At 63.9% G+C, this 223768-nt stretch carries 217 protein-coding genes, 6 tRNA genes, 6 pseudogenes and 2 other annotated features (2 of these 231 cut by a window edge); of the genes and pseudogenes, 83 read left to right on the top strand and 146 right to left on the bottom strand.

From position 1 onward, the window contains the following. A protein-coding gene (gene murI, locus ACTDI4_RS10740; protein ID WP_442841127.1) for a glutamate racemase crosses the window boundary here: on the bottom strand, window positions 1-759 show its 5' portion. The gene continues 42 nt to the left of window position 1, outside the view; 759 of the gene's 801 nt are visible here — the first part of the coding sequence; its start codon is at window positions 757-759; its stop codon lies beyond the left edge, outside the window. After that, window positions 752-1609 carry an RNA methyltransferase gene (locus ACTDI4_RS10735; protein WP_442841126.1) on the bottom strand — a complete coding sequence of 286 codons (858 nt, stop codon included), beginning with the start codon at window positions 1607-1609 and terminating at the stop codon, window positions 752-754. Before ACTDI4_RS10735 ends, murI begins: the two co-directional genes overlap by 8 nt. A gap of 221 nt (window positions 1610-1830) precedes the next feature. Between ACTDI4_RS10735 and ACTDI4_RS10730 the strand changes: the two genes are divergently transcribed. Beyond that, window positions 1831-3042, top strand: coding sequence for an NADP-dependent isocitrate dehydrogenase (locus ACTDI4_RS10730; RefSeq protein ID WP_442841125.1), 1212 nt, complete (start codon window positions 1831-1833; stop codon window positions 3040-3042). A 106-nt stretch (window positions 3043-3148) separates the two neighbouring features. Here the strand turns inward: ACTDI4_RS10730 and ACTDI4_RS10725 are convergent, their stop codons facing one another. From ACTDI4_RS10725 to rpsL, 39 genes are all read right to left on the bottom strand, one after another. Further along, window positions 3149-3940: an ATP12 family chaperone protein gene (locus ACTDI4_RS10725; RefSeq protein WP_442841124.1), complete on the bottom strand. Its 792-nt coding sequence runs from the start codon at window positions 3938-3940 to the stop codon at window positions 3149-3151. Between the two features lie 8 nt (window positions 3941-3948). Further along, window positions 3949-4866: a DMT family transporter gene (locus ACTDI4_RS10720; RefSeq protein ID WP_442841123.1), complete on the bottom strand. Its 918-nt coding sequence runs from the start codon at window positions 4864-4866 to the stop codon at window positions 3949-3951. Then, window positions 4863-5849, bottom strand: coding sequence for an RluA family pseudouridine synthase (locus tag ACTDI4_RS10715; RefSeq protein WP_442841122.1), 987 nt, complete (start codon window positions 5847-5849; stop codon window positions 4863-4865). Before ACTDI4_RS10715 ends, ACTDI4_RS10720 begins: the two co-directional genes overlap by 4 nt. 36 nt (window positions 5850-5885) lie before the next feature. Then, window positions 5886-6263 (bottom strand): fluoride efflux transporter CrcB, encoded by a 378-nt coding sequence (gene crcB, locus ACTDI4_RS10710; RefSeq protein ID WP_442841121.1) that lies wholly within the window; start codon window positions 6261-6263, stop codon window positions 5886-5888. A 69-nt stretch (window positions 6264-6332) separates the two neighbouring features. After that, window positions 6333-7163, bottom strand: a complete 831-nt coding sequence (locus ACTDI4_RS10705; RefSeq protein ID WP_442841120.1) for an aspartyl/asparaginyl beta-hydroxylase domain-containing protein — start codon at window positions 7161-7163, stop codon at window positions 6333-6335. An 80-nt stretch (window positions 7164-7243) separates the two neighbouring features. Beyond that, the gene (locus ACTDI4_RS10700) at window positions 7244-8557 is read right to left on the bottom strand and encodes a replication-associated recombination protein A (RefSeq protein WP_442841119.1); all 1314 of its coding nucleotides are present in this window, start codon (window positions 8555-8557) and stop codon (window positions 7244-7246) included. Window positions 8558-8620: 63 nt separating this feature from the next. Further along, a complete protein-coding gene (locus tag ACTDI4_RS10695) occupies window positions 8621-10102 on the bottom strand; it encodes a DegQ family serine endoprotease (protein ID WP_442841118.1) in 1482 nt (493 codons plus the stop codon). 167 nt (window positions 10103-10269) lie between these two features. After that, window positions 10270-12270: a PhoX family protein gene (locus ACTDI4_RS10690; RefSeq protein WP_442841117.1), complete on the bottom strand. Its 2001-nt coding sequence runs from the start codon at window positions 12268-12270 to the stop codon at window positions 10270-10272. Window positions 12271-12484: 214 nt separating this feature from the next. After that, complete coding sequence (rplQ, locus tag ACTDI4_RS10685) at window positions 12485-12916, bottom strand: 50S ribosomal protein L17 (RefSeq protein ID WP_442841116.1); 432 nt, start codon at window positions 12914-12916, stop codon at window positions 12485-12487. A 105-nt stretch (window positions 12917-13021) separates the two neighbouring features. Then, window positions 13022-14032: a DNA-directed RNA polymerase subunit alpha gene (locus ACTDI4_RS10680; RefSeq protein ID WP_442841115.1), complete on the bottom strand. Its 1011-nt coding sequence runs from the start codon at window positions 14030-14032 to the stop codon at window positions 13022-13024. Between the two features lie 99 nt (window positions 14033-14131). Beyond that, window positions 14132-14521, bottom strand: coding sequence for a 30S ribosomal protein S11 (rpsK, locus tag ACTDI4_RS10675; RefSeq protein ID WP_442841114.1), 390 nt, complete (start codon window positions 14519-14521; stop codon window positions 14132-14134). A 129-nt stretch (window positions 14522-14650) separates the two neighbouring features. Next, the gene (gene rpsM / locus ACTDI4_RS10670) at window positions 14651-15019 is read right to left on the bottom strand and encodes a 30S ribosomal protein S13 (RefSeq protein ID WP_354195970.1); all 369 of its coding nucleotides are present in this window, start codon (window positions 15017-15019) and stop codon (window positions 14651-14653) included. Between the two features lie 205 nt (window positions 15020-15224). Continuing rightward, window positions 15225-15821 carry an adenylate kinase gene (locus tag ACTDI4_RS10665; RefSeq protein WP_442841113.1) on the bottom strand — a complete coding sequence of 199 codons (597 nt, stop codon included), beginning with the start codon at window positions 15819-15821 and terminating at the stop codon, window positions 15225-15227. Beyond that, window positions 15818-17158, bottom strand: coding sequence for a preprotein translocase subunit SecY (gene secY / locus ACTDI4_RS10660; RefSeq protein ID WP_442841112.1), 1341 nt, complete (start codon window positions 17156-17158; stop codon window positions 15818-15820). The genes ACTDI4_RS10665 and secY overlap by 4 nt, the downstream gene beginning before the upstream one ends. 223 nt (window positions 17159-17381) lie before the next feature. After that, window positions 17382-17855: a 50S ribosomal protein L15 gene (gene rplO / locus ACTDI4_RS10655; RefSeq protein WP_442841111.1), complete on the bottom strand. Its 474-nt coding sequence runs from the start codon at window positions 17853-17855 to the stop codon at window positions 17382-17384. A gap of 22 nt (window positions 17856-17877) precedes the next feature. Next, window positions 17878-18075 (bottom strand): 50S ribosomal protein L30, encoded by a 198-nt coding sequence (rpmD, locus tag ACTDI4_RS10650; RefSeq protein ID WP_442841110.1) that lies wholly within the window; start codon window positions 18073-18075, stop codon window positions 17878-17880. A 25-nt stretch (window positions 18076-18100) separates the two neighbouring features. Then, window positions 18101-18670 (bottom strand): 30S ribosomal protein S5, encoded by a 570-nt coding sequence (gene rpsE / locus ACTDI4_RS10645; RefSeq protein WP_442841109.1) that lies wholly within the window; start codon window positions 18668-18670, stop codon window positions 18101-18103. 117 nt (window positions 18671-18787) lie between these two features. Next, window positions 18788-19147, bottom strand: a complete 360-nt coding sequence (gene rplR, locus ACTDI4_RS10640; RefSeq protein WP_442841108.1) for a 50S ribosomal protein L18 — start codon at window positions 19145-19147, stop codon at window positions 18788-18790. A 189-nt stretch (window positions 19148-19336) separates the two neighbouring features. Beyond that, window positions 19337-19870, bottom strand: a complete 534-nt coding sequence (rplF, locus tag ACTDI4_RS10635) for a 50S ribosomal protein L6 (protein WP_442841107.1) — start codon at window positions 19868-19870, stop codon at window positions 19337-19339. A gap of 107 nt (window positions 19871-19977) precedes the next feature. Further along, window positions 19978-20376: a 30S ribosomal protein S8 gene (gene rpsH, locus ACTDI4_RS10630; protein WP_442841106.1), complete on the bottom strand. Its 399-nt coding sequence runs from the start codon at window positions 20374-20376 to the stop codon at window positions 19978-19980. Between the two features lie 12 nt (window positions 20377-20388). Then, window positions 20389-20694 carry a 30S ribosomal protein S14 gene (rpsN, locus tag ACTDI4_RS10625; RefSeq protein ID WP_442841105.1) on the bottom strand — a complete coding sequence of 102 codons (306 nt, stop codon included), beginning with the start codon at window positions 20692-20694 and terminating at the stop codon, window positions 20389-20391. 27 nt (window positions 20695-20721) lie between these two features. Continuing rightward, window positions 20722-21294, bottom strand: coding sequence for a 50S ribosomal protein L5 (gene rplE, locus ACTDI4_RS10620; RefSeq protein ID WP_442841104.1), 573 nt, complete (start codon window positions 21292-21294; stop codon window positions 20722-20724). Then, window positions 21287-21601, bottom strand: coding sequence for a 50S ribosomal protein L24 (gene rplX, locus ACTDI4_RS10615; protein ID WP_442841103.1), 315 nt, complete (start codon window positions 21599-21601; stop codon window positions 21287-21289). The genes rplE and rplX overlap by 8 nt, the downstream gene beginning before the upstream one ends. A 12-nt stretch (window positions 21602-21613) precedes the next feature. Continuing rightward, window positions 21614-21982, bottom strand: a complete 369-nt coding sequence (gene rplN, locus ACTDI4_RS10610; protein WP_024924768.1) for a 50S ribosomal protein L14 — start codon at window positions 21980-21982, stop codon at window positions 21614-21616. Window positions 21983-22051: 69 nt separating this feature from the next. Continuing rightward, window positions 22052-22291 (bottom strand): 30S ribosomal protein S17, encoded by a 240-nt coding sequence (gene rpsQ, locus ACTDI4_RS10605; RefSeq protein WP_442841102.1) that lies wholly within the window; start codon window positions 22289-22291, stop codon window positions 22052-22054. 5 nt (window positions 22292-22296) lie between these two features. Next, window positions 22297-22497: a 50S ribosomal protein L29 gene (gene rpmC, locus ACTDI4_RS10600; RefSeq protein ID WP_442841101.1), complete on the bottom strand. Its 201-nt coding sequence runs from the start codon at window positions 22495-22497 to the stop codon at window positions 22297-22299. Between the two features lie 11 nt (window positions 22498-22508). After that, window positions 22509-22922, bottom strand: a complete 414-nt coding sequence (rplP, locus tag ACTDI4_RS10595) for a 50S ribosomal protein L16 (RefSeq protein ID WP_442841100.1) — start codon at window positions 22920-22922, stop codon at window positions 22509-22511. A 27-nt stretch (window positions 22923-22949) separates the two neighbouring features. Beyond that, complete coding sequence (rpsC, locus tag ACTDI4_RS10590; protein WP_315919964.1) at window positions 22950-23663, bottom strand: 30S ribosomal protein S3; 714 nt, start codon at window positions 23661-23663, stop codon at window positions 22950-22952. After that, window positions 23663-24052 (bottom strand): 50S ribosomal protein L22, encoded by a 390-nt coding sequence (gene rplV, locus ACTDI4_RS10585; RefSeq protein ID WP_442841099.1) that lies wholly within the window; start codon window positions 24050-24052, stop codon window positions 23663-23665. Before rplV ends, rpsC begins: the two co-directional genes overlap by 1 nt. 2 nt (window positions 24053-24054) lie before the next feature. After that, entirely contained in the window at window positions 24055-24333 is a 279-nt protein-coding gene (gene rpsS / locus ACTDI4_RS10580; protein WP_035032279.1) for a 30S ribosomal protein S19, read from the bottom strand. Window positions 24334-24348: 15 nt separating this feature from the next. After that, window positions 24349-25182 (bottom strand): 50S ribosomal protein L2, encoded by an 834-nt coding sequence (gene rplB / locus ACTDI4_RS10575; protein ID WP_442841098.1) that lies wholly within the window; start codon window positions 25180-25182, stop codon window positions 24349-24351. Between the two features lie 23 nt (window positions 25183-25205). Next, window positions 25206-25499 (bottom strand): 50S ribosomal protein L23, encoded by a 294-nt coding sequence (locus ACTDI4_RS10570; protein WP_442841097.1) that lies wholly within the window; start codon window positions 25497-25499, stop codon window positions 25206-25208. After that, window positions 25496-26116: a 50S ribosomal protein L4 gene (rplD, locus tag ACTDI4_RS10565; RefSeq protein ID WP_442841096.1), complete on the bottom strand. Its 621-nt coding sequence runs from the start codon at window positions 26114-26116 to the stop codon at window positions 25496-25498. The genes ACTDI4_RS10570 and rplD overlap by 4 nt, the downstream gene beginning before the upstream one ends. After that, entirely contained in the window at window positions 26116-26832 is a 717-nt protein-coding gene (gene rplC / locus ACTDI4_RS10560) for a 50S ribosomal protein L3 (protein ID WP_442841095.1), read from the bottom strand. The genes rplD and rplC overlap by 1 nt, the downstream gene beginning before the upstream one ends. A gap of 62 nt (window positions 26833-26894) precedes the next feature. Next, on the bottom strand, window positions 26895-27203 hold the full coding sequence (gene rpsJ, locus ACTDI4_RS10555; RefSeq protein ID WP_006205468.1) for a 30S ribosomal protein S10: 309 nt from the start codon (window positions 27201-27203) through the stop codon (window positions 26895-26897). Window positions 27204-27271: 68 nt separating this feature from the next. Beyond that, on the bottom strand, window positions 27272-28447 hold the full coding sequence (gene tuf, locus ACTDI4_RS10550) for an elongation factor Tu (protein ID WP_442841094.1): 1176 nt from the start codon (window positions 28445-28447) through the stop codon (window positions 27272-27274). 67 nt (window positions 28448-28514) lie between these two features. Continuing rightward, the gene (fusA, locus tag ACTDI4_RS10545) at window positions 28515-30605 is read right to left on the bottom strand and encodes an elongation factor G (RefSeq protein ID WP_442841093.1); all 2091 of its coding nucleotides are present in this window, start codon (window positions 30603-30605) and stop codon (window positions 28515-28517) included. A gap of 30 nt (window positions 30606-30635) precedes the next feature. Then, complete coding sequence (gene rpsG / locus ACTDI4_RS10540; protein ID WP_442841092.1) at window positions 30636-31106, bottom strand: 30S ribosomal protein S7; 471 nt, start codon at window positions 31104-31106, stop codon at window positions 30636-30638. Between the two features lie 62 nt (window positions 31107-31168). After that, window positions 31169-31540, bottom strand: a complete 372-nt coding sequence (gene rpsL / locus ACTDI4_RS10535; protein WP_106775706.1) for a 30S ribosomal protein S12 — start codon at window positions 31538-31540, stop codon at window positions 31169-31171. A 479-nt stretch (window positions 31541-32019) separates the two neighbouring features. Here rpsL and ACTDI4_RS10530 point away from each other — a divergent pair, with 479 nt between their 5' ends. From ACTDI4_RS10530 to ACTDI4_RS10520, 3 genes are read left to right on the top strand one after another with little or no spacing between them, the layout of a single operon-like run. Then, on the top strand, window positions 32020-32304 hold the full coding sequence (locus ACTDI4_RS10530) for a transcriptional regulator (RefSeq protein ID WP_442843329.1): 285 nt from the start codon (window positions 32020-32022) through the stop codon (window positions 32302-32304). Between the two features lie 11 nt (window positions 32305-32315). After that, window positions 32316-33425: a PLP-dependent cysteine synthase family protein gene (locus tag ACTDI4_RS10525; RefSeq protein WP_442841091.1), complete on the top strand. Its 1110-nt coding sequence runs from the start codon at window positions 32316-32318 to the stop codon at window positions 33423-33425. Beyond that, complete coding sequence (locus ACTDI4_RS10520; protein ID WP_442841090.1) at window positions 33422-34354, top strand: Gfo/Idh/MocA family protein; 933 nt, start codon at window positions 33422-33424, stop codon at window positions 34352-34354. Before ACTDI4_RS10525 ends, ACTDI4_RS10520 begins: the two co-directional genes overlap by 4 nt. 21 nt (window positions 34355-34375) lie before the next feature. On the opposite strand, the gene ACTDI4_RS10515 is transcribed toward ACTDI4_RS10520, so the two are convergent. The 13 genes from ACTDI4_RS10515 to ACTDI4_RS10455 form a co-directional block, all read right to left on the bottom strand. Further along, window positions 34376-35041: an O-methyltransferase gene (locus tag ACTDI4_RS10515; protein WP_442841089.1), complete on the bottom strand. Its 666-nt coding sequence runs from the start codon at window positions 35039-35041 to the stop codon at window positions 34376-34378. An 82-nt stretch (window positions 35042-35123) separates the two neighbouring features. Further along, window positions 35124-39320: a DNA-directed RNA polymerase subunit beta' gene (gene rpoC, locus ACTDI4_RS10510; RefSeq protein WP_442841088.1), complete on the bottom strand. Its 4197-nt coding sequence runs from the start codon at window positions 39318-39320 to the stop codon at window positions 35124-35126. A 130-nt stretch (window positions 39321-39450) separates the two neighbouring features. Continuing rightward, complete coding sequence (gene rpoB / locus ACTDI4_RS10505) at window positions 39451-43587, bottom strand: DNA-directed RNA polymerase subunit beta (RefSeq protein WP_442841087.1); 4137 nt, start codon at window positions 43585-43587, stop codon at window positions 39451-39453. A gap of 262 nt (window positions 43588-43849) precedes the next feature. Then, on the bottom strand, window positions 43850-44227 hold the full coding sequence (rplL, locus tag ACTDI4_RS10500) for a 50S ribosomal protein L7/L12 (RefSeq protein ID WP_442841086.1): 378 nt from the start codon (window positions 44225-44227) through the stop codon (window positions 43850-43852). 57 nt (window positions 44228-44284) lie between these two features. Further along, entirely contained in the window at window positions 44285-44803 is a 519-nt protein-coding gene (gene rplJ / locus ACTDI4_RS10495; protein WP_442841085.1) for a 50S ribosomal protein L10, read from the bottom strand. Window positions 44804-45177: 374 nt separating this feature from the next. Continuing rightward, entirely contained in the window at window positions 45178-45876 is a 699-nt protein-coding gene (gene rplA, locus ACTDI4_RS10490; RefSeq protein ID WP_442841084.1) for a 50S ribosomal protein L1, read from the bottom strand. A 4-nt stretch (window positions 45877-45880) separates the two neighbouring features. Then, entirely contained in the window at window positions 45881-46309 is a 429-nt protein-coding gene (rplK, locus tag ACTDI4_RS10485; RefSeq protein ID WP_442841083.1) for a 50S ribosomal protein L11, read from the bottom strand. Window positions 46310-46472: 163 nt separating this feature from the next. Continuing rightward, the gene (nusG, locus tag ACTDI4_RS10480) at window positions 46473-47012 is read right to left on the bottom strand and encodes a transcription termination/antitermination protein NusG (protein ID WP_442841082.1); all 540 of its coding nucleotides are present in this window, start codon (window positions 47010-47012) and stop codon (window positions 46473-46475) included. A 25-nt stretch (window positions 47013-47037) separates the two neighbouring features. Further along, window positions 47038-47241: a preprotein translocase subunit SecE gene (secE, locus tag ACTDI4_RS10475; RefSeq protein WP_442843328.1), complete on the bottom strand. Its 204-nt coding sequence runs from the start codon at window positions 47239-47241 to the stop codon at window positions 47038-47040. A 363-nt stretch (window positions 47242-47604) separates the two neighbouring features. Further along, a tRNA-Trp gene (locus ACTDI4_RS10470) sits at window positions 47605-47680 on the bottom strand. A gap of 321 nt (window positions 47681-48001) precedes the next feature. Next, window positions 48002-49177: an elongation factor Tu gene (gene tuf / locus ACTDI4_RS10465; RefSeq protein ID WP_442841081.1), complete on the bottom strand. Its 1176-nt coding sequence runs from the start codon at window positions 49175-49177 to the stop codon at window positions 48002-48004. Between the two features lie 176 nt (window positions 49178-49353). Beyond that, window positions 49354-49427: transfer RNA gene (locus ACTDI4_RS10460), tRNA-Gly, on the bottom strand. A 61-nt stretch (window positions 49428-49488) separates the two neighbouring features. Further along, a tRNA-Tyr gene (locus ACTDI4_RS10455) sits at window positions 49489-49573 on the bottom strand. 198 nt (window positions 49574-49771) lie between these two features. On the opposite strand from ACTDI4_RS10455, the gene ACTDI4_RS10450 reads away from it, so the two are divergent. After that, window positions 49772-50647 (top strand): TrmH family RNA methyltransferase, encoded by an 876-nt coding sequence (locus tag ACTDI4_RS10450; RefSeq protein ID WP_442841080.1) that lies wholly within the window; start codon window positions 49772-49774, stop codon window positions 50645-50647. A 109-nt stretch (window positions 50648-50756) separates the two neighbouring features. Here the strand turns inward: ACTDI4_RS10450 and ACTDI4_RS10445 are convergent, their stop codons facing one another. The 3 genes from ACTDI4_RS10445 to gcl form a co-directional block, all read right to left on the bottom strand. Then, window positions 50757-51641 carry a 2-hydroxy-3-oxopropionate reductase gene (locus ACTDI4_RS10445; protein WP_442841079.1) on the bottom strand — a complete coding sequence of 295 codons (885 nt, stop codon included), beginning with the start codon at window positions 51639-51641 and terminating at the stop codon, window positions 50757-50759. A gap of 37 nt (window positions 51642-51678) precedes the next feature. Then, on the bottom strand, window positions 51679-52470 hold the full coding sequence (gene hyi, locus ACTDI4_RS10440; protein ID WP_442841078.1) for a hydroxypyruvate isomerase: 792 nt from the start codon (window positions 52468-52470) through the stop codon (window positions 51679-51681). Between the two features lie 180 nt (window positions 52471-52650). Next, the gene (gene gcl / locus ACTDI4_RS10435; RefSeq protein ID WP_442841077.1) at window positions 52651-54432 is read right to left on the bottom strand and encodes a glyoxylate carboligase; all 1782 of its coding nucleotides are present in this window, start codon (window positions 54430-54432) and stop codon (window positions 52651-52653) included. A gap of 219 nt (window positions 54433-54651) precedes the next feature. Here gcl and bhcR point away from each other — a divergent pair, with 219 nt between their 5' ends. Beyond that, on the top strand, window positions 54652-55473 hold the full coding sequence (gene bhcR / locus ACTDI4_RS10430) for an HTH-type transcriptional regulator BhcR (protein WP_442841076.1): 822 nt from the start codon (window positions 54652-54654) through the stop codon (window positions 55471-55473). Window positions 55474-55485: 12 nt separating this feature from the next. On the opposite strand, the gene ACTDI4_RS10425 is transcribed toward bhcR, so the two are convergent. Further along, on the bottom strand, window positions 55486-55653 hold the full coding sequence (locus tag ACTDI4_RS10425) for a hypothetical protein (RefSeq protein WP_442841075.1): 168 nt from the start codon (window positions 55651-55653) through the stop codon (window positions 55486-55488). Window positions 55654-55793: 140 nt separating this feature from the next. Here ACTDI4_RS10425 and ACTDI4_RS10420 point away from each other — a divergent pair. After that, window positions 55794-55869: transfer RNA gene (locus ACTDI4_RS10420), tRNA-Thr, on the top strand. Window positions 55870-55960: 91 nt separating this feature from the next. Then, window positions 55961-56446: a hypothetical protein gene (locus tag ACTDI4_RS10415; protein ID WP_442841074.1), complete on the top strand. Its 486-nt coding sequence runs from the start codon at window positions 55961-55963 to the stop codon at window positions 56444-56446. A gap of 17 nt (window positions 56447-56463) precedes the next feature. On the opposite strand, the gene ACTDI4_RS10410 is transcribed toward ACTDI4_RS10415, so the two are convergent. Further along, the gene (locus ACTDI4_RS10410; protein ID WP_442841073.1) at window positions 56464-56763 is read right to left on the bottom strand and encodes a DUF982 domain-containing protein; all 300 of its coding nucleotides are present in this window, start codon (window positions 56761-56763) and stop codon (window positions 56464-56466) included. Window positions 56764-56991: 228 nt separating this feature from the next. Between ACTDI4_RS10410 and map the strand changes: the two genes are divergently transcribed. From map to ACTDI4_RS10390, 4 genes are all read left to right on the top strand, one after another. Further along, window positions 56992-57822, top strand: a complete 831-nt coding sequence (gene map / locus ACTDI4_RS10405) for a type I methionyl aminopeptidase (RefSeq protein WP_442843327.1) — start codon at window positions 56992-56994, stop codon at window positions 57820-57822. 39 nt (window positions 57823-57861) lie between these two features. Then, window positions 57862-58614 carry a RadC family protein gene (gene radC / locus ACTDI4_RS10400; RefSeq protein ID WP_442841072.1) on the top strand — a complete coding sequence of 251 codons (753 nt, stop codon included), beginning with the start codon at window positions 57862-57864 and terminating at the stop codon, window positions 58612-58614. Window positions 58615-58974: 360 nt separating this feature from the next. Continuing rightward, the gene (locus ACTDI4_RS10395) at window positions 58975-59811 is read left to right on the top strand and encodes an ATP-binding protein (protein WP_442841071.1); all 837 of its coding nucleotides are present in this window, start codon (window positions 58975-58977) and stop codon (window positions 59809-59811) included. A 51-nt stretch (window positions 59812-59862) separates the two neighbouring features. Continuing rightward, window positions 59863-61091, top strand: a protein-coding gene (locus ACTDI4_RS10390; RefSeq protein WP_442843326.1) for an IS3 family transposase whose coding sequence is annotated in 2 segments (ribosomal slippage) — window positions 59863-60151 and window positions 60151-61091 — 1230 coding nt in all. Because the reading frame shifts where the segments join, the coding sequence is not laid out codon by codon here. Then, window positions 60144-60260 (top strand) — a sequence feature (AL1L pseudoknot). (Overlaps the previous gene by 117 nt.) A gap of 241 nt (window positions 61092-61332) precedes the next feature. Here ACTDI4_RS10390 and ACTDI4_RS10385 read toward each other — a convergent pair. The 3 genes from ACTDI4_RS10385 to ACTDI4_RS10375 all read right to left on the bottom strand — a co-directional run bounded on the left by ACTDI4_RS10385 (window position 61333) and on the right by ACTDI4_RS10375 (window position 63488). After that, the gene (locus tag ACTDI4_RS10385) at window positions 61333-62640 is read right to left on the bottom strand and encodes a type II toxin-antitoxin system HipA family toxin (protein ID WP_442841070.1); all 1308 of its coding nucleotides are present in this window, start codon (window positions 62638-62640) and stop codon (window positions 61333-61335) included. Then, window positions 62640-62891: a helix-turn-helix domain-containing protein gene (locus ACTDI4_RS10380; RefSeq protein WP_079445391.1), complete on the bottom strand. Its 252-nt coding sequence runs from the start codon at window positions 62889-62891 to the stop codon at window positions 62640-62642. The genes ACTDI4_RS10385 and ACTDI4_RS10380 overlap by 1 nt, the downstream gene beginning before the upstream one ends. A 249-nt stretch (window positions 62892-63140) precedes the next feature. Further along, window positions 63141-63488 (bottom strand): hypothetical protein, encoded by a 348-nt coding sequence (locus ACTDI4_RS10375; protein ID WP_442841069.1) that lies wholly within the window; start codon window positions 63486-63488, stop codon window positions 63141-63143. 172 nt (window positions 63489-63660) lie between these two features. On the opposite strand from ACTDI4_RS10375, the gene ACTDI4_RS10370 reads away from it, so the two are divergent. Both ACTDI4_RS10370 and istA (ACTDI4_RS10365) read left to right on the top strand, forming a co-directional pair. Further along, window positions 63661-63924, top strand: coding sequence for a helix-turn-helix transcriptional regulator (locus ACTDI4_RS10370; RefSeq protein ID WP_079445389.1), 264 nt, complete (start codon window positions 63661-63663; stop codon window positions 63922-63924). 256 nt (window positions 63925-64180) lie between these two features. Further along, window positions 64181-64942, top strand: a pseudogene (istA, locus tag ACTDI4_RS10365) (IS21 family transposase); the annotation flags it as partial. 99 nt (window positions 64943-65041) lie between these two features. Here istA (ACTDI4_RS10365) and ACTDI4_RS10360 read toward each other — a convergent pair. Beyond that, on the bottom strand, window positions 65042-66271 hold the full coding sequence (locus tag ACTDI4_RS10360; protein ID WP_442841068.1) for an IS110 family transposase: 1230 nt from the start codon (window positions 66269-66271) through the stop codon (window positions 65042-65044). A gap of 211 nt (window positions 66272-66482) precedes the next feature. Here ACTDI4_RS10360 and ACTDI4_RS10355 point away from each other — a divergent pair. The 6 genes and pseudogenes from ACTDI4_RS10355 to ACTDI4_RS10330 form a co-directional block, all read left to right on the top strand. After that, window positions 66483-67307 (top strand): annotated as a pseudogene (locus ACTDI4_RS10355) (Mu transposase domain-containing protein); the annotation flags it as partial. 11 nt (window positions 67308-67318) lie between these two features. After that, the gene (gene istB / locus ACTDI4_RS10350) at window positions 67319-68056 is read left to right on the top strand and encodes an IS21-like element helper ATPase IstB (RefSeq protein WP_442841067.1); all 738 of its coding nucleotides are present in this window, start codon (window positions 67319-67321) and stop codon (window positions 68054-68056) included. A gap of 185 nt (window positions 68057-68241) precedes the next feature. Further along, window positions 68242-69810, top strand: a complete 1569-nt coding sequence (istA, locus tag ACTDI4_RS10345) for an IS21 family transposase (RefSeq protein WP_442839288.1) — start codon at window positions 68242-68244, stop codon at window positions 69808-69810. Next, window positions 69743-70477 carry an IS21-like element helper ATPase IstB gene (gene istB / locus ACTDI4_RS10340; protein ID WP_442839287.1) on the top strand — a complete coding sequence of 245 codons (735 nt, stop codon included), beginning with the start codon at window positions 69743-69745 and terminating at the stop codon, window positions 70475-70477. The genes istA (ACTDI4_RS10345) and istB (ACTDI4_RS10340) overlap by 68 nt, the downstream gene beginning before the upstream one ends. A gap of 348 nt (window positions 70478-70825) precedes the next feature. Further along, window positions 70826-71068: a helix-turn-helix domain-containing protein gene (locus ACTDI4_RS10335; RefSeq protein ID WP_442843325.1), complete on the top strand. Its 243-nt coding sequence runs from the start codon at window positions 70826-70828 to the stop codon at window positions 71066-71068. A 271-nt stretch (window positions 71069-71339) separates the two neighbouring features. Then, window positions 71340-71504: pseudogene (locus tag ACTDI4_RS10330) on the top strand (JAB domain-containing protein); the annotation flags it as partial. An 80-nt stretch (window positions 71505-71584) separates the two neighbouring features. Here ACTDI4_RS10330 and clpA read toward each other — a convergent pair. The 3 genes from clpA to ACTDI4_RS10315 form a co-directional block, all read right to left on the bottom strand. Beyond that, window positions 71585-74044 carry an ATP-dependent Clp protease ATP-binding subunit ClpA gene (clpA, locus tag ACTDI4_RS10325; RefSeq protein ID WP_442841066.1) on the bottom strand — a complete coding sequence of 820 codons (2460 nt, stop codon included), beginning with the start codon at window positions 74042-74044 and terminating at the stop codon, window positions 71585-71587. 6 nt (window positions 74045-74050) lie between these two features. Then, on the bottom strand, window positions 74051-74377 hold the full coding sequence (gene clpS, locus ACTDI4_RS10320) for an ATP-dependent Clp protease adapter ClpS (protein ID WP_442841065.1): 327 nt from the start codon (window positions 74375-74377) through the stop codon (window positions 74051-74053). 268 nt (window positions 74378-74645) lie between these two features. Next, the gene (locus ACTDI4_RS10315; RefSeq protein ID WP_442841064.1) at window positions 74646-74975 is read right to left on the bottom strand and encodes a phasin family protein; all 330 of its coding nucleotides are present in this window, start codon (window positions 74973-74975) and stop codon (window positions 74646-74648) included. A gap of 267 nt (window positions 74976-75242) precedes the next feature. On the opposite strand from ACTDI4_RS10315, the gene ACTDI4_RS10310 reads away from it, so the two are divergent. After that, on the top strand, window positions 75243-76658 hold the full coding sequence (locus ACTDI4_RS10310; protein ID WP_442841063.1) for a D-alanyl-D-alanine carboxypeptidase: 1416 nt from the start codon (window positions 75243-75245) through the stop codon (window positions 76656-76658). Between the two features lie 40 nt (window positions 76659-76698). On the opposite strand, the gene ACTDI4_RS10305 is transcribed toward ACTDI4_RS10310, so the two are convergent. The 3 genes from ACTDI4_RS10305 to ACTDI4_RS10295 all read right to left on the bottom strand — a co-directional run bounded on the left by ACTDI4_RS10305 (window position 76699) and on the right by ACTDI4_RS10295 (window position 79557). Next, a complete protein-coding gene (locus ACTDI4_RS10305; protein ID WP_442841062.1) occupies window positions 76699-77271 on the bottom strand; it encodes a DnaJ domain-containing protein in 573 nt (190 codons plus the stop codon). A 522-nt stretch (window positions 77272-77793) separates the two neighbouring features. After that, entirely contained in the window at window positions 77794-79167 is a 1374-nt protein-coding gene (locus ACTDI4_RS10300) for a PleD family two-component system response regulator (protein WP_442841061.1), read from the bottom strand. 33 nt (window positions 79168-79200) lie between these two features. Then, window positions 79201-79557 carry a response regulator gene (locus ACTDI4_RS10295; protein ID WP_442843324.1) on the bottom strand — a complete coding sequence of 119 codons (357 nt, stop codon included), beginning with the start codon at window positions 79555-79557 and terminating at the stop codon, window positions 79201-79203. Window positions 79558-79811: 254 nt separating this feature from the next. Between ACTDI4_RS10295 and ACTDI4_RS10290 the strand changes: the two genes are divergently transcribed. From ACTDI4_RS10290 to ACTDI4_RS10280, 3 genes are all read left to right on the top strand, one after another. Continuing rightward, the gene (locus ACTDI4_RS10290; RefSeq protein WP_442841060.1) at window positions 79812-80111 is read left to right on the top strand and encodes a DUF3572 domain-containing protein; all 300 of its coding nucleotides are present in this window, start codon (window positions 79812-79814) and stop codon (window positions 80109-80111) included. Further along, window positions 80108-80761: a hypothetical protein gene (locus ACTDI4_RS10285; protein WP_442841059.1), complete on the top strand. Its 654-nt coding sequence runs from the start codon at window positions 80108-80110 to the stop codon at window positions 80759-80761. Before ACTDI4_RS10290 ends, ACTDI4_RS10285 begins: the two co-directional genes overlap by 4 nt. 162 nt (window positions 80762-80923) lie before the next feature. Then, window positions 80924-81000: transfer RNA gene (locus ACTDI4_RS10280), tRNA-Arg, on the top strand. 188 nt (window positions 81001-81188) lie between these two features. Here the strand turns inward: ACTDI4_RS10280 and ACTDI4_RS10275 are convergent. Next, window positions 81189-81929: a FadR/GntR family transcriptional regulator gene (locus ACTDI4_RS10275; protein ID WP_442841058.1), complete on the bottom strand. Its 741-nt coding sequence runs from the start codon at window positions 81927-81929 to the stop codon at window positions 81189-81191. A 133-nt stretch (window positions 81930-82062) separates the two neighbouring features. On the opposite strand from ACTDI4_RS10275, the gene ACTDI4_RS10270 reads away from it, so the two are divergent. Further along, entirely contained in the window at window positions 82063-82827 is a 765-nt protein-coding gene (locus tag ACTDI4_RS10270) for an SDR family NAD(P)-dependent oxidoreductase (protein ID WP_442841057.1), read from the top strand. 35 nt (window positions 82828-82862) lie between these two features. On the opposite strand, the gene ACTDI4_RS10265 is transcribed toward ACTDI4_RS10270, so the two are convergent. The 5 genes from ACTDI4_RS10265 to ACTDI4_RS10245 are packed head-to-tail and all read right to left on the bottom strand — an operon-like array spanning window position 82863 to window position 88292. Next, window positions 82863-84353: a sugar ABC transporter ATP-binding protein gene (locus tag ACTDI4_RS10265; RefSeq protein WP_442843323.1), complete on the bottom strand. Its 1491-nt coding sequence runs from the start codon at window positions 84351-84353 to the stop codon at window positions 82863-82865. 7 nt (window positions 84354-84360) lie between these two features. After that, window positions 84361-85299, bottom strand: a complete 939-nt coding sequence (locus tag ACTDI4_RS10260) for a carbon-nitrogen hydrolase family protein (protein ID WP_442841056.1) — start codon at window positions 85297-85299, stop codon at window positions 84361-84363. A gap of 26 nt (window positions 85300-85325) precedes the next feature. Then, the gene (locus ACTDI4_RS10255) at window positions 85326-86291 is read right to left on the bottom strand and encodes an ABC transporter permease (protein WP_442841055.1); all 966 of its coding nucleotides are present in this window, start codon (window positions 86289-86291) and stop codon (window positions 85326-85328) included. 10 nt (window positions 86292-86301) lie between these two features. Further along, window positions 86302-87315 (bottom strand): ABC transporter permease, encoded by a 1014-nt coding sequence (locus tag ACTDI4_RS10250; protein ID WP_442841054.1) that lies wholly within the window; start codon window positions 87313-87315, stop codon window positions 86302-86304. Between the two features lie 35 nt (window positions 87316-87350). Beyond that, window positions 87351-88292, bottom strand: a complete 942-nt coding sequence (locus ACTDI4_RS10245) for a sugar ABC transporter substrate-binding protein (RefSeq protein WP_442841053.1) — start codon at window positions 88290-88292, stop codon at window positions 87351-87353. Between the two features lie 518 nt (window positions 88293-88810). On the opposite strand from ACTDI4_RS10245, the gene ACTDI4_RS10240 reads away from it, so the two are divergent. Beyond that, complete coding sequence (locus ACTDI4_RS10240) at window positions 88811-89809, top strand: sensor histidine kinase (RefSeq protein ID WP_442841052.1); 999 nt, start codon at window positions 88811-88813, stop codon at window positions 89807-89809. Window positions 89810-89868: 59 nt separating this feature from the next. Here the strand turns inward: ACTDI4_RS10240 and ACTDI4_RS10235 are convergent, their stop codons facing one another. The 5 genes from ACTDI4_RS10235 to ACTDI4_RS10215 all read right to left on the bottom strand — a co-directional run bounded on the left by ACTDI4_RS10235 (window position 89869) and on the right by ACTDI4_RS10215 (window position 95551). Further along, window positions 89869-91008 carry a fumarylacetoacetate hydrolase family protein gene (locus ACTDI4_RS10235; protein WP_442841051.1) on the bottom strand — a complete coding sequence of 380 codons (1140 nt, stop codon included), beginning with the start codon at window positions 91006-91008 and terminating at the stop codon, window positions 89869-89871. A gap of 111 nt (window positions 91009-91119) precedes the next feature. Further along, the gene (locus tag ACTDI4_RS10230) at window positions 91120-92058 is read right to left on the bottom strand and encodes an ABC transporter substrate-binding protein (protein WP_442841050.1); all 939 of its coding nucleotides are present in this window, start codon (window positions 92056-92058) and stop codon (window positions 91120-91122) included. Between the two features lie 79 nt (window positions 92059-92137). Then, the gene (locus ACTDI4_RS10225) at window positions 92138-93172 is read right to left on the bottom strand and encodes an ABC transporter permease subunit (RefSeq protein ID WP_442841049.1); all 1035 of its coding nucleotides are present in this window, start codon (window positions 93170-93172) and stop codon (window positions 92138-92140) included. Further along, on the bottom strand, window positions 93169-94758 hold the full coding sequence (locus ACTDI4_RS10220; protein ID WP_442841048.1) for a sugar ABC transporter ATP-binding protein: 1590 nt from the start codon (window positions 94756-94758) through the stop codon (window positions 93169-93171). The genes ACTDI4_RS10225 and ACTDI4_RS10220 overlap by 4 nt, the downstream gene beginning before the upstream one ends. 10 nt (window positions 94759-94768) lie before the next feature. Next, complete coding sequence (locus ACTDI4_RS10215; RefSeq protein WP_442841047.1) at window positions 94769-95551, bottom strand: SDR family oxidoreductase; 783 nt, start codon at window positions 95549-95551, stop codon at window positions 94769-94771. 173 nt (window positions 95552-95724) lie between these two features. On the opposite strand from ACTDI4_RS10215, the gene ACTDI4_RS10210 reads away from it, so the two are divergent. The 3 genes from ACTDI4_RS10210 to ACTDI4_RS10200 all read left to right on the top strand — a co-directional run bounded on the left by ACTDI4_RS10210 (window position 95725) and on the right by ACTDI4_RS10200 (window position 98871). After that, complete coding sequence (locus ACTDI4_RS10210) at window positions 95725-96387, top strand: helix-turn-helix domain-containing protein (RefSeq protein WP_442841046.1); 663 nt, start codon at window positions 95725-95727, stop codon at window positions 96385-96387. A 109-nt stretch (window positions 96388-96496) separates the two neighbouring features. After that, on the top strand, window positions 96497-97282 hold the full coding sequence (locus tag ACTDI4_RS10205) for a cyclase family protein (RefSeq protein WP_442841045.1): 786 nt from the start codon (window positions 96497-96499) through the stop codon (window positions 97280-97282). A gap of 389 nt (window positions 97283-97671) precedes the next feature. Then, window positions 97672-98871 carry a M14 family metallopeptidase gene (locus ACTDI4_RS10200; RefSeq protein ID WP_442841044.1) on the top strand — a complete coding sequence of 400 codons (1200 nt, stop codon included), beginning with the start codon at window positions 97672-97674 and terminating at the stop codon, window positions 98869-98871. 217 nt (window positions 98872-99088) lie between these two features. Here ACTDI4_RS10200 and ACTDI4_RS10195 read toward each other — a convergent pair whose 3' ends face one another. The 5 genes from ACTDI4_RS10195 to ACTDI4_RS10175 all read right to left on the bottom strand — a co-directional run bounded on the left by ACTDI4_RS10195 (window position 99089) and on the right by ACTDI4_RS10175 (window position 104243). Next, entirely contained in the window at window positions 99089-100138 is a 1050-nt protein-coding gene (locus ACTDI4_RS10195) for a transketolase family protein (protein ID WP_442841043.1), read from the bottom strand. After that, window positions 100135-101016: a transketolase gene (locus ACTDI4_RS10190; protein ID WP_442841042.1), complete on the bottom strand. Its 882-nt coding sequence runs from the start codon at window positions 101014-101016 to the stop codon at window positions 100135-100137. The genes ACTDI4_RS10195 and ACTDI4_RS10190 overlap by 4 nt, the downstream gene beginning before the upstream one ends. A 133-nt stretch (window positions 101017-101149) precedes the next feature. Next, window positions 101150-102376 (bottom strand): aminotransferase class III-fold pyridoxal phosphate-dependent enzyme, encoded by a 1227-nt coding sequence (locus ACTDI4_RS10185; protein ID WP_442841041.1) that lies wholly within the window; start codon window positions 102374-102376, stop codon window positions 101150-101152. Window positions 102377-102597: 221 nt separating this feature from the next. After that, entirely contained in the window at window positions 102598-103305 is a 708-nt protein-coding gene (locus tag ACTDI4_RS10180) for a GntR family transcriptional regulator (protein WP_442841040.1), read from the bottom strand. 143 nt (window positions 103306-103448) lie between these two features. Beyond that, entirely contained in the window at window positions 103449-104243 is a 795-nt protein-coding gene (locus ACTDI4_RS10175) for an IclR family transcriptional regulator (RefSeq protein ID WP_442841039.1), read from the bottom strand. Here ACTDI4_RS10175 and ACTDI4_RS10170 point away from each other — a divergent pair. From ACTDI4_RS10170 to ACTDI4_RS10155, 4 genes are read left to right on the top strand one after another with little or no spacing between them, the layout of a single operon-like run. Next, on the top strand, window positions 104230-105954 hold the full coding sequence (locus ACTDI4_RS10170) for a class I adenylate-forming enzyme family protein (protein WP_442841038.1): 1725 nt from the start codon (window positions 104230-104232) through the stop codon (window positions 105952-105954). The genes ACTDI4_RS10175 and ACTDI4_RS10170 overlap by 14 nt on opposite strands. Before the next feature lie 3 nt (window positions 105955-105957). Further along, window positions 105958-107148 carry an acetyl-CoA C-acyltransferase gene (locus ACTDI4_RS10165; RefSeq protein WP_442841037.1) on the top strand — a complete coding sequence of 397 codons (1191 nt, stop codon included), beginning with the start codon at window positions 105958-105960 and terminating at the stop codon, window positions 107146-107148. Between the two features lie 25 nt (window positions 107149-107173). Further along, the gene (locus tag ACTDI4_RS10160) at window positions 107174-107626 is read left to right on the top strand and encodes a PaaI family thioesterase (RefSeq protein ID WP_442841036.1); all 453 of its coding nucleotides are present in this window, start codon (window positions 107174-107176) and stop codon (window positions 107624-107626) included. Then, window positions 107623-109431, top strand: a complete 1809-nt coding sequence (locus tag ACTDI4_RS10155; RefSeq protein WP_442841035.1) for an enoyl-CoA hydratase family protein — start codon at window positions 107623-107625, stop codon at window positions 109429-109431. The genes ACTDI4_RS10160 and ACTDI4_RS10155 overlap by 4 nt, the downstream gene beginning before the upstream one ends. 603 nt (window positions 109432-110034) lie before the next feature. Here ACTDI4_RS10155 and ACTDI4_RS10150 read toward each other — a convergent pair. Continuing rightward, window positions 110035-111183 (bottom strand): helix-turn-helix transcriptional regulator, encoded by a 1149-nt coding sequence (locus ACTDI4_RS10150; RefSeq protein ID WP_442841034.1) that lies wholly within the window; start codon window positions 111181-111183, stop codon window positions 110035-110037. Window positions 111184-111838: 655 nt separating this feature from the next. After that, a complete protein-coding gene (locus ACTDI4_RS10145; RefSeq protein WP_442841033.1) occupies window positions 111839-114439 on the bottom strand; it encodes a DUF4214 domain-containing protein in 2601 nt (866 codons plus the stop codon). On the opposite strand from ACTDI4_RS10145, the gene ACTDI4_RS10140 reads away from it, so the two are divergent. Continuing rightward, complete coding sequence (locus ACTDI4_RS10140) at window positions 114438-115646, top strand: helix-turn-helix transcriptional regulator (RefSeq protein ID WP_442841032.1); 1209 nt, start codon at window positions 114438-114440, stop codon at window positions 115644-115646. The genes ACTDI4_RS10145 and ACTDI4_RS10140 overlap by 2 nt on opposite strands. Window positions 115647-115894: 248 nt before the next feature. Next, complete coding sequence (locus ACTDI4_RS10135) at window positions 115895-116182, top strand: hypothetical protein (RefSeq protein WP_442841031.1); 288 nt, start codon at window positions 115895-115897, stop codon at window positions 116180-116182. Between the two features lie 100 nt (window positions 116183-116282). Here the strand turns inward: ACTDI4_RS10135 and ACTDI4_RS10130 are convergent, their stop codons facing one another. From ACTDI4_RS10130 to ACTDI4_RS10095, 8 genes are read right to left on the bottom strand one after another with little or no spacing between them, the layout of a single operon-like run. Then, on the bottom strand, window positions 116283-116987 hold the full coding sequence (locus tag ACTDI4_RS10130; RefSeq protein WP_442841030.1) for a class II aldolase/adducin family protein: 705 nt from the start codon (window positions 116985-116987) through the stop codon (window positions 116283-116285). After that, a complete protein-coding gene (gene otnK, locus ACTDI4_RS10125; protein ID WP_442841029.1) occupies window positions 116960-118300 on the bottom strand; it encodes a 3-oxo-tetronate kinase in 1341 nt (446 codons plus the stop codon). The genes ACTDI4_RS10130 and otnK overlap by 28 nt, the downstream gene beginning before the upstream one ends. Continuing rightward, a complete protein-coding gene (locus ACTDI4_RS10120; RefSeq protein ID WP_442841028.1) occupies window positions 118297-118425 on the bottom strand; it encodes a hypothetical protein in 129 nt (42 codons plus the stop codon). The genes otnK and ACTDI4_RS10120 overlap by 4 nt, the downstream gene beginning before the upstream one ends. A gap of 9 nt (window positions 118426-118434) precedes the next feature. Beyond that, window positions 118435-119700 carry a CaiB/BaiF CoA transferase family protein gene (locus ACTDI4_RS10115; RefSeq protein ID WP_442841027.1) on the bottom strand — a complete coding sequence of 422 codons (1266 nt, stop codon included), beginning with the start codon at window positions 119698-119700 and terminating at the stop codon, window positions 118435-118437. A 49-nt stretch (window positions 119701-119749) separates the two neighbouring features. After that, on the bottom strand, window positions 119750-120772 hold the full coding sequence (locus ACTDI4_RS10110; RefSeq protein ID WP_442841026.1) for an ABC transporter ATP-binding protein: 1023 nt from the start codon (window positions 120770-120772) through the stop codon (window positions 119750-119752). After that, the gene (locus ACTDI4_RS10105; RefSeq protein ID WP_442841025.1) at window positions 120765-121817 is read right to left on the bottom strand and encodes an ABC transporter ATP-binding protein; all 1053 of its coding nucleotides are present in this window, start codon (window positions 121815-121817) and stop codon (window positions 120765-120767) included. The genes ACTDI4_RS10110 and ACTDI4_RS10105 overlap by 8 nt, the downstream gene beginning before the upstream one ends. After that, on the bottom strand, window positions 121814-122659 hold the full coding sequence (locus tag ACTDI4_RS10100; protein WP_442841024.1) for an ABC transporter permease: 846 nt from the start codon (window positions 122657-122659) through the stop codon (window positions 121814-121816). Before ACTDI4_RS10100 ends, ACTDI4_RS10105 begins: the two co-directional genes overlap by 4 nt. A gap of 10 nt (window positions 122660-122669) precedes the next feature. After that, window positions 122670-123683, bottom strand: a complete 1014-nt coding sequence (locus ACTDI4_RS10095) for an ABC transporter permease (RefSeq protein ID WP_442841023.1) — start codon at window positions 123681-123683, stop codon at window positions 122670-122672. Window positions 123684-123912: 229 nt separating this feature from the next. Between ACTDI4_RS10095 and ACTDI4_RS10090 the strand changes: the two genes are divergently transcribed. The 6 genes from ACTDI4_RS10090 to ACTDI4_RS10065 all read left to right on the top strand — a co-directional run bounded on the left by ACTDI4_RS10090 (window position 123913) and on the right by ACTDI4_RS10065 (window position 130564). Then, window positions 123913-124779 (top strand): IclR family transcriptional regulator, encoded by an 867-nt coding sequence (locus tag ACTDI4_RS10090; RefSeq protein WP_442841022.1) that lies wholly within the window; start codon window positions 123913-123915, stop codon window positions 124777-124779. 5 nt (window positions 124780-124784) lie between these two features. Beyond that, the gene (locus ACTDI4_RS10085; protein ID WP_442841021.1) at window positions 124785-126089 is read left to right on the top strand and encodes an acetoin dehydrogenase dihydrolipoyllysine-residue acetyltransferase subunit; all 1305 of its coding nucleotides are present in this window, start codon (window positions 124785-124787) and stop codon (window positions 126087-126089) included. Between the two features lie 66 nt (window positions 126090-126155). Further along, window positions 126156-127316, top strand: coding sequence for an acyl-CoA dehydrogenase family protein (locus tag ACTDI4_RS10080; protein WP_442841020.1), 1161 nt, complete (start codon window positions 126156-126158; stop codon window positions 127314-127316). A 100-nt stretch (window positions 127317-127416) separates the two neighbouring features. Continuing rightward, on the top strand, window positions 127417-128106 hold the full coding sequence (locus tag ACTDI4_RS10075; RefSeq protein WP_442841019.1) for a TetR/AcrR family transcriptional regulator: 690 nt from the start codon (window positions 127417-127419) through the stop codon (window positions 128104-128106). Between the two features lie 76 nt (window positions 128107-128182). Then, window positions 128183-129568 carry an aminotransferase gene (locus ACTDI4_RS10070; RefSeq protein WP_442841018.1) on the top strand — a complete coding sequence of 462 codons (1386 nt, stop codon included), beginning with the start codon at window positions 128183-128185 and terminating at the stop codon, window positions 129566-129568. Between the two features lie 6 nt (window positions 129569-129574). Next, complete coding sequence (locus ACTDI4_RS10065) at window positions 129575-130564, top strand: DMT family transporter (RefSeq protein ID WP_442841017.1); 990 nt, start codon at window positions 129575-129577, stop codon at window positions 130562-130564. An 18-nt stretch (window positions 130565-130582) separates the two neighbouring features. Here the strand turns inward: ACTDI4_RS10065 and ACTDI4_RS10060 are convergent, their stop codons facing one another. The 7 genes from ACTDI4_RS10060 to ACTDI4_RS10030 all read right to left on the bottom strand — a co-directional run bounded on the left by ACTDI4_RS10060 (window position 130583) and on the right by ACTDI4_RS10030 (window position 141112). After that, on the bottom strand, window positions 130583-131854 hold the full coding sequence (locus tag ACTDI4_RS10060; RefSeq protein ID WP_442841016.1) for a four-carbon acid sugar kinase family protein: 1272 nt from the start codon (window positions 131852-131854) through the stop codon (window positions 130583-130585). 55 nt (window positions 131855-131909) lie between these two features. Next, window positions 131910-133352 (bottom strand): NAD-dependent succinate-semialdehyde dehydrogenase, encoded by a 1443-nt coding sequence (locus ACTDI4_RS10055; protein WP_442841015.1) that lies wholly within the window; start codon window positions 133350-133352, stop codon window positions 131910-131912. Between the two features lie 354 nt (window positions 133353-133706). Continuing rightward, window positions 133707-134666, bottom strand: a complete 960-nt coding sequence (locus tag ACTDI4_RS10050; RefSeq protein WP_442841014.1) for an aminotransferase class IV — start codon at window positions 134664-134666, stop codon at window positions 133707-133709. A 297-nt stretch (window positions 134667-134963) separates the two neighbouring features. After that, window positions 134964-136571 carry an ABC transporter substrate-binding protein gene (locus tag ACTDI4_RS10045; RefSeq protein ID WP_442841013.1) on the bottom strand — a complete coding sequence of 536 codons (1608 nt, stop codon included), beginning with the start codon at window positions 136569-136571 and terminating at the stop codon, window positions 134964-134966. A gap of 27 nt (window positions 136572-136598) precedes the next feature. Further along, window positions 136599-138776, bottom strand: a complete 2178-nt coding sequence (locus ACTDI4_RS10040) for a dehydrogenase E1 component subunit alpha/beta (RefSeq protein WP_442841012.1) — start codon at window positions 138774-138776, stop codon at window positions 136599-136601. Window positions 138777-138791: 15 nt separating this feature from the next. Continuing rightward, the gene (locus tag ACTDI4_RS10035) at window positions 138792-140324 is read right to left on the bottom strand and encodes a 3-hydroxyacyl-CoA dehydrogenase (protein WP_442841011.1); all 1533 of its coding nucleotides are present in this window, start codon (window positions 140322-140324) and stop codon (window positions 138792-138794) included. Window positions 140325-140329: 5 nt separating this feature from the next. Next, window positions 140330-141112, bottom strand: coding sequence for an enoyl-CoA hydratase-related protein (locus tag ACTDI4_RS10030; protein ID WP_442841010.1), 783 nt, complete (start codon window positions 141110-141112; stop codon window positions 140330-140332). A 417-nt stretch (window positions 141113-141529) separates the two neighbouring features. On the opposite strand from ACTDI4_RS10030, the gene ACTDI4_RS10025 reads away from it, so the two are divergent. The 7 genes from ACTDI4_RS10025 to ACTDI4_RS09995 all read left to right on the top strand — a co-directional run bounded on the left by ACTDI4_RS10025 (window position 141530) and on the right by ACTDI4_RS09995 (window position 146959). Further along, window positions 141530-142758 (top strand): IS3 family transposase gene (locus ACTDI4_RS10025; RefSeq protein WP_442843322.1). Its coding sequence is split into 2 segments (ribosomal slippage): window positions 141530-141818 and window positions 141818-142758, totalling 1230 coding nucleotides; the frame shifts between segments, so codons are not numbered across the junction. After that, window positions 141811-141927: a sequence feature (AL1L pseudoknot), on the top strand. It overlaps the preceding gene by 117 nt. Before the next feature lie 45 nt (window positions 142759-142803). Next, window positions 142804-143118: a universal stress protein gene (locus ACTDI4_RS10020; RefSeq protein WP_442843321.1), complete on the top strand. Its 315-nt coding sequence runs from the start codon at window positions 142804-142806 to the stop codon at window positions 143116-143118. A 313-nt stretch (window positions 143119-143431) separates the two neighbouring features. Further along, complete coding sequence (locus ACTDI4_RS10015; protein WP_442841009.1) at window positions 143432-144148, top strand: thermonuclease family protein; 717 nt, start codon at window positions 143432-143434, stop codon at window positions 144146-144148. A 105-nt stretch (window positions 144149-144253) separates the two neighbouring features. Further along, on the top strand, window positions 144254-144847 hold the full coding sequence (locus ACTDI4_RS10010; RefSeq protein WP_442841008.1) for a DUF4760 domain-containing protein: 594 nt from the start codon (window positions 144254-144256) through the stop codon (window positions 144845-144847). A gap of 653 nt (window positions 144848-145500) precedes the next feature. After that, the gene (locus ACTDI4_RS10005; protein ID WP_442841007.1) at window positions 145501-145866 is read left to right on the top strand and encodes a PRC-barrel domain-containing protein; all 366 of its coding nucleotides are present in this window, start codon (window positions 145501-145503) and stop codon (window positions 145864-145866) included. A 316-nt stretch (window positions 145867-146182) separates the two neighbouring features. Beyond that, complete coding sequence (locus ACTDI4_RS10000) at window positions 146183-146419, top strand: BrnA antitoxin family protein (RefSeq protein ID WP_442841006.1); 237 nt, start codon at window positions 146183-146185, stop codon at window positions 146417-146419. A gap of 132 nt (window positions 146420-146551) precedes the next feature. Further along, complete coding sequence (locus ACTDI4_RS09995) at window positions 146552-146959, top strand: hypothetical protein (RefSeq protein WP_442841005.1); 408 nt, start codon at window positions 146552-146554, stop codon at window positions 146957-146959. Window positions 146960-147072: 113 nt separating this feature from the next. Here the strand turns inward: ACTDI4_RS09995 and ACTDI4_RS09990 are convergent, their stop codons facing one another. Further along, window positions 147073-147639 (bottom strand): EamA family transporter, encoded by a 567-nt coding sequence (locus ACTDI4_RS09990; RefSeq protein ID WP_442841004.1) that lies wholly within the window; start codon window positions 147637-147639, stop codon window positions 147073-147075. Between the two features lie 85 nt (window positions 147640-147724). On the opposite strand from ACTDI4_RS09990, the gene ACTDI4_RS09985 reads away from it, so the two are divergent. After that, complete coding sequence (locus ACTDI4_RS09985) at window positions 147725-147970, top strand: hypothetical protein (RefSeq protein ID WP_442841003.1); 246 nt, start codon at window positions 147725-147727, stop codon at window positions 147968-147970. 207 nt (window positions 147971-148177) lie between these two features. Further along, entirely contained in the window at window positions 148178-148762 is a 585-nt protein-coding gene (locus ACTDI4_RS09980) for an AAA family ATPase (RefSeq protein ID WP_442841002.1), read from the top strand. 18 nt (window positions 148763-148780) lie between these two features. Here the strand turns inward: ACTDI4_RS09980 and ACTDI4_RS09975 are convergent. Then, window positions 148781-149916, bottom strand: a protein-coding gene (locus ACTDI4_RS09975; protein ID WP_442841001.1) for an IS3 family transposase whose coding sequence is annotated in 2 segments (ribosomal slippage) — window positions 148781-149646 and window positions 149646-149916 — 1137 coding nt in all. Because the reading frame shifts where the segments join, the coding sequence is not laid out codon by codon here. On the opposite strand from ACTDI4_RS09975, the pseudogene ACTDI4_RS09970 reads away from it, so the two are divergent. Further along, window positions 149915-150244: pseudogene (locus tag ACTDI4_RS09970) on the top strand (AAA family ATPase); the annotation flags it as partial. The gene ACTDI4_RS09975 and the pseudogene ACTDI4_RS09970 overlap by 2 nt on opposite strands. Before the next feature lie 345 nt (window positions 150245-150589). Here the strand turns inward: ACTDI4_RS09970 and ACTDI4_RS09965 are convergent. Continuing rightward, window positions 150590-150733: a hypothetical protein gene (locus tag ACTDI4_RS09965; protein ID WP_442843442.1), complete on the bottom strand. Its 144-nt coding sequence runs from the start codon at window positions 150731-150733 to the stop codon at window positions 150590-150592. A gap of 328 nt (window positions 150734-151061) precedes the next feature. On the opposite strand from ACTDI4_RS09965, the pseudogene rpsU reads away from it, so the two are divergent. Beyond that, window positions 151062-151319 (top strand): annotated as a pseudogene (gene rpsU / locus ACTDI4_RS09960) (30S ribosomal protein S21). A gap of 79 nt (window positions 151320-151398) precedes the next feature. Here the strand turns inward: rpsU and ACTDI4_RS09955 are convergent. From ACTDI4_RS09955 to ACTDI4_RS09920, 8 genes are all read right to left on the bottom strand, one after another. Further along, a complete protein-coding gene (locus ACTDI4_RS09955; RefSeq protein ID WP_442841000.1) occupies window positions 151399-151719 on the bottom strand; it encodes a c-type cytochrome in 321 nt (106 codons plus the stop codon). Window positions 151720-152276: 557 nt separating this feature from the next. Beyond that, window positions 152277-152981 (bottom strand): hypothetical protein, encoded by a 705-nt coding sequence (locus ACTDI4_RS09950; protein WP_442840999.1) that lies wholly within the window; start codon window positions 152979-152981, stop codon window positions 152277-152279. After that, window positions 152978-153280, bottom strand: coding sequence for a hypothetical protein (locus ACTDI4_RS09945; RefSeq protein ID WP_442840998.1), 303 nt, complete (start codon window positions 153278-153280; stop codon window positions 152978-152980). Before ACTDI4_RS09945 ends, ACTDI4_RS09950 begins: the two co-directional genes overlap by 4 nt. A gap of 17 nt (window positions 153281-153297) precedes the next feature. Then, window positions 153298-154464 carry a S49 family peptidase gene (locus ACTDI4_RS09940; protein ID WP_442840997.1) on the bottom strand — a complete coding sequence of 389 codons (1167 nt, stop codon included), beginning with the start codon at window positions 154462-154464 and terminating at the stop codon, window positions 153298-153300. Beyond that, entirely contained in the window at window positions 154457-154987 is a 531-nt protein-coding gene (locus tag ACTDI4_RS09935) for a hypothetical protein (protein ID WP_442840996.1), read from the bottom strand. Before ACTDI4_RS09935 ends, ACTDI4_RS09940 begins: the two co-directional genes overlap by 8 nt. Then, window positions 154984-155166, bottom strand: a complete 183-nt coding sequence (locus ACTDI4_RS09930) for a hypothetical protein (protein WP_442840995.1) — start codon at window positions 155164-155166, stop codon at window positions 154984-154986. Before ACTDI4_RS09930 ends, ACTDI4_RS09935 begins: the two co-directional genes overlap by 4 nt. Continuing rightward, a complete protein-coding gene (locus ACTDI4_RS09925; protein WP_442840994.1) occupies window positions 155163-157391 on the bottom strand; it encodes a hypothetical protein in 2229 nt (742 codons plus the stop codon). Before ACTDI4_RS09925 ends, ACTDI4_RS09930 begins: the two co-directional genes overlap by 4 nt. Window positions 157392-157683: 292 nt before the next feature. Next, window positions 157684-157773, bottom strand: a tRNA-Ser gene (locus ACTDI4_RS09920). 476 nt (window positions 157774-158249) lie between these two features. Between ACTDI4_RS09920 and rplU the strand changes: the two are divergent. From rplU to ACTDI4_RS09905, 3 genes and pseudogenes are all read left to right on the top strand, one after another. After that, window positions 158250-158696: pseudogene (gene rplU / locus ACTDI4_RS09915) on the top strand (50S ribosomal protein L21); the annotation flags it as partial. A gap of 106 nt (window positions 158697-158802) precedes the next feature. After that, window positions 158803-159072 (top strand): 50S ribosomal protein L27, encoded by a 270-nt coding sequence (rpmA, locus tag ACTDI4_RS09910; protein ID WP_442840993.1) that lies wholly within the window; start codon window positions 158803-158805, stop codon window positions 159070-159072. A 126-nt stretch (window positions 159073-159198) separates the two neighbouring features. Continuing rightward, window positions 159199-159786 (top strand): GNAT family N-acetyltransferase, encoded by a 588-nt coding sequence (locus ACTDI4_RS09905; RefSeq protein ID WP_442840992.1) that lies wholly within the window; start codon window positions 159199-159201, stop codon window positions 159784-159786. 14 nt (window positions 159787-159800) lie between these two features. Here ACTDI4_RS09905 and ACTDI4_RS09900 read toward each other — a convergent pair whose 3' ends face one another. Then, window positions 159801-160664 (bottom strand): endonuclease/exonuclease/phosphatase family protein, encoded by an 864-nt coding sequence (locus tag ACTDI4_RS09900; protein ID WP_442840991.1) that lies wholly within the window; start codon window positions 160662-160664, stop codon window positions 159801-159803. A gap of 114 nt (window positions 160665-160778) precedes the next feature. On the opposite strand from ACTDI4_RS09900, the gene obgE reads away from it, so the two are divergent. The 13 genes from obgE (at window position 160779) to ACTDI4_RS09835 (ending at window position 174508) form a co-directional block, all read left to right on the top strand. Further along, window positions 160779-161816, top strand: coding sequence for a GTPase ObgE (gene obgE, locus ACTDI4_RS09895; RefSeq protein WP_442840990.1), 1038 nt, complete (start codon window positions 160779-160781; stop codon window positions 161814-161816). A gap of 5 nt (window positions 161817-161821) precedes the next feature. Beyond that, window positions 161822-162976 (top strand): glutamate 5-kinase, encoded by a 1155-nt coding sequence (gene proB, locus ACTDI4_RS09890; RefSeq protein ID WP_442843320.1) that lies wholly within the window; start codon window positions 161822-161824, stop codon window positions 162974-162976. Window positions 162977-162979: 3 nt separating this feature from the next. Further along, window positions 162980-164266 carry a glutamate-5-semialdehyde dehydrogenase gene (locus tag ACTDI4_RS09885; protein ID WP_442840989.1) on the top strand — a complete coding sequence of 429 codons (1287 nt, stop codon included), beginning with the start codon at window positions 162980-162982 and terminating at the stop codon, window positions 164264-164266. 45 nt (window positions 164267-164311) lie between these two features. After that, complete coding sequence (locus ACTDI4_RS09880) at window positions 164312-164899, top strand: nicotinate-nucleotide adenylyltransferase (RefSeq protein ID WP_442843319.1); 588 nt, start codon at window positions 164312-164314, stop codon at window positions 164897-164899. Window positions 164900-164999: 100 nt separating this feature from the next. Next, window positions 165000-166289 (top strand): MFS transporter, encoded by a 1290-nt coding sequence (locus ACTDI4_RS09875; protein ID WP_442843318.1) that lies wholly within the window; start codon window positions 165000-165002, stop codon window positions 166287-166289. A gap of 166 nt (window positions 166290-166455) precedes the next feature. Continuing rightward, the gene (gene rsfS / locus ACTDI4_RS09870) at window positions 166456-166833 is read left to right on the top strand and encodes a ribosome silencing factor (RefSeq protein ID WP_442840988.1); all 378 of its coding nucleotides are present in this window, start codon (window positions 166456-166458) and stop codon (window positions 166831-166833) included. 8 nt (window positions 166834-166841) lie between these two features. After that, window positions 166842-167324, top strand: coding sequence for a 23S rRNA (pseudouridine(1915)-N(3))-methyltransferase RlmH (gene rlmH / locus ACTDI4_RS09865; protein ID WP_442840987.1), 483 nt, complete (start codon window positions 166842-166844; stop codon window positions 167322-167324). A gap of 78 nt (window positions 167325-167402) precedes the next feature. Beyond that, a complete protein-coding gene (locus ACTDI4_RS09860) occupies window positions 167403-168704 on the top strand; it encodes a murein hydrolase activator EnvC family protein (protein WP_442840986.1) in 1302 nt (433 codons plus the stop codon). A 1-nt stretch (window position 168705) separates the two neighbouring features. Beyond that, on the top strand, window positions 168706-170040 hold the full coding sequence (locus tag ACTDI4_RS09855; RefSeq protein ID WP_442840985.1) for a S41 family peptidase: 1335 nt from the start codon (window positions 168706-168708) through the stop codon (window positions 170038-170040). Window positions 170041-170169: 129 nt separating this feature from the next. Beyond that, a complete protein-coding gene (locus ACTDI4_RS09850; RefSeq protein ID WP_442840984.1) occupies window positions 170170-171345 on the top strand; it encodes a divergent polysaccharide deacetylase family protein in 1176 nt (391 codons plus the stop codon). A gap of 5 nt (window positions 171346-171350) precedes the next feature. Further along, a complete protein-coding gene (locus tag ACTDI4_RS09845) occupies window positions 171351-171875 on the top strand; it encodes an RNA pyrophosphohydrolase (protein WP_442840983.1) in 525 nt (174 codons plus the stop codon). Between the two features lie 170 nt (window positions 171876-172045). Then, entirely contained in the window at window positions 172046-173176 is a 1131-nt protein-coding gene (gene alr / locus ACTDI4_RS09840; RefSeq protein ID WP_442840982.1) for an alanine racemase, read from the top strand. 75 nt (window positions 173177-173251) lie between these two features. Continuing rightward, a complete protein-coding gene (locus ACTDI4_RS09835; protein WP_442840981.1) occupies window positions 173252-174508 on the top strand; it encodes a D-amino acid dehydrogenase in 1257 nt (418 codons plus the stop codon). 43 nt (window positions 174509-174551) lie between these two features. Here ACTDI4_RS09835 and ACTDI4_RS09830 read toward each other — a convergent pair whose 3' ends face one another. Further along, a complete protein-coding gene (locus ACTDI4_RS09830; RefSeq protein ID WP_442840980.1) occupies window positions 174552-174944 on the bottom strand; it encodes a hypothetical protein in 393 nt (130 codons plus the stop codon). A 185-nt stretch (window positions 174945-175129) separates the two neighbouring features. Between ACTDI4_RS09830 and ACTDI4_RS09825 the strand changes: the two genes are divergently transcribed. Beyond that, entirely contained in the window at window positions 175130-175489 is a 360-nt protein-coding gene (locus tag ACTDI4_RS09825) for a hypothetical protein (RefSeq protein WP_442840979.1), read from the top strand. Here the strand turns inward: ACTDI4_RS09825 and ACTDI4_RS09820 are convergent. Beyond that, window positions 175473-176681 carry a diguanylate cyclase gene (locus tag ACTDI4_RS09820; protein WP_442840978.1) on the bottom strand — a complete coding sequence of 403 codons (1209 nt, stop codon included), beginning with the start codon at window positions 176679-176681 and terminating at the stop codon, window positions 175473-175475. The two genes, ACTDI4_RS09825 and ACTDI4_RS09820, sit on opposite strands and share 17 nt — an antisense overlap. 124 nt (window positions 176682-176805) lie before the next feature. On the opposite strand from ACTDI4_RS09820, the gene ACTDI4_RS09815 reads away from it, so the two are divergent. Both ACTDI4_RS09815 and ACTDI4_RS09810 read left to right on the top strand, forming a co-directional pair. After that, on the top strand, window positions 176806-177117 hold the full coding sequence (locus ACTDI4_RS09815) for a hypothetical protein (RefSeq protein WP_442840977.1): 312 nt from the start codon (window positions 176806-176808) through the stop codon (window positions 177115-177117). A 367-nt stretch (window positions 177118-177484) separates the two neighbouring features. Beyond that, window positions 177485-178411: an IS110 family transposase gene (locus ACTDI4_RS09810; RefSeq protein ID WP_442840151.1), complete on the top strand. Its 927-nt coding sequence runs from the start codon at window positions 177485-177487 to the stop codon at window positions 178409-178411. Window positions 178412-178513: 102 nt separating this feature from the next. On the opposite strand, the gene leuC is transcribed toward ACTDI4_RS09810, so the two are convergent. The 5 genes from leuC to rplS all read right to left on the bottom strand — a co-directional run bounded on the left by leuC (window position 178514) and on the right by rplS (window position 183265). After that, the gene (gene leuC / locus ACTDI4_RS09805) at window positions 178514-179923 is read right to left on the bottom strand and encodes a 3-isopropylmalate dehydratase large subunit (protein WP_442840976.1); all 1410 of its coding nucleotides are present in this window, start codon (window positions 179921-179923) and stop codon (window positions 178514-178516) included. Between the two features lie 247 nt (window positions 179924-180170). Further along, a complete protein-coding gene (locus ACTDI4_RS09800; protein ID WP_442840975.1) occupies window positions 180171-180833 on the bottom strand; it encodes a class I SAM-dependent DNA methyltransferase in 663 nt (220 codons plus the stop codon). 44 nt (window positions 180834-180877) lie between these two features. Then, complete coding sequence (locus ACTDI4_RS09795; protein WP_442840974.1) at window positions 180878-181693, bottom strand: amino acid ABC transporter permease; 816 nt, start codon at window positions 181691-181693, stop codon at window positions 180878-180880. A gap of 94 nt (window positions 181694-181787) precedes the next feature. Next, window positions 181788-182585, bottom strand: coding sequence for a transporter substrate-binding domain-containing protein (locus ACTDI4_RS09790; RefSeq protein WP_442840973.1), 798 nt, complete (start codon window positions 182583-182585; stop codon window positions 181788-181790). Between the two features lie 164 nt (window positions 182586-182749). Continuing rightward, complete coding sequence (rplS, locus tag ACTDI4_RS09785) at window positions 182750-183265, bottom strand: 50S ribosomal protein L19 (RefSeq protein WP_442840972.1); 516 nt, start codon at window positions 183263-183265, stop codon at window positions 182750-182752. Between the two features lie 312 nt (window positions 183266-183577). On the opposite strand from rplS, the gene ACTDI4_RS09780 reads away from it, so the two are divergent. After that, window positions 183578-184330: a sulfite exporter TauE/SafE family protein gene (locus ACTDI4_RS09780; RefSeq protein ID WP_442840971.1), complete on the top strand. Its 753-nt coding sequence runs from the start codon at window positions 183578-183580 to the stop codon at window positions 184328-184330. On the opposite strand, the gene trmD is transcribed toward ACTDI4_RS09780, so the two are convergent. Both trmD and rimM read right to left on the bottom strand, forming a co-directional pair. After that, entirely contained in the window at window positions 184312-185013 is a 702-nt protein-coding gene (gene trmD, locus ACTDI4_RS09775; protein WP_442840970.1) for a tRNA (guanosine(37)-N1)-methyltransferase TrmD, read from the bottom strand. The two genes, ACTDI4_RS09780 and trmD, sit on opposite strands and share 19 nt — an antisense overlap. Further along, entirely contained in the window at window positions 185010-185603 is a 594-nt protein-coding gene (gene rimM, locus ACTDI4_RS09770; RefSeq protein WP_442840969.1) for a ribosome maturation factor RimM, read from the bottom strand. The genes trmD and rimM overlap by 4 nt, the downstream gene beginning before the upstream one ends. A 69-nt stretch (window positions 185604-185672) precedes the next feature. Between rimM and ACTDI4_RS09765 the strand changes: the two genes are divergently transcribed. The 4 genes from ACTDI4_RS09765 (at window position 185673) to ACTDI4_RS09750 (ending at window position 187729) form a co-directional block, all read left to right on the top strand. Further along, entirely contained in the window at window positions 185673-186611 is a 939-nt protein-coding gene (locus ACTDI4_RS09765; RefSeq protein ID WP_442840968.1) for a tyrosine recombinase XerC, read from the top strand. A gap of 74 nt (window positions 186612-186685) precedes the next feature. Beyond that, complete coding sequence (locus tag ACTDI4_RS09760; RefSeq protein WP_442840967.1) at window positions 186686-186892, top strand: hypothetical protein; 207 nt, start codon at window positions 186686-186688, stop codon at window positions 186890-186892. Window positions 186893-186958: 66 nt separating this feature from the next. Continuing rightward, window positions 186959-187180: a hypothetical protein gene (locus tag ACTDI4_RS09755; protein ID WP_442840966.1), complete on the top strand. Its 222-nt coding sequence runs from the start codon at window positions 186959-186961 to the stop codon at window positions 187178-187180. 147 nt (window positions 187181-187327) lie between these two features. Then, window positions 187328-187729: a hypothetical protein gene (locus ACTDI4_RS09750; RefSeq protein ID WP_442840965.1), complete on the top strand. Its 402-nt coding sequence runs from the start codon at window positions 187328-187330 to the stop codon at window positions 187727-187729. A 49-nt stretch (window positions 187730-187778) separates the two neighbouring features. On the opposite strand, the gene lpdA is transcribed toward ACTDI4_RS09750, so the two are convergent. The 16 genes from lpdA to ACTDI4_RS09670 all read right to left on the bottom strand — a co-directional run bounded on the left by lpdA (window position 187779) and on the right by ACTDI4_RS09670 (window position 208776). After that, window positions 187779-189182 (bottom strand): dihydrolipoyl dehydrogenase, encoded by a 1404-nt coding sequence (lpdA, locus tag ACTDI4_RS09745; RefSeq protein WP_442840964.1) that lies wholly within the window; start codon window positions 189180-189182, stop codon window positions 187779-187781. Window positions 189183-189274: 92 nt separating this feature from the next. Next, complete coding sequence (gene odhB / locus ACTDI4_RS09740) at window positions 189275-190549, bottom strand: 2-oxoglutarate dehydrogenase complex dihydrolipoyllysine-residue succinyltransferase (RefSeq protein ID WP_442840963.1); 1275 nt, start codon at window positions 190547-190549, stop codon at window positions 189275-189277. A gap of 23 nt (window positions 190550-190572) precedes the next feature. Beyond that, a complete protein-coding gene (locus tag ACTDI4_RS09735) occupies window positions 190573-193572 on the bottom strand; it encodes a 2-oxoglutarate dehydrogenase E1 component (RefSeq protein WP_442840962.1) in 3000 nt (999 codons plus the stop codon). A 138-nt stretch (window positions 193573-193710) separates the two neighbouring features. Then, the gene (sucD, locus tag ACTDI4_RS09730; RefSeq protein WP_442840961.1) at window positions 193711-194613 is read right to left on the bottom strand and encodes a succinate--CoA ligase subunit alpha; all 903 of its coding nucleotides are present in this window, start codon (window positions 194611-194613) and stop codon (window positions 193711-193713) included. Window positions 194614-194617: 4 nt separating this feature from the next. Next, complete coding sequence (gene sucC, locus ACTDI4_RS09725) at window positions 194618-195814, bottom strand: ADP-forming succinate--CoA ligase subunit beta (RefSeq protein ID WP_442840960.1); 1197 nt, start codon at window positions 195812-195814, stop codon at window positions 194618-194620. Window positions 195815-195830: 16 nt separating this feature from the next. Continuing rightward, a complete protein-coding gene (gene mdh, locus ACTDI4_RS09720; RefSeq protein WP_442840959.1) occupies window positions 195831-196799 on the bottom strand; it encodes a malate dehydrogenase in 969 nt (322 codons plus the stop codon). Between the two features lie 819 nt (window positions 196800-197618). Continuing rightward, window positions 197619-197891: a DNA-binding protein HupB gene (gene hupB, locus ACTDI4_RS09715; RefSeq protein WP_442840958.1), complete on the bottom strand. Its 273-nt coding sequence runs from the start codon at window positions 197889-197891 to the stop codon at window positions 197619-197621. 198 nt (window positions 197892-198089) lie between these two features. After that, window positions 198090-200501, bottom strand: a complete 2412-nt coding sequence (gene lon / locus ACTDI4_RS09710; RefSeq protein WP_442840957.1) for an endopeptidase La — start codon at window positions 200499-200501, stop codon at window positions 198090-198092. Window positions 200502-200740: 239 nt separating this feature from the next. Continuing rightward, window positions 200741-202012, bottom strand: a complete 1272-nt coding sequence (gene clpX / locus ACTDI4_RS09705) for an ATP-dependent Clp protease ATP-binding subunit ClpX (protein ID WP_442840956.1) — start codon at window positions 202010-202012, stop codon at window positions 200741-200743. A 306-nt stretch (window positions 202013-202318) separates the two neighbouring features. After that, complete coding sequence (locus ACTDI4_RS09700) at window positions 202319-202954, bottom strand: ATP-dependent Clp protease proteolytic subunit (protein ID WP_442840955.1); 636 nt, start codon at window positions 202952-202954, stop codon at window positions 202319-202321. A 140-nt stretch (window positions 202955-203094) separates the two neighbouring features. Beyond that, entirely contained in the window at window positions 203095-204198 is a 1104-nt protein-coding gene (locus ACTDI4_RS09695) for an NAD(P)/FAD-dependent oxidoreductase (protein WP_442840954.1), read from the bottom strand. 972 nt (window positions 204199-205170) lie between these two features. Beyond that, a complete protein-coding gene (locus tag ACTDI4_RS09690) occupies window positions 205171-205524 on the bottom strand; it encodes a cupin domain-containing protein (RefSeq protein ID WP_442840953.1) in 354 nt (117 codons plus the stop codon). Window positions 205525-205569: 45 nt separating this feature from the next. After that, window positions 205570-206853, bottom strand: a complete 1284-nt coding sequence (locus ACTDI4_RS09685; RefSeq protein WP_442840952.1) for an O-acetylhomoserine aminocarboxypropyltransferase — start codon at window positions 206851-206853, stop codon at window positions 205570-205572. A 147-nt stretch (window positions 206854-207000) separates the two neighbouring features. Next, window positions 207001-207522, bottom strand: a complete 522-nt coding sequence (locus ACTDI4_RS09680) for a CoA-binding protein (protein WP_442843317.1) — start codon at window positions 207520-207522, stop codon at window positions 207001-207003. Window positions 207523-207530: 8 nt separating this feature from the next. Continuing rightward, on the bottom strand, window positions 207531-207950 hold the full coding sequence (locus ACTDI4_RS09675; protein ID WP_442840951.1) for a VOC family protein: 420 nt from the start codon (window positions 207948-207950) through the stop codon (window positions 207531-207533). A gap of 4 nt (window positions 207951-207954) precedes the next feature. Next, window positions 207955-208776 carry an enoyl-CoA hydratase gene (locus tag ACTDI4_RS09670; RefSeq protein WP_442840950.1) on the bottom strand — a complete coding sequence of 274 codons (822 nt, stop codon included), beginning with the start codon at window positions 208774-208776 and terminating at the stop codon, window positions 207955-207957. 140 nt (window positions 208777-208916) lie between these two features. Between ACTDI4_RS09670 and ACTDI4_RS09665 the strand changes: the two genes are divergently transcribed. The 3 genes from ACTDI4_RS09665 to rpsI all read left to right on the top strand — a co-directional run bounded on the left by ACTDI4_RS09665 (window position 208917) and on the right by rpsI (window position 210547). Continuing rightward, complete coding sequence (locus ACTDI4_RS09665) at window positions 208917-209363, top strand: PaaI family thioesterase (RefSeq protein ID WP_442840949.1); 447 nt, start codon at window positions 208917-208919, stop codon at window positions 209361-209363. A gap of 240 nt (window positions 209364-209603) precedes the next feature. Next, window positions 209604-210068, top strand: coding sequence for a 50S ribosomal protein L13 (gene rplM / locus ACTDI4_RS09660; RefSeq protein WP_442840948.1), 465 nt, complete (start codon window positions 209604-209606; stop codon window positions 210066-210068). Then, window positions 210068-210547, top strand: coding sequence for a 30S ribosomal protein S9 (gene rpsI, locus ACTDI4_RS09655; RefSeq protein WP_442840947.1), 480 nt, complete (start codon window positions 210068-210070; stop codon window positions 210545-210547). The genes rplM and rpsI overlap by 1 nt, the downstream gene beginning before the upstream one ends. A 193-nt stretch (window positions 210548-210740) precedes the next feature. Here rpsI and ACTDI4_RS09650 read toward each other — a convergent pair whose 3' ends face one another. Beyond that, on the bottom strand, window positions 210741-211364 hold the full coding sequence (locus ACTDI4_RS09650) for an invasion associated locus B family protein (protein ID WP_442840946.1): 624 nt from the start codon (window positions 211362-211364) through the stop codon (window positions 210741-210743). A gap of 225 nt (window positions 211365-211589) precedes the next feature. Between ACTDI4_RS09650 and ACTDI4_RS09645 the strand changes: the two genes are divergently transcribed. From ACTDI4_RS09645 to ACTDI4_RS09635, 3 genes are read left to right on the top strand one after another with little or no spacing between them, the layout of a single operon-like run. Then, window positions 211590-213425, top strand: coding sequence for an extracellular solute-binding protein (locus tag ACTDI4_RS09645; protein ID WP_442840945.1), 1836 nt, complete (start codon window positions 211590-211592; stop codon window positions 213423-213425). Between the two features lie 34 nt (window positions 213426-213459). After that, on the top strand, window positions 213460-214140 hold the full coding sequence (locus tag ACTDI4_RS09640) for a DsbA family oxidoreductase (RefSeq protein ID WP_442840944.1): 681 nt from the start codon (window positions 213460-213462) through the stop codon (window positions 214138-214140). 19 nt (window positions 214141-214159) lie between these two features. Continuing rightward, complete coding sequence (locus ACTDI4_RS09635; protein ID WP_442843316.1) at window positions 214160-214531, top strand: endonuclease domain-containing protein; 372 nt, start codon at window positions 214160-214162, stop codon at window positions 214529-214531. A gap of 230 nt (window positions 214532-214761) precedes the next feature. Here the strand turns inward: ACTDI4_RS09635 and mfd are convergent, their stop codons facing one another. Both mfd and ACTDI4_RS09625 read right to left on the bottom strand, forming a co-directional pair. Continuing rightward, on the bottom strand, window positions 214762-218250 hold the full coding sequence (gene mfd, locus ACTDI4_RS09630; protein WP_442840943.1) for a transcription-repair coupling factor: 3489 nt from the start codon (window positions 218248-218250) through the stop codon (window positions 214762-214764). 10 nt (window positions 218251-218260) lie between these two features. Continuing rightward, window positions 218261-218560, bottom strand: coding sequence for an FAD assembly factor SdhE (locus ACTDI4_RS09625; RefSeq protein WP_442840942.1), 300 nt, complete (start codon window positions 218558-218560; stop codon window positions 218261-218263). Window positions 218561-218789: 229 nt separating this feature from the next. On the opposite strand from ACTDI4_RS09625, the gene recG reads away from it, so the two are divergent. After that, window positions 218790-220898, top strand: a complete 2109-nt coding sequence (gene recG / locus ACTDI4_RS09620) for an ATP-dependent DNA helicase RecG (protein WP_442840941.1) — start codon at window positions 218790-218792, stop codon at window positions 220896-220898. Here the strand turns inward: recG and ACTDI4_RS09615 are convergent. The 4 genes from ACTDI4_RS09615 to glmS all read right to left on the bottom strand — a co-directional run. Further along, window positions 220850-221614, bottom strand: a complete 765-nt coding sequence (locus ACTDI4_RS09615; RefSeq protein ID WP_442840940.1) for a DUF502 domain-containing protein — start codon at window positions 221612-221614, stop codon at window positions 220850-220852. The genes recG and ACTDI4_RS09615 overlap by 49 nt on opposite strands. Before the next feature lie 92 nt (window positions 221615-221706). Continuing rightward, a complete protein-coding gene (locus tag ACTDI4_RS09610; RefSeq protein WP_442840939.1) occupies window positions 221707-222003 on the bottom strand; it encodes a HigA family addiction module antitoxin in 297 nt (98 codons plus the stop codon). Between the two features lie 27 nt (window positions 222004-222030). Then, complete coding sequence (locus ACTDI4_RS09605; protein ID WP_442840938.1) at window positions 222031-222312, bottom strand: type II toxin-antitoxin system RelE/ParE family toxin; 282 nt, start codon at window positions 222310-222312, stop codon at window positions 222031-222033. Between the two features lie 75 nt (window positions 222313-222387). Further along, on the bottom strand, window positions 222388-223768 hold the 3' portion of the coding sequence (gene glmS, locus ACTDI4_RS09600) for a glutamine--fructose-6-phosphate transaminase (isomerizing) (RefSeq protein ID WP_442840937.1). Its footprint extends 443 nt past the window's final position; 1381 of the gene's 1824 nt are visible here — the last part of the coding sequence; its start codon lies off the right edge, out of view — the gene reads right to left on this strand; its stop codon occupies window positions 222388-222390.

The raw sequence follows: 223768 nt of genomic DNA, 5'->3' as shown, positions 1-223768 counted from the left end.
GGCGAAATCGCTGCGGCCGGACGTGAAGACGGCGAGGTCGGCGCCGCCGCCCGCGCCAAGGCCGGCGCCGGGCTCCATCTGCTTGAGCAGCGACAATGCGCGCCGCGCGATCGCTTCGGCGGGGTCCAGCCAGTCCACCGGCCAAGGCGCGGTCTTGCGCATGCGGTTCACCAGGAAGGGATAATGCGTGCAGCCGAGAACCACGATGTCGGTACGGGCACCGTCCTTCTCGATGAAGCAGGGGGCGATCTCGGCGCGCACGACCTCCTCGTCGACGAAACCCTCGCGCATATAGGTTTCGGCAAGGCCCGCCAGCCTGTCGGAACCGACCAGGCGCACATGGCACTTCTGCGCCCATTTCTCGATCAGGTCGCGCGTGTATTGCCGCTTCACCGTGCCCGGCGTGGCCAGCACCGAGACGAGGCCGGAGCGGGTACGCTCGGCCGCCGGCTTGATGGCCGGCACCGTGCCGACGAAGGGATGGCCGGGGAACTTCCGGCGCAGGGCATCGATGACCAGCGTCGAGGCCGTATTGCAGGGAATGACCGAGAGTTCCGGCTGGTATTTCGCCAGCAGGGTGCCGAACAGGTCGAGGATGCGGGCGGACAGGGCCGCCTCTTCCCACCCGCCATAGGGAAAGGCGGCGTCGTCGGCCACATAGACGAAACGGCGGTCCGGCATCAGCACCCGCGCCTCGCGCAGCACGGTGAGCCCGCCGATGCCGGAATCGAACATCAGCACCGGCCGCCGTTCAGTCATCCCTGGCTCCCCCCTCCGGCGCTTCGGCTTCGCCATGGGCGTCGCGGTCGGCCTTGGCCTTGCGCTCGGGATAACCGGCGCCGCGCGGCACCTTAGGCGAGAAATAGTCGAGCGAGGCGATCACGCCGCGCAGCACCCTCAGCTCCGGCTCGGCAAAGCCGGCCCGGGTCAGCACGGCGCGCAGATTGTCCACCATTTTCGGCTTCTTCTCCGGCGGGCGGAAATAGCCGCGCGCCTCCAGCGCCGCCTCCAGATGCTCGAACAGCCCGTGCAACTGCTCCTTGCTGGCGGGCGACATGTCGGGGCCGGAAAAATTTGTCGCCGTCTCGTCTTCCAGGCCGGACTTCATCCACTCATAGGACATCAGCAGCACCGCCTGGGCGATGTTGAGCGAGGCGAAGCTAGGATCGACCGGAAAAGTGACGATCTCGTCGGCCAGGCCGACTTCCTCATTGTCGAGGCCGAAGCGCTCGCGTCCGAACAGGATGCCCGTGCGCTGCCCGGCCGCCCCGCGCGCCCTCAGCGCCCTGCCCGCCTCCACCGGCCCGCGCACGGGCTTGAAGCCGTCGCGCTCGCGCGCGGTGGTGGCGAAGACGAAATTGAGATCGGCGATCGCCGACGGCAGATCGGAGAATACCCTGACGGCATCGATGACATGGTCGGCGCGGCTGGCGGCGGCACGCGCCTTCTCGCTCGGCCAACCGTCGCGCGGGTTGACCAGGCGCAGCTCCGTCAGTCCGAAATTGGCCATGGCGCGCGCCACCATGCCGATGTTCTCGCCAAGCTGCGGCTCGACCAGGACGATGGCCGGCCCGGCGGTGGATTTTGCGGTGGTCTTGCTGGAGGACATGCTCTCAATGAATTGCGGTTTGCGGCATTTTTCCGCGTCCCTGACATATTCGGCCGGGAAAATGAAGCTTTTCCAAAGATAGGCCGACTTTATTCCGAAAGGAGGCGCGCTGCGCCGGGACGCCGTTTGCACCCCCTCACCCGCTTTGATATAGGGGCCGCAGCCCGGCCGAGCCCTTCAGGCAAAGCCGTTCCAGATTTCCAGCAACGAGGCGTTTTTCCATGGCGAAGATCAAGGTGGCGAACCCGGTCGTCGAGCTCGACGGCGACGAGATGACCCGCATTATCTGGCAGTTCATCAAGGACAAGCTGATCCACCCCTATCTCGACATCGACCTGGAATATTACGACCTCAGCGTCGAGCATCGCGACGCCACCGACGACCAGGTGACGATCGACGCCGCCAACGCCATCAAGAAGCACGGCGTCGGCGTCAAATGCGCCACCATCACCCCCGACGAGGCGCGCGTGGAGGAATTCAAGCTCAAGAAGATGTGGAAGAGCCCCAACGGCACCATCCGCAACATCCTGGGCGGCACCATCTTCCGCGAGCCGATCATCATGAAGAACGTGCCGCGCCTGGTGCCCGGCTGGACCAAGCCGATCGTCGTCGGCCGTCATGCCTATGGCGACCAGTACCGCGCCACCGACTTCCGCTTCCCGGGCAAGGGCAAGCTGACGATCAAGTTCGTGGGCGAGGACGGCACCACGATCGAGCACGACGTGTTCGACGCTCCCGGCTCGGGCGTCGCCATGGCCATGTACAACCTCGACGAATCGATCCGCGAGTTCGCCCGCGCCTCGCTGAACTACGGGCTGCTGCGCAACTATCCCGTCTACCTGTCGACCAAGAACACCATCCTGAAGGCCTATGACGGCCGCTTCAAGGACCTCTTCCAGGAAGTCTACGAGGCAGAGTTCAAGGAGGAGTTCGAGAAGCGCAAGATCTGGTACGAGCACCGCCTGATCGACGACATGGTGGCCTCCAGCCTCAAGTGGTCGGGCGGCTACGTCTGGGCCTGCAAGAACTATGACGGCGACGTGCAGTCCGACACCGTCGCGCAGGGCTTCGGCTCGCTCGGCCTGATGACCTCGGTGCTGATGACGCCGGACGGCAAGACCGTGGAAGCCGAGGCCGCGCACGGCACGGTGACCCGTCACTATCGCCAGCACCAGAAGGGTCAGGAGACCTCGACCAACTCGATCGCCTCGATCTTCGCCTGGACGCGTGGCCTCGCCCACCGCGCCAAGCTGGACGACAATGCCGAACTGAAGCGCTTTGCCGAGACGCTGGAGAAGGTCTGCATCCAGACCGTCGAGTCCGGCTTCATGACCAAGGACCTGTCGCTGCTGATTGGCCCCGATCAGCCGTGGCTGTCGACGACCGGCTTCCTCGACAAGATCGACGAGAACCTCCAGAAGGCGATGGCGTAAGCGCGGCGCCTGCCGTATCGGCTGAACGAACCGGGGCCTTCCGCGACTTCACTAAAGCCGCAGAAGGCCCCTTTTCATATCCGGATTGCGCAAAGCGCGAGACCTATCACCTGCCGAGCGCTTCCAGCAGCCGCACCGCGGCCATGAAGTCGCGCTTGCGCATCGCGCGACGAGCGATGGCCTCCGAATCCTGGCCCCAATGCTCGATCTGCCAGTCTTCGTCGACATGCGCCGCCTGCCAGGCTTCCTCGGCGTCCAGTTCGCCACGCTCCACGGCAAGCGCCAGCAGCGCCGAACCGGTCAGCGAGGTCATGAGATGGATGGCGGCGAGCCTGAGCGGCTGCGGCCGCTGGGCCAGATGCGCGCCGAGAACGGCGATCGACTCGCGCGGCTGCTCGACATGGATCACCCCCTCGGCAAGGTTGAAGCGGGCGCCGAGCGCCGCACGCACCCAGTCCAGCACCGGGTCCCAGTGCCGGTTCTGGCGGTTGACCAGCCCTTCCGGGCCGTCGGCGCGGTAGCACAGAAGGTCCGTCGCGGAAAACCTCAAAATGTCTTCCAGAACCGCCTGCGGATCGGCGGCAACGCCGTCCAGAGCGGTATTGACCAGCCGCAGCACCGGCATGGTGACAGGGTCGACGACATCTTCCTGCGCGCCGAATTCCTCGGCCACCAGCGCGGCGGCCGCCTCGCTCGGAAGCGCCAGCAGCGCCTTGCCAGGCGTGCGCACCGGCCTGCCGTCGAGATGCACGCCAAAGCCGTCCTCGCCAGGCACGACGGCCGCCTGCTCGTAGAAGCGCTTCGGCAGCGGCGTCTTCATCTGGATCTGCGCCCGGCGTACCGGATCGGGATCGGAAAGCTGCCGGCCGGCTTCCAGATCGCTCAAAATGTCGCGCATGGTATCTCCTATCCGGGCAAGTAACGCCGCCCCGGCCGGCTGACCAGAACCAGCCCGGCGGCGATCAGCGCCAGCGCCACGAAGATGCGCCCGTCCAGTGGTTCGCCCAGGAAAATCGCCCCGCACAACACGCCGAACACCGGCGAGAGAAAGACGAAACTCGTCAGGCTGCTAGCGGGATAGCGACCCAGCATCCAGAACCACAGCACATAGCTGAAGGTAACGATATAGACGCCCTGGAACAGCAGCGCCAGCACTGGCAGGGTCGAGATGGTGCGGATCGGCGTGCCGTCAAGAGGCAGCGCAATCAGGCCGACGGCGATGGCGCCGGCAAGCTGGTAGAGCAGCGTCTTTTCCGCGCCGATGCGGGCGAGGTTCGAGCGCTTGATGACGACATTGCTCAGTGCCCAGAAAAATCCTGCCAGAAGGCTCAGCAAGTCTCCGACCAGTGTGCCGTCCATGCCGCCGTCAAGCTTGTCGAAGAACATCGCCACCAGCCCGGCAAAGGCGAGGGTCAGGCCGAGCAGCTTGCGTTGCGTGATGCGCTCGCCGAGAAGGAAATGCCCCAGCAGAAGCACCCAGAACGGCATGGTGTTCACGAGCAGCGTGTTGTTCGCCACCGTCGTGCGTTCCAGCCCGACATAGAGCAGCAGGAACTCCAGGCCGAACAGCAGGCCGGCAAGAGCGCCGGCCCCCAAGGTGCCGTCGCGCCGGAACAGCGGAACGCCGCGCCACCGGCACCAGGCAAGCACCAGCGCACCGCCGATGACCGATCGGCCTATGGACAGGACCACCGGGCTGAAGCCGGAATAGGAAACCTTCGCCGCGACATAGTTGAACCCCCAGGAAAAGGTCAGGAAGACCATGAGGGCAGCGGCGGTCATGTCGATGGAACTGCGTTGCGCCGGCACGGCACCGCCGCTCATGGGTCCGGTTCCGCCGTGGCGTCTTCGAAACCCAGCAGGTTCCAGCTCTGGCGCATATGCGGCGGCAGCGGCGCGGTGACATCGACCTTGCCGCCGGACGGATGGGGAATGACGATGCGGCGCGCGTGCAGGTGCAGCCGGTTCTGCATGCCACCCGGGAAATCCCAGTTGGTGTCGGCCTCGAAATATTTCGGATCGCCGATGATCGGACAACCGATATGGGCGGCATGGACGCGCAACTGGTGGGTGCGTCCCGTATAGGGCTCCATCTCCAGCCAGGACAGCGCCTGCGCCGCCTGCTCGACCACGCGATAGTAGGACACGGCGTGGTCGGCGCCCTTCTCGCCATGCTTTGCGACGCGCACGCGGTCGCCGTCGGGCGTCTGCTCCTTCACCAGCCAGGTGGAAATCTTGTCCTCGCGCTTGGCCGGCACGCCCTTGACCAGCGCCCAGTAGGTCTTCTTGGTCTCGCGCGCACGGAACGCCTCTGAAAGCTTCATGGCAGCAAGGCGCGTGCGCGCCACCACCAGCACGCCGGACGTGTCGCGGTCGAGCCGGTGGACGAGACGCGGCTTCTCGCCCTTCTTGTTGCGCCAGGCTTCCAGCATGTCGTCGACATTGCGGGTCACGCCGGAGCCGCCCTGCACGGCAAGCCCCGCCGGCTTGTTGAAGACGAAGACCTTGTCGTCTTCATGCAGCAGCATCTTGGCCAGAACGTCGGCGTCGCCCTGATTGCGGATCGAATGGCCGGTGAGTTGGCCCTCGCCCTTCCTGTCCACTTCAAGCGGGGGAATGCGGATCACCTGCCCCGGTTCGACGCGCGTATCGGACTTCGCACGGCCGCCATCGATGCGCACCTGGCCGGAGCGCAGCAGTTTCTGCAAATGGCCGAAGCCCAGCCCGGGATAGTGGGCCTTGAACCAGCGGTCGAGCCGCATGCCCGCCTCGTCGGCCTCAACCGTGATCTGTTCGACGCCTGCCATGTCTCTCTGCCGCCTGCCTTCGACGGCCAGATAGCACTATGAAACGGTTCTGACGAGCCAGAGACCCAGAAACAGGGCAAGAATCGCGCCGACGACGCTGGCCAGCATATAGCCGAGAGCCGGCAGTGCCGAACCACGCTCCCAGAGCGCCGCGAAATCCAGCGAGAAGGAAGAAAACGTCGTGAAGCCGCCGAGCACGCCGGTGGCCACGAACAGGCGCAGCTCGTTCGAGGCGCCGAAGCGGCGCGCCAGAATTTCGATGAACGCGCCCATGGCGAAGGAGCCGGCGATGTTGATGAGCATGGTGCCCCACGGAAAGTGGGGTCCCCACAGGCGCAGCGCCCCCAGGCCGGCGAGATGGCGCGCCGAAGCGCCGAGAGCGCCGCCGATGGCGACGAGCAGGACATGATACATGTGACGCCGCGGCCTCACTCCGGTGCTTCAAGGAAGGACCGCACCGGAACCGGCGCGGCCGCGGCCGCATCAGGCGGCCTCGGTCTTTTTCGGCTTGCTGGATCCGATCATCTTCCAGTTCTTGTAGAAGATGGAATTGATGCGCTCGACGCTCACCGACACCAACGCCAGAAGGGCCGAGATCAGCCCGGGCACCGGCGACGGCCGGACGATATCCATGAAAACGCAATAGCGGCGGCCGTCATATTCGTTGACCGAACGGTGCAGCAGCGTGTCGTCGAAGATGAATAGCGGGTTGTCGTGCCAGTAGTTCTTGACGTTGCCGCATTGCACGAAAATCTCGGCATTCACCGGAATGAGATTGTAGAGCACGCGCAGGCTCAGCCGCAGCGGGCCGAAATGCCATGAAGTCGATTCGCGGCCGGAAAACACGGAGACCGCGATCGTCTTGACGTATTTGAAATCCTTGTTGAATTCAGCCACGTTGTCGATCTTGTGCTTGCCGTACCATTGGTAGACATACATGCCGCGCCGGCCCGAGCCGAAGGCCGCGTCGATGTCGGCGATGATCTCGTTGCGGCGCTCCTTGAAGGTGCCGAGCACCTCCTCCACCTCGGCCCGGCAGTCCGGCGGAAGCTGGTCCAGCTTCCACACGCCGTGATTGCGGTAACTGAGAAGATCGACCAGCAGGTTGAACGGCGAAAGCAGCCAGGTGAACATGCCGTTGCCCATGAAGTAGAGGGTGAACAGCCGCGGGTCCTTCCGGTCGTTGCGCAACACGTCGATCAGCCCGCAGACGAGGAAGACGATCGTGATGATGGGAATGAAGTAGAGCGCGACCACCAGGACGGGGATCGCAATGGCAAGCTTGCGTATCAGTTTGCGCTGGTCTTTCGTCATCCGCTCATGGCTCCGGGACGTTTAAACCTCAGTGGCGATTTCGGCAGACTATTCCTTTTTGCGCCGGGCTCCAAGCGGCCCTACTTGTCGGCGCGTTCCTTGCGCAGCTTCGACCAATAATCCAGCCGCTTCCTGATCTCGCGCTCGAAACCGCGCTCGGGTGGGTCGTAGAAGGTCTGGCGGCCCATCTTCTCGGGAAAATAGTCCTGCCCGGAAAAGGCGTCGGGTTCGTCGTGGTCATAGAGGTAGCCGGCGCCGTAATCCTCTTGCTTCATCAGCTTGGTCGGCGCATTGAGGATGTGCTTGGGCGGCAGCAGCGAACCGTGCTCCTTGGCCGCGCGCGTCGCAGCCTTGAAGGCGGTGTAGACCGCGTTCGACTTCGGCGCCGTCGCCAGATAAACGCAGGCCTGGGCAAACGCCAGTTCGCCTTCCGGCGAGCCGAGATAGTCGTAGGCGTCCTTGGCGGCATTGGCGATCACCAGCGCCTGCGGATCGGCAAGGCCGATATCCTCCACCGCCATGCGCACCAGCCGGCGTCCGAGATAGAGCGGGTCCTCGCCCGCATCGAACATGCGCGCCAGATAATAAAGCGCGGCATCCGGGTCCGAGCCGCGCACGGATTTGTGCAGGGCCGAGATCAGATTGTAATGGCCGTCCTGACCCTTGTCGTAGATCGGCGCGCGGCGCTGGACGATGCGCTGCAGCCCCTGCGGGTCGAAGAGCTCGCCCGGCTTGGCGGCGCGCCACACCTCCTCGGCCAGCGTAAGCGAAGCGCGGCCGTCGCCATCGGCCATGCGCACCAGCATCGCCCTGGCCTCGGCATCGAGCGGCAGAGGGCTTCCCTGCTCCTCCTCGGCGCGGGCAAGCAGCTTGGCGATGCTGTCTTCCCCCAGCGCCTGGAAAACCAGCACGCGCGCGCGAGACAGGAGCGCGGCGTTCAACTCGAAGGACGGGTTTTCCGTGGTGGCGCCAACCAGCACCACCGTGCCGTCTTCCATGACCGGGAGGAAACTGTCCTGCTGGGCACGGTTGAAACGATGGATTTCGTCCACGAACAGCAGCGTCTGCCGGCCGTTGGCGCGGCGCAGGCGCGCGGTCTCGAACACCTTCTTCAGGTCGGCCACGCCGGAAAAGATGGCCGAGATCTGCTCGAAGGCGAGATGGGTCTCGCCCGCCAGAAGACGCGCCACCGTGGTCTTGCCGGTGCCGGGCGGGCCCCAGAAGATCATTGAGCCCAGCGAGCCGGACGCGATCATGCGCGTCAGCACCCCGTCGGACCCGGTCAGATGGTCCTGACCCACGACCTCGGCCAGCGTCTTCGGCCGCAACCGGTCGGCCAGGGGCTGGCCGGGCGGCGCCTTGCGCGGTTCGTCGCGTGCGAAGAGATCAGCCATGGCTATATCGGCGAGCTGTGGTTCGAGCGGAAAAGCTGTTCCGCATTATCTAGGGTCCTGACCCTAGTAACGCAGCACCTGTTGCAAAAGCTGCCCGTCGCGCTCGACGCTGAAACGCCACCAGCGCGTGTTCTGCTGCGAAATCAGGGCAAGTTTCTGAGGGGTGTCGATTGTCTGGCCGTTGACCTCGCGCACGATGTCGCCGGGCTGGAAGCCGAAGCCGGCAGCCGGGGAGTTCGGCGCGATATCCGTTATCACCACCCCCGTGCTGGCACTGCCGACATTGAGCTGTTGCGCAAGCCGCGGCGAGAGTTCGGCCACCTTGGCGCCGGCAAAGGGGCTGCGACCGGGCAGCAGCACCGGCGGCGCGTTTTCGCCGGCCGGCGCGCGCTCCAGTTCGATCTCGACCTTTTCGGTCTTGCCCTTGCTCAGCACCTCCAGTTCGGCCTTCGAGCCGATCGGCGCGGTGGCCAGCCGGTAGCCCAGCGCGTCCACGCCCTCGAGCGGCGCGCCGTTGAAGGCCAGAACCACGTCGCCGGCCTTCAGCCCGGCCTTGGCCGCAGGTGCGTCTTCCTGCACGTTGGACACCAGGGCGCCGCGCGGCGCGTCCATGCCGAGGGATTCCGCGATCTGCGGCGTCACTGGCTCGAAGCCGGCGCCGATATAGGGCCGCTCGAAGAACTCCCGGCCGGCCTTGGCCGCCTCCAGGAAGGCGCGCACCATGTTGGACGGAATGGCAAAGCCGATGCCGATGGAGCCGCCGCCCCGGGAGAAGATGGCGGTGTTGATGCCCACCACCTGCCCTTCCATGTTGATGAGCGCGCCGCCGGAATTGCCGGGATTGATGGCCGCGTCGGTCTGGATGAAGAAGCCGGAATCGGAAATGCCGACAGGCGAGCGCGCCAGGGCGGACACGATGCCGCTGGTGACGGTCTGCCCGACGCCGAAGGGATCGCCGATCGCCAGCACGAGGTCGCCGACCTGGAGCGCATCGGAATCCCCGATCGCGACGACCGGGAAGGGCTTGTCGGACTCGATCTTGAGCACCGCCAGATCGACCGACTGGTCCTTGAGCAGGATCTTGCTGGTGAATTCGCGTCCGTCCGAGGTGGAGACCTTCACCTCGTCGGCGTTCTGGATGACATGGTAGTTGGTGACGATGAGGCCGCTCGGGTCGACCAGCACGCCCGAGCCAAGCGACGCCTGCGCGCGCGGCCGGGAAGGCCCGAAGAACTGTTCGAAGAACGGATCGCCTGCAAAAGGCGAAACCACCTTGGCCGTCTGCGAGGCGTAGACGTTGACCACGGCCGGCGCGGTCTGCTTGACCAGCGGCGCAAAGGAAAGCTGTATCTCCTCGCGGCCGAAGGGCACGCGCCGGTCTGCCCCCGCGTTCTTGTCGGCGCCCTCCACACCGCGCAGCAGGTCGGTCAGCACGTCCGAGAGACCGGGCTGGCTGTCCTGGGCCACGGCCGCCCCTATGCCGAGCGGCGCGGCAACAGCCATGAGGCCACAGACCAGGACGGGAAAGAGCCACTTGGCGCGCATCGCGAATCCTCCGGGACGAAGTCGGCGCCATTGTCGCGACGATTGTGCAAAATGAAAGGCTTATCGCGATTTTTTTACTCGCCCCTAAAGCCGCGCGAAAAGGCCCCGGTCCGCTGGAGCCGGGGCCTTCTCTTCCGGGTGGCTAAGGATGTACGGCCGTAGGCCGTTCAGATGGCGATCTTGCCACCGCCCTGCCTGGTGATGGCGACCACGGCGGGCCGCACAGGCATGTCCGGCTTGAAGTCCGGCCAACGGGTGGACAGGTCTTCGTAATAGGAAGGCCGGCCGAATGCTTCCCAGTCCGGGCCGCCGTCGCCCGGATGCTGGACGGCGACGAAGGCGGTCTCGTCATCCGGCGTGAAAAGCGGGCCGCACATTTCCGCCCCGACCGGCACGCGGAAGAAGAGCTTGGACGTCGCGCGCGCGCCGCCCTCGGTGTCGACCGCCCAAAGGCCGTCCGTGCGGCCGGTTTCCTTGGCATTGTTGCCGTCGGTGGCGACCCAGAGCCGGCCGGCCGAATCGACCGCGCAATTGTCGGGCATGCCGAACCAGCCGCTCGCGGTGGTGTCGGTGGAGAAGGAAGCGCCGACATCGGCCACGGACGGATCACCGCATTTCAGCAGGATCTCCCACTTGCCCCTGGCAGCGGCGAAATCGCCTTCATCCTCGGCGATCTCGATGATGTGGCCGAAGGCGTTCCTGGCACGCGGATTGGCCGCGTCCACCTGATCGTCCTTGCGCTTGGTGTTGTTGGTCAGCATGACATAGACCTTGCCGTTGACGCCGTTCGGCTGGACGTCCTCCGGCCGGTCCATCTTGGTGGCGCCGAGCAGATCTGCCGCGCGGCGGGTCTCGATCAGGACGTCCGCCTGGCTGTCGAAGCCGTTTTCGGCCGTCAGCGGGCCCTGGCCGAATACGACGGGCAGCCATTCCACCGCGCCGTCCTCGGAGAACCTGGCGACATAAAGGGTGCCGTCGTCCAGCAGATCCATGTTGGCGGCGCGATTGTCCGGGTCGAACCTGCCGGCCGTGACGAACTTGTAGACATAGTCGAAGCGCTCGTCGTCACCGAGATAGAAGACCACGCGCCCGTCCCTGGAAACGATGGATTCGGCGCCCTCATGCTTGAAGCGGCCGAGCGCGGTGCGCTTCTTCGGCATCGAGGTCGGGTCGTCGACGTCCACCTCCACGATCCAGCCGAAGCGGTTCGGCTCGTTGGGCTCCTTGGACAGGTCGAAGCGATCGTAGTGCGCGCCCCACTCGTAGGCGCCTTCCGGAACGCCGTAGCGCTTGTAGTTGGCCGCCTCCTTGTGGCCCTCGGGCAGCGAGCCATTGAAATAGCCGTGGAAGTTCTCTTCCGCCATGACATAGGTGCCCCAGGGCGTGACGCCGCCGGCGCAATTGTTGAGCGTGCCGATCACCCTGGTCCCCGAAGCATCGGCGTTGGTCTTGACACGGTCGTGCCCGGCGACCGGCCCCGAAAGCTCCATCTCCGTGTTGGCAGTGATGCGGCGGTTCAGCTTGCCGTCGCGCACCACCTTCCACTTGCCGCCTTCCTTGCGGATCTCGACCACGGTGCCGCCATGCGCGGCCATCTCGACATCGACCTGTTCCTTGCTGAGCGGCGCAAGCTCCAGGTCCTTCTTGCCGTCCTTGTCCACCACCTTCACGATGCCGGGGAACATCAGGTGCGGGTTCGTATACTCGTGATTGACAACGAGGAGGCCGTGCTCTGCCGAACCCTCGATCGGGATATAGCCGACATAGTCGTTGTTGTAGCCGAACTGTTTCGACTGGGCCTCTGCCGCCTGGCTCGCCGGATCGAACTCCGGAGCGTCGGAGAACAGCGGATCGCCCCAGCGCAGCAGCACGTCGGCGTCATAGCCGGCAGCGACGTGATGCTTGTCGTCGATGCCCGCCTCGACCTCGTCGAAGACGAAGGCGGACCCATTGTCGGCGCGTGCTTTCTCGGCCGAGAGCAGCGCAACCGGGCCGACGGTGGCCGCTATCGCCGACACGGCGAGCGAGCCCTGGAGGAAGCCCCGGCGAGAAAAGCGCGCGGCAATGATCTCGCCCATCGTGCGGTTTTCGGTGGCATTGCTGCCCGGGCCGTCGCTTTCTTCGAGCAGGCTGGTGCGGAAATGGGCGTGCTGCATCTCGTCGGACATGGCTGGATCTCCATCTGGCTGGCATTTCGAGCCTGTCCGTAGAGGCCGCCCGTAACAGGTTGATGACGAGGCCGCCGCCTCCCGTGGATGAAGGAGGCGCGCCGCATCGAGCCGCACAACTTGCCTTCCGCCCGAAACGCGTGGCGGCGCGGGAAAGGGCCAAAGAAAAAGGGGCCGCGAGGGCCCCTTCCTGTCGTGGTGCTGAAGATAGCGATTATGCCGCTTCGGCTTCCTCGTTGCCGCCTTCGGCCTCAAGCCGGGCGCGGTCGGCCGCACCCTTTGCCGAGGTGTCGCGGTCGACGAACTCGATCACCGCCAGCGGGGCGTTGTCGCCGTGGCGGAAGCCCGCCTTCATGATGCGCAGGTAGCCGCCGTTGCGGGTGGCGTAGCGCGGCGCGAGCGTGTCGAACAGGCGCTTGACCACCGACTCGTTGCCGATCTGGGCGATGACCTGACGGCGGGCGTGCAGGTCGCCGCGCTTGCCGAGGGTGACGAGCTTCTCGACGATCGGACGCAGGTCCTTCGCCTTCGGCAGGGTGGTGACGATCTGCTCATGCTCGATGAGCGAGACGGCGAGGTTGGCGAACATCGCCTTGCGGTGGCTGGAACTGCGGGAAAACCGGCGGCCTTTGAAACCGTGGCGCATGGCTCTTTTCCTTCTTTAGCTTGTCAAGAGGCCACGGCCTCTGATGGTTTTCCGCATGGCCGTCGGACCGGCGCGCCGGTCCTTGGCACCATGCTCTATTCAGGTTCAGTACTGGTCTTCGTAGCGCTTGGCGAGATCTTCGATGTTCTCCGGCGGCCAATCCGGCACTTCCATGCCGAGGTGCAGGCCCATGGCCGCCAGCACTTCCTTGATCTCGTTCAGCGACTTGCGGCCGAAGTTCGGGGTGCGCAGCATCTCGGCTTCGGTCTTCTGGATCAAGTCGCCGATATAGACGATGTTGTCGTTCTTCAGGCAGTTGGCCGAACGCACCGAAAGCTCCAGCTCGTCCACCTTCTTGAGCAGCGCCGGGTTGAAGGCAAGCTCGGTGACGGCCTCGGCCGCGGCTTCCTTCTGGGGCTCCTCGAAGTTGACGAACAGGCCGAGCTGGTCCTGCAGGATACGGGCGGCAAAAGCCACCGCATCCTCGCCGGAGATCGAACCGTCGGTCTCGATGGCCATGGTCAGCTTGTCATAGTCGAGAACCTGGCCCTCGCGGGTGTTCTCGACCTTGTAGGAGACCTTCTTGACCGGCGAGTAGAGCGAGTCGACCGGGATGAGACCGATCGGCGCGTCCTCGGCACGGTTGCGCTCCGCCGGCACGTAGCCCTTGCCGGTGTCGACCGTGAACTCCATGCGGATCTCGGCGCCCTCGTCCAGGGTGCAGATGACGTGCTCGGGGTTCAGGATCTCGACGTCGCCCACTGTCTGGATGTCGCCCGCGAGAACGGCGCCCGGACCCTGCTTGCGCACGACCATGCGCTTGGGGCCCTCGCCTTCCATCTTGATGGCGATTTCCTTGATGTTGAGAACGATGTCGGTCACGTCCTCGCGAACGCCGGCGATCGACGAGAACTCATGCAGCACGCCGTCGATCTGGACGGCGGTGACTGCGGCGCCGCGCAGCGACGACAAAAGCACGCGGCGCAGCGCGTTGCCCAGAGTGAGACCGAAGCCCCGCTCCAGCGGCTCGGCCATCAGCGTGGTCAGCGTCTTGCTCTTGGACGAGAACTCGATCTTGTTGGGCTTGATCAGTTCCTGCCAGTTTTTCTGGATCATGTTGCCTTCCTTCCGTTAACCCGCCACCATCCAATCGTGACGGGCGACCTGGAAAGCCAGTGGAGCGCCTCGCGGCGCCCCACGGCGGTTCATTGTTTGTCAGACGCGGCGCTTCTTGCGCGGGCGGCAGCCATTGTGCGGGATCGGCGTGACGTCGCGGATCGAAGTGATGGTGAAGCCGGCGGCCTGAAGCGCGCGCAGAGCCGACTCACGACCCGAGCCAGGACCGCAGACCTCGACCTCAAGGGTACGCATGCCATGCTCCTGCGCCTTCTTGGCGGCATCCTCGGCGGCCATCTGGGCCGCGAACGGGGTGGACTTGCGCGAGCCCTTGAAGCCTTGAGCACCCGCCGACGACCAGGCGATCGCATTGCCCTGCGCGTCGGAGATGGTGATCATGGTGTTGTTGAAGGTGGAATTCACGTGGGCGATGCCCGAAGAAATGTTCTTGCGCTCGCGGCGGCGAACGCGGGTGGCTTCCTTGGCCATGATTTTCCTTTCGATTGATCTCTACGCCGCCGTAATTCCAGCGGCTACACCAGACGGTGAATGGTGAATGGGAAAATGGTAAATGGTCAAAACCGCCATTCACCATTCACTATTTCACCATTCGCCAGATTATTTCTTCTTGCCTGCAATCGCCTTGGCCGGACCCTTGCGGGTGCGCGCATTGGTGTGCGTGCGCTGGCCGCGCACCGGCAGCGAGCGGCGGTGACGCAGGCCGCGGTAGCAGCCGAGGTCCATCAGCCGCTTGATGTTCATCGACACTTCGCGGCGCAGGTCGCCCTCGACCTGGTAGTCGCGGTCGATGGCCTCGCGGATCGCAAGCACCTCGGCGTCGGTGAGCTGGTTGACGCGGCGCTCGGCCGGGATACCGACCTTGTCGATGATCTCCTGGGCGAACTTCTTGCCGATGCCGTGAATGTACTGAAGCGCGATGACGACGCGCTTGTTGGTCGGGATGTTGACGCCGGCTATACGAGCCATTTTCTTCTCTTTCTCCATTTGGGCCGGCTGCCCCTAAAGGGCACCATGCCGGCGCTTTGCGTTGACCCGCGTCCGGTGGAGGCCGGCCCTTGCGGGGGTCTTCGGTTCAATATGATCGCCCCGCCCGCTCGGACAGGACAAGCCTATGCTGATAGGAAGACGGGCCGCCATACTCCAGCAGCCCGGCCTCGTCAAGTCCAATCGCTCACGCGCCAGCGGTCGCGGCCGCAACCGCGTTCTCGATCTGCCGGGTGACGTCGTCTATATCGGCCATGCCGTCCACCGTACGGAGTTCGCCGGTGCGGGCATAATAGGCCGACAACGGCGCGGTCTTCTCGCGATATTCGACCAGCCGCTTCTTGAACGATTCGGGGTTGTCGTCGGCCCGCACGGTACCGCCCGCCGCGATCGTCTCGGCGACGCGCTTTTCCATGCGCTTGACCAGCGCCGTCTCGTCCACCTTCAGTTCGATGACGGCATCGAGCCCGCGCCCTTTCTCGGCAAGGATGCGATTCAGTGCCTCGGCCTGCGGAACGGTGCGCGGATAGCCGTCCAGAATAAACCCGTTCTTCGCATCGGCTTCGTCGACGCGCTCGGCGACGATCTGGTTGACGATCTCGTCGGAGACGAGTTGGCCGGCATCCATAACCGCCTTGGCCCGCTTGCCGACGTCCGTTCCGGCCTTGACCGCTGCACGCAGCATGTCGCCGGTGGAAAGCTGCGGGATGCCGTGCCGCTCAACCAGGCGCTGCGCCTGGGTGCCCTTGCCCGCCCCCGGCGGTCCCAGCAATATCAATCTCATCTGCCTCTCTTGCCCCCGCGCAGCTTCGACTTCTTGATCAGACCTTCATACTGGTGTGCGATCAGGTGTCCCTGAATCTGCGCCACGGTATCGAGCGTAACACTGACGACGATCAGAAGCGAAGTGCCACCAAGGTAGAACGGCACGCCAGTGGCGGTGATGAGAAATTCCGGCAACAGACATACGGCGACCAGATAGATGGCGCCGACAACGGTGATGCGGGTCAGCACATAGTCGATATAATCGGCCGTGCGCTCGCCGGGGCGATAGCCGGGAATGAAGCCGGAATGCTTCTTCAACTGGTCTGCCGTGTCCTTCGGATTGAAGACGATGGCCGTGTAGAAGAAGGTGAAGAAGACGATCATCGCCGCGTAGAACACCATGTAGAGCGGCTGGCCGTGGCCGAGCGAGGCCAGAACGGTGTTCATCCAGGCCGGCAGATTGGTGGTGTTGGAGAAACCGGCCACCGTGGCCGGCAGCAGCAGCAGCGACGAAGCGAAGATCGGCGGGATGACGCCCGAGGTGTTCAGCTTCAGCGGCAGGTGCGAGGTATCGCCCTGGAACATGCGGTTGCCGACCTGGCGCTTCGGATACTGGATCAGCAGCCGGCGCTGCGCGCGCTCGAAGAACACGATCAGCGCGATGACCACGATGGCCAGCACGATGATGGCCAGGATCACCCCGGTGGACAGCGCGCCGGTTCGGCCCAGTTCCAGCGTGCCGGAAATGGCGTGCGGCAGGCCGGCGACAATGCCGGCGAAGATGATGAGCGAGATGCCGTTGCCGATGCCGCGCGCGGTGATCTGCTCGCCCAGCCACATCAGGAACATGGTGCCGCCGACCAGCGTGATGACCGTCGAAAGCTGGAAGAACAGCCCGGGATTGGTGACGATGCCGTTGCCGCCTTCAAGCCCGATCGAAATGCCGTAGGCCTGAACCAGCGCCAGGAGCACCGTCCCGTAGCGGGTGTACTGGTTGATGATCTTGCGCCCCTGCTCGCCTTCCTTCTTCAGCGCTTCGAGCGACGGGATGACCGACGTCATGAGCTGCATGATGATGGAGGCGGATATGTAGGGCATGATGCCCAGCGCGAAGATCGCCATGCGCTGAACGGCGCCGCCGGCGAACATGTTGAACATGCCCAGCACGCCCTTGCTCTGCGAGTTGAAGGCCTGGGCGAAGGCATCGGGATTGATGCCGGGAAGCGGAATGTAAGTGCCGAGACGATAGACCAGCAGCGCGCCGATGGTGAACCAGATGCGCTTCTTCAGATCCTCGGCCTTGGCGAAGGCGGCGAAGTTGAGATTGGAAGCAAGTTGTTCTGCAGCCGAAGCCATCAATTAATCTCCGCCGGGGCAGCGACGTCAGCATGAAGGCCGCCCTGCCCTGTCCTTGTTCTAGCGTCGGATGATTCCCGAAGACCGCTTCGCATTCTTCGGGCCGCCGCCGGATAACGCAGGAAGCCCGCTTCGGGCAGCGCCTATCACCGAGACCCGGAAATAGTCCCGGCAAGGCCAAGATGCAAGCGGCCGCGATGACGCGGCCGCTCGCGAAAGGCATTTACTCGGCCGCGGCCTTTTCCGGCAGCTTCACCGAGCCGCCGGCCTTCTCGATCTTCTCGATCGCGGCCTTGGAGGCGCCGGCGACGTCGAAGGCGACCTTGGCCTTCAGTTCGCCGTCGGAAAGGATGCGCACGCCGTCCTTGGCGCGGCGCACCACGCCGGCCTTGACCAGCGCCTCGGCGTTCACCGTCTCGGCGGCGTCCAGCTTCTTGGCGTCGATCGCGGTCTGGATGCGGGCCAGCGACACCGTCACGAACTCCTTCGCGAAGATGTTGTTGAAGCCACGCTTCGGCAGGCGGCGGTAGAGCGGCATCTGGCCGCCCTCGAAACCGTTGATCGCCACGCCCGAGCGGGACTTCTGGCCCTTGACGCCGCGGCCGCCGGTCTTGCCGAGGCCCGAGCCGATACCACGGCCGACACGCTTGCGGGCCTTGGTGGCGCCCTCGTTGTCACGCAGTTCGTTGAGTTTCATCTGAAATCTCCTCAGCCCCTGCTCACTTCTCGTCCACGACGCGGACGAGGTGGGAGACGGCGGCGATCATGCCGCGCACGGAGGGCGTATCCTCCAGGGTGCGCTGCTTGTGCATCTTGTTGAGGCCGAGGCCGACCAGCGTGGCGCGCTGCTCCTTCGGCCGGCGGATCGGGGAGCCGATCTGCTCGACGGTGATGGTCTTGGTTGCTTTCTTGGCCATGGTTCAGATCCCTGGTCCCTACCGACTATTCGTCGGCCGCAACGGCGGTGCCGCGGCGAGCCTGAAGGGTCGAGTACTTGATGCCGCGCGCAGCAGCGACGTCCTTGGGGTGCATCTGGTTCTTGAGCGCGTCGAAGGTGGCGCGAACCATGTTGTAGGGGTTCGACGTGCCCATCGACTTGGCGACCACGTCGTGCATGCCCAGCGTCTCGAAAACGGCGCGCATCGGGCCGCCGGCGATGATGCCGGTACCCGGCTTAGCGGCACGCAGCAGCACCTTGCCCGCACCCCAGCGTCCCTCGACGTCGTGATGCAGCGTGCGGCCCGAACGCAGCGGCACGAAGATCATCTCGCGCTTGGCCGATTCGGTGGCCTTTCGGATCGCCTCAGGCACTTCGCGCGCCTTGCCGTGGCCGAAGCCGACGCGGCCCTTCTGGTCGCCGACGACGACGAGCGCGGCGAAGCCGAAGCGACGGCCACCCTTGACCACCTTGGCGACGCGATTGATGTGAACGAGCTTGTCGACGATGCCGTCGTCGCGCTCCTCGCGGTCACGACCGCGATCGCGGCCGCCGTCCCTACGTTCCTGTGCCATATCCTGTTCCTTGTTCTTTTCCGGAAGCACGGTTTGCTGAAATGCCGGCACCCCTTACGGGATGCCGGCGGTGAAAGTCAAATTCGTTCCGATGCGGCCCGGCCGGCCGGGTAACGATCAGAAGCTCAGGCCGCCCTCGCGCGCGGCTTCGGCCAGCGCCTTGACGCGGCCATGATAGATGTAGGGCCCGCGGTCGAACACCACTTCCTTGACGCCCGCCTTCAGCGCGCGCTCGGCAACCAGCTTGCCGACCGCCGCGGCTGCCGCAGCGTCCGCGCCGGTCTTGAGCGAGCCCTTCAGTTCCTTCTCCAGCGTCGAAGCGGCCGCGAGCGTGCGGCCCTGGGCATCGTCGATCACCTGCACGTAGATGTGCTTGGAGCTGCGATGCACGCTAAGGCGCGGGCGGCCGTTGGCAACCGCCTTGATCTGCCGGCGGACGCGCGCCGAACGGCGCTGGGTGGATTCCTTCGAAGCCATGATGGTTCTTTCCTGCCTTGTAAAACGGGAGCTGCCATGTGCGGTAGAGCGTATCGTCTCCCGCGGCCCCTTCCCGTGGCGTTGCTATCGGTGAATGGTGAATGGAAAAATGGCAAACGGGAAAGGCTGCGATACAGCCCGCACCCTGTCGTCTACCACTTCACCATTCACCATTCACCATTTGCTCGACTACTTCTTCTTGCCTTCCTTGCGGAAGACCTTCTCGCCGAAATAGCGCACGCCCTTGCCCTTATACGGCTCGGGCTGGCGATATTCGCGGATCTCGGCGGCAACCTGGCCGACCTTCTGCTTGTCGATGCCGGTGACGCTGATCTCGGTCGGCTTCGGGCAGGCAAGGGTGACGCCTTCGGGAGCCTCGTAGACCACCTCGTGGCTGAAGCCAAGAGACAGCTGCAGGTTCTTGCCCTGCATGGCGGCACGGTAGCCGACGCCCTGGATCTCGAGCTTGCGCTCGAAGCCGTCCTTCACGCCGACCAGGATGTTCTCGATCTGCGAGCGGGACATGCCCCACTTCGAGCGGGCATCCTTGGACTGGTCGCGCGGCTCGACGCTGATCTCGCCGTTCTCCAGCTTGACCAGCACCTCGTCGTTGACGACGAACTTCAGTTCGCCCTTCGGCCCCTTGGCCGTCACGGTCTGGCCGGTAACGGTCGCGGTCACGCCTTGCGGCACCGAAAGCGGTTTCTTTCCAATACGAGACATTTCTTGTCCCTCTTTCCTTAGCAGCTATGAATGGTGAATGGAAAAATGGTGAATGGCGCAAAGGGCCGCCGCGTCACCATTCACTATTCACCATTGACCATTCACCCTCAGAATATCTGGCAGAGGATTTCGCCGCCGACATTCTGCTCGCGGGCCTCGTGATCGGCCATCACGCCCTTCGGCGTCGAAAGGATGGCGATGCCGAGGCCATTGGCCACCTGCGGGATCGACCTGGCCGAAACATAGACGCGGCGGCCCGGCTTGGAAACGCGGGAGATTTCCCGCACGACCGGCGCACCGTCGAAATATTTCAGCTCGATCTCCAGTTCCGACTTGCCGTTGCCGAAATCGGTCTGGCTGTAGTCGCGGATATAGCCTTCGGCCTTGAGCACGTCGAGGACGCGGGCGCGCAGACGCGAGGCCGGCGTCGACACGGTCGACTTCTTGCGGCCATAGGCGTTGCGGATACGGGTCAGCATATCGCCGAGAGGATCGCTCAGTGACATCTTATGTCCTCCTTACCAGCTCGACTTGACCAGGCCCGGGATCTGGCCGGTATTGCCCAGATCACGCAGCGCGACACGCGAAAGCTGCAGCTTGCGATAGAAAGCCCGCGGACGGCCGGTGACTTCGCAGCGGTTACGGATACGGATCTTGGCCGAGTTGCGCGGCATCGCCGACAGCTTGAGCTGGGCGCGGAAACGCTCTTCCATCGGGATGGACTGGTCCATGACGATGTCCTTCAGCGCCTTGCGCTTGGCGGCGTACTGCTGGACGAGCTTGCGGCGCCGGTTGTTCTTCTCGACGGAGCTGGTCTTTGCCATTTCAGATTCTTCCTTTTCTCGCTGCCGTTACTGGCGGAAGGGGAAGTTGAAGGCCTTGAGCAACGCCCTGGCCTCGTCGTCCGTCTTCGCAGTCGTACAAACGATGATGTCCATGCCCCAGATCTGATCGACCTTGTCGTAGTTGATCTCCGGGAACACGATGTGCTCCTTGATGCCCATGGCGTAGTTGCCACGGCCGTCGAAGCTCTTCGGGTTCAGGCCGCGGAAGTCGCGAACGCGCGGCAGCGCGATGTTGACCAGGCGGTCCAGGAATTCGTACATGCGCTCCTGGCGCAGCGTCACCTTGGCGCCGATCGGCATCTGCTCGCGCACCTTGAAGCCGGCGATCGACTTGCGCGCGCGGGTGACGACGGCCTTCTGGCCGGTGATCAGTGCAAGGTCCTCGGCCGCCACGGACGGCTTCTTGGAATCGCCCGTCGCTTCGCCGACGCCCATGTTCAGCACGATCTTGTCGATGCGCGGAACCTGCATCTCGTTGTCGTACTTGAACTGCTCGCGCAGCGCCTGCTTGATGGTCTGGTTGTAGACCTTCTTCAGGCGCGGCATGTTCTTGGCTTCCGCCTGTGCTGCCTTAGCCATTGATCGTTTCTCCCGAGCGCTTGGCAAAGCGCACCTTCTTGCCGTCCTTCTCGAACTTGAAGCCGACGCGGGTCGGCTTGCCGTCCTTGGGATCGGCAACCGCCAGGTTCGAGAGATGGATCGGCGCTTCCTTCCTGATCAAGCCGCCCTCTTGCGCCTGGGTCTGGCGCTGATGGCGGATGACGATGTTGATGCCGCGCACGATGGCCGTGTCGTCCTTCGGCTGCACGGACAGGACTTCGCCGGAGCGGCCCTTGTCCTTGCCCGAAAGCACGACGACCTTGTCGCCTTTACGGATCTTCTGCATTGTTGCGGCTCCTTACAGCACTTCGGGCGCGAGGGAGATGATCTTCATGTGGTTCTTGGCGCGCAACTCGCGCGGAACCGGTCCGAAGATACGCGTGCCCACCGGCTCTTTCTTGTTGTCGACGAGAACGGCCGCGTTCTTGTCGAACCGGATCACGCTGCCGTCGGGGCGGCGGATGTCCTTGGCCGTGCGCACCACGACCGCCTTCATCACGTCACCCTTCTTCACGCGGCCGCGCGGAATGGCTTCCTTGATCGACACCACGATGATGTCGCCGACGGAGGCGTACTTCCGCTTCGAGCCGCCCAGCACCTTGATGCACATGACACGACGGGCGCCGGAATTATCCGCCACGTCGAGGTTTGTTTGCATCTGAATCATGACTGGCCGCCTTCTTCTTTTCTATCGGGACGGGCGCTGAGCCCCTCCCCGGTCTGTCCAAAATTCGTCTTACGCCTGCTCGGACGTCACCACGACCCAGCGCTTGTCCTTGGAGATCGGCTTCGATTCCTGGATCAGCACGGTGTCGCCGACCTTGTGGGCGTTGTTCTCGTCGTGCGCCTTGTACTTCTTCGACATGCGCACGACCTTCTTCATCATCGGATGCATGAAGCGGCGCTCGACCTTGACGACGACCGTCTTCTCGTTCTTGTCGCTGACGACAGTGCCCTGCAATATGCGCTTCGGCATGGTCCTTAACCCTTCTTGGCCGCCGACTTCTCGGCGGCGATGGTCTTGATGCGGGCGATGTCCTTGCGGACCTGCCTCACGCGGGCGGTCTTCTCGAGCTGGCCCGTCGCCTTCTGGAAGCGCAGGTTGAACTGCTCCTTCTTGAGGGAGGCCAGGTCGTCGGCGAGCTGATCCTGCGTCTTGGCGCGGAGTTCTTCGGCTTTCATCTTGAGCTTCCTTATTCCGCGATGCGCTGCACGAAGCGCGTCCTGACCGAGAGCTTGGCCGCGCCCAGGCGCAGCGCCTCGCGGGCCACCTCTTCCGGCACGCCGTCAATCTCGAACATGATGCGTCCGGGCTTCACACGGCAGGCCCAGTAGTCCACGGCGCCCTTGCCCTTGCCCATGCGGACTTCGGTGGGCTTGCTGGTGACGGGCAGATCCGGGAACACCCGGATCCAGACACGGCCGGCACGCTTCATCTCACGAGTGATCGCGCGGCGAGCCGCCTCGATCTCGCGCGCGGTAACGCGGTTCGGCTCCAGCGCCTTCAGTCCGAAACCGCCGAAGTCCAGGTTGGTACCGCCCTTGGCAGCACCGTGGATACGGCCCTTGAACTGCTTGCGGAACTTTGTGCGCTTTGGCTGCAGCATCTTACTTGCTCCAAATTCTCAAATGCGTCAGGCGTTCTCGCGACGGCGGCCGCCGCTGCGCTCGCCTGCGTGATCGCCTTCGGTGGCGCGGCGCTCCGAAGCCATCGGATCGTGCTCGAGGATCTCGCCCTTGAACACCCACACCTTGACGCCGCAGATGCCATAGGCGGTGTGCGCCTCGGCAGTGCCGTAGTCGACGTCGGCGCGCAGGGTGTGCAGCGGCACGCGGCCCTCGCGATACCACTCCATGCGCGCGATCTCGGCGCCGCCGAGACGGCCGGAGCAGTTGATGCGGATGCCTTCGGCGCCGAGCCGCATGGCCGACTGCACGGCCCGCTTCATCGCCCGGCGAAACGCGATGCGGCGTTCCAACTGCTGGGCGATCGACTGCGCGATCAGCGTGGCGTCGGTCTCGGGCTTGCGCACCTCGACGATGTTGAGGTGCGTCTCCGACTTGGTCATCTCGGTCAGCTTGCGGCGCAGCTTCTCGATGTCGGCGCCCTTCTTGCCGATGATGAGGCCCGGGCGCGCGGCGTGGATGGTCACGCGGCACTTCTTGTGCGGGCGCTCGATGACGACCTTGGAGATCGCGGCCTGCTTCAGTTCCTTCTCAAGATACTCGCGGATCTTGAGATCCTCGTGCAGCAGCTTGCCGTACTCGCCGGTGTTTGCGTACCAGCGCGAATCCCAGGTGCGGTTGATGCCGAGGCGGAGACCGATCGGATTGATTTTCTGGCCCATTATGCGGCCTCCCCTTTCTCTTCCACTTCACGAACGACGATCGTGAGGTGTGAAAACGGCTTCTCGACGCGGCTGGCGCGGCCGCGGCCACGAGCGTGGAAACGCTTCATGACGATCGACTTGCCGACATAGGCCTCAGCGACGACCAGGGCGTCGACGTCGAGGTCGTGATTGTTTTCCGCGTTGGCGATCGCCGATTCCAGCGTCTTCTTCACCGTGCCGGAAATGCGCTTGCGCGAGAATTCCAGGTCGTTCAACGCAGTGGCGACCTTCTTGCCGCGGATGAGCGCAGCAACCAGGTTCAGCTTCTGCGGGCTGACGCGGATCGTGCGCAGAACGGCGCGCGCCTCGTTGTCAGCAAGCCTGCGCGGAGCTTTGGCCTTGCCCATCGTTACTTCCTCTTCGCCTTCTTGTCCGCGCCGTGGCCGTAATAGGTACGGGTGGGCGCAAACTCACCGAACTTGTGGCCGACCATGTCCTCGTTCACGGAAACGGGGACGTGCTTCTGGCCGTTGTAGACACCGAAGGTGAGGCCGACGAACTGCGGCAGGATGGTGGAGCGACGGCTCCACATCTTGATCACCTCATTGCGACCGCCTTCCCGAACCTTGTCTGCCTTCTTCAGAAGGTAGCCGTCGATGAAGGGGCCTTTCCAAACAGAACGAGTCACTGGGGCTACCTCTTCTTAGCTCTTGCGCTGATGACGCGAGCGCACGATGAACTTGTCGGTCGCCTTGTTGGACCGCGTCTTCTTGCCCTTGGTCGGCTTGCCCCAGGGGGTAACCGGGTGACGGCCGCCCGAAGTGCGGCCTTCGCCGCCGCCGTGCGGGTGGTCGACCGGGTTCATGGTCACGCCGCGGTTGTGCGGACGCTTGCCGCGCCAGCGCGTACGGCCGGCCTTGCCGTCGTTGATGTTGCCGTGGTCGGGGTTCGACACGGCGCCGACGGTGGCGAAGCAGGAGCCATGGACGATGCGCTGCTCGCCCGAGTTGAGACGCAGGATCGCCATGCCCTGGTCGCGCCCGACGAGCTGCGCGTAGGCGCCTGCCGAACGGGCCACCTGGCCGCCCTTGCCGGGCTTCAGCTCGATGTTGTGGACGATCGTGCCCACCGGCATGGCCGAAAGCGGCATGGCGTTGCCCGGCTTCACGTTGACGGCCTCGCCGGCCACGACCTTGTCGCCGGCCGCCAGGCGCTGCGGAGCCAGGATGTAGGACAGCTCGCCGTCCTCATACTTGACCAGCGCGATGAACGCGGTGCGGTTCGGGTCGTATTCCAGACGCTCCACCGTGCCCACGACGTCAAGCTTGCGGCGCTTGAAGTCGATGATGCGATAGGTACGCTTGTGGCCGCCACCGATGAAGCGGGCAGTGACGCGGCCGTAGTTGTTGCGGCCGCCCGACTTCGTCAGGCCCTCGGTCAGGCCCTTGACGGGCTTGCCCTTGTAAAGGCCCGAGCGGTTGACGATGACCAGCTGACGCGTGCTCGGCGTGATCGGATTATAGTGTTTCAAAGCCATTTTCTTGTCCTCGCCGCCCTAGCTCAGAGACCGGTCGCGACGTCGATCGACTGGCCGTCGGCCAGCGTCACGACAGCCTTCTTGACGTCGCCCTGACGGCCGATCGTGCCGCGGAAGCGCTTGACCTTGCCCTTGCGGACAAGGGTGTTGACCGCCGTGACCTTGACGCCGAACAGCGCCTCGACGGCTGCCTTGATTTCCGGCTTCGAAGCCTTCTTGGCCACGTTGAAGATGACCTGGTTGTGCTCGGAAGCCATGGTCGACTTTTCGGTGATCGCGGGGCTCACGATCACGTCGTAATGACGAAGGTCGGTCATTTGAAGCGCTCCTCGAGGGCCTCGATCGCCGCCTTGGAAAGGACCAGCGTGCCGCGGCGCAGGATGTCGTAGACGTTGATGCCCTGGATCGGCAGCACGTCGATGTTGGGGATGTTGGCAGCCGCCTTCTTGAACCCCTGGTCGATCTCGGCGCCGCCGATGACGAGCGCGTTGGTCAGGCCGAGCGAGACCAGATTGGCCGCCAGCGCCTTGGTCTTGGCGTCGTCGAGCTTGAGTTCGTCGACGACGATCAGGTTCGACGCCTTGGCCTTGGCCGAAAGCGCATGCTTCAGGCCGAGAGCCCGCACCTTCTTGGGCAGGTCGAACTCATGGCTGCGCGAAACCGGGCCGTGGGCCTTGCCGCCGCCGCGGAACTGCGGTGCACGCGCAGACGAGTGACGGGCGCGGCCCGTGCCCTTCTGCTTGTACATCTTGGCGCCGGTGCGGGCGATGTCGGCCCGGCCCTTGGCCTGATGGGTGCCCTGCTGCTTCTTGGCGAGCTGCCAGCGCACGACGCGCTGGAGGATGTCCTCGCGCGGGTCGAGGCCGAAAATCGCCTCCGGCAGCGTCACCTTGCCGGCGTCCTTGCCGGCGAGCGTGGTGATCTTGAGGTCCATTATTCAGCTCCCTCGTTGGCCGAGGCCTCGTTCTTGGCGGAAGCGGCACGGATCGCGGCCGGCTTCGGCGCGTTGTCCGGCAGCGCCGACTTCACGGCGTCGCGCACCAGTATCCAGGCGCCCTTGGTGCCCGGGACGGCGCCCTTGATCAGGATCAGGCCGCGGTCGGCGTCGGTGGAGACGACTTCCACGTTCTGGGTGGTGACGCGCACGTCGCCCATGTGGCCGGCCATCTTCTTGCCCTTGAACACCTTGCCGGGGTCCTGGCGCTGGCCGGTCGAGCCGTGTACGCGGTGCGACAGCGAGTTGCCGTGGGTGGCGCGGCCGCCGCCGAAATTGTGGCGCTTCATGACGCCCTGGAAGCCCTTGCCGGTCGAAGTGCCGGTCACGTCAACCTTCTGGCCGGGAACGAAGTGTTCGACGGTGATCTCGGCGCCGACGTCCAGCATGTTGTCGGCCGAGACGCGGAACTCGGCCAGCTTGGACTTCGGCTCGACCGAAGCGGTGGCGAAATGGCCACGCATGGCCTTCGACGTGTTCTTGACCTTGGCAAGCCCGACGCCGAGCTGGACGGCGGTATAGCCGTTCTTCTCCTGCGTGCGCTGGGCCACGACCTGGCAGTTCTCCATGCGGAGAACGGTGACGGGAACGTGCTCGCCGGCATCGTTGTAGATGCGGGTCATTCCCACCTTCTGTGCAATTACACCTGAACGCATCGGTTCATTTTCCTTCAGAGGAGCCATTCAGGCTCACGCCCGGCCGGCTCATGTGCCAGCTCTCAGAGCTTGATTTCGACGTCCACGCCTGCGGCCAGATCGAGCTTCATCAGAGCGTCGACCGTCTGCGGGGTCGGGTCCACGATGTCGAGGAGACGCTTGTGCGTGCGCATCTCGAACTGCTCGCGGCTCTTCTTGTCGACATGCGGCGAGCGGTTGACCGTGAACTTCTCGATCCGCGTCGGCAGCGGAATGGGGCCGCGGACATTGGCGCCGGTGCGCTTGGCCGTCGACACGATTTCCCGCGTGGAGGCGTCGAGCACGCGATGGTCGAACGCTTTAAGGCGGATGCGGATATTCTGACCGTTCATCTCGTCATTCCTTGTTCTGGCGCGGCGCGGGCGTTACCCCGCCCGCGACAGATCTGTTGTTCTTCTTATTACTCGATGATGCTGGCCACGATGCCGGCGCCGACGGTGCGGCCGCCTTCGCGGATGGCGAAGCGCAGGCGCTCCTCCATGGCGATCGGCACGATCAGCTCCACGTCAACCGTCACGTTGTCGCCGGGCATCACCATCTCCGTGCCCGCCGGCAGCGTCACGATGCCGGTCACGTCCGTCGTGCGGAAGTAGAACTGCGGACGGTAGTTGGTGAAGAACGGCGTGTGGCGTCCGCCCTCCTCCTTCGTCAGGATGTAGGCCTCGGCCTTGAACTTCTTGTGCGGCTTCACCGTGCCCGGCTTGGCCAGAACCTGACCGCGCTCGACGCCCTCACGGTTGACGCCGCGCAGCAGCGCGCCGATGTTGTCGCCCGCCTGGCCCTGGTCCAGCAGCTTGCGGAACATCTCAACGCCCGTGCACGTCGTCTTCGACGTCGGACGGATGCCCACGATCTCGAGCTCCTCGCCGACCTTGACGATGCCGCGCTCGACGCGACCCGTCACCACCGTGCCGCGGCCCGAGATCGAGAACACGTCCTCGATCGGCATCAGGAACGGCTTGTCGACCGGACGCTCCGGCGTCGGGATGTAGGCGTTGACCTCGGCCATCAGCTTGCGCACCGCATCCTCGCCGAGCTCCTTCGACGAATCCTCCAGCGCCGCCAGCGCCGAGCCCTTGACGATCGGAATGTCGTCGCCCGGGAACTCGTACTTCGACAGAAGCTCGCGAACCTCAAGCTCCACCAGCTCCAGAAGCTCCGGATCGTCGACCTGGTCGCACTTGTTCAAAAACACCACGATCGCCGGAACGCCGACCTGGCGCGCCAGAAGAATGTGCTCGCGCGTCTGCGGCATCGGCCCGTCCGCCGCCGACACGACCAGGATCGCGCCGTCCATCTGCGCAGCACCCGTGATCATGTTCTTCACATAGTCGGCGTGGCCGGGGCAGTCGACATGCGCATAGTGACGGTTCGCCGTCTCATACTCCACATGCGACGTCGAGATCGTGATGCCGCGCGCCTTCTCCTCAGGCGCGTTGTCGATCTGGTCATACGCCCGGAAGTCGCCGAAGAACTTCGTGATCGCTGCCGTCAACGACGTCTTGCCATGGTCAACGTGACCAATCGTGCCAATGTTCACATGAGGCTTCGTGCGCTCGAATTTACCTTTTGCCATGTGAGGTCTCCATTCCTGCTAGCCCGTTCGGGCATTGAACCAAGTTACTGTCGCAACCCTGCGGGATTTAAGCGTATTTCTTCTGAACTTCCTGAGCGACGGCGGTCGGCACCGGCTCATAATGGTCGAACTGCATCGTGTACTGCGCACGGCCCTGGGACATGGAACGCAGGCTGTCGACGTACTTGAACATGTTGGCCAGCGGCACCATGGCGTTGACCACCACGGCGATGCCGCGGCTCTCCTGGCCCTGGATCTGGCCGCGACGCGAATTCAGGTCGCCGATCACGTTGCCGACATAGTCTTCCGGCGTCACCACCTCGACCTTCATGACGGGCTCGAGCAGCTGCACGCCGAGCTTGGGAGCCGCTTCGCGGAAGCAGGCCCGCGCCGCGATTTCGAACGCCAGCACCGAGGAGTTGACGTCGTGGAAGGCACCGTCGATGAGGGTGGCCTTGACGCCGATCATCGGGAAGCCCGCGAACGGACCGGAAGACAGGACGCTCTCGATGCCCTTCTGGACGCCGGGGATGTATTCCTTCGGAACCGCACCGCCGACGATCTTGGACTCGAACACGTACTCCTCGCCCTCGGTGTTCGGCTCGAACACCACCTTGACGCGGGCGAACTGGCCGGTACCGCCGGTCTGCTTCTTGTGCGTGTAATCCTGCTCGTGGGCGCGGGTGATCGTCTCGCGATAGGCCACCTGCGGCGCGCCGACATTGGCCTCGACCTTGAATTCGCGCTTCATGCGGTCGACGATGATGTCGAGATGCAGCTCGCCCATGCCGGCGATGATCGTCTGGCCGCTTTCCTCGTCGGTCTTGACGCGGAAGGACGGATCCTCCGCCGCAAGGCGATGCAGGGCAAGGCCCATCTTTTCCTGGTCGCCCTTGGTCTTGGGCTCGATGGCGATCTGGATGACCGGCTCGGGGAACTCCATGCGCTCCAGGATGACGGGCTTCAGCGGGTCGCACAGCGTGTCGCCGGTGGTCGTCTCCTTGAGGCCGGCCAGCGCCACGATGTCGCCGGCGAAGGCTTCCTCGATGTCGGCGCGGGAATTGGAGTGCATCTGCAGCATGCGGCCGACGCGCTCCTTTTTGCCCTTCACCGTGTTTTCAACCGACATGCCCTTGGTGAGCTTGCCGGAGTAGATGCGGGCAAAGGTGAGCGAGCCGACGAAGGGGTCGTTCATGATCTTGAACGCCAGCAGCGAAAGCGGCTCGTCGTCGCTGGAATGACGGACCAGCTCTTCCTGGGTCTTGGGATCCACACCCTTGATGGCGGGAATCTCGTCCGGCGCCGGCAGGAAGTCGATGACGGCGTCGAGCAGCGGCTGCACGCCCTTGTTCTTGAAGGCGGTGCCGCAGAACACGGGATGGAACTTGACGTCGATGGTGCCCTTGCGGATCAGCGCGCGCAGCTCATCGTTCGAGGGCATGGTGCCTTCGAGATAGGCGTTCATCGCATCGTCGTCCATCTCGACGGCGGTCTCGATCATCTTCTCGCGATATTCCTCGGCCTTGGCCTGCAGGTCGGCGGGAATGTCGATCACGTCCCAGTCGGCGCCGAGATGCTCCTCGTGCCAGACCAGCGCCTTCATCTCGATCAGATCGATGACGCCCTTGAAATCGCTCTCAGCGCCGATCGGCAGCTGCAGGGCGAGCGGCACGGCGCCGAGGCGCGACTTGATCATGTCGAGGCAGCGGTAGAAATCGGCCCCGATCTTGTCCATCTTGTTGCAGAAGATCATGCGCGGAACATGATACTTCTCGGCCTGACGCCACACGGTCTCCGTCTGCGGCTCGACGCCGGCGTTGGAATCCAGCAGCGTGATGGCGCCGTCGAGCACGCGCAGCGAACGCTCCACCTCGATCGTGAAGTTGACGTGGCCGGGGGTGTCGATGATGTTGAAACGGCGGTTCTTGCCGTCGCGACCCTTCCAGGACGTGGTCGTCGCAGCGGACGTGATGGTGATGCCGCGCTCCTGCTCCTGCTCCATCCAGTCCATGGTCGAGGCGCCGTCGTGCGTCTCGCCCATCTTGTGGTTCTTGCCCGTGTAATAAAGGATACGCTCGGTCGTCGTCGTCTTGCCGGCATCGATGTGAGCCATGATGCCGAAGTTACGGTAGTCGTGGAGGGGATATTCACGGGCCATGGGAGGTGCCTCTTCAGTCTTCTTTCGCGCTTACCAGCGGTAGTGCGCAAAGGCGCGGTTGGCTTCCGCCATCTTGTGGGTGTCTTCGCGTTTCTTCACAGCGGTGCCACGGTTGTTGGCCGCGTCCATCAGCTCGCCGGAAAGACGATCGACCATGGTGGTCTCGTTGCGATTGCGGGCAGCCGTGATCAGCCAGCGGATGGCCAGGGCCTGACGGCGCTCCGGACGCACGTCCACCGGAACCTGGTAGGTCGCACCGCCGACGCGGCGCGAACGCACTTCCACATGCGGAGCGACATTGTCGAGCGCCTGATGGAAGACAGCGACCGGCTCCTGCTTGGTCTTGGCCTGCACCTGATCGAGCGCACCGTAGACGATGGTCTCGGCGATCGACTTCTTGCCGTCGTACATGACGGCGTTCATGAACTTGGTGATGACGAGATCGCCGAACTTGGGATCGGGGTTGATCTCGCGCTTGTCTGCACTGTGACGACGGGACATGGCTCTTGTCTCTCTAGTCTCGGCATGGCGCTAAAACAAAAAGCGCCGAAGCCGGAAAATCCTTACTTCGGACGCTTTGCACCGTACTTGGAGCGGCGCTGCTTGCGGTTTTTCACACCCTGGGTGTCGAGCACGCCACGAATGATGTGATAGCGCACGCCAGGAAGGTCCTTGACGCGGCCGCCGCGGATCATGACCACGGAGTGCTCCTGGAGGTTATGCCCCTCGCCCGGGATGTAGCCGATCACCTCGAACCCGTTGGTGAGGCGGATCTTCGCAACCTTGCGCAGCGCGGAGTTCGGCTTCTTCGGCGTCGTGGTGTAGACGCGCGTGCAAACGCCCCGCTTCTGCGGGTTCTGCTGCATGGCCGGGACCTTGTTGCGCGTCGCCGGCGCCTGGCGCGGCTTGCGGATCAGCTGGTTGACGGTAGGCATTAAACCCTCTTGTCTCTCAATTTCGCGTCTCGAGCCCGTTACGGGCAGCCTGCAAGCGGCATTTCCATACGCAAATTCGGGCCCCGAACCGCACACTCGCGGTCTTGCCCGAACAATTGGCAGAGGAAGCGGAAGCCGCTTCATGCAAGCCGGAAATGTCTTTTCGCTCGTAAAACGAACCCTGTTTGAGGCAAACTCCAAAGCGCGTCGCTTCGGAAAAGCCAGCCTCACATCGGCTCAGACGTCGCGGCTTCTACCTGCAACGGCCTAAACCGTCAAGCCCGCGCCCTTAAATATTGCGCTGCGATGCCGGAATGGCAGACATGTATGAAACGCATTGCAATATTGTTTCGCGCTGCAGCACCCGGACGGAACAAACTGTCCCGCTTTCGACTGTCGCGCCGCTTCCGTTCGTGCCAAAAGACGGGTTGGATGAATATGGTCCCCTCGCCCGGAGGAATCAAGCCGTGAACGAAGCTATGAACGACAATGACGGAGTGCGTCCCGTCATCATCATCACCGGCCGGGTCTGGCGGCGCAAGGGCGGAAAAGCCGAGGGCGTGCATGTGATGCTGGTGGCCCCCGACGACGATTCGGCGGTGCGGCGCGCGCTCGAGTCGCTCGCCGCCGAAGGCTACGCCGAAGCCGAGCTCGACCAGATCGGCGAAATGGACGGCGCGCCCGACGAGGAGCCGCATCTGTCGGCCTGGCAGGGAGCGCTGGAGGGCGAGGTGTCGATCGTAACCTTCGATGAGCCTTCCTGAGAGATCGCGTCATGACCCGAACCAAGCCGACGAACGTGCGCGACTGGGTTCACGGTGCGGTGGCCGCGATTGAAGCCGACCAGCACCGGTCCGCCGACACGCATCTGTGGAAGCTCGACGTCCCCGCGCTTTCCGGCATCGATCTCTATCTGAAGGACGAATCCACCCACCCCACCGGCAGCCTCAAGCATCGGCTGGCACGCTCTCTCTTCCTGTATGCGCTGTGCAACGGCCACATCCGCGAGGGCACGGCCGTGGTGGAAGCCTCCTCCGGCTCCACCGCGGTATCGGAAGCCTATTTCGCGCGCATGATCGGCGTGCCCTTCTACGCGGTCATGCCGCGCTCGACCTCGCCCGAGAAGATCGCGGCCATCGAGCATTATGGGGGCCGCTGCCATTTCATCGACGACGGCCGGCGCATCTATTCCGAGTCGGCGGAGCTGGCGGCGCGGCTGGGCGGCCATTTCATGGACCAGTTCACCCATGCCGAGCGCGCCACCGACTGGCGCGGCAACAACAACATCGCCGAATCCATCTTCCAGCAGATGGCCGAGGAACGTCATCCGGTTCCGGCCTGGGTGGTGATGAGCGCCGGCACCGGCGGCACGACGGCGACCATCGGCCGCTATATCCGCTACAAGCGCCATGACTCCCGATTGTGCGTCGCCGACGTCGAGCGCTCGGCCTTCTTCGACGGCTTCGCCACGCGAAACGCAGCCTGCCTGTGCCAGGAACCGTCCCGCATCGAGGGCATCGGCCGGCCACGGGTCGAGCCCTCCTTCGTGCCTGGCGTCATCGACCACATGCTGCGCGTCCCCGACGCCGTCTCGCTGGCCGCCATGCGGGTGCTTTCGCGCCGGCTCGGCCGCCGGGTCGGCGGCTCGACCGGCACCAATTTCGCCGCCATGTGCTTCCATGCCGCGCGCATGGCCGCCGCCGGCGAGGCAGGCTCTCTGGTGACGCTGATCTGCGATTCCGGCGAACGTTACGCCGACACCTATTATTCCGACGACTGGCTGGAGGCGAACGGGCTCGATCCGTCGCCGTTCGAACCGAAGATCGAAGCGTTCCTGCAGGGCGGCGGAAAGTTGGAAATGGACTTCGAGGAGAGCCTGGGATGATCCATGCGAACCCCATCAGGATCGGGATCGTCGGCGTGGGCAAGATCGTGCGCGACCAGCACCTGCCCGCACTTGTCGCAGACCCCGACTACCGGCTGGTCGCTGCGACCAGCCGCCACGGCAAGGTGGACGGCATTTCCAATTTCCCTTCCATCGAAGCAATGCTGGAGGCGGTGCCGGAAATCGAGGCCGTGTCGCTGTGCATGCCGCCGCAATTCCGCTACGAGGCGGCGCATACGGCCCTGGCTGCCGGCAAGCACGTCTTCCTTGAGAAGCCGCCGGGCGCCACCGTCAGCGAGGTGGAACACCTGAAGGCGTCGGCGCGGGACAAAGGCGTCTCGCTGTTCGCGAGCTGGCACTCGCGTTACGCGCCGGCGGTCGAAGCGGCCCGCGATTTCCTGGCCTCCGCCCATGTCAGGGCGGCGGCGATCACCTGGAAAGAGGATGTGCGCCGCTGGCATCCGAACCAGGAATGGATCTGGACGCCGGGCGGCTTCGGCGTCTTCGATCCCGGCATCAACGCCCTTTCGATCGCAACGCATATCCTGCCGGCGATGCACATCGTCTCGGCCGATCTAGACTTCCCCGAAAACCGCGACGCGCCGGTGGCGGCGCATGTCGTCTTCCGTGCGGCGACCGGGCTCCGCGTGGCTATGGAACTGGACTGGCTCCAGACCGGACCGCAGAGCTGGGACATCACCGCCGAAACCGACAAGGGCTCGATGCTGCTTTCCGGCGGCGGCGCCCGTCTCGCGATAGACGGCAAGGTGGTGCAGGAAGGACAGGAGGCCGAATATCCGGCGCTCTACCGGCGTTTTGCCGAACTGGTGCGCTCTGGCCGCTCAGACGTCGACCTGGCGCCGCTGCAACATGTCGCCGACGCGTTCATGCTGGGCAAGCGCAACGTGGTGGCGCCCTTCTTCGACTGACGCCGGACGCCGAGCCGCTCTCTACTTCACGACGGCGATCGCGAAACCGTCATATCCCTTGGCGCCCACCGTCTGGATCGCCGTTCCGTCCAGGCGTTCGTCCTTGCCGATGAAGGAGAATGCCGCCCGCGCGCCCTCGACGTTGGCATCCCTTCCGTCGGTGTCCAGCACGGCGCCGTCGCGGATGACGTTGTCGCAGACGATGACGGTGCCCGGGCGAGAGAGCTTCATCGCCCATTCCAGATAGTTCGGGTTGTTCGGCTTGTCCGCGTCGATGAAGATGAAGTCGAACGGCCCCGCCCCTTCGGCCTGCAGTGCCGAAAGCGACGCGAGCGCCGGCCCGACGCGCAGATCGACGCGCTCGCCGAGCCCTGCCCGCTCGATGTTGGAGCGGGCGACCGCGGCGTGGCGCGGCTCCAGCTCCAGCGTCACCACCTTGCCGCCCGCGGAAACCGCCCGCGCCAGCCAGATGGTCGAATAGCCGCCGAGCGTGCCGATCTCCAGCACCGTCTTCGCGCCGCCGATGCGGGCGAGAAGATGAAGCAGCTTACCCTGCGCCGCCGAAACGTCGATCTCCGGCAGGCCTTCCCTGCGGTTGGCAGCGAGCGCGGCATCCAGCGCGGCGTCAGGCTCGAACAGCGAACCAACGATATAGTCGTCCACGGCACTCCAGCTTTTCCTGCTCATTCCAAGGTCCTCTCGTAAGCTCCGGACAAATAAAAAGGGGCCACGCCGGGCCCCTTTTCAAGTCTTCGGTCCTGCGCCGCCTCTACTGCGCCGCGGTGACCATGTCCGTCAGCATCGGCTCGGCCACTTCCGCGCCCGAGGCCTTGCGGCGCTCGTCGAGGATCAGCTCGTCGCGATGCGTCGCGATGCGGCGGATCTGGCTCATCTGGCCGCCGGTGCCGGCCGGGATCAGGCGGCCGACGATGACGTTTTCCTTCAGGCCCTGCAGCATGTCGGTCTTGCCGGCGACCGCAGCTTCCGTCAGCACGCGGGTCGTCTCCTGGAAGGAGGCGGCCGAGATGAAGGACGGCGTCTGCAGCGAAGCCTTGGTGATGCCGAGCAGCACGGGCTGGCCGGCGGCAGGCTTCTTGCCTTCCTCGATCAGCCGGTCGTTGACCTCGTCCAGTTCGATCACGTCGACATGGTCGCCCGGGATGTAGGTCGAGTCGCCCTGCTCGGTGATCTCCACCTTCTGCAGCATCTGGCGCACGATCACCTCGATGTGCTTGTCGTTGATCGACACGCCCTGCAGCCGGTAGACCTCCTGGATCTCGTTGACGAGATAGGAAGCCAGGGCTTCCACGCCCTTGATCGCCAGGATGTCGTGCGGCGCGGGATTGCCGTCGAGGATGTAGTCGCCCTTCTCGATGACGTCGCCGTCCTGAAGATGGAACGGCTTGCCCTTCGGGATCAGGTACTCCACCGGCTCCAGCGTCGAGTCATGCGGCTCGATGATGATGCGGCGCTTGTTCTTATAGTCGCGTCCGAAGCGCACCGTGCCGTCGATCTCGGCGATGATGGCGTGGTCCTTCGGGCGTCTCGCCTCGAACAGTTCCGCAACACGCGGCAGACCGCCGGTGATGTCCTTGGTCTTGGCGCTTTCCATGGGGATACGCGCCAGCACGTCGCCCGGCTTCACATGGGCGCCCGGCTCGACCGACAGGATGGCCTCGACCGAGAGCAGGAAGCGGGCGTCGCCGCCCTTCGACAGCTTGGCCACCTTGCCCTTGGCGTCCTGCACCACCATGGCCGGCTTGAGGTCCGAGCCACGCGGCGTGGAGCGCCAGTCGATGACCTCGCGCTTGGTGATGCCGGTGGATTCATCGGCCGTCTCCTGCACGGAGATGCCGTCGACAAGGTCCTCGAACTCGACCCGGCCCTCGACTTCGGTGAGGATCGGACGGGTGTAGGGGTCCCACTCGGCGATACGCTGGCCGCGCTTCACCTTGTCGCCCTCGTCCACATAGATGCGGCTGCCGTAGGTGACGCGGTGCGTGGCGCGCTCCTTGCCGGCCTCGTCGAGGATCAGGATCGCCATGTTGCGGCCCATCACCACGAGGTGACCGTCGGAATTGCGAACCACGTTGCGGTTGCGGACCTTGACCGTGCCTTCATACGACGCTTCGAGGAAGGACGAGTCCACCACCTGCGCGGTGCCGCCCATGTGGAAGGTGCGCATGGTGAGCTGGGTGCCCGGCTCGCCGATCGACTGCGCGGCGATGACGCCGACGGCCTCGCCGATGTTGACCGGCGTACCGCGGGCCAGGTCGCGGCCGTAGCAGACGGCGCAGACGCCGGTGCGGACCTCGCAGGTCAGCGCCGAACGGATACGCACGGTCTGGATGCCGGCCTTCTCGATCTGCTCCACGTCGCGTTCGTCCATCAGCTTGCCCGCCTTGACGATCAGGTCACCCGAGACCGGATGATTGATGTCGTCGAGAGCCGTGCGACCGAGGACGCGCTGGCCGAGCGAAGCGACCACCTGGCCGGCATCGACGATCGGCTGCATGGTGAGGCCCTTCTCGGTGCCGCAGTCGATCGTGGTGACGATGCAGTCCTGCGCCACGTCGACCAGGCGGCGGGTCAGGTAACCCGAGTTCGCCGTCTTCAAGGCGGTGTCGGCCAGGCCCTTGCGGGCGCCGTGGGTCGAGTTGAAGTACTCGAGCACGGTGAGGCCTTCCTTGAAGTTGGAGATGATCGGCGTCTCGATGATCTCACCCGACGGCTTGGCCATCAGGCCGCGCATGCCGGCAAGCTGGCGCATCTGCGTCGGCGAGCCGCGCGCTCCGGAGTGCGACATCATATAGATCGAGTTCATCGGCCGCTGGCGGCCGTTGTCGTCGAACTCGACCGCCTTGATGCGGCCCATCATCTCGTCGGCGACCTTCTCCGAGCACTTGGCCCAGGCGTCGACCACCTTGTTATACTTCTCGCCCTGGGTGATCAGGCCGTCATTGTACTGCTGCTCGTATTCCTTGGCGAGCGCCTCGGTCTCGGCAACCAGCTTGGCCTTGGTGTCCGGAATGACCATGTCGTCCTTGCCGAACGAGATGCCGGCACGGCAGGCATGGGCAAAGCCCAGCGCCATGATACGGTCGCAGAAGATGACCGTCTCCTTCTGGCCGCAGTGGCGGTAGACGGTGTCGATCATCTTGGAGATGTTCTTCTTGGTCATCTCCTGGTTGGCGGTGTCGAACGGCACATTGACGTTCTTCGGCAGCAGCTCGCCGATGATCATGCGGCCGGGCGTCGTCTCGTAGATCTTCGAGACCTCGTTGCCTTCGGCATCGACGCCCTTGTAGCGGCCCTTGATCTTGGCGTGCAGGGTGACGGCCTTGGTTTCCAGCGCGTGCTGCAGCTCGCCCATGTCGGCGAAGGCCATGCCCTCGCCCGGCTCGTTCTGGTTGACGATCGACAGGTAGTAGAGGCCCAGAACCATGTCCTGCGACGGCACAATGATCGGCGCGCCGGAAGCCGGGTGCAGGATGTTGTTGGTCGACATCATCAGCACGCGCGCTTCGAGCTGCGCTTCCAGCGACAGCGGCACGTGCACCGCCATCTGGTCGCCGTCGAAGTCGGCGTTGAAGGCCGTGCAGACCAGCGGATGGAGCTGGATGGCCTTGCCTTCGATCAGGGTCGGCTCGAACGCCTGGATGCCGAGGCGGTGCAGCGTCGGCGCGCGGTTGAGCAGCACCGGATGCTCGCGGATCACCTCGTCCAGGATGTCCCAGACCTCAGGGCGCTCCTTCTCGACCAGCTTCTTGGCCTGCTTGACGGTGGACGAATAGCCCTTGGCGTCAAGACGGGCATAGATGAAGGGCTTGAACAGCTCCAGCGCCATCTTCTTCGGCAGGCCGCACTGGTGCAGCTTCAGCTCCGGACCCGTCACGATGACGGAGCGGCCCGAATAGTCCACGCGCTTGCCGAGCAGGTTCTGGCGGAAACGGCCCTGCTTGCCCTTGAGCATGTCGGACAGCGACTTCAGCGGGCGCTTGTTGGCGCCGGTGATGACGCGGCCGCGGCGGCCGTTGTCGAACAGCGCGTCCACCGCTTCCTGCAGCATGCGCTTTTCGTTGCGCACGATGATGCCGGGCGCGCGAAGCTCGATCAGGCGCTTCAGGCGGTTGTTGCGGTTGATGACGCGGCGGTAGAGGTCGTTCAGGTCGGATGTCGCGAAACGGCCGCCGTCCAGCGGCACCAGCGGACGCAGGTCCGGCGGAATGACCGGGACGACCTTCATGATCATCCATTCCGGGCGGTTGCCGGATTCCATGAAGTTCTCGACCACCTTGAGCCGCTTCAGATACTTCTTCTGCTTCAACTCGGAGGTCGTGGAGGCAAGCTCGGTGCGCAGTTCGCCCGCGATCTTCTCAAGGTCCATCGACGCCAGCAGGTCGTGGATGGCCTCGGCGCCGATCATGGCGGTGAACGAATCCTCGCCGTACTCGTCCACGGCCATCATGTACTCTTCCTCGCTCAGGAGCTGATGCTCCTTCAGCGCGGTGAGGCCGGGCTCGGTCACGATGTAGTTTTCGAAATAGAGGACGCGCTCGATGTCCTTCAGCGTCATGTCGAGCAGCGTGCCGATGCGGCTCGGCAGCGACTTCAGGAACCAGATATGGGCGACCGGGGCGGCCAGCTCGATGTGGCCCATGCGCTCGCGGCGCACGCGGCTCAGCGTGACCTCCACGCCGCACTTCTCGCAGATGACGCCCTTGTACTTCATGCGCTTGTACTTGCCGCACAGGCATTCGTAGTCCTTGATCGGACCGAAGATGCGCGCGCAGAACAGGCCGTCACGCTCGGGCTTGAACGTGCGATAGTTGATGGTCTCCGGCTTCTTGATCTCGCCGAACGACCAGGACAGGATCTTTTCCGGGCTGGCGAGCGAGATGCGGATGGAATCGAACACCTGCGCCGGCGCCTGCGGATTGAAGAGATTCATGACCTCTTGGTTCATGCCATTCTCCTTTTCGGGGTCCTCGAAAACCCCTTTGCATTTCTTGTACGGGCCGAAACCCGCGAAACTCGGTCTCTAGCCGAAACGGGCAAGACGGCCGCGGGATATCCGCGGCCGCTTTCTTCCGGTCCTATTCGGCCGCGTCGGGCAGACGCTGCGGAGCCTCGTCGACCCTGGTGTTCTCCAGTTCGACGTTGAGGCCGAGCGAGCGCATCTCCTTGACGAGAACGTTGAAGCTCTCGGGGATGCCAGCCTCGAACGTGTCGTCGCCGCGCACGATCGCCTCGTAGACCTTGGTGCGGCCGGCCACGTCGTCCGACTTCACCGTCAGCATCTCCTGAAGCGTGTAGGCGGCGCCGTAGGCTTCCAGCGCCCAGACCTCCATCTCGCCGAAGCGCTGGCCGCCGAACTGCGCCTTGCCGCCCAGCGGCTGCTGGGTGACGAGCGAGTACGGACCGATCGAACGCGCGTGGATCTTGTCGTCCACCAGGTGATGCAACTTGAGCATGTAGATGTAGCCCATCGTCACCTTGCGGTCGAACGGCTCGCCGGTACGCCCGTCATAGAGCTGCGACTGGCCGGAGGTGTGCAGGCCCGCCTGCTCCAGCATGTCGTTGATGTTGGCCTCGTGCGCGCCATCGAACACCGGGGTGGCGATGGAAACGCCGCGCCGCATCTGCTCACCGAGACGAACGACGGATTCGTCGTCATAGGCGCGCACCGGCTCGTTGCGGTCGTTGTCGGGAATTACCTGCTCGATCGTCTCGCGCAGCGGCTTGATGTCGCCGCCCGCCTTGTACGCATCGACCAGTTCGCCGATCTTCCTGCCCATGCCGGCACAGGCCCAGCCCAGATGCGTCTCCAGGATCTGGCCGACGTTCATGCGGCTGGGCACGCCCAGCGGGTTGAGCACGATGTCCGCATGCGTGCCGTCCTCGAGGAACGGCATATCCTCGACCGGAACGATGCGCGATACCACGCCCTTGTTGCCATGACGGCCGGCCATCTTGTCGCCGGGCTGCATCTTGCGCTTCACGGCCACGAAGACCTTGACCATCTTCATGACGCCGGGAGGCATCTCGTCGCCGCGCTGCACCTTCTCGACCTTGTCCATGAAGCGCTGCTCCAGCGCCTTCTTGGAATCGTCGTACTGGCCGCGCAGCGCTTCCAGCTCGCCCTGGAGCTTCTCGTCCTCCACGGCGAACTGCCACCATTGCGAACGCGGGTAGTCGGTCAGCATCGACCTGCTGAGCGTCGTGCCCTTCTTGAAGCCCTTGGGCCCGGCGATGGCGTCCTTCCCGTCCAGCATGTCGGCCAGGCGGGCATAGACGTTGCGGTCGAGGATGGCCTGCTCGTCGTCGCGGTCCTTGGCCAGACGCTCGATCTCCTCGCGCTCGATCGCCATGGCGCGCTCGTCCTTCTCCACGCCGTGGCGGTTGAAGACGCGCACTTCCACGACCGTGCCGAAGGTTCCGGGCGGCATGCGCATGGAGGTGTCGCGCACGTCGGACGCCTTCTCGCCGAAGATGGCGCGCAGGAGCTTTTCCTCCGGCGTCATCGGGCTCTCGCCCTTCGGCGTGATCTTGCCGACCAGAATGTCGCCCGGCTGCACTTCCGCACCGATATAGACGATGCCGGCCTCGTCGAGGTTCTTCAGCGCCTCTTCCGACACGTTCGGAATGTCGCGCGTGATCTCCTCCGGCCCGAGCTTGGTGTCGCGCGCCATGACCTCGAACTCCTCGATGTGGATCGAGGTGAAGACGTCGTCGGCGACGATGCGCTCGGACAGAAGGATGGAATCCTCGTAGTTGTAGCCGTTCCAGGGCATGAAGGCGACGAGCACGTTGCGGCCCAGCGCCAGATCGCCCAGATCGGTCGACGGGCCGTCCGCGATGATGTCGCCCTTCTCGATCCGGTCACCAACCTTCACCAGCGGACGCTGGTTGATGCAGGTGTTCTGGTTCGAGCGCTGGAACTTCATCAGCCGGTAGATGTCCACGCCGGACTTGCCCGGGTCGAGGTCTTCCGTGGCCCGGATGACGATACGGGTGGCGTCCACCTGGTTGACGATGCCTGCACGGCGCGCGCCGATGGCCGCGCCCGAGTCACGGGCCACGATGGGCTCCATGCCGGTGCCGACGAACGGTGCTTCCGCACGCACCAGCGGCACGGCCTGACGCTGCATGTTGGAGCCCATCAGCGCCCGGTTGGCGTCGTCGTTCTCCAGGAACGGGATGAGCGCCGCGGCGACCGAGACCATCTGCTTCGGCGAGACGTCCATCAGGTTGACGTTCTCGCGCGGCGCCATCATCACCTCGCCGGCATTCCGGCAGATGACGAACTCGTCCACGAAGCCGCCATTGGCGTCGAGTTCGGCGTTGGCCTGGGCCACATAGTGCTTGGCCTCTTCCATGGCGGACAGATAGACGACCTCGTCGGTCAGCCTGCCGTCGACGATCTTGCGGTAAGGGCTTTCGATGAAGCCGTACTTATTGACGCGTGCAAACGTCGCCAGCGAGTTGATCAGGCCGATGTTCGGGCCTTCCGGCGTCTCGATCGGGCAGATGCGGCCGTAATGGGTGGGGTGCACGTCGCGCACCTCGAAGCCGGCGCGCTCGCGGGTCAGACCGCCCGGCCCGAGCGCCGAGAGGCGGCGCTTGTGGGTGATCTCGGACAGCGGGTTGGTCTGGTCCATGAACTGCGAGAGCTGCGAAGAACCGAAGAACTCGCGCACGGCCGCCGCCGCCGGCTTGGCGTTGATCAGGTCCTGCGGCATGACCGTGTCGATCTCGATCGAGGACATGCGTTCCTTGATCGCGCGCTCCATGCGCAGCAGGCCGACGCGGTACTGGTTTTCCATGAGCTCGCCGACCGAACGCACGCGGCGGTTGCCGAGATTGTCGATGTCGTCGATCTCGCCCTTGCCGTCGCGCAGTTCCACCAGCGTCTTGACCACGGCAAGGATGTCCTCCTTGCGCAGCACGCGCACCGTGTCGGGGCAGTCCAGCTCCAGGCGCATGTTCATCTTGACGCGACCAACGGCCGACAGATCGTAGCGCTCGGCGTCGAAGAACAGCGAGTTGAACATGGCCTCGGCCGTCTCCAGCGTCGGCGGCTCGCCCGGGCGCATCACGCGGTAGATGTCGAACAGCGCATCCTGCCGGCTCTCGTTCTTGTCGACGGCCAGGGTGTTGCGGATGTAGGCGCCGACATTGACGTGGTCGATGTCGAGGATCTCGATCTCTTCCTCGCCGGTGCCGAGCAGAACCTTCAGCGTCTTCTCGTCGATCTCGTCGCCGGCCTCGAGGAAGATCTCGCCGGTCGCGTAGTTGACGATGTCCTCGGCCAGATAGTTGCCGAGCAGGTCCTCGTCCGTCGCCTTGATGGCCTTGAGACCCTTTTCCGCAAGCTGGCGGGCCTGGCGGGCGGTGATCTTCTTGCCGGCCTCGACCACGATCTCGCCGGTATCGGCGTCGACCAGGTCGTTGACGGCCTTGAGGCCCTTGAAGCGCTCGACATTGAAGGGGATGCGCCAGTGGTCGCCGGCACGCTTGTAGGTGATCTTGTCGTAGAAGGTCGACAGGATATCCTCGCCGTCCATGCCGAGCGCCATCAGCAGGCTGGTCACCGGAATCTTGCGGCGGCGGTCGATACGGGCGTGCACCACGTCCTTGGAATCGAACTCGATGTCGAGCCACGAACCGCGATAGGGAATGACGCGCGCGGCAAACAGCAGCTTGCCGGACGAATGCGACTTGCCCTTGTCGTGATCGAAGAAGACGCCCGGCGACCGGTGCATCTGCGAGACGATAACGCGCTCGGTGCCGTTGACGATGAAGGTGCCGTTCGACGTCATGAGCGGCATGTCGCCCATGTAGACGTCCTGCTCCTTGATGTCCTTGATGGACTTGGCGCCGGTATCCTCGTCGATATCGAACACGATGAGGCGCAGCGTCACCTTGAGCGGCGCAGCATAGGTCAGGTCGCGCTGGCGGCACTCGTCAACGTCGAACTTGGGCGCCTCGAACTCGTACTTGACGAATTCCAGCATTGACGCGCCGGAAAAATCGGAAATCGGGAAGACCGACTTGAAGACAGCCTGCAGCCCCTCGTCGGGACGGCCACCCTTCGGCTCGTCCACCATAAGGAACTGGTCATAGGATGCCTTCTGCACCTCGATGAGGTTCGGCATCTCCGCAACTTCCGGGATCTTCCCGAAGAATTTGCGTACGCGTCTGCGGCCATTGAAAGTCTGGGTCTGGGCCATCGTCGCTCCTTCTTTGCCCTCTTGGGGCACCTTCTCGGGACGGATCTCGCCGCGATCCGTCCTGCCTTTCCTGGCCGCAAGGCGGCGGCCTTCCTGTCTTTTTCCGCCTCGCGGCGGTTGCCGTCACCGCATGTCGCGGCGGGGCAGAAACGGCTGAAAACCCGTTTCCTGAAAGCCGATTCCGGCCTTCAGGAAAGAGGTTTCCATCAGAACACGCACGATCCGGCGGATGGGCGAACCCATCCGCCGGAAACCGTCGTGCTTACTTCAGCTCGACCTTGGCGCCAGCAGCTTCGAGCTGGGCCTTGATCTTCTCGGCGTCGGCCTTGGCAACAGCCTCCTTGACCGGCTTCGGAGCAGCCTCGACCAGGTCCTTGGCTTCCTTGAGGCCCAGGCCGGTGATGGCGCGCACTTCCTTGATGACCTCGATCTTCTTGGCGCCGGCTTCGGCGAGGATGACGTCGAACTCGGTCTTTTCCTCGACGGGAGCGGCAGCGGCAGCGCCGCCGGCAGCGGCGGCCACGGCCACCGGAGCGGCAGCCGAAACGCCCCACTTCTCTTCCAGCATCTTCGACAGCTCGGCCGCCTCAAGGACGGTGAGCTGGGAAAGGTCTTCAACGATCTTGGCGAGATCAGCCATTTTGATTTTCCTTCAATCGGTTCGAAACGTGTTGTTGATAGTTCCCGAGGAACGGCCTCACGCCGCCTCGTCCTTCCGGGCATAGGCGCCGATGACGCGCGCGACCGAAGCCGCAGGCGCATTGACGACCTGGGCGATCCGGGTTGCCGGCGTGGCGATCATGCCCACCAGCCTTGCGCGCAGCTCGTCGAGCGACGGCAGCGAGGCGAGTGCCTTCACACCGTCGGCATCGAGTGCGGTCGCGCCCATCGCGCCACCGAGAATGACCAGCTTGTCATTGCCCTTGGCGAAATCGGACGCCACCTTCGGCGCCGTGATCGGATCGTCCGAATAGGCCACCAGCGTCTGTCCCTTGAACAGGTCGATGATGGCTTCGGAGTTCGTGCCCTGAAGAGCGATCTTGGCGAGGCGGTTCTTCGCGACCTTGACGGTGCCGCCGGCTGCGCGCATCTTCGACCGAAGATCGGTCATCTGCGCAACCGTGATACCGGCATAGTGGGCCACGACCACCGAACCCGCGTTCGAGAACGCATCGTTCAGGCCCGTGACGAATTCGCGCTTTTCCGCTCTATCCACTGCCTATCTCCAGTTGACTCCCGCCCCGTCAGGAGCAGGCGTCGGTTGCCTTTTGCCGCACGGGCTTCCCTTACGGACCGCCCGAACGACGCTCGAGGATCCTGCCCCCTTTCGCCACATCGACGGGCCGAAGCCCGGGATGCGCAGACAAAAGGCAAACACGGTTCGAACCTTCCATCGGAGACTGGCTCCTTTGTCGGGTCTTCACCCGTCTCATGCAGGCCATGCGATTAAGGACCCGGACGAACCGGAGCCGCCTGCAATCTCGGACAGGATTTGCCGAAAGCCTTGCGGCTTGCAGCATCCGGAGCCCGGCGGACCGGGACCCGGAATTCTTCACACGGCCGCTCTCGCCGGAGCGGCCCGGTGCCGGCTCACTCAGCGGCCAGCGAAGCGATGTCGAGGCGCAGTCCCGGACCCATGGTCGACGACAACGCCACCTTCTTGACGTAGTTGCCCTTGGCACCGGTCGGCTTGGCCTTGGTCACGGCATCGGCGAAGGCGCGGACGTTCTCTTCCAGCGCCTTGACGTCGAAGGAGACCTTGCCGACGCCGGCGTGCACGATGCCCGCCTTCTCGACGCGGAACTCCACCGCACCGCCCTTCGAAGCCTTGACGGCGGCCGCCACGTCGGGGGTCACCGTGCCGACCTTCGGGTTCGGCATCATGCCGCGCGGGCCGAGCACCTTGCCCAGACGGCCGACCAGCGGCATCATGTCCGGCGTGGCGATGCAGCGGTCGAAGTTGATCTCGCCCTTCTGCACGATCTCGACCAGGTCTTCCGCACCCACGATGTCGGCGCCGGCGGCCTTGGCTTCCTCGGCCTTGTCGCCACGGGCGAACACGGCCACGCGCACGGTGCGGCCGGTGCCGTTCGGCAGGTTGACCACGCCGCGGACCATCTGGTCGGCATGGCGCGGATCGACGCCGAGATTCATCGAAATCTCGACGGTCTCGTCAAACTTGACCGAGGAGCGGTCCTTCAGCGCCTGGAGCGCTTCGGCCAGGCCATAGGCCTTGTTGGGATCGAGGCCCTCGCGGGACTTGGCAACACGCTTAGCAATCTTCGCCATTGTCTCAGCCCACCACTTCCAGGCCCATCGAGCGGGCGGAACCCTCGACCATGCGCATGGCCGCCTCGACGTCGTTTGCGTTCAGGTCCTTCATCTTTGCCTCGGCGATCTCGCGCACCTTGTCGCGAGCGATCGAGCCGGCGCTGGACTTGCCCGGCTCCTTCGACCCCGACTTCAGGTTGGCGGCCTTCTTCAGGAAGTAGGCCACCGGCGGCGTCTTCATGACGAAGGTGAACGACTTGTCCTGATAGTAGGTGATGACGACCGGGATCGGGGACCCCTTCTCCATCTCCTGGCTCTGGGCATTGAATGCCTTGCAGAATTCCATGATGTTGATGCCGCGCTGACCAAGCGCAGGGCCGATCGGGGGCGACGGCGTCGCCGAACCCGCGGGGACCTGGAGCTTGAGCTGGCCCGCAACTTTCTTAGCCATCTCTATTCCTGCCTTTTTCTCTTGCCGGCCCCGCTTGGAAGCGCGCCGGCGGTTGCAGTGCGGTGGTGCGGCTTTCGCGGCCGGCTAAGCCCGCGTTCGCCTCCCACCTTGCTCGCAGCACCTGGGTGCCGCCTCCCGCCGCCGCACGGCAGCGGGCATCCGGTCAGCCCTTCTCGACCTGACCGAATTCCAGATCGACAGGCACGGCGCGCCCGAAGATCGAAACCTCCACCTTGAGGCGCGCCCGCTCCTCGTCCACTTCCTGGACGAAGCCGTTGAAGGAGGCGAACGGACCGTCGGAGACACGCACCTGCTCGCCGATCTCGAAGGTGACCGACGGCTTGGGCCGCTCGACACCCTCCTGGACCTGATGCAGGATGCGCTCGGCCTCCTTGTCGGTGATGTGCATCGGCTTGGCGGTCTGCTTGTCCTCTCCGAGGAAGCCGGTCACGCGCGGCGTGTTCTTCACCAGCGAGATGACGGCGTCGTTCAGGCTCGCCTTCATCAGCACGTAGCCGGGGAAGAACTTGCGCTCGGCATCCACCTTCTTGCCGCGGCGCACTTCGACGACCTTCTCGGTCGGCACCACGATCTGCTCGATCCTGTCGGAAAGGCCCTTCTGCTTGGCCTTGTTCTCAATGTCCTCTGCGACCTTCTTCTCGAAGTTCGAATAGGCATGGACGATGTACCAGCGAGCGGTCATTCAAAACGTCTCCGTAGTCGCCGGCTCAATGCCCAAGGCCGAGAATCTTCTCGACCGCGAAACCCATGAGGATGTCGGCACTGAAGAAGAAGAGCATCGCAATCACAGCAAAGGCGATCACCATGACCGTGGAGACCATGGTCTCGCGCCGGGACGGCCACGTGACCTTGGCGGTCTCGGCCCTGACCTGCTGAAGAAAGACGAATGGATTGATTGTCTTCGACGCCATATGCCGCTCTGTGTTCAAGGCCCGTTGAACCGGACCTCCTGGATAATCCCGCCGCGACGACATCGCGGCCGGTGGAACATGCCGGGCATGAAGCGCTCCGGCCGAATCGGCCAAGGCATTCCGCCCATGCAAATCAGACGCGCAAAGCCGGATTCCCAGCTCCACGCGTCGCGTGTCTGTCGTGCCTACATAAAACCGATTCTTGATCCACGCAAGTGGCAAGCGTCCGCTTTATGACCGAACGCCGCATCGGAACCATCCAGTCGTCCCGTCCCGGCTGTCGCACCCTTATGCCTCAACCCAAGTCATATGGCAAGCCGCGCGCCATATTCAAGATCGAGACGGCAATGACATCGAAGGAAATGGCAGGGGCAGCAGGGCTCGAACCCGCGACCTGCGGTTTTGGAGACCGCCGCTCTACCAACTGAGCTATACCCCTAGTCAGGAACCGATCCCCTTGCCTGCCGCCTGCGCGGCCTGCCGGCGAGGATCTTTTCCGATCGCGCCGTTCCTAGTCGGTCGGCGCGAAAGCTTCAAGCGCTTTCTGGCTCATGATCCCGAAAACTACGCCATTGTCGCGCAGGGATCATGGGCAGGCAAGACGCCCGGCGGACAACGCGTCACGGACGCCTCGTCCTGCCCGATTGAAAATGGCGGCCGGTCGGGCCGCCATCTTCTTTCCCTCGGCGAGCCGCGAGGCGCGTTTGCGCCCCGCGCGATCACAAGGCCGCGGCCAGTGCCACGGAGCTTGCCGCGTCGCCTACTCGATGATGCTGGCCACGATGCCGGCGCCGACGGTGCGGCCGCCTTCGCGGATGGCGAAGCGCAGGCGCTCCTCCATGGCGATCGGCACGATCAGCTCCACGTCAACCGTCACGTTGTCGCCGGGCATCACCATCTCCGTGCCCGCCGGCAGCGTCACGATGCCGGTCACGTCCGTCGTGCGGAAGTAGAACTGCGGACGGTAGTTGGTGAAGAACGGCGTGTGGCGTCCGCCCTCCTCCTTCGTCAGGATGTAGGCCTCGGCCTTGAACTTCTTGTGCGGCTTCACCGTGCCCGGCTTGGCCAGAACCTGACCGCGCTCGACGCCCTCACGGTTGACGCCGCGCAGCAGCGCGCCGATGTTGTCGCCCGCCTGGCCCTGGTCCAGCAGCTTGCGGAACATCTCAACGCCCGTGCACGTCGTCTTCGACGTCGGACGGATGCCCACGATCTCGAGCTCCTCGCCGACCTTGACGATGCCGCGCTCGACGCGACCCGTCACCACCGTGCCGCGGCCCGAGATCGAGAACACGTCCTCGATCGGCATCAGGAACGGCTTGTTGACCGGACGCTCCGGCGTCGGGATGTAGGCGTTGACCTCGGCCATCAGCTTGCGCACCGCATCCTCGCCGAGCTCCTTCGACGAATCCTCCAGCGCCGCCAGCGCCGAGCCCTTGACGATCGGAATGTCGTCGCCCGGGAACTCGTACTTCGACAGAAGCTCGCGAACCTCAAGCTCCACCAGCTCCAGAAGCTCCGGATCGTTGACCTGGTCGCACTTGTTCAAAAACACCACGATCGCCGGAACGCCGACCTGGCGCGCCAGAAGAATGTGCTCGCGCGTCTGCGGCATCGGCCCGTCCGCCGCCGACACGACCAGGATCGCGCCGTCCATCTGCGCAGCACCCGTGATCATGTTCTTCACATAGTCGGCGTGGCCGGGGCAGTCGACATGCGCATAGTGACGGTTCGCCGTCTCATACTCCACATGCGACGTCGAGATCGTGATGCCGCGCGCCTTCTCCTCAGGCGCGTTGTCGATCTGGTCATACGCCCGGAAGTCGCCGAAGAACTTCGTGATCGCTGCCGTCAACGACGTCTTGCCATGGTCAACGTGACCAATCGTGCCAATGTTCACATGAGGCTTCGTGCGCTCGAATTTACCTTTTGCCATCGTCTCTTTTCCTTGGGCGCTGGACCTTCGTTCAGTCGGATGCGGGGCGATTAGCGACAAAGGCCAAAAAACACAAGTGCCTTGTGGCCGGGAATGCCGCCCGCCTGCGGGTTCGGTCCGTTCTGGGATGTCGGCCCGATATAGGGATGGGCGGTTGAAATTGGAAGAAGCAGGCTTGGAGCGGGTGAAGGGAATCGAACCCTCGTATTCAGCTTGGAAGGCTGCTGCTCTACCATTGAGCTACACCCGCGCCGTACGATCCGCCAAGGCGCGAAACCTGTTCGGATTGCACGATGGCTCCGGTGCGGCAGTGGTGGAGGAGGTTGGATTTGAACCAACGTAGGCGAAGCCAACGGATTTACAGTCCGTCCCCTTTAACCACTCGGGCACTCCTCCGTACTGCCGCCGGAGCCTTGCAACGAGGCATTCTGCGCAGACCCGGCGAGCGCCCTAGGCACGCCCCGAAATCCGCGAGCGCCTTATGGCGGCAAGCCAATGGAGTGTCAACCGCGCCCCGGGCGTTTTTGCCGACTTATTCGCTTGAGGTCCGCACGCAGCATATCCAAAGCGCGCGGCCGCCGCTATAGAGGCGTCATGAGCGACAGAAAAAAACCCGGCCAGACCGCCGGCACAGGCCCCGGCGGAACGGCGAAGGACGGCCACTATGCGCGCCTGCGGCGCGCCTATCGCGACGAGAAGGCGGGCGGCGCGCCCTCCTTTCGCCAACGGCCGAAGCTGCCGCCGGGAGAACAGGCGCCGGACGGACTGGTGCGGCTTTACGGCCTGCACACGGTGCGCGCGGCGCTCGACAACCCGCGGCGCCGAATCAGGCGGCTGCTCGCCACGCGAAACGCCGCCGAACGGCTCGGCCTGCCCGACCTTTCCACCCTGCCCTTCCCGGCCGAACTGGTGGAGCCGCGCGACATCGACAGGCTGACCGGCTCCGACGCCGTGCATCAGGGCGTGCTGATCGAGACGGAGCCGCTGGCGCCCAAGCGGCTCGACGCGCTGGGCGACGCGCCGCTGGTGCTGGTGCTGGACCAGGTGACCGACCCGCACAATGTCGGCGCCATATTGCGCTCGGCGGTGGCCTTCGGCGCCGGCGCGCTGATCACCACGGCCCGCCACAGCCCGGCCGAATCCGGGGTGCTGGCGAAATCGGCCTCGGGCGCGCTGGAGCATGTCGACCATATAGAGGTGCGGAACCTGGCCGAAGCGCTCGCCACGCTGCATGCGGCCGGCTACCAGAGCATCGGCCTCGATTCCGACGGCCCGGCCGAACTGGAAGCCACCTTTTCGGGCAAAAAAATCGCCCTCGTGCTGGGAGCCGAGGGCAAGGGCCTGAGGCAGAGGACGCGCGAAACGGTGACCGCGCTCGCCCGGCTCGACATGCCGGGCGCGATCCGCTCGCTCAATGTGTCGAATGCGGCTGCGGTGGCGCTCTATGCGGCGCGGAAGTTTTTGGGGTGAATGGTGAATGGTGAATGGTGAATGGTCGGATATAGGGGGCGCTTGAGCCATCAAGCCCACCGCTTATCTCTATTCGCTATTTTACCATTCACCATTCACCATTCACCGGCTACGCCACCTCCTGACCAGCCATGCGCTCCAACGCTCGCACCAGCGCGGAGTGGTCTTCCCGGGCGCCGCCATTGGCCGCGCAGGAATTGAAAAGCTGCTGCGTCATCGAGGTGTTGGGAAGCGCCACGCCGAGCGCGCGCGCGCCTTCCAGGGCAAGATTGAGATCCTTGCTGTGCAGTTCTATGCGGAAGCCCGGGTCGAAGCTGCGCTTTATCATGCGCTCGCCATGCACCTCCAGGATGCGCGAGGCGGCAAGTCCGCCCATCAGTGCCTGGCGCACCTTGGCGGGGTCGGCGCCCGCCCTGGAGGCGAAGACGAGCGCTTCGGCGACCGCCTCGATGGTCAGCGCCACCACGATCTGGTTGGCCACCTTGGTGGTCTGGCCGACGCCGTTCCCGCCCACCAGGGTGATGTTCTTGCCCATCTTCGCGAAGATCGGCCGCGCGCGTTCGAACGCTTTCTCCTCGCCGCCCACCATGATGGTGAGCGAGGCGGCCTTTGCCCCGACCTCCCCGCCGGAAACCGGCGCGTCGAGATAATCGCAGCCGAGTTCGTTGATTTTCCCGGCGAACTCCTTGGTGGCGATCGGGGAGATGGAACTCATGTCGATGACCAGCTTGCCTTTCGCCAGGCCGGCAGCGACGCCGCTATCCGCGAAAAGCACCTCCGCCACCTGCGGCGTGTCCGGCACCATCAGGATGACGATGTCGGCCGCCTTGGCCACCGCGTCATGGCCGGAAACGGTTTTCAGCCCCTTTGCGAGGAGATCGGCCGGCGGCTTCGACCGATGGTCGCTGGCTACGACCGGATAGCCCGCATCCAGCAGATGACCCGCCATCGGCGCACCCATTATGCCCAGCCCGATGAAGCCGATGGTTTCCATTTTTCCGTATCCTTCTTCAGTTGCAAGGCCGGCGCGGCTAAGCCGCGGCCCTGCCCGCGAATTGCCGGAACCAGCCGAGCCCGGCTTCCGTGCCGGCCTTCGGCTTGTATTCGGCGCCGACCCAGCCGGAATAGCCGATGCGGTCGATGAACTCATAAAGGAAGGGATAGTTGATCTCGCCCGTCCCCGGCTCGTGCCGGCCGGGATTGTCCGCAAGCTGGATATGCGCGATGCGGGGCATGTTCGCCTCTATGGTCCGGGCGAGATCCCCCTCCATGACCTGCATGTGATAGATGTCGTACTGGAGATGGAGGTTCTTCGAGCCCACCCGTTCCATGATGGCGAGAGCCTGCCTGGTGCCGCTCAGGAAGAAGCCCGGAATGTCGCGCGTGTTGATCGGCTCAATCAGCAGTTTTATCCCTGCATTTCCCAGCCTTTCGGCCGCGAACTTCAGGTTCCCCACGAAAACGTCCTCCAGCTTCTGCCGATCGGCCCCTTCGGGCGCGATGCCGGCAAGGCAGTTCACCTGGCCACAGCCAAGGGCCTTCGCATAGTCGATCGCCTTGTCCACGCCCGCGCGAAACTCCTCGACGCGGTCGGGCAGGATGGCAAGGCCGCGCTCGCCGCCCGCCCAGTCGCCCGAAGGCAGGTTGAACAGCACCTGAGCGAGGCCGTTCTTCTTCAGGCGTGCGGCCACCGCCTCGGCCGGATGGTCATACGGGCCGAGATATTCGACACCCTTGAAGCCGGCGCGCGCGGCGGCGTCGAAGCGGTCGAGGAAGTCGTGCTCGGCAAAGAGCATGGAAAGATTGGCTGAAAATTTCGGCATTCTTTTTGTCTCCACACAGGTCCGGCAAGGATATCGGCCTCAACGCATGTCATCCCGGCCAAGGGAGCGAAGCGACCGCGAGCCGGGGTCCATTCCGCGACCTGACCGATGTTCCGGACGGACCCCGGATAGCCTTTCCTCGCTACGCTCGGTCCGGCTTCCGGGATGACGGTCCATTTTCTAGTCCAGCATGACGATCGCCGTGGGCGCATCCTCGTTCTTCTCGGCAAGCTCCTCGAATTCGGTGACCTTGTCGATCTCGGTGCCCATGGAGATGTTGGTGACGCGCTCCAGGATGAATTCCAGCACCACCGGAACCTGATGCTCCTTCATCAGCCGCTCGGCCTCCTTGAAGGCGCCGGCGAATTCCTCGGGCTTCGACACGCGGACAGCCTTGCAGCCCATCGCCTCCGCGACCGCGACATGATCGACGCCGTAGCCGGCCTGCGGATCGTCCTCGCGGTTCTGGTTCTCGAAGGCGAGGCTGACCTCGTAGTCCATCGCAAAGCCGCGCTGGGACTGGCGGATGAGCCCGAGATAGGCGTTGTTCACCACCACATGGATGTAGGGCAGCCGGTGCTGTGCGCCGACGGCCAGTTCCTCGATGAGGAACTGGAAGTCGTAGTCGCCCGACAGCGCCACGATATGGGCGTCGGGACGCGCGGCGCGCACGCCGAGGGCGGCCGGCAGCGTCCAGCCGAGCGGCCCGGCCTGGCCGCAATTGATCCAGTTGCGCGGCTTGTAGACATGCAGGAACTGCGCGCCGGCGATCTGCGAAAGGCCGATGGTCGAGACATAGGTGGTGTCGCGCGGAAACGCCCTGTTCATCTCCTCGTAGACGCGCTGCGGCTTCAGCGGCACCTGATCGAAATGCGTCTTGCGCTTCATGGTCTTCTTGCGATCCTGGCACTCCTTCGCCCAGCCCGACCAGTCGCGCAGCTTTCCCCCCGTCTTCCATTCGGTGGCGACGTCGAGCAGCATCTTCAGCGCCGCCGCCGCATCCGAGACGACGCCAAGGTCGGGGGCGAAGACACGGCCGATCTGCGTCGGCTCGATGTCGACATGGATGATTTTCTTGCCCTTTGTGTAGACGTTGACCGAGCCGGTGTGGCGGTTGGCCCAGCGGTTGCCGATGCCGGCCACGAAGTCGGCCGCCAGCATGGTGGCGTTGCCGTAGCGGTGCGAGGTCTGCAGGCCGCACATGCCGGCCATAAGCCGGTGGTCGTCGGGAATCGCGCCCCACCCCATCAGGGTCGGGATGACCGGAACGCCGGTCACTTCCGCAAATTCGATCAGCAGGTCGGAGGCATCGGCGTTGATGATGCCGCCGCCGGCGACGATCAGCGGCTTTTCCGCTTCGTTGAGCATGGCGAGCGCCTTTTCGGCCTGGGCCCGCGTCATGGCCGGCCTGAAGGCCGGCAGCGGCTCATAGGCGTCGATGTCGAACTCGATCTCGGCGAGCTGGACGTCGAGCGGCAGGTCGATCAGCACCGGGCCGGGACGCGACGAACGCATGAGATGAAAAGCCTTCTGCAGCGCCATCGGCACCAGATAGGGCTCCATGACCGTGACCGCCCATTTGGCGACCGGCGCGGCGATCGCGGCGATGTCGACCGCCTGGAAATCCTCCTTGGTGAGCCTGGCGCGCGGCGCCTGGCCGGTGATGCACAGGATCGGGATCGAATCCGCCGATGCCGAATAGAGGCCGGTGATCATGTCCGTTCCGGCCGGGCCCGAGGTGCCGATGCAAAGACCGATATTGCCGGCCGCGGCACGGGTATATCCTTCCGCCATGTGGGAGGCGGCCTCGACATGGCGGGCGAGCACGTGGCGGATCGCCCCCCTCGCCTTCAGTGCCGAATAGAGAGGATTGATGGCCGCGCCCGGCACGCCGAAGGCGGCCGAAATGCCTTCCTTCTCGAGAACGAGAACCGCCGCATCGACCGCGCGCATCCTGGCCATGGCTCAATCCTCCAACCGGCTCCAAGCCGAAAACAATGTCGGGACGAACCTGCCAGCACCCTCGCCATTTTTCAATTTTTTCAAAATATTTTTTCATTTCCATGAAAATCGCTTAGTCAATTGATAAAATTGATGTCTTCATTTTTCAGCCATCGATCCTGGCACCCATCTGAAAAAATATTTTATTGCGTGCACGGCAAAAGCGGCGACAATGCCCGCATGCCAACCATGGAAAAACGCCAGCGCGGCCGGCCGCGCGCCTTCAACGGGCCTCCCGAAGCCGCCTCGGTTCAGTCGCTTGACCGGGCGCTGCGCATCCTGGCCATCGTCGCGGAAGGCAACGGCCTCTCGCTCTCCGAGATCGCCGGCGCCTCCGGCATCTCCGCGCCCACCGCCTACCGCATGCTGACCACGCTCGAGAGCCACGCCATGGTCGAGTTCGACCAGAACGAACAGCTCTGGTCCATCGGCGTCGGCACCTATCGCATGGGAGCCGCCTTCCTGCGCAGCCGCAAGCTGGTGGACCGGGCCCGCACCGTCATGCAGGAACTGATGGAAAAGACGGGTGAAACCGCCAATCTGGGCGTGGCCGAGGAGGATTGCGTCGTCTTCGTCAGCCAGGTCGAGACACATCAGGCAATCCGCGCCTTCTTCCGTCCGGGCACGCGCAGCGCCTTCCACGCCTCCGGCATCGGCAAGGCGGTGCTGGCCCATCTCGACACCGAGCGCATTGCGGCCATCGCCAAGCGCGCCGGCCTGGAAGCCTTCACGGAGCGGACGCTTTCCACTCTGCCGGCCCTTTCCGGCAATCTGGAAGAGATCAGGGCGCGCGGCTGGGCGGTCGACGACGAGGAGCGCTACCCCGGCATGCGCTGCGTGGCCGCCGCCATCTTCAACGAGTTCGGCGAGCCGGTGGGCGGGGTTTCGGTGTCGGGGCCGACGGTGCGCGTCACGCCCGCCCGCGTCGCCGAGATCGGCCCGCTGGTGCGCGATGCCGCAGGCGAGGTGACGCGAATGATCGGCGGGCGTGCGCCGGCCTGAGCGACGGATCGCTCAGCCCATGCCGGTGACACGACGCAGCCAGAAGGCCAGCACGACGAAGCCGATGGCGAACGTCACGCCGGTCCAGTCGATATCCGCCTGGCGAAGCCAGCGCGCGAGCCTGAGCACCAGCGTCCAGATGGCGACGGCCAGCAGGACGATGATGACGATGCGGATCATGCTTCCTCTCCCTGCCGATGACGTTCGACAAAGATATGGGAGACGAATCCGCCGATTTCAGGGGGCAAGCCGCAATGACCCTCAGGGCTGCCCAGACAATTGTCTTTACTGTCGCGGCAGATGTGCTAACGGGCAACCGTGCCCTTGTAGCTCAGCTGGTAGAGCAGCGGTTTTGTAAACCGAAGGTCGCGGGTTCGATCCCTGCCGGGGGCACCAGCTTTCCTGCCGCCGCGCGCCGGGCTTACGCGCCATTTACGATCCGCAGGCTATCAAGCTCCATCCGATTCGCATGGAGCCGGCACGCGCCATGACCAAGGCCCTCACCTCCTTCGCGCTGGTCGCCGTTCTGACGGCGGCGCTCACGGCGCTCAGCCTGGCCGTGGCCAGGCACGGTTACCCGTTCGGCCTGACAGGCGTGGCGCGGCTTGAGGGCATTGCCGATCCCGGCATGTTCCTGCCGCTCGGCGCGGTTTACTTTCTTGCCGCCATGCTGATGATGCTGCTGCCGCTGCGCGCGGCGAGCTTTGTCCTCCTCAACGCCGCCGACACGCTGTTCTGGACGGTCGTTGCCCTGTTCGGCACGATCGTCGGCTGCGTCGCCGCCAGATGGGCCTTCGGCCAGAACGGCGCCCTGTGGACGCTGTGGAACTGGCGGTTCCTGTTCGTGGCGGCGGTCGTCGGCGCCCATCTGGTCATGAACGAATTGCGCCGCAACGTGCTGCTGCGAAGCCTGTTCCTGGTGGTGTTCGCCGCGGCGGCCCTTGCCTGCCTATTCTGGTCTTTCGCAATATAGGCCGGAGCGGGCGCCGTCTATGACGGCCGCGGCCTTGCGGCTTCCATCTCGACCGGGCCGACCGGCGGCATATCCTTGGCCATGATGCCGCTTACCCGGCAGAAGGCGGCGAAGGCGCGGCAGGCCTCCTCCGTGGCCACGACGCCGACGGTGGCGCCGAAGCAGGCATTGAAGGCGGCCTGATAAAGCGGCCCCTGGCGCCCGGCCGGCCAGTCGGCCAGCAGGTCCAGGGCAAGTTCGACGCCGTAGATTTCCTCGATCGGGAGGCCGGCCCCCGGGACGATCCGGACGGGTACTGTAAATTGCAGGCTGTCCATCGGACTTCTCCAGCACCACGGGCAAATCTGCGCGCTCGACATGGTGCTTCGGCAAAGGTTGCGTCACTGCGCCATCGCGCAGGAATGTGTCGGCAATGCGGTTTTCCCGCAAGGCTGCCCGGCCCTGAAAGAGGCATGTCGTGTCGCCAAGGTTGATAGAAGGTTGAAGCTGGGCGCTTTCGGTGTCACATGATAGGGCACGAGAACAACGACAAGAAGCCCCGCCCGATGGTCACCTATCTTCAAGCCGATACCGCCCCGCTGAGGAATACCGGCCAGATCCGCCTCTACAACGAGGAGGGGTTTGCCGGCATGCGCAGGGCGTGCGCGCTTACGGCCCGCTGCCTCGACGAACTTGCCGAGCGCGTGAAGCCCGGCGTCACCACCAATGCCATCGACCGCTTCGTCTTCGAGTTCGGCATGGACCACGGCGCGCTGCCGGCCACGCTGAACTACCGCGGCTACACCAAATCGACCTGCACGTCGATCAACCATGTGGTCTGCCACGGCATTCCCGACGACAAGCCGCTGCGCGAAGGCGACATCGTCAACATCGACGTGACCTACATCCTCGACGGCTGGCACGGCGATTCCAGCCGCATGTATCCGGTCGGCACCATCAAGCGCGCGGCCGAACGGCTGATGGAAGTGACCTACGAGTGCCTGATGCGCGGCATCGCCGCCATCAGGCCCGGCGCCCGCACCGGCGCCATCGGCCAGGCCATCCAGGCCTATGCCGAAAGCGAGCGCTGCTCGGTGGTGCGCGACTTCTGCGGCCACGGCGTGGGCCAACTGTTCCACGACGCCCCCAACATTCTGCATTACGGCAGCGCCAACGAGGGCGTGGAGATGCGGCCCGGCATGATCTTCACCGTCGAGCCGATGATCAATCTCGGCCGGCCGCACGTGAAGGTGCTGTCCGACGGCTGGACGGCGGTGACGCGCGACCGCTCGCTGTCGGCACAATACGAGCATGCCGTCGGCGTGACCGAAACCGGGTGCGAGGTCTTCACCCTCTCGCCCAACGGGCTCGACACGCCCGGCCTTCCGCCCCGGTAGCGCCACGGCGTCCATCGTTGCAGCAGCGCGCGGGGGCGAATGGAAAAGGACGAGACCGACGAGCGCGGCTTCCTGGGCGAACAGCCGCAACCGGCCATGCACAAATCGGCGCCGGACGCCAGGCCGCATTATCTCGGCCATCGCGAGCGCCTGCGTGAACGTTTTGCCACGGCCGGCCATGCCGCCCTGCCCGACTACGAACTGCTCGAACTGCTGCTGTTCCGCCTCATTCCGCGCGCCGACACCAAACCGGTCGCCAAGGCGCTGCTGGCGCGCTTCGGCACGCTGGCGGAGGTGCTGGGGGCCGACGAGGCGCTGCTGCGGGAGGTCAAGGGCATCGGACCGGCCGTGGCGCTCGACCTCAAGGTCATCGCCGCAGCCACCCAGCGCATGCTGCGCTCGGAGCTGACGGCGCGCGAGACGCTGTCCTCCTGGACGCAGGTGCTGGACTATTGCCGCGCGTCCATGGCCTTCGAGGCGCGCGAGCAGTTCCGCATCCTGTTCCTCGACAAGAAGAACGCCCTCATCGCCGACGAGGTCCAACAGACCGGGACGGTGGACCATACGCCGGTCTACCCGCGCGAGGTGGTGAAGCGGGCGCTGGAGCTTTCCGCCACGGCCATCATCCTGGTCCACAATCATCCAAGTGGCGACCCGACGCCGTCCCGCGCCGACATCGAGATGACCAAGGAGATCGTCGAGACCGGCAAGCGGCTGGGCATTGCCGTCCACGACCATCTGATCATCGGCAAGAAGGGCTATGCCAGCATGAAAGGCCTGCTGCTGATCTGACGAGGTCAGAACACGCCACTTGCGGAGTGAAGTAAAGCCGCTTCAGAGCGCGAGAGAGTTCTAGCGTAGAATAGCGTGTACATAGGCGGGACGGCTTTGAGCCTGCGATTTTCGGATTCGCGCCAAGAGCGGAAATCAGTTCTCTGCCAATAGCAAACGTTCTGCTTCGCGCCTTCATTTCCGCCAGTCGTCGACACTCGCGAGCTTCCCAAAACCTGCCGTTAATTCAGCCGCGCTGGCGGATCGCTTCGAGAGCTTAGAGCTTACCGCTACCCGTCCGACCGTTGGACCTAAAAAGGCGTCATCTTCGACTGGACTGACCCGCCCCAAACTCATAATTCTGCTAAACAGGGAGGCAGTATGGCGACGTTCGCGGCCATTTCAGATCATGATGGTGCAGAAACCCTGCGGACCCTAGCCCGGCTCGCTGCGCATAAGATCCTTTCGAAGGACAAGCAGGGGCTCCCGGCTGACCCGCGCGACGCAATCTTTGCAGCCGAATATATTCGCGAGTGCGACCGGCTGCTCGCCAACACGCCGCTCTTGGTCCAGGAAGCTATCGAGAGCGCTGGCCATGCCGCAGAAGGCGCCAATGTCGACCCCTATCAGGGTGTCGTCGAAGTGCTGCAGAATGCGGAAGATCGCCGCGCACGGGAGGTCCGTGTCACGCTGCGCGACGGCCCGACCAGCAAGCAGATGCTGATCACTCATAATGGGCTTCCGGTCGAGTATGAGCATGTGCTCGCGATGATGCTTCCGTTCGTCAGTACGAAACGCGACGACGCGGACTTGCGGGGCAGGTTTGGCATCGGTCTCAAGACGCTCCGCCGAATCTGCACCGATATCCAAGTCCACGGTGCGCCATATCACTTCGGAAGCACCGCTGGCGTCGGAATCAGAGAACGAGAAGCCGAGGAGGCGATTGCGGAGTTCTACGAGCCGGCCACCGACACGCTGCTCGTCCTTGATCTCGAGGGCGATTTCGACACCTCAAGCTTCGAGCAATGGTTTGAGGAATGGACCGACGACGGGCTCATCTTCCTCGATCATGTCCGGCGCTTCGAGCTAAAGCATGAGGACGGCCGGACCTCCGTTCGCGCTACCAAGGCGACCGCTTGGGTCGACCTCCAGATACGCGACGACGAACTTACGCGCTTGCAGCGACGTACGGTGACAGCCGGAGACCGTCACTATTGAACCGCCCCGGGTTTGCCGGAGGCTCCAACTTCCCAATAGGATGGAGCCATGATGAGCAAAACGACGAACAAGTTTTCCCCTGAGGTGCGCGAGCGTGCGGTGCGGTTGGTATTCGATCACGAGGCTGATCATTCTTCGCGCTGGACTGCCTGCCAGTCGATAGCGGCAAAGATCGGCTGCTCGGCGCACACGCTGCTGGATTGGGTGAAGAAGGCCGAGATTAATGCTGGCAAGCGAGCCGGCGTTCCGACAGACATGGCCGAGAAGATGAAGGCTCTTGAGCGGGAGAACCGGGAGCTTCGGCAGGCCAACGAGATACTGCGCAAGGCGAGCGCTTATTTTGCCCAGGCGGAGCTCGACCGCCCATTCAAACGATGATCGCGTTCATCGACGATCACCGCGAGGCGCATGGGGTCGAGCCGATCTGCAGGGTGCTGCCGGTCGCCCCGTCGACCTACCACGATCATGTCGCCAAGCGCGCCGATCCCGAGAAGCTGTCGACGCGGGCGAAGCGGGACCTCGCGCTGAAGCCGGAGATCGAGCGCGTCTTCGCCGAGAACTTCGAGGTCTACGGCGCGAGGAAGGTCTGGCGGCAGATGCTGCGCGAGGGCTTTGATGTCGCGCGCTGCACGGTCGAGCGGTTGATGGCCGACCTCGGCCTTCACGGCGTCATTCGCGGCAAGCCGATCCGCACCACGGTGCAGGACAAGGCCGCGCCGTGCCCGCTTGACCGCGTGAACCGGGTCTTCCACGCGCCGGCCCCGAACATGCTCTGGCTTTCGGATTTCACCTATGTCAGCACCTGGTCGGGCTTCGTTTACGTGGCCTTCGTCATCGACGCCTACGCCCGTCGTATTGTCGGCTGGCGGGTGAGCAGGACCGCCCATGCGAGCTTTGTGCTCGACGCTCTCGAACAGGCCTTGCACGAACGCCGACCCGTTCATCGCGGTGGTCTGGTTCATCATTCGGACCGCGGATCGCAATATGTCAGCATCCGCTACACCGAGCGTCTCGCCGAAGCCGGCATCGAACCGTCTGTGGGCAGTGTCGGCGACAGCTACGACAACGCACTGGCCGAGACGATCAACGGCCTCTACAAGGCCGAGGTCATCCATCGCCGGGGACCATGGCGAAGCTTCGAGGCGGTCGAGTTCGCCACGCTGACCTGGGTCGACTGGTTCAACAATCGCCGGCTGCTGGAACCCATCGGCAACATCCCGCCGGCCGAAGCCGAGGAACGCTACTACGCCATGCTGGAAGAACCGGCCATCGCGGCATAACTTAAACCAGAAGGCCTCCGGCAAACCCGGGGCGGTTCACAGACTGATCGAAAACCGCTCTAATCTGAAGCCGAAAAGGGGCCAGTCTGGTTTCGGCCCCATACTCGCCATACAAACTAGGTGGGCGAATTACCCGAACCTGACATAGCCAGCACTCACCCTGGCCAACACCGGTCCACTATCCGCTGCAACCAAGGAGAGAGAAGACGTTTCGGCTCCAACTATGAGCTAAATCTTGGCCTCAGGCGTCCTCCATCCTGCGCAGACGGGCCTTGACCCCATTGCTGATGCTGTCGGCAACTTCGGCAGGAAATGCTTTCGGAAGCGATGCGGTAACCTGCTCGACCGCTGCTGGCGCCTGTGCGCGCAGTTCATCAAAGATCGCGGTCACAAGGCGCGCACCAATCCCTGCCTTGGCAGCGGTCTGGACAAAATGGCGAGGCATGATGCTGTCGACGATGTAGTGACGGCTGTCACCCACGGCCATAGACAGCTTCATCTTGTTGCGCGTGATTTGGCCCGCGTCGAGGCTGGGCCGCGCCGAGATCACATCGTAGAGCGGCGTCATACGAAAACGGCCACCGGGAGAGAGAAAGACGCTGAAATTCTTGGCGTGCCCATCTGTGGCACCGAGCAGCCAGAAGGCAATAACGGCCTTCAGAAATGTCGCGTGATCCGCCTCCGGCTGGTCGCTCCCTTTCAACAGATTGAGAATAGCCGGAATGCCGGGGCCGCCATCGGATTCGTATTTCAGGGATGGCGGCACCGACAAAGCCTGGCAGCAATCCTCCTGAGGTAAACGCAGGAGACGGTTGTCGCTGGTCCAGCGGCGATCGAACCGCTCGACCACGAGCACGCGGTTACCCTCAAACTCCTGGATAGCGACGGCGGCGCTCGGAAGTCCAAGAGCAGCCGCCAGCTTGAGGCAGAAGAACTCGTTTTCAACGCTGTAGGATAGATCGATGCCATTCGGCAGTCGGCCAATCTGCGGTTTGAGGATGTGCGTCGTGGCCGTAGTCGCCAGCGGCTTGTACCAACGCCCGTTCCAGAACAGCAGTGCGGTCTTTTCCTGGGCGCCGGCGATCGATATCCGAAAGTCCTCATCCTCGCCAAGTCCAAGGGGAGCGGATGCAAGGTCACCGAGAAGCCGGGCGATTCCCTTGTCGTCGATAGGTTTGCCGCCGACAGCGCCGGCGACGCCGGGTTCGATGCCGTCCGGCAGGAATTGCAATGCGCCGACGCAGTCCCGTCCGACAGCAGCGAGTAGGTCGTAAGCGTCTATGCCCTGAGCGTGAACTCGCTCCGCCATGCGGCGGCGGATGGGCATGCTATCCGGCAGGAGATTGTCGAAGACGGCGATGACAGGCGCACCGATATAGCGGTCCTCACGCAGAGGCAGAGATAGCGACACGGGCAGCGCATGCTCCCACGCAAGCCAGGACAGATCGTACTGAAAGTCGATTGCACCGCTGGATTGCCTGTTCAGCCGCCCGACGAGGCGGCCATTCAGGAAGACATTAAGCGGGATGTGCCGACGCGGGCGGGCCATCAGAAGATGTCCTCGATCTCGGCCGGCTTTGCCTTCGTCCTGGGACGGATAACAAACTCGAGGTCAAGCGCCGCGAGAATGTCGCAAAGCGTCCCGAGCTGGGTCCCGAGGGCGCCACTCTCGACGGCTGAGATGGTTGCCTGCCGTAGCTTTGTCTTGTCCCCGACGCCAGTCTGGTTCAGGCCGAGCTTGCGGCGCTGCCGGCGGATGGCATCTCCGATTTGCTTAGGCGTTCGGGCGATCTGGTCCACGGCGCACCTCTCTGAGCACGCTGTATACGCTCTAGAGGATAAATGTCAATATACGCTTCAGAGAATAAATACCTATATACGTCATAACGTATAACGCAGATAAATACCTCTTAGCGTATAATTCCGCACGCTCGCACTGGTCCGCGGGTTCTCAATTGAATATTCAGCGCGGCTTAATCACCTCTACCTGCCCCGGACCGGAGCACGGTATCGCGCGGGAGAATGATTCCTCGCCAGCGAAGAGCGCGATCAGTCGGAAGCGGTCCAACTCCAGCCTTCAACGGCCATTGCTTCACCGATCCATGGCGCCACCACGCCCGGAGGTCCACTGCAATACCACAAGATGTAGTCACCCTCTTCACGTACCCAGGCGACAAGTGTGGCCGCTTCTCGAAAAGAGTAGGAAACAACGGCCCCATTCGATGCATGCCATCGAACGTTGGCCAACGCCGACCAGAGATCGACGCCACATGCACCATCGGCTCTCACCAGCCCTCCAACCGCGCGATCAATGGCGGCTTCAAATTCCTTGATCGGTCGCTTGGAGCGCTGGCTTGGAACGCCTGCAAAATCGCTTTTATCGAAGAACGGGAACATCCGCCTCCATGGTTCTCGTCTCTTTAGCTCCGCTGAAGAGGGGATGAAACAATTAAATTGAAGCGTGAGCAGCTGCACTCGACACTTCGCCAGCGGACAGTTCTTTCCAGTGAAATCGTAAAACCACCTGGTCGCAGGCCGTTCCGGCCCGCGAAACAAAGGAGTTATCGATATGCAGCCACCCGTCATTCCGCCGCGTTATCTTCGTACCCGCGAGGCCGCAATGTTCCTCGGACTGTCGCCGCGAACACTAGAGAAGCATCGGACTTATGGAACAGGCCCGATCTACCGCAAGCTCGGCGGTCGGGTCGTCTATGCGCTCGCCGACCTGCAACAATGGGCGGATTCGGGGACAGTGAGTTCAACGTCCGATCCGAATAGCAAAACGGTCCGACCGGCTGCGCCACAACATCAGGCAGCTCGCCGAAAGGCCTAAGTGTGATTTTTCGTGGAATGAGGACCCTGTTTGAGGGGTAATTTTCGTCCAAACGGGACCCCTTGCAAATTCCGAGGGATGTCGCCCCCCGATCCCGAAATGATGCCGCCCCCTCGTTCCGAGAAATAGTCGCCCCCTGATTCCGAGATGAAGCCGCCCCCTTGGATGCGGCGTTTGGGCCGGGCGCTCTGCTGGTGAAAGTTCCTTCTTTGGCTTGTCCGAGGGAAGGAACGAGATGCCGGCGGAGAGATTGGCGATGCGGCGTGTCCGCGAGATTTTGCGATACCGATTTGAGGAAGGCCTTGGCCACAAGGCGATCTCGTACCGGGTGGGCGCTGCACCTTCGACGGTGCGCGAGACGCTCCGGCGCGCTGCGACTGCCGGATTGACCTGGCCGCTTGGCGAGGAGGTCACGGACACGGTTCTGGAGGCGGCGCTCTATAAGGCATCCGGAAAGAAGACAGGACACCGCCGTAGCGTCGAGCCGGACTGGGCCGAGATCCATCGCGAGCTGAAGCGCAAGCATGTGACGCTGCAGATCCTGTGGGACGAATACATCGCGCTCCATCCCGACGGCTACCGCTATAGCCGTTTTTGTGACCTCTACAGGGGGTGGGCGGCAAACCTGCCGGTAACGATGCGGCAGAACCATGCCGCCGGCGAGAAGCTGTTCGTCGACTATGCCGGCGACACGGTGATGGTGGTCATAGATCGGCTGACGGGCAAAATGCGTGCTGCGCATCTGTTCGTGGCGGTGCTCGGCGCATCGAGCCTGTCCTATGCCGAGGCGCGCTGGAGCGAGACGCTGCCGGACTGGATCGGCTGCCACGTCAATGCGCTGGAGAGCTTCGGCGGCGCGCCGGCTCTGTTCATTCCCGACAATGCCAAGGTGGCGGTGATCAAGGCCTGCCGTTACGATCCGCAGGTCAACCGCACCTATGCCGGGATGGCGGCGCATTACGGCAGTTCGGTGCTGCCGACCCGACCGCGCCGTCCCCGAGACACGGATGAGATCGAATAGCCCTTTTGACGGAATCTGTGATATTTTCTTCAGGCCCACGGGCGACCACGTGGTGAACGGCAGGGCATGAGGTTCAAGCCCTGCGGCGCAGCCTGATCATTGTCGCTCCTCATTTGTGGCGTCCGTGGGTTTTGAGCGGGGCCCTCTTTGTCGCCATCCGGCCGTCATTCGCCGATATGCGCCTTCGGCCTGCTGAGCGCGGTTGCGCTCCTCCCGGCGACGTTGCGTGATGTTGTAGTCGTAGCCGGCGCCTTTCTGGCCGCGTCGCGGCGGATGTCCGGCGCGCAGTTCGAGGTCGCGAAGTTTCTTGGCGTGTAGCGAGGGGCGGACCCAGCTGTAATCTTCACCTCTCGTCAGCAGATGCCAGATGATCACCGCCAGCTTGCGGGCGACCGCAACTGCGGCAATGTGATTGCCGCGTTTGCCCCGCACGCGCTCGTAGAAAGCGTGTAGCGGCCCGGGGCTTCGAACGGTCTGCCAGGCCGCCTCGACCAGTAGATGGCGGGCATTTGCGCGTCCGCGTTTGGTGATCCGACCATAATGGGCCGGTCCCTCACCGGATTGATGGACGCTTGGATTGAGACCTATATAGGCGACCAGCTTGTCGGGGTTGTCAAAACGTTCGATTTTGCCGATCGCCGCCATCAATCCGACAGCAACCACCATGTCGATGCCCGGGATCGTCATCAATCGTGTCACGTTCGGATCGGACAAGGCGGCGCGTGCAATGTCACGCTCCACTCCCTTGAGTGCATCGGACTGGCGGTCGTATTCCTCGACGTGCCGTTCAATGGCCTCCCGCTCGTCGTCCGGTAGATACTGGGCCCGCAGCCAGATCCGCCCCTTGCCGCCGAAGAGATCGGCAAATGGGCAGGGTGGAATCAGGTTCGCGTGCAGGATCGACTGGACGATCGATTTTAGACGGGTCCGTTGCCGGACAAGTTGCGTTCGGCGCGTCACCTGACGTCGGCGAGCCAAGGTTGCGCCATCGGGAATCCAGACCTCGGGCAGGAAACCTGCGGCATAGAGTTGCGCCAGGACGCGCGCGTCGATCGCGTCGGTCTTGATCTTCGCCTTGGCGATCAGATGGACCTGCAACGGATTTGCCACGGCCACCCTTGCCACGCGCGGAGCGAGGATCTCCACAACCGCGGTCGCATTGCCGGTCGCTTCCACCACGACATGATCCGACGGCAGAAGTGTTCTGGCAAAGTCTTCCAGATGCTCCCGCGTCATGCCGATCCGGCCAAGTCGCTTGATTTCTCCATCTTCAAGGGCCACCGCTTCGGCGAAGACGCGGTGGATATCCATGCCGATGATGCGCATATCTACCCCTTTCGCTATGTCATCCCTCTTCTCAGGAGCTGGCGGGCTACACGGCAACTACGGATCCGCGCTCGCAGCGCATTCGGGTAAGCCGCAGGGGCGACCATATAAAGGCTCGGGCTCGCAGCCCATGTCTTTCGCTCGGCCTGCCCGCACTCGCGTGCTCCCGACGCCCCACATCCCGAATGGTCTCACCATAGCGCCTGCCACCGAAGTGCGGCAAAGATATCGAGGCGTCAGCGCGATCATGCCAGATAAGGCAAAGGTCGAGGCGGCGGTGCGCATTGTCGAGCGCTGGCTTCTGGGTCGGCTACGCCATCGCGTCTTTTACAGTCTGGCCGAGGTCAATGCGGCGATCGGCGATCTGCTCGTCGATCTGAATGATCGCCGGGTGCTGCGCCGTGTCGGGCGCACGCGGCGGCAATTGTTCGAGCAGATCGACCGCCCGGCACTCCGGCCGCTGCCGGCGGAACGCTATGTCTTCGCCGAATGGCGGATCCGGCGTGCCGGCCTCGACTACCATGTCGAGATCGATCGGCATTATTACTCCGTTCCCTGGCGCTTCGCGCGCGAGCAGATCGAGGCCCGCATCACGGCGAGCACCGTCGAGCTGTTCCGCAAGGGCGAGCGGATCGCCGCCCATATGCGCTCCAGCGGCAATGGCCGGCATACCACCGTCCCCGAGCATATGCCGTCGTCGCACCGCCGCTTCGCCGACTGGACGATCGAGCGGATCAGCCGCGAGGCCTCGGCGATCGGTTCTGACGCGGCGCTCCTGTGCGAGAAGATACTGGCCGACCGGCCGCATCCCGAGCAGGGCTTCCGCGCCTGTCTGGGCATCATCCGCCTGGCCAGGGGCTTTGGCCGGGAAAGGGTCAACGCCGCCTGCGGCCGCGCGCTTGAGATCGGCGCGCGGACCTACGGCTCGGTCCGCTCCATCCTGGACAACCATCTCGACCGGACGACCGCCCCGCGGACGGCGTCGGCCAAGCCCATCGACCACCCCAATATCCGCGGTTCCCGCTATTACCACTGAAGGAGAAAGGCATGCTTGCACATCCCACCCTCGATCGCCTGAACGCCATGGGCTTCACCGGCATGGCCCGGGCATTCGACGAACTCACCGCCAATGCCGAGGCCGAACAGCTCAGCCATATCGAGTGGCTGGGTCTGCTGCTCGACCGGGAATGGAGCTGGCGCTACGATCGCAAGCTCGCGGGCCGCCTGCGCTTTGCAAAGCTGCGTCACCAGGCCGCCCCCGAGGATGTCGACTATCGCAGTGAGCGCGGTCTTGATCGGGCCCTGTTCCTCAAGCTCATCGCCGGCGACTGGATCGATGCCCACGACAATCTGGCGATCTGCGGCCCGGCGGGCGTCGGCAAGAGTTGGCTCGCCTGCGCGCTTGGCCACAAGGCTTGCCGCGACGACCGCTCCGTTCTCTACCAGCGTGTGCCCAGACTGTTCGCATCCCTGGCGCTGGCGCGCGGTGATGGCCGCTACCCACGCCTGCTGCGCAAGCTCGGCAGCGTACAATTGCTGATCCTCGATGATTGGGGCCTTGAACCCCTCGACGATCAGGCCCGTCACGATCTCCTCGAAATCCTCGAAGATCGCTACGGGCGGCGCTCCACCATCATCACCAGCCAGCTACCCGTGTCGGCATGGCACGACGTAATCGGCAACCCGACCTATGCCGACGCCATTCTCGACCGGCTCGTCCACAATGCCCATCGTATCGATCTGACCGGAGAAAGCCTGCGCCGAGACCAGCAGCGAAAGACTTGACACAAGCGCTCGACGAAATGACAACAATCACTGCCAGCATAGCCCGGTCCCTAGGGGCGAGATCATCTCGGAATCCGGGGGCGAGATCAAATCGGAATGAAGGGGCGGCTTCCTCGGAATCGGCAACCCCTTAACGTGGGGTCATCAAAGTGCCTCCGGTTTGATCGGAGGCATTTGTGTTTTGGATGTTGGTTGTGGAGACGATTGCAAAGATACGCCGGCTGTCGCTGGTGCAGGGGAAGTCGATCAAGGCGATCTGCCGGGAGCTGAAGATCTCGCGGAAAGTGGTCCGCAAGGTGCTGCGCTCGGACGAGACGGAGTTCCGGTACGAGCGCAAGCATCAGTCCTATCCTCGCATGGGGGCCTGGCGCGAGAAGCTGGACGGGCTCCTGTCGGCGAATGCAGCGAAGCCGCAGCGGGAACGGCTGACGCTGATCCGGATCTTCGAGGAGCTTCGCGGCCTCGGCTATGACGGCAGCTACAGCTCAGTGTGGCGGCATGCGCAGGATTGGGAAGAGCAACGCGGCAGCGCCGCGGCCGAGGCCTATATCCCGCTGAGCTTTGCGCCCGGCGAAGCCTATCAGTTCGACTGGAGTCACGAGGTCGTCCTGCTGGACGGCGTGACGGTTACGGTGAAGGTGGCGCACATGCGGCTCTGTCATAGCCGCATGTTCTTTGTTCGGGCGTATCCGCGCGAGACGCAGGAGATGGTGTTCGACGCCCATGATCGGGCCTTCGCCTTCTTCCGCGGAACCTGCACGCGCGGCATCTACGACAACATGAAGACGGCGGTGGACGCGATCTTCATCGGCAAGGATCGCCGCTACAACCGCCGCTTCGCGCAGATGTGCGGACATTACCTTGTCGAACCGGAAGCTTGCACGCCGGCGTCGGGTTGGGAGAAGGGCCAGGTCGAGAACCAGGTCGGGCTGGTGCGCGAGCGCTTCTTCACGCCGCGGCTGCGCTTCAAGACGCTGGAGGACCTGAACGGCTGGCTGGCCGACAAATGCGTCTCCTACGCCAAGGCGCACCGGCACCCCGAACAGGACGGCCGCACGATCTGGGAGGTGTTCGAGGAGGAGCGCGGCAGCTTCATCCCCTATGCCGGGCGCTTCGACGGCTTCCACTGCATTCCCGCCTCGGTGTCGAAGACCTGCACGGTGCGCTTCGACAACAACAAATACTCGGTGCTGTCGAGCGCCGTCGGCCGGCCGGTCGAGATCCATGCCTATGCCGATCGGATCGTCATCCGCCAGGACGGCGTGGTCGTGGGCGAACATGCCCGCTGCTTCGGCCGCAACGAGGTGATCTACGACCCTTGGCATTACGTCCCGGTGCTGGCCCGCAAGCCCGGTGGACTGCGCAACGGCGCACCGTTCAAGAATTGGGTTCTGCCGTCGGCCATGGAGAAGGTGCGCCGCAAGCTCAAGGCCGCCGATGACGGCGACCGGCAGATGGTGTCGATCCTCACCTGTGTGCTGAGCGACGGATTGAACGCGGTCGAGGCGGCCTGTCAGGAGGCGCTCGATCACGGCGTCTCGTCGGCGGCGGTGATCCTCAACATCCTGGCCCGCCGCCGCGACCCGGCGCCGGGCACGATCCTTTCCATTCCCCAGGCGCTGAAGCTGGCTCACGAGCCGATCGCCGACTGCGCCCGCTATGACCGTCTAAGGAGAGCAGATAATCATGGAACGCACCGAGGTTCTGGAACTGATGGGCACGCTGAAGCTCTACGGGATGCGATCAGCCTATGACGAGATCATGGGCGTCGCCATCAAGCGGCAGCACGAACCTCCGAAGATCGTCGGCGATCTGCTGCAGGCCGAGATATCGGAGAAGCAGGCCCGCTCCATCAAATACCAGCTCACCGTCGCCAAGCTGCCATTGGCCAAGGACGTCGATGACTTCGACTTCACCGGCACGCCCGTCAACGAGAGCCTGATCCGCGATCTTGCCGGCGGAGCCTTTGTCGCCGATCAGCGTAACGTCGTCCTGGTCGGCGGCACCGGCACGGGCAAATCCCATCTAGCCATCGCCATTGCCCGGGCGCTTATCCGCAACGGCGCGCGCGGCCGCTTCTTCAATGTCGTCGACCTGGTCAACAGGCTGGAGACCGAGACCCGTGCCGGCCGCCAGGGGCGCATTGCCGATCACCTGACCCGGCTCGACTTCGTCGTGCTCGATGAACTGGGCTATCTGCCCTTCGCCCAGGCCGGCGGGCAGTTGCTCTTCCATCTCGTCTCGAAACTCTACGAGCGCACCAGCGTCATCATCACCACCAATCTGGCGTTCGGCGAATGGCCCACCGTCTTCGGCGACGCCAAGATGACCACTGCGCTGCTCGATCGCCTGACGCATCACTGCGAGATCGTCGAGACCGGAAACGAATCCTGGCGCTTCAAGAGCCGCTCTCAAAGCTAAAGCCAAAAACCAACGAACCGCACCCGATCAGGCTGTGCAACCCCGACCAGCTTCGCCTGATCGGGCGCTAACCGCCGTGCCCTTCATCAACCCCAAAACCGGGGTCCCTTTTGCACGAAAATACAGGGTCCCGATTCCACGGTCATTGACAGCCTAAGCTCCGATCGGGCTCGCGGTCACTCCGTCGAGAAGCAGCCGCGAGCCTCGAGTCCGATGTCGGACTCCCCGATAACCAGCGTGATCACGGAATTGTCCAGCGTCAAGCGCAGCGAGGTCAATCCTGCTCATCCGCCTCATACACATTTGTGCAGCAGGCCGTTGCACAATTACTGGAGCTATGGAGAAATTGTGTCTGTTCCTGCCTATTTGACCCTAGAAGAGGTCGTCGAGCGTTATCGCAACCAGGTTAGCGAGGGTACGCTACGCAACTGGCGATCGAAGAGAATTGGTCCGTCATTCGTCAAAATCGGTAAAGCGATCCTATACCCGATCGAGGAGTTGGAGCGATGGGATCGTTCAAACCTAGTTTCCTGTAAGCGCATATCAACTGCATCCTTCGGCGCCAACGACACCGAGGGAGAAGTGGACTGAATGAACAGGGCTGGCCTTCGATTGACGATGGATGCGGTTTGCACATTGTCGATCAGGGTCAGCTCCTGTTCTGATCGGTGCTCGCTTAAAATGGGATAGATTGATGTGGAGTTCGTGCAGCAGCATGCGAATGCGGGCACTTGAGGGGTTGTCCGGGTTACACCGGGATTGTCCCGAGTTGGCGCGAGTTACAGACACCAGATACCGGCACCACCTCATTTGCGCCGTTATATATCATATTGAAATATAACAATTTTCTTAATTTCACAGGTTGGTGCACAACCACCCGTCCGGCGATCCCACGCCGTCGCGCGCCGACATCGAGATGACGAAGGAGATCATCGAGGCGGGCAAGCGGCTCGGAATAACCGTCCACGACCACATCATCATCGGCAAGAAGGGCCACGCCTCGATGAAGGGGCTTGCCCTGATCTGATTGCCACCCCGGCGGCGGGGCGCCGCCCAAAGAAAAAGCCCCGCTTCCGGGGCTTTTTCGATCGGTTTCGGCAGGCGGCGTCAGCTCTTGCGCGGCAGTTGCGGCACCAGGCTGCGCTTGGCTCCATCCTTGCCCTTCGGCTCCTGCCTTTGCACTGCGGCCTTCTTCACCGCAGGCTTCCGGGCCGTCGCCTTGCGGATCCGGGGCCGTTCCTCCGGCTCCTTCTTCGGCTTCACCGGCGCCTCGTCGGCCAGCGATTCGAGCTTCAGGCCCGGCTCGCCGGTTTCCTTCTTCTCGACGGTGACGCGCACCGTGCCGCCCTTCTTCAGCTTGCCGAACAAGACCTCGTCGGCCAGCGGCTTCTTGATGTGCTCCTGGATGACGCGGCCCAGCGGACGCGCGCCCATGCGCTCGTCGTAGCCCTTCTCCGCCAGCCAGGCCACGGCCTCCGGAGACAGCTCGAAGGTGACCCCGCGGTCGGCGAGCTGGGCCTCGAGCTGCATGACGAACTTCTGCACCACCTGATGCACCACCGGAACCGGCAGCGAGCCGAACGGGATGATGGCGTCCAGCCGGTTGCGGAACTCGGGCGTGAACAGGCGGTTGATCGCCTCCACGTCGTCGCCCTCGCGCTTGGTGGAGCCGAAGCCGATCGCCGCGCGCTGCATGTCGGAGGCGCCCGCATTGGTGGTCATGATCAGGATGACGTTGCGGAAGTCGATGGACTTGCCGTTGTGGTCGGTCAGCTTGCCATGGTCCATCACCTGCAACAGGATGTTGAACAGGTCGGGATGCGCCTTTTCCACCTCGTCGAGCAGGAGCACGCAATGCGGATGCTGGTCGACGCCGTCGGTCAGCAGGCCGCCCTGGTCGAATCCGACATAGCCGGGAGGCGCGCCGATCAGCCGCGAGACGGTGTGACGCTCCATATATTCGGACATGTCGAAGCGCAGCAGCTCGACACCCAGCGAGGCGGCAAGCTGCTTGGCGACCTCGGTTTTGCCGACGCCGGTGGGGCCGGAGAACAGATAGCAGCCGATCGGCTTCTCCGGCTCGCGCAGGCCGGCGCGCGCCAGCTTGATCGCCGAGGTGAGCGCGGTGATCGCAGTGTCCTGACCGTAGACGACGCGCTTCAGCTCCACGTCGAGGCCGGCCAGCACCTTCTCGTCGTCGGCCGAGACGGTCTTGGGCGGAATGCGCGCCATCGTGGCTATGGTGGCCTCGATCTCCTTGATGCCGATCGTCTTCTTGCGCTTGCTCTCGGGCAGCAGCATCTGCGAGGCGCCGGTCTCGTCGATCACGTCGATGGCCTTGTCCGGCAGCTTGCGGTCGCTGATGTAGCGGGCCGAGAGCTCCACCGAGGCCTTGATGGCGTCGGCCGTGTACTTGACCTTGTGGAAGTCCTCGAAATAGGGCTTCAGCCCCTTCATGATCTCGATGGCGTCCTCGACGGTCGGCTCGTTGACATCGATCTTCTGGAAGCGCCGCACTAGCGCGCGGTCCTTCTCGAAGAACTGCCGGAACTCCTTGTAGGTGGTTGAACCGATGCAGCGAATCGCGCCGGAGGAAAGCGCCGGCTTCAGCAGGTTGGAGGCATCCATGGCGCCACCGGAGGTGGCCCCGGCCCCGATCACCGTATGGATCTCGTCGATGAACAGGACGGCGCCGGGATAATCCTCCAGTTCCTTGACGACCTGCTTCAGGCGCTCCTCGAAATCGCCGCGGTAGCGCGTGCCGGCCAGCAGCGTGCCCATGTCGAGCGCGAAGATGGTGGCATCGGCCAGCACGTCCGGCACATCGCCTTCCACGATGCGCTTGGCCAGCCCCTCGGCGATCGCCGTCTTGCCCACGCCGGGATCGCCGACATAGAGCGGGTTGTTCTTGGAGCGGCGGCACAGCACCTGGATGGTGCGGTTGATCTCCGGCTCGCGGCCGATCAGGGGGTCGATCTTGCCGGCCCTGGCCTTGACGTTGAGGTTCACGCAGTAGGCCGTCAGGGCGTCCTGCTGCTTCTTCTTGCCCGAATCCTCCTGCTGGTCGCCAGCGGGGCCGCCCTGCTCATCCTCGGCGCCGCGCGGGGTGCGGTTCTCGGACGCGCCGGGCCGCTTGGCAATGCCGTGGCTGATGTAGTTGACCGCGTCGTAGCGGGTCATCTGCTGTTCCTGCAGGAAATAGGCGGCATGGCTCTCGCGCTCGGCAAAGATGGCCACGAGCACGTTGGCGCCGGAGACTTCCTCCCGGCCGGAGGACTGGACGTGGATCACGGCGCGCTGGATGACGCGCTGGAAGCCGGCTGTCGGCTTGGAATCCTCGTCGTAGCCGGTGACGAGGTTGTCCAGCTCGGTGTCGATGTAGTTGAGGACAGTCTGGCGCAACTCGTCGAGATCGACGTTGCAGGCGCGCATCACGGCGGCCGCCTCGTTGTCGTCGATCAGCGCGAGCAGGAGGTGCTCCAGCGTCGCGTATTCGTGATGACGTTCATTGGCGAGCGTCAGTGCCTGGTGCAGCGCCTTTTCGAGGCCTTGGGAGAAAGCCGGCATCTTACCTCACTTCTTCTCCATCACGCATTGCAGCGGATGCTGGTTCTGTCTGGCGAAATCCATGACCTGGGACACTTTGGTCTCGGCCACTTCGTAGGTGTAAATTCCACACTCGCCCACGCCGTGGTTATGGACATGAAGCATGATGCGCGTCGCAGCCTCGCGATCCTTCTGGAAAAAGCGCTCCAGCACGTGGACCACGAATTCCATCGGAGTGTAGTCGTCGTTGAGGATAAGCACCCGGTACAGGCTGGGTTTCTTCGTCTTGGTCTTGGCGCGCGTGATGACGGCTGTGCCGCGCCCGGTATTGTTGCCGTCGTTGCCGTTCTGCATGCGTGCCACCTGAGTTGTGGCAGATTGGGCGGTCGTCACGTAGTCCTGCCTTTGGGTCGAATCCCCTGCGAACCGACATGTAGGTTTTCGCTCGGAGATTTTAAGCCCTTCTATCTGGCTTACAATATGGTCGCCTGGACAATGTCGGCGGTTTTTTTGCCGGATCGGCGCCGGCCAGGCGGCGCCGCAGGCCCGGGCACGAAAAAACCCGGCCGCGATGCGACCGGGTCTGTCCGATTGGCCTTGAGCGATCCGGACGTCCGAAAGCTTACTGCGCCTTGGCGACGATCGTCTCGAAAGGCTTGTAGGCATCCTTGGCCAACTCGGCGTAGAGGTCGCCTATCCTCGTCGCCTGGGCAACGAAAGCCTCGTAGGACTGCTTGACATAATCCGACTGGATCTCGACGGCGCTGTCGAACGATTTGGCCGAAAGAAGCTTCTCCATGAAGAGGCTGCCGTTCTCGAAGCTCTTCTTGGTGTAGTCGGCGGCTTCGACCGCGATCGCCTGGGTGCCCTTGGAGAGCGATGCGAAGCTCTTCAGGCCGCTGTCGGCGAATTCCTTGCCGTACTTGGTGAAATCCTCGTAGGTCTGTGTCATTTGCGCGTCCTTTCGGCGATGGCGCTGCATGCGCCTCTTGTGCAATGCCGCAAAATATATGTTGCGCTGCACAACAAGTCAATCGCAACCTCGGGGCACTGCAAGGCGGATGCGTTCGTGGAAAGTTTGCATCAATTCCACGGAAAATGGTGAACGCTGCGGTTACCATAAACGGATTGGTAACGCTGCCCCCGTTAGCTTGCCCGACAGCAGGGTCGGACCTTTGCCACCCTCTCAGGTGCAACGAAAATCCCAAAGGAAAAAACAGTGCGTCAGGCGTCGTCGGGCATCGCGTTCAAATCCGGCTATTTTCTAAAAGCGGCAATGATCGTCTGTCTGGCCCTGGGCTTTGCGGCGGCGGATGTGACGGCCTCGCTTGCCGGCCAATATGCCGCGATCGTCATGGACGCCAAAACCGGCAAGACGCTCTATTCCCAGGATGCCAACGGACGCCGCTATCCCGCGTCGCTGACCAAAATGATGACGCTGTACCTGACCTTCGAGGCGCTGGCCAAGGGCAGGATCAGCAAGACCACGCCGGTGGTCTTCTCCGCCAATGCCTCGGCCGAGCCCCCGACCAAGCTCGGCGTGCGCGCAGGCGCCTCGGTATCGGTGGAGACCGCCATCCTGTCGATGGTGACCAAGTCGGCCAACGATTCCTCGACCGCCCTCGCGGAATTGCTCGGCGGCTCGGAAGAGCAGTTCGCCAGGATGATGACCGCCAGGGCCCGCAGCCTCGGCATGTCCGGCACCGTCTTCCGCAACGCCAACGGCCTGCCCAATCCGGGCCAGTTCACGACCGCCCGCGACATGGCCACCCTCGGCATCGCGCTTCGCGAGCATTTCCCGCAATATTACGGCTACTTCTCCACCCGCTCCTTCATGTTCGGCCGCACGCGCATCAACGGCCACAACCGGCTGCTCGGCCGGGTCAAGGGCGTGGACGGCATCAAGACCGGCTTCACCCGGGCCTCCGGCTTCAACCTCGTCACCTCCGTCGTCGACGGCAACCGCAGCCTCGTGGCGGTGGTCATGGGCGGGACCTCCGGCGCGAGCCGCGACCAGCAGATGTCAAAGCTCATCGCCACCTACCTGCCGCAAGCCTCCTCGCGTGGCGGCAGCGCCCCGCTGGTGGGGCGTGCCGCCAACGGCGATGCCGCCGTCGCCCTTTCCAAGGTGGTTCTGCCCAAGCATGACGCCCCCACGCCCGACAGCCGGCCGGCCGGGGAGCAGGAAGTGGCCTCGGCCGACGATTCCGAACCGGTCGTGCCGGCGGCAACGCTCGCAGCCCAGCTTCCGGCATCGCATCCGCTGCCCGCGCCCTCGCCCGCACCTGCCGCAGCACCGGCCGCAGAAGCCGAGGAGCCGGCGCCCATCGTCACCGCCTATGCCGAGCAGCCGGCCGTCGATCCCGTGGCCACCTCTTCGGTGACGCAGAGCGGCTGGGTCGTGCAGGTCGCCTCCGCACCCAGCAAGGAGGGCGCCCAGGCCATTCTCGACAAGGTCGCGGAGCAGGCCCGCGCCGCCCTTACCGACGCGTCGGGCTTCACCGCGTCCTTCCAGAAGAGCGGCGTTACCTACTATCGCGCCCGCTTCGGCAGCTTCGATACCAAGGCGGCGGCGTGGAAGGCGTGCGACGCTTTGAAGAAGAAGAAGATCCAGTGCTACGCCGTTCAGCAGTGAGCGGCGCTCAGGCTCCCGGAAAGTACAGCGTCGAAGGAGATCAGTCGTGAGTGGAGAGCAGAACGTCCTTGGCTTCGTCGATTCTCGCCGCCAGGAAAGACGCATGGCCGACATCGGGGCCCAGGCGCTGCATCAGGCGGCGATGCGCCTTGCGGATATCCGCCGCGGCAGCGCCCGCTTCAAGACCAAGGATCTTGTAGGCCTCCTCCTTAGTCATGGCGCCCGCACGTGGCGCAACGCGCAGCCCCTCGCCGTCATCCGGCTCAGCGTCACGGCGCCAGGCGGGAAAACGGCCGTCAAGATACGCCTCCAGTAGCTGGCGCGCCTCGGGATCGCCGCGCAGCTCCGCGTAAAGCTGCCTCAGCTCCGCCAGTTTCATGGAGCCGAGCCTCCTGCCCTCGCGGCGACCGGCCAGAACCAGTCCTTCCAGCGCGCCGGTATCGTGGTCGAGTTCCATTTCGAGGGCTGCCGTGCGCACCACGGATCGCCGGCGCGGACGCGGCGCCCCGGAACGCCGCAGCAGCGCCGCCAGCCTGCCGGGATCGGCGCGCAGAAAGGCGAACGCCGCGCCCAGCACAAGCAGCAAAACGACGATCGCGATCGGTATTGCCATTGATGATTGCGCCCTGACGCCATTACCGGCGCATAGACTATACCCGCAATAATGGCCCCGGAAGGGCAGCGCGCAGGCACCTTCCGCGACAGCGTTCGAACGGTTGCGAAGACCGCGGAAAAGGGGGCCGGTCGGCATTCTGGCAGCGGTACGAGGAGGCCACTATGTGCCAGTGCCGGCCGGCCGACCCCACGGACCCAGGAGATGCGGCGGACCTGAGCATCATGGGGTATCTGCAGCGGCGCGCTCCGACAGGATCGCGGCGCGGCCTTGTTTCTTTCTTCGGGCACCGTCCCGATCCGAAACATGCGCGGACATCGAGGCGGGATACCCGATACGGGATGCCGGCGCGCTCCTCCTTGCCGGTCCCGTCCATCGTCGGTGCCCGCACATTTGCGCAAGCGCTTATGGAAATCAACCGTTTCTTAACCAACCCCGCCGAATCGCTCGGGTTAAGGTAAACCGCTAACCCTGACGGCACGGATCGGACCGTCACCCGCGAGGGCGATCGGCCGCACGCCATCAGGCGGCGTTGGCCACCACGCGGTTGCGGCCGCCCGTCTTGGCCTCGTAGAGAGCCACGTCGGCCCGCTTCATCAGCGCCGCGACGCTGTCGGGTCCCTTGAGCAGGGAAGAAACCCCCACCGAGACCGTCACCTGGACGGTTCGGCCTTCGCGCCCCACGACGAAGGGCGTGTCGGCGATCTGGGCGCGGATGCGCTCGGCCACCTTGTGCGCCACGTCGCCGCCCGTGTCCGGCATCACCACCACGAACTCCTCGCCGCCATAGCGGCAGGCCAGGTCGATGCCGCGGACATTCTGGCGCAGGCGCCTGGCGAACTCGCGCAGCACGTCGTCGCCGCCGTCGTGACCGAAGGTGTCGTTGATCGCCTTGAAGCGATCGAGATCGGTTATCATCACCGACAGCGGCCGCCGCCGCGTCATCGCACGATCGAAAAGCGTCTGCAGATGGCTGTCCAGGTAGCGGCGGTTGTGCAGGCCGGTCAGCCCGTCCGTCACCGCCATCTCGATCGTCTGGGTGACGCTGGCGCGAAGCTGGTCGTTATAGTGCTTGCGGCGCACCTGCGTGCGCAGCCGCGCGGTCAGTTCATGCTGGTCGACCGGACGGATCAGGTAGTCGTTGATGCCGAGTTCGAGCCCGCGGATGACCCGCTCGTCCTCGCCCTGCTCCGCCAGCAGGATGATCGGCACGAAGCGGGTACGGTCCAGCGAGCGAAGCTGCGAGCACAGGCGCAACGGATCGAAGTCCGAAAAGCCGGTGGACACCAGAACGCATTCGTAAGCGTTCTCGGCGGCCTGGAAAAAGCCGGCATGCGGGTCGTCGGCCACGTCGACCTGCGCCGCCTGCCGCAGCATCTTCCGGATCTTCTCGCTGGACGGCTCGCGTTCGTCGATCAGCAGCACCTTCGGCAGCGCGTCCCCGCCGGAAAAACTGCGGCTCAGAAGCTCCTCGATGCCGATGTCGCGCGTGGTCGCGGCGCGCAGGCGCAACTCGTCGGTCAGCATCTTCAGCCGCACCAGGCTCTTCACCCGCGTCATGAGTTGCAGGTCGTTGACCGGCTTGGTGAGGAAGTCGTCGGCGCCAGCCTCCAGCCCGCGGACGCGATCGGACACCTGGTCGAGCGCGGTGACCATCACCACCGGAATATGCGCGGTGGCGGGATCGCGCTTGAGGCGGCGGCACACCTCGAACCCGTCCATGTCGGGCATCATCACGTCGAGCAGCACCACGTCCACCTTGCCGTTTTCGCAGGCCTCGATGGCGTCGGGGCCGTTGGTGGCGGTCAGCACCTCGAAATATTCGGCCAGCAGCCTGACCTCGAGCAGCTTCACATTGGCCGGGATGTCGTCGACGACCAGGATTCGGGCTGTCATGTGCGGCTCCGGCTCGTCAGGACGACGCCCATGTCAGGCATCGCCCAGATAGGACTTGATCGTCTCGATGAAGCGCGGCACCGAGATCGGCTTGGAGATATAGGCTTCGCAGCCGCCCTGGCGGATGCGTTCCTCGTCCCCCTTCATGGCGAAGGCGGTGACGGCGATGACGGGGATGACATGCAGCTCGTCGTCTTCCTTCAGCCATTTCGTCACTTCCAGCCCCGAGACTTCCGGCAACTGGATGTCCATGAGGATGAGATCGGGGCGGTGCATGCGGGCCAGCTCCAGCGCCTCCAGCCCGTTGCGGGTACGAACGGTTTCGTAGCCGCTGGCCTCGATGAGATCGCGAAAGAGCTTCATGTTCAGCTCGTTGTCTTCGACGATCATGACCTTCTTCGGCATAGAATTCCCGTCCCGGCGGCGTATCGGCAAGGAGCGGCCGCCTCGCGTCCGCTCGTGGAACGCACCAAACCCGGCCCTACCTTACGTCAAGATCATTGACGAAATGGAAACCGGCGGTTCGAAAAGCCCGTATGGCGCCCCAGGCGATGCCCGACTTGCCCCAGGCGGCGCATGCGGCTACTTCGGAGCACGATTCGAAGGCCGTTCCACGATCGGCAAGGTAGACTAGGAAGGTAGCGATGACAAAGGCAGCGGCCACGCGGGAGGATGCCGAAGGCGTTGCGGTCGCGGCGCTCGGCTTCGTCGCGTCCGATCCGGAACTGCTCTCCCGCTTCCTGGCGATCACCGGCATCGAGGCGGCGGCGATCCGCCGGGCCGCGGCTGAACCCGGCTTCCTGGCCGGCGTGCTGCAATTCATCCTGGCGCATGAGCCGACCCTGATGCGCTTCGCGCAGGAAACCGCCACGCCGCCCGAAGCGGTCGGCAGGGCGCTCGGCGCCCTGCCGCTGGGCAACGACAGACACGAGCGTTCCATATGAGCAACGATCCCGAAACCGCACGCCAGATCGAGGAATTGTCGCTGGACGACCGGCCGCTGCTGGTGCTGGACGTCGACGACGTTCTTTTGGAATTCATGCGCCCCTTCCCCCGCTTCCTGGACGAGCGCGGCTTTAATCTCACCATGGCCTCCTTCCGGCTGACCGGCAACGTGGCCGAGCGCGACACCGGCAGGCTGGCCGACCAGGCGCAGGTGTGGGCGCTGCTTGACGAGTTCTTTCACCTGCAGGCCCAGTGGCAGGAAGTCACCGCCGGCGCGGCGGACGCGCTGGACCGGCTCGGCCGCAGCGCCGAGATCGTCATGCTGACCGCCATGCCCCACAGGCACCGCGCCACCCGCCGCGCCCATCTGGACGCGCTCGGCCTGCATTTTCCCCTGCTCACCACCGAGATGGCGAAGGGGCCGGCCGTGGCCAAGCTGCGCGGACAGGGCAATCGCCCCGTGGCCTTCGTGGACGATCAGCCGCCGAACCACGTCTCGGTGCGCGAGTCGGTCGCCGACGCCCACCTGTTCCACCTGATGGCGGACAATTCGCTGCGCGCCTTCCTGCCGCCGCTGCCGAGCGACATCCATGTGGTGCACGACTGGAATGAGGCCACCCCGCGCATCGTCCAGGCTCTAGGGCTCTAAGCACCGAAACGACCCGCCTGCCCTGCCGCAGCGGCTCCGCCGGCGACGCTGCCAACCGCGGAAGCACGGAACTGGGCGGCCGCTCACCGGAAACTTTCGGTTCGCCGTCGCTGGAAGCCGTTGACCTGCATATGCCGGTTAGGATAGGCAGGTGACCGCGACGCACCCGTAGCTCAGCTGGATAGAGTGCTGCCCTCCGAAGGCAGAGGTCACAGGTTCGAATCCTGTCGGGTGCGCCATTTCAGAACAGAACTATGAACGCCGAACGCCGCCGTTTCTACGCTTGAAGCGGCGAATGGTCCGGCGATGGTGGGCGGTCGTTGATCCTGTTTCCGCCATAGCCTTCCCTCCGCAATATCGCCAGGGCAAGCACCGGGGGCATCGCTGCCCAGATCGCGAAATGGGGGAACGCGCCCTGCCCGGGCAATCAGTTTTTGCCGTTCCGCTCGCCTGACTGGATCAGAACAATATCGGCGGCAGCGTTTTCGACCATCTTCAGCGACAAGGCGCGCGCGACCTCCGACCGGCCATCGATGATCGCCTGCATGAGCGCCCGATGTTCTTCCACCGCGCGGGCGCGGTGGGAGCCGCGCGCTGCGATGGTGAACATTTCCTTGAGCGCCAGATTGAACAGTTTGCCGATCGGCCAGAAGAACTGGTTGTGAGTGGCCAAATAAATGGCCTTGTGGAACTTGAGGTCAGCTTCCACCCACAAGGCATTGTCGGCGCCGGCGGCAACCATGTCATCGAAGGCCTGCGAAATGCAGGCATGGTCGGCCGGCGTACCGGATTGCGCAGCGATCGCGCTTGCGGCCGGTTCCGTGGCAAGACGCAGTTCGAACATCTTGCGCAGATACTCTTCCGTGTCGGTGACCTCGAGCTGCCAGCGCAGCACATCGGCATCCAGATGGTTCCAATTTTCGGCCGGCAGCACGCGCGTGCCGATCTTGGAGCGGGATTCGACCAGCGATTTCGCCGCCAGTCCGCGGATAGCCTCGCGCATGGCGGTGCGGCTGACGCCCATCATCTCGCACAACTTCGCTTCGGAAGGCAGCAGCGCCCCGGCCGGGAAATCGCCCCGAACGATGGCCAGACCAAGCTGGTCCCCCAACCTGAGATGCACTTTCCGAATGATCGGCCCAAGGCCCGGAATTTCGCTCTTCAGCATGGTGATCCCTGTTCGAGTGGCAAACGCCGGACTGCCTGGTTCCTCATTGCAAATCTATACGATTCCAGCCGCATGGTTGCAAAGACCGTCTACGGTATGTATCATACAATAATACAAAAGAGGATGGCTGACCATGTACGGAAACGATATCGGCGGGAAACTGGCTCTCGTCACGGGAGCAAGCACCGGTATCGGAGCAGCCGTTGCCAAGGGCCTTGCAGGCAGAGGTGCGGCCGTTGCCGTACACTACAACGCCAGTGCCGACGCCGCCGCCAGCGTCCAAGAAGAGATCTCCGCAGCAGGCGGCAAGGCCATACTGGTCCAGGGCGACCTGACCCAGCCGGGCGTTCCCGCCCGCGTCGTTGCAGAGGCGGCCGAACGGCTCGGCGGCCTCGACATTCTCATCAACAATGCCGGCTCGCTGGTGCGACGGGTGCCCTTTTCGGAGGTGGACCGCACGCTGATCGACCAGGTGTTCGACCTCAATGTCGTCTCGGCGATTGCCGCGTGCCAGGCTGCAATCCCTTTCCTTGAAAAACGCAATGGCGGTGCCATCGTCAATGTGGGTTCGATCGCCGGCATGGACGGCGGCGGCGCCGGCTCCATGATGTATGCGTCGGCAAAGGCTTTCATCCATAATCTGACCCGCCATCTCGCGCGCGACCTGGCGCCCAGGAACATCCGCGTCAACACCGTCAGCCCCGGCGTGATCCGCACCCCGTTCCACGACGCCACCCCGCCCGAACGGATGGAGGCCATGCGCAAGGCGGTGCATCTTGGGCGCATCGGCGAGCCGGAGGATTGCGTCGGCACCTTTCTCTATCTCGTCTCGCCCAGCATGAGCGGCTACATCACTGGACAGAACATCCATATCAATGGCGGTCAGTTCATGCCCTGAACGCCCGCGCGGAACCTCGCCAGGGCGGCTGCCTATCAGGCCACGCCCATGGCATGGCCCATCACCTGTTCCTGCGTGACCGCGTCCCCGGACAGTTCGCCCGAAATCCGTCCATTGTTCATCACCAGGATGCGGTCGCTCACGGCGAGAACCTCGGGCAGGTCCGAGGAAATCATCAAGATGGCCATGCCCTCGCTCGCCAGCGATCGCAAAAGGGCATGGATCTCGGACTTCGCGCCCACGTCGACGCCGCGCGTCGGCTCATCGACGATCAGCACTTTCGGGCGGGTTGCCAGCCATTTGGCGATCACCACACGCTGCTGGTTGCCGCCACTGAGGAACATCGCCTTCTGGCCGACGGTAGGCGTGCGGATGGCGAGGCGCTTGACGTAATCTTCAGCCAGCCTTCGCTCGCGCCGCCGACTCAGCACGCCGAAGCGGCCGAGAACGCCGAGCGAAGGCATGCCGACATTGGCCATCACGGAAAGATCGACGACCAGCCCCTGGTCCTTGCGGTCTTCGGGAACCAGGCCGATGCCGGCGGCGATGGCAGCGCGCGGGCCACCGCGCGCAACGGGTGTCCCGTCGACGAGGATTTCACCGCTATCGGGGGTGATGTCCCCGAAAATCGTGCGGGCAAGCTCGGTTCGGCCAGAGCCGACCAATCCGGAGAGTCCGACGATCTCGCCGCTGCGCAGGCTGAAGCTAATGTCGTGCAGCAGGCCCTTCTTGCTCAGGCCACAGACGTCGAGCAAGGTCTTTCCGGGAATGGCTGTCGCTTTCATCGGCAATGCGACGATGTCGCGGCCGACGATCGCCCGGATCAGTTGATCGAGTGATGTTTCGGCAACGCGGCCGGTCGACACATAGCGCCCGTCGCGGAACACGGTCACCCGGTCGCACAGGTCGAATATCTCTTCCATGCGATGGGAGACATAGACGATGCCAATGCCCTGGCCGCGCAGCCGCCGGATGAGCGAAAGAAGCAGTTCGGTCTCACGGCGGGTGAGCGATGACGTCGGTTCGTCGAAGATCATGATGCGCGCACGCGTCGACACTGCCCGCGCGATCGCCACCACCTGCCGCTCGGCGATCGACAGCCGCCCGACCTCCGCCGTGGCGTCCAGACCAACGCCAAGCTCGTCCAGAATGCCGCGGGCGGCAGCGACCATTCCCTTCCAGTCTATGGTGCCGAAGCGCGTGCGTGGCTGGCAGCCGAGGAATATGTTCTCGGCAACGCTAAGATAGGGTTCGAGATGCAGTTCCTGATGCACCGGCGCGATGCCGAGTGCGCGCGCCTCCACCGGGCTGCCGACGGTGACCGGTTTTCCGTCGATCAGAATTTGCCCTGAATCCGGCGGCTGCACCCCGCACAGGATTTTTATCAGGGTGGATTTTCCGGCTCCGTTCTCGCCCATCAGGGCGTGCACTTCTCCCGCCGCCAGGCTGAAGGAAACATCGCTCAGCGCCTGGACACCGGGGAACCCCTTGGAGATTCCCGTGAGGGAAAGCAGTTGCTCGCCCATGCCTGCCTCAACTGCTTTCGCGAACACGTCGCTGCGCGCGCGTACAGCGGTCGAGATAGTCGTCGAGTTGAACCAGGCCCAGTTCCGCCACCACAGAATCGAGCGACAATCCCGGGTCGCGGCGCGCCACGGAAAACAGATGCTCCTCGCCACGCGTTTCCACCCGCACGCGCTCCCCATAGCGTTGCTGCACGGCAACGATCTTCTCGGCCTGTCCGTCGGTATGGAACCATCGCTGGTCGAGATCGATATCCCAACTCGTCAGCCGCCCCCAGCGGCTGGTCGTGGTCAGGACAGTGCCCGTGCGGTCGATGATCTTGCCGCAATAGGATTGCACGGACGAAACGACGACGAAATCATGCATCCAGGCATAGGCCTGCAACGGAAAGCCGCCCTCGTATGCGGAGATCCAACACACCAGTTGGGCGCCTTGCGCCTTCATTTCCGTCCACAACTCACGCCAGTTGAGGTCGAAGCAGATGGCGAGGCCGACACGCCCGATGTCGGTCTCGAAAACGCCGGCTGATGCACCGGGAACGACACCACCCTCGATCTCCCCTTCGGTGGGATGGCGCTTGGAATAGGTGCCGATCCGCTCCCCATCGCGACCGAACAGAACGGCGACGTTAGAGGTTCGGCCGTTTTCTCGCTGCAATGCGCCGGCGACCACATTGATGCGATTGGCCCGCGCACGTTCGGCCAGTGCCGCAAAAGAAGGGCCGTCCGCCGCCTCTGCGAACTCCGCACTCCGCTGGCTGGTCAGACCGGCCGTGGCGAAGGTCTCGGGCAGGCAAACCAGGTCCGCCTTCTGCGCGCCCGCCGCATCGATCAACGCGAGACCGCGAGCCAGGGTCGCGGCCGGATCCGGCTCAGACAGATTGTAGGGCGGCGAGATAGCTTCGAGCGTCGCCATCGAAGTCGTCGCGATACGTACCGGTTTGCTCATCTGTCCCACTCCACCAGCGTGCCTTTTCATTGGGTGATGCGGCCCTGCGCCAGGTCTCGACGGCGCAGGGCCGTGCCGAGAGCGTCGATGGCGACGATGGCGATAAGGATCATCGCGCGAATGGCGATCTGGCTGTACGTCGGCACGCCAAGCAGATTCATGCCGTTGTTCAGGATCCCCAGCGCCAGGACGCCGAAGAAGGCGCCGATGATACCGCCCTTGCCGCCGAGCAGGCTGGCCCCACCTATCAGTGCGGCCGAGATGGACATCAGCGGAGCATCCGCTCCCAGTTGCACCGAAGCGGAATTGAGGCGGGACGCGACCAGCACGCCCGAAACCGCGGCGAGCGCGCCACTGATCGAAAACGCGACCATCAATCCGCGATCCACGGACACCCCGCCGAGGAATGCCGCATCCTTGCTGCCGCCGATGGCATAGAGCGCCCTGCCCTCGCGGGTATGGCCAAGGAACACCCACAGGACTCCGAGCAGCGCAAGCACCACCAGCAGCGAGACCGGCACGGGTCCGATCTGTCCCCCGCCCCACCAGGCGAAGGCCGGGTCCTGCCCCGACAGCGATCTCTGCCCGGTGTAGGTCAGCAGCAAACCTCGCACCACGCTCATCGTGCCGAGAGTGGCCACGAACGCCACGATGCGGCCCCGGGTCACCAGCAATCCGTTCACGACGCCGACCGCGAGGCCGAACAGAAGCGCGGCGGCCACCGCCGTGAGCGTGCCATAGGGCTGCAGGCCAATGGCGAGAGCAGCCGCCATCGCCATGGTGGAACCGACGGAAATGTCGATGCCGCCGGCGATCAGGACCACGGCCTGCCCGAACACCATGGGCGCGTCGAGGGAAATCTGGCGGGCGATGTTTTCGATGTTGGAGCCGGTGGCGAACGTCCCCGTGCTCGTCGAGCCGAAAGCTACGACAAGACCGAATACGATGAGCGCGGCGCTGTGCTTCTCGAAGATACCGATGAAACGCCTCATCTGTGCCCCATCAGTTCCGGCGCAACATGCTGTCGGCCCACACCACCAACAGGAAGACGCTGCCCTTTGCGATCTGCTGCGCTTCCGTGGGTACGTTGAGCAACACAAGAAGATTGTTCATCACCCCGAGCACCACCACGCCGACGATGGTACGCAGGGCACCGCCCCGGCCGCCGAACAGGCTGGTGCCGCCGAGCACGGCGGCGATGATGGAATCGAACTCCATGCCGAAGCCGGCATTGGCAACGGTCGAATTCGTGCGCGAGGTCATGATGATGCCGGCCAGCGCCGCAAGCGAGCTGCACATCACGAATGTCGCCAGCTTCGTGGCGCCGATCCGCAAGCCGGAAAACCTGCCGGCAACCTCGTTGAAGCCGATGACGAAGACGGTGCGCCCGAAGATGGTGCGGCGCAGCAGGAATTCCAGCACAAGCGCAAGCAGGAAAAAGGCCACAACAGAAACGTGCAGGAAGCCGAACAACTGGCCCCGGCCGAGCACGTTGAAAGCCGGTATCGTCGCATAAAGCGTCTTCGACTGCGTCAACGATAGAGACAGCGAATAGACGAGGAGGTTGGTGCCGAGCGTGACGAGAAACGGATTCGCACCGGTGAGAAGCACCAGCAGGCCATTGAGCAGGCCGATGCCGGCGCCGGCGAGCAGACCGACCGCGATGGAGGAATAGAGGCCGAAGCCGTTGATCTGGGCGAGGACCGTGACGATGCCGGCAAAGCCTACGACCGCAGCCACGGACATGTCGAAGCGGCAGGTCAGCAGCAGGACCGTCTGTCCCAGCGCGACGATGCCGAGGATCGAGATGGCCCACAGAATGTTGAGCAGGTTGCGCGGCGTCAGGAAAACATCGGAAGTGAGGCTGCCGGCAATCAGCAACACCACCAGCAATATCAAGGCGGTGTGATTGCGCAACGGCTCGTACCACCGCGTGCGCACGCTCCCGGAAGAATTGCCGGGAGCGCGTTGCAAGGTGGATTGGGCCAGACCGGCTTCGGACACTGTGTCGACCATCCCGACGCCCCTCGCTCAGCCAGGCTCGAAAGCCGCTACCAGCACTGCGCCATCCAGTTGTCGACGGTATCGGGCGTCACCGCCGCGGTCGGCGCAAGAATGGTGCGGGGGATGAGCCGACCGTTGGTTACGTCATAGGCCGCGCGCACGGTGTAGACACCCACCAGATAGCTCATCTGCAGAGCGGTTCCGTACATCTCCCCATTCTTGATGGCCGCGCAGGCTTCCTTGTTGCCGTTGACGCCGAAAACCTTGATCTCGCCTTGGCGGCCCTGCGCCTTGATCGCCTCCAAAGCACCGAGCGCCATCGGATCGTCATGGCCGAACACGGCATCGATCTCGGGGAAGCGGGTGAGCAGATCCTGCATGACGGTCAGCGCGCGGTCCTTGCTCCAGTCGGCAGGCTGCACGGCGATGACTTCGATCCCGGATGAGGCATCCTTGAACGCGGCTTCCATTCCTGCGGTGCGGTTGACGGAGTCGGTCTGTCCAACCTTGCCCGTGATGACGGCCACCTTGCCCTTGCCGCCCAACGCCGTATTGATCATCTCGCCCACGGCATAGCCCTGGTCGAAGGACTGGCTGCCCACGAACGCCTTGGTATAGGCGCGTCCGTCGGCATTGGTATCGGCGTTCTGGGTCAGCACCGGAATGCCGGCTTCGCTCGCCTTGGCGATGGCCGGGACGACGGCAGCGGGATCGACAGTGTTCACGACGATGACGTCGGGCTTGCGCGAAGTGCAGTCCTCGATCATCGACACCTGCTTGACCGGGTCGAGAGCGGGATCGAAATAGGTCACCGTTGCCCCGAAGATCTTGGCCTCGTCATCCATGCCGGCCACCAGCGCGGTGATCGAGGGATGGTCTGCGCCATTGTGCACCACGCAGATATTCGGTGCCGCGGCAAAGGCCATCGAACCAGCGAACAGAGTGCCCGCCAACGCCGACCCGGCGAGTATTCTTCCCAGATACCTCATTGCTCCTCCTCCCTTGGGCGCGCACCCATCTTCGCTTCCATCGAGCAGGAAAACCCTTTTTCGACCCGCGGAAGCCAGATGAAGGCCGTCATTTCCGTCACCAGCAGGCGACATTCTTGTAATACTATATGTTCAACACATTGATTGAAGACTGTCAATCGAGATCGCTGCCACGGTCGTTCGGACCGGCGCCCCGAGACGGAACGACATCTGCACAAGGTGGCTCTCGTCAGACAGGCAAATGACCAAGGCGCTGCCCTGTGTCGGCGGGTGTCGGGACGACAGAAACTGCCCCTCGATTTGGTTGCGGCGACAGAACGCGTGGCGAGCGAGCGTCGCATCCGCCGAAAATCCGGCACATGACCGTTGCATCCCCGATCTCTTGCTGCAAGAGCCCGGCGTACGGTCTATAGCTGTATCGGAGGTCAGCCCCTGTCGGGTTGTGCGGCCTGTCGCTGGAAATGATCCGGTTGCCGGCTGCCGCTTGCGATCTCCTTGCGCGGCGGGTGGTGGAGACGATGTCAAGAGCCGACGATTTCGACATATTGAAAGAGAGGTTCGACAAGATTGCCGACGACGTCCCGCTCATCCTCTGGAGCGTCGACGCCGATGGACGACACGACTACATCAATCGTCAGTTGAGGGAATTCGTCGGCGAACGGATAAATTCGGTCGATGCCGAGACCTGGACGTCGCTGGTGCATCCCGACGACAGGGAGCGCGTCGAGCAGCAGCGAAGACAGCTTCTCGTTTCCTGCGAGCCTTACGAGATCGAATATCGCCTGCTGCATCACAGCGGCGAATATCGCTGGCTGCGCCTCAAGGCGTCACCGAAACTGGACGAGAACGGGCGCGTCGTGCGCTGGTATGGAACCTCCACCGACATACATCTCGAAAAGACCGTAAGCCTGGAACGCGAACTCGTCGCGCACGAGCTCGACCATCGCATCAAGAACCTTTTTGCGCTCGTCAACGGGCTGGTCAGTCTTTCCGCGCGGGAATCGCCCGAGCTTTCGCCTCTGCTGCACATATTGAGGAAGCGGCTGGAAGCCCTGCACAACGCGCATCAATATCTGCGCATAAGCGGCACACAGCCGGGCTCGGTGGTGAAAGGCGGATTGAAGGGCCTGATCGAGGCAGTCCTTAGTCCCTACAGCGCCAACAACGGCACGCTAGCCGCAAGGCTCGATGGCGACGACATAGCGATCGACACCGGGGAAATCACGTCCTTCGCGCTGCTTTTCCACGAACTGGCGACCAATTCCCTGAAATACGGCGCCCTGGCCGCAAACGACGGCCGATTGTCGATCCGCATTTTCAGCGGGGCGCAGATCTTGCGCCTGCTCTGGGCGGAATCCGCAGCTTCCATTCCGGCCCGCCGCCCCTCGCACAGCGGCTATGGGTCGACGCTTCTGAAGCTGACCGTGGAAAAGCAGTTGTCCGGTCGGATCACGCGGCGGCAGGGCCAGGGATATCTCTGTTACGTCCTGACGATCCCCAGGCGTCGCGGCTCATAGCAGCGGCGTGCGGTGGCGGCCCAGGGTTGCGCCAGGCGCCCCGCGCTTTTCCACTGACCTCAAAGCAGATCGGCGCGCGCCAGATCGCGCATCAGATGGCTGGTGCCGTAGGTCCATGGCGGGCATTCGGTCGAGAGGCGGACACGGTTGCGCAGCGTGCCGAGCAGCGGCGTGGAAATCTCCACGATATCGTTGAGCTTGTGCGTGAAGCCCTTGCCGGGCCCGTCGCGGTCCATCGTCGGGGCAAACATCGTCCCGAGCATCAGCACCAGGCCATCGGGATACTGATGGTGATCGCCGATGGTGGCCGATACCAGCGCCTCCGGCGAGCGGGAAATCCGGGCCATGTTGGAGGTACCTTCCAGCACAAAGCCGTCCTCGCCCTCGATGCGCAGCGACAGCTCAGCCCTCTTGACGTCCTTAAGGGTGAAAGAGGCATCGAACAGGCGCACGAACGGCCCGATCGCCGCCGAGGCGTTGTTGTCCTTCGCCTTGCCAAGCAGCAGTGCCGAACGCCCTTCGACGTCGCGAAGATTGACGTCGTTGGCCATCGTTGCGCCTGCGATCCGTCCCTTGCTGGTGACGAGAAGCGCGATTTCCGGCTCGGGGTTATTCCACTGGGAGATCGGATGCAGCCCGACATCGGCACCGTGGCCGACGCTCGACATGGGCTGGGCCTTGGTAAATATCTCCGCGTCCGGCCCGATCCCGACTTCGAGATACTGGCTCCAGATTCCCCGGCCGATCAGGACCTGCTTCAGCGCCATCGCCTGGTCCGACCCCGGCACGATCTTGCTGAGGTCGGTGCCGATCAACTCCGTCACCTCGTTGCGAAGCGCGTCGGCGCGGGTCTTGTCGCCGAGCGCCTGTTCTTCGATCACCCGCTCCAGCAGCGAGGCCACGAATGTGACGCCCGAGGCTTTCACCGCCTGCAGGTCGATGGGGGAAAGCAGTCCGACCTGCTTCGACCCGGGTTCGGCCGCATGTGCCAGCACGGCGTCGGCCTCGCCGACCAGATTGCCGCGCGCATTCTGTACATGACCGGCCGGATCCTCGCTTTCGGCAATGTCGCGCACGGTCGCCATCGACTTTTCCGTGATGTCGTACAGCCCCCCGTCCCTGACCGTGACGATGCGGGGGTATGAATAACCCGGTATCTGGGCGCGGCCGACGAAAATGCCATGGTGCGGAACGATCATGTCTTGGACTGCCTGCAATTAAAGGTGTGTGGCGGCGGCGACGCGTATCTCGCCCACGCAACGTGTCTGGCGGCCGGCCCCGACCGATAGACGGGGCCGGCCGGTCCGAGATCAATCGCGCTGTGCTTCCCAGCCCTTGTACTCGCCGACATTGTCGCGGGTCACGAGGTGCGAATCCAGCAGCACGACCGGTTGCTCCGGCTTCTCGCCATTCAGGGCCTTGAAGCCGAGGGCGACCGCGGTGCGGGCCATCATGTAGGGGTCCTGGCTGGCGGTTGCGTGGATCGACGGATTGCCGGGGTTCTTCAGCTCGGCCTCGAGATCGGGAGCGCCGTCGACAGACGTGATGATGATGCCGTCGCGGCCGAGCTGCTTCATGGCCAGGCTGCTGCCGATCGCCTGCGGGTCGGCAACCGCGAAAACGGCGTCGATCTTGGGAAAGCGCGTAAGCTGAGCCTGCATCACCGAAAGGCCGCCGTCGCGAGAGCTCTTCCCGTCCTGGTCGTCGGAAAGGACCTTGATGCCCGGCGCCTTTTCGAACACCGACTTGCAGCCGTTCACGCGATCGATGATGGCGGAATTCTGGGGCCCGTTCTGGATGATCACGTCGCCCTTGCCGTCGAGCTTGTCGACGATGTACTGGCAGGCCACTTCGCCCGCCTGCACGTTGTTGGTGGTGACGGTAAGATCGGCGCCCTTGGCGGCAGTATCCACCGAAACGACGACGATGCCGGCGGCCTTGGCCTTCCCGATGGCCGGGGCCAGAGCGTTCGGATCGCCCGGATTGAGCAGGATCATGTCGACACCGGCCGCAATGAAGCTGTCGATCTGATCGACCTGCTTGTTGAGGTCCTGCTCGAACCCGACGGTCGTGACCTTGACATCGGGATTGATCTTCTTCGCCTCGCTTTCCGCACCCGACGCGAGGGCCACGAAAAACGGATTGCCGAGCGAAGCCAGCGAGATGCCGATGGACTTTAGCTCGCCGGCCGTGGCCGCCGAAACGCCGAGCGACAGGATCGCCGTGGCGGTCATTAACATGCGCTTCATTGTATGTTCCCTATGCTGATGTCGGCATTACGGACATGTCCTGAACGGCAGCCGACTTGCCGCTCCGGCCATTGCCTCCCTAGGTCCGAGCCGACCCTTTCAGGCGATACCGGTCGAGCGTCACCGCGCCCACGATGACGAGCCCCTTGATGATGAATTGCCAGACGTCGGAGACGCCGGTGAGGATCAGCCCGTTCGAAAGAACGGCGATGATGAGCGCACCGATCAGCGTGCCCCATATGGTGCCCACGCCGCCCACGAAGCTGGTACCGCCAAGGATCACCGCCGCGATCGCGTCGAGTTCGTAGGCCTGGCCGAGCTGGAGGCCGTTGGCCGCGAGAAGGCGGGTGGACGACATGACCCCGCCCAGTCCCGCAAGGAACCCGGAAGCGGTGTAGACGAAAAGGAGCACCAGCCAGACCTTGATGCCCGACAGGCGCGCAGCGACTTCATTGCCGCCGACCGCATAGATGCGCACGCCGAGCGCCGTGAAGCGCAGGATGAACCACGAGACGAGGATGACGGCGAAGGCGATGACGGTAAGCCAGGAGATGCCGAAAAATGCGTTGCCGTTGAGGAAGGCAAAGGGCAGTTCGGGATTGAAGACCGTCTTGTCTTCGCCCAGCAGGCGAGCCAGTCCGCGAACCGCCGTCAGGGTGCCGAGCGTGACGATGAAGGGCGGCAACCTGCCGAAGGCCACCAGGGAGCCGTTGCAGAAGCCCAGGAGCATGCCGAGGCCTATGCCGGCGGGAATGCCGAGATAGCCATAGGCGCCCGGCAGCAGCGAGGCGATGACCGCCACCATCGCCGAGGCGGCCAGCACCGAACCCACCGAGAGGTCGATGCCTCCGGTGAGGATGACGAATGTCATCCCCGCCGCCAGCACGGTGTTGATGGAGGCCTGCTGCGCGACGATGGACAGGTTCTGCGTCGCCATGAAGCGGCCTTCGGACCAGGCTTGCGACAGGCTGCCCGTCTCCACATAGCCGCTCAGGAACTGGAACATGAGGCCGATCAGGATCAGGATCGGCAGCATGCCAAGGGCATGGAACGATATCTTGAGACCACGCTTGCGCCGTGCGCCGGGTTCCATGGGTGTGTCGGTCGCCGTCATGGAGCTACCTTCCTGTCTTCGTGGATTTCCTGATCGCCACTGGCGCCGGACGAGCCGGTCGCGATGGCGATGATCGTTTCCGAATCGATCGCCATGCCGGTGTCGCCGCCCACCTCGCCGGCAATCACGCCTTCCCGCATGACCACGACGCGATCGCAAATGCCGACCAGTTCGGGCAGGTCACTCGAAATGACGAGGATGGCCGTGCCTTTTTCGGCGAGTTTTTCGATGATGCGGTAGATTTCCGATTTCGCACCGATATCGACGCCTCGCGTAGGCTCGTCGAGCATGAGCACCTTGGGATCGGTCTGGAGAAGGCGTGCCAGCAGCACCTTCTGCTGGTTGCCGCCGGACAGCGAACCGACATTCACCTGCGGCCCCGAAACGGCGATCTTCATGTCGTCGATCGCCGCGCGGGTCCGCCGCCCGGCCGCGGAGAAATCGAGGAGCCCGAAGCCGCGGCTGTCGCCGCCCATCGCGGCGATGTTCACGTTCTGGGAAACGCTCATGTCGAGGAACAGGCCCTCGTGCTTGCGATCCTCGGTGAGATAGACGATTCCGGCTTCGATCGCGTCGAGCGGGTTTTTCAGATCCTGTTCGCGACCGTTCAGCGTCACCGTCCCCGTGGTCTTCTGATCGGCGGCGTAGACCAACCGGGCCAGTTCGGTGCGGCCGGCGCCGACGATGCCGGCAAGGCCGAGAATTTCTCCGGCATGCAGGTCGAGCGACACGCCGCGAACCTTGCGTCCATCCGCCATGTTGCGCACAGACAGCACGACGGGTCCCGCCTTGTAGCCGGCGCTCCTGTCCTTCTGGTAGAAGCTGGAGAGGTCGCGCCCGACCATCATCTGCACCAGCCTGTCTTCGGACAGTTCGGCGCGCTCGATGCAGCCGACATAGCGGCCGTCGCGCAGAACGGTGACGCGGTCGCTGAGATCGTAGATCTCGCTCATGCGGTGGCTGATGTAGATGATGGCCAGGCCCTGACCGCGCAGCCTGCGGATGAGCGCGAACAGGCGCTCGCATTCCGTGGACGACAGCGAGGTCGTCGGCTCGTCCATGACCAGGATGCGGCAATCCGACAGCAGCGCGCGGGCGATCTCCACCTGCTGCCTCTGCGCCAGCGAAAGCCCCCCGACCTTGTCGGCGGCGCCGAAGTCGACCCCGAGCTGCTCCAGCACGCCGGCGCAGGCGCGATGCATCGCCGCGCGGTCCAGAACGCCCATGCGGGACTTTTCGTGGCCCAGCAGCATGTTCTCGGCCACGGTCAGGTTCGGCGCCAGCGCCAGCTCCTGATAGATGATGGAGATACCCAGTTGCTTGGCATGCGCCGGCCCGCTTATGGCCACCGGACGCCCGTCCACCTCGATCACGCCCGACGTGGCTTTGTGGGCGCCCGACAAGACCTTCATCAAGGTCGACTTGCCGGCACCGTTTTCTCCCATCAGGGCATGGATCTCTCCCGCATAGACATCGAGATTCACGCCATTCAGTGCCTTGACCGGACCGAAATGCTTGGCGATCTCCCGCATCTGCAGGATGGGAATCCGGTTCGGCTGCCGGCGGTCGGGGCGCGGATCGGACATGACCTCTTCCTCAGGAAGCGCGTGCTTCGGCCACCAGCCCGGACTGCTCCTGCGACAGGAACATGCGGTTCCAGGTGGGGCTGATGACCAACTCGTTCAGGCAAACCCGGCTCGGAAGACGGCAGATCATGAGGATCATGTCGGCCAGGTCCTGCGGTTGCAGCATGCGGTCGCGCTCTTCCTGCGGCACGGGCACAGGCCGGTTCTCGAGAACGGGCGTGGCGACTTCGCCCGGGCAGAGCGCGCAGGAACGGATGTTGTTGTCGAACTCTTCCATGTTGATGGCATGGCTCATCGCCACCACCGCATGCTTGGCGGCGCTGTAACCCGCGCCGGCCAGCTTGTGGCTATGGCGCCCGAGCCACGAGGCGGTATGGATCATCAGGCCGCCGCCCTGCCCGCGGAAGATCGGCAGAACGCTCGTCACGCAATAGAAGGCAGCGGCCAGATTCGTGGAAAGCAACGTGTCGACGCCCTCTGGCTTGAGCGACGCAGTTGCCCGATCGCGAATATTGACGCCCGCATTGTTGACCAGGACGTCAAGCCGGCCGAAGCGGCTGAGGATGCCCCGGGCGATCTCCTCGACCCTGGCCGCATCCGTGAGGTCGCCCGGCTCCACCGCCGCCTTCCCGCCAGCCGCCACGATGCCGGCCGCCACCGCTTCGAGCGGCTCGCGCCTGCGGCCCGTGAGAACGACGGTCGCCCCGGCCGCTGCCAAAGTGGCGGCGGCGGCTTCGCCGATGCCGCTGCCCGCACCGGTGACCCAGACAACCTGTTTGGCCAAATCTGCCATGAGCATGAACTTCCATTTCTTGAATTTCCGCGCTTAGGTTTCATATAAGAAACTTTGTGTCAACACAGAAACAAGCTGAAATTTCCTTTGCCCCCAACACAGGTCGGCGCTACCATTGCGGGTGAAAGCCCGATCTGCATCAACTCGGTAACCTGATCCCGGATAGGAAAATAATGCTGCCTGCAAATACCGCTCGGTCGATAGGCGAAGCCCTGCGCGAAAGGCGCGGCTATCACGGCTGGACACTGGCGGACGTTGCCGCGAAAACCGGAATTTCCAAGTCGACCCTTTCGAAGATCGAAAACGACCTGATTTCCCCGTCCTATCAGTCGATTCTGCAGCTTTGTGCCGGCCTGGGCATCGAGATCAGCGATCTCGTCTCCAACTCCACGGAAAAGGGCGACGACATGCGCCGGCTGACCGGCCGCCGCAGCATTTCCTACGGCGCCTCCGGCCTCACCATGAGCGACGACAATTTCACCTATACGTATCTGTGCACCGATATCGCGCACAAACGGATCATTCCGATGATGATCGAGGTTCGCGCGAACTCGCTCAGCCAAATCGGCGGCCTGTGGAACCATGTCGGCGAGGAATATCTCCATGTCCTTGAGGGAAGCATCGAGCTGAGGACGGAATTCTACGAGCCCACGCTCCTGAAAGCGGGAGATTCCGCCTATTTCGACAGCACCATGGGCCACGCCTACCTCGCGGTCGGCGACAAGCCGGCCAAGCTTCTCGTCATGTGCTCCAGCGCGACGCCCAACCTTGCCCAGACGCTGCGCGAGGTGCTTTCCGAGCGCCTGGGCAAGCGGACCCAGAAGAAAAACCCGTGATTGCCATCCCGTTACCGATCTGAAACAAAATTTTCTTTTTGGAAACTATTGACAACTCGGGGCGACCTCTGCCCTATCCCGGCAGGTTCAACTTTCTATCGGTGTCGCCGTGTCCAACGCAGATATGCTTCTTTCTCTCATCAAGGGGGCGAAACTCGTCGATTTGTCCGTGCTGACGGGCGAAAACCAGCCCTCGTCGCCGCCGGAAGGCCAGCGGTTCGGCCAGTACATGATGAACCACTACACCTGGCCGCGTGGCCAGTTCCTCGAATATGTCCAGGTCCATGACGACCATACCGGCACGCATTGCGATGCGCCGTGCCACATGATTCCCACGCTGGAAAGCGGCCTGCCTCACGCCAACGAATACGGCTCGGTCACCATCGATCAGCTCGACCTCAACGACATGATCGGCCCGGCCGTGGTGGTCGATGTCCGTCCCCTCATCGAGGCCGCTCCGAAAGGCGAGAAGACCAACCTTGCCCAAAGCCCGGTCATCGACAGGGCCTATCTGGAGGCGTGGGAGAAGGAGAACGGCCCCTTTGCCGCCGGCGATATCGTGCTGTTCCGCACCGACTGGTCGGACACCTATTTCCGGCCGTATCCCGAGGGCTTCAAATACGACCGCTCTCATCCCGCCCCCGGCGCGGATGCGATCGAGTTGCTGCACGAGCGCGGCGTGAAGCATATCGGCATCGACGCCCGCGGCATCGGCCTGATGCAGGACGACTACACGCCGCATTGGGCAGCGCTGGGTTACGGCATGATCGCCACGGAAAACCTCACCAACCTCGGAAAGCTGCCGACGCGCGGCGCGATCTTCATCTTCCTGCCGCACAAGTTCGAAGGTGCGACGGGCGGCATGGGCCGGGCGATCGGCCTGATCAGCCAATAGCACGACGGCACGGCCGCGCCATCGCTGGACGCGGCCTTGCCCATCAACGGCTGGAATTGCCGCCGAATAGTCATTTCCAGCCACGCCGCCTCTTCGGTTCCACCCGGTGGCGCGGGGGGCCGCCCGCCAAACATGATGAAGCCTTCCTGCTCCGGATCGCGACCGATGGTCAGGGGAAGATGATGAAGAGACCGACCAACGCCGTGGTCGGCAATGTCGACCGGGAAAATGCATGCGGATGGTGCAAAGGTCGATGAAGTATACTCGAAAGTGGCAGTCGCCCGCAAATAGGTAGGCTTGCTCGAAATGCAGGCATGGTATTTTGTGACCGACGTGCATGCCGTGCCGTCGTACGAACGCCGCGTTCCACAATCACAAAGGACGTTGTCATGCCCGGCAGATCTGGAAAAGGCATCGACCGCCGCGAATTGCTAATGTCGTCCATTGCCACGGTCGGCGCGGCCGCCGCCGTCGCCGTTACTGCTGGCGCCGCAAGTGCGGAGGACACCGCGGCGTCCTCGGCCAACCCGGGATCGGGGACCGTCTATACCGGCGACATGATCCAGGGCAAAAAGGTCGTCAGCGCGCTGGACGTCGACGATCTGGAGCCTGGCCGGAAGCACCTTTTGTATTTCCAGGGAGTGGAGACTCCCACCGGGCACCATTGGTATGTGTCCGTGACGGTCGCCAGGGGAGCAAAGCCGGGCAAACGCGTCGTTCTGACGAGCGGCGTGCATGGCGACGAGATGAGTTCGATACATACGGTCCAGACCGTGATGAACAAGCTCGATCCGGCGCTGATGTCGGGCACGGTGATGGCGGTCACCGACGTGTCGCGCCCGGCCCTGGAGAGCATGCAGCGCCGGTGGCCGAACCAGGGCAGAGGCGTCGATCTGATCGACATGAACCGGGAATGGCCCGGCAACGAGAACGGCCTGACCGCGCCGAGCCGCCATGCCGGGCTGCTGTTCAACCGGCTGCTGCGGCCGAACGCCGACGCCGCGATCGATTTCCATACCGGCACGACCGGATTCGAGGTCACCGCATTCAATATCGGCGAGACGGAAAGACCCGAGGTCAAGGCGATGCTGGATCTCTATCCCGTCGGCCAGATCCTGAACATGCCGAAGGCTGCCTATCCCACTGTGCTGCACAACGCGTTCATAGACGTGGGAATCCCGGCCTTTGCGCCGGAAATCGGCGCCGCGCGCATCCTGAACCCCAGGATGATCGAGTTGTTCGTGGAAGGCACGATGAACGTTCTCAAGCACCACGGCATCATCGGCGGGCCGATGGGCCGCACCGGCAAGGACGTGGATGTCTTTGTCGGCGACAGCGCGTTTCCGATCCTGGCCACTGCGGGCGGGATCGTCGAGCATCTGGTCAAGCTCGACGACAAGGTCGAACCGGGGCAGAAGGTGGCCATCCAGCGCAACAGCTTCGGCGAGGTGGTTGCGGAATATACAAGCGCGGTAGCCGGGGAGATAACGGGCCAGCGCAGCGATGCAATGTCCGAGCCCGGCAACCCCTTGGTATTCATCCTTTTCAACAAGCCGGGGCCGGAGGAAGCTCCGGTCTACCCCGAATAGCTGCCGCGGAGTAGCGGTTCCTGCGCCGCGAAGGGCTTCGGTTCAAAAAATGTATGGCCCACCCGTCGGCAAGAGGTTTATTTCCGATGGCCACTATTGGCCTGCATCAACGTATACGACGTATCGGCGGCCGGAGCGGCCCCGGCAACACCGAAATTTCCTTTTCAAGTGCAAGGCACGGTCCCGGCCTGAAGAACGGCCGGCCGGGACCGCAGCGTCATTTGCCGGCGCTGGCCAGGAACTCGCGCGCCACCTGCGTCACGCCGTCGGCGTCGAGCCTGTAGTGGGCATAGAGCGCAGCCGGCGGACCGATCAGCGAGAACTCGTCCTGGATGCCATGGCGCAGGAAAGGGACCGCCGCGCCGCCGGCAAGGACTTCGGCGACCGCACTGCCCAGACCGCCGATGACATTGTGCTCTTCGACGGTCATGATAGCGCCCGTATCGGCCGCCGCCGCCTTCACCGCCTCGACGTCCAGCGGCTTGATCGTGTGCATGTCGACAACCCGTACGCTGCGGCCTTCGGCCTCCAACCGCTCGGCCGCTGCCAGGCTGGCATGAACCTGCGAACCGGTGGCGATGATGGTCAGGTCGCGGCCCTCGCGCAACTTTGCCGCCTTGCCGATCCGGAAATCGGCCGGCACCTCACTATAGACTTCCGCATCGCGTCCGCGTCCGAGACGGATGTACATCGCACCCGGATGTTCGAGCGAGGCGCGCAGAACGGCGCGCAATTGGTTGGCGTCCGCAGCGCAGACCACCGTCAGGTCGGCGATCGTGCGCATCATGCCGATATCTTCCAGCGCATGATGGCTTGTGCCGTAGAAGCCCATCGAAATGCCGGAATGGTGGGCAATGATACGTACCTTCATGCGCGGATAGGCACAGTCCGTGCGGATGACTTCGGCGCCCAGCAGGCCACAGAATGCGGCAAAAGTGGCGACGTAAGGGACCATGCCGCACGATGCCATGCCGGCGGCCGCCGTGATCATGTTGCGCTCGGCAATACCGAAATCGATGAAGCGATCGGGATGGCGGTTGGCGAAATCGCGCGAACGGCTGGAATTGGCGAGATCGGCCGTCGCCACAACGATACGCGGATCATTGTCGGCAAGATCGGCCAACTCCTCACCCAGAATGAACGCCGGCATCGACTTGGCCGGAGTGCCGCGCACCGACTTGGCGTCTTTGAGCGTGATTTCCTTGTCGTCGCCGCGAAACAGCGCGCTCTGGTCCTGACCGGAATTGTCCACTTGCGCGACCATCATGCATTCTCCTTCACAAAGGGCTTGAGGCCCTGCGAAATTTCCTCGAAGGCCTCCTCGTAATCGGCGCCGACGAGATTGCCGACGTGCCAGTCGAGCGACAGTTCCATGTGCTTTACGCCCCGCCCCTTGATCGTGTCGGCGATAATCATTTGCGGCTTGCCCTCGCCGACCGGCGCCAGGCCGTCCAGCGTCTCCAGGATCACCTTCAGATCATGGCCGTCGATGCGCTTGACGTCCCAGCCGAATGAAGCGAAGCGGTCGGCCAGCGGTTCCACCGACATCACCTTTTCGGTCGGCCCATCGATACTGAGTTGATTGCGGTCGACAATGCCGACCAGGCCGCGCAGCTTGAAATGTCCGGCGGCCATGGCCGCTTCCCAGATCTGCCCTTCGTTGAGTTCGCCGTCACCCATCATACAATAGGTGCGATAGCTGCGGCCCTGCATGCGGCCGGCAAGCGCGATGCCCAGCGCAACCGACAGGCCGTGGCCGAGCGAGCCGGACGAGAAATCGATGCCCGGGATCTTCTTCATGTCCGGATGATCGCCAAAGGAACTGCCGAGCCGCGTGAAATCGTCGAGCTTGGACGCCTCATAGAAGCCAAGATCGGCCAGAACCGGATAGAGGCCGATCGCCGCGTGCCCCTTGCTGAGGATGAAGCGGTCGCGATCCGGCCATTTCGGATTGCTCGGATCGAAGCGCAGATGCGCGTAGTAGAGTGCCGAAAACAGCTCCGCCGCAGAAAAGGTGCTGGAATAATGACCGGCGCCGGCAATGCGTGTCAGGCGTAACGTCTCGAGCCTGATAAATTTCGCGCGATCTGCCAGATAGTCTTCCGACACATTGCGGCCATGGCCTCGGTGGTTGTCCGTTGTCACCGTCGTCGCCTCCTTGTCCAATTTCTAAACTTGTGACGAATGCAATCGACCCATGCCGGCTCCGAGTTGGAGCAGGCAAAGCTTGATCATCTTTCGTCGATGGAATGTTAGATGCGCTGCAACCCGCGAAACACTACAGCTTGGCGACGATTTCCATCGCTTCGTTCGTTGCGGCAAGCGCCTCGTCGATATCGGCGGCCGTATGCGCGGTCGACAAGAACATGGTGTGCGTCGGATGCAGATAGACGCCGCGCGCCAGTGCCTCGAGGCAGAAACGGTTGCCGATGCGCCGGTCGGCGTCGTCTGCGAACAGGAACACCGGCATCTGTGTCGGCCCGCTCTGCTGCAGGCGCATGCCGTACCGCTGGGCCTGTGCGGCCAGCCCGTCGCGCAGACGCTGGCCCATTCCGCGCATATGCTCGACGCCATCGGTGTCGCGCAGTTTGGTGATGGTGGCGATCGCCGCCGCATGTGGCACCGCGGCCGTCCAGAAGGAACCGGTCGTGAAAATCTTGGTGGCGCCTTCGCGGAAGCGGTCATTGCCGGTCACCGCAGCCAGCGCACGGCCATTGGCGATCGCCTTGCTCCAGGCGGCAAGGTCCGGGCGGACACCCACCAGTTCCCACGTGCCGCCGCTATGCAAACGGAAGCCCGCGCGCACCTCGTCGACGATCAACGCCGCGTCCGCAGCCGTGGCAAGTTCGCGCGCTCGGCGGGCGAATGCCTGCGTCGGCATGACATGCTCCTTGCCCAGATCATGCTTGAACGCCGAAACCAAGATGGCTGCCAGATCCTTGCCGGCCTGTTCGACCGCAGCTTCCAGGCTCGCAACATCGTTGTAGTCATAGTGGATGAGATGGGCGCGGTCTTCCTCGGTCACGCCGGCAACCGAGGGCGTGCACCACGGAATGGCGCCGTGATAGGCGCCGCGCGCAACCAGGACCTTGCGGCGGCCGGTGCCGGCGCGCGCTATGGTCACACAAGCGGTGGTGGCGTCGGTGCCGTTCTTGGAGAACATCGCCCAATCGGCATGCGGAACCGTCTCGACAATGAGCTCGGCCAGTTCAACCTGACGGGCACTCGGTCCGTTGAAGCCATCGCCAAATTCGCGTTGGCGCACCGCGGCGGCCTCGACATCCGGATCATTGTAACCGAGCAGCATCGGTCCCCAAGCGCACATGAAGTCGATATAGCCGCGCCCGTCCACATCCCAGGTCCGGCAGCCCTCGGCGCGCGCGAAATATTGCGGATAGCCCTCAGGCAAACGGGCGACATTCTGATGTCCCCACATCGCGCCGGGGATCACCTTGGCAGCTCGAGCACGCAGTGCCATGTCGGTATGGAGATTAAGCCTTTCCATTGACGATCCTCGCATCTTCAATCATGCGCGCCTCCGGAGCGCGATGCGGATTTTGATATATCATATATCCGTACGACGCAAGCTGGCCACCGCATCACCGGTGCCTTGCCGCACAACATATTCCGAATTTGGCGCGACGGGCGCGGAATGGCTCTGGCGAACCTCCAGAATGATTGTCTGGCGGCGTTGCGCCCGCAATTATGGCTCAGCGTAACTCAGGATCAGAGATCAGCCGGGTCGTGAACGCCCGATTTTTCCACCTCTTCCAGATAGCGCAAAAAGTTGCGCCCACCCTCCACCAGATCGGCTTCATAGGCCGCCAACACCGCATCGGGATCGCGCGCCCGCAGCGCGGCCAGCATATGCAGATGCTGGTGGTCGCCCTCATAGGTCGGGTGACCAAAGGGGTAAAGAAAGGTCATCGTCGAGCCGATCTGGACCCAAAGCCGCTCCAGAATCTCGATCAGATGCGGCATGTTGGAGCGACGATAGACCATGAAGTGGAAATCGTAGTTGGCCTGCAGGGCCGTCGGATAGTCTTTCTTGCTCTCGGCCTGAACGAGGACCGCGTGCAACTTCTCCAGTTCGTCGATGACGGCATCATCTATATACGGCATCGCCTGCAAGGCGGCGTAAGGCTCCAGCAGGAGCCTAACCTTGCGGATTTCCAGATATTCCTGAAGATTGACCCGCCGCACACGGATGTAGTAGCCGGGCTTCATTTCCAGAGCGCCGTCCTTGACCAATTGCAGCAAAGCCTCGCGCACCGGCGTCTCGCTTGTACCCATGCTCCGGGCGAGGTCGCGTATCTTCAGCCTGTCGCCCGGGCGATAGCGCGCCGACATCAATTGCTGGCGCAAATGCAGGTAGACTTGCGACGACAGGCTCTTGCTTTGTATACCCCCGACTGGCTGCATGGACACGATCACCGCTTTCGCCTGCTGCTGGACAGGGTTTCCCCTTCCGCGGTGATACTATTAGCCGTGCCGGACAGTCCATAGCCTGCAAGCAATGTGCCGCCTGCATTATTCCGTTGCCGTCGCAACCTCCGAACGCTTGCACCGGAGCGATTTCAATGACCGCCAAGCCTATCCACCGCGGCCACCAAGCGCGGCCCATAGTCCTCGTGCAGCGCCTCCGCGCTTACTAGGAAGGATGGCCCGCCAACATTGAGACCATAGACCGAAGTGCCGTCAAGCGAGCGCAGGGGCGCGGCAATGGCGTTGATCTCCGGCTTCCAGACACCGAAATTGGTGCAGTAGCCGTACCTCTCGTAGTCGATCAAAGCATCGTCGAGGCCCCTTTTCATGCGCTCGCGCTGTTCTGGGAATTCCTGCACCGCAGCGCGAAGCACCTCTTCGCGCTCGCCTTCGGCCATGCCGACCAAAATGGCGCGGCCCATCGCCGAGTAGAACAAAGGCAGACGCGCTCCAACGTCGATTGACAGCGAAACCGCCTGTTGGCGCCTGCGTACGGCCAGATAGACGGCGCGAGTGCCGCTTCGCTCCGCCAGCGCCACGCTAACATAGGGATTGGCTCCTTCCCGCAGCGCATCCATCTCGCTTGCGCAGCGCTCGGCGACGTCCATCGCCCCAAGCACACTGAAGCCGAGCCGCAACACCTGCGCCGCCAGCCGATAGGCGCCACTCGCCTCGTCGCGCAGCAGATGCCCGGTTTTCGTGAGCGTATAGGTCAGCCGGGAAACCGTCGGCCTTGCAAGTCCGGTGCGCCGCGAAATCTCGTGGTTGGACAAAAACCGGTCCTGCGGGCGGAAACAGCTCAATATGTCGAGCCCTCGAGCCAGCGCCGTCACAAACTGACGATCACCGCCATCGGTCTCATCGGCGGTCATGGTGTCTTGGGTCATCGGCGCTCCCGTCAAAGAAGGAAATACTCACAAGCAGCGCGGCAGGCTGCCGCTTGACAGGCATTTCTTTCCATATAATACCGTTCGCTGTGCAAACTGCAATTTCGCATTTTTCGATTTATTTGCGAATTTCCGGCAACGCGACGAAAAGAGTTCGGTATTGATCGTGTCCCTCAACCCCGCACCGAGCCACCCCGGCATAGGAGCGGCCGGGACCAGGGCATTTCAGCGCATTCACGATCTGCTGACACACGGAACTCCTGCATCGATAGCCCTGATCGACCACGACCGGGCCGCCTACACCTATGCCGAACTGACGATCCTGGTCGATAAAATGGCCGATCTGCTGCGCAGCTACGGTGTCCGTCCCGGCGACCGTGTGCTGGTTCTGGGCGAGAATTGCGCAACCTTTCTGGCCGGCGTGCTGGCACTCAGCCGGCTCGACGCCTGGGCAGCGCTTGCGAATGCGCGCCTGACTCCATCGGAGGTCGACCGGTTGATGGAAAGGGCGGAAGCGCGCACAGCTCTGTTTACGCCCGAAGCCTCGCCTTCCGCGCAGGTACACGCCGCGCGCATGGGAGCAACCTCGATCGGCAAACTGCGCTGCGGCGAGGTCGTCGTCTCCCCTTTGCGCAATGCCACCCCGGAACCGGTCGACGACGGTCCGCAACAGACCGCCGTGCTGATCTATACCAGCGGCACGGTCGGCGAGCCCAAGGGCGTCATGCTAAGTCATGGCAATCTGCTGTTCGTTGCCCAGACAGGCGCCCGCATGCGCCATATCGGGCCTCACGATACCTTGCTCGCCGTGCTGCCCGGCACACATATTTTCGGCCTGTCTTCCGTCTTTCTGGCCGCCCTCTCAGGTGGCGCCCGCCTGATCTGCGTGCCCCGTTTCAATGCCCGCGCGGTGCTGCGTCAGATCGAGACCGAAGGGACGGTGCTTACGGCCGTGCCGCAGATGTTCGCCAACATGCTGAAAGTGCTGAAGGAAGAGCGTATCGACAGGCCGCGTCATCGGCTCCGCTATCTTTATGCCGGCGGCTCGCCACTCGATCTTGCACTGAAGTTGGAAGTGGAGCGGACCTTCGGCTCGACGCTGCACAATGGCTATGGCCAGACCGAAGCCTCGCCCTCCATCGCCGCAACTCGCATCGAGGACCCACGCACGGATACTGCCGTCGGACACCCCCTCGCCGGGGTCGAGATCGCCATCGACCGCCCGGATGAACAGGGCGTCGGCGAGATCTGGGTACGTGGCCCTAATGTCATGAAGGGCTATTTCCGCAATCCCGAGGCCACTCTGGCAACGCTCACCGACGATGGTTTTCTCAAGACCGGGGACCTGGGCAAGCAAGACAGTGGCGGCGCCATTCACATTGTCGGGCGCAAGAAGGAACTGATCATCCATTCCGGCTTCAACGTCTACCCGCCGGAGGTCGAAGCCATACTGAGCGCCCACGCGGCGGTGACGCTTTGCGCTGTGGTCGGCCGTGCCCGAAACGGCAATGAGGAGGTTCTGGCCTTCGTCACGGCGCACGCGCCGGTGAGCGAAGACGACTTGCGCCTATGGGCCCGCGAGCGGCTCGCTCCCTACAAGGTGCCGGCCAGGGTGATCGTGGCCGAGGCATTGCCGCAGGCCGCAACCGGCAAAATCTTGAAGAACAGCTTGCTCGACCGCTTCCGGGCACAATTGGACGAGAGGGACTAATCCATGCTCCAGGGATATATCTATGACGGTTTGCGCAGCCCCTTCGGCCGCCATGCCGGTGCGCTTTCCACGATCCGACCCGATGATCTGGCCGCCAAGGTCATCCGCGCGCTGGTCGATCGTTCCGATCTGCCAGTCGACAGGATAGAGGATGTCGTGCTCGGCAATGTCTGCCAGTCGGGCGAGGACAGCCGCAATATCGGTCGCTTTGCCGGCCTGCTGGCGGGCGTGCGCGAAGCGGCCGGCGGCTTGACCGTCAACCGCCTGTGCGGCTCGGGCATGGCAGCGGTTCTGGATGTGGCGCGCTCGGTCACGGTTGGTGAAGCCGATCTTTATGTTGCCGGCGGCGTGGAGAGCATGACGCGCGCGCCTTTCGTCATGGCCAAGTCGCCCGCGGCCTGGAACCGCCAGCCGGAAATCTACGATTCCACCATCGGCACACGCTTTCCCAACAAGGCTTTTGCCAAGACCTTCGGCGACTACGCCATGCCGCAGACGGCCGACAATCTGGCACGCGACTACGAAATCGGCCGCGAAGAATCGGATGTCTTTGCCCATGCCAGCCAGCAGAAATATGAGGCCGCGCGCGCCGAAGGCTTCTTTCGCGACGAAATCCTGCCCATCGAGATAGCTGCCGGCAAAGGCAACGTGGTGAAAGTCGAAACGGACGAGCATCCCAGGCCCGACACCAGCCTGGAAAAAATGGCGACGCTGAAGCCGCTCTATGAAGGCGGCGTGGTGACTGCGGCCAATGCATCCGGCGTCAATGACGGCGCCGGCGCACTTCTGATCGGCTCGCGCGATCTTGGGCCGAAGCCGCGTGCGCGCGTGGTTTCCGGCGCCGTCGCCGGCGTACCGCCGCGCATCATGGGCATTGGACCGGGCTTTGCCGTGCCGAAGGCACTGGAACGCGCCGGGCTGACCATGGCGGACATGGACCTGATCGAGATCAACGAAGCGTTTGCCGTCCAGGTCCTGGCCTGCTGCAGGCAACTCGGCCTCGACCCCAGGGACAGCCGCATCAACCCGAATGGCGGCGCCATCGCCGTCGGCCATCCGTTGGGGGCTTCGGGCGCGCGCATCGTGCTGACGGCCATGCGCCAGCTTGAGCGCAGCGGAGGCCGTTACGCCTGCCTGTCCATGTGCATCGGTGTCGGGCAAGGCATAGCCATGGTTATCGAGCGCGTTGCCTGACGGCGGAGCCGGGTGCCTGGCCGCATTGGAGATTGCCGTGGCGGATCAACATAGGGATACCGGCGAGGGTGACATCCTGCCCGTCAACCTGTCGGGCGCGCGCGCCCTCCTCGGCTATCGCTCGTTCTTGCCCGACGATACGTCGCAAGGCGTTTGTTCACTCGACATCGGCCCCCAGCATCTCAACCGGCTCGGCCTGCTGCATGGCGGCTTCGTTTCCATGCTGCTCGACAATGGCTGCGGCATCGCCGTGCGTCATTCGCTCGGCGATATCGACGCCACTGTCGTGACCGTCACACTGACCGTCAACTTCGTCTCGGCCGCGCGCTCCGGCCGCGTCATTGCGACCGGCCGCGTGACCGGCGGCGGACGCAGCCTGAAATTTGCCGAAGCGGAATTGCGTCATCAAAGCGGTCGGCTGCTCGCCACCGCGACCGCCACCTTCAAGGTTGCGGCCAGCAACGAAAGACAGGCATGACTACCCTCACCTACGACCCGGTCCTGAGCGAGCGACGAGACGCGACCCTCATTCTGACGCTCAACACGCCCGGCAAGCGCAATGTGCTTGGGCCGGCCATGTACCGTCAGCTGCTTGCCCTGCTCGACGCCGCGCAAGCCGATGTCGGCATTGCCAATGTGGTGCTGCAGGGTGCCGACGGTTTTTTTTGCGCCGGCGGCGATCTGCGTTCTCTGGCCGAACGCGCTGCCCTGTCCATTGCGCAGAACGAAGAGCGCATCGAAGAACTGCATAGGGTGACGCAACGGCTGTACGCCTTCCCGAAGCCGGTCATCGCCGCGATCGAGGGGGGCGCCGCCGGCGCCGGCGCATCGATTGCCCTGGCCTGCGATCTGATCGTCGCCGCCGAGGGCAGCTATATCGCCTTGTCCTATGTCAAGGCAGGCCTCGTGCCTGACGGCGGCGCCACCGCCTATCTTGCCCGTGCGCTGCCGCCGCAACTCGTGGCCGAGATGGCGCTTCTCGGACCTCAGGTGCCGGCCAACCGACTTTCAGCACTCGGTCTGGTCAATCGCGTTGCCGCCCCCGGAAAAGCCCTCGACGTCGCGCTCGATCTCGCAGCCACGCTGGCACGCGGCGCACGCGCGGCCCAGACGTCTATCCTCGCTCTGCTCGACGGACAGGGCAAAACGAGCATCGCAGCGCAGCTCGACCGTGAGCGCGCCGCCATGGCGCGTGCCATCGTCGCCCCGGAAGCCGCCGAGGGCATCGCCGCCTTCCGCGAGAAACGCCCGGCCGCCTTCCCCGCGCCTTCGCCTGAGCCGGCCGCCGCCAAGCGGCCCGGTATCGGCACCGCTGTCACCGAACTCTTCGGAATCCGCCTCCCGGTCGTTGCCGGCGGGCTTATGTGGCTGGCCAACGCCGACTATGTAGCTGCCGCCGCCAAGGCCGGCGTCATCGGCTTCATCACCGCCGCCAGCTTTCCCGACGGCCAGACGTTGCGCACCGAGATCCGACGCTGCCGCGACATGGTCGGCGACCTGCCCTTCGGCGTGAACATTTCCATGCTGCCCAAGCTGGTGGAAGGCGAACGCACGCGTGAAACCTTCGAACTGGTCGCTGAGGAAGGCGTGCGCTTTATCGAAACGTCAGGTCGCAGCCCGGAGCCGTTTCTGCCGATCATCCGAGGCACGGGCATCAAGGTGCTGCACAAAGTGTCCAGTCTCAAACATGCGCAGAAGGCGGAAACGATCGGAGTCGACGCCGTCTCAATCGTCGGAGCCGAATGCGGCGGCCATCCCGGTCTCGACATGATCGGCTCCATGGTCAATGCTGGTCTTGCGGGTGCGCGGCTCACCATTCCATGGCTGATCGGTGGCGGCATCGGAAACGGCGCGCAGATCGCCGCGGTGCTCGCAATGGGCGGCGCCGGCGTCGTCATCGGCACCCGCTTCCTGGTCGCCGACGAAGTCTGGGCTCATCCCGGCTACAAGCAGGCCCTTATCGAGGCGTCGGAAAACGACACCGCGCTCGGCATGCATACGGTGCGGAACACCGTGCGCGCCTTTGCCAACGACACCATGCGAGAGTTGCGACGCATCGAGGCGGAACGGCCCGACGTCACTATTCAGGACCTGTTGCCCCTCGTCAGCGGCAAGATCGGCCGGCGCGCCTACGAGACCGGCGACGTTACGCGCGGCGTATTGTCGGCCGGGCAAAGCCTGGGCGCGATCACGCGGGCAGCACCCATGGCGGCCATAGTCGAGGAACTGGAACAAGATATGATGGCGGCCCTGAGGCGCGCCGGCAATCTCGCATCACGATAGGCGCCGCAGACCCTGATCCTCAACGATGTGTTTGAGGAGGTCGTGTGCACGCGAGGTGACCGCATGCCGATCTGTTCAATGGCCGTGGTCGAGGGTGGCTGGCACGCCAGCCACTGCCGGATGATGAACAAGCCGCGATTGAGCGGCATATGCGCTGACTTGACAGGCTTTCATGGAGCAGACCAGCCTGCAATCGGAGCTGCGACACGACCCAGCGGTTTTTCCTCTGTTTGGAGGAAGTATCCTCCGGGCCAGTATGACACCTTTCTACCCCTGCGTTGGTCCGCAACTGGGGGTGGTTCTCATCTGAAACAAGCACCGGCGCTATCGCCGCGCTAGGGGTCGGCTCGGCGTGCGCATCGGCATGACGGAGGTTTTGAGCGCGGCCTAGGGAGCCGGCGCGCGCTCCCTTCGAGCAAAGATGGCGGAGGGCGCCGCTTGCCCCGGCGCTCTCCGCCGCGCCGCCACCTTCGCGGGCAGCGACTCCTCCCGCGAAGGTGGCGGACATGTTTGGAAATATCGCCACCGGCGACGGCATCGGCGAACACATCTCCTATCCGATGGCAGGCGGTCGGGATTGCAGGCAGGGACGGCCGATACCGGTCAATTCGGGAGAGCGGCGGGCGGCAGCGCCTGCATGGCCAGCCGCATCAAATCGGCCTGGCGGGAAACGCCGGTCTTCGAGAAGATGTTTTCGAGATGCGTCTTGGCGGTTGTCGGTGCGACGCCGAGTATCCCGGCGGCCTCCGCCAACGTCTTTCCCGCCAGCAGGCGTGCAAGAAGGCGTCGTTCCGCCCTGGTCAGATGGAAGGCCGCGGCCATCGCCGTGGCGACAATCCGCTCGTCGGGCTGGGCGCTGATGAAGACGGCAGCGCTGGCTTCCGTTTGCATCCCATCGCGGCGCTGGCCACCCGCCAACGGCAGCACATGAGCGAACAGCGGCTTCGTGCCCGACGGGTCGAGGCGCACGGCAAGCCCGGCCGTTCCCAGGGCGCTCTCATCCTGCGCAGCGAGCCGGATCGCGGCCCGCAACTCCCGCGAAGCAGCCGGGTTGCAAGCCCGTAGATATCCGCCGGCATCCTGTAGCGCGTTGCCCCTATCCAGCACCGCCTCGGCGGCGCGGTTGGGGTGCAGGATCGCGCCATCCCGGTCGGTGAGCACGACGCCACATTGCAAGGCATCGAGCGCCCCCGCCATCTGCTGCCGGCCAATCTCGCGTGCTTCCAGCACGCGACTGATTGTGACGGCGCGCCTGAGATGCGGCAACAGCAAAGCGACCACCTCGGTTTCCCTTTCGGTGACGACGCCGTATCGCTGGTGGTGCATGCTTACAAGCTCGGAGACGTGCGCGGGTGTCCGCACCAGGAAGAGATGCATCACATCAACGATGCCGAGCGGCTCCAGCACCTCCTTTATGTAGGCGGAACTGGCGGCGTAGTCCTCCGGCAGATGGCGTGATGCGATGAACGGCGCATCAAGGCAAGGCGCCTCTGCCAGCCACTCTGAAATGCGTGCATGGATTTCCGCCAGATGACCATTCCGGCGGCGGCGCCATTCCTCAGGCCAGCCGACGCTCTTGTCGATCAGAAGCGTGCCGGAGCGCAGGTCATTCAAGGAAAGGATAATGGAATCGCAACGAAGTGCGTCCCTGATGCCATCAATGGCATCATCCCACCGCGACGGGTCGAGCGTGCAATCATAGATCAGCCCGATCAATGCGGAGAGTTGCCGCGGGCAGAAGAGGCCGGTCATGTTTCCCCCTTTGCGGCCTCGCGAGTCCTTTGCGTGCGGGTCTTCGCCAGCAGCAGGGTCGGATGCTCCGCGTCGCGTGCTGGCAGGGCACCCCGGTTGAGCATAGCCACTACTGTGATGGCTTCGACCTCCGTCGATGGCATCGGCAGCCTGCCGTCGACCACAGCCGGCAGGTCGAGCATGCAGTCCCAGATCGTGTACACATTCGAGGGATCGACAAGATATGCATACCGTATCGCCTTGCTTCCTTTTCGGATGGCCCGCAGGCTTTCCTCCCAGTCCTTTCGGCTCCTTCGCCGGAGACGATGTTGGGATTGCCGGCGTTCAAGGCTTGAAGGGCTTCTTGCTGTCCCCCAGCAAATCGCTGCGAATCGGAACACGCCGGCGTGAGGTCCACTGATCGGACATTTCCATATCGGCGCTCCGCCGCGCTTCCTCCAAATGGAGGAAGAAGGGACGACATCACGCACAGCGAAACCGGCGGCGCCAATGCAAGGCGGGCAGCCGGAACCCTACGATGTGAACTCTTCCTCCCGAAGACCGCGTCGGGCGCGCCAGCCTGGCGATGCCTGACGGCAAAACAAAACCCGCCGTCGGAGGACGGCGGATTCCCATGACTACTCTTAAACATGACTACTCTTAAAAGTGAGGCTGATCACGCACCGAAGTTCGCCTGGCTCAGGTCCGCAACGCTGACACCGACCAGAAGGACGACGGCGTCGGTGAGGGTTATAAAGGCATCAGGTGCAAAGACGTGCAGCGCGTAGGTCTGCCCTTCGAATTCGAACGCGGTCCAATGCGAAACCGCCTGGCCGGTCGCCGCCAGACGGGCCGCCGCGGTCAGCGTAACAGCGTTGTCGATTTCGTCCTGCGTCGCCGCGGCAATCGCCGCATAGACGTTGTCACCGAGATCGGTCCAGTTGAGGCGATCGCCACCATCGCCGGTAGCGAAGTTGTGGATGGCATCGATGCTGTCGGCGTCGATTTCACCGCCGGAGACGTGTCCCGATTTCCCGCCCGCGACGTTGACGGTGTCCACGCCCGATCCCAGCTTGATGATGTCGGCTTGGCCCGCGTTTGCGCCCGACCCGGCAACCACCAGATCGCCGGTGAAGGCCGAAGCATCGATCGTGGCATAGGCGAACAGCCCTGAAATCGTCAGGGCGGCCTCGCCGGTGATGTTGACGGTCGCGCCATTGGCGTTGAAGATATTTTGGGAGATCGTGTTGGCGCCGGAAGCAAAATCGCCATCCGACGACAGGTTGATCGTCTGTGCCTGCCCGAAGATGCTGTTGACGCTTACCGGCTCATCCCCGCCGGTTACGCCGAGGTGCAGGTTCAGCTCAACGTTGCCAGCCGCCATGTCGAACGTAACGGTTTTCTCGGAGCCCCCAAAACCGTAGTCGATGCTCGACAGGGCATGGTCGACCGTCACATCACCATCGGCGCTGGTGAAACGAATGGTTTCCAAGTCGGCATTGGTTAGGGTGTCGTGGTCGATAAGGACGTCGTCAGGGCCGCTGAACCAGATCTGCTGGATCGAGGTTGTGGCATTGAGTGACTTGACTACCGGGTTCGCGGCGGCTCGGTAATCGCCACCACTCAGTGCGAGGGTGTTGAAGCCGGCGCCGCCGTCGACGTGATCGTCAGGGGTAATATCCCGATAATAAAGGAAGAAATCATCGCCCGAGCCACCGCGGAGGGCAAGCGGGCCGTTGGCATTGTCCACGTACACAGCAATGTTTCCTATCGAAGCCGCGGCATCGAGGGTGTGGAAGGCGGGCCCGGAAACAAAAATCACCAGCGGTGCCGCGCCGGTGACGTTGACCGTCTTCACGGAATCGCCCTTGAAGTAAAGCGAGTTCTGCTCCAGCCATGAGGCTGTCTTTGAATCGACGTTCACAAACTCGACGTTGTCGATTTCAAGAGGATCACCGGGGACATTAAAGTAATTGCTGAGCACGATGTTCTGGACATCATTCGTCCCCGACACGGCTTCCGACTGATAATATACCCTGCCAGACCCAGCGAAGTCGGTCAGTGCAAGGTCGAAGATCGATTTCACACCGCTGATCTCGACTTTCTTGCCATATAAGCCGGTGAGTTCGACCCGCTGCACGCCGGTGCTGTTTATGAGCGAGAGGTCGAAATCGGCCAGGGCCTGGATCTCGATGTTCTGGATGTTGGTCAAGGTGGGAATGACAGGCGGCCCCGATGCGGTCACCAGGACGGAAAGCGTGTTGTAGCCGCCCTTGCCGCCGATCGTATCGCCAGAACTGAAGGTGGTGCCATCAACAATCGGGCTTCCGCCGCTGTAGACGCCCTTGAACAGGTCGTTTCCCGCCGTGCCGGTCAGATTATCGACGGCGGTCGTCAGCATGACCGTTTTGCCAGCCCCACCGTCGCCCGGCGATCCGCCCCCGCCGCCGGGTATGCCCCCACCGCCCGGAACGGGTTCGTTCGGCTCGGCTGGCGAGGCCCCTGCGAAGAATGCGGCGGTCGCAGCCTTGGCCGCGGCCACCGATTGAGGCGTGTCGTCGACGTCGGCGATGGCGTCGTGCGCCGCGCGGCCGCTAGCGCCGGCGCGGTCGTAGCGGAAGCCTTCCACCCCGGCCGCTGCCAACGCCCAGTCGAGCCCGACCTCGACCTTGTTGTGCAGGTAGATCTGGTCGGAGCTGCCATCGTTGGTGGCGGCATTGCCGAGGATCTCAACAATGATCGCGCCCACCGGCGTGGCGCCGGAAGCCAGCTTGCCGCTGTAATAGGTGAGGCCGTCGGCGTCGATGTCGCGGCCGAACAGGTTGTGGTAGATTCGGCCGAGGAACTGCCGGGAATTGACCAGGTTGGGGAAGGCGAAGAAGGGATAGTTGGCGATCGCCTCGGGCGACGCTGCGAAGGAATCGGCAATGTCGGCCAGGGGCACGCCCGCGGCCATGCGGCCCAACCAGTAGTCCAGCCCCTGCGGGTCGGGCGCGCGGTTGAAATAACCAATGTAGAGTTGCGCGATCAGTTCCTCATTGTTCGGCATTGCGAGCCCCCCATCACGATCAAGTCGCGGAAAGCCGATCACATGCGATCGATCAGCGCCGGCTGCGTCGGGCTTCCGTGGCAGGAAGCTTTCCACATCGCGGCGCGGCAGACTTCCTCCAGATGGAGGAACACCGTCCGTTGCCCAGGATGACCGGCGCGGCCCATTTGCCGAATTGCGCCTGATGGGGTAGATTTTATCGTTCATGTGCGCGGGGGATGCGGCCATGGCCAACTTTCCGTCGCAGGAAGCCTTATCCGAGACAATCGGCTCCATATACGAATGCGCCCTCGATCCCGCTCTGTGGGAAGAAACGCTCGACCGCATCCGATCCCTGATGAAAAGCTGCAATGCCCAACTCGGCCTGTTCGACCTGGTGAACAAGCGGGCGCTGCTGGAAAAAAGCGTGGGGATCGATCCGTACTGGCTGGAGCGGCAGACGGACCACCAGGCCGAATTCGCGACCTGGGAGCGGCTGCCTCAGGCTATTCCTCTCTCTCCGGATGAGCCTCAGGTCCGCTCGCGCGATCTGCCGCCGGAGATCGCCAAGACGTCACGCTACGTAGCCGAATGGGGCAACCCGCAGGGTATCGTCGACTCTTTGGGCATGGTGCTGCTCCATACCCCTACCCGGCATGCCCAGGTCGGCGTGGGACGGCATCGCTCGGTCGGGTTGATCACCGAGCGCGAGATCAGGCTCGGTCGATTGCTGGCGCCTCATTTGCGGCGTGCCGTCACCATCAGCAATATTTTGGAAGTGAAATCGCTGGAGGCCGATACCGCGCAACAGGCGTTCGATGCCCTCGAAGCGGGTGTGGTGTTGACCGACGGCCGAGCCCGGATAGTGCACGCCAACGTCGCCGCCGAGGCGATGCTGCGGGCCGGCGCGCCGATCCGGCGGGCGGCGGGCACGCTGCACGCCAGCGCGGCCGCGGCGACGATGGAATTGCACGCCGCGATCGGACTTGCCACGGGCAACGGATCTGCGATGGGCGGCGTCGGCTTGGCGGTGCGCCTGACCGAGACAGGCCATCCTCCAGCCCTCGCCAGCGTCCTGCCGCTCCATGGCGGCACGATGCGCGGGCACCTGGAACCGCGGGCACGGGCGATAATCTTCGTCAGTGCCGTCGATGCAGGCGCCGGCGACGCGGAAGTGCTGGGGATCGCCTTCGGCCTCACGCGCGCCGAGATCCAGGTGCTCGGCATGCTGCTCGCCGGCCATACGCTGGCGGAAAGCGCGGCCATCCTCGGCACGGCACGAACCACGGCCAAGACCCATCTCGGCAACATCTTCGCCAAGACCGGCGTGTCGCGACAGTCCGATCTGGTGGGACTGGCCTCGCGTTTGAGCGCGCAGATGGGGCGATTGCGCGCGCAGGAGACCACCTCCATGAAAGCGCGAGCATGTTCACCAGGAGAGAGCGGCCCGGCATAGGCGAGTTCAATTCGCTGGCCGGTCGGGCTCTCGCCAAGCGGATACAACGAGACCGTTGCCAGCCTGATTGCGGCCGTCCTTGCGGAGACGTCGCCATGAAGCCATTGCGTCGTCCGATGCCGCAAACTCAAAACCGCGCGGGACGCCGCAAATAGCGAGGTGCTCACCCTCTTTTGAAGGGACGCCCGGTCGAGGTCCCCTATTTCCTCACATAAGGCACCAGTGCCCGTGATTGTCGGAGAACTCCAATGTTCAAGACAGTGTTGATGGCCTCTCTCATCGCCCTCGATCTTTCGGGCGCGGCAATGGCTCGCGGCCATGGAACCCGGCATGACAGCGCCGAAAGCGAACTGCCCGGAACCGACTACGGTTTCGACCAGACCGTCACCGGGAGCATATACAGTCCCTATGCCACAAAGGGCGTTCCCTCGGCCGGCCCGACCGACCCCTTCGACATGGGTCCCTGCGCCTCGAACATACCTGGCCCGGACGGCAACGCCGTTCCTTACGTGAACGACCATTATTGCGGCAAGTAGCCACTCCTCGGCAGCATGGGCACACAATCAACGTGACGGCGCCGTTTGGCGGGTGAATGCTTTCGCTCTATTCGTTCGTTTTTACAGAATTTATACGAAGTCAAATATGTTCGCTTGGCTGCAAAATGCTCTCTAATTCCGGGCTCTGCTGACCATAGGTCTTGTAGCGGCTTTTGACCACGGCGAGTTCGGCATCCGTCAGCATGACAGGCCGGCCGATCGTCCTGGCCAGCATGTATTGCCTGGCCAGCATCTCCAGCTTTTCCGTCCGCATCACCGCGGCCGCCAGGTCCGGTCCAAAGGCGATCATGCCATGATTGGCCAGAAGACAGGTGTTGCGGCCGGCAAGCGCCCGCACCGCCGCCTGCGCCAGTTTCGCCGTGCCGAATGGCTCGTAGTCGGAACAGGGCACATCGTCGCCACCGAAGGACGCAATCATGTAGTGGAAGGGCGGCAGCGCTTCGCGCAGGCACGACAGCGCAACGCAATGATCGGGATGCGCATGCACGATTGCGTTTGCCTGCGGGAAGACCTGATAGATGGCCGCGTGCATATTCCATTCGCTGGAGGGCCGCGAAGTCCCTGCCCGGTCGCCACTGAGCGTCATGTCGACAATCGAGGCCGGATCGAGCTTTTCCGGCGCAATGCCGGTCGGCGTGATCAGCATCCCGGTTGCGACGCGCACGCTGATGTTGCCCGAAGTACCGCTGTTGAGCCCCTTGGCACCGATATAGCGCGAGGCGTCCACGATCGAGCGCCGGATCGAATCGTGATCAGTCATAGGGTCCTCGGCTGCGGCGGCCATTGATCGAGGCAGGGTTGCGCCTGGAAAGGCTGCTGCATGTCCTCAAGCACGGCGGAAAACACATCGAGCCCGCCCAGCTTGCCGGATTTCAGCATCAGGGCTACCGGGAATGGCATTTCCGCCACCAGGCGTCCGGTGCCGAGCCCTTGATAGGGGCCGACGATGAAGCGGTCGATGGGCAGGCCGGGCACGATGGCGCCGGCCGTTTCGCCTCCGGCGACGATCAGGCGCCGCACACCGTGCTCGAAGATCAGGCTGTTCGCAAGATCGGACAGGAAGACCTCGGCGCGATGCGCCACCGCGTCGCGGCCGAAGGCGTTTTGCAGACGCTCGACCTCGCTTTGCGGCGCCGTGGTTGCAATCGCGATGGTGCGCTGGTCCGCAATCGACCTGGCGGCGGCGGCCAGGCATTCGGCCCGCATATCATCGCCTGCAAATACGCGCGACAGATCGACGTACAGCACTTCGTTGGCGCGGCCGAAATGCTCCAGTTGCTCGGCCGTACGCGCCGCAACGCTGCCGGCCAGAATGGCAGCGGGCCCGGCCACGGCTGGCAGATACGAGGCCTGCGCCACCTTGAGACGGCCGGCGCGCCGCCACGCGCTGGGCAAATGCGCCGCGATCGACGCGTTGCCGGTCATGAGCGGCATGTCGGCGGCCGCTTCCGCGATCGCTGCAAGATCGCGCTCATAAATCGTGTCGGTGATCGCCAGCCTCACGCCTTCAGCGGCCAGCTTGCCGCAATGGGCGCGGATTGCATCCGCACCTTGATCCACCACTGGATGGGCGACCAGTCCGACGGCGCCTTTGCTCTGCGCCGCCAGCACGCGTACCAAATTGGAGTCCGTCATTGGCGTCAACGGATCGAACCGCTTCGGCGATTCGGCCAGAATCTGGGCGCCGCCAAACATATGGCCCTGAAAGACAGTCCGCTGGGTTTCGCATAGGGCAGGAGTGAACAGTACCAGTTTCGCGCCGACAAGGTCGGCCAACGCTTCCGCGCACGGACCGATATTGCCGGCCGGCGTCGAATCGAACGTGGCGCAATATTTGAAGAAAATATGCTCGCAACCGGCCGCCAGCAGCTTTCGCGCCGCTTCCACAACCAGCGCCACCGCCTCCTGCGCCGGCGCTACGCGCGTCTTGAGAGCAATGATATGCGCCAGCGAACTCGGATCGATCTCCGCCTCGACCGAGGTCGCCAGGCTGGTCGGCATGCCACGCGCCACCATCATGGCCGCCAATTCCGAACCGCCGGTCAAATCGTCGGCGATCGCGCCGAACAGCAATGGATGGTCCCGCCCGGTCGTCATCTCCTGACCTCCGCCGCTGCACGCATATGCGCCGTGATGAACTCAGTGCCGATCACATGAGCGATCGGATCCGCCATCAGCAACATGAGCTTGGTTTGCCCGGTGATGCGGCGTGCGTCCATCATTGGTCCTGCTCACGTCGCTCGCGGCGCCTGGATGAACTGGCGCACGACGCCTGATCGAGTAAGCGCTTCGATCTCGGTCGGGTCATAACCCAGGGTGCCGGACAGAATGGCAGCAGTATCTTCGCCCAGCATCGGCGGCGCCTTGTAGCTGGCCGTCCGCTGCGCAGTGAGGCCTTGCGCCGGCCGCACCAGGGAAACCGGCCCAAGATGATCGCTGTTGAGCGTCTGAACCACCTGCCGCGCCTTGACGGTCGGGCTTTCGAATGCCTCGGGAACCGATTTGACGTCGCCTGCCGGAACACCGTGGCGCAGGCAGGCTTCCATCCAATGTCGGCGCGTGTTCTTACGGAATGCCGCTCCAAGGACGGCAAGCAGGCTGTCGCGATTGAGCGCGCGCGCAGCCGCCGTGGCATAGAGCGGGTCCCTGGCGAGCGCCGGAAGGCCGACGACCTTCTCGCACAGCGCCACGAACTGCTTGTCATTGCCGACCGCCAGCGCAAAGCTGCCATCCGAGCACGCACAGATCTGATAGGGAACGACCGTCGGATGCGCATTGCCATAACGGTGCGGCACGACGCCGGCATTGAGATAGCCGCTGCCGACATTGATCAGCGTATTGAGCGCGCATTCCAGCAGCGAAACGTCGATATACTGGCCGAGACCCGTCTGCAGGCGCTGGTAAAGCGCGGCAAGCACCGACTGCACCGAAACCATGCCGGCGATGATGTCGGTCATGGCGACGCCGATGCGTTGCGGCTCCCCATCGGCCGCGCCGGTGATCGACATGAGACCACTCTCGGCCTGCATCACGAAATCATAGCCGGGACGATCCCATTCCGGACCGGTCTGTCCATAGCCGGAGATCGAGCAATAGATCAGGGCCGGATTGATTGCCCTGAGGCTTTCGTAGTCGATCTTCAGCCGCTGTACGGTTCCGGGGCGGAAGTTCTCGATCACCACATCGGCCTGCGCGGCGAGCCGATGAACGATCTCAAGCCCTTTGGGATGCTTGAGATCGATCGCGATGCTGGACTTGCCGCGATTGGCGCAAAGATAATAGGTGCTGACGCCGTTATAGTTCGGCACCGACCAGGCGCGCGTATCGTCGCCGCCCTCGATGTTCTCGATCTTCCACACCTCGGCGCCGAGATCAGCCAGGCTCATCGTCGCCCAGGGGCCGGCCAGCACCCGCGACAGGTCGAGCACCTTGATGCCGGCCAGCGGCAGCGCGGTATTCGCCTGCCCTGTCTGCTCACCTTCAACGATTTGCGACATACGCCCTCGCATTGTATCGATTCATATTGTGGACGGCGCGAGCGGCCGTTCAGACCGCCGAAGGTCCTGGAAAATGGCAGGCCGCATAATGTCCGGGTTCCATCTCCGCCAGTTGCGGCACGACCTCGGCGCATTTGTCCTGCGCTTTGAAGCAGCGGGTGCGAAACGGACAACCTGACGGCGGATTGATCGGGCTCGGCACGTCGCCCTTGAGCAGTATCTGCTTGCGGTTGCGCTCGATATCGGGATCGGCAACCGGAACGGCAGACATCAGCGCCTGCGAATAGGGATGCAGCGGCCGGTCGTAAAGGTCGCGCGAGAGTGCCACTTCGACAAAGCGCCCAAGATACATGACCGCGACCTTATGCGAGATATGGCGCACGACCGACAAATCGTGAGCCACGAACACATAGGCCGTTCCCATCCTGTCCTGGATCTCCTGCAGAAGATTGAGCACGCCCGCCTGCACCGACACGTCGAGCGCCGAGACCGGCTCGTCAAGCACCAGAACTTCCGGCTTCAGCGCCAGCGCCCGAGCGATCACCACGCGTTGGCGTTGGCCGCCGGAAAGCTGGTGCGGATAGCGCTTGCCATGCGCTTCGCTGAGGCTGACGAGATCCAGCATCTCTAGCACGCGCTCACGTCGCTGGGCGCCTGTCATGTCGGTGATGCGCAGGGGCTCGGCTATGCTGTCCTCGATACGCATGCGCGGATGGAGAGAGCCGTAGGGATCCTGGAACACCAATTGCAGATGCCGGCGCATCTTGCGCATTTCAGCTTCGTTGAGCGCGATGACATCGACGCCGTTGACTTGCACACTACCCGAAGTCGGTTCGATCAGGCGCAACAGGCAACGCCCGAGCGTGGACTTGCCGCAACCGGATTCACCAACCAGCCCCAGCGTCTCGCCGCGCTTTAAATCGAACGAAACATCATCGACCGCCTTCAGTTGCGCTACCTCACGCCGGATTATGGCCCCGCCCATCACGGGAAAAGACTTGCGCAGATTGCGCACCGACAGCGCGATGTCATCTACCGACTGGCCCTGTTCCTTCACGGCTGCCTCACCCATGGGCGGCTCCTTTCGCCACGGCTGCGGTTTCGTTCCATGACGGCAGGCTCTCTGCGAAATGACAGGCCGCGCGGTGCCGGCCGAACTCCAATGTCGGCGGCGCGCTCTTGCGGCAGATATCCTGCGCAAAGCTGCAGCGCGGATGAAACGCGCACCCCTCCGGCATCGCGCCGAGCATGGGCGGTGCGCCGGGGATCGAATAGAGCTTGTCCTCCGACGAACTCAATTTCGGGATGGAGGCGATGAGGCCGCGCGTATAGGGATGACGGGGATTGGCAAAGAGCTCGCGCACCTCCGCCTCCTCCACGATCAGCCCCGCATAGATCACCGCCACCCGGTCGGCGTGGCCGGCAACGACCCCGAGATCATGCGTGATCAGGACCAGGGCCAAACCGAGCTTTTCCTTGAGCTCGCGCAACATCAGCATGATCTGCGCCTGCACCGTCACGTCGAGCGCCGTTGTCGGCTCGTCCGCGACCAGCAACGCCGGGTTGTTGGCAATCGCCATGGCGATCATGACGCGCTGGCGCATACCGCCGGAAAATTCGTGCGGATATTGCTTGATGCGCCTGTCGGGCTGCGGGATGGCGACAAGGCGCAGCAGTTCCAGCACCCACTCGGTGGCCTGCACCTTGCTCATGCCCTTGTTGTGCAGGAAAAGCACTTCGCGGATCTGGTCGCCGACGGTCATCACCGGGTTGAGCGACGACAGCGGATCCTGGAAGATCATGCCGATCTTGGAGCCGCGCAACGCACGCATCTCGGAACGCGGCTTGCCCACAAGCTCTTGCCCGTCGAACACGACCGAGCCGCTCACTTCGGCGTTGCGCGCCTGCAGGCCGATCGAAGACAGCATGCCCAGCGACTTGCCGGAACCGGATTCGCCGACAATGCCAAGCACCTCGCCTTTCGACAGTTCGATATTCAGGCCGCGCACGGCAAGGAGCATTCCGTTACGGCCGCTGAAGCCGACCTTGAGGTCGCGAATGCGCAATAGAGGTGCGGCGGCGCCTACGGATTTCTCGTACTCCATATTCGCCTTCATTTCGCCGACCTCGGATCGAAGTAGTCACGCAGGCCGTCACCGATGAAGTTGAAGCCGAGAACAGCTGTCAGAATGGCCATGCCGGGACCGAAGGCGATCCACCAATTGTAGAAGTTGCGAGCGCCGTCGGAGATCATCGCACCCCATTCCGGCGTCGGCGGCGTGGCGCCGAGACCGATGAAGGAGAGCGAGGCGGCCAGAAGAATGACCTGCCCCAGATCCATCGACGCGCTGATCAGGATCGGCGTCCAGCACAGCGGCAGAATGTGCTTGGTCAGGATGCGGAAATTGCCGGCTCCGGCGGCCACCGCCGCCTCGACATGCTCGCGTTCGCGAACCTCCAGAACCTGGGCGCGCATCAGGCGCGCATAGACCGGCCACCACACCACGACCATGGCGATGGCCGCGCTGAACAAGCCCGGCCCGAGCGAAGCCGCCACTGCCATGGCCAGCAAGATCGGCGGGAAGGACAGGGTGATGTCGACCAGGCGCATGATGACGTTGCCGACGAAGCCGCCGCGATAGCCGGCGATGGCGCCGGCGGCCGAACCGATAACGACAGCGCTGGCGACCACGAGCAGCGCGATCGGCAGCGAATATCGCGCCCCGTGTACGGTCCGCGAAAAGACGTCACGCCCCAGGGCATCGGTACCCATCAGAAAGGAGGAACTTGGCGCCTGCAGCCGGCGCCCCACCATGTCGAAGGGATCATGCGGCGCAATCCAGTAGGGAAACAGCGTGGCAATCAGCCAGAACAGCACGACAACGCCACCGACGATCAGGGCCGGAGAGACCCAGACCGGAAGCCTGAACCGGGCGGAACCGGTTTGAACCATGGCCATGGCCGTCCCCTCAGTTCAGGCGCACGCGCGGATTTGCCAGCACATAGGCGATATCCGTGAGCAAGTTGGTGATGAGGAACATGACGCCGCCTACGATCGTCACGCCGATGATGGCGGGGAAGTCGAGCGAGCGTGCGGCCGTCACCGCATAGCTGCCCATTCCCGGCCAGGCGAAGACGGTCTCGGTCAGCACCGCGCCGGTGATCAGATAGGCGAAGGAGTAGCTGATGACGGTCAGCACCGGAACGAGGATGTTGCGGAACGCATGGCGCAGAACCACGCGCATCTCGCCGGCACCCTTGGCGCGGGCCGTGAGGATGAACTCGCGCTCCATCACTTCGAGCATGTTGGCGCGCACCAAGCGCGAGATCGTTCCGGCAACCGTCCAGCCAAGAACGACCGACGGCAGCACCAGATGCACCAGCGCGTCCTTGAAGGCGGTCCAGTTGCCGGCCAAAAGCGTGTCGATGGTCATGAACCCGGTGACAACGGGGGGAGCGGCCATGCGCGGATCGAGGCGACCCGGCCCGGGCAGTATCTGGAATTTGACCGAAAAGAGGAACAGCGCCGCCAAGCCCAGCCAGAAAATCGGAACCGACGAGCCGAACAGCGAGAAGATCCGCGCGCCCTGGTCGATTGCCGTATCACGATAATAGGCCGCCAACAGACCAAAAAGGATGCCTACGGCGCTGCCGATGATCATGGCCGCGATCACCAGTTCGAACGTCGCCGGCAGACGCATCATCAAATCCCGGGCGACCGGCTGGCGCGTGACGAAGGATGTGCCCATATCGCCCTTCAGCAGATTGCCGACATAGATCAGGTAACGCGCCGGCAACGGCTTATCGAGACCCCAGCGCTGCTTGGCCGCAGCAACGATTTCGGGATTGCCCATCTGCTGCTCGCTGACCACCGCCGTGAGCGGGTCACCCTTGGTGATCGCCGTCAGCATGAAAGCCATGGTGACGATGCCCAACAGAATGAAAGGCATCGCGATGCTGCGCCGTAGGATATAATTCAGCATCGTGTTCCCATTAGATGGTTGTCTGCGCCTGCCCCGGAAGCGATGGCCCCGTCACAATATTGACAAGGCGGCCGACTGCCGTCAATAGAAATGAAATTATGTTCCAAATTTATCCCGCCCTCCTGGCGCTCGTCACGCGAGGCTGCCGGGCCCGAGAATTGGGAGCATGCACGGATGCCCTGTACAAGGCACAGAAGACCAAAGCGCAATCGCCAGCGGGAGGAGCAGGATGAGAAAACGCTTCAAGCCGATCACGGCCCCCACTGAAAAGGATGTGGGCCAGCATGCCTCCGCCCTGGTGCGCGGCCTGCAGATTCTGCGCGCCTTCACGCCGGCGGATGCCTCGTTGGGCAACCAGGAACTCATCGACCGAACCGGCCTGCCCAAGGCGACCGTCTCGCGGCTGACCTACACGCTGGTCAGCCTCGAGTACCTCATCTACGACCCTGCGCTCGGCCGCTACAGCATCGGTCCCGCAACGATTTCGCTGGGTTATTCAGGCCTCAGCACCAGCGCTGTCATCTACATGGCCAAGCCATTGATGCAGGCCCTGGCCTTCGAGACAGGCGTGGCCGTCGCCATGGGAACGCGCGACGGCCTGGAAATGGTCTATATCGCCAATTGCCGCCCGGAAACGCCGGTGACGCTACGCCTCAATGTCGGCTCGCGCCTACCCATCTGGAAGACATCCATGGGCCTGGCCTACATCGCCGCCATGGAGGAGCCCATCCGCGAAGCGGTCATACAACGGCTTCTCACCACCTATCCCGATATCCGTGACGAGATCCGATGCGCTATCGACCACGGTCTGGAAAGTTATGCGCGCGATGGGTTCGTCACCTCCTTCGGCGACTGGTACAGCTACATCAATGCCGTAGGCATGCCCTTCAGACCGACGGATGGCTCGCAGCTTGTCGCCATCACCTGCGGCGGCATCAAGGACCTGGCACCGGTCGAGGAATGTCTTTCTAACTTCGTCCCCAAGCTCAGGAAGCTGCTCGAAGAGTTGCAGGACGGGTTGACGGGCGCCAGACCCCCCAACCTGCAACATCAGATAGCAGCCACGCCCCAGAGCGCCCGCGTCGAGTTAGGATAGCCCCGATGGCCACTGCAATCGTCTTCCCCAAGGTGAGCCTGGAAACGGATAGCGGCACCATTTCGCGATGGCTCAAGGAGGACGGCGACGAGGTCAGGCAGGGCGACGTCCTGTTCGAAATCGACAACGACAAAGCAGCCGTCGAGGTCGAAGCGCCCGCCTCCGGCATTCTCGGTCACGCGCGCAAGGCCGGCGACGAGGTTCAGGTCGGCGAAGCGGTCGGCCATATCCTTGCCCCCGGCGAACAGCCGGCCGGCTTGCCATCGCTGAAGGCTGGCGGCCAAGCCAGGCGCGCTTCCGCCGGGGTAGCAGCGACGCCAACGGCTTCAGCGCCCCCGATCCAGACAAAGGTCTCGGCTTCGCGCATCGTCGCAACGCCGCTGGCCCGGCGGATCGCCGAGCAACGCCGTATCGACCTGACCTGTATCCAGGGCAGCGGCCCGCGCGGCCGCATCCAGAAACGCGACCTGCTTGAGGCGGCCGCCGCTCCCACACCGGCCCAGCCGAATGCGGCGACGGCCCAAGCGTCGCCGCATTCGGCGTCGCTCCATTCGGTCTGGCTGCAAAAGGAAGGCGATGGCACGGTGGTCGCCCTGCACGGCTTCGCCTCCGATCACAACGCCTGGCGCGCCCTCTTGGGCGCAGGACGTCCGAAAGCCCGCATCCTGGCCATTGACCTGCCCGGCCATGGCCGTTCGCCGCGCGTCGTGCCCCACGATCTCGACGCCATCTGCGAGATGGTGGAGGCCCGGTTGACGGCCGAAGGCGTGGAAGCGGCGACATTGATGGGACATTCCTTTGGCGCGGCCGTCGCGGCGCGCCTTGCCAGCCGTGGCTATGTCTCGGCCCGCTCGCTGCTTTTGATGTCGCCCGGTGGTCTCGGGCCGGAAATCCGCGCTGCCTTTGTCGAAGGCTTCGTCCTCGCCCGACAGGCGTCCAGCCTCTTACCCTGGCTGCATGAACTCGTCTTCGATGCATCCGGAATTTCACCGGCATTTTTGCGTGTCGTCGAGGAACAGCGCCGCGATGAGGGGCTGACCCGTTCGCTTCACGAATTCGCGCTGCGCTATTTCGCAGACGGAACGCAGACCTTCTCCATCCGCCAGGACCTGGAGCGGCTGCGCATGCCGATGCGCGTCATTTTCGGCGTGCAGGACCGCATCATCCCGTTTGCCCATAGCAACCTGCTGCCGGCGCGCATCGGCCTGCATGCATTCCGGCAATGCGGCCACCTCCCCTACATGGAACAGGCCGAACTCTCGCTGGCCATCCTCAACGAGATGGTGGCGCTCGGACAATCCGACCGGTGAGACGACGTAATCGGTTGCACATGCCAATTGCCGCCTCGATGGCTGCCAATCATGACTAGGTGAACCATGGCCCTTGAGCCCGACGTTTTCGAGCAACTCCTACACACCGTTCGCCGCTTCGTCCACGAGCGCCTCATGCCGGCCGAAGCCGATACCGCGCGCCAGGACCGCGTCGCCGACGACATCAAGCAGGAAATGCGGGAACTTGGTTTGTTCGGCCTTTCGATCCCGGAGGAATTTGGCGGCCTTGGCCTGAGCATGGAGGAGGAAGCGCGACTTGCCTTCGAACTCGGCCGGACCTCGCCCGCTTTCCGGTCGGTGCTGGGCACCAACAACGGCATCGGTTCGCAAGGACTGGTCATGGACGGCACGGCCCAGCAGAAGGCGAACTATCTGCCCCGATTGGCCACCGGCGAAATCATCGCGTCTTTCGCCCTGACCGAACCGGAAGCCGGCTCCGATGCCGGCTCGATCCGCACCAGCGCCCGCCGCGACGGCGATGGCTACATCCTCAACGGCACCAAGCGCTTCATCACCAACGCGCCCTATGCCGGGCTGTTCACGGTTTTTGCCCGTACGGAATCGGCCGACAAGCCCGGCGGCGCGATCACCGCCTTCCTCGTCGAAGCGGACACACCCGGCCTGTCGCTCGGCAAGGTCGACAAGAAGATGGGGCAATCCGGTTCCCACACATGCGACGTCATCTTCGAGGACTGCCGCGTGCCGGCCTCGGCCGTGCTGGGCAGTAAGGAAGGCCAGGGCTTCAAGACGGCCATGAAGGTGCTGGACCGGGGCCGCCTGCACATTTCCGCCGTCTGTGTCGGTGTCGCCGACCGCCTGATCGCCGACAGTCTCGCCTATGCCATGCAGCGCAGGCAGTTCAGGCAGCCGATCGCCGAGTTCCAACTCATCCAGGCCATGCTCGCCGATAGCCGCGCCGAGGCTTATGCCGCCAAGTGCATGGTGCTGGAGACCTCACGCGCCAAGGATCGCAGCGAGAACGTCGCCACCGACGCCGCCTGCTGCAAGATGTTCGCCAGCGAAATGGTCGGCCGCGTCGCCGACCGCGCCGTGCAGATCCATGGCGGCGCCGGCTATATGGAGGAATACGGCATCGAACGCTTCTATCGTGACGTTCGGCTGTTCCGCATCTATGAGGGCACGACCCAAATCCAGCAGATCCTGATTGCCCGCAACATGATCAAGGACGCCGCGGCCGCCGTGTAGGCGCATCGAACTGGATCCGAGGGGGTCCCCGACATCGTCGAAAGAAATTCGAATAAGTTATCATAATCGCATTGTCGCAAGGACCTGCTATAGAGGGTGGATGAAACCACGCGTGAAGCAGGGCGAGCGGCCGATGCGCAGCCGGGGATTGAAGCGCGTCCAGGACATCCTGGACGCGACGGAAATCCTGCTGGCCGAGAAAAGCAACGAGGATGTCAGCCTCGCCCAGATCGCCGAACAGGCGGAGATCCCGCTGGCGTCCCTCTATCACTTCTTCCCCAACCGCAACGCCGCCTTTGTCGCCCTGGCCAAGCGCTTCAATGAACAGCTGTATCGCCTGGCGATCGAGCCGATGGACCCTCGCCCCACATCCTGGCAGCAGGTGGTGTCGTTCCGGCAAGCCAGAAGCGCCGCCTTTCTAAACGCCAGGCCTGCCGCGCTCCGGCTGTTCCTGGGGGCAGGCGTCAGCGTCGACGTTCGCGCCGCGGACTGGGCGGGCAACGAAGCCGTGGCGCGATCGCGCGTCAAGCTTCTGGAGGCCTATTTCCACCTGCCCTACATCAAGGACCTGCAGACCAAGATCGCGGTCGCGATCGCTCTCCAGGACGGCATCTGGGCCTTGTCCTATGGCCGGCTCGGCTTCATCGCGCCCGAATTCGTGGACGCCTCGACCGAAGCCGCCATATCCTATCTGCGAAACTATCTGCCGCAACATTTCGAACCGCGCATGCCCGATCCGGAAGCGCTCGCAGCCATCGACGTCCTGGCCCAGCCGGCTCCTGCCACGTGACAACACTTAGCCGTTGATAATCGAATTTTTTATCAATATCCTTTTGTCACATCATTCCATCAGCGAGCCAGCACCCATGCTTTCGAACGGCCAGTCCGAGACCAACGCGACCGATCTCGCCTATCACCTCCACTCTCAGACCAACCCGCAAGCCTTGTCGCGCGACGGCGCCTGCGTGATCGTCAAGGGTGACGGCCCGCACGTGATCGACGAGAACGGCAAACGCTATATCGACGCCATGGCCGGCCTCTGGTGCGCCGCGCTTGGCTTCAACAACCAGCGCCTCGGAAAGGCCGCCGCCGCGCAATATCAGGATCTCGGCTTCTACCATTCCTTCTACGGTCGGACGAACCCGAAGGCCGCTTCGCTGAGCAGGAAGCTAGTCGAACTGACCGGCATGAAGGATGGCAGGACCTTTTTCGTGACCTCCGGCTCGGAAGCCAACGAGACCATGGTCAAGCTTGCCTGGCTCTACCACGCCTCGCGCGGCAAGCCGACGAAGCGCAAGGTCATTGCGCGCGACCGCGCCTTCCACGGCTCCACCATCGTTGCCAGTTCCATGTGCGGTCTGGAGATGATGCACCGGGAGTTCGGGCTGCCCCTGTCCGGGTTCATCCACACGCTGTGCCCCAACAACTACCGGGTCAGGCTCCCTGGCGAAAGCGAAGCGGAATTCGTCGCCCGTCTCGCTGCCGAGCTCGAGCGCCTCATCCTGAGCGAAGGGCCGGATTCGATCGCCGCCTTCATCGCCGAGCCGGTGATCGCCGGCGGCGGCATTCTTCCGCCGCCGCAAGGCTATTTCGAAGCCGTCCAGAAGGTGCTTGCGAAATACGATATCCTGTGCCTCGACGACGAGGTCGTTTGCGGTTTCGGCCGTACTGGCAACTGGTTCGGCCGCGATACCGTCGGCATGGTCCCGGACATGATGTCGCTCGCCAAGGGCATCACCTCCTCCTACTTCCCGGTCGCCGCCGTCGTGGTATCGCCGAAGATCGTTGCGGCGGTCGAAAGCTACAATGCCGGCGGCACTGCCTTCGGTCACGGCTTCACCAACGCCGCGCACCCGGTCGGCGCGGCGGTCGCCTCTGAAACCATCGCCATCTACGAAGAGCTCGATATCGTCGCCAATGCTCGCAAGATGGGCCCGATCCTGCGCGAGAAGCTGGAGGTCGCCACCAAGGACTCGCCGATCGTCGGCGACGTGCGCGGCGTCGGCTTGATGTACGGCGTCGAACTGGTCGAGGACCGGGCCACCGGCCTGGCCTTCTCCCCGTCGCGCACGATTGGCGCCCGCCTTGCCGACAAGGCCTATGAGAATGGCCTCGTGGTACGCGCCATGCGCGACACGATCGGTTTCTGCCCACCCTTGATCATCGATGAAAGCCACGTCGACGAAATCGTCGGCAAGCTGTCGATCGCGCTTGCCGAGACCGAGAAGGCGATCAAGGCGAAGTCCATCTGACACAGCATGAACGGCGACCGCACCGAGATCGCGCAAGATCCCCGGCGCGGCCGTCGCAAATTGCCGGCCACTCCGACGGAAGATGAAGCATCAATGCAGCGCCGGGGTGCTCTTTTCACCAGTGTCTATCTCTGTGCCTTCACAGCCTATGCCTGCTTCTCCATTTCGGACGCTTTCACCAAGGCCCTGCACGGGCCGCTGAGCGTCTTCGAAATCGGTTTCTTCGAAAATCTTTTCGCGGTGCTGGTCCTGCTGAACACGCGGCATGGCGATGAACGCTGGCGCGACTTCTGGAAAATGAGCCGACCGTGGCCGGTGCATCTGCGAGCCATTTGCGGCGTTTGTTCGAGCCTGTGCGCAATCTATGCCTTCACCACCGTGCCGCTGGTCGACGCCTATTCGCTGATCTTCCTGGCCCCCTTCTTCGTTACCATCATGTCCGTCCTCGTCTTGAAGGAATATGTCGGGCCTTGGCGCTGGTTTGCGGTCGCACTTGGCTTTGTCGGCGTCCTGTTGGCGGTCAAACCGGGGTTCCAGACACTCGAGCTCGGCCATCTAAGCGCAGCCATCGCGGGGCTTTCGAGCGGAACCTCGATAATCATCGTGCGCAGCCTCGGCTCCGGCGCCAAGAAAACCAGCGTCCTGGGAATGCTGTTTGCCTATCTCGTCGCCTTCAACACCGTCGCCATGCTGATCAAGGGCTTTGTCGTGCCCTCGGCGCACGATTTTCTTTGCCTCGTCCTGTCGGGTCTTGCGGTGGGCTTCGGGCAATTGGCGTTCGTGACCGCAGCGCGCAATGGCAGCGCCAATCAGATCGCTCCGGTCGCCTATTCGCAACTCGGCTGGGCCATGCTGTTCGGCATCATCGTCTTTGCGGAATTTCCCGATGCCCTGGCGATCCTGGGCGTGGGGGTCATCGCCTTTGCCGGTCTGCTCACCGCGCTGCGCGAACGCTTACGCCGTATCAGAGCGGCGACCCCGCCCGGCATACGCTAGAACCGGGACAGCCGTCACTCACGATGTCCGCATCTTGGCCAGGGCGGCCGAAAAGACATCGTCTGCGCCGGTCTTTCCGGGCTTGAGGAGCAGAGAGATCTTGCGACTGTCGAGCGAAATGCAGGAGCCGGCACCCAACTCATCGAATGGAAGCACCCGCATGCTGCTGATGCCGAGCGCTTCGACGACAGCGCCGGACGTTTCGCCCCCGGAAACCACGAATTTGCGCACCCCCTTGTTGCCGAGCCCTCTGGCGATCAGCGCCAGCACCGTCTCAGCCTTACGCGCAGCGCCCATTACGCCATAAATCGCCTGCGTGGCGGCGACGAAATCCGGATCGCCGGCAACCGAAAAGCCCAACGGTTTTCCGGCCGACAGATGGGCATCGGCCCAGGCCAACGCCCTTGCGACCAGCGTTTGCTCGTCGCCATCGCGAATGTCGATGCTGTGAAGCGGATTGGAACCTGCGAAATGATCGCGCTGCCTCAGCGTGATCTCGCTGCAACTGCCCACCAGAACGGCCTCGGCACCCACGCCGCGATCGGGTGGCGACGCATCGCGCTCAACGAACGCACCCTCGGCCTGTCGCCACTGCTGCGCCAGTTCGATAGCAAGGGCATCCGCGCCCGTGGTGACACGGTCCCGGCGACAGATGCTCGCGCCGCAGGCAATATCGTCATTGTCGACGCAATCCATCACCACATAGCGCACGCCGCTTTGCTGCAAGCACTGCACGTGGTCGCGTGCCGCTTCGACGCCGCCATGCAACACGCGATGCGGCAACAGGCCCACTCTTTCGGTGGTTTGGCGTTGCAGCACCCGCACCATGTCAGGGTCGTTCATCGGCGTGATGGGATCGAAACGTTTGATAGATTCCGAGATCAACCGATCCTTGTAGAAGAGATAGCCTTCATGAACATAGGTTCGGAAATCAGGGTAGCCGGGGCTGAAGATCAAGCGCTCCAGCCCATATTTTCGCGTCAGCAGATCGGCACATGGCCCGATGTTGCCAGCGTCGGTGGAATCGAACGTCGAACAATACTTGTAATAGAGAAAGCGCGTGCCGATGGCGTCAAGCGCGCTGGTCAACGCGTCGAGCCTGGCAATCGCTTCCTTCGCGGGCAGGAAGCGCAAGCGCGTTGCCAGCACCAGCACTTCCTGATCACCGACAGTGGGCAGGACGGCCGGATCGCTGACATAGACAACCGGAATGCCCCGGCGTTCCAGATTGCTGGCGACGAACAGGCCGCCGGTGAAATCGTCGGCGATGACCGCAAACCTGATGCTCATTGTCCCCCCGAACGCAAAGAAGCCCGGCCATTTCAGCCGAGCTTCTTTGATTGGCTTACTCAGCCTGCAGATGCGTCACGAACTTGGTGTTGAGATAAGGCTCGAGGGCATCCGCCCCGCCTTCCGTGCCATAGCCGGAATCGTTGATGCCGCCGAACGGCACCTCCGGCAGCGCCAGACCGAGATGATTGATCGACACCATGCCCGAGCGGAGGCCGTTGGAGATCCGGGCGGCACTGTCGGCCGATCGGGTGAACGCATAGGCGGCGAGACCATAGTTGAGTCGGTTGGCCTCCCCGAGGGCCTCGTCCAGGCTGGAAACGGGCACCATCAGCGCGACCGGGCCGAACGGCTCCTCATTCATGATGCGCGCGGTTTTCGGAACGCGGGACAGAACCGTCGGCTCGAAGAAATAGCCCGAATTGCCGATACGCTTGCCGCCCGTCTTAAGTTCGGCGCCGGACTGAACCGCGTCCTGCACCAGGGCGCTCACCGCTTCGATGCGGCGTTCACTGATCAACGGCCCCATCGTCGTGCCTTCGGTGAGACCGTCGCCGACCTTGACGGCCCTGGCAGCCGTGGCGAAGGTTTCGACGAATTCGTCGTAAACCCCCTGGTCGACAAGGAAGCGGGTCGGCGACACGCAGACCTGCCCGGCATTGCGGAACTTGGAAGCGGCCATGAGCTTTGCCGTGCGCTGGACATCGGCGTCCGGCATGACGATGACCGGCGAATGGCCGCCGAGCTCCATCGTGGCGCGCTTCATATGCTGTCCGGCAACGGCGGCGAGTTGCTTGCCCACGGCGGTCGAGCCGGTAAACGAGATTTTCTTGATGGTCGGATGCGGGATCAGATAGGAGGAAATTTCCGCCGGCACGCCATAGACGAGATTAACGACGCCGGCCGGCACCCCGGCATCGACGAAAGCGCGCACGAGCTCGGCCGGGGAAGCCGGTGTTTCCTCAGGGCCCTTGATGATGATGGAGCAGCCGGTGGCCAGCGCCGCCGACAGTTTGCGCACCACCTGGTTGAGCGGAAAATTCCACGGCGTAAAGGCGGCGACAGGACCGACAGGTTCCTTGACCGCGATCTGCGCCACGCCGGCAAACCGGGCGGGAATGACGCGCCCATAGGAGCGCCGCCCCTCTTCGGCAAACCAATCGATCAGATCCGCGGCCGAAAGGGTTTCCATCTTGGCTTCGGCCAGCGGCTTGCCCTGCTCGGACGTCATCAGGCCGGCGATCTTGTCGGCGCGCCCGCGCAGCAGTTCCGCGGCCTTGCGCATCAGCTTGTAGCGCTCGAATACGGGCGTCCTGCTCCAGATCGCAAAGCCCGCCTCGGCGGCGGCAAGCGCCTCGTCGAGATCGGCAATGCCGGCATGGGCGAGTTGGCCCAGCACCGTCTCGCTGGCGGGATTGAGCACCGGCAGCGTCTTGCCGGATGCGGCCGGCTTCCACCGTCCATTGATGTGCAGAAGTACCGTTTCAGGATAAGACATGCCAAGCTCCTTCGTGCATGCCGCAATCGGCGCGCCTGCGCGACACGCAAGACCGGCCACAGCCTATTGCGGGAGTTTTGCCTACCCGTCTGCCAGCAGCCCCGTGCTGCCGACGATCGGAAGTGTCGACGCGATGAAATATGATATCCGGACCGTTCGCCATGCGTCTTTACGTACCGGTCCTTCTTTTTCTCTCCATAGGCCTGATCCATCCGGATCGACAGCCTCCGATGCGATCCCGCAACAGAAGATCGGCAATCAGGAAAGTCCCGGTTCGACGCTTGTCCGCGCGAAGCCGGACAACCGATGCTCGAACACGATGCGGCTGTCTCTTATGAAACGATCCGGCGCTGGTCAGTAATTGATGGCGAAGGAAAGCATCGGGTCGTAATGGGCCTCCCAATATGCCTTCCAAATCGTCTTGCTGACAGGACCGACCGCGCCATTGCCGATGGGTGCGCCATCGAGCCTTGTGATCGGCATGACACCGCCAGCGGTCGTGACGAACAGCATTTCTTCGCAATCATAGGCCATGCTGACCGGCACATCTTCAAGGCGGCATTCTATGCCGTTGGTCTTGGCCACTTCCATCACGGTCTTACGTGTCACTCCTTCGAGGACGCCGCGGCGCGGCGTGAACAGGACGCCGTTCTTGATGACGCAGACATTGAAGCCGGAACCCTCGGTCAGATTGCCGTCCCCATCGGTCAGGATCGGATAGTCGGCGCCACGGTCGCGCGCCTCGAACATGCCGCGCACGAAATCACCCCACTGCAGGTTCTTCACCGTCGGGTCGATGGCGCCTGGCGGCACGCGGCGCACGTCGCGGGCAATGATGGCTGAACCGCCGGTCTTCTGCACCTCTTCGCCCATCACCCAGACAAAGGGCTGCACGATCAGATAAAGATTGTTCTCGATCTCTTCGGGCGCGTATTGACGGATGAATTTGAGGCCGCGCGTAACGATCATGCACACATAAGCATCGCGTATGCCGCTTCTGGCAGCCATTTCGACCAGCTTCTGGCGGATGGCGTGACGATCGAGCGGGCTGCGGAGACGAAGCCGATTCAGGCTGCGCTCAAATCGATCGAGGTGATCGTCGAGGCGGAAGAAGCGGCCGTCCCAGATTGCCGGCACATCGTAAGTCAGGTCGGAATGAAGGAAGCCCTGGTCGAGAATAGGGATCCTGGCCTCATGGAGAGGATAAAGCTCGCCTTCGATATAGGCGACCCCTTGGGCGAACGGGTTGGAACTGGCTTGCAGGTCGGCAAGGCGCTGGCGATAGCCGGTGAAAATGAAGTCGGTGTAGGACATCCTTGCCTCCGCAAGATCGGTCTGTGAATTGCAGTACCGGGTTGGTTCGGGCGTCCGGCAACGCGGCGCAACCGGACGGTCAAATGAGACCCGATGGGTCAATCAGGCATTTGTAGCCCACGTCGAGCGGCCCCTCTCCCGGTCTGCGCTTCGCACCGCTGGTCTCTCCCCAAGGGGAAAGGCGCTTGCAATGCTGGCTCTCCCCTTCCCCCGCCGGGGGAAGGGGTTGCGAAGCGACAGGATGAAAGGACTCTCAAAAGCGATTGCCCTTTGTCAGAGCCTCGCCATGCCTGGCACTCAATCGTCGAGCGAGATTTCGTACAGAGGTACGTTGGAACTCGGCGAATTGCGCAGTCCGTGCACCTTGGCGCTGTAGGCCAAGATGGTGTTCGGGCTCATCATCGGGATGATGACGTTCTTCGCCTTTATCTTCTCGCCAATGTCGAAATAGATCTTCTCCGCCTCCTCGGGCGGCGACTTCAGCGCGTCGGCCAGCATGGTCTGGCTCTCCGGCAGCAGGAAGGACGGGTCGCGTTCCGCCCCACCGCGCTTGGCCCAGGGCGTGTCCGGCCCGAGACCGAAATAATTCACGTATTGCGAGGTGCCGTAGAAGTCGGGCGCGAAGAACACGAAGGAGATCGGGATGTGATCCTTCATGGCCATTTCACGCCAGTTCGGGAATTCGACCGGCTTCAGGTCGAGCTTGACGTTCACCTTGGCCAGATCCTGCTGGATCTTCTGCATGGCCAAGGTGAAATCGACGCCGTAGACATTGAGCTTCGGATAGGTGGCGTTCAGCGTGAAGCCGTCGGCATGTCCCGCCTTCTGCAGAATCTCCTTGGCCTTCTCCGGATTGTATTCGGGGATCGGATGATTGGCGCCGCCCGGGAAGTCGAGCGGGAAAGGCACCGAGATCAGCCGCGCATTGCCTTCGCCGACAGTGAAGTCGATCAGCGAGTTGCGGTCGACGGCGATCGAGATCGCCTCGCGGATTTCCGGCGTCATCTCGACCGGGTTGGCGACGGCGCCCGGGCTTATGGTCAGATAGACGAAGTTGTTCGACGGCGCCGACTCGACCTTCACGTCGGGTCCCGTCAGCGTCTTGGCGGTTTCAGGGTCGATGTTCATGGCGATGTCGGCCTGGCCGCTCTGCAGCAGTTGCGCCTGGGCCACGGCGTCGCCGACCTGACGGATGACGACTTCGTCGACCTTGGCCGGTTCGCGCCAGTAGTTTTCATTGCGCTTCAGGCGCAGTTCGGCGCCAGGCTGATAGGATTCGAGTACGAAGGGGCCGCTGCCGGCCGAGTGCGACAGGAACCAGGCCTCGGCCTGATCGCTCTGCGCGGCATCCTCCGCGGCCGTGGCCTTGCCCTCGGATTGCGCGACCTTGCTGTTGACGACCGCAAGGTAGGACGCAGCCAAAACGTTGGGCAGTTCCGAATTGGGGCCGGTCGTCTTGACGATCACCGTTTCAGCATCGGGCGTCTCGACCGAGGCAATCGTTTCGACCAGGCTGGAAGCGCTGCCTTTGATGTTCTTCAGGCGCTCGATCGACCATTTGACATCCTCGGCTTCCACCTTCGAACCGTCGGCGAAGACGGCCTTGGGATTAAGCTTGAAGGTGAAGGCGGTCTGGTCCGCATTGGCCGACCAGCTTTCGGCGATCGACGGCACCGGCTTGTTGTCGGCGTCCAGCGCCAGCAGGCTCTCATAGACGGCTGCGTTATAGATCATGCAGGTATCGCACCAGGCCCGCGGAATATCGAGCGAATTGATGTCCATGTCGCGCGCGATGACCAGTGTCTTGGCGCTGGCCGGCATCGTCGCGGCGGTGATGCCGATGAGCATCGTCGCCGCGGCCAGACTCTTCCAACGCGCCTTTGTCAGTTGACTAGATTTCCCCATTTTGTGCTCCTTCCACACTTTTTGGTTTCACGCACTTTGCGTAATGAACTCCAACGCCTCCCGCAGCTTTTCGGCGGACCCCAGCGCGGCCTTGTTCAAAACGGCCGACACGACGGGTGCCGACAGGCTGCCGGAGACGTGGAGAATTTCATGGTCGAGATCGTCGAAGGCGCGGGCCTGGATCTCGGCGATCCAGTGACGGCCGAGAGAAAAGCCGCTTGCCATTTGCTCGGCGATGACGACCCGGTTGGTCTTGGCGACGGAGGCCAGCACAAGCGGCCAGTTGACCGAAAGCTGACCGATCGAACGCATGTCGATGACTTCGGCGTCGATGCCGGTTTCTTCCGCCGCTTTCAGCGCCATCGGCACCATGACCGAGGTTGCAAGCACTGTGCAGGCCGACCCTTGGCGCACGACCTTGGCCTTGCCGAAGGGGATGCAATAGTCGCGCTCGTCGCGCGGCACCAGGGTCTCGCGCTGATAGAACTCGACATGCTCGATGATTGCCACCGGATCGTTGGATTTGAGCGCCGTGTTCAGCAAGCCGACATAGTCGAAGGCGTTGGTCGGCGAGACGACATGCCAGCCGGGAAACAGGCGAAACAGCGCCGACGGGTCACCCGAATGCTGCGAGCCGTAACCCGTATGCGGCGACACGCGCACGCGCATGATGACAGGCACCGGGAATCCGTCGCCGAACATGTGGCGGGCCTTGGCGATGCCGTTGCCGATCTGGTCGGCCGCGACCAGGCAAAAATCGCCGAACATGATTTCCACGACCGGGCGCAAGCCGCGCAACGCCGCGCCCAGCGCGACGCCGGTGAAGCCGTTTTCGGCAATTGGCATGGCGAGCACGCGCCCGGGATACTGTTCGAGAGCGGAACGGGTGAAACCGCTGACGCCGCCACGCAGACGATGGACATCTTCACCCAGGACGATGATCGAAGGATCGGCGGCCATGGCCGCGCCCAACGCTTCGCCGGCCGCGGTGACGAACCGCGCCTTGACTAGCTGGTCGGGCGCATAGTCCTCGATCTCGCGATATTTGAGACCGGCCGTTTCGGCTGAATCGGCCAGGATGCCGTTATCGACGCTCTGCGCCAACGGCCAAAGCCGGTCGGGAATGCGTAGTTGGTTGGAACCGGGCGCTGTTTCAGTCAGGCGGTCGGCCGCCTGTTGCACGACGGCGGTGATGCGCTCGTCAATGGTCAGAAAGCCCTCGTCGTCCAGGACACCGAGCGCGGCAAGCCGGCTTTCCGCCAGGCGCAGCGGATCGCGTTTTTGCCATTCCTGCTCTTCCTCCCGGCTGCGGTAGCCGAAATCGCTGCCGCTTTTGGAGCCGCTCTGGTGGAAATAGCGATAGCACATCGCTTCGATCACAACTGGACCGCGACCTTGGCGGATGATGTCGATGGCCTCGCTCATGGCGCGATGCACGGCCACGACATCCATGCCGTCGCATTCGATACCGGTGAAGCCGAGCATCGGCCCGCGCGAGGATATGCGGGTCTCTGCGGTCACATCATCGATGCGGGTGGATACGGCATAGAGGTTATTTTCTACGAAGAAGATCACCGGCAGCTTGTAGGCGGCGGCGATGTTCATGGATTCATAGGTAGCGCCTTGCAGCGATGCGCCATCGCCAAAGAAGGCGACCGAAATGCCGTCGCGATGCAGAACATGATCGGCCAACGCATAGCCGACGGCGTGCGGGATGTTGCCGCCGACGATGGCACTCGTTCCGGCGACCCCGGAGGCGGCGTCACGCATGTGCATCGATCCGCCGCGGCCTTCGCAATAGCCGGGGGCCAGGCCCATGATCTCGGCCATGAAGCGGTAGACGGCGTCGCTCATGGCAGGCGTGAAGTCCTGCGTGAGCAGATCGAAGTCCGTGCTGGTCTGCGCGTTGACCAGTTTGGTCAGCACCTGATGGTGGGCGCGATGGGTACCGTTGATCTGATCCTCCGGACGCAACCAGTTGACGGCGCCTGCAGCAGCCGCTTCCTGGCCGATGCTGGCATGGGCAGGTCCATGCACAAGGCCGGCCTTCTCCAGATCGAGGATCTTTTCCTCGAACCGACGGATGAGCTTCATCTGGCTGTAGAGGCGGATCAACAGGTCAGCCGGAACGGCGGCCCAGTCCGACTGGTCGACCTCGATCCGGTACCAGGGCGCCGAAGGTTTCAACTCACTCTTGGAGACCAATTTGCGCCCTCTGTTCTACAATTCCGCACCAAGCGGCAACCCCAGCTCGGCCCGCCGCCGCAACCAAAGGCTCGCCCTGTATCGGGGATCGCGCGTGCGATCGTGGATGATATCCAGCATCTTGAGGACGCGGCCGGCGCCAAGCTTGTTGCCCCATTCCAACGGCCCGTGCGGATAACCCAGGCCGAGCCGGACGGCGGCGTCGACATCGGCTGGCGTGGCGATGGCCTGCTCGACGATCTCGCAGCCAATGTTGACGATCATGGCAACGACGCGCTGGCAAACGGCTCCGCAACTGTCCTCGATCATGGTTGCCTTACGCCCGGCGCCGGCAACCACAAACAGTGCAGCCGCCTTGGCATTGTCCGAGGTGGCCGGGCAAGAAACCAAAGTGAGGTGATTGTCGAGGCCGAAGATGGCATCGAACCCCACGCAGGCGGCGGCCGGCAATTTTAGCCGCGCGATCGCGCCGGTCAGGTCCTCGCCCACCAGCCCGACCAGCACCAGAGCCTGGTCCGTATTCGCGTCTGCGGGATCGGTCGAAACCCGGTGACCGGCGGCCTCCAGCAAAAGGCGCATCTCATCGGCGGCTGCGTCGGCCAAGACAATGATGGCCGCAGGTGCGGCCTTGGCGTGCTCCGGCGCGGGCTTTTCCTCCTGCGCGATCTGCCGGTTGCCGTCATAGGTGTAGAAGCCCTTGCCGGTCTTGCGGCCCAGAAGGCCCGCCGCCATGCGCTGGGCGGCGGCGACGGAAGGCCGATAGCGCGGGTCCTGATAATATTGGTTGTAGATGCTTTCCATAACCGGATGCGAAACGTCGAGGCCGGTGAGATCCATCAGCTCGAAGGGGCCCATGCGGAAGCCGGCAGCATCTCGCAGGATGGCATCGATCTGAGGGATGGAGGCGACGCCCTCGCGCAGCATGCCGAGCGCCTCGGTGCCGAAGGCGCGCCCGGCATGATTGACGATAAAGCCGGGCGTATCGCTGGCCAGAACAGCGCGATGGCCGAAACGACTCGTCAACTCGACCAGCGCAGCCTCGACCTTGGGTTCGGTGTGGGCGCCGCGAATGACTTCGACCAACTTCATGGCCGGCACGGGATTGAAGAAATGATAGCCGGCAACACGTTCCGGATTTCGGGCGGCCGCCGCTATGGCCGTTACCGAAAGGGACGAGGTGTTGGTGGCGATGACGGCCTGCGGCCTTACGATTGCTTCGAGCGCGCGCACCAGGTCGCGCTTGACCTCAATGCGTTCAACGACCGCTTCGACCACGAGGTCGGCATCGGCCAGATCATCAAGCTTGTCGATCGGCCGGATGCGCGCAAGGAGACGCTCTACCGCTTCCGGGTCCGCCTTGCCGGCGGCCGCCCGCGCGCGCTGGCGCGTTGTGATCTGGTCCAGTGCGGACTGCGCCTTGCCCGGCTGCGCATCCATGAGCAGAACCGCCAGGCCGCCGGCGGCGAAGACCTCCGCAATGCCTGCGCCCATGACGCCGGCGCCAACAATACCAGCCTTTTCGATTGCAACTTCCCCCACTGCAGTCATTTCCGTCACTCGCCGCTGAAGCTGGGCTTGCGCTTTTCGAGAAAGGCCGAGACACCCTCGCGCTTGTCGGCCGTGTCGAACAAAAGCTGGAAGGCCTTACGTTCCAGACGCAGCGCCGTCTCAAGCGGCGCATCCTCGCCATTGATGACGGCTTCCTTGATCTGCTCGACGGCAATGGGCGGCAGTCTGGCGATCTTGCCGGCAATCTTGAGGCTTGCCTGCAGCGCCTCGCCCTCCGGTGTCAGAACGCTGACCAACCCCGCGCGCTCGGCCTCTTCGGCCGGAAACAGGTCGCCGGTGAGGACCAGCATCAGCGTCTTGTATTTGCCGATGGCGCGCAGCAGGCGCTGGGTGCCGCCCGCACCCGGCATGATGCCGAGCTTGACTTCCGGCTGGCCGAAGGTCGCAGTCCGCGCCGCCACGATGATGTCGGCGTGCATGGCAAGCTCGCAGCCGCCACCCAACGCGTAGCCCTCAACGGCAGCGATAATCGGCTTGGGGCAGCGGGCGACCAGTTCCCAATAGCGATGCGAGCGTTGCAGCAGCATGTCGGCCGCCCCCATCGCCTCGAAGGCCTTGATGTCGGCCCCGGCGGCGAAATGGCCGCCACGTCCGGTGATCACGATGCATCGGATTTCGGGATCAGCCGCGAACGCCTCGACGGCCCTGGCCAGGCTCTCGCGTACATCGAGATTGAGCGCGTTGCGCGCTTCCGGACGGTTGATCTCAACCAGTCCTACGCCTGCCTCAGGCCGACTTTCGATAACGACCGGGGTGTCAACGACCATGCTGCCTCAATCGTGCTTGGAATTAAATTTCATATATGGCAACGGACTATAATGGCAGGACCCAGGGGCATCAAGAAAAATAGTTGTCCGGCTGCCGCGCACTCCGGGCGCGCCGGTGGCGAGGCTTCGGATCTGTCGCCCAATGGCGACACCTGCCTGATGACCACGGCAAGAGGACCAGCGTCTTGCGGCGCTATCGGCGTTGGGTCGAAACCGGCGCGTTCGAAGCGATGCCCGAAACGCTGGCAGAGATGGTCGGGCGGGATCGAAACACCGACATGACCGGCAGCGCCATTGTGCGGTCGGCTGAAAAAGGGGGACCCAAGAGACCGGGGCGCTTGGTCGATGGCGCGGCAGCTTCACTGAACCGCCCCGGGTTTGCCGGAGGCTCCAACTTCCCAATAGGATGGAGCCATGATGAGCAAAACGACGAACAAGTTTTCCCCTGAGGTGCGCGAGCGTGCGGTGCGGTTGGTATTCGATCACGAGGCTGATCATTCTTCGCGCTGGACTGCCTGCCAGTCGATAGCGGCAAAGATCGGCTGCTCGGCGCACACGCTGCTGGATTGGGTGAAGAAGGCCGAGATTAATGCTGGCAAGCGAGCCGGCGTTCCGACAGACATGGCCGAGAAGATGAAGGCTCTTGAGCGGGAGAACCGGGAGCTTCGGCAGGCCAACGAGATACTGCGCAAGGCGAGCGCTTATTTTGCCCAGGCGGAGCTCGACCGCCCATTCAAACGATGATCGCGTTCATCGACGATCACCGCGAGGCGCATGGGGTCGAGCCGATCTGCAGGGTGCTGCCGGTCGCCCCGTCGACCTACCACGATCATGTCGCCAAGCGCGCCGATCCCGAGAAGCTGTCGACGCGGGCGAAGCGGGACCTCGCGCTGAAGCCGGAGATCGAGCGCGTCTTCGCCGAGAACTTCGAGGTCTACGGCACGAGGAAGGTCTGGCGGCAGATGCTGCGCGAGGGCTTTGATGTCGCGCGCTGCACGGTCGAGCGGTTGATGGCCGACCTCGGCCTTCACGGCGTCATTCGCGGCAAGCCGATCCGCACCACGGTGCAGGACAAGGCCGCGCCGTGCCCGCTTGACCGCGTGAACCGGGTCTTCCACGCGCCGGCCCCGAACATGCTCTGGCTTTCGGATTTCACCTATGTCAGCACCTGGTCGGGCTTCGTTTACGTGGCCTTCGTCATCGACGCCTACGCCCGTCGTATTGTCGGCTGGCGGGTGAGCAGGACCGCCCATGCGAGCTTTGTGCTCGACGCTCTCGAACAGGCCTTGCACGAACGCCGACCCGTTCATCGCGGTGGTCTGGTTCATCATTCGGACCGCGGATCGCAATATGTCAGCATCCGCTACACCGAGCGTCTCGCCGAAGCCGGCATCGAACCGTCTGTGGGCAGTGTCGGCGACAGCTACGACAACGCACTGGCCGAGACGATCAACGGCCTCTACAAGGCCGAGGTCATCCATCGCCGGGGACCATGGCGAAGCTTCGAGGCGGTCGAGTTCGCCACGCTGACCTGGGTCGACTGGTTCAACAATCGCCGGCTGCTGGAACCCATCGGCAACATCCCGCCGGCCGAAGCCGAGGAACGCTACTACGCCATGCTGGAAGAACCGGCCATCGCGGCATAACTTAAACCAGAAGGCCTCCGGCAAACCCGGGGCGGTTCATACCCAATACCGACCGGAACGGCAGCCTGGGTCGTCACTCCAGCTCAAATCGCTGGCTACGCGGCGGGCCGCAAGCAGGAAGCCGAAGGGCTGCTTGCTTCGGTAAAAGCGACAGCACAAGATATGGGCATCGAGGCTCGCACGGTCCATGTACCTGACGCCAGAGCCGCTGCGGCCATTCTGGAAACAGCGCAGCAGGCCGGGTGCAATCTGATCGTGATGGCATCCCATGGCCGACGCGGCGTCAAACGGCTGCTGCTCGGGAGCCAGACGGCGGAAGTCCTGGCGAACAGCCAAATACCTGTGCTTGTGGTGCGCTGACTAGCCGCCGGCTATGTGCGTGCGAGCCTTGAGAAGTTAACGAACCCTTGTGCCGTCGCCATTCCACCAGCTTGGCACTGGCATCGTCCGCCTGTCAGCCTTGCTTCCCCTCGCCCCCTCTGGTTTCATACCGTCAGGGTTTGGGAGGAGACAATGAGGCTCATCATCACCGTTTTGGCACTATTCGCGTTCTCTGGCGCCGCTCTGGCTCACGGGGGCGGATGCCGCAAGAATTCGCCGCCCGGCCAATGCTGCCACATGGATAAAAAGGCCGGCGAGGTACATTGCCACTGACGTGGAACTACTCGTCCTCATGATCGTGCTGCACTGGCGCAAGATATTGCTCTTGCTGGCGGTCGTCGTGATCGCCAGTTGGGTCAGAGACGCCTTTGCAGAGCCGCTTGTCGGCCGAGCCTCGGTCATCGACGGCGATACGCTTGAAATTCACGGCCAGCGCATTCGGCTCAACGGGATCGACGCGCCCGAAAGTGCGCAGCTCTGCCAAGATGCGAAAGGGCACGATTACCGCTGCGGCCAGGTTGCAGCCAAGGCGCTGGATAAGTTCCTTTCCCAGTCTCGCCCGACACGATGTGACTTCGTCGAGCGCGATCGCTACGGCCGCTTTGTCGGTGACTGTTACCGCGCTGATGGCCAGTCGGTTGCCAAGTGGCTCATCCGCAACGGCCACGCGATGGACTGGCCGCGCTATTCGAATGGTGCTTATGCCGATGACCAAGCCACCGCGAAGTCAGCACGGCTGGGCATATGGGCCGGAACGTTTCAGGCTCCGTGGGACTGGCGCGCCGCACAGAGCGCGGCGGCGGCGGCAACAATCGTCCCGCTCGTCAGCTCACCACAAACTGGTGGCTGCAATATCAAGGGCAACATCTCCAAGAAGGGCGAGCGCATCTACCATGTGCCCGGGCAAAAACACTACGAGAAGACCGTTATTTCAGAACGTGACGGCGAGCGCCGGTTCTGCTCCGAAGACGAGGCTCGCAAGGCGGGCTGGAGGAAGTCGAAGATCTGACCGCCTCCTGCCTCTTGCCGGCATAGAGAGCAGCACGACGCACATCCTTGTCGGTCAGCGCCATGTGTGGTCACATTCGGGCGGGTTTGGGAGCGACGGGCGAAATTGGTCACAGAAACCGTAACGGCAATATCAGATATCCTACGTACCCTGTTCACGATGCTCGCCTTTTCTGGCGTCGTCGTCGCGCTTCTTGCCTGGCGCAGCAAACAGAGTATGGACCAACGCAAGGACGCGATCGGCTACTCGCTGACGAAAAACCCAGACTATTTCAAAGCCCGCAGTGCGATCGAAAGCAAATTCACTGCCTACTTTGACAGCAAGACGCGCGCCCCGGTTGCGGATGTCGAAAACGACCCCGAAACCCTTCGTCAAACCAAGGTCGTTCTGGCACATTGGGAGACTATGGCCATTTCGATTTTCGACGGAATACTGGACGAAAAAACGTGCTTCGAAATGGTTGCGACCACTCTTGTCAATACGGTCGAGGTGCTCCGGGATTTTATCGATGAGCGCCGCCGGCACCCCCTAAATGTCAGGCGGTACGATTACCTCTTAATATTGACGGATGTCTGGAAAACCAGACTGGACGAAAAGGCCAAGACCGGAACGATAAGCCGCTACGAAGAATACGTTACCAAGGGGCGAAACATCAGCGCGTTCAAACGAAGCCTCGCGATGGACAAGCAGGACTGGTGACCGCGCGGCATGGCCGGCCTCAAGGTTGCTGCCAGCCTCGCGTAGAGGCCGGCACGCTCAGTAGCATCGGGTCGGCCTACCAACGCACGACCGGGCAATTCCGGGCCTTGGAGAACGTGACGTTCGTGTGGTGACCGTGACGAATCCCCGAAACTCGGATGGTATGGCGGCCAACACTGCGAACCCGAGCGTGGCGCACACCCATGCGACGGGCCTTCGACACTGCTTTGGTGGGCGTGCAGGCGTGGCGTTCCCAACCACCGTAACCGACTGTGACGCCATGCGAGGACATCCCGATGTGGAGGCTATCAGCCTGAGCCACTGCAGGAAGCGTTGCCAACGATCCAAGACCGATGAAGGCGGAAAGGGCGGCGATCTTTATGGACTTAAGCATGTCTCTCTCCCGTTTTGAGCGCTGTGCGCAGTTCATTCAACGTTGAGAGAATTGCATCTCGAAACTGAAACGAGACAGAACGCGGTGTTCATGTGCCGTTAACGTGAAAACCCGAATCGCTGAATGCAAAATCCGCCTGGTGTGGCGCGGCTAGGATTCGCAGCGCTCAACCGACTCGCATTAGCGATCAGTTCATTGGCGAGGAACATTCCGCTCATAGGCTCGTTGATCTCCTTCTAAAAAAAAAGGAGATATGACCATGGCGAGCGAAACCAGAGAGACAAATGGACTGATCGGCAGCGATAAAGTGGAAGGCACTGCCGTCTACGGGACCGACAACGACAAGATTGGCTCGATCGAGAGGATCATGATCGGCAAGCGAGACGGGCGGGTCAGCTATGCCGTCCTGAGTTTTGGCGGTTTCCTTGGCATCGGTGACGAACACTATCCGTTGCCATGGGACCAGCTTACTTACGACACGGATCTGGGCGGCTATCGCGTCAATCTCACGAAGGAGAGACTCGAAGGCGCACCCAGATATTCCGGCAGCGATTGGGACTGGGAAGATCGAAACCGCGCCCGCGAAGTCAATGCCTATTACGGCTCATCCTGGATTGGCTACTAATTTCTCCGCGGCTCGTGAGCGCGCGTACAGCGCTTCTAGCAATGGGGGTCGGTAGTTTCGGCCCCCTTTCTGTTGTTGGCGTGGACGGTGAATTTGAATGGGCGTTCCGGGTCACTGTTCCACAAACTGGCGCCGGTTCGACCGCTAGCAGGCCGTGCCCAACTCTTTCCGCTCTCGCGGGATTGTGCCCGCATTCTGTCGCCAAGCCGCGGGCGGTCCCGCTTAGCCCACCATGGCCTCTATCCCGGCCCTCAATTTCGTATGCATGAAATCCACGCATATGGTATTTTGTGCTTACGATATTCAGGAGGCCCCCATGGCGATCAAGATAAAGCCAGACGACAATCCGAAACCAAAAATGACTGTGGCGGAATTCATGGACGAACTCTCCACGCGTAAGTCAAAAAACGCCCCGAAAAAGCCCGGCCGCCCTCCATCCGGGAAGGTCCGCGTCACCATGCTCTTGAAGCCCGGGACCATCGCCAAGTTCAAGGCCACCGGCAAGGGCTGGCAGTCCCGGATGTCCGATATTCTGGACAAGGCCGAAGTATAGGCTGCGAGGTGGCCACTCACGCGCCCGCCGCCTCGCATATGTGACATCCATAGAAAGCAGTTCGGCGCACGTCCTTGTCGGACTTCGCGAGGTGTGATTTCCTTCCATTGCTTTCAAAATCGGGAGGAAACCATGAAAGCTTCGTCGATTTGCTTTCCAGTAGCCGTACTGCTGGTTCTCATTGGCATGCTATGGGGAATCCAGATGGCAATATCCCAGGACCATTCGGCAATGCCAGCGCACGCGCACCTGAATCTGCTCGGCTGGGTGTCGCTTTTCCTGTTCGGAATTTATTACCATCCGCATCCGACGATTGACCGGAGCGGCCTCGCCCGAACGCAGGTCTCTGTGTGGGTTCTTGGAACGTTGACCCTGACGGTCGGGGTCGGCCTCGCCCATACGGATCACCCGATCGGCGATCCGATCGCCGCCGTCGGCTCGCTGATCGTTCTCCTCGGCATGCTGTTGTTCGGCTGGGTCGTGCTGAAAGGCCGGGGCGATGAACAAACGGCTGCTAGGCGCTTGACGCCCGCCGAATAGCTGCGACGTTCATCTGAGGCCGATCTTTATTGGCGGGCTCCATCTGTATCCGCTGGAGTCCGCCCTTGGGTATTTGAGTTCTACGCCGGCCGGTAGCGTTTTTGGTGGAACCGTCATCCATCGTGGCTGAGTGCAGACATACGTCTGCGCCGCCGGTCAGCTGCCAGGAGCGCCAAGCAAACGCCGCCGACGATACCGGTCATGGCAATCAATAGTCTGCCGCTCAAAGTTTCGCCTATAATGACTACCCCGCCGGCTGCCGCAATGGCAGGGACGGTCAATTGCACAACCGCTGCCGTAGATCGGATCAAGTGAGGCAGCACACCATACCAGATGACATAGCCCAAGCCGGAGGCCACTGCGCCGGAGATAATCGCGTAGGCAAGCCCGTAAGCATTCGGTCGCAAGTATACCAACCCCACCAAGATCAAAATGACGCCGATGGGCGTGCACCGAATGAAGTTTCCAGCCGTATCTGCCAAGGGTGCGAGTGAGCCCCTCCCAATAAGCGAGTAGGTAGCCCAGGACAGGCCGGCAACAACCATCAACAACGCGCCTGCTAGTGGCGGTGCCGTCAAGCCGGGTGAGACGAGGAAAAAGTGACGGGCGTCTGGTCCGTCCGAGGCCGCCTGAAACGCAAAAAGAAACCCGCCCCGGCGAGCGGGAGCGGGCGATGTCACCGGGTCTGCGCACCGAACGACAACCCCTCTTGCAGCTTTGCGCCTAGCGCGCGATGTTGTTCAGGCTTCTGGGGAGGGGCTGGGGATGGCAGAGCGAGGCCCGCGCATCGACGCCATAGCCGCCAGCGACCTTTCGTCAGCGGCGATCCTCGCTGCCCTCATCGGGACGCTGGGCGTGAAGGGGGTGTTGTCCGACGGTGAGGTGCGCGAGGTGTACGAGCAAGCGCTCTATCTCCTCGAATCGCACCAAGGCGACGAATCAGAGGTCAAACCGATCTACGAGGCAGCGCGGGAGATCATCGAGGCGCAGCTGCGGCCTGATGAGGGCTGACGGAAGCGGGGCGAGCGGGGCGCCTAAAATGATACCGGCGCGCGCGGGGCGCAAACAATAGGGGTGATGTGCAGAATGAACTGAGGGAAGACGGCTCTTATCAGCAGCAAGAGCCGGGGATACCTCGCTCGCACGCGCCGTGAGAGCGAGGTAATGGGCGCTGGCACGGCGCAATTTGACGACTTTCGACGTGATGGGAGGGGATTTATGGCCGTTGGCAATGAGATCAGACTGCTGGAAAACAAGTGGATCGCGGGGAATAGTTGGCCGAAATTTCTCGAATGGATAGAGATTCGAGGCATTCGCGGATGGAGTGGTCAGAGGGTTTCGCTGAATTTTCCGATTGTAGCGATAGTAGGCGAAAACGGCTCAGGTAAAAGCACGATCATTCAGTCAGCAGCATGCGCATATCAGAACGACGGACGGGTGTGGTTCCCTTCTGAATTCTTCCCAGAAACAGCGTGGGACCAATTGCGCGATGTGAGATTTGACTTTGGCTATAAGCAGGGGCAGACGCGGACCAACGGATCGTTCAGAAAGCCAACGTCGCGCTGGCTTGGCGGACCAGATCGTCCAAAACGGCCCGTCACTTACATTGACCTCAGCCGGCTGCAACCAGTTGGGACGCGTGTTGGATATGCGCGGATAGCCAAGAATAAGCACTCTGAGGCTTCCTCCAAATCGTTCGATAGCGCTCAGCTTGCGCGCTTGTCCCAAATTATGGGCAAGGCCTATGAGAACGCCAGAATTGAGGTGGACCCGCCTGGTGAGACAGTTTGGCGGCTTGGCTAAGGTGGATTGGGTTGGTTTTTACGCCGCCAATTGCTCCTTCATTTGTGCCATAGCATAGACCTCGTCTGGTGTCCTGCCGCCGAAGGTCGAGTGTGGGCGTCGCCGGTTATAGTAGTCGATCCAGGAGCCGATGCCGCTGCGAGCTTCGCTTCCGGTCTCGAAGGCGCTGAGGAAGACGCACTCGTATTTGAGGCTGCGCCACAGCCGCTCGATGAAGACGTTGTCCATCCAGCGGCCTCGCCCGTCCATGGAGATGCGGATGCCGGCATCCTTCAACGTCGTGGTGAAGGCGAAGCTGGTGAACTGCGATCCCTGGTCGGTATTGAAGATGTCGGGCCTGCCGTGGCGGGCGATCGCCTCTTCCAGAGCAGCGACGCAGAAGTCGGCTTCCATCGTGTTCGACAGCCGCCAGGCCAGCACCTTGCGGCTGAACCAGTCCATGATGGCGACAAGGTAGAGGAAGCCGCGCCGCATCGGAATGTAAGTCACATCCGCACACCAGACGTGATTGGGCCGCTCGATCGCCAGATGCCGCAGCAGGTAGGGATAGATGCGGTGCTGGGGATGCGGCTCGCTGGTCTTCGGAGCCTGGTAGATCGGCGACAGCCCGATCTTGCGCATCAGCCGTCGAACCCGCTTGCGGCCGACACACCAGCCTTGACGCCGCAGATGCCGCGCCATCTGCCTGGAGCCATACCAGGGCATTTCCATGAAGGCCTCGTCGATGATGCGCATCAGTTCCAGGTTCTCGAGCGTCTCGCCGGCAGGCTGTCGATAGAACGACGCCCGCGAGATCGAGACCAGTTCGCACTGGCGGCGGATCGAGAGCCGGTTGTGATCGGGATCAATCATCATTCTCCTCCGATCCAGGCTCAGCGATCGAAGGCCTTGGCCAAAAAATCCCGCTCCACGACGAGCTGGCCGATCTTGGCGTGCAGCTTCGTCACCTCGGCTTCCCGGCCGACCTGCGCATCCGAAGCCCTGTCGTCGAACGCCTTGGCCAGGTTCTCAATGGCCTGCCGTTTCCACTGGGTGATCTGGTTGGGATGAAGCTGGTGCTTCGTCGCCAGCTCCGAAATCGTCCGCTCGCCGCGGATCGCCTCAAGCGCGACCTTGGCCTTGAACTCGGCCGTAAACCGTCTGCGTGTCTTCATGCTGGATCGTCCTTCTCATCGGAAGATCCACCTTAGGCCCCTGTCTCGGAAACCGGCACCACCTCAAATGGCTATATCGAGCATCGATGCCGCGCGCGAAATCCCAGTCCTTACACGAAATGGGAAGCCTTATTCTGGCTTTCACCAAGGCTCTGGGGAAACGACTACCGCAGAGCTACTCCGCGCCGAACTCCCCAAATACGGCTTGGTTTTAATTGATGAGATCGAATCCTCGCTTCACCCGCGTGCGCAACGTCGCCTTGTACGTGACCTTGCTGAGGTGGCGCGCATCCAAGAATGTCAGATTATCCTGACTACACACTCACCATATGTCCTTGAAGAACTCCCGATGCAAGCTCGCGCTCATATCCTGGAAACTGGGGGTGCCAAACAAGTTGTCACTGGGGTTAGTCCACACTTCGCCATGACGAAAATGGACGATGAACGACACCCAGACTGTGAAGTCTATGTTGAAGACGACAGAGCGCAAGTATGGGTATCTGAAATCCTAAGCCGTGACGCCCCAGATGCCTTTGTCCGGTGCGCAATTACGCCATATGGGGCAGCCAACATCGGTGCCGCATTAGGCCAGATGGTTAAAAATAAGCGATTTCCCCGACCTACCGTAGTGTTCCTTGACGGAGATCAAGAGGAGAAGGAGGCGACACATCTGCTACCAGGAGGCGACGCCCCGGAGCGTGTAGTCTTTGCCGGCTTGCGAAACGCCAACTGGGGCGACCTTCCGATACGCATTGGCCGCGACTTCTCCGCCGTCGTAGACGCGTGCGAAAGAGCGATGGTGCAGCAGGATCATCATGGCTGGCTCCGGAGCATGGCCAATGAACTCCGTTGCGGATCGAACGCTTTGTGGACCGCCATGTGCGCCGAATGGGTGCAGCGCACAAACCCTCAGGACCGCAGGGGCGTATTAGACGCCATCGAGTATGCGCTTAGCCAGCCTTAGTCAATAATATCGACGCCCACCTTAGCCCCGGCTCCGGCCGGGGTTTTCGTTTCAGGGGCTCACCGCAGTTTTTTTGATTCACAACGCGTTCTTTGCCGTCAGAAGCCTATATGGTGCATGGCTTGGTCTTCCGCTCCGGTCGACCGCAAACGCTGCCCCTCGGGGCCTGTCAGGAGACACATTGCAAGTTTTGGTCAGAGACAACAACATCGATCAAGCCCTACGGGTGCTGAAAAAGAAAATTTAGCGAGAAGGGGTCTTTCGCGAAATGAAAGAGCGAAGGGCTTACGAGAAGCCTTCGGAACGCCGCACCCGAGAAAAGGCCGACGCGATCAGAAGGGCAAGGAAGTTGGCGAGAAAACAGGCCCAGCGCGAAGGCCTTCTGCCGGCACCAAAGAAGAAGCCGATTGCTCCCCGAACATCGGCACGATCGGCATAGTTCATTCAAAATCGCACCAATGGCGCCACTTCGGCGGGGTTTTCGTTTCAGGCGCTACTGAAGTCACACATTGCGCCTTCTATTCCATGACCGTGGCGATGTAGTCGATGATAGCGTCGATCTGATCTTGTGTCGCCTTGAACACCGGCATCCCTGGGTGCCCCGTATCGATCGATCCGATGAACGTTTCCTCAAGTGCATCGATTGGGAAACGTTCTGATAGCTTCCGAAATGGTGGAGCAATTGGATTCGGGCTCTCGCCTTTTGGTCCGACTGCATGGCAACCAGAACAATATTGCGTCACCAACGCTTTCCCTCGCTCCACACTATCCTGGGCGCGAACATCGGGCACGGTAAAGACGCCAAGCAGGACACCCAACATCAAACAGAAACGGCGCATGTCCTAATCCTTTCGACGAGTCAGATGCCTGCCGATATTGTGTCAATCTACCCGGCCTCCGTCTGCGCTTCCTTTGCGCTACGTCAAAGCCAATTCAGTCTGGCGATGTGGGTAGTTTTGGAAGTCGACTGGATCGACGAAGAGAGACCGCCTGGCCGGCCTCGGTTCGCTGCAGCCGGGGTGTTCCCTTGCCTCTTTGGCCCATCTGCGCCCATTGCACGGAACGCAACGTCGCATAATGTGCCATGCAGCGCCGTCAGCCCGTCCTCAACCCCTGAGGGTGCGACGCCTCAATTGCCGCCTTCGGGCGTTTTTTTTTGTGCGGTGACGCGGTTTCGTTCTGGTCCAGACTGTCGTTACCGCCAGCTTCGCGCATCCCGGCCGCGCTGCGCCAGTCGGGACAGGCGAGAGCCGCCCCCGGCAATAACGCCAGGGGCGGCCACTTGCGTTACGTGCCGGCGGCTACGCAACGCCTTCAGCCGAGCCGTTACCCGCGCCCCGGACCAGAGCCCGGCTCGGCTTATCGACGGCGGCTGGAGGGGCCGCCGCAGATTGGATTAGTGGCGGCCTGCGCTGTCCGCCTGGCGCCAGGTGAACACTGCATTGGCGATCGCCGGGGGCAGTTCGATGTTGTCGGGGCCGCGGTGGATTTCGCCAGTGCCGGCAACGAGACTGTGGTGTCGGATATCCGCGTCGATCCACTGCGATTGCCAGGTCGTCAGCGCCTTCGCCATATGCAGTGCTTCGCCGATCAGATTGACGCCTTCCGCGAGCTGCCGGTCGGCTGCGGCGTAGGCGGCGTCCACCCAGGCGTCGACGATCGCCCAGAGTTCATGCTGTGCAGCTGAAAGGCTTTTGCGACGAGCTTCCACGACACCGCTGTAGGCTGCCTTGCGTGTGTCGACGCTGTCGCGAGCGGTCTTGGCGCGCGAGAAGGCGGTCTCGAGCGCCTCGATCTCCGCATCCGACGGCCCATCACCACCGATGCGGTCGGCAACCTCGCGCTTGACGGTAGCGTCGCTCAAGGAAAACTCGGCACGCATTACGGCCTGCTCCAGTTCTGCCTTTGCTTCTGCCGAACCAATTTCGGCGAAAGCGGAGCGCGCGACGTCGAACGCCTCGATTGCCGCCTTTACCTTGGCCACCGCTTGGTCGATGCCGCCGGGCAATGGCTCTGAGAGTGCGGATTGAACGCGAGTCATGTCGCCCTTTTTGTGACGAGACCCGTTGCGGCTAGGGAGAAGATTTTCCGCCAGGCTCATTGCATGAACCTCCCGTTGCCAACAGCGTTGTCGATTTCGGCGTTGGGTTCATCCCCCAATGTCGCCAGGCCGAGAGCTCCGTCTGCCGTCTTGCGACCGACGAAGTCCTGCGTACCACTGCGCGCACGCTGGTTGTCGTAGTCCACCTTCCAGGCTTTCATTGCGCCGAGGGCGGCGTCAGCATCCATGTCGGATTCGTAGGCGAGATGATCCGCCAACCGGGGGCACAGCTTCGCTTCTGGCGCGGTCAGAATTGCTGCCGCACGCTTGCGAAATTGCTCTTTGAAGTCGTTTTCCATTGGTCCGTTTCCTTCGTTTAGAGGTTGCCAAAGCGCTTGTTCGCTTCGGCTGCTGCCTTCTGCCACCCGGTGGGGGGCTTCGCAGGTTCTGCGCCTGCCTTTGCTTCGCCGGCATCGTCTACCGGAAAATCGAAAATGCCATTCGCGTTTGCCGCCGCCCGCCGCCAGGACGCGGCGATTTCCTCTTCTCGCCGCTTACTCGCGAGGCCCGCGGCTCGCTGCTGCTCCTGGGTGGAAGGCACCGGCACGGCAACGTCGCTCGACCCAGATAGGGCGGCTCCTGCAGTCGCGGCGGGAGGTGTTTGGGGAAACGAAGCATTGGTTTTCGATGCTGGCTTGGCCCGTGCCTGCATGCGTGCCAGCGTTGCCTCGAACTGGCCGACTTCATCGGCCATGCCGGCCTTAACGGCGTTGGCACCAATCTCGACGCCGCCGGCGCCGAATTTCGAAATGACGGTTTGAGCCGTTACGCCCCGGTGCTTGCTCACCGCCTTCACAAAGACGTGGGCCAGATCATCGACCATCTTCTGGACGCGGGCCAAGCCCTCATCCGTGTTGATGTCCGGTCGCTTCCCCGGCGACATGGAAGACACGAATTCCTCCACGCCTTCACGGCGGCGGTTCGACACTTCGACAACAACGCCGATGGAGCCGAGTACCGCCAGGTCGCTGACGACGATGCGATCAGCAGCAGAAGCGATCCAGTACGCGGCACTGCACGCCATACCGCTCACGAATGCGGTGATCGGCTTCTTGCCGCGGGCGTCGTAGATCGCCGCCGCAAGTTCGTCGCAGCCGTTCGCTTCGCCGCCGGGCGAGTCCACATGGAGAATCAGCGATTTAAGACGGGGCTCATCAAGCATTACCTGGAAATCGCGCCGAAGCGTTTCGTAAGTGGTGAGGCCCAGTAAGCCGCTGATCCAGGATTCCCGCTTTAACAAGGGACCTCTGACATAGAGAACGCCAACGTCGCCACGTACGCCCAAGCGCTGGCCTTGCTCGGCCTTTGCCGTACGATAAGCCTCGAGCGCGTTTGGGCTGTCATCGGTGGCTTCCGCGAAGACGCGGTCGAAAATTCGCTGGCCCCTCGCAATAAGCGAGGTGGTGTCGGCCGAGCCCATTGCCCATGGGCCGTGCCCGGCGGCGAGGTGATGAATGGCGCTCGGCATGGGATGGTTAGTCATCTGGAAGCACTCCGAATTCTTGGACGTTCTTGACGCCGGGCATGCCCTCGGCCCGCCTTGCCAGGTCGACCAACATGTCACCGACGACGCGCATCATCGTGCGCTCGTCATGCTCGGTGAGATGAGGAATTGCGGCCCGTGCTTCACGGGGGACCGACAAGATTGCGTTGTTCAAGTCGGCGCTGAACTGCGCCCAAGCATTGTCAAGCTCATCGAGTGTAAGAATCCCGCTCTCGAGCTTCGCCAACTGGATGAGCTTGATTTGGCGGACGATGCGAGCATTTTTGGCCTTTTCTTCGGCCAAGACCCGACTGGCGGAGGTCGACGCTTCGTCGACGTCCTTCTGAAGGACGGCCACGTAATTTCGGATCGATTCAAGCGTCCGATATCGGCCGGGTTTTTCGCCGCGAACTATCACACCGCGGCTGGCCCACTCGCGAACGCTACGCGCCGAGAAGCCCAGCAGTTCCGCAAGTTGATCCGTGGACACTTCATCCGGGAGGATGGACTTGCGACGGGTCACGGCGCCAACCCCGCATAATCCGCCCAGAGCCGAATGAGCAGCCATGCGAGGCTTCCGGCGGAAAGGCCGTTGACCAGCGCGCCCATGCCGCCCCGTTCCCATAGCGGTGAAGATGGAGCCAGAATGCCCTTGAGCATCAACACGGCTGCGAAGGTCGCGATCGTATCGAGGATAATCACGGGGCTACTCCATAGTCGGCCATGCTGCGGCGCAACTCGGCAGCCGAATTGCCGGTGCGGTCTGCAGTCAGGCCGCCAAGGCGTTCGAGTTCGGAAACCGCAGCCTTCACCTTGGCCAGGAAAGCGTCGAGGGAGGAACTGTCTACGGTCGGCGTGACAGTGACGTTCAAGGAATCCTTGACATCCTGACCAGTTCGCGCCGCGTCGTTGCGGAGTTGGTCGAATGTGCCAGAAGGGCCGTCAAGGTAGGCGTCCAGCGACCGTTCACGATCTGCCTCACCGGTGTCTTGTTCGCCGGGCCGTGCTTCGCTTCGGGAGCGCTGCGAAGCGGCTTCCTCTTCCTTTTGACGGAAATGCTCAGCAATGCGGGTTTTGACGTCGTCCCACCTTGCTTTTTCCTCGTCCGTTTTCACAAGGTCGGATTGGCCGAGGTTGGTGCTCCCGGCGATGATGGCTGCCAAAGTCCCCGGCGCGGCAGCCACAAGTCCGGCCATCCAGCCCCAGAGCCCACCTCCGCCGCCGGGTTTGTTACCGGGCTTGCCATCCGGCAAAATGCCGCCGTCGAGTGCGCTTTGACCGCCCAACGCCGCAGCGGCGCGGGTCAGCGCGGCCGCAGAACCGTCGAGTGCGATGGCCGACGACTTGAGCCCGAAGCCGCCGGAAAGGAGGTCATAAATGCCTTTGCCGCCTTTAAACGCGCCGACGCCGGCGGCGCCCATGCCCAGGGCAGTAAGCGCCGGGTTCTCCCGAGCCGCGGCGGTTAGCGTGTTGATGCCGTCGGCCAATGTGTTCAGAGCCGTGCTGACGTGGCCCATCGGCAGGACCGCCGCAGACAGATTTTCCAGACTATCTTTGAAACCCGCCCAGGCTGCAAAAGGATTGTCGGTTTGAATGCTGTCCGCGGCGTCGAGGCCAGCGGCGTTGGGCAGCCGCTCTTCGACCAGCCGACGATATTGCTGCATTGACAGGATTGCCCGCAAGATCAGGTCGGATGATAGTCGATTGTTCGTAAGCTGGCCGACAATGCGCGCCAGTTCCGTGGTGTCATCGAGGTCGACGCCCTTCTCGCGCAGCTTGGGAAGCAGCGTATCCCACATCCACGTCAGCGGGTTGTCGGTGAATTTCTGCTGGTTGAGCAGCCGGCCCTTGTCGACAATCTTGCCATTCTTGTTGCGCACCACTCCTTCGCGGATGCCGTACTCATCCTGTGCCGCGATGGCCTCCTTGGAAGCTCGGCCAACGATGAACTGATCGAAGGCGGCGCGAAGCTGGGTGCCACTGTCACTGCCGCCACTCTCAGCAATCAGCATCGGCAACCACTGAAACAGAAACTCGTCGCCGAACACCTTGCCGCCGGCGCGCGCGAATTTGATCGCCTCGGCGAAGGCGGCGGGATCGATGTCGCGCCCGATCACCTGCTGCGCTTTCATGTAATTTTCGAGCCCGTACCGATATTCCTCCGGAGTGACCCTTTCGATGTTGTCCAGCGCCTTGTTGAATTGCCGGAGGCCAGCCAGGGCGCCCTCCGGTCCCATCATGTTCGACAGCACCAGATAGGCCCGCGCCATCTCGTCGGAAACGGCGATTGCCGCGTCGGTGGAGGGCATCGACAGCGATGCCTCCTTCATCACGTCATATATTTGCGACTTTGCGAGGCGGTAGTGTGCGGCAAGCTCGTCGGCGCGCGTGTCGATCTTGCCGCGCTCGTCGAGGCTGAGGCCGGCATATTTCGCCTCCGCCTGTACCCGCCGCTCATTTGAGGCGGCTATTAGGGCCTCGCGGCCCATTATGCCGCCCATGTACCCCATAGTGTAACCGCCCCCCATCACCATAAGAGGCTTGACCCCGAAGCCGAGCGCGCGATTCATGGCTATGGCGCGCCGCTCGGTCGCTTCCGCTGCCGCCCGAACTGCCGCCAGATGGGAGATTGTGGAGGTCTTCCAGTGCGAAATCTCAGCGGACTTCAGAGCCTTGGCAAGGTTCCGGATCTTCATGCTTTCGTGCAGGGTTCCCCACGACCGCTGCACGGCGTCGATATCGTTCCGCGCAAGCTTCAATCCGTCGAGCTGCTTTTGAAATCCGACGCCCCACGAGCCGACGCCGGTGCGCCCTATGTTGCGGGCCGCGTTTTCGATGTCCTTCATCGTCGTGACGACGTTTTTGGCCTCACCCAAACCTTCGGCCCTAAGCCGAAGGATGAGTTGGCCGATTAGTGTCCGGGCCATTGGTGTCCTCAAAATTTGGACGAGCCAAAACCGCCAAGCGGAATGCCGCTCGGCCTGAGACCGTCCATGAATGTGAAGTTGCGGGTCGGCTAAGGAGCCGGGAAAGCGAGCCGGCAATGCGGCCGCACGTCGCCTATGCTAGCGAGAATAGGGCCGTTTTTACGCTAACATAGCTCACTCGTCGCCTACGTAAAAAGTCGACGTTTTGAAAGCTATATCCTTTAGAGAGTTATGATTCATGTTATGATTTGACGACAAAATCATCAAAAAATACACTGATTTCAATAAGGTGTGGCGGAGAAGGAGGGATTCGAACCCCCGATACCCTTGCGAGTATGCCGCATTTCGAGTGCGGTGCATTCAACCACTCTGCCACTTCTCCGCATGTGGTCGGCCATGCCGGCGGCGCACTAGATAACGGCTCGGCGGCCACCCTGCAAGGCCCAATCCGTCCCGGATCGCTTTTCCCCAAACACGGCCGGCAACAGGCCGCAGCGTCGCTTTCGCCGCGGCCGGCGTCCGGCCGGCCCGCATCGGCGAGAGACACGTCGATGCAGGCCGGCAAGATCATGGAGGGAAGCCGGCGCAGACCATGGCCATATGGTCTGCAACCTGTCCGCCCTTTGCGTAGAAGGCTCGCCGGCGGTTTCTTTCGGCAGCTCTTCCTCCGCAAAACCTTGACTCTGGCGCAACCTTCGGTTAGGCACGCCACGCAATCGGCGTGGGGCAGGTCTCCGCGCTGTTTGTTTTTTGAACCCGCAGACTGACAAAAAGACGGCCGGACCGTCCGTTTCCCGGGTATGCTCCAGGAAAGGCGCGGCGGACCACAAAGGCCGACCGAACAGCGAAAGGCTAAAAATGTTCGCAGTCATCAAAACGGGCGGCAAGCAGTATCGCGTGGCCGCCAACGATCTCCTCAAGATCGAGAAGGTTTCCGGCGAAGTCGGCGAGATCGTCGAGATCGGCCAGGTCCTGGCGCATGGCGAGGGCGACGATGTCGTCATCGGCGCACCCTTCGTGGAAGGTGCGACGGTCACCGCCGAAGTGGTCGCGCAGGGCAAGGCCAAGACCGTCATCGCCTTCAAGAAGCGCCGCCGGCAGAATTCGCGCCGCAAGATCGGCCACCGGCAGTTGCTGACCACCGTGCGCATCTCCGAAATCCTCACCGGCGGCGCCAAGCCTTCCAAGAAGGCGGCGGCCAAGGCCGAGGTGAAGGCGGAAGCCGCAGGCGAGGCCAAGGCCGAGGACGCGCCGAAGAAGGAAAAGGCGGCGCCGAAGAAGGCCAAGGCCGACGACGCGGCGGAATAAGACCGCCGCAGGGCGACTTTCTTCGCCCCGGCAGGCTTGAAACGGAACGCGAACGCGTTCATAGAGATTGCAGGCGCCCGAAGCGGCGCAAAGGAGCAGTATCATGGCACACAAGAAAGCTGGCGGTTCGTCGCGCAACGGTCGCGATTCGGAATCCAAGCGCCTTGGCGTGAAGAAGTTCGGCGGCGAGGCAGTGCTGGCCGGCAACATCATCGTGCGTCAGCGCGGCACCAAGTGGCATCCCGGCACCAATGTCGGCATGGGCAAGGACCATACCCTCTTCGCCCTCGAGCAAGGCGCCGTGTCGTTTGCCAGGAAAGCCAACGGCCGAACCTACGTGTCGGTAAACCCGATGCCGAAAGCCGCGGAGTAGCCGGTTCCGCACCAAGAACACCGGCGCCCCATCTCGGGAACCGGTGTCTGGCCAGGCCAGAAAAGGATCAGGGGAGATGGGTCGCCATCTCCCCTTTCTTTTTCACCACGCCTGGAGGACATCGTCATGGTTGCAGAAGCGGAAGACACCGAGGACGAAAGTTACACGCTGGATCGGCCCGAGATCGCCACCGAGCGGCTCACATTGCGCGCGCCGTGCGAAAGCGACATCGCCGAACTGGTCGAGCTTGCCGACAACCACCATGTGGCGCAGATGCTGGCGCGCATGCCGCACCCCTATGGCGAGGCCGAGGCCCGCGCCTTCCTGGCCATGGCGCGGCTGCAGCGTTCCGGCGCCGTCTATGCGCTGACCGTGTCCGCAACGGGCGCGTTCGTCGGCTGCGCCGGGCTCAACGCCACCGAGCGCGGGCTGGAACTCGGCTACTGGATCGGCGAGCCGCACTGGAAGAAGGGCTATGCCACGGAAGCCGCGCACGCGCTGGTGGACCTCGCCTTCTCGGCGACCAACATCCAGGTGCTGCACGCCTCCTGCCGGGTCATCAACCCCGCTTCGCGCCGGGTCATCCACAAATGCGGCTTCCAGTATGCCGGCCAGGGCATGCTGAATTCCATGGTCGCCGGCCAGGTGCCGGTCGAGCGCTACAGGCTCGACCGCAGGACCTGGAACAGCATCAGGAGCTGGGCGAGGCTGTGAACCGGCGCCGAAGCCTATTCCAGCACCGTCCACACCGGCTGGTGGTCGGAGCCGTCGGCGTCGGCGTCGATCCAGGTGTCGCTGACGCGGGCGGCGAGGCCTGCCGAGACGAAGCAGTAGTCGAGGCGCGCATGCTGGCCGGCGCCGGAAAGGTCCACCCAGCTCACGCTGCCTTCCGGCGCAGGGCCGGCCAGGCGCGAGGCGTCGACCGGGTGGTGCGCGACGATGCGGCGGCCGAACAGGGTGTCCGGCGCACCCGTCATCTCGTCATATTCGGCCTCGCCGGGACGCATGTTGAAGTCGCCCATCAGCACGAAATCCTCGGGGCAAGGCGGCTCGGGAAAACCGTATTCGCCCGCGCCCGTCACCGCGCCGCCTTCCCGCGGATAAGCCAGCACGCGCTCCTTCAGGTGCCTTATCTGCATGATGCGCTCGTCGCGGTTCACATGGTCCAGGTGGACGCTGTAGAAGCGCAGCGGCCCCAGCGGCGTGACGATCAGCCCTTCCAGCGCCGCGCGTTGCAGGTTGGCGCGGTCGTAGGTGCGGCTACGCGGCAGGAGAAGGTTGCGGCACGAGGCGATCGGCCAGCGCGACAAGAGCATGTTGCCGAACTGGAAGCGCAGTTCGGCACTGCCTGCCTCAGGGGCGAGCGCGCCGAAGTCGATGTCCATGGCCGCGCCGTAGACATGGCGGTGGTGCGGCAGCAAGGCGCAAAGCCCGGCGACCATGTCCACGCCGCCATTGGTTGGATAGTTGCGGGTCACTTCCTGCAGGGCGATGATATCGGCGTCCGCAACGGAGGCGGCGATGCGCTCCAGACCGAGTTTTCCGTCGCGGCCAATGCCGTATTGAACATTGTAGGTGACCAGCTTCACCACGATACCCCCTGCCCTGCGGCCGAATCGGCCGCATCCGCTCTCGCACTCGGCCGCACCTTAGGCTAGGGAAGACGCGTCCGTGAAACCCAATAGCAGCCGGAACGGCACAGTCAGATGAAATTCCTCGATCAGGCCAAAGTTTATATCCGCTCCGGCGACGGAGGCGCCGGCGCGGTGTCGTTCCGCCGCGAAAAATTCATCGAGTTCGGCGGGCCGGACGGCGGCGACGGCGGGCGCGGCGGCGATGTATGGGTGGAGGCCGTGGACGGCCTCAACACGCTGATAGACTATCGCTACCAGCAGCATTTCAAGGCCAAGACCGGTGTGCACGGCATGGGCCGCAACCGCACCGGCGCCAAGGGCGCGGACGTCGTGCTGAAGGTGCCGGCGGGCACGCAGGTCTATGCGGAGGACAACGAGACGCTGATCTGCGACCTCACCGAAGTGGGCCAGCGCTTCCTGCTGGCCAAGGGCGGCAATGGCGGCTTCGGCAACCAGCACTTCAAGACCGCCACCAACCAGGCGCCGCGCCGGGCCAATCCCGGCCTGCCGGGCCAGGAACTCAACATCTGGCTGCGGCTGAAGCTGATCGCCGATGCCGGGCTGGTCGGCCTGCCCAATGCGGGAAAATCCACCTTCCTGGCTGCGGTGACGGCGGCCAAGCCGAAGATCGCGGACTATCCCTTCACCACGCTCTATCCGGGCCTGGGCGTCGCCCGCATCGACGCGCGCGAATTCGTCATCGCCGACATTCCCGGCCTCATCGAAGGCGCGCATGAGGGCGTCGGCATCGGCGACCGCTTCCTCGGCCATGTCGAACGCACGCGGGTGCTGCTGCATCTGGTTTCGGCGCAGGAAGAAGACCCGGCCAAGGCCTATGCGACCGTGCGTTCCGAATTGCAGGCCTATGGCCAGGGATTGGCGGAAAAGCCGGAGATCGTGGCCCTGAGCCAAGTCGACACGCTGGACGAAGAGGCCCGCAGGGAGAAGGCAGCGGCCTTGAAGAAGGCCTGCGGCCGCGCGCCCTTGCTGCTTTCGGCAGTCTCCGGGGAAGGCGTCGAGACGGCTTTGCGCGCGCTGATTTCCGTGGTGCAGGAGGCGCGGGAGCAGGCCGCTGAAGCCGACGTGACGGATGAGCGGTGGAAAGCATGACCATCATGGCGGTCCACGGCGTTGCCCCCCTCCCCCTCAAAAGCTACCGCCGCATCGCAGTGAAGATCGGCTCGGCGCTGCTGGTCGACCGCGCCAGTGGCCTGAAGCGCGAATGGCTGCAATCGCTGGCCGACGACATCGGCGCGCTGGCGGCGGACGGAACCGAGATCCTCGTCGTGTCGTCGGGGGCGATCGCGCTCGGCCGCACCATCCTCGGCCTCGGCAGGAAGGCGCTGAAGCTGGAGGAGAGCCAGGCGGCGGCGGCGGTCGGCCAGATCGCGCTGGCCGGCGCATGGGCCGAGGCGCTGGGCCGGCACAGGCTGAAATCCGGGCAGATCCTGCTCACCCTGGGCGACACCGAGGAACGGCGCCGCTATCTCAACGCCCGCGCCACTATTTCCACCCTGCTCAAGATGCAGGCGGTGCCGGTCATCAACGAGAACGACACGGTCGCCACCTCCGAAATCCGCTATGGCGACAACGACCGGCTGGCGGCCCGCGTCGCCACCATGATGGGCGCGGACCTTCTGGTGCTCTTGTCGGACATCGACGGGCTCTACACCGCCCCGCCGGCGCGCGACCCCAACGCCGCCTTCATCCCCCAGGTCGAGCGCATCACGCCCGACATCGAGGCCATGGCCGGTGCCGCGGCTTCGGAATTGTCGCGCGGCGGCATGCGCACCAAGCTCGACGCCGGCAAGATCGCCACCGGGGCGGGCACGGCCATGATCATCACCGCCGGCACGCGGCTGTCGCCGCTCAGGGCTGTCGAGCGCGGCGAGCGCTTCACCCTGTTCAAGCCGAGCGCGCATCCGGTCAAGGGCTACAAGACCTGGATCGCCGGCCAGTTGGAGCCGGCGGGCCGGCTCACCGTCGATGCCGGCGCGGTCGGTGCGCTGATGTCCGGCAAGTCGCTGCTGCCGGCCGGCGTGAAGCAGGTGGCGGGGAATTTCGCGCGCGGCGACACGGTGGCGATTCTGTCGCCCGAGGGGCGCGAGATCGCGCGCGGGCTGGTTGCCTACGATGCGGCCGATGCCGTAAGGATCGCGGGGCTGAAGACCGCCGAGATCGAGGCGGTGCTGGGCTACGAAGCGCGCTCGGCCATGATCCACCGCGACGACCTCGTGGTGAGCCATGCCGACGTGCAAGGCGGAGGTTGAGCCATGCTGAAGCTGCACGACGAGGCAGGGGACGACACGGCGACCCTGATGGCCGGGATCGGCCGCCGGGCGCGGGCGGCGGCCAGGCCGCTTGCGATCGCCTCGACCGAGGCCAAGAACGCCACGCTGAACGCCATGGCCGACGCCATCCTGGCCAACGAGAAGAACATCCTGGACGCCAACGCCATCGACCTTGCCAACGGCCGGGAGGCCGGCCTTTCGGCCGCCATGATGGACCGGCTTGCCCTCGATGCCGGCCGCATCCGCGCCATCGCCGAGGGTGTCCGTGCCGTCGCCGCCCTGCCCGATCCCGTGGGCACGACAATCGCCGAATGGGACAGGCCGAACGGCCTGCATATCGAGCGCGTGCGCACGCCGCTGGGCGTCGTGGGCGTCATCTACGAAAGCCGGCCCAACGTCACCGCCGATGCCGGCGCGCTGTGCCTGAAGGCCGGCAATGCGGTAATCCTGCGCGGCGGCTCGGATTCCATCAACTCGTCGGCGGCGATCCACGCCTGCCTGGCGGAAGGGCTGAAGACGGCGGGGCTGCCCGAGGCCGCCATCCAGCTCGTGCCGACCACCGACCGTGCCGCGGTCGGCGAGATGCTGAAGGGCCTTTCCGGCAATCTCGACGTCATCGTGCCGCGCGGCGGGCGAAGCCTGGTGGAGCGCGTGCAAACGGAAGCACGGGTGCCGGTGTTCGCCCATCTCGAAGGCATCTGCCACCTCTACATCGACAAGTCGGCCGATCTCGCCATGGCGGTGAAGATCGCCGTAAACGCCAAGATGCGCCGCACCGGCATCTGCGGCGCGGCAGAGACGCTGCTGGTCGACCGCGCGGCGGCCGCCACCCATCTGGTGCCGGTGCTGGAGGCGCTGCGCGACGCCGGCTGCGAAATCCGCGCCGACGTCGAGGTGCGGAAGCTTTTCCCGGATGCCGGAGCGGCCACCGACACCGACTGGTCGACGGAATATCTCGACGCCATCATCTCCGTGCGGCTGGTCGACGGCGTGGCCGGGGCCATCGAGCACATCGAGTCCTTCTCGTCCCATCACACCGAGGCGATCGTGGCCGAGGACGCGGCGGCGGCGGAAAAATTCTTCAACGAGATCGATTCGGCCATACTGCTGCACAACGCCTCCACCCAGTTCGCCGATGGCGGCGAGTTCGGCATGGGCGCCGAGATCGGCATCGCCACGGGCAAGATGCATGCGCGCGGGCCTGTCGGCGTGGAGCAGCTCACCTCCTTCAAATACCGCGTGCGCGGCTCAGGGCAGGTGCGGCCTTGAGCCCGGCCGGTCAATTCTAGGGTGCTGCCCCGCCGCTACCTGCGCATGCCGCATGTCGAGAAGGGCATGCAGGTGGGCCTGTTCGGCGGGTCCTTCAACCCGCCGCATGCCGGCCACGCGCTGGTGGCCGAGATCGCCCTGCGCCGGCTGGCGCTCGACCAGCTCTGGTGGATGGTTACGCCGGGCAACCCGCTCAAGAACGCGCGGGAACTGGCGCCCCTGGAAGAGCGCATCCGGCTTTCGGAGGCCGTGGCCGCCAACCCCAGGATCAAGGTCACCGCCTTCGAGGCCGCGCATCACGTGCGCTACACGGCCGATACGCTGGCGCTGGTGCGGGCAAGGAATCCGGGTGTCGATTTCGTCTGGATCATGGGCGCCGATTCGCTGCGGGACTTCCATCGCTGGCAGCGCTGGCGCGAAATCATGCTGACCTTTCCCGTCGCGGTGATCGACCGCCCCGGCTCGACGCTGTCCTTCCTGTCGTCCGTCGCGGCCAAGACATTCGACTACGCACGCGTCGACGAGCGGGATGCCCGGCGCCTCGCCCGCATGAGGGCGCCCGCCTGGACCTTCATCCACGGCCGGCGCTCGTCCCTCTCCTCCACCGCGCTGAGGCGGCCGGCCACAGGCTGAACGGCTGCCCCGCCTGCGGCGAAGCAGCATGCCGCCGTCTGCGGATGTCGCTTTTGCGGCGGCTTCCGGGCGGCGGACGAGGCAATCTCGCGCCATGAGCATGGTGCTGGACAAGGATCGGGCGGAGACGGATGCGGCGCGCGGCGGTCCGCCGGCACCGCTGATCGCGATCGCCAGCGTCATCCTGTCCATGGCGCTGATTGCGGTCGGCAATGGGCTGATGTTCGCCTATATCCCGGTGCGGCTGGGAGCGGAGGGCGTCGATCCCGTCTGGGCCGGGCTCATCATCACCGGCCTTTCGGCTGGCGGCGTGGCCGGCTGCCTGCTCATCGGCGCGCTGGTGCGCCGCGTCGGTCATGCACGGGCCTTCATGGTGCTCTCGGCGCTGATCGCGCTGTCCAACGTCGCCATCGGCGCCGGTCCGCATCCCGTCCTGTGGGTTGCGGCGCGCGCGCTCTACGGCTTTGCCATATGCGGCCTGTTCGTGGTGACACAGAGCTGGCTGAACGACGTGGTCGACAATGCCATCCGCGGCCGCGTCATGGCGTTGTCGTCCGTGGCCTACATCGCCGGCCTCGGCGTCGGCTACTATGCGCTGGCGCTGGTGGACATCAGCACCAACTCGGCACCGATGATCGGCATCGCCTTCACGGCGCTGTCCATTCTGCCGGTCGGCCTGACGCGGCTGGCCCAGCCGGCGCCGCCGGCCTCCGCCTCCGTGGCGCTGGCCAAGGCCTGGCGCATCTCGCCCGTCGGGGTGGCGGGCATGCTGGCCGTGGGCGGCCTTTCCATGACCATTTCCGGCTTCGCCCCGATCCACGCCACGGCCAAGGGCTACAGCCAGAACGATGTGGCGCTGCTGCTGGCCGCCATGCCGGTGGGCACGCTGATCCTGCAGATGCCGCTCGGCTGGATGTCGGACCGAACCGATCGCCGCTACGTGCTGATCTTCGCCGCGCTGCTGGCCGTGGCGGCCGGCATACTGGCCTTCGGTTTCGATGGCGGCGCACTTGCGGCGCTGATCGTCATCTACGTCGTCTGGGACGGGGCGGCCGAATCCGTCTATTCGCTCGCCACAGCCCATGCCAGCGACCGCGCCACACGCGACGACCTGGTGGCCTTGTCGTCCTCGCTGCTGTTTGCCTGGTCGGTGGCGGGCTTCGTGGTACCGGGCATCGTCACCGGCCTGTCGGCGCTCTACGGCACGCAGGTCTTCATACATGTGGCGGTGGCGATCGCGCTGGTCTATGCGCTGTTCGTGGCCTGGCGCGTCGCAAGCGCCGAAGCCCCGCTGGCCACTGCAAGCTTCGCGCCGATGACGGCGCAGGCGCCGCCGCCGGTAGACCTTGCCTTCGCGCCCGACGACGCGCCTGAGCGGGGGGAACCGTAGCGCATTGCGCGACGTTTTCGTCCAGGACGGCATTTGCAAGCCGTCTTGAAACTGAAACGGAACTCTGCCTATTTAAGTGACATCACCTGATTTGCAGGGTGATTTGGTTGTTCTTGCTGCGAAAGGAAAGACACTGAGAACAGCACTTCGGAAGAAGGCCGACCTTGTGCCTTCGCCGGCCGGGATCAGCGTCAGCGACGCATCCTCCCGTGCCCTCGAGAAAGTCCTTGCCAGTCTGGAAGACTCCAAGGCCGAAAACATCGTCTCCATCGACATCCAGGGAAAATCGACGCTCGGCGACTACATGGTGGTCGCGTCGGGCCGCTCGCACCGCCACGTCTCGGCGGTGGCCGATCATCTCCTCAAGGCGCTCAAGGACGCCGGCTTCGGCAATGCGCGCGTCGAGGGGCTGGCCAGCGCCGACTGGGTGCTGATCGATTCGGGCGACGTCATCGTCCATGTTTTCCGACCCGAGGTCCGCGAATTCTACAATCTTGAAAAGATGTGGCAGGCGCCGGACCTGGAGGAAGAAACCCTCCACTAGGGTCAAGGATGAAAGTTTCCGTGCATGCCGTGGGCCGGATGAAAGCCGGCCCCGAAAGAGAATTGGCCGAACGCTACTTCCAGCGCTTCGCCAAGAGCGGGCCGGCGATCGGGCTCGAATTCGCCGGTATCGTCGAAGTGCCGGAAAGCCGTGCGCAGACCGCAACCGAGCGGCGGCGCGAGGAGGGACGCGCCCTGCAGGCGCAGCTCCAGCCAGGCATGGTGCTGGCCCTGCTCGACGAACGCGGCCGCAGCTTCACCTCCGAGGACTTCGCCGGGCGCGTCGGCCTGCTGCGCGACGAGGGCCGCAAAGGCCTGCTGGTGGCCATAGGAGGTGCCGGCGGACACGACCAGTCGCTGCGCGACCAGGCCGACCTCGTGGTTTCGCTCGGCGCCATGACATGGCCGCATCAACTCGTCAGGATCATGCTGGCAGAGCAACTCTACCGCGCGGCGACCATACTTGCCGGGCACCCCTATCACCGTTCGTGAGCAGCCATCCGCAACCAGGCGGTGCTTCCAACATGGTTGATGTTCCGTTAACGAAGCCCGGTCTAGGATCGAGGTCGCATGGGTGAAGGACGGCGAACCAGAGCAAGCGTGCCCGGCGGCCTCGCGGCCGTGATGGCGGTGCTTGCCCTTTCGCTCGCCGGCGCCCGCGCGCAGGAGGCGGACGCCGCGGATCAGGATCGCGACCGCGCGGAATACGAGCAGCTTTCCAGGCAGATCACGCTTTCGGCGGAGCGGCTGGCCAAGCTTGCCGCGGACGTCGCCACGGTGAAGAAGGACCATGCCTCGATCACCGCAGCGCTGATCCAGTCGGCCAAGACCGAACAGAAGCTCGGCGAGGACATCGAGGACATCGGTGTGCGTCTGGAGGGGTTGAAGCAGCAGGAGGACGAGATCCGCGTCTCGCTGGCGCGCCGCAGCGGCGTGCTGGCCGAGGTGCTGGGCGCGCTGGAACGCATGGGACTCAACCCGCCGCCCGCCCTGCTGGTCAAGCCGGAAGACGCGCTTTCCTCGGTGCGCAGCGCCATCCTGCTCGGCGCAGTGGTGCCGGAAATGCGCCACGAGACCGAGAAGCTGATGGCCGACCTGAAGGAGCAGTCACGGGTGACGGCCTCCATCGAAGCCGAGCGAGCCCGACTGACGGCGGCCATGGGCGAGCAGGCGGCGGAGAAGCAGCGGCTCACCCTGCTTCTGGAGGCCAAGCGCAAGCTCCAGGCCGAAACCGAGAGCGCCCTTGCCGATGAGCGGCAGAAGGCACGCGACCTTGCCGCCCGCGCCGCCAGCCTCAAGGACCTCATCGCCTCGCTGGACGCGGAGGCCGAGAAGAAGCGCAAGCAGGCGGAGAAGGCCGCGGCAGACGCGGCCGCCCAGGCCGACCTGGCCATGCTGCCGGTGCCGGACGCCAACCGGCTGGTCGATTCGCCGCCCTTTTCGGCCCTGCAGGGCCAGATCGCGCTGCCCGCCACGGGCAGGATCAAACGCCGGTTCGGCGCCGACGACGGTAACGGCGGCGTGATGCAGGGCGACATGGTTGCGACACAATCGGGCGCAATCGTTACCGCGCCGGCGGATGGGACCATTCTGTATGCGGGGCCGTTTCGTTCCTACGGACAACTCTTGATCCTGAATGCCGGCGACGGCTATCATGTCGTGCTGGCGGGAATGAGCAGATTGAGCGTCGCGTCCGGCCAATCTGTGCTCGCGGGAGAGCCGATTGGCGCGATGGGCGAGGCCCGGGTGGCAAGCACCGCGCCTGCGCCGAGCGGAATGACCCAGCCGGAGCTCTATGTCGAGTTCCGCAAGGATGGAAAACCCGTCGATCCGACCCCGTGGTGGGCGGACCGCTTTTCTGGAAGGACGTGAAATGATGCGGAAATTGTCGCTCTTGCTTGCCGGCGCGCTCATGGGCGCCTCGGCCATGAGCCTCGTCTACGGCGCGCCCGGCTCCACCGCCAACGCCGCAGGTTCCGACACCTACAAGCAACTGGCGATCTTCGGCGACATCTTCGAGCGCGTGCGCGCGCAATATGTCACGCCGCCTGACGACAAGGCGCTGGTGGAGAACGCCATCAACGGCATGCTGTCCTCGCTCGATCCGCATTCATCCTACATGAATGCCGAGGAAGCGCAGGACATGCGCGTGCAGACCAAGGGCGAGTTCGGCGGCCTCGGCATCGAAGTGACGATGGAAAACGACCTCGTCAAGGTCATCACGCCGATCGACGACACGCCGGCGGCCAAGGCGGGCGTGCTGGCGGGCGACTACATCAGCAAGATCGACGGCACGGAAGTGCGCGGCATGACGCTCAACGACGCGGTCGACAAGATGCGCGGTCCGGTCAATACGCCGATCACCTTGACCGTGCTGCGCCAGGGCGCCGACAAGCCCCTCGAAATCAAGGTCGTGCGCGACATCATCAAGGTCAAGGCGGTCAAGTTCCGTGTCGAGAACGACGTCGGCTACATGAAGATCACCTCGTTCACCGAGAAGACCTATGACGACCTGCAGAACGCCATACAGCAGATCAAGAAGCAGGTTCCGAAGGACAAGCTGAAAGGCTACGTGCTCGACCTGCGGCTTAATCCGGGCGGCCTGCTCGACCAGGCGGTCAGCGTGTCCGACACCTTCCTGAACCGCGGCGAGATCGTCTCCACCCGTGGCCGCGACCCCAAGGACGTGACCCGCTTCGACGCCAAGCCGAAGGCGACCGACGACATCGAAGGCAAGCCGCTGGTGGTGCTCATCAACGGCGGTTCGGCCAGCGCCTCGGAGATCGTGGCGGGCGCCCTGCAGGACATGAAGCGCGCCACGGTGGTGGGCACGCAGTCCTTCGGCAAGGGCTCGGTGCAGACCATCATCCCGCTGGGCGAGAACGGCGCGCTCAGGCTGACGACGGCGCTCTATTACACGCCGTCGGGCAAGTCGATCCAGGGTACGGGCATCACGCCCGACATCAAGGTCGACCAGCCGCTGCCGCCGGAACTGCAGGGGCGCGACGTCACCCGCGGCGAGTCCGACCTGAAGGGCCATATCAAGGGCGCCGAAGAAAGCGACAAGGGCTCCGGCTCCGCCGCCTATGTGCCGCCGGACCCGAAGGATGACCTCCAGCTCATCTATGCCGAGGAATTGCTGCGCGGCCAGAAGACCGACCCGTCCTTCCCGCCCAATCCCGACAAGGCGGTGATGAACAACCAGTAGGTTCGCGCGGGACCTGCGCCAGGCCGCGAGATCGCGATAATTCTGGCCGGGCGCTGCCAGCAATGCGATGCTGCCGGGACCGTCAAGGTTCCGGCAGTTTGATTCGGGGCGCCTTCCAGGGGATGCGGCTTGACTGAGGGCACCAGAGAGATCGACCGTCCGCTCGGGCAGTCCGCGAGGAAAAGGCAGGGTCCGGCGCGACGGCGCATCAGCGGAGGCGCGCTGGCAGCGGGCCTCGCCGTCGCTGCCCTGGTCGTCGTGTCGGGCGCCATCGCGCTGCGCGAAAAACCCTTCCGCAGGATCGAACCCGTGGCGGTGGCAACGCCGGGGCCGACCACGCAGATGCCGGCGCCGGCATCCGCCACGCCTCCCCCACCCGCCGCTGCGCCGCCTGCGGCCGGCAGGCCCGATGGACCGCAAATCATCCATGTGCAACCGGTGGAGACCGGCGGACAGGCCGGCATCGTGGTGCGGGACCCCTCGGCGATCGGCCAGGACCTGTCCGTTGCACACCTTCCCGACAAGGCGCTGATCGAGGACAGCGAGACAGGGCCGCTGCCGATCCGCGCAGCCGACGGCCGGCGTCCGTTCGACGTCTATGCCAGGCCGTGGTCGGGCGCGCGCGGCGCACGCGTGGCCATCGTCATCGGCGGGCTCGGCGTCTCGCAGACCGGCACGCAGGAAGCCATCGCCAAGCTGCCCGCGGAGGTGACGCTTGCCTTCGCCTCGCAGGGCAACTCGATCGGCCGCTGGATGCAGGAAGGGCGGCGGCGCGGCCACGAGATCGTCATGCAACTGCCGCTGGAGCCGTTCGACTATCCGAACGTCAATCCCGGCCGCGACACGCTGACGGTGGCGGCGACGCCGCAGGAAAACCTGAAGAACCTGCGCCGGGTGCTGTCGCGCACCACCAACTACACCATGGTGATGAACTATATGGGCGCGCGCTTCTCGGCCGATCCGACCGCCTTCGCACCGCTCATGGCCGAGCTTGCCGAGCGCGGGCTTGGCTATCTGGACGATGGTTCTTCCGCACGCTCCGTCGCGCCGGATCTGGCGCAGAAGGACGGCGTGCCGCTGGCGGTCGCCGATACAGCCATCGACGTCGTCCAGGAGCGCGGCGCCATTCTGAAGAAGCTGGACGAACTGGAGGCCACCGCCCGCGCCAAGGGCTTTGCACTGGGCACAGGCTCGGCCTTCGGCGTGACGGTAGACGCGGTGGCGGCCTGGATCGTCGAGGCCAGCAAGCGCGGCATCGAGATCGTGCCGGTCTCGGCGGTTGCGAACGATCCCGAAAGGCGATGAACAAGATGCCCAGGACAAAAAAGCCGGTCGATCCCGAAAGCCTGCCCTATCGGCCCTGCGTCGGCACGATGGTGCTCGACACCCGCGGGCTGGTGTGGGTCGGGCACCGCATCCCCGAGCCGGACAGCGAGTTTTCCGGCACCGCGCAACTGTGGCAGATGCCGCAGGGCGGCATCGACAAGGGCGAGGAGCCGCTGGCCGCCGCCCGCCGCGAACTTTACGAAGAGACCGGCATGGAAAGCCTGGACCTCGTCGGCGAGGCGCCGGGCTGGATCAATTACGACCTGCCGCCACATCTCGTCGGCATCGCGTTCCGCGGAAAATATCGCGGCCAGACGCAGAAATGGTTCGCTTTCCGCTTCCATGGCGATGTGAGCGAAATCCGCATCAACCCTCCGCCGGGCGGCCATACGGCCGAGTTCGACCGCTGGGACTGGCGGCCGATGCGGGACCTGTCCAGCCTGATCGTGCCCTTCAAGCGCAAGGTCTATGACGAGGTGATCGCGGCCTTCAGGCACCTCGCCGGCTGAAGCGGCGCCCCGCGACGCTTCCGTGCGAATCTCGCCTCAGGCGAAACGCAAAACGGCACGATCCTCGAGTACCGCCTTATATTTCGGCGGGATCGTGCACAAAATAAATGCTACAAGCACGGCTGCACCGTTTCTACGGGAATATTCGAAAGGATTCGAGGGCAGCCGCCATGAACCAGATCATGCTGGAGCGGACCGTGGCGCCACAGCCAGGCCTTGCGGCGACAGGTGCCGTTCTCACCATCGATCTCGGCGCCCTGCGCGAGAACTATCGCAGGCTCCAGTCGCGACTCAGTCCGGCGCGCGCCGCCGGCGTGATCAAGGCCGACGGCTACGGGCTGGGTGCGGCACGGATCGCACGGGCGCTCATGGCGGAAGGCTGCGACACCTTCTTCGTCGCCCACGTCAGCGAAGGCATAGAGTTGCGCCCGGCGCTTGGCACGGGCCCTGCCATCCATATCCTCAACGGCATTCCTCCCGGGGCCGAGCCGGACGCGGCCGCAGCCGGCCTGACGCCAGTGCTCAACAGCAGCGGCCAACTTGCCGCGTGGCGCGACATGGCCCGGCGCCTGGCACGGAAACTGCCCGCGACCTTGCAGGTGGACAGCGGCATGTCGCGGCTCGGCATGACGCCCGGGGAAGTCGATGCGGTGGCAGCCGACCCACGGGCCTTCGACGGGCTCGACCTGAAGCTGGTGATGAGCCACCTCGCCTGCGCCGACGAGCCCGAGCATCCGGCCAATGAGGCGCAGCGGCTGGCCTTCGAGGAGTTGCGCGCGAAGCTGCCGCCCGCGCCGGCCGCGCTTGCCAACTCCTCCGGCATCTTCCTGGGCAAGCCTTACCATTACGACCTCGCCCGACCGGGCGCCGCTCTCTACGGCATCAATCCCACGCCGGGCCGCGACAACCCCATGCTGCCGGTCGTGCGGCTGGAGGCCAAGATCATCCAGACCCGCCTGCTCGACGAGGGCGCGGGCGTGGGCTACGGCCACACCTACAGCGTATCGGGCAAGCTGCGCGCCGCCACCCTGTCGCTGGGCTATGCCGACGGCTGGCACCGGCGCGGCGCGGCTGCGGCCTTCGTCGGCGGCGTGCGCCTGCCCTTCATCGGTCGCGTGTCGATGGACTCCATCATCGTCGACATCTCGGCCGTTCCCGAAGGGCGGCTGAAGGAGGGCGACCTGGTCGAACTGATCGGGCCGTCGCAGAGCGTGGACGACGTGGCGGAACTGACGGGCACCATCGGCTACGAAGTGCTGACCAGCCTCGGCCACCGCTTCCACCGCCGCTACCTCGGGTAACGGCGCGGATTTCCATGAATTTCGTGCGGACGGATATCGGGTAAGGCGTCGAAGAGCGCCGAGGGGGAGTTTACGATGAAGGTTCTCATTCTGGGCAGCGGCGTGATCGGCGTCACCAGCGCGTGGTTCCTGGCCGAGGCCGGCCACGAGGTGACGGTGCTCGACCGCCAGCCGGGACCGGCGCTGGAAACCAGCTTCGGCAATGCCGGAGAGGTCTCGCCCGGCTATTCCTCGCCCTGGGCCGGGCCGGGTGTGCCCGTCAAGGCGATCAAATGGCTCCTCATGAGGCACGGGCCGCTGAAGATCCGGCCGGCGCTCGATCCGCATATGTGGAGCTGGATGTTCAAGATGCTGGCCAACTGCACCTCGGCCCGCTACGCGGTCAACAAGGCGCGCATGGTGCCGATCGCCGAATACAGCCGCGACGTGCTGAAGGCGCTGCGCGCGTCCACAGGCATCGCCTATGACGACCGCGCGCAGGGCACTCTCCAGCTTTTCCGCACGCAGAAGCAACTCGACGGCATCGGCGGCGACGTCGAGGTGCTGAAGCAGTACGGCGTGCCCTACGAGGTGCTCGATCCTGCCGGCTGCGTGGCGGCCGAGCCAGGGCTTGCCGGCGTGCGCGGAAAATTCGTCGGCGGCCTGCGCCTGCCGGGCGACGAGACCGGCGACTGCAAGATTTTCACCGAGCGGCTGGCCGAGATGTGCGCGGCGCGCGGCGTGAAGTTCGAATACGGCACCACGCTGAAGGCGATCCGCGTCGAAGGCGGCCGCATCGCCGGCTGCGAGACCAGCGCCGGCAGCCGAACGGCGGACGCCTATGTCATGGCCATGGGCAGCTATTCGCCGATCTGGATGCGCAGGATCGGACAACCTATCCCGCTCTATCCGGTGAAGGGCTATTCGATCACCGTGCCGATCACCGACGCGGACAAGGCACCCGTCTCCACGGTGATGGACGAGACCTACAAGGTAGCGATCACCCGGCTGGGCGACCGCATCCGCGTGGGCGGCACGGCGGAGATCGCCGGCTACGATCTCACTTTGCGGGCATCGCGCCGCGAGACGCTGGAACATTCGGTGGGCGATCTGTTTCCCGGCGCGGGTGACATCGGCGCGGCCAGCTTCTGGTGCGGCCTGCGGCCGATGATGCCCGACGGCCCGCCGCTGGTGGGCAATTCGAAATTCGCCAACCTCTACTTCAACACCGGCCATGGCACGCTGGGCTGGACCATGGCATGCGGCTCGGCACGCGTGCTGGCCGACATAGTCTCGGGCCGCAAGCCGGAGGTCGACCCGCGCGACCTCAGCCCGGAACGCTACCGCAAATAGGCAGGGTCTCCCCTGCCCGCCCCCCTGCCCGCCGGAGACGTGCTCAGCGCGTGCAGGCGATTGGGGTTGCCCCACCCTTCATGACCAGCGCGTCGCGCCCGTCGATGACGATCGCGTCGTGGTGGGCGCCGAAACGGCTGTTCTGCCCGGCCGGCGAAGCCGGGAGTTCCTCGTCGACGCCGTCAGGGCCGAGAACCCTGACCGCCGAGCCGATATTCTCGATGGTCATCATGCCGCCGTCGGCGCAGCTATAGGTCGCGCGCCGGGGCTGGGGCCTGTCCTCGTCCGTCTGCAGTACGGGCGCTCCCGAAGTCAGCGCCGCGGCATGAGCCGGCCTGCCGTTCAGTGCCGGCGGACCGGGGTCCGACACGCAGGCGGCGGCAATGGTGAGCGGCAGAAGGGCGAGCGTCACCCTGACCATCCGGCCTAGGGCCATTGGAAGAACCTCCGATGCTGCAAGCCTAGATGCGCCTTCCCCTCGGGATCAAGGGGCCATCGCGACTTGTTAACCATATTGCACGAACGCAAGCGCATGCCCTGCCAAATCCCTTAACAATGGTTAAGAAATGGTTAACGTCTCGAATCGAGGAGGTGCCACCCTCATCGAAGGAGGAGACATCCATGCACCGCATTGCCCGGAAACGGATTCTTTTGGCGGCCCTTGCCGGCGCCGCGCTCGCCGCGGCCCATATCGCGCCGGCCCTTGCAGGGTCGCGCCATCACGACCGCGTCTATGCCGATTCCTTCGGCAACCTGGTCATCGACAGCGCCGCCGGATACAAGCGCATCATCGTGGGTGAAGGCGCGCGGGCCAAGCAACTGGCGAACTACACCGGGGGGCCCAAGGTCGAATATCTCGACGACATGGGCGGTCCTTTCGCGGAGGGCGGCTGCTACCGGCCGCCGGTCTTCGTCAAGGGCCGGAGCTACATGTACGGACTGTCGGACGGCGAAATGCCCGATCTCAACCCCTGCCGCTAGCGATCGCCCAGTTGGAAGGCCTGACTTCGAAACAGGGGGCCGAGGTGCGCACCTGGTCGCGGCCGCCCTTCTTGGCATTGTAAAGCGCGGCATCCGCACGCTGCATCAGATCGCCGAGCCCCTCCTGCGCCTGCAGTTCGGCGACGCCGAAGCTTGCCGTGCATCGGTGGAGCGCGGGCAATCCCTCGATGGGCAGGGAACTGAAGGCGCTGCGCGCACCTTCCGCGAACAGCCGCGCCGCCGCCAGGTTGGTGCCGGGCAGCAGGATGGCGAATTCCTCGCCTCCCATCCTCCCGGCGACATGGCTGGGGGCTGCGGCATCCCTGAGGAAACCGGCGAAGGTCTCGATGACATGGTCGCCGGCGGCATGGCCGAAACTGTCGTTGACCGCCTTGAAATGATCGAGGTCGGCGATAACCAGCGAGACCGGCACGCCATGGCGCGCGGCATCGCGCAGGGCCAGTTCGGCATGGCGCTGGAAACCGCCGCGATTGAGGAGGCCCGACAGGGCATCGCTTTCGGATCTGGCGGTGGCGTCCCGCATGACGTCGCGCACCAGCACGACCAGGGTGAGCACGGCCACCGCCATGGCAAAAACCGTTCCCAGCGACTGCGAGGCCATGGCATACGACGTTTGCAGATATTGCTGCGGCGCCGGCCCCCAGCCGCCCAACGCATGGGCCATGAAGGGCTTGGCCGCGAACTGCGCCCCGCTGCCCACCAGCGTGGCCATAAGCATGCGGTCGAGGAGTTCCGGCCTTTGCCGGGACGACCAGACGATCCCCGCGCCTGCCAATTGCATGATGGCATATGGAAGCTGGTAGGCCATCATGCGGGCAAGGGAGTGGCGCGGCAGATCCTGCGCGAAATAGACTACCACGCTGGCCGCGAAGAAGAACACCACCAGCGGCGCCCAGCGCAGCGCCACTTCGTATTTGCGTGCCAGGCCGACATTGTAGGCGATGGTCGAGGCGAGGAACAGGGCGAACGCCGCGACCACCGGCGGTCGGGCGTCGGCGAAGGCCGGGATGCTGAACTCGACGATCAGATAGGCCATGCAAAGGAGGTTGGTGAAGACCAGCCAGCGAGCCGAGACACGGCGCACATCGTAGACGGCAATCATCATGAACGCCCCGGCGAGCAGACCGGAGAGAAACAGATTGATAGCCAAGATGAAACTTGCGCCGCTCATATAGCTCCGCCCTTGTGGATGAATAACCCAGCCACGCCAAAGAACAGGTTAACGGCTGCATCGATGGCGGCGGAACCGGAGGCAAGGACCGGCGTTTCGGAACAAAAGCGCGAAGGAGGCGAACATGGCCGAAACGGTGATGCTGACGGATCATCAGGCGATCCGCGACTGGGTGGCCGCACGCGCAGGCTCTCCGGCGGTGGTGGATATTTCGCCCGAAGCCGGCACGCAGCCGATGCTGCGCATCGTGTTCGGGCAGCAGGCCTATGAGGATGTCGACCGCCCCGAGCGGCCCGCCAATTCGGGCGGCTTCGATCTGGTCGAATGGGACGAATGGTTCAAGCTGTTCGACAAGGCCCGGCTCGCCATGGTCGTGGCCAGGGACGTTCCGGGGCAGCGCGAGGAGTTCCACGAGTTCGTGCGGCGTCCCGGATAAGCCCAGAGCCTTTCATAGCTACACGGAACCATTCTGCCGGAGCAGGTTTGGGCCAAGGTCGAGGGGTTCGGCGAGGTCGATGTGGTGCATCGGCCGAGGCCGAAGCCCGACGGATTTGGCCCGAAGCGGCCCGGCAGAATGGTCCCGTGTAGCTATGAAAGGCTTGTCTTATGACTTTTGCTGCCGAACGGGCGAAGAAGGGACCGCCGGGAGGGGTAGCAGCCCCTCGTCGGCGGCGAGGGTCGGATCGTTGAAATGCTGACCGTTGACGGGTCGAGCTAGAGTGTGATCGCCCTCGTCTTTCTCTTGAGGCCTGAACGGATACCCGCAGTTCGGCTGCGGACGACAAGCACAGGACAAGCGAAAGATGATGAACGATACCATCGGCGTCGACATCTCGAAAGACCATCTCGACGCCCACCGCATGAGCGATGGCAAAAGCCGCCGCTTTGGCAACGACAAGGCCGGCCATAGAGCATTCCTGGCGTGGCTGGCACAGCCTGACACCCGCATCGTCTACGAACCGACCGGTCCTTATCACCGAGCCTTCGAGCGGAGGCTGGCGGATGGCGGCTTCGCCCTTGTCAAGGTCAATCCGCGTCAGGCAAGGCGCTTCGCCGAGGCCACCGGCCGGCTTGCCAAGACCGACCGGCTCGACGCCGCCATGCTGGCGCGCATGGGGATGTTGCTCGACCTCGAGGCCCGACCGACGCGCGGCCCGCTCCTTAATGATCTCAAGGATCTCTCCATGGCCCGCGAGGCGCTGGTGAAAAACCGCACGGCGGCGAAGAACAGAGCAAAGAACCTGACCTTACCCATCCTCAAGCGTCACAATGGCGAGCAACTCAGGCAGATCGAGCGCCAGCTCGCCGCGATCGAAGTCGAGATCATGAAGCTCATCAAGGCCGATCCTGACCTAGCCAACCGCTTCGACATCCTTGTATCGATCCCCGGCGTCTCGGCCATCACCGCCTTCGCGCTGATCATCGACATGCCCGAACTCGGCACCCTCGAAAACACCCAGGCTGCATCGCTCGCTGGCCTCGCCCCGGTCGCACGCCAGTCTGGAAAATGGACAGGCCGCGCCTTCATCAGAGGCGGTCGGGCCAACGTTCGCCAGGCCCTCTACATGCCGGCCCTCGTCGCCACGCGCTTCAATCCAGACCTCAAGGCAAACTACGATGGGCTCAAGGCCGCCGGCAAAGCCTCCAAGGTCGCCATCACCGCCATCATGCGAAAGCTGATCGTCCTCGCAAACGCACTGCTCAGGGACCACCGCAAATGGGCCCCATAACTTCCTTGACCAAAACGGATACTCTAGGACAAGAAAAAGGCCCCGGCCGGCTTGCGGCTCGGAGCATTTCCGAAAAGGCCAGGCAGCCCGCGGAAGCCTTGCCTATTTCCAGTCGCGGATGTCGACGAAATGTCCCGCGATCGCGGCGGCCGCCGCCATGGCCGGCGAGACCAGATGGGTGCGGCCCTTGAAGCCCTGGCGGCCCTCGAAGTTGCGGTTCGAGGTCGAGGCGCAGCGTTCATGAGGCTTGAGCCGGTCGTCATTCATGGCCAGGCACATGGAGCATCCCGGCTCGCGCCAATCGAAGCCGGCCTCGATGAAGATCTTGTCCAGCCCTTCCGCCTCGGCCTGCGCCTTCACAAGGCCCGAGCCGGGAACGATCATGGCGTTGACGCGCGGATTGACTTGTCTGCCCTTGGCGACGGCCGCCACGGCGCGCAGATCTTCGATGCGCCCGTTGGTGCAGGAGCCGATGAAGACGCGGTCGAGCTCTATGTCCGTGATCTTGGTGCCGGCGGCCAGCCCCATATATTCGAGCGCGCGCTTCTTGGAATTGCGCTTGTTCTCGTCCTCGATCAGGTCCGGGTCCGGCACCTCGCCGGTGACGGCCACCACGTCCTCGGGCGAAGAGCCCCAGGTGACGATGGGCGGCAGCTTGGCGGCATCCAGCACGACCACCTTGTCGAAATGCGCGCCTTCGTCGGACTTCAGCGACTTCCAGTATTCAAGCGCCATGTCCCAGGCCGCGCCCTTCGGCGCGCGGGGCTTGTCCTTCACATAGGCGAAGGTGGTCTCGTCCGGCGCGATCAGGCCGGCACGGGCGCCGCCTTCGATCGACATGTTGCAGACGGTCATGCGGCCTTCCATCGACAGCGAACGGATCGCCTCGCCGGCATATTCGATGACGTAGCCGGTGCCGCCGGCGGTGCCGATCTCGCCGATGATGGCAAGGATGATATCCTTGGCGGTCACGCCCTCGGGCAACTGCCCGTCGACGCGCACCAGCATGTTCTTGGCCTTCTTCTGGATCAGGGTCTGGGTGGCCAGCACGTGCTCCACCTCGGACGTGCCGATGCCGTGCGCCAGGGCGCCGAAGGCGCCGTGGGTGGAGGTGTGGCTGTCGCCGCACACGATGGTCATGCCCGGCAGGGTGAAGCCCTGCTCAGGGCCGATGATGTGGACGATGCCCTGGCGGCGGTCCTTCTCGGAATAGTATTCGACGCCGAAATCGGCGGCGTTCCTGGCCAGCGCCTCGACCTGGATACGGCTTTCCTCGTTCTTGATGCCGTTGACGCGGTCAGGCGAGGTCGGCACGTTGTGGTCGACCACGGCGAGCGTGCGCTCGGGGTGGCGAACCTTGCGGCCGGACATGCGCAGCCCCTCGAAGGCCTGCGGGCTGGTGACCTCGTGCACGAGGTGACGGTCGATATAGAGCAGGCAGGTGCCGTCGGCCTGGCGGTCGACAACGTGGTCGTCAAAGATCTTGTCGTAGAGGGTGCGCGGTGCGCTCATGTGCGTAAATCCGTCGATTCAAAAAATGGAAAGAAGGTGGCCATACCGGAATTCCTGCCGGCCGAAGCGGGACAGGCGAAGGCGGCTAGATAAGTCGGCAGATGGCCGAGCCGGAAACCCACGCGAAGAATCGTGCCGGCAGGCGCTTCTTGTCCTGCAGCACGAAGCCCTTGTAGGACGGGTTTCCGAACAGTTCTTCCATGGCCCGCTCCATAGCAATCTTTTGCCGGATCGGCAATTGCGACCACTATAGCACCTGGAAGACAAAGGTCTTCACCAGCGCCTCGGGATCGGCGACGGCATAGCAGCGGAACCACGGGCTTTCCTCCGCCAGGCGCCATTTTTGTCCTTGCTCCAGCTCGTCGAAGAGCGGCTGGAAACCGCCGCTTTCGAATACCTGGTCGCGAACCGTGAAGATGGCGTGGCCTCCCCTGCGCGTGATGCGGACCAGTTCGCGCAGGCCCGATGCCGGCGCGTGGCCCATGGTGAACACGCCGGTGGAGAAGAAGGCGCGGAAATGACCGTCCGGCCAGGGCAGCGGCCCGCCGAGCACGGCCTGCTTCAACTCGCCATAGGCGTTGCGCGTGGCGGCGACGGCCAGCATCTCCTGCGACAGGTCCAGTCCGGAAATGTCGGCATAGCCCAGCGCCTTGAGCTGCGGTCCGGTGAGGCCGGTGCCGCAGCCCGCATCCAGCAGCGGCCCCTCGTCAGCCGGCACATGCCGAGCCACCCAGGCCGCGATCAGGAAGGGCAGCAGGTAGCCGAGCGCGGCGGTCTCGCTGTCATAGCTCGCCGCCCAGGCAGCGTAGGCGGCCGAAAGCCCCTCGGACGTCGTCGCCGAGTAGACGGAATCCAGTGCCGCGTTCGCCTTGTCCAGCACGACGCCGGCATTGCTTCTCTCCGGTTCCATCGGCTCCTCCCTGCCGGCAAGGGTGAGGCCGGCGCCGCCTTGCGTCAAGACCGCGCGTGCTGCCGCCTGAGGCGCCTTTCCAGCGCCCTGAGCGCCAGCGACAAGCCGACGGTGAGGATCAGGTAGATATAGGCGACGATGGAATAGGTCTCGAAGAAACGGAACGAGCCGGAGGCGTAGATCTTGCCCATCTGGGTGATGTCGGCGACGCCGAGCACCGAGACCAGCGACGAGTCCTTGACCATGGCGACGAAATCATTGCCGAGCGGCGGCAGGATGGTGCGGATCGCCTGCGGGAACACGATCAGCCGGAAGCGCTGCAGGCGCGAGAGCCCGAGCGCCTTCGCAGCCTCGATCTGGCCGATCTCGACCGACTGGATGCCGGCGCGGAACACTTCCGCGATGAAGGCCGAATAGCCGATGGTGAGCGCCATGATCGCGCGCCACAGCAACGATATGTCGCGCACGATGAGCGCGTCCATCCAGCCGGCCTGCTGCAAGGGCGCGGTGACGAAATTCCACCCGGCGACAAAGGCCGGCGCACCGGCAAAGGCGATCCAGAACAGCAGCACCAGGATCGGCACGCCCCGGATGATCTCGACATAGAAGCGGGCGATCTGGCGCAGCCAGGCCGAGCCCGACAGCGCCATCAGCGCCACGCCAAGGCCGAGGGCCGCGGCCAGCGCAAAACCGACCACAGTGACGAAGACGGTGATGCCGATACCCTTGGCGACAGTGGCAAAGACCTGGCGATAGAGGTCGCTTCCCGCAATACCCACGGCCGCGACAACCGCGATGGCCACGGCCACGGCCAGCCACCAGGGGAATTCGGGCTTTTGAGCGCGCGCCGGCGGCTGCATGCCGAAGCCTCAGCCGCCGAAAGGCTGGAAGGTGCGAGGAAATGGACGCAACGCGCGCTTTCGCTTCACATCGGGTGCGCGAGGCATCCGCGTCTCACTCGCCCATCTTGTAGTCGAGGAACCACTTCCTGTTCAGCGCCTCGATGGCGCCATCCACCTTCATGGCGGCAATGGCGGCATTGACAGGGGCGACGAGGTCGGAGCCCTTGGGGAAGATGAAGCCGAAGTCCTCGGTGCCGAGCGGGCCGCCGATCAGCTTGAGCTTGCCGTCTGAAGCATCGACATAGCCCTTGCCGGCGGTCGAATCGGTCAGCACCACATCGACGTCCCCCACCTTCAGCGCCTGCACGCTGGCGCCGAAGGTCTCGAACAGCTTTATCCTGGGGTTCTGCTCGTTGCCGTCGAGCACGCTGTAGACGGCGGTGTAGAAGGGCGAGGTGCCTGCCTGCGCGCCGACCAGCCCGTCCTTGAAGGCGGCGAAGCTCTTGGCGTCGGTGAAGCGGTTTTCGTCGCCGCGCACCAGCATGAACTGCTCGTTGCGCATATAGGGCTCGGAGAAATCCACCTTGGCCTTGCGTTCGTCGTTGATGGTGATTCCGGTCATGCCGATGTCGTACTGATGGTCGGACACCGCCTGGATCATCGCGTCCCACGAGGTGTTCTGGTACTCTGCCTGGAAGTTGAGCCGCCTGGCGATCTCGTCCATCGCGTCATATTCCCAGCCGATCTGCTTGCCGGTCTTGGGATCGACGAATTGCAGCGGCGGATAGGCGTTTTCCGTGACGACGACGACCTTCCGGCCGGCCAGGTCGGGAAGGTCCTGCGCAAAGGCGGCAAGCGGCGCAAACAACAGCGCGGCGAGGGCCGCAAGCAGCAGTTTCGTTCTGGTCATGGCAATTCCCCCGAAAATGGCGCCAGCCTTTCCGGCGGCGACGGCTGCTTCGACTTTAGCCGCCCGCCGGCACCTTTCAAGACGGCCCGATGCGCCGCCGGTGCGCTATGCGCATGAAAAAAGGCGGCCGAAGCCGCCTTTTCGAGATGGTTTTTGCGCAGGGCTTATTCGGCGGCCTTCTCGGCAGCCGCCTTCTCGGCGGCGTCCTGTGCGGCCTTCTCGGCGGCCAGAGCCTCGGCAGCGGCCACCTTCTCGGCCTCGATCCGTGCCCTTTCGGCGTTCAGCGCGTCGCGCTCGGCCTCGTTCAGGCGGCGCGCACGCGCGCCCGTGTTCTCCGAGATGCGGGCCGACTTGCCGCGACGGTCGCGCAGGTAGTAGAGCTTGGCGCGGCGCACCTTGCCGCGGCGCACGATCTCGACGCCCTCGACCATCGGCGAATAGACCGGGAACACACGCTCCACGCCCTCGCCGTAGGAAATCTTGCGGACGGTGAAATTCTCCTGGAAGCCGGAGCCGGAACGGGCGATCACGACGCCCTCATAGGCCTGCACGCGGGTGCGGGTGCCTTCCGTGACGCGCACGTTGACGCGGACGGTGTCGCCGGGCTGGAATTCGGGAAGCTTGCGCTTGGCTTCGATCTTGGCGGCCTGCTCGGCCTCGATCTGACGGAGGATATCCATCTCAAAATCCACTTCTTGTTCTTCCGACAGCCAGAGCGCCCGACGCTCGCCTCGCAGTCTCGCGGGACAAAATCCCGAGGACCGCTTGGTTATGCCTTTTGCCGGCTGGCATCAGGCAGGGGCGGCTACACCGTCACTGTTGACGGGCCCCGCAGGATTCTTCCCGCAGGTTCAGCGGCCACATAGCGCCATTTGCGCCATTTGTCACGCCTCGCCGCAGCTTTATTTGCGGCCGCGCGCTTTCGCTTTGGCCTTGCGCGAAAGATGTAGGCTTTCTAGACCTTTCAGGGGAACTTTTCCACGGGCAACACCATGCTTCTTCTCGACGCGATCACGCTGTTTCTCGCGGGCGTGCTTTCCGGCGCGGTCAACGCGGTCGCGGGCGGCGGCACCTTCCTGGCTTTCGGCGCGCTGACGCTGGTGGGCGTCGCCCCGATCACGGCCAACGCCACCTCCTCCGTCGCCCAGCTTCCCGGCTACGTCACCTCCACCCTCGCCTACTGGAGCGACATCACCCGCATGTGGCGCGGCGCGCTTCTGCTCTGCCTTGCTTCGGCGGCAGGCGCGCTGGCCGGCGCGCTGATCCTGCTTTCGCTCGACAACCCGTCATTCCGGGCAATGGTGCCGTGGCTGCTGATCGCCGCCACCGTCCTGTTCGCGGCCGGGCCGCGCCTGAAGCCGAAGCCCCGGCCGGATGCCGGCGCGCACGCCGGCTCGCGCATCGGCGCCCTCATCCAGTTCACGGCGTCCATCTATGGCGGCTTCTTCGGCGCGGGCATGGGCGTGATGATGCTGGCCACGCTCGGTCTGACCGAGAACGGCGACTACCACAAGCTCAACGCGCTGAAGAACATGCTGTCCATCGTCATCGCGGCGGTGGCGATTATCGTCTTCGTCTCGGGCGGGGTGGTGGCATGGCCGCAGGCGGCGGCCATGGTGCCGGGCGTGGCGCTCGGCGGCTATGGCGGCGTGTGGCTGGCCCGGCGCGTGCCGCAGCCCATCCTGCGCGGCTTCGTGATCGCCGTGGGCCTGCTGCTGGCGTTCTATTATTTCGTGCGGGGCTGATCCGGCGAAAAAAGGTCCGGCCGCCGCTCCGCCGTCAGCCGCTCCGCCTGCTCGCGCCGCCAGGCGGCGATCCTGGCGTGGTTGCCGGAAACCAGCACTTCCGGGATCGTGCGGCCCTCGAATTCCTGTGGGCGCGTGTAGTGCGGATGCTCCAGCAGGCCGTTCTCGAAGCTCTCCTCCTCGCCGGAGCGCTCGTTGCCCATAACGCCCGGCAGCAGCCGCACCACGGCATCGAGCAGCACCAGCGCCGCCGGCTCGCCGCCCGACAAGATGAAATCGCCGATCGAGACCTCCTCCAGGCCGCGCGCCTCGATGAGGCGCTGGTCGACGCCCTCGAAACGCCCGCACAGGATGACGGCGCCTGGGCCGGCGGCCAGTTCTCGCACCCTGGCCTGCGTCAACGGCCTGCCGCGCGGGCTCATCAGCAGGCGCGGGCGGGGATCTCCGGGCGGCGAGGCATGGTCGACGGCACGCGCCAGAACGTCGGCGCGCATGACCATGCCGGCGCCGCCGCCGGCCGGCGTGTCGTCCACCGTCCGGTGGCGGTCGGTGGCGAAATCGCGGATCTGGACCGTCTCCAGCGACCACGTTCCCGCCTCCAGCGCCTTGCCGGCCAGCGACAGGCCGAGCGCGCCGGGAAACATTTCCGGATAGAGCGTCAGCACCGAGGCCCGGAACATCACCGGTTGCCTCCGGCATCCTTGGGCCCGCGCGGGCGGCTTTTGCGCATGTCGAAGCCTTCGGGACCGGGTTCTTCGTCATCCTCGACCAGGCCCGCCGCGTGCCTGTCGATGCGGACATATCCCCCGGCGACCGAGACTTCCGGCACGGCCGCCTTGGAAAACGGGATCAGCACGCCTTTGCGGCCGTCCAGCGTCAGGTCGAGTATGTCGCCGCCGCCGAAATTCTGCACGGCCGCGACCTTGCCGACCGCCGCGCCATCCTCGTCCTTCACCGCAAGCCCGACCAGATCGGCGTGATAGAACTCGTCCTCCTCCTCGTCGGGCAGGGCCGAACGGTCGACGAACAGTTCCGTGCCGGTCAATGCCTCGGCCGCGCTGCGGTCGTCCACGCCCTTGAAGCGCACGACCACCACCGTACCGGCCGGCCGGATGTCGACGATCTCGAAGGCGCGGCCGTCCTTATCATGGAGCGGCCCGTAGTCGCCCAGCGCCAACGGGTCCCCGGTGAATGTCTTGACGCGCAACTCGCCCCGGATGCCGTGGGCCGCGCCGATCACGGCCATCTGGATGGAATTTTCAGGTTTTGGCATCGCCTCGCTTCACCGCCTGCTAACCGGGTAAGTCGATACTGACTTAGTTTAATCGGGTCCCGACTGCCAATGCAGGAATTCCTCATCTGCGCCAAGCCCGACTTGCAAGCCGCGCGCGAAAGCTGGCTGAAGGCGCTGGCGGGCGAGCGCCGGCTCTCGGCGCTGACGGTGGAAGCCTATGAGCGCGACACGCGACAGTTCCTGCAATTCCTGACCGGCCATTGCGGCGGCTCGCCCGGCATCGCCGACATTGCCGACCTCAGGCCGGCCGACCTGCGCGCCTTCCTCGCCTCGCGCCGGCAAAGGGGGGCCGGCCCTCGCACGCTGGGGCGCGGACTTGCCGGCGTTCGCTCTTTCCTGCGCTTTCTCGAGCGACGCGGCCTCGTCAATGCGGCGGGTGCGACGGCGCTGCGCGCGCCGAAGCAACCCAAATCTCTGCCCAAGCCGTTGACTGCACCGGATGCCAGGCGTGTCGTCTCTGCCGATGGGCAACTGGCCGAGGAGCCCTGGATCGCGGCGCGCAACGCGGCGGTGCTGACCCTGCTCTATGGCGGCGGACTGCGCATCTCGGAAGCGCTCGGCCTCGACGGTGCCGATCTTGCTTCGGCCGACGAGACGGTGCTGCGAATCACCGGCAAGGGCGGCAAGACGCGGCTGGTGCCGGTGCTGCCGGTCGCTTTCAGGGCTGTCGCAGAATATCGCAGGCTCTGCCCCTATCATCTCGGCGCGGGCGAGCCGCTGTTTCGCGGCGCGCGCGGCGGCGCGCTCAACCCAGCCATCGTGCAACGGGAGATGGCGAAACTGCGCTCGGCGCTGAACCTGCCCGAAACGGCGACGCCGCATGCGCTGCGGCATTCCTTCGCCACGCATCTGCTGGGGCGCGGCGGCGACCTGCGCACCATCCAGGAACTGCTCGGCCACGCCAGCCTGTCGACCACGCAAATCTATACCGGCGTCGATACCGCGCGGCTCCTGGAGATTTACGAATCCGCCCACCCGCGCGCCTGAGTTCCCCTCGGCATCAGGGCAATTTGACGTTGCCTGTTAACCGTTCGGCCGTCTTTTGCAGCTAGAAGACAGGCATGAGACGCATCATGGCCATGGCAGATCGCGCGGCGCTCCTGTCGTTCAGGGGGCTGGTTGCGCTCAACCTTCTGTTTTTCTTCTGCTTCCTGCTGGTGGCCCTGATCGCCGCCCGCACGGTCGACGCCGCCCCGCAGGTCGTGCAGGCCGCCGACCATGTGTTGTCGCCTGTCGCGACACAGGGCGACCCCACCCGCAAAGAGTGATTTTCCCTCCGCGTCCGCCTTTGCTATCCTTTCACCCCATCTGACCGTGGCGAGAAGGAGAAAAGCATGACGAAAGCACTGATCGTGGCCGCGTCGCTCGGCCTCTCCATATCGGCCGTCCATGCCTGCGACTTCATGCGGACCGCGCAGGATGCCAAGACCGACCGTACCGTCGTCGCCAGCGTGAACGTGGACAAGGCCGCTCCGATGTCCGTACCGGACGCCAAAATCGTGTTGCCGCACAAGGCCGCATCCGCGCAGCAACCGGACGGGAAAATCGCCGACTGACGCTTTTTCTCTGCTTCGGGCGGCGCCCCTCCGGGAACGAAGCATGTCCCCGGAGGGCGTTGCCGTCCGCCTTCGGCCCGCAAATTGAAACCCGATCCTCCATCAGGCGTTGATGGCGATTGACGCCGTCACTCGATGGAGGACTTCATGGCCACGAACCCCAACCGCCCGGACCCCAACGATCCGCGCCTGACGGACCCGCTCAATCCGATCCCGGGCCCTTCCACCAATGATCCGCGCCTCGACGACCCCGTTCCAGCGCAGGCGCGCGGAAGCGGCAGCATATGGATGATGGCTCTGGCGGTGATCGTGCTGGCGATCATTGCCTATTATGTCTTCTGGCGCAGCGCGCCTTATGAAAACCCGCCCGCCGAACAGCCGGCAGCCGGCCAGTCCGCCCCGGCTCCTTCGCCACCGGCCCAGCCGGCCGCGCCCGCGGCTCCGGCACAACCTGCTCCGACGCAGGCGCCCACCATGCAGCCGGCAAAGCCCGCCGAGCCCGCAGCCCCGGCACAACCGGCGCCGGCACCTGCACAGCCGGCCCAATAGGCGCCAAATGGAATAAGGCCCGCCATATCGGCGAGCCTTATTCCTGCAGTCAGATGTGGATCGGCTTGAAGAAGGCGGCCAACGCGGCCTCCTTCACCGCCTCCGACATGGTCGGGTGTGCGTGGCAGGTGCGGGCGAGATCCTCGGCCGAGCCGCCGAACTCCATCAGAACCGCCGCCTCGTGGATCATCTCGCCGGCGCCGAAGCCGACGATGTGGACACCGAGCACCCGGTCGCTCTTCTTGTCGGCCAGGATCTTCACGAAGCCGTCCGTGTGCAGCATGGCGCGCGCCCGGCCATTGGCGGTGAAGGGGAACTTGCCGACCTTGTAGTCGATGCCTGCCTTCTTCAGCTCTTCCTCGGTCTTGCCGACGGAGGCCACTTCGGGGCTCGTATAGACGACGCTCGGAATGACGTCGTAGTTCACATGACCGGCCTGGCCCGCGATGCGCTCGGCCACGGCCACGCCCTCGTCCTCGGCCTTGTGGGCCAGCATCGGCCCGGCCACCACGTCGCCGATGGCCCAGATGCCGGGCACATTGGTGGCGAGATGCGCGTCGGTCTTGACGCGGCCGCGCTCGTCCGTCGCCACGCCGGCCTCCTTCAGGCCCAGTTCGTCGGCATAGGCCCGGCGTCCGGTGGCGACCAGAACCACATCGGCTTCGATGTTTTCGGCGTTCCCGCCCTTCACCGGCTCGAAGGTGACGGTCGCCCCCTTCTTCTCCTTCTTCACGCCGGTCACCTTGGCGCCGAGCTTGAAGACAAAGCCCTGCTTGCCGAGCATGCGCTGGAACTGTTTTGCGACCTCGCCGTCCATGCCGCCGAGGATGGTGTCGAGGAACTCCACCACGGTGACCTTGGCGCCCAGGCGCGCCCAGACAGACCCCAGCTCCAGCCCGATGACGCCGCCGCCGACCACAACCATGGTTTCCGGCACCTTGGGCAGCTCCAGCGCGCCGGTGGAGGAGACGATCGTCTTTTCGTCGAAGTCGACCTTGACGCCCGGAATGCCGGCAACCTCAGACCCGGTGGCGATGACGATGTTCTTCGCCTCGATCTCCTCGGCCTTGCCGTCCGTGCCGGTGACGGAAACCTTGCCCGCCGAAACCACCTTGCCGGTGCCGCGGAAGGTGTCGATCTTGTTCTTCTTGAACAGGAAGGCGACGCCGGCCACGTTGGCCGCCACCGTGGTGTCCTTGTGCGCCAGCATCTTCGCGAGATTGAGCTTCGGCTGCACCTCGACGCCCAGCGTGTCGAAGGAATGACCGGCCTCGGCAAACATCTCCGAGGCATGCAGCAGCGCCTTCGAGGGGATGCAGCCAATATTCAGGCAGGTGCCGCCGAAGGTCTCGCGCTTCTCCACCACGGCCACCTTGAGACCGAGCTGGGCAGCCTTGATGGCGCACACATAGCCGCCCGGTCCCGAGCCGATCACCACCACGTCATAAGCCATATTCTTGTCCCTCTTTACGGCGAAGACCGGCTGCGGCGCGCCAGGCCGGTCTTCATCGGTTCAGCATTCAAAAGGCTGGTGCAAAGCGCCCGTCAAAGATCCAGGACCAGACGCTCCGGATCCTCCAGGCTTTCCTTGACGCGCACCAGGAAGGTGACGGCTTCCTTGCCGTCGACGATGCGGTGATCGTAGGAAAGCGCCAGGTACATCATCGGGCGGATGACGATCTGGCCGCCGATGACCACCGGGCGCTCCTGGATCTTGTGCATGCCGAGGATACCCGACTGGGGGGCATTGAGGATCGGCGTGGACATCAGCGAGCCGTAGACGCCGCCGTTGGAGATGGTGAAGGTGCCGCCCTGCATGTCGGCGACCGAGAGCTTGCCGTCGCGCGCGGCTATGCCGAGGCGGCCGATTTCCTTCTCGATCCCGGCGATCGACATGGCGTCGGCGTCACGCACCACCGGCACGACAAGGCCCTTGTCGGTGCCGACGGCCACGCCAATATGAGCGTAGTTCTTGTAGATGATGTCGGTGCCGTCGATCTCGGCGTTGACCGCCGGAATCTCCTTCAGCGCATGGGTCACGGCCTTGGTGAAGAAGCCCATGAAGCCGAGCTTCACGCCGTGCTTCTTCTCGAACACGTCCTTGTACTTGGCGCGCAGGTCCATCACCGCCTTCATGTCCACCTCGTTGAAGGTGGTGAGCATGGCAGCAGTGCTTTGGGCGTCCTTCAGTCGGCGCGCAATGGTCTGGCGCAGCTTGGTCATGCGCACGCGCTCCTCGCGCGGCGCATCCTCGGCCGACGAAGGCGCGCGTGCCACGGCCGGCACGGCCCTGGGCGTCTCGGCCGGCTGCGAGGGCGCGCCTTGAGCGAGCGCGTCCAGCACGTCGCCCTTCAGCACCTGGCCGCGCTTGCCTGAGCCGGAGACCTGGTCCACCGAAATATTCGCCTCGGCGAGCAGCTTGGCGGCGGAAGGTGCCGGCGGCATCGTGCGCGCCTCGATGGCCCCTTCCCCTGCGACCTTGGCCGACTGGGCGGCGGCTTCCTTGGTGGTGGAGGCCGCGGTCGGCGCCGATGCCTGCGCCACGGCCGTGTCCTGCCTGGGCTGCGGCGCGGCCTTGGCGCCGCCTTCGACGATGGTGCCGAGGATGGCGCCGACGCCGACGGTCTCGCCCTCCTTGACGGTAATTTCGCCCAGCGCGCCGGCGGCCGCGGCGGGCACCTCGATCGTCACCTTGTCGGTTTCAAGCTCGACCAGCGGCTCGTCGGCGGCGATCGCCTCGCCCACCTTCTTGAACCATTTGCCGACAGTCGCCTCGGTAACGGATTCGCCGAGAGTGGGAACCTTGATTTCGGTGGCCATGTGTAGCTTCCGTTCCTTTATGTCTATTCGCCGAGTGCGTCTTCGAGCAGCGCAGCAAGTTGTGCCAGATGCTTCGACATCAGGCCAGTCGCCGGCGAAGCGGCGGCGGGGCGGCCAGTGTAGCGCACGCGCTGGTGCTTGGCGTCGATATGGGCGAGAACCCATTCCAGATAGGGGTCGATGAACGACCAGGCGCCCATGTTCTTGGGCTCTTCCTGGCACCACACCATCTCCGCGTTGCGGAAGCGCGACAGCTCGGTGATCAGCGCCTTGGCCGGGAACGGATAGAGCTGCTCGACGCGCAGCAGATAGATGTCGTCGATGCCGCGCTTCTCCCGCTCCTCGTAAAGGTCGTAGTAGACCTTGCCCGAGCACAGCACGACACGGCGGATCTTGGAATCCTTGACCAGCTTGATCGGCTCGTTGCCCAGATATTGCGCGTCGTCCCACAGCAGCCGGTGGAAAGAGCTTTCGCCCGACAGTTCGGCGATGGTCGAAACGGCGCGCTTGTGGCGCAGCAGCGACTTCGGCGTCATCAGGATCAGCGGCTTGCGGAAATCGCGCTTCAACTGCCGGCGCAGGATGTGGAAATAATTCGCCGGCGTCGTGCAGTAGGCGACCTGCATGTTGTCTTCCGCACACAATTGCAGGAAGCGCTCCAGGCGTGCCGAGGAGTGCTCCGGCCCCTGGCCCTCATAGCCGTGCGGCAGCAGGCAGACGAGGCCCGACATGCGCAGCCATTTGCGCTCGCCGGACGAGATGAACTGGTCGAACACCACCTGCGCGCCGTTGGCGAAGTCGCCGAACTGGGCTTCCCACATGGTGAGAGCCTTGGGCGCGGACAGGCTGTAGCCGTATTCGAAGCCGAGCACGGCCTCTTCGGACAGCATGGAGTTGATGACCTCGTAGCCGGCCTGGGCCGGCGACAGATTGTTCAAGGGTATGTAACGGGTCTCGTCGCGCTGGTCGTAGAGCACCGAATGGCGCTGCGAGAAGGTGCCACGCTCGGAATCCTGGCCAGACAGGCGCACCGGATTGCCGTCGAGCAGGATGGCGCCGAAAGCCAGCGCCTCGGCCGTCGACCAGTCGATGCCTTCGCCGGTCTCGATCGCATTGCGGCGGTTGTCGAGGAAACGCTGGATGGTGCGGTGCACCTCGAAATCCTTCGGCACCTCGGTCAGCTTCCTGCCGATCTCCTTCAGGGCCTTGACCGGCACGGCGGTCTTGCCCCGGCGCAGCTCGTCCTGATGGTCGGCAACGCGCAGGCCCGACCAGACGCCGTCGAGCCAATCGGCCTTGTTGGGCTTGTAGGACTGCCCGGCCTCCCATTCCGCTTCCAGATGGGCGCGCCAATCGGCCTTCATGCGGTCGATGTCTTCCTGGGTCAGGAGACCCTCGGAAATCAGCCTGGCGCTATAGAGCTGAAGCGCGGTCTGGTGGGCGCGGATGGCACGATACATGATCGGCTGGGTGAAGGCCGGCTCGTCGCCCTCGTTGTGGCCGAAGCGGCGATAGCAGAACATGTCCACCACCACCGGCTTGTGGAACTTCATGCGGAATTCGGTGGCCACCTTGGCGGCGAAGACCACGGCCTCCGGGTCGTCGCCATTGACGTGGAAGATCGGCGCCTCGATCATCTTGGCCACGTCGGACGGATAGGGCGACGAGCGCGAATAGCGCGGATTGGTGGTGAAACCGATCTGGTTGTTGATGATGAAATGGACCGTACCGGCGACGCGATGTCCCCTCAGGCCGGAAAGTCCGAGGATTTCCGCCACCACGCCCTGCCCGGCGAACGCGGCGTCGCCGTGGATGAGCAGCGGCATCACCTTGGCCCGTTCCTCCAGCGGCACGATTTCTTCGCGCGAGCGGCCGTAGATCTGGTCCTGCTTGGCGCGGGCCTTGCCCATCACCACGGGATCGACGATCTCCAGATGAGAAGGATTGGCGGTCAGCGACAGGTGCACCTTGTTGCCGTCGAACTCGCGGTCCGACGAGGCGCCGAGGTGGTATTTGACGTCGCCGGAGCCCTCCACTTCGTCGGGCGCGTAGGAGCCGCCCTTGAATTCGTGGAAGATGGCGCGATGGGGCTTGGCCATCACCTGGGAGAGCACGTTGAGGCGGCCGCGATGGGCCATGCCCAGCACGATCTCCTCCATGCCGAGCTGGCCGCCGCGCTTGACGATCTGCTCCAGCGCGGGGATCAGGGATTCGCCGCCATCCAGGCCGAAGCGCTTGGTGCCCTTGTATTTGATGTCGATGAACTGCTCGAAGCCTTCCGCCTCGATCAGCTTGTGCAGGATCGCCTTCTTGCCCTCGGCGGTAAAGGAGATTTCCTTGTCGGCGCCTTCGATGCGCTCCTGGATCCAGGCTTTCTCCTCAGGGTCGGAGATGTGCATGAACTCCACGCCCAGCGTCGAGCAATAGGTGCGGGTCAAGATATCCAGCATCTGCCGGACGGTGCCGAATTCCAGCCCCAGCACGTTGTCGAGGAAGATGGGCCGGTCATAGTCGGCTTCGGTGAAGCCGTAATTCTGCGGCGACAGCTCGTTATAGTCCTCGAGCTGGCTGGCGATGCCCAGCGGATCGAGATTGGCGTGCAGGTGGCCGCGCATGCGGAAGGCGCGGATCATCATGATGGCATGCACGGAATCGCGCGCGGCCTGATGAACTTCCGCCTCGGACAGCATGGCTCCGGCAGCCTGCGCCTTTTCCGCGAGCTTGCCCTTGACCTTCTTTTCGATGGCCTTCTCGACCAGCCCCCAATTGCCGTCGAACGCCGAAACCAGTTCGCCATTGGCCGTGAGCGGCCAGCCGGGCTTCTTCCACGAAGCGCCCCGGGCGTTGTTCCTGACGTCGGCGGCGTCGTCCTTCAGCGATGCGAAGAAGTCCTGCCATTCCGGATCGACGGATGCGGGGTCGTCCTCATAAGCGGCATAAAGCGCCTCGATATAGTCGGCGTTGCCGCCGTAGAGGAACGAGGTGAGTGCGAATTGATCGTTGGCGTGGTCTTGTCTCGACATATCGCTTTTGAAGCCCCTGCTTCAACTCCTGAACCGTGAACGGCTATGCTGCCGATGAGGCCGGCCCTATCGGCCGCCCTGCGAAATCTGCCCCTCCTTGTCATTCGCGCCGGGCAGGAGGACCGCCCGGCGCGTCAATCAGCCCTTGATGGCTTCGACCAGGGTCGTCCCCAATCGCGCCGGCGATGGCGACACCTTGATGCCGGCCGCCTCCATCGCCGCGATCTTGTCTTCCGCACCGCCCTTGCCGCCGGAAATCACCGCGCCGGCGTGACCCATGGTGCGGCCGGGAGGAGCGGTGCGACCGGCGATGAAGCCTGCCATCGGCTTCCTGCGGCCGCGCTTGGCCTCGTCGCGCAGGAACTGCGCGGCATCTTCCTCGGCGGAACCGCCGATCTCGCCGATCATGATGATCGACTTGGTCTCCTCGTCGGCAAGGAACATTTCCAGCACGTCGATGAACTCCGTACCCTTCACCGGATCGCCGCCGATACCGACGGCCGTGGTCTGGCCGAGGCCGACATTGGTGGTCTGGAAGACCGCCTCATAGGTAAGTGTTCCCGAGCGCGAAACAACGCCGACGGAGCCCTTCCTGAAGATGTTGCCGGGCATGATGCCGATCTTGCATTCGTCCGGCGTCAGAATGCCCGGGCAATTGGGCCCGAGCAGGCGCGACTTGGACCTGTCGAGCCTGGCCTTGACACGCACCATGTCCATGACCGGGATGCCCTCGGTGATGCAGACGATGAAGGGGATTTCTGCCTCGATGGCCTCGATGATGGCATCGGCGGCGCCTGCCGGCGGCACATAGACGACCGAGGCGGTGGCGCCGGTCTTTTCCTTGCCTTCGGCGACGCTGGCGAAGATCGGCAGGGCCTCGCCCTTCGAGCCGTGCCAGGTTTCGCCACCCTTCTTCGGATGAATGCCGCCCACCATCTTGGTGCCGTGATAGGCAAGCGCCTGCTCGGTGTGGAAGGTGCCGGTCTTGCCGGTCAGGCCCTGAACGAGAACCTTGGTGTTCTTGTCGATGAGAATGGACATCAGCTCAGTTTCCCTTCACCGCCGCCACGATCTTCTTGGCTGCGTCGTCCAGATCGTCCGCCGAGATGACGTTTAGGCCGCTCTCGTCGATGATCTTCTTGCCCAGTTCGACATTGGTGCCTTCCAGCCGCACCACCAGCGGCACCTTCAGGCCGACTTCCCTGACCGCGGCCACCACGCCCTCGGCGATGACGTCGCACTTCATGATGCCGCCGAAAATGTTGACGAGGATGCCTTTGACGGCCGGATCGGCAGTGATGATCTTGAAGGCGGCCGTCACCTTCTCCTTGCTCGCGCCGCCGCCGACGTCGAGGAAGTTCGCCGGCTCGGCGCCATAGAGCTTGATGATGTCCATGGTCGCCATGGCGAGGCCTGCGCCGTTGACCATGCAGCCGATGTCGCCCTCCAGCGCCACATAGGCGAGGTCGTATTTCGACGCCTCGATCTCCTTCTCGTCCTCCTCCGTGGTGTCGCGAAGCTCAACCACGTCGGGATGACGGAAAAGCGCATTGTTGTCGAACGACACCTTGGCGTCGAGAACGCGCAGGTGACCGTTCGTCATGACGATCAGCGGGTTGACCTCGAGCAGGCTCATGTCCTTTTCGACGAAGGCCTTGTAGAGCGCCGGGAACAGTTTCTCGCCGTCGGCCGCCGCGGCGCCCGAAAGCTTCAGCGCCGTATTCAGCTTGCCGGCATCGCCGACGGTGACGCCCTTTTCCGGATCGATGGCGACGGTGATGATCTTTTCCGGCGTGTCGTGTGCCACCGTCTCGATATCCATGCCGCCCTCGGTGGAAACCACGAAGGCGACGCGGCCGACCGTGCGATCCACCAGGATCGAGAGATACAGTTCGCGGTCGATGTCGGCGCCATCCTCTATGTAGAGGCGGTTGACCTGCTTGCCGGCCGGCCCGGTCTGCTTGGTGACGAGGGTGTGGCCCAGCATCTCGCCGACATTGGCCACGACCTCCTCGACCGACTTCGCCAGCCGCACGCCGCCCTTGGCGTCGGGGGAAAGCTCCTTGAACTTGCCCTTGCCGCGCCCGCCGGCATGGATCTGGCTCTTCACCACGTAGAGCGGCCCCGGCAGCTTCCTGGCGGCGGCTTCAGCCTCGCCGGCCTTGAAGACCGGAACACCTTCCGCGACTGGCGCGCCGAACCCCTTGAGAAGCTGCTTGGCCTGATACTCGTGAATGTTCATGGCAACTTCTCCAGCGTTACTTGTTGGCCAGTTGCGGAGCGATGCCGACGCAGGCCTCGGTGAGCCCCTGGACGGCGGCCACCGACTTGTCGAACATCTTCTGCTCGGCCTTGTTGAAGTCGAGCTCGATGACGCGCTCGACGCCGTTGGCGCCGATCACCACCGGCACGCCGACATACATGTCCTTGAGGCCATACTGGCCGTTGAGGTGGGCCGCGCAGGGCAGCACACGCTTCTTGTCCTTGAGGTAGCTCTCGGCCATGGCGATGGCCGAGGCGGCCGGCGCGTAATAGGCCGAGCCGGTCTTGAGCAGGCCGACGATCTCGCCACCGCCCTTGCGGGTGCGCTCCACGATGGCGTCGAGCTTCTCCTGGCTGGTCCAGCCCATCTTGACGAGGTCGGGCAGCGGGATGCCGGCGACGGTGGAGTAGCGCACCATCGGCACCATGTCGTCGCCATGGCCGCCGAGCGTCATGGCCGAAACGTCCTCGACAGACACCTTGAATTCATCGGCCAGGAAATAGCGGAAGCGGGCGGAATCGAGCACGCCGGCCATGCCGACCACATGGCTCCTGGGCAGGCCGGAGAACTTCTGCAGCGCCCAGACCATGGCATCGAGCGGGTTGGTGATGCAGATGACGAAGGCGTTGGGCGCGTATTTCTTGATGCCGGCGCCGACCTGCTCCATGACCTTCAGGTTGATGCCAAGCAGGTCGTCGCGGCTCATGCCGGGCTTGCGCGGCACGCCGGCGGTGACGATGCACACGTCCGCGCCCTCGATGCCGGCGTAGTCGTTGACGCCGGTGAGCCGCGAGTCGAAGCCGTCCACCGGCGAGGACTGGGCGATGTCGAGCCCCTTGCCCTGCGGGATGCCTTCGGCAATGTCGAACAGAACCACGTCGCCGAGGTCTTTCAGGCCGATCATATGGGCGAGCGTGCCGCCGATCATGCCCGAGCCGATGAGCGCTATCTTGTTGCGTGCCATGTCAGGATCATTCCCTTTGCTGAGGCGACGCCGGGGCGGCGTCGAAGGAGAAGCCGATGCGGCGCGGGCTCCCGCGCAAATTCGCCGCACCCCATAGCCCTCGTTCCAAAATTTTTCAAACGGTTATTTCGATCCCAGTATTTTCAATCGGTTATAAAGATCGGGATTTACGTAAACGTAAAATATCCAGGCCGCATCGCAGGCGGCAGGCTTTGCAGCCTATTGCACGGGCGCGCCGAATGCAAAGCACTCCCGCCCAACGATGACACGCTTGTGATTATCCGGTCGAAATTGCCGGCGACATGCCGCCGTGCGGCCTCCCCCGAAAGACCGGGCCGGTCGCGGCGAAGGGATCCGAGTGCCGGCAGCGCGACGAAGTCCCGGCCATATCAGACGCCCGCAGATCGGCCGCCTGCGAGCAAGCCAGCCTGCCGGGAGCAAACCGCCGCATGCAGGTTTCCATCTTCGTCGCGCAAATCGCCTCGGAGCAGGCGCGCCGCAATGGAACGAATCTGGTGGAACGAACCGCCGCACGGCAAGAACCTGGGCGAAGACCGCCATGCACCCGTCGCATGGCGTTTTACCGTCCGGAGACGGAAGCAATACCCCCCGATCGGCATGGGCCGTATCGAGGGGATGCCGATCGACAGCCGAGCAACCCGCTTCGCCGCCCCGGATAACGTGGCGGCCGGCGATCTCGGCACCTTTGCGGACTGGCGGCGCCAACAGGCCACCAGCCCCGGGATCGTCATGCGATCCGGCCGGCTTCGCACCGGCCTTACCGCGCGCGAAGCGTCCCGGTTCGCGGATGCGCAGAGATTAGTTGACGGCGTCCTTCAGGCCCTTGCCGGCCGAGAATTTCGGCACGTTGCGCGCCGGGATCTGGACTTCGGCGCCGGTCTGCGGATTGCGTCCGGTCGAGGCTTCGCGCTTCGAGACGGAGAAATTGCCGAACCCGACCAGGCGGACATCGCCGCCATTCTTCAGTTCGCCGGTGATGACGGCAAACACCGCATCAACCGCCGACTGGGCCTTCCCCTTCTCGAGACCGGCCTGCTCGGCCACGGCGGACACCAGTTCGTTCTTGTTCATAAAAAATTCCTTCCATGAGAAAGTCCGGACCTCTCGACTCGTCCGGCAGGGAACGGACTTTAGAAAGAAGCATCGCCACAACCAAGCGGCAAGGCCACAAGAAATGCGAAAAAAGCCCGGAATACCGGGCTTTTTCCAAAGGAAAAGCCGGGCTCGCGCCCGGCTTTTGGATTGTGCACCGCAACCTTGGCTGGAAGCTCAGTGCGCGATCGCCTTGGCGTCCTCGCTCGCGTCTTCCGCCGCGGGCGCCGTCACCGCCGGTTCGGCCCATTCGATCGGCTCCGGCATCCTGACCAGCGCGTGCCTGAGCACCTCGCCGATGCGCGAAACCGGAACGATCTCCATGTTGTTCTTCACGTTGTCGGGGATCTCGGCCAGGTCCTTGGCGTTGTCCTCGGGGATCAGCACCTTCTTGATGCCGCCGCGCAACGCCGCCAGCAGCTTCTCCTTCAGGCCGCCGATGGGCAGCACCCTGCCCCTCAACGTGATCTCGCCGGTCATGGCAACGTCGGCCTTCACCGGAATGCCGGTCAGCACCGAAACGATCGCGGTCGCCATGGCCACGCCAGCCGACGGGCCGTCCTTCGGCGTGGCACCCTCGGGCACATGCACGTGGATGTCGCGCTTGTCGAACAGCGGCGGCTCGATGCCGAAATCGATGGCCCGCGAGCGCACGTAGGACGCCGCCGCCGAGATCGATTCCTTCATCACGTCGCGAAGGTTGCCGGTAACGGTCATGCGGCCCTTGCCGGGCATCATGACGCCCTCGATCGTCAGCAACTCGCCGCCGACCTCGGTCCAGGCCAATCCTGTGACGACGCCGACCTGGTCGTCGGTCTCGGCCATGCCGAAGCGGAAGCGCGGCACGCCCAGATAGTCGTCGAGATTGTCCTTGGTGATCTTCACCGACTTCTTCTTCGTCTTCAGGATCTCCGTCACCGCCTTGCGGCCGAGCTTCATCAGCTCCCGCTCCAGGCTGCGCACGCCGGCTTCCCGGGTGTAGGTCTGGATGATGGCGCGGATGGCATCATCGGAAACCGAGAACTCCTTCGGCTGAAGGGCATGGTCGCGCACCACCTTCGGCATAAGGTGCTTCTTGGCGATCTCGACCTTCTCGTCTTCGGTGTAGCCGGCGATGCGGATGATCTCCATGCGGTCCATCAGCGGCGCAGGGATGTTCAGCGTGTTCGCCGTCGTCACGAACATGACGCTCGACAGGTCGTACTCGACCTCGAGGTAGTGGTCCATGAAGGTGGCGTTCTGCTCCGGATCAAGCACCTCCAGCAGCGCCGAGGACGGATCGCCGCGGAAGTCCTGGCCCATCTTGTCGATCTCGTCGAGCAGGAAGAGCGGATTGGACTTCTTGGCCTTCTTCATCGACTGGATGACCTTGCCGGGCATCGAGCCGATATAGGTGCGCCGGTGGCCGCGGATCTCGGCTTCGTCGCGCACGCCGCCCAAGGCCATGCGCACGAACTCGCGGCCCGTCGCCTTGGCAATCGACTTGCCGAGCGAGGTCTTGCCCACGCCGGGAGGGCCGACGAGGCACAGGATCGGCCCCTTCAGCTTCTTCTGACGGCTCTGCACAGCCAGATATTCGACGATGCGCTCCTTGACCTTCTCAAGGCCGTAATGGTCGGCGTCCAGCACCTCCTGGGCGAAGTTCAGATCCTGCTTGACCTTGGAGTTGCGGCCCCACGGGATCGACAGCAGCCAGTCGAGATAGTTGCGCACCACCGTGGCCTCGGCCGACATCGGCGACATCGAGCGCAGCTTCTTCAGCTCGGCCTCCGCCTTCTCGCGGGCCTCCTTGGAAAGCTTCGTCTTCTTGATGCGCGCCTCGATCTCGGCAGCCTCGTCGCGGCCGTCCTCGCCTTCGCCCAGTTCCTTCTGGATCGCCTTCATCTGCTCGTTGAGGTAGTATTCGCGCTGGGTCTTCTCCATCTGGCGCTTGACGCGCGAGCGGATGCGCTTTTCCACCTGCAGCACGGAGATTTCGGCTTCCATGAAGCCCATGGCCTTCTCAAGCCGCTCCTTGACGGAAAGCGTGCCGAGCATCTCCTGCTTCTCGGGAATCTTGATGGCCAGATGCGAGGCGACCGTGTCGGCGAGCTTGGAATAGTCGTCGATCTGGCTGGCCGCACCCACCACCTCAGGCGAGATCTTCTTGTTCAGCTTGACGTAGTTCTCGAAGTCGGAGACCACCGAACGCGCCAGCGCCTCGATCTCGACCTCTTCCTCCTCCGGCTCGGCCAGAACCGTGGCGCGGGCTTCGTGGAAGTCGATGCGGTCGGTGAAGGAAGCGATCTTGGCGCGCGCGGCACCCTCGACCAACACCTTGACGGTGCCGTCGGGCAGCTTCAGGAGCTGCAGCACGTTGGCGAGCGTGCCGACGTCATAGATGGCGCCGGGTTCGGGATCATCGTCAGCGGCATTCATCTGGGTGGCGAGCAGGATCTGCTTTTCCTGGCCCATCACCTCTTCCAGCGCCTTGATGGATTTTTCCCGTCCGACGAAGAGCGGCACGATCATGTGCGGGAACACGACGATGTCGCGCAAGGGCAAGACGGCAAAGACGCCGTCGCCGGCCGACCTGGTTATTTTGGCCATTGTCCAACCTTTCATGTCGCGGCCGCCTTCGGCCAACCGCGATTCTCATATTAACGACCGGGAGTCGTTCCGCCTACCATCCTTTGTGAGGGGGTGTTCTCAGCACGGAATTCAGCCACTGGCCTCGCACGATAGGTGGAGGCCGGCAAGGCAAAGATCAAGTGGCATTGTTCGCACAGACGACCGAGAGGTGTCACCGCCCGGCGCAGCAAGATCGCGGGCCGCCGCCAGCGCTTTCCTCAAGCGCTGACGTTGCCCTTCTTTTCCTTGCTGTCGGAGTAGATGTAGAGCGGCCGGGCATTGCCAGACACGACCTCTTCCGAGATCACCACCTCGCGCACGCCTTCAAGCGCCGGCAGTTCGAACATGGTGTCGAGCAGGATCGCTTCCATGATGGAACGCAGGCCGCGTGCGCCGGTCTTGCGCTCGATGGCGCGGCGGGCGATCGCCGCCAGCGCGTTCTCGTGGAAGGTGAGATCGACGCTCTCCATCTCGAACAGCCGCTGATACTGCTTGACCAGCGCGTTCTTCGGCTCGGTCAGGATCTGGATCAGCGCGGGCTCGTCCAGATCCTCCAGCGTCGCCAGCACCGGCAGGCGGCCGACGAATTCGGGGATGAGGCCGAACTTCAGGAGGTCCTCCGGCTCCACCTGGCGGAACAACTCGCCCGTGCGGCGGTCCTCCGGAGAGGCGACCGTGGCGCCGAAGCCGATCGAGGTCTTCCTGCCGCGATCCGAGATGATCTTGTCCAGCCCGGCGAAGGCGCCGCCGCAGATGAACAGGATGTTGGCCGTGTCGACCTGCAGGAACTCCTGCTGCGGGTGCTTCCTGCCGCCCTGCGGCGGCACGGAGGCGACCGTGCCTTCCATGATCTTCAGAAGCGCCTGCTGCACGCCCTCGCCCGAGACATCGCGGGTGATCGAGGGATTGTCCGACTTGCGGCTGATCTTGTCGATCTCGTCGATGTAGACGATGCCCCGCTGGGCGCGCTCGACATTGTAGTCGGCAGCCTGGAGCAGCTTGAGGATGATGTTTTCCACATCCTCGCCGACATAGCCCGCCTCGGTCAGCGTGGTGGCGTCGGCCATGGTGAAGGGCACGTCGATGATGCGCGCCAGCGTCTGGGCCAGCAGCGTCTTGCCGCACCCCGTGGGGCCGATCAGCAGGATGTTCGACTTGGCCAGTTCGACGTCGTTGCTCTTGCCGGCATGGGCAAGCCGCTTGTAGTGGTTGTGGACAGCCACCGACAGCACGCGCTTGGCGTAGGGCTGGCCGATCACGTAATCGTCCAGGACCTTGAGGATCTCCTGCGGGGTCGGCACGCCCTCGCGCGACTTCACCATCGAGGTCTTGTTCTCCTCGCGGATGATGTCCATGCACAGTTCGACGCACTCGTCGCAGATGAACACCGTAGGGCCGGCGATCAGCTTGCGCACCTCATGCTGGCTCTTGCCGCAGAATGAGCAATAGAGCGTGTTCTTGGAATCGCCGCCGTTGCTGACCTTGCTCATCGTCCAGTCCTTTCATGGCGCCCGCCGCGAAACGGCAGGACGTCTACGCAGTCAATCGCGGCAACCGCCGCCGCCAGCACACACTGGCACCCACAACGCATTCCGTACGCAACACAATTCTGAAACGCGGCAGCGATTCGCAACGAACCCAGCATGACGCTAAGCCGTCGAAGCTCAACATAGCCTTAACGTAGGCAATCGCGCCCGTCGAGGAAACAGTCAATTGTGGCGGAAATGCCGCAAACCTTCTCAAAAGTTCCAAGCGCGCGGCTGCCTCCCGCCGCGATGCCGCTCCGGCGGCACCAATCAGGCGGTCACGGTCGCGTTCTCGATTTCTTCGCGCGAGGTGAGCACCTTGTCGATCAGGCCGAGATCCATCGCCTGCTCGGTGGTCAGGAAGTTGTCGCGTTCCATCGCATTATGGATCGTCTCGTAATCCTGGCCGGTGTGCTTGACGTAGATCTCGTTCAAGCGGCGCTTCAGACGCTCGGTGAACTGAGCGTGGATCATGATGTCGGTAGCTTGCCCCTGATAGCCGCCCGAGGGCTGGTGCACCATGATCTGCGAGTTCGGCGTTGCGAAGCGCATGCCTTTGGCACCCGCCGTCAGCAGAAGCGAGCCAGCCGACATCGCCTGACCGACGCAGAGCGTCGACACGGGCGGCTTGATGAACTGCATGGTGTCGTACATGGCAAGGCCGCTGGTCACGACGCCGCCGGGCGAATTGATGTAGAGGTTGATTTCCTTCTTCGGGTTCTCGGCTTCGAGGAACAGAAGCTGGGCGCAAACCAGCGACGCCATGCCGTCCTCGATCGGCCCGGTGATGAAGATGATGCGTTCTTTCAGCAGGCGCGAGAAGATGTCGTAGGCGCGCTCGCCGCGGTTGGTCTGCTCGACCACCATCGGAACGAGGTTCATGTAGGTTTCGACGGGGTCTTTCATAGGATATCCCTTGACTGGCGGAATCGCCCTGGATCGCTGTTTTTGTAAATAGGATGCCGGCTCGCCCTTGTGCAAGGGTGGCCGCGCCGATCAACTGCCACGCCGGAATAAAGGTTACCGCTTAAGGACCGCTGCCCGGCCTACACCGCCTCCGCCCGCAGCCAGCGCTTCAAGTTGCCGATGTCGCCGTCGCCGACCGCGGCCGCTACGCGCCGTCCGACGGCAGCGCCGAACTTGTAGCCATGGCCGGAACAGGCCGAAACGACCAGGCACCGGCCCTTCTCATGGGCGAGGAACTTCTCGTCCTCGGTGAAGGTGTAGGCGCAGGTGACCACCTCGGTCACGCGATACTCCCCGATGCGGGCGATGGGCGGCGAGAACAGGTTGCGCACCACCTCGCCCTCGCCTTCCACCGGATCGCGGTTCCAGTCGGCGTCGCTGGTGGGAACCTTGTGCAGGCCGGAGCCGAACTTCATGCCCGTGCCACGGGTCGGCGGGATCATGTAGCCGTCCGTCTTGCCGCCGACATCGAGGATAACCGGCGCCTTTTTCCATGCCGCCTTGAGGTCTGCGGGCGGCTCGACATAGGCAAGCGCCGTGCGATAGGTCCTCAATTCGCCGCCCAGCTCGGGAAACAGCTTGAGCACCCAGGCGCCGGCCGTGACCACGACGCGGTCGGCCTGAAGGGTCTGGCCGTCCGCCAGCGTCACGCGTCCGGCATCGGCATCGACCGCCGTCGCCCTGCTGTTCTCGTAGACATTGGCGCCGCCGGCGCGCAGCCAGTTCGCCAGGCCGGCAGCGATCTTCCGGCAATGCAGCGCGCCGCCTTCCGGCGAGAAGAAGGCGTAGCGGAAGGTTCCGGCCTCCAGAAACGGCCAGCGCGCCACCGCTGCCGCCGGTTCCAGCAATTCGAACGGATAGCCGCCCTTTTCCAGCCCCGTGCGATATTGCTCGGCCTCGTCGCCCTCTTCGCGCGAGACGCACATGAAGCCGCGCGGGTCGAGATGGTTTTCCCCCAGGTCGCTCCAGAGTTCGTCCCACGCTTCGTAGGCTTCGGTGATGAGACGGCCGTAGCCCGCGGCAGCGCCATAGGCGCGGCGGATGATGCGGTGATGGTCGCCGGAGGCCGCCAGCGGGTTGGGAATCGGCCCCTGCTCAAGGATCGTGACGTTATGGCCGGCCTTGACCAGCGACCAGGCCGTCGAAAGGCCGGCAATGCCGGCTCCCACAACAATCACATTCATGCCGATCTCCGCGCGCTTGTCCGGTCTGACCCCGACAAGATACGGGCTGGAGCGGTCCCGGCAAGGCGCGATGCTGATCCAGTGTGGCTGAAAGCATGCTTCCACTGCCTGTCCGGCCCTCGCCACGCGCTGCGGGCCTTGCGGCCAACCGCCTTCCGAGCACGGTCGGTTCAGGTTCTTCGGAGAAACAGCAGGTAAAAGGCCGCGAACACAAAAACGATGCCAATGTTCGCGGCCAGCCGTTCCCAGAATCGGCCCCGGAGGAACAGGAAATCCACCCCGACTATGACCGCCACCATCGCCGCCACATAGAGCCGGCAGCCACGTGTCTGCTCATCACCGCAGCTTTCATCTTCCCGGACGGGCCAGCGATTCAGGGCAGCACGTCCGGGTGGATACCATCTCGGCCTTGGTACGCGACGGCTGGCCAGCCACCGCCCTGAATGCCCGGCCCCGCCGGGCTGTCAGGGCGGTATTTCCGCTGCCGGCATTATACCCAGACGCGCTCGCGCCAGCAGCGCCTGCGCCATCGACCGCCGCTCCGGAACCGGCGGCAAACCGTCCGCCACACGGGACGCCTCCGCGGCCGCCGGTCACGTCCGCGACGGTCGCGCCGGTCGCGATCGCGCCCACGATATTGCACTTCCTCCACTTCGGGGACGCCACCTACAGCGAGATCGGGAAGCGACGCATCAAGCTCGCCGAGGATGCCGCCCCCAGTGGCGGGAACACCGGCAATCGCCTTGCCGGACCCTACAAGGCTTGCGACCAGCGTTGCCCCCGTCAGGCCGAGCATGCCGCTGAGAAAGACCCGTCTGTCCATCGTTTCCTCCGATTGCGTAACCCTTCCGTGGCACACAATCTGTCAGCCGCCGAATGGTTCCAATCCGGCATCCAAAACCCTGGCCGGGCCGGAGCCGACGGCCTCCTGCACGATGAGGAGCAATGGCGAGATCGAAGCTTCGCAGCCGGTCAAGCTGCGAGAATCACATACTGTTTGCGAGTCGTCTCAAGCACTTCCCAGCTTCCCTTGAAGCCGGGCCTCAGCACGAAGCTGTCGCCCGCACGAACGGTGCGCGTCACACCGCCGTCCTCGGCGATTACCGAGACGCCGGAGAGGATGTGGCAGAATTCCCATTCGTCGTAGCGGATATTCCACTTGCCGGGCGTCGATTCCCAGATGCCGGCATAGAGGCCGCCCTCCCGCTCCTCGACGTTCCAGGTACGGAATTGCGGGGCGCCGGAAATCAGCCGATCCGGCGCCGGCGCGCCTTCTTCCGGCTCGATGCCGGCAATGTCGAGGGATACAAATGTCGGTTCGGTCATGATGCGGAAGGCTCCGGTTTGTCCGGAGCCTCCGTGCCATGCCGGTCAGACTTTCGCCAGTGCCTGGTCGAGATCGGCGACGATGTCGTTCACGTCCTCGATGCCGATGGACAGGCGCACCACGTCGGAGCCCGCGCCGGCCGCCGTGCGTTGCTCGTCGGTAAGTTGGCGGTGCGTGGTCGAGGCCGGGTGGATGACCAGCGACTTGGTGTCGCCCATATTCGCCAAATGCGAAAACAGTTCGAGCGAAGCGACAAGCTTGACGCCGGCGTCGTATCCCCCCTTCAGACCGAAGGTGAACACCGCGCCCGCGCCGAGCGGCGAATATTTCTTCTGGAGCGCATGGTTCTTGTCATTGGCCAGACCCGGATAGGAAACCCACGATACTTTCGGGTGGTTGGACAACCAGGCTGCCACGGCGGCGGCATTGTCGCAATGGCGCTGCATTCGCAGCGGCAGCGTCTCAAGGCCGGTGAGGATCAGGAAGGCATTGAAAGGCGAAATGGCTGGGCCGAAGTCGCGCAGGCCAAGAACGCGCGCGGCGATGGCGAAAGCGAAATTGCCAAAGGTCTCGTGCAGGACGATACCGCCATATTCAGGACGCGGCTCCGACAGCATCGGATATTTGCCCGATTTCGACCAGTCGAACGTGCCGCCGTCGACGATGATGCCGCCGATCGAATTGCCGTGACCGCCGATGAACTTCGTCAGCGAATGGACGACAATGTCGGCGCCGTGCTCGATCGGCCGCAGCAGGTATGGCGTGGCCAGCGTATTGTCGACCACAAGCGGCAGACCGTGCTTGCGGGCCACTTCCGCGATGGCCGCGATGTCCACGAACTCGCCGTTCGGGTTGGCGAGGCTTTCCACGAAGATGAACTTGGTCTTGTCGTCGATGGCCGCGGCGAAGGTGGAAACATCGTTGGTGTCGGCCCAACGCACCTCCCAGCCGAAATTCTGGAAAGCGTGGCCGAACTGGTTGATGGAGCCGCCATAAAGGCGCTTGGCCGCTACGAAATTCTCGCCCGAGCGCAGCAGCGTGTGCGCCACCAGAAGCTGCGCGGCATGGCCGGAAGAAGTGGCCAGCGCCGCCGTGCCGCCCTCGAGGGCCGCCACACGTTCCTCCAAGACCGCCTGGGTGGGGTTCATGATGCGGGTGTAGATGTTGCCGAACGCCTTCAGACCGAACAGCGAGGCGGCATGGTCGGCATCCTCGAAGACATAAGAGGTGGTCTGATAGATGGGCGTGGCGCGCGCGCCAGTGGCCGGGTCGGGCTTTGCGCCGGCGTGGACGGCAAGCGTGTTGAAGCCGGGTGTACGTTGTGACATTGGGAACTCCCTACCGAAACCGAACGTGAAATCGCCCGCATCTTTGGCTGAGCACGACCTCGATTGCAAAGGGGAAAATGCCCGTCGCCTCCGCACTCTAGAACGAAAGTCCCTCCCGCGGCGGCTTTCGGAGAAAATTATTTCCCACTAATTCCGGCGCACGCCGAAGCTCTGGAAACCTGGGCGCAAGAGCGGCTTCCTGGACGAAACCACGCCGGAATTGACGCCGTTCCAGCCGATTTCGCCGGACAGCCGCGCATATTCGATTTTCGGGCAGCGGTTCATCACCACCTTGATGCCGGCGGCCTCCGCTCTCGCGGCGGCTTCGTCGTGACGCACCGTAAGCTGCATCCACACCACCTTGGGCAAGGGCCGCAGGGCCAGAACCTCGTCGATGATGGCCGGGACCGCTTCCGATGCACGGAAGATGTCGACCATGTCGACAGGTTCGGGGATGTCGGCCAGCCTGGCATAAACGGTCTGGCCGAGGATTTTTCCACCCGCTTGGCCGGGATTGACCGGGATGACGGAAAAACCCTTGCCCAGCAGATATTTCATGACGAAGAAGCTCGGCCGCACCTCGTTAGCCGAGGCGCCGACGACGGCGATGGACCGCACCGAATTGAGGATGCCGGTAATATAAGAATTGTCGTAGGCGTCGTGGTTCATGTCGTGCTTCATTCCGGCAAGCTGATCCGCCCTTCCGCGTCGATCGGGAAATCCAGATTGTGGGCGACCTCCCAGAGATTGCCCTCCGTATCGGCAAAATAGCCGTACCAGCCGCCCCAGAAGGCGCGCCCGGCCGGTTTGACGATACGGCCGCCCGCATGTTCCGCCGCGGCCAGCACCGCATCAACTTCGTCGTCGGATCGCGTGTTGTAGGCGAGATAGACGCGGGAAGGCGCTTCCCCGAAGCGGATGCCGGAATCGGCCTCGGCGCTCTCGCGCGGAAACAGCGACAGGATGGCGCCCCCCATCTGGAAGAACGCCACACCGTCCTTGATGCGATGGCGGGTCAGGCCCATGGCCTCGTAGAAGGCGGCGGCGCGGTCGAGATCGTCGACGGCAATCGTGACGATGGAGATGCGGGGGTCCAAGCGGCTATTCTCCCTTCCATTCGGGCTTGCGCTTGCCGATGAAGGCGCCGATGCCCTCTTCCGCATCGCGTGCCAGCATGTTCTCCGTCATCACGCGGGCGGTGTGGTCATAGGCTTCGGCAAGCCCCATCTCGGCTTGCGCGTAGAACGCCTCCTTGCCGATCTTCAGCGTCAAAGGCGATTTGGAAGCAATGGTTTGGGCGTATTTGGTCACGACCTGATTCAAATATTCGCGTGGCACGACGCGATTGACCAGGCCGAATTCCTTCGCCGTGGCCGCATCGATGGTCTCGCCGGTGAGGAGCATCTCCATGGCCTGCTTGCGCGACACGTTTCGCGACAACGCCACCATGGGCGTCGAACAGAACAGGCCGATATTGACGCCCGGCGTGCAGAACGCAGCCTCCTGCGAGGCGATCGCCAGGTCGCAGCTTGCCACAAGCTGGAGGCCGGCGGCCGTGGCCAGTCCGTCCACTGCGGCGATCACCGGCTTCGGACTGTTGACGATGGCCTGCATCAGCGCCGAGCATTCGGCGAAGGTACGCTCGAAAAAGGCCCGGCCCCGATCGGGGTCGGCACGGCTGGCGGTCAATTCCTTGAGGTCGTGGCCGGCGCAGAACACCTTTCCGGAGGCCGCCAGCACCACCACCCGCACGGAGGCGTCGTCGCGGGCGCGATCAAGTTGAGCCTTCAGCGCCGCCATGACGGCCAGCGACAGCGCGTTGGCAGGCGGGTTGGCCAGGGTCAGCCGCAGGATACCCTCGGACTGCTCGGCCAGAACCGGCCCTTCCTGTTCCAGACGCTTCATGGCGACGATCTCGGCCATTTCCTTCTCCCTGCATCGTCCGATAGGTAATACGCCATATGGCCGCAGCCAACACCCTTCATCGCGTTCCGGTGGGATCCGGGTGTTGCAAGGCCGGCCGCGGCGCGGGCATAGAAGCGGCGGAAACGAGGAACGCCAGCATGCCCGCCCAAGCCGATCTGAAGCCCGTCCTGACCGCCGCCGAAGTCAACGCGCTGATGCGTTCCGCCTTCCCCCAGCTCAACGGCGGCGGCAATTCCTACGAAACGCTCGAAGTCTTCCCCGGCGGATGCACCGTGCGGCTGAACGCGGACGAAACGCATCTCAGGCCCGGCGGCACGGTGTCCGGCCCCTCGCTGTTCACCCTGGCCGACATCGGCGGCTATGCCTGCGTGCTTTCGCATGCCGGGCCGGATGCGCTTTCGGTGACCACCAGCCTCACCATCAATTTCATGCGCAAGGCCGAGGCCGGGCCGATCGACGGCCATTGCCGCATCCTGAAGCTGGGCAGGAGCCTGATGGTGTTCGACATCGACATCGTCGCCGGACCGGACCGCCACACCGTGGCCCACGCCACCGGGACCTATTCGATCCCGCCGAAGCGATAATCGTGGCGGTAAAATAATACCTCATTTCTAACCATATGTTTTTCAAATGTTTTCATGATCCGGGGCAGATTTCCACTGCTTGACGCCACCCATACCCTCCCCTATAAGCGGCACCGGAACGGCGGCCCGCAAAGGCCGCAGTTTTATTATTGGCGGCGGGTTTTTGTCCCCGGTCAATGCAAGCAACAAGAAACGCCCTTTGTCCGGCAGGGCAAAGGTCCTGAACGAAAGCAAGAATCCATGGCAACCTTTTCGCAGAAGCCTGCGGATGTGGTGAAGAAGTGGGTGCTGATCGACGCCGAGGGTCTCGTCGTCGGCCGGCTCGCCACTATCGTCGCCAACCGTCTGCGCGGCAAGCACAAGCCCACCTTCACCCCCCATGTCGACGATGGCGACAACGTCATCATCATCAACGCCGACAAGGTGGTGTTCACCGGCAAGAAGTACACCGACAAGGTCTACTACTGGCACACCGGCCACCCCGGCGGCATCAAGGAGCGCACCGCGCGCCAGCTTCTGGAGGGCCGCTTTCCGGAGCGCGTCGTCGAGAAGGCCGTCGAGCGCATGATTCCGCGCGGCCCGCTCGGCCGTCGCCAGATGAAGAACCTGCGCGTCTATGCAGGCGCCGAACATCCGCATGTCGCCCAGCAGCCCGAGACGCTCGACGTCGGCGCGCTGAACGCCAAGAACAAGAGGGCCTCGTAATGGCTGAGCAGCTTTCCTCGCTCGCAGAACTCGGCACGGTGGCGCAGGCTTCGCAGCCGGCTGCCCCCGTCCATGTCCAGAAGCTCGACAAGTCGGGCCGCGCCTATGCCACCGGCAAGCGCAAGGACGCCATCGCCCGCGTCTGGGTCAAGCCCGGCTCCGGCAAGATCATCGTCAACGACAAGGAATTCGCGGCCTATTTCGCGCGTCCCGTCCTGCAGATGATTCTCCAGCAGCCGCTCGTTGCCGCCAACCGTAACGGCCAGTACGACATCGTCGCCACCGTGGTCGGCGGCGGCCTGTCCGGTCAGGCGGGCGCCGTGCGCCACGGCATCTCCAAGGCGCTGACCTATTACGAGCCGGCGTTGCGCGCCGTACTCAAGAAGGGCGGCTTCCTGACCCGCGACAGCCGCACGGTGGAACGCAAGAAGTACGGCCGGGCCAAGGCTCGCCGCTCCTTCCAGTTCTCGAAGCGCTAAGCGCGGTATTCCAGGCTTTCCACTGGAAGCCCTGCAGTTCAAAAGGTCGCGTCGGCAACGACGCGGCCTTTTTTCATGTCCGGCCTCTACCCGACCCGAGAGAACAGCCCAAAGCAAAACGGCCCCCGCAAGGGGGCCGTTCGCAGATGCATGGATCGTTTGAAGCTTTCCGCGAGAAAACCCGCGCGCCGGATCAGTTGCCTGTCTTGGCCTTGTCCTGCTCTTCCTTGAGCTTCTTGGCGAAGTCCTCGTTGTTCTTGTTCACGAACTCCTGGAGCTTCTTCTGCCGGTCCTCGAGATCGGACTGCTGCATGGCCGGGCCGTCGAAGGCGCCCGAGAAGCCCTGCAGGGATATCTTGATCGGGTTGGGCTGGTTCTGGAAGTTGACGGAGGTAAGCGTCAGCTCCGAGCCCTTCTTGAAGGAGGCGACGAGCTGGTCGGTCATCGGAACCTCGGCCACGCAGCGGTCGGGGAAGCAGATGACGTAGTCGAGCTTCTGGGCCTTGCCGCCGTCGATCTGCAGCGCGATGCCGGGCGGCACCATGCGGCCGCTGGGAACGGTGACCTGGAACACCTTGCGGTTCACCTTGCCGCGCAGGTCGATCAGGCTGATGCCGGTGATGAGCTGGCCGGTGCTGGCGGTGGTGATGTTCTGCACGTTGCAGATGTCCACGTCTTCCTGCTTGGTGCAGGCCTTGAACCAGCCCTGCGGAATTTGCTGCTGCGCGCTCGCCGCGGCGATGCCGACGCCCAAGAAGCCGATCACGCCAGCGGCCATGACCGAGAGGCGGAATGCGTTGGTGTTCAGGCTCGTCATATGGTCCAGTTCCTCTGAAAGGTTCCCGCGGCCGGCTTCTTCCCGCCTTGCGACGTGCTACCTCTTGCCGAAATGAGGCAACAGAATGACTTCGTCGGGCGTGTTACACTGCCGGCCGCGCCGAATCCAGTCCGTTACCGGCATTTCTCGACTGTGGCCACAGTATCGCCATCGCACATGCTAGGTTGCGCCGAGAATCATCACGCCGCTCCAGGAAAACGGGTCATGGGCCGCATCCTCCGTCGGTTCGCCGCCGCATCTTCACTTGCCCTTTCCTGCGCCCTTCCGGCGCAGGCCGAGCCAAAGCACGCCATCGCCATGCAGGGCGAGCCGGCGCTGCCGGCGGATTTCAGCCATTTCGACTACGTGAACCCGCAAGCACCGAAAGGCGGCGAGATCACCTATTGCGTGGTCGGCACCTTCGACAACCTCAACCCCTTCATCCTGAAAAGCCTGCGCACCACCGCGCGCGGCATGATGGACACGATCCTCGGCAATCTCGTGTTCGAGCCGCTGATGATGCGCAACGCCGACGAGGCTTTCGGCCTCTACGGGCTGCTGGCCGACACCGCCGACCTGAGCGATGACCGCAGGACGATCGAGTTCCACCTCGACCCGAAGGCGAAATGGTCGGACGGCCAGCCGGTGACGCCGGAAGACGTTCTTTTCACCTACGAGGTCTTCACCGAAAAGGGCCGCCCGCCCTATTCCGACCGCATGAAGAAGATCGCCAGGCTGGAGAAGACCGGCGAGCACAGCGTGCGCTTCACCTTCAACGACCTGGCCGACCGCGAATTCCCTCTCATCGTGGCGATGACGCCGATCGTGCCCAAGCATGCGTTCGACAAGGAAACATTCGACCGCACCACGCTGAAACCGCTGGTCGGCAGCGGCCCCTACACCGTGGCCGACGTGCAGGCGGGCGACCGCATCGTCTTCAAGCGCAATCCCGGCTACTGGGGCAGCGACGTCCCGTCCAAACGCGGCTTCGACAACTACGACAAGATCACCGTCCAGTATTTCCTCAACGCCAATTCCCAGTTCGAGGCGTTCAAGAAGGGCCTCTGCTCCGCCTATGCCGGCTCGTCCTATACCGGCATGGGGCCGTTGCAGGCTGAGCGCGATTTCGATTTTCCCGCCGCCAGGGACGGCAGGGTCGTCGTCGAGCAATTCCCGCTCGGCATCCCTCCGGTGGTGACGGGCTTCCTGTTCAACACCCGGCTGCAGAAATTCTCCGACCCCGCGGTGCGCCGCGCGCTCGGCATGCTCTACGACTTCGAATGGGCCAACCGGAACCTGTTCGGCGGCAAGTTTACGCGCACGATGAGCTACTGGCAGGGCTCCGAGCTTTCGGCACTGGGCCACCCCGCCAGCGAGAAAGAGAAAGCACTGCTTGCCCCCTTCCCCGGCCGCGTGCCGCCGGACGTCATGGACGGGAGCTGGCGGCCGCCCCTCACCGACGGCTCCGGCCAGGACCGCAAGGTGCTGCGCGCCGCGCTGGACCTGCTCCAGAGCGCCGGCTACCGCATCGAGGGCGGCGCCCTGCTGGACCCGCAGGGCAAACCCTTCGGTTTCGAGATTCTCACCTCGGGCCAGGAAGAGGAGCGGCTGGCCGCCCTTTACCAGCGCACGCTGGGCAAGCTCGGCATTGCCGTGACCATCCGGGCGCTGGACGGCGACCAGATCCAGGCACGCAAGCAGCGCTTCGACTTCGAGGTTCTGGTGGGCGCCGGCGGCTTCAACAACTCGCTGTCGCCGGGGTTCGAGCAGCTTGGCCGCTGGGGCTCGGAATCAGCCGATGTCGAAGGTTCCTTCAACCTGGCCGGCGTCGCCGATCCGGCGGTCGATGCGGCCATCGAGGCGATGCTGAACGCGCGCGCCAAGGACGACTACGTGGCTGCGGTGCGCGTGCTCGACCGGCTCCTGATCTCCGGCGCCTACATGGTGCCCATGCAGCACAATGCCGGGCGGTGGATCGCGTACTGGAACTATCTGGATCATCCGCAAAAGACGCCCATATTCGGTTATCAGCTTCCGACATGGTGGCGGAAGGCGAACTGATTTTCACAGCCGAACGGACGCGGAAGGACGAATCATGAGCGAGCCCGTTTCCCTGAGCGTGGACGTCGTGTCGGACGTGGTCTGCCCGTGGTGCTTCATCGGCCAGAAGCGCCTGGACAAGGCGGTGGCTGCCGTCGACGGCGTCGACGTCCATATCAACTGGCGGCCGTTCCAGCTCGACCCGAGCGTGCCGCGCGGCGGCAAGGACCGGCGGCAATACATGCTGGACAAGTTCGGCAGCGAGCAGCGCATCCGCGACATCCACGCCCGCATCGAGCCGCTGGGAGCGGCGGAAGGCATTGCATTCGATTTCGACGCCATCAGGATAGCGCCCAATACGCTGGACGCCCACCGCGCCATCCGCTGGGCGGGCGCGGCCGGGGAAACGGTCCAGAACCGGCTCGTGCGCCGGCTGTTCCGGCTTTATTTCGAGGAAGGCGCGGATGTGGGCGACCACGCCGTCTTGATCGCGGCGGCGCGCGAGGCCGGCATGGACGCAGCCGTGGTCGAGACGCTCCTGCCCACCGACGCCGACGTGGCGGCCGTTCAGACGGAGATGGCGACCGCCTCGCGCATGGGCATCACCGGCGTGCCCTGCTTCCTCATCGAAGGCAAATATGCGGTCATGGGCGCGCAGGAGACGGACGTGCTCGCCGATGCGCTGCGCCAGATCGCGGCAGCGAAGGCGGGCGGGGAGTTGCAACGAGTGGATTGACGAAAGCGGGCTTGCGCGCGTGCCACATCAACCCGTGTCCTCCAGGAATCGACACTTCGCACGAACCATGCGGAAAGAGGCCACGGAGGCCGAAGACAAGCTCTGGCAGGAACTGCGCGGAAGGCGACTCGATCGGATAAAATTTCGCCGGCAAGCGCCGATCGGAAACTATATCGCCGACTTCGTCTGCCTCGAAGCGAGGCTGATCGTTGAGATCGATGGCAGCCAGCACGCAGGTTCGGACTATGATCGCCGACGCGACATGGCGCTGAATGAATGCGGCTTTCGGGTTCTGCGCTTCTGGAACGATGACGTGCTGCGCGACCTAGATTCCGTCTGCGACACCATCATAGCCTATGCACGCGATCCGTCACTGAAGCCTTGGCGGTAACGTTTCGTCCCAGCCAACACCCCTCATCCGACCTCGCTGCGCTCGGCCACCTTCTCCCACAAGGGGAGAAGGAAAGAACCTCGGGCAGCAAACACCAACGGCGAAGATTGGCACAAATGCCGCTGACGCGCTCCCTTCTCCCCTTGTGGGAGAAGGTGGCCGAGCGCAGCGAGGTCGGATGAGGGGTGCTGGGCGAAGTGCCGGCAGAGACCCCCTATCTCGGCAACAGGCTACCCCGCCAGCTTCGCCAGTTGCGTCATCACCACCGCCGAGCCCGACAGGCGCTTTTCGGCATTCGGCCAGTCGCGGATGAAGACGATGCTGTGATCGGGCCGGATCTTGGCCAGCGAGCCCTGCTCGCCGATGAACTTGACCAGTCCGGCGGGATTGGAAAATTCCTTGTTGCGGAACTGGATGACGACGCCCTTCGGCCCGGCGTCCAGTTTCTCGACATTGGCCTTGCGGCACAGCGCCTTGATGAAGACGATCTTCAACAGGTGCTTGACCTCTTCCGGCAGCGGGCCGAAGCGGTCGATCAGTTCGGCGCCGAACCCGTCGATCTCCTCCGGCGTCTCCAGATCGCCGACGCGCCGGTAGAGCGCCAGCCGCAATTGCAGGTCCGGCACGTAGCTTTCCGGGATCATCACCGCCGTGCCGATGGCGATCTGCGGCGACCAGCCGGTATCGGCCACCTCGCCGGTGTCCTTCACCTCGGCCACTGCCTCCTCCAGCATCTGCTGGTACAGTTCGAAGCCGACTTCCTTGATGTGGCCGGACTGCTCCTCGCCCAAAAGATTGCCGGCGCCGCGGATGTCGAGGTCGTGGGAGGCCAACTGGAAGCCGGCGCCCAGCGTATCCAGCGATTGCAGCACCTTCAGCCGCCGGTCGGCGGTGTCGGTGAGCTTGCGGTTGGCCGGAAGCGTGAACAGCGCATAGGCGCGCAGCTTGGAACGGCCGACGCGGCCGCGCAACTGGTAGAGCTGCGCCAGGCCGAACATATCGGCGCGGTGCACGATCATGGTGTTTGCGGTCGGGATATCGAGGCCGGATTCCACGATGGTGGTGGAAAGCAGGACGTCGTACTGCCCGTCGTAGAAGGCGTTCATGATGTCGTCCAGTTCACCGGGCGGCATTTGGCCATGGGCAACAGCCACTTTAAGTTCCGGCACGGATTCCTTCAGGAAATCATTGATTTCCGAAAGATCGCTGATGCGCGGCACGACATAGAACGAATGGCCGCCGCGATAGCGCTCGCGCAGCAGCGTCTCGCGGATGACGAGCGGATCGAAGGGCGAGATGAAGGTGCGCACCGCCATGCGGTCCACCGGCGGCGTGGCGATCAGCGACAGCTCGCGCACCCCCGTCAGCGCCAGTTGCAGCGTGCGCGGGATCGGCGTGGCCGACAGCGTCAGCACATGCACGTCGCTCTTCAGCTCCTTCAGCCGCTCCTTGTGCTTGACGCCGAAATGCTGCTCCTCGTCGACGATCAGCAGGCCGAGATTCTTGAATGTTATCGAGGAGCCGAGCAGCGCGTGCGTGCCGACCACGATGTCGACCGTGCCTTCGGCCAACCCCTTCTTGGTCTCGGCCAGTTCCTTTGCCCCGACGAGACGGGACGCCTGCCGCACCTTGACCGGCAGGCCGGCGAAGCGCTGCGAGAAGGTCTTGAAATGCTGGCGCGACAGGAGCGTGGTGGGCACCACCACGGCAACCTGGAACCCTTCCATCGCGGCGATGAAGGCCGCGCGCAGCGCCACCTCGGTCTTGCCGAAGCCGACGTCGCCGCAGATCAGCCGATCCATCGGCCGCCCGTCGGACAGGTCCTCCACGACCGAGTCGATCGCGTTCTGCTGATCTTCCGTCTCCTCGTAGGGGAAGCGTGCGGAAAACTCGCCGTAAAGCCCTTCGGCCGGGATCATGGCGGGCGCAGTGCGCATCTGGCGCTCGGCGGCGATGCGGATCAGTTGCCCCGCCATATCGAGCAGCCGCTTCTTCAGCCGCGCCTTGCGCGATTGCCAGGCACCGCCACCCAGCTTGTCGAGGGTGGCCTCGGCCGAATCCGAGCCGTAGCGCGACAGAAGCTCGATGTTCTCTACCGGCAGAAACAGCCGGTCGTCGCCGGCATAGCGGATTTCCAGACAGTCGTGCGGCGCGCCGGCCGCCTCGATGGTCTTCAGGCCGACGAAGCGACCGATGCCGTGGTCGGCATGGACGACGATGTCGCCGGACGACAGCGAAGCAGCCTCGGCGATGAAGTCGGCAGCGCGGCGCTTCTTGCGCGAGCGGCGCACCAGGCGGTCGCCGAGTATGTCCTGCTCGGCCACGACGACCATGGCGTCGGTCTCGAAGCCGGTTTCGAGCTGCAGCACGGCAAGGCCGGCCTGGCCGGCGCCGAGCTTCTCCACCTCGGCAAGCGTGGCCACGCGCTTGAGATTGCCGAGATTGTGCTCGGCCAATATCTGCGCCAGGCGATCGAGCGAGCCTTCCGTCCAGCCGGCGACGACGACCCGGCGCTTTGCCGCGCGCTCGTCGGCGATGTGGTTCACCACCTCGGCGAAGACGTTGATCTTGGGATCAGCGCGCTCCTCGGCAAAGCTCCTGCCGGCGCGGGAGCCGGCATGGAAGACTTTCCTGTCGCCCGCATCGGGCGCCGCGAAAGGCGTCAGTTCGATGGCCTCGCGATCCGCGGTCGCCGCATTCACCTCCTCGGGCGAGAGATACATGAGCTGTGGCGGAACCGGCTTGTAGGGCACCGCCTCCTTCAGCGCGCCGCCAGCTTGCCCCTTACGCGCCTCGTAGTGGTCGAGGATCAGCGCATGGCGCTCGGCCAGCGCCTCATGCGCCAGATGGTCGAACACCACCGGCATGTCGGGCAGATAGTCGAATACCGTTTCCAGCCGCTCGTAGAAGAAGGGCAGCCAGTGCTCCATGCCGGCAAAGCGCCGGCCTTCGCTGACGGCGGCATAGAGCGCGTCGTCGCGCGAGGGCGCGCCGAACGCCTCGATATAGGCGCGACGGAAGCGGCTGATGGTTTCCGGCGTGAGCGCCACCTCGCTCATGGGCTGCAGGGTCAGCGCATTGCGCTGGCCGGTGGTGCGCTGGCTGGCCACGTCGAAAGCGCGGATGGATTCCAGCGTGTCGCCGAAGAAATCGAGGCGCAGGGCCTCTTCCGCGCCCGGCGCATAGAGGTCGAGGATGCCGCCGCGCACGGCGAATTCGCCCACCTCGCGCACCGTCGGCACCCGCTCGAAGCCGGAATTCTCCAGCCGCGCAATCAGCCTGTCCATGTCGACCTGATTGCCCGGACGGGCGCGGAAGGCCTGGGACTCGACCAGTCCGGCGGGCGGCACGCGCTGGAGCAGCGCGTTGGCCGTGGTCAGCACCACCGCCCGGTGCGGCTTTGCGGCCAGCGCCGCCATGCCGGCCAAAGCGTCGAGGCGCCGCGCGGCGGCATCCGAGCCGGGCGAGACGCGATCGTAGGGCAGGCAGTCCCATGCCGGCAGATCCAAGACCGGCAGGCCGGGATCGGCAAACGCCAGCGCCTCGACGATGGCCGGCAGGCGCTGGCCGTCGCGCGCCACGAACAGCATCGGCCGGTCGGGCGCGATCTCGCGCGCGATCTCGACCAGCGCGAAGGCTTCGTAGCCGTCGGCGACACCGTCGAGGATGAAGGAACCGATGCGGCCCTGCGGCAGGCCGATGGTGGGAATGAGGTTCATGCGATCACGTTCAGGCTTCGAATGTCCGGCCGAATACCAGTATCCTTTGCAGGAGCGGACAATCCAGATGCGGCGGCACGGGCCTTTCGCCGGTAATCAGCAGGAAGAATTGGTCGTCGGGAAATTCGAGGAGCCTTTCATATTGGTCGATCTCCTCGCCGGTCAAGGCGCCGATCTCGGCATCGGCGAAGCGGCCGAGGATCAGGTCCATCTCGCGCATGCCGCGATGCCAGGAACGGAACAGCAGCTTCTTGCGGCGGGGGTCGAGGTCGCTGGCGCGTCCGGTGGCTGATGTGTTCGTTGCGGTCATGATGGCGCGTCCTTTCCCGACGCGGCGCATATAGCGTGGATAGAGGGTGGTGTCAGCCTTGCAAGGCGACGGATAGTTTCTAATCTCGGCCAATGTTTTCCATGGCAGATCATTCAGCACCCCCACCCCTTGCCCCTCCCCGCAAGGGGGAGGGGAATTCCGAGGCGCTGGCGATCCCCTTGCGGGGAGGGGCAAGGGGTGGGGGTAACCGGCGGGCGGAAGGCTGAGCATGCGCCCTTCCCTGCTCGATCCCCTGTTCGCCCCCATCACCTCGCTGGCCGGCGTCGGGCCCAAGGTGGCCGCGCTGATCGAGCGCGTGCTGCCGGTGGACCTGGGCGAGCGCGCCGCGCGCGCCGCCGACCTCGTCTTCGTGCTGCCCAATTCGGTGATCGACCGCCGCAACCGGCCCGGCATCGCCAACGCAGTCGAAGGTGCCATCGTCACGCTCGACCTTACCGTCGACCGCCACCAGCCGCCGCCGCGCGGCAGCCGCTCGGTACCCTACCGGGTCTATGCGCATGACGACACCGACGACATCGTGCTGACCTTCTTCCACGGCCATGCCGCCTATCTCGAAAAGCAATTGCCGGAGGGCGGGCAGGTCGTGGTTTCGGGCCGCATGGAATGGTTCAACGGCCGTCCGACCATGGTGCATCCCGACCACATCGCGCCGGCGGAGGAAGCGGGAAGCCTGCCGCTGGTCGAGCCGGTCTATCCGCTGACGGCAGGCCTTTCGCCGAAGGTGCTGCGCCGCGCCATCGGGCAGGCGCTGGAGCGCGTGCCGGATCTGCCGGAATGGGACGATGCCGCCTTCATGCGCCGCCACACGTTTCCGGCCTTCGGCGCCGCGCTCGCCCGCATCCACAACCCGGAAAGCCCGCTCGACGCCGCGCCCGAAAGCGCCGCCTGGCGCCGGCTCGCCTATGACGAGTTCCTGGCCGGGCAGGTTTCGCTGGCGCTGGTGCGCGCCAGGGTGCGGCGGCTTTCCGGCCGGCCCCTGGTGGGTGACGGGCGCATCGTGGAAAGGCTGCGCGCCGCCCTGCCCTATTCCCTGACCGGTTCGCAGGAAGCCGCACTTGACGAAATCCTGTCCGACCTTGCCGATCCGGAGCGCATGCTGCGGCTGCTGCAAGGCGATGTCGGCTCGGGCAAGACGGTGGTGGCGCTGCTGGCCATGGCGCGCGCGGTGGAGGCCGGCGGCCAGGCGGCGCTGATGGCGCCGACGGAAATCCTCGCCCGCCAGCATTTTTCCACCATCGCGCCGCTGGCCGAACAGGCCGGCCTGCGCACCGCCGTGCTGACCGGGCGCGAAAAGGGCCGCGAGCGCAGCGAAGTGCTGGCCGGCCTGGCCGATGGTTCGATCGACGTCGTGGTCGGCACCCATGCGCTGTTCCAGGAAAGCGTGGCGTTCAAAAGCCTCGTTCTGGCGGTGGTGGACGAGCAGCATCGCTTCGGCGTGCACCAGCGGCTGGCCATCACCGCCAAGGGCGACGCCCCCGACATGCTGGTGATGACGGCAACCCCCATCCCTCGCACGCTGGTGCTGACCGCTTTCGGCGACATGGATGTGTCGAAGCTCACCGAAAAGCCGGCGGGCCGGCAGCCGATCCGCACCGTCACGCTGCCCATGGAACGGTTGGACGAACTGGTCGGCCGCATCCGCGATGCCGTCGCCGAAGGACAAAAGATCTACTGGATCTGCCCGCTGGTGGAGGAATCCGAGGAGGTCAAGCTGATGTCGGCGGAGGATCGCTTCGCCTCGCTGAAGCCCGTGTTCGGCGACCGGATCGGCCTCGTCCACGGTCGCATGAAGGGCGCGGAGAAGGACGAGGCGATGCGCGCCTTCAAGGATGGCGCAACGCGCGTGCTGGTGGCGACAACGGTGATCGAGGTGGGCGTCGACGTACCCGACGCCACGATCATGGTGATCGAGCATGCCGAGCGTTTCGGCCTGGCCCAGCTCCACCAGTTGCGCGGGCGCGTGGGGCGCGGCACGAAACCTTCTTCCTGCGTGCTGCTCTACAAGGACCCGCTCGGCGAGACGGCGAAGCGCCGGCTTTCGGTGATGCGCGAGACGGAGGACGGTTTCGTCATCGCCGAGGAAGACCTGAAGCTGCGCGGCGAAGGCGAGTTGCTAGGCACGCGCCAATCCGGCGCGCCGGGCTTCCAGGTGGCGGGCATCGAGGCCCATGCCGACCTTCTGGAAGCCGCGCGCGACGACGCACGGCTCATCCTTTCGCGCGATCCCGATCTTCGCAGCGAGCGCGGCGAGGCACTGCGCCTGCTGCTCTATTTGTTCGGCAGGGACGAGGCGGTACGGCTGCTGCGCGCCGGTTGAAGCGGCGCGCCGGCGGGCGGGTTGCCGATCTTCACCGGCTTGCCGTTGGCACCGATTTTCCTGTCCGGGGGCTTCCTGTCAAGCGGCGGCGGCACCAGCCCGGCCGAGACGATGAGGCGGGCGCCCTCCTCGATGGTCATGTCGAGCATGACCACCTCGGACTTGCGCACATACATCAAAAAGCCGGTGGTCGGGTTCGGCGTGCAGGGCATGAAAACCGCCACCAGCGGGTCGCCTTCCTTGTCCAGCTTGCGGTTGATCTCGGTTTCCTTCTCGCCGGCCACGAAGACAAGCGACCACACGTCCTTGCGCGGATATTCGACCAGCCCGACCTGGCTGAACATGTCGCCCTTGTTGGACAGCACCGTCTCGAAAATCTGCTTGAGCGAACGGTAGATGCCGCGCACCAGCGGCATGCGCCCGAGCAGCCGCTCGCCGAAATTGACGATGGCGCGGCCGACGATGTTTGCGGCCAGGAAGCCGATGAGCGTGATCAGCACCAGCGCGACGATCAGCCCGAAGCCGGGCACCGGGAACGGCAGGTAGGTATCGGGGCTGTAGCGGGCGGGGATATAGGGCTTCACCCACGAATCCACCCAGCCGATGAACGACCAGGCGATGTAGACGGTAATCGCCAGCGGCGCGCAGACGATGAAGCCGGTCAGGAAATAGTTCCTGAGCCGGGTCATGCCGGAAACCTTCGTGCCATCGGACATGATGCCGCCACCGCCGCCTCGTTGCGCTGCAACATTACGCGAGGGACCGGCGCTTTGGAACCCGGGAAGTTTTTGGCCAGACGGCAGCCGGCCTATGCAGCGACCAGCGGCTCGATCTTGTCGAGTTCGGAGGCGAGTCTCCGCGCTTCGGTTTCCAGTTCATATGCCTGCTGGAAATTCATCCAGAATTCCGGCGTGGTGTCGAAGAAGCGCGCCAGCCGCAGCGCGGTGTCGGGCGTCATGCCGACCTCTTCCTTCACGATTCTCTCAATACGCGTGCGCGGCAGATTGAGCTTCCGGGCCAAGGCACCGGCACTCATGTCCAAGGGAACGAGGTACTCCTCGCGCAGGAACTCGCCGGGGTGAATAGGTCGCGCGAATTTCAGCATGTTGCACCTTTTCCGGGCGGGACTCGTTCAGTGGTAGTCCACGATCTCGACATCTTCCGCACCTGCTTCGGTCCATCGGAAGCAGATGCGCCACTGATCGTTGATACGGATCGAATGCTGCCCGGCGCGATCTCCCTTCAGCGCTTCAAGGCGGTTTCCGGGCGGCGACCGCAGGTCTTTCAGGTCGACCGCGTTGGCCACGGCGCGAAGCCTCCGCTCGGCACGGGCGACCAGATCGGACGGGAAGCCCTTCGGCGCCTCGCCCGCGGCAATCGCCTCCACGGCCTTGTCCTTGAAAGAAACGATCACCGGGTCTCTCTCCTTTCTGTATCATGGCATGATACAGAAAGGAGTCAAGGAGCACGTATCAGCAAGTGATACAAACTACTCCACCGTCACCGATTTCGCCAGGTTGCGGGGCTGGTCGACGTCGGTGCCCATGAATACGGCGGTGAAATAGGCCAGCATCTGGATCGGCAGCGCGTAGACGATCGGCGAGATGATGTCGGGCATATCCGGCAGGACGATGGTTTCCATCGTCTCGACGGTTGCATGGGCCGCGCCCTTGGCATCGGTGATCAGGATGATCTTGCCGCCGCGGGCCGCCACTTCCTGCATGTTGGAGACGGTCTTCTCGAAGATGCGGTCATGCGGGGCGATGACGATGACCGGCATGTTCTCGTCGATCAGCGCGATGGGCCCATGCTTCAATTCGCCCGCCGCATAGCCCTCGGCATGGATGTAGGAGATTTCCTTGAGCTTCAGCGCGCCTTCCATGGCGAGCGGGAAGTTGGTGTCGCGGCCGAGATAGAGCACGTGCCGGTAGTGCGACAGTTCCCGCGCGACCTTCTCGATCTGGCCGGCCAGCTTGAGCACCTGGCTGGCGTAGCGCGGCGCCTCGGCGAGCTGCCGCACCAGCAACCTCTCCTCGTCGGCCGAAATCGTGCCGCGCGCCGCCGCCGCCCGCACCGCGAGCGCGGCCAGCACCGAAAGCTGGCAGGTGAATGCCTTGGTCGAAGCGACACCGATCTCCGGGCCGGCCAGCGTCGGCAGGGTCACGTCTGATTCGCGCGCGATGGTGGAGCCGCGCACGTTGACGACGGCGCCGATGGGCAGTCCTTCCCTGCGGCAATAGCGCAGCGAGGCCAGCGTGTCGGCCGTCTCGCCCGACTGGGAGATGAAGAAGGCGGCCGAGTTCTTCGGCAGCGGCATCTCGCGGTAGCGGAACTCCGAGGCGACGTCGATATCGACCGGCAGCCGGGCCAGGCGCTCGAACCAGTATTTGCCGATCAGGCCGGCCAGATAGGCCGTGCCGCAGGCCGACACGGCCACCCGGTCGATCGTAGCGAAATCGAAGGGCAGGTCGAGCGGCTTGGAAACCCCGTTGGCGAAGTCGAGATAGTGCGCCAGCGTGTGCGAAATCACTTCCGGCTGCTCGTAGATCTCCTTTTCCATGAAATGGCGATGGTTGCCCTTGTCGACCAGGAAGGAAGTGCCCACGGACTGCTGACGCTGGCGCTCGACCTTGTTGCCGTCGATGTCGAAGATGGAGAACTCGTTGCGGCGCACCACGGCCCAGTCGCCGTCCTCCAGATAGGTGATGGAATTGGTGAACGGCGCCAGCGCGATGGCGTCGGACCCCAGGAACATCTCGCCCTCGCCATGGCCCACTGCCAGCGGCGGCCCGTTGCGGGCGCCCACGATCAGGTCTTCGTCGCCCTTGAACATGATGGCCAGCGCAAAGGCGCCCTGCAGCCGCTTCAGC

Source organism: Mesorhizobium sp. PUT5 (assembly GCF_052216645.1).
In the GTDB taxonomy this organism is placed as follows: Bacteria; Pseudomonadota; Alphaproteobacteria; order Rhizobiales; family Rhizobiaceae; genus Mesorhizobium.
The sequence above is the reverse complement of the archived record's forward strand: the minus strand, read 5'-3'. Positions and strand labels throughout refer to the sequence as shown.

Excerpts from the sequence above, each read along its gene's own strand:
- ACTDI4_RS10735 (WP_442841126.1), bottom strand. The coding sequence starts at position 1,609 with ATGTCCTCCAGCAAGACCACCGCAAAATCCACCGCCGGGCCGGCCATC.
- ACTDI4_RS10730 (WP_442841125.1), top strand. The coding sequence starts at position 1,831 with ATGGCGAAGATCAAGGTGGCGAACCCGGTCGTCGAGCTCGACGGCGAC.
- ACTDI4_RS10725 (WP_442841124.1), bottom strand. The coding sequence starts at position 3,940 with ATGCGCGACATTTTGAGCGATCTGGAAGCCGGCCGGCAGCTTTCCGAT.
- ACTDI4_RS10720 (WP_442841123.1), bottom strand. The coding sequence starts at position 4,866 with ATGAGCGGCGGTGCCGTGCCGGCGCAACGCAGTTCCATCGACATGACC.
- ACTDI4_RS10715 (WP_442841122.1), bottom strand. The coding sequence starts at position 5,849 with ATGGCAGGCGTCGAACAGATCACGGTTGAGGCCGACGAGGCGGGCATG.
- crcB (WP_442841121.1), bottom strand. The coding sequence starts at position 6,263 with ATGTATCATGTCCTGCTCGTCGCCATCGGCGGCGCTCTCGGCGCTTCG.
- ACTDI4_RS10705 (WP_442841120.1), bottom strand. The coding sequence starts at position 7,163 with ATGACGAAAGACCAGCGCAAACTGATACGCAAGCTTGCCATTGCGATC.
- ACTDI4_RS10700 (WP_442841119.1), bottom strand. The coding sequence starts at position 8,557 with ATGGCTGATCTCTTCGCACGCGACGAACCGCGCAAGGCGCCGCCCGGC.
- ACTDI4_RS10695 (WP_442841118.1), bottom strand. The coding sequence starts at position 10,102 with ATGCGCGCCAAGTGGCTCTTTCCCGTCCTGGTCTGTGGCCTCATGGCT.
- ACTDI4_RS10690 (WP_442841117.1), bottom strand. The coding sequence starts at position 12,270 with ATGTCCGACGAGATGCAGCACGCCCATTTCCGCACCAGCCTGCTCGAA.
- rplQ (WP_442841116.1), bottom strand. The coding sequence starts at position 12,916 with ATGCGCCACGGTTTCAAAGGCCGCCGGTTTTCCCGCAGTTCCAGCCAC.
- ACTDI4_RS10680 (WP_442841115.1), bottom strand. The coding sequence starts at position 14,032 with ATGATCCAGAAAAACTGGCAGGAACTGATCAAGCCCAACAAGATCGAG.
- rpsK (WP_442841114.1), bottom strand. The coding sequence starts at position 14,521 with ATGGCCAAGGAAGCCACCCGCGTTCGCCGCCGCGAGCGCAAGAACATT.
- rpsM (WP_354195970.1), bottom strand. The coding sequence starts at position 15,019 with ATGGCTCGTATAGCCGGCGTCAACATCCCGACCAACAAGCGCGTCGTC.
- ACTDI4_RS10665 (WP_442841113.1), bottom strand. The coding sequence starts at position 15,821 with ATGAGATTGATATTGCTGGGACCGCCGGGGGCGGGCAAGGGCACCCAG.
- secY (WP_442841112.1), bottom strand. The coding sequence starts at position 17,158 with ATGGCTTCGGCTGCAGAACAACTTGCTTCCAATCTCAACTTCGCCGCC.
- rplO (WP_442841111.1), bottom strand. The coding sequence starts at position 17,855 with ATGAAACTCAACGAACTGCGTGACAACGAGGGCGCCACCAAGGCCCGC.
- rpmD (WP_442841110.1), bottom strand. The coding sequence starts at position 18,075 with ATGGCCAAGAAAGCAACCAAGACCATCACCGTCGAGCAGATCGGCTCC.
- rpsE (WP_442841109.1), bottom strand. The coding sequence starts at position 18,670 with ATGGCACAGGAACGTAGGGACGGCGGCCGCGATCGCGGTCGTGACCGC.
- rplR (WP_442841108.1), bottom strand. The coding sequence starts at position 19,147 with ATGGCTTCGAAGGAATCCACCCAGCGCCGTTCGGCGCGCGTCCGCCGG.
- rplF (WP_442841107.1), bottom strand. The coding sequence starts at position 19,870 with ATGTCTCGTATTGGAAAGAAACCGCTTTCGGTGCCGCAAGGCGTGACC.
- rpsH (WP_442841106.1), bottom strand. The coding sequence starts at position 20,376 with ATGTCACTGAGCGATCCTCTCGGCGATATGCTGACCCGTATCCGCAAC.
- rpsN (WP_442841105.1), bottom strand. The coding sequence starts at position 20,694 with ATGGCAAAGACCAGCTCCGTCGAGAAGAACAACCGGCGCCGCAAGCTC.
- rplE (WP_442841104.1), bottom strand. The coding sequence starts at position 21,294 with ATGGCTAAGGCAGCACAGGCGGAAGCCAAGAACATGCCGCGCCTGAAG.
- rplX (WP_442841103.1), bottom strand. The coding sequence starts at position 21,601 with ATGCAGAAGATCCGTAAAGGCGACAAGGTCGTCGTGCTTTCGGGCAAG.
- rplN (WP_024924768.1), bottom strand. The coding sequence starts at position 21,982 with ATGATTCAGATGCAAACAAACCTCGACGTGGCGGATAATTCCGGCGCC.
- rpsQ (WP_442841102.1), bottom strand. The coding sequence starts at position 22,291 with ATGCCGAAGCGCATATTGCAGGGCACTGTCGTCAGCGACAAGAACGAG.
- rpmC (WP_442841101.1), bottom strand. The coding sequence starts at position 22,497 with ATGAAAGCCGAAGAACTCCGCGCCAAGACGCAGGATCAGCTCGCCGAC.
- rplP (WP_442841100.1), bottom strand. The coding sequence starts at position 22,922 with ATGCTGCAGCCAAAGCGCACAAAGTTCCGCAAGCAGTTCAAGGGCCGT.
- rpsC (WP_315919964.1), bottom strand. The coding sequence starts at position 23,663 with ATGGGCCAGAAAATCAATCCGATCGGTCTCCGCCTCGGCATCAACCGC.
- rplV (WP_442841099.1), bottom strand. The coding sequence starts at position 24,052 with ATGGGCAAGGCCAAAGCTCCGCGCAGGCTTGCTGACAACGAGGCGCGC.
- rplB (WP_442841098.1), bottom strand. The coding sequence starts at position 25,182 with ATGGCTTTGAAACACTATAATCCGATCACGCCGAGCACGCGTCAGCTG.
- ACTDI4_RS10570 (WP_442841097.1), bottom strand. The coding sequence starts at position 25,499 with ATGACCGACCTTCGTCATTACGACGTGATCGTGAGCCCCGCGATCACC.
- rplD (WP_442841096.1), bottom strand. The coding sequence starts at position 26,116 with ATGGACCTCAAGATCACCACGCTCGCCGGCAAGGACGCCGGCAAGGTG.
- rplC (WP_442841095.1), bottom strand. The coding sequence starts at position 26,832 with ATGCGTTCAGGTGTAATTGCACAGAAGGTGGGAATGACCCGCATCTAC.
- rpsJ (WP_006205468.1), bottom strand. The coding sequence starts at position 27,203 with ATGAACGGTCAGAATATCCGCATCCGCCTTAAAGCGTTCGACCATCGC.
- tuf (WP_442841094.1), bottom strand. The coding sequence starts at position 28,447 with ATGGCAAAAGGTAAATTCGAGCGCACGAAGCCTCATGTGAACATTGGC.
- fusA (WP_442841093.1), bottom strand. The coding sequence starts at position 30,605 with ATGGCCCGTGAATATCCCCTCCACGACTACCGTAACTTCGGCATCATG.
- rpsG (WP_442841092.1), bottom strand. The coding sequence starts at position 31,106 with ATGTCCCGTCGTCACAGTGCAGACAAGCGCGAGATCAACCCCGATCCC.
- rpsL (WP_106775706.1), bottom strand. The coding sequence starts at position 31,540 with ATGCCTACCGTCAACCAGCTGATCCGCAAGCCGCGCCAGGCGCCGGCG.
- ACTDI4_RS10530 (WP_442843329.1), top strand. The coding sequence starts at position 32,020 with ATGAACGACAATGACGGAGTGCGTCCCGTCATCATCATCACCGGCCGG.
- ACTDI4_RS10525 (WP_442841091.1), top strand. The coding sequence starts at position 32,316 with ATGACCCGAACCAAGCCGACGAACGTGCGCGACTGGGTTCACGGTGCG.
- ACTDI4_RS10520 (WP_442841090.1), top strand. The coding sequence starts at position 33,422 with ATGATCCATGCGAACCCCATCAGGATCGGGATCGTCGGCGTGGGCAAG.
- ACTDI4_RS10515 (WP_442841089.1), bottom strand. The coding sequence starts at position 35,041 with ATGAGCAGGAAAAGCTGGAGTGCCGTGGACGACTATATCGTTGGTTCG.
- rpoC (WP_442841088.1), bottom strand. The coding sequence starts at position 39,320 with ATGAACCAAGAGGTCATGAATCTCTTCAATCCGCAGGCGCCGGCGCAG.
- rpoB (WP_442841087.1), bottom strand. The coding sequence starts at position 43,587 with ATGGCCCAGACCCAGACTTTCAATGGCCGCAGACGCGTACGCAAATTC.
- rplL (WP_442841086.1), bottom strand. The coding sequence starts at position 44,227 with ATGGCTGATCTCGCCAAGATCGTTGAAGACCTTTCCCAGCTCACCGTC.
- rplA (WP_442841084.1), bottom strand. The coding sequence starts at position 45,876 with ATGGCGAAGATTGCTAAGCGTGTTGCCAAGTCCCGCGAGGGCCTCGAT.
- rplK (WP_442841083.1), bottom strand. The coding sequence starts at position 46,309 with ATGGCTAAGAAAGTTGCGGGCCAGCTCAAGCTCCAGGTCCCCGCGGGT.
- nusG (WP_442841082.1), bottom strand. The coding sequence starts at position 47,012 with ATGACCGCTCGCTGGTACATCGTCCATGCCTATTCGAACTTCGAGAAG.
- secE (WP_442843328.1), bottom strand. The coding sequence starts at position 47,241 with ATGGCGTCGAAGACAATCAATCCATTCGTCTTTCTTCAGCAGGTCAGG.
- tuf (WP_442841081.1), bottom strand. The coding sequence starts at position 49,177 with ATGGCAAAAGGTAAATTCGAGCGCACGAAGCCTCATGTGAACATTGGC.
- ACTDI4_RS10450 (WP_442841080.1), top strand. The coding sequence starts at position 49,772 with ATGAGCGACAGAAAAAAACCCGGCCAGACCGCCGGCACAGGCCCCGGC.
- ACTDI4_RS10445 (WP_442841079.1), bottom strand. The coding sequence starts at position 51,641 with ATGGAAACCATCGGCTTCATCGGGCTGGGCATAATGGGTGCGCCGATG.
- hyi (WP_442841078.1), bottom strand. The coding sequence starts at position 52,470 with ATGCCGAAATTTTCAGCCAATCTTTCCATGCTCTTTGCCGAGCACGAC.
- gcl (WP_442841077.1), bottom strand. The coding sequence starts at position 54,432 with ATGGCCAGGATGCGCGCGGTCGATGCGGCGGTTCTCGTTCTCGAGAAG.
- bhcR (WP_442841076.1), top strand. The coding sequence starts at position 54,652 with ATGCCAACCATGGAAAAACGCCAGCGCGGCCGGCCGCGCGCCTTCAAC.
- ACTDI4_RS10425 (WP_442841075.1), bottom strand. The coding sequence starts at position 55,653 with ATGATCCGCATCGTCATCATCGTCCTGCTGGCCGTCGCCATCTGGACG.
- ACTDI4_RS10415 (WP_442841074.1), top strand. The coding sequence starts at position 55,961 with ATGACCAAGGCCCTCACCTCCTTCGCGCTGGTCGCCGTTCTGACGGCG.
- ACTDI4_RS10410 (WP_442841073.1), bottom strand. The coding sequence starts at position 56,763 with ATGGACAGCCTGCAATTTACAGTACCCGTCCGGATCGTCCCGGGGGCC.
- map (WP_442843327.1), top strand. The coding sequence starts at position 56,992 with ATGGTCACCTATCTTCAAGCCGATACCGCCCCGCTGAGGAATACCGGC.
- radC (WP_442841072.1), top strand. The coding sequence starts at position 57,862 with ATGGAAAAGGACGAGACCGACGAGCGCGGCTTCCTGGGCGAACAGCCG.
- ACTDI4_RS10395 (WP_442841071.1), top strand. The coding sequence starts at position 58,975 with ATGGCGACGTTCGCGGCCATTTCAGATCATGATGGTGCAGAAACCCTG.
- ACTDI4_RS10385 (WP_442841070.1), bottom strand. The coding sequence starts at position 62,640 with ATGGCCCGCCCGCGTCGGCACATCCCGCTTAATGTCTTCCTGAATGGC.
- ACTDI4_RS10375 (WP_442841069.1), bottom strand. The coding sequence starts at position 63,488 with ATGTTCCCGTTCTTCGATAAAAGCGATTTTGCAGGCGTTCCAAGCCAG.
- ACTDI4_RS10370 (WP_079445389.1), top strand. The coding sequence starts at position 63,661 with ATGCAGCCACCCGTCATTCCGCCGCGTTATCTTCGTACCCGCGAGGCC.
- ACTDI4_RS10360 (WP_442841068.1), bottom strand. The coding sequence starts at position 66,271 with ATGCGCATCATCGGCATGGATATCCACCGCGTCTTCGCCGAAGCGGTG.
- istB (WP_442841067.1), top strand. The coding sequence starts at position 67,319 with ATGCTTGCACATCCCACCCTCGATCGCCTGAACGCCATGGGCTTCACC.
- istA (WP_442839288.1), top strand. The coding sequence starts at position 68,242 with ATGTTGGTTGTGGAGACGATTGCAAAGATACGCCGGCTGTCGCTGGTG.
- istB (WP_442839287.1), top strand. The coding sequence starts at position 69,743 with ATGGAACGCACCGAGGTTCTGGAACTGATGGGCACGCTGAAGCTCTAC.
- clpA (WP_442841066.1), bottom strand. The coding sequence starts at position 74,044 with ATGCCGGCTTTCTCCCAAGGCCTCGAAAAGGCGCTGCACCAGGCACTG.
- clpS (WP_442841065.1), bottom strand. The coding sequence starts at position 74,377 with ATGCAGAACGGCAACGACGGCAACAATACCGGGCGCGGCACAGCCGTC.
- ACTDI4_RS10315 (WP_442841064.1), bottom strand. The coding sequence starts at position 74,975 with ATGACACAGACCTACGAGGATTTCACCAAGTACGGCAAGGAATTCGCC.
- ACTDI4_RS10305 (WP_442841062.1), bottom strand. The coding sequence starts at position 77,271 with ATGGCAATACCGATCGCGATCGTCGTTTTGCTGCTTGTGCTGGGCGCG.
- ACTDI4_RS10300 (WP_442841061.1), bottom strand. The coding sequence starts at position 79,167 with ATGACAGCCCGAATCCTGGTCGTCGACGACATCCCGGCCAATGTGAAG.
- ACTDI4_RS10295 (WP_442843324.1), bottom strand. The coding sequence starts at position 79,557 with ATGATCGTCGAAGACAACGAGCTGAACATGAAGCTCTTTCGCGATCTC.
- ACTDI4_RS10290 (WP_442841060.1), top strand. The coding sequence starts at position 79,812 with ATGACAAAGGCAGCGGCCACGCGGGAGGATGCCGAAGGCGTTGCGGTC.
- ACTDI4_RS10285 (WP_442841059.1), top strand. The coding sequence starts at position 80,108 with ATGAGCAACGATCCCGAAACCGCACGCCAGATCGAGGAATTGTCGCTG.
- ACTDI4_RS10275 (WP_442841058.1), bottom strand. The coding sequence starts at position 81,929 with ATGCTGAAGAGCGAAATTCCGGGCCTTGGGCCGATCATTCGGAAAGTG.
- ACTDI4_RS10270 (WP_442841057.1), top strand. The coding sequence starts at position 82,063 with ATGTACGGAAACGATATCGGCGGGAAACTGGCTCTCGTCACGGGAGCA.
- ACTDI4_RS10265 (WP_442843323.1), bottom strand. The coding sequence starts at position 84,353 with ATGGGCGAGCAACTGCTTTCCCTCACGGGAATCTCCAAGGGGTTCCCC.
- ACTDI4_RS10260 (WP_442841056.1), bottom strand. The coding sequence starts at position 85,299 with ATGAGCAAACCGGTACGTATCGCGACGACTTCGATGGCGACGCTCGAA.
- ACTDI4_RS10255 (WP_442841055.1), bottom strand. The coding sequence starts at position 86,291 with ATGAGGCGTTTCATCGGTATCTTCGAGAAGCACAGCGCCGCGCTCATC.
- ACTDI4_RS10250 (WP_442841054.1), bottom strand. The coding sequence starts at position 87,315 with ATGGTCGACACAGTGTCCGAAGCCGGTCTGGCCCAATCCACCTTGCAA.
- ACTDI4_RS10245 (WP_442841053.1), bottom strand. The coding sequence starts at position 88,292 with ATGAGGTATCTGGGAAGAATACTCGCCGGGTCGGCGTTGGCGGGCACT.
- ACTDI4_RS10240 (WP_442841052.1), top strand. The coding sequence starts at position 88,811 with ATGTCAAGAGCCGACGATTTCGACATATTGAAAGAGAGGTTCGACAAG.
- ACTDI4_RS10235 (WP_442841051.1), bottom strand. The coding sequence starts at position 91,008 with ATGATCGTTCCGCACCATGGCATTTTCGTCGGCCGCGCCCAGATACCG.
- ACTDI4_RS10230 (WP_442841050.1), bottom strand. The coding sequence starts at position 92,058 with ATGAAGCGCATGTTAATGACCGCCACGGCGATCCTGTCGCTCGGCGTT.
- ACTDI4_RS10225 (WP_442841049.1), bottom strand. The coding sequence starts at position 93,172 with ATGACGGCGACCGACACACCCATGGAACCCGGCGCACGGCGCAAGCGT.
- ACTDI4_RS10220 (WP_442841048.1), bottom strand. The coding sequence starts at position 94,758 with ATGTCCGATCCGCGCCCCGACCGCCGGCAGCCGAACCGGATTCCCATC.
- ACTDI4_RS10215 (WP_442841047.1), bottom strand. The coding sequence starts at position 95,551 with ATGGCAGATTTGGCCAAACAGGTTGTCTGGGTCACCGGTGCGGGCAGC.
- ACTDI4_RS10210 (WP_442841046.1), top strand. The coding sequence starts at position 95,725 with ATGCTGCCTGCAAATACCGCTCGGTCGATAGGCGAAGCCCTGCGCGAA.
- ACTDI4_RS10200 (WP_442841044.1), top strand. The coding sequence starts at position 97,672 with ATGCCCGGCAGATCTGGAAAAGGCATCGACCGCCGCGAATTGCTAATG.
- ACTDI4_RS10195 (WP_442841043.1), bottom strand. The coding sequence starts at position 100,138 with ATGATGGTCGCGCAAGTGGACAATTCCGGTCAGGACCAGAGCGCGCTG.
- ACTDI4_RS10185 (WP_442841041.1), bottom strand. The coding sequence starts at position 102,376 with ATGGAAAGGCTTAATCTCCATACCGACATGGCACTGCGTGCTCGAGCT.
- ACTDI4_RS10175 (WP_442841039.1), bottom strand. The coding sequence starts at position 104,243 with ATGACCCAAGACACCATGACCGCCGATGAGACCGATGGCGGTGATCGT.
- ACTDI4_RS10165 (WP_442841037.1), top strand. The coding sequence starts at position 105,958 with ATGCTCCAGGGATATATCTATGACGGTTTGCGCAGCCCCTTCGGCCGC.
- ACTDI4_RS10155 (WP_442841035.1), top strand. The coding sequence starts at position 107,623 with ATGACTACCCTCACCTACGACCCGGTCCTGAGCGAGCGACGAGACGCG.
- ACTDI4_RS10150 (WP_442841034.1), bottom strand. The coding sequence starts at position 111,183 with ATGACCGGCCTCTTCTGCCCGCGGCAACTCTCCGCATTGATCGGGCTG.
- ACTDI4_RS10140 (WP_442841032.1), top strand. The coding sequence starts at position 114,438 with ATGGCCAACTTTCCGTCGCAGGAAGCCTTATCCGAGACAATCGGCTCC.
- ACTDI4_RS10145 (WP_442841033.1), bottom strand. The coding sequence starts at position 114,439 with ATGGCCGCATCCCCCGCGCACATGAACGATAAAATCTACCCCATCAGG.
- ACTDI4_RS10135 (WP_442841031.1), top strand. The coding sequence starts at position 115,895 with ATGTTCAAGACAGTGTTGATGGCCTCTCTCATCGCCCTCGATCTTTCG.
- ACTDI4_RS10130 (WP_442841030.1), bottom strand. The coding sequence starts at position 116,987 with ATGGCCGCCGCAGCCGAGGACCCTATGACTGATCACGATTCGATCCGG.
- otnK (WP_442841029.1), bottom strand. The coding sequence starts at position 118,300 with ATGACGACCGGGCGGGACCATCCATTGCTGTTCGGCGCGATCGCCGAC.
- ACTDI4_RS10120 (WP_442841028.1), bottom strand. The coding sequence starts at position 118,425 with ATGATGGACGCACGCCGCATCACCGGGCAAACCAAGCTCATGTTGCTG.
- ACTDI4_RS10115 (WP_442841027.1), bottom strand. The coding sequence starts at position 119,700 with ATGTCGCAAATCGTTGAAGGTGAGCAGACAGGGCAGGCGAATACCGCG.
- ACTDI4_RS10110 (WP_442841026.1), bottom strand. The coding sequence starts at position 120,772 with ATGGGTGAGGCAGCCGTGAAGGAACAGGGCCAGTCGGTAGATGACATC.
- ACTDI4_RS10105 (WP_442841025.1), bottom strand. The coding sequence starts at position 121,817 with ATGAAGGCGAATATGGAGTACGAGAAATCCGTAGGCGCCGCCGCACCT.
- ACTDI4_RS10100 (WP_442841024.1), bottom strand. The coding sequence starts at position 122,659 with ATGGCCATGGTTCAAACCGGTTCCGCCCGGTTCAGGCTTCCGGTCTGG.
- ACTDI4_RS10095 (WP_442841023.1), bottom strand. The coding sequence starts at position 123,683 with ATGCTGAATTATATCCTACGGCGCAGCATCGCGATGCCTTTCATTCTG.
- ACTDI4_RS10090 (WP_442841022.1), top strand. The coding sequence starts at position 123,913 with ATGAGAAAACGCTTCAAGCCGATCACGGCCCCCACTGAAAAGGATGTG.
- ACTDI4_RS10085 (WP_442841021.1), top strand. The coding sequence starts at position 124,785 with ATGGCCACTGCAATCGTCTTCCCCAAGGTGAGCCTGGAAACGGATAGC.
- ACTDI4_RS10080 (WP_442841020.1), top strand. The coding sequence starts at position 126,156 with ATGGCCCTTGAGCCCGACGTTTTCGAGCAACTCCTACACACCGTTCGC.
- ACTDI4_RS10075 (WP_442841019.1), top strand. The coding sequence starts at position 127,417 with ATGAAACCACGCGTGAAGCAGGGCGAGCGGCCGATGCGCAGCCGGGGA.
- ACTDI4_RS10070 (WP_442841018.1), top strand. The coding sequence starts at position 128,183 with ATGCTTTCGAACGGCCAGTCCGAGACCAACGCGACCGATCTCGCCTAT.
- ACTDI4_RS10065 (WP_442841017.1), top strand. The coding sequence starts at position 129,575 with ATGAACGGCGACCGCACCGAGATCGCGCAAGATCCCCGGCGCGGCCGT.
- ACTDI4_RS10060 (WP_442841016.1), bottom strand. The coding sequence starts at position 131,854 with ATGAGCATCAGGTTTGCGGTCATCGCCGACGATTTCACCGGCGGCCTG.
- ACTDI4_RS10055 (WP_442841015.1), bottom strand. The coding sequence starts at position 133,352 with ATGTCTTATCCTGAAACGGTACTTCTGCACATCAATGGACGGTGGAAG.
- ACTDI4_RS10050 (WP_442841014.1), bottom strand. The coding sequence starts at position 134,666 with ATGTCCTACACCGACTTCATTTTCACCGGCTATCGCCAGCGCCTTGCC.
- ACTDI4_RS10045 (WP_442841013.1), bottom strand. The coding sequence starts at position 136,571 with ATGGGGAAATCTAGTCAACTGACAAAGGCGCGTTGGAAGAGTCTGGCC.
- ACTDI4_RS10035 (WP_442841011.1), bottom strand. The coding sequence starts at position 140,324 with ATGACTGCAGTGGGGGAAGTTGCAATCGAAAAGGCTGGTATTGTTGGC.
- ACTDI4_RS10030 (WP_442841010.1), bottom strand. The coding sequence starts at position 141,112 with ATGGTCGTTGACACCCCGGTCGTTATCGAAAGTCGGCCTGAGGCAGGC.
- ACTDI4_RS10015 (WP_442841009.1), top strand. The coding sequence starts at position 143,432 with ATGATCGTGCTGCACTGGCGCAAGATATTGCTCTTGCTGGCGGTCGTC.
- ACTDI4_RS10005 (WP_442841007.1), top strand. The coding sequence starts at position 145,501 with ATGGCGAGCGAAACCAGAGAGACAAATGGACTGATCGGCAGCGATAAA.
- ACTDI4_RS10000 (WP_442841006.1), top strand. The coding sequence starts at position 146,183 with ATGGCGATCAAGATAAAGCCAGACGACAATCCGAAACCAAAAATGACT.
- ACTDI4_RS09995 (WP_442841005.1), top strand. The coding sequence starts at position 146,552 with ATGAAAGCTTCGTCGATTTGCTTTCCAGTAGCCGTACTGCTGGTTCTC.
- ACTDI4_RS09985 (WP_442841003.1), top strand. The coding sequence starts at position 147,725 with ATGGCAGAGCGAGGCCCGCGCATCGACGCCATAGCCGCCAGCGACCTT.
- ACTDI4_RS09980 (WP_442841002.1), top strand. The coding sequence starts at position 148,178 with ATGGCCGTTGGCAATGAGATCAGACTGCTGGAAAACAAGTGGATCGCG.
- ACTDI4_RS09965 (WP_442843442.1), bottom strand. The coding sequence starts at position 150,733 with ATGATGATCCTGCTGCACCATCGCTCTTTCGCACGCGTCTACGACGGC.
- ACTDI4_RS09955 (WP_442841000.1), bottom strand. The coding sequence starts at position 151,719 with ATGCGCCGTTTCTGTTTGATGTTGGGTGTCCTGCTTGGCGTCTTTACC.
- ACTDI4_RS09950 (WP_442840999.1), bottom strand. The coding sequence starts at position 152,981 with ATGAGCCTGGCGGAAAATCTTCTCCCTAGCCGCAACGGGTCTCGTCAC.
- ACTDI4_RS09945 (WP_442840998.1), bottom strand. The coding sequence starts at position 153,280 with ATGGAAAACGACTTCAAAGAGCAATTTCGCAAGCGTGCGGCAGCAATT.
- ACTDI4_RS09940 (WP_442840997.1), bottom strand. The coding sequence starts at position 154,464 with ATGACTAACCATCCCATGCCGAGCGCCATTCATCACCTCGCCGCCGGG.
- ACTDI4_RS09925 (WP_442840994.1), bottom strand. The coding sequence starts at position 157,391 with ATGGCCCGGACACTAATCGGCCAACTCATCCTTCGGCTTAGGGCCGAA.
- rpmA (WP_442840993.1), top strand. The coding sequence starts at position 158,803 with ATGGCACACAAGAAAGCTGGCGGTTCGTCGCGCAACGGTCGCGATTCG.
- ACTDI4_RS09905 (WP_442840992.1), top strand. The coding sequence starts at position 159,199 with ATGGTTGCAGAAGCGGAAGACACCGAGGACGAAAGTTACACGCTGGAT.
- obgE (WP_442840990.1), top strand. The coding sequence starts at position 160,779 with ATGAAATTCCTCGATCAGGCCAAAGTTTATATCCGCTCCGGCGACGGA.
- proB (WP_442843320.1), top strand. The coding sequence starts at position 161,822 with ATGGCGGTCCACGGCGTTGCCCCCCTCCCCCTCAAAAGCTACCGCCGC.
- ACTDI4_RS09885 (WP_442840989.1), top strand. The coding sequence starts at position 162,980 with ATGCTGAAGCTGCACGACGAGGCAGGGGACGACACGGCGACCCTGATG.
- ACTDI4_RS09880 (WP_442843319.1), top strand. The coding sequence starts at position 164,312 with ATGCCGCATGTCGAGAAGGGCATGCAGGTGGGCCTGTTCGGCGGGTCC.
- ACTDI4_RS09875 (WP_442843318.1), top strand. The coding sequence starts at position 165,000 with ATGGTGCTGGACAAGGATCGGGCGGAGACGGATGCGGCGCGCGGCGGT.
- rlmH (WP_442840987.1), top strand. The coding sequence starts at position 166,842 with ATGAAAGTTTCCGTGCATGCCGTGGGCCGGATGAAAGCCGGCCCCGAA.
- ACTDI4_RS09860 (WP_442840986.1), top strand. The coding sequence starts at position 167,403 with ATGGGTGAAGGACGGCGAACCAGAGCAAGCGTGCCCGGCGGCCTCGCG.
- ACTDI4_RS09855 (WP_442840985.1), top strand. The coding sequence starts at position 168,706 with ATGATGCGGAAATTGTCGCTCTTGCTTGCCGGCGCGCTCATGGGCGCC.
- ACTDI4_RS09845 (WP_442840983.1), top strand. The coding sequence starts at position 171,351 with ATGCCCAGGACAAAAAAGCCGGTCGATCCCGAAAGCCTGCCCTATCGG.
- alr (WP_442840982.1), top strand. The coding sequence starts at position 172,046 with ATGAACCAGATCATGCTGGAGCGGACCGTGGCGCCACAGCCAGGCCTT.
- ACTDI4_RS09835 (WP_442840981.1), top strand. The coding sequence starts at position 173,252 with ATGAAGGTTCTCATTCTGGGCAGCGGCGTGATCGGCGTCACCAGCGCG.
- ACTDI4_RS09830 (WP_442840980.1), bottom strand. The coding sequence starts at position 174,944 with ATGGCCCTAGGCCGGATGGTCAGGGTGACGCTCGCCCTTCTGCCGCTC.
- ACTDI4_RS09825 (WP_442840979.1), top strand. The coding sequence starts at position 175,130 with ATGCACCGCATTGCCCGGAAACGGATTCTTTTGGCGGCCCTTGCCGGC.
- ACTDI4_RS09820 (WP_442840978.1), bottom strand. The coding sequence starts at position 176,681 with ATGAGCGGCGCAAGTTTCATCTTGGCTATCAATCTGTTTCTCTCCGGT.
- ACTDI4_RS09815 (WP_442840977.1), top strand. The coding sequence starts at position 176,806 with ATGGCCGAAACGGTGATGCTGACGGATCATCAGGCGATCCGCGACTGG.
- ACTDI4_RS09810 (WP_442840151.1), top strand. The coding sequence starts at position 177,485 with ATGATGAACGATACCATCGGCGTCGACATCTCGAAAGACCATCTCGAC.
- leuC (WP_442840976.1), bottom strand. The coding sequence starts at position 179,923 with ATGAGCGCACCGCGCACCCTCTACGACAAGATCTTTGACGACCACGTT.
- ACTDI4_RS09800 (WP_442840975.1), bottom strand. The coding sequence starts at position 180,833 with ATGGAACCGGAGAGAAGCAATGCCGGCGTCGTGCTGGACAAGGCGAAC.
- ACTDI4_RS09795 (WP_442840974.1), bottom strand. The coding sequence starts at position 181,693 with ATGCAGCCGCCGGCGCGCGCTCAAAAGCCCGAATTCCCCTGGTGGCTG.
- ACTDI4_RS09790 (WP_442840973.1), bottom strand. The coding sequence starts at position 182,585 with ATGACCAGAACGAAACTGCTGCTTGCGGCCCTCGCCGCGCTGTTGTTT.
- rplS (WP_442840972.1), bottom strand. The coding sequence starts at position 183,265 with ATGGATATCCTCCGTCAGATCGAGGCCGAGCAGGCCGCCAAGATCGAA.
- ACTDI4_RS09780 (WP_442840971.1), top strand. The coding sequence starts at position 183,578 with ATGCTTCTTCTCGACGCGATCACGCTGTTTCTCGCGGGCGTGCTTTCC.
- rimM (WP_442840969.1), bottom strand. The coding sequence starts at position 185,603 with ATGCCAAAACCTGAAAATTCCATCCAGATGGCCGTGATCGGCGCGGCC.
- ACTDI4_RS09765 (WP_442840968.1), top strand. The coding sequence starts at position 185,673 with ATGCAGGAATTCCTCATCTGCGCCAAGCCCGACTTGCAAGCCGCGCGC.
- ACTDI4_RS09760 (WP_442840967.1), top strand. The coding sequence starts at position 186,686 with ATGAGACGCATCATGGCCATGGCAGATCGCGCGGCGCTCCTGTCGTTC.
- ACTDI4_RS09755 (WP_442840966.1), top strand. The coding sequence starts at position 186,959 with ATGACGAAAGCACTGATCGTGGCCGCGTCGCTCGGCCTCTCCATATCG.
- ACTDI4_RS09750 (WP_442840965.1), top strand. The coding sequence starts at position 187,328 with ATGGCCACGAACCCCAACCGCCCGGACCCCAACGATCCGCGCCTGACG.
- lpdA (WP_442840964.1), bottom strand. The coding sequence starts at position 189,182 with ATGGCTTATGACGTGGTGGTGATCGGCTCGGGACCGGGCGGCTATGTG.
- odhB (WP_442840963.1), bottom strand. The coding sequence starts at position 190,549 with ATGGCCACCGAAATCAAGGTTCCCACTCTCGGCGAATCCGTTACCGAG.
- ACTDI4_RS09735 (WP_442840962.1), bottom strand. The coding sequence starts at position 193,572 with ATGTCGAGACAAGACCACGCCAACGATCAATTCGCACTCACCTCGTTC.
- sucD (WP_442840961.1), bottom strand. The coding sequence starts at position 194,613 with ATGTCCATTCTCATCGACAAGAACACCAAGGTTCTCGTTCAGGGCCTG.
- sucC (WP_442840960.1), bottom strand. The coding sequence starts at position 195,814 with ATGAACATTCACGAGTATCAGGCCAAGCAGCTTCTCAAGGGGTTCGGC.
- mdh (WP_442840959.1), bottom strand. The coding sequence starts at position 196,799 with ATGGCACGCAACAAGATAGCGCTCATCGGCTCGGGCATGATCGGCGGC.
- hupB (WP_442840958.1), bottom strand. The coding sequence starts at position 197,891 with ATGAACAAGAACGAACTGGTGTCCGCCGTGGCCGAGCAGGCCGGTCTC.
- lon (WP_442840957.1), bottom strand. The coding sequence starts at position 200,501 with ATGGCCAAAATAACCAGGTCGGCCGGCGACGGCGTCTTTGCCGTCTTG.
- clpX (WP_442840956.1), bottom strand. The coding sequence starts at position 202,012 with ATGAGCAAGGTCAGCAACGGCGGCGATTCCAAGAACACGCTCTATTGC.
- ACTDI4_RS09700 (WP_442840955.1), bottom strand. The coding sequence starts at position 202,954 with ATGAAAGACCCCGTCGAAACCTACATGAACCTCGTTCCGATGGTGGTC.
- ACTDI4_RS09695 (WP_442840954.1), bottom strand. The coding sequence starts at position 204,198 with ATGAATGTGATTGTTGTGGGAGCCGGCATTGCCGGCCTTTCGACGGCC.
- ACTDI4_RS09690 (WP_442840953.1), bottom strand. The coding sequence starts at position 205,524 with ATGACCGAACCGACATTTGTATCCCTCGACATTGCCGGCATCGAGCCG.
- ACTDI4_RS09685 (WP_442840952.1), bottom strand. The coding sequence starts at position 206,853 with ATGTCACAACGTACACCCGGCTTCAACACGCTTGCCGTCCACGCCGGC.
- ACTDI4_RS09680 (WP_442843317.1), bottom strand. The coding sequence starts at position 207,522 with ATGAACCACGACGCCTACGACAATTCTTATATTACCGGCATCCTCAAT.
- ACTDI4_RS09670 (WP_442840950.1), bottom strand. The coding sequence starts at position 208,776 with ATGGCCGAGATCGTCGCCATGAAGCGTCTGGAACAGGAAGGGCCGGTT.
- ACTDI4_RS09665 (WP_442840949.1), top strand. The coding sequence starts at position 208,917 with ATGCCCGCCCAAGCCGATCTGAAGCCCGTCCTGACCGCCGCCGAAGTC.
- rplM (WP_442840948.1), top strand. The coding sequence starts at position 209,604 with ATGGCAACCTTTTCGCAGAAGCCTGCGGATGTGGTGAAGAAGTGGGTG.
- rpsI (WP_442840947.1), top strand. The coding sequence starts at position 210,068 with ATGGCTGAGCAGCTTTCCTCGCTCGCAGAACTCGGCACGGTGGCGCAG.
- ACTDI4_RS09650 (WP_442840946.1), bottom strand. The coding sequence starts at position 211,364 with ATGACGAGCCTGAACACCAACGCATTCCGCCTCTCGGTCATGGCCGCT.
- ACTDI4_RS09645 (WP_442840945.1), top strand. The coding sequence starts at position 211,590 with ATGGGCCGCATCCTCCGTCGGTTCGCCGCCGCATCTTCACTTGCCCTT.
- ACTDI4_RS09640 (WP_442840944.1), top strand. The coding sequence starts at position 213,460 with ATGAGCGAGCCCGTTTCCCTGAGCGTGGACGTCGTGTCGGACGTGGTC.
- mfd (WP_442840943.1), bottom strand. The coding sequence starts at position 218,250 with ATGAACCTCATTCCCACCATCGGCCTGCCGCAGGGCCGCATCGGTTCC.
- ACTDI4_RS09625 (WP_442840942.1), bottom strand. The coding sequence starts at position 218,560 with ATGACCGCAACGAACACATCAGCCACCGGACGCGCCAGCGACCTCGAC.
- recG (WP_442840941.1), top strand. The coding sequence starts at position 218,790 with ATGCGCCCTTCCCTGCTCGATCCCCTGTTCGCCCCCATCACCTCGCTG.
- ACTDI4_RS09615 (WP_442840940.1), bottom strand. The coding sequence starts at position 221,614 with ATGTCCGATGGCACGAAGGTTTCCGGCATGACCCGGCTCAGGAACTAT.
- ACTDI4_RS09610 (WP_442840939.1), bottom strand. The coding sequence starts at position 222,003 with ATGCTGAAATTCGCGCGACCTATTCACCCCGGCGAGTTCCTGCGCGAG.